The organism is Pseudomonas sp. S2_C03, assembly GCF_054668405.1.
The window spans coordinates 4,629,755-4,860,440 of record NZ_CP162766.1 but is presented as its reverse complement, the minus strand read 5'-3'; the positions used below and the strand labels follow the sequence as shown (position 1 = coordinate 4,860,440).

The window sequence follows — 230,686 nt, the reverse complement described above, 5'->3', positions numbered from 1 at the left end:
TTCGAGGTCGACCCAACCGGCGTCGACGTCAACGTGCACCCGACCAAGCACGAAGTGCGCTTTCGCGAAGGGCGCATGGTCCATGACTTCCTCTATGGCACCTTGCACCGCGCCTTGGGCGATGTACGTCCCGACGATCATCTGGCCGCACCGGTAGCGACCGCCATCGTCCGCCCGACCGGCCTTGAAGCCGGCGAGTTCGGGCCACAGGGCGAAATGCGCCTGGCGGCCAATGCCCTGCTGGAGCAGCCGCAGGCCCAACCGTCATTCAATGCCGCCGGCGCTGGAGCTGGAGCTGGCGCCGGTTATCAGTATCAATACACTCCGCGCCCGCAGTCGACGATGCCAGCAGCGGAAGCCCAGGCCGCCTATCGCGAGTTCTTCGCGCCGCTGCCCGAAGCCAACGCCGCTGCGCTTCCCGAAGGGCAGGGCGATATCCCGCCGTTGGGTTATGCGTTGGCGCAGCTCAAGGGCATCTACATCCTCTCGGAAAACGCCCAGGGTCTGGTGCTGGTAGACATGCACGCCGCCCATGAGCGGATCATGTACGAGCGACTCAAGGTCGCCATGGCGAGCGAGGGTCTGAGCGGACAGCCGTTATTGGTCCCTGAATCGTTGGCGCTGAGTCAGCGCGAGGCCGATTGTGCCGAAGAGCACGTCGCCTGGTTCCAGCGCCTGGGCTTCGAATTGCAGCGGTTGGGCCCGGAGACTCTGGCCATTCGCCAGATTCCGGCGTTGCTCAAGCAAGCCGAAGCCAACCGGCTGGTCAGCGATGTACTGGCGGACCTGATGGAATATGGCACCAGCGACCGCATTCAGGCCCACCTCAACGAACTGCTGGGCACCATGGCCTGTCACGGTGCGGTGCGGGCGAATCGGCGGCTGGCCCTGCCGGAAATGAACGGCTTGCTGCGTGACATGGAAAACACCGAGCGCAGCGGCCAATGCAACCATGGCCGACCGACCTGGACCCAACTGGGCCTGGACGATCTGGACAAATTGTTCCTGCGCGGTCGTTGATGAGCCAGCTCCCACCTGCGATTTTCCTGATGGGCCCGACTGCAGCGGGCAAGACCGACCTGGCCATCGAGCTGACCAAGGTCCTGCCCTGCGAACTGATCAGTGTCGATTCGGCCCTGGTCTATCGCGGCATGGACATCGGCACCGCCAAGCCTTCGAAAGAAATCCTGGCTGAATTCCCACACCGCTTGATCGATATTCTCGACCCGGCAGAGAGCTATTCGGCGGCCGATTTCCGCCGTGACGCCCTGCAAGCCATGGCCGAGATCACCGCGCGCGGCAAGATTCCGCTGCTGGTGGGCGGCACCATGCTCTATTACAAGGCGCTGCTCGAAGGCCTGGCGGACATGCCGGCAGCCGATCCCGAAGTGCGGGCGCAAATAGAAGAAGAGGCTGCACGCCTTGGCTGGCAAGCCCTGCACGAGCAATTGCAGCGTATCGACCCCGAGTCGGCGGCGCGCATACACCCCAACGATCCCCAGCGCCTCAGTCGCGCATTGGAAGTTTATCGGGTCAGCGGTCAGAGCATGACCGCGCTTCGATTGCAACAAAGTGCGCAAAGTACTGAAGCAGCCGCGTCGGGACGGCAACAATTGCCCTATACTGTCGCGAACTTGGCCATTGCCCCGGCAAATCGCCAGGTACTGCACGAACGAATTAAACAAAGATTCACTTTGATGTTGGAACAGGGGTTCATGGACGAGGTCGTAGCCCTGCGTGAAAGAGGTGACCTGCACACCGGGTTGCCATCTATACGTGCGGTCGGTTATCGACAAGTCTGGGACTATCTGGATGGCAAGCTGACAGAAGCCGAAATGCAGGAGCGTGGAATCATCGCCACGCGCCAATTGGCCAAGCGTCAGTTCACGTGGTTGCGCAGCTGGGCTGACTTACACTGGTTGGACAGTCTCGATTGCGACAATCTGCCACGCGTCTTGAAATACCTTGGAGCCATCTCCATATTGAGCTGAGTCTTTGCAATTGCCGTCTATCCTTGGGGGTGTGACGGCCACAAGCCAACTGTTTACCTATTTTTATATTGAATCCTTAAAGGAGTGCGACACATGTCAAAAGGGCATTCGCTACAAGACCCTTACTTGAATACTTTACGTAAAGAGAAAGTTGGGGTGTCCATCTACCTGGTCAACGGGATCAAACTGCAAGGCACGATCGAGTCGTTTGACCAGTTCGTCATCCTGCTGAAAAACACCGTCAGCCAGATGGTCTACAAGCACGCTATCTCTACAGTGGTGCCGGTTCGTCCAATTCGTCTGCCTAGCGCAGCCGAATCCGAGTCGGGTGACACTGAACCAGGTAACGCCTGATAGGAGTCTCCTTTGTTCTTTGAGCGCCACGGTGGTGGGGAGCGAGCCATTCTCGTTCACTTGGATGGTCAGGACCCTGAGGCGCGCGAAGATCCGCAGGAGTTTCAGGAGTTGGCGGCATCGGCTGGTGCCGAGACCGCGGCGTTTTTCAACGTGCCGCGTAATCGGCCAACCGCCAAATACCTGATTGGCAGCGGCAAGGTCGAGGAGTTGCGCGACCTGGTCAAAGCCGAACAGGTAGAACTGGTTATTTTCAATCACATCCTCACGCCCAGTCAGGAACGTAACCTCGAACGTGTTTTCGAGTGTCGCGTGATCGACCGCACGGGTCTGATTCTCGATATCTTCGCCCAACGCGCCCGTACCCATGAAGGCAAGCTCCAGGTTGAACTGGCCCAGCTTGAGCACATGAGCACGCGCCTGGTTCGTGGCTGGACTCACCTTGAGCGGCAGAAGGGCGGTATCGGCCTGCGCGGTCCGGGTGAAACACAGCTGGAAACCGACCGGCGCCTGTTGCGGGTTCGCCTGCGGCAGATCAAGGGGCGCCTGGAAAAGGTTCGCAGCCAGCGCGAGCAGTCTCGGCGCGGGCGCAAGCGCGCGGAAATTCCGACGGTTTCACTGGTGGGTTATACCAACGCCGGCAAATCGACGCTGTTCAACTCGGTGACCGATTCCGAAGTGTTTGCCGCGGACCAGCTCTTCGCCACCCTCGACCCGACACTGCGCCGCCTCGAACTCGACGACCTCGGCCCCATCGTGCTGGCCGATACCGTGGGGTTCATCCGTCACCTGCCGCACAAACTGGTCGAGGCATTTCGGGCTACGCTCGAGGAGTCGAGCAACTCCGACCTGCTGCTGCACGTGATCGACGCCCATGAACCCGAGCGTATGGCCCAGATTGAACAGGTCATGGTAGTGCTCGGGGAGATCGGGGCGCAGGACTTGCCGATCCTCGAGGTATACAACAAACTCGATTTGCTCGAGGGCGTGGAGCCGCAGATCCAGCGCGATGCCGATGGCAAGCCGCAGCGGGTCTGGTTGTCGGCCAGGGACGGTACCGGTCTGGACTTGCTCAAGCAGGCCGTGGCCGAATTGCTCGGCGATGATTTGTTCGTGGGCACCTTGCGCTTGCCGCAACGTTTTGCTCGACTGCGTGCGCAGTTTTTTGAAATCGGTGCTGTACAGAAAGAAGAGCATGACGAAGAAGGCATCTGCCTGCTGGCCGTTCGTTTGCCACGCGTCGAGTTGAATCGACTGGTGAGCCGCGAAGGCATGCAACCGATGGAATTCATCGAGCAACACACTTTGCAATAAAAGCCTGAGAAAGCGGTTGTGCCGCAGGGACAGGCATTCTGTAGCATTGGTCGGCGCGCCGTGGGTGCGTCTTTGCTTTATCAGATGGAGAGCGCTATGGCTTGGAATGAGCCGGGTGGCAACTCGAATAATCAGGATCCTTGGGGTGGCAAGCGCCGCAATAACGGCGACCGCAAGGGGCCACCAGATCTCGACGAGGCCTTCCGAAAGCTGCAGGAAAGCCTGAACGGGTTGTTCGGTGGTGGTAAAAAACGCGGTGATGACGGCGGTGGTTCCGGCAAGAGTGGCGGCTTTGGCGGCATACTCGGCATCGGCCTGGTCGTGCTGGCGGCCGTCTGGCTGTACAGCGCCGTTTATGTCGTGGACGAGCAGGAGCAAGCCGTGGTGCTGCGCTTCGGCAAGTACTACGAAACGGTTGGCCCGGGCCTGAACATCTATTTCCCGCCGATCGACAAGAAGTACATGGAAAACGTCACGCGTGAGCGTGCGTACACCAAGCAGGGCCAGATGCTCACCGAAGACGAGAACATCGTCGAAGTGCCGCTGACCGTGCAGTACAAGATCAGCAACCTGCAGGACTTCGTGCTGAGCGTCGATCAGCCGGAAATCAGCCTGCAGCACGCGACTGACAGCGCCTTGCGCCACGTGGTGGGTTCCACTGCGATGGACCAGGTGTTGACCGAAGGTCGTGAATTGATGGCGAGCGAAATCAAGGAGCGTCTGCAACGCTTCATGGATACCTATCGCACCGGTATCACCGTTACCCAGGTCAACGTACAGAGCGCAGCGGCACCGCGTGAAGTGCAGGAAGCCTTCGATGACGTGATCCGTGCCCGTGAAGACGAGCAGCGTTCGCGCAACCAGGCGGAAACCTATGCCAACGGCGTCGTGCCGGAAGCCCGTGGTCAGGCCCAGCGCATCCTTGAAGACGCCAACGGCTACCGCGACGAAACCGTCTCGCGTGCCAAGGGTGAGGCTGACCGCTTCACCAAGCTGGTGGCCGAGTACCGCAAGGCGCCTGAGGTTACACGTCAGCGTCTGTACCTGGACACCATGCAGGAAGTCTTCAGCAGTACCAGCAAGGTACTCGTGACCGGCAACAAGAACGGCCAGAGCAACCTGCTTTACCTGCCGCTGGACAAGATGATCGACAGCAGTGGTCGCAGCACCAACGCACCGGTCAACAGTGCGGCAGCGACCAGCAATGAAGCAAATGCGCGTGCCGCAGCTGATCTGCAGCAACAGCAGGCACGTACCAGGGAGAGTCGCTGATGAGCAATAAATCGCTGATCGCCCTTATTGTTGGCGTCGTTGTGGCGATCGCTGCCTGGAACTGCTTCTACATCGTGGCTCAGACCGAGCGCGCGGTGTTGCTGCAGTTCGGACGCGTGGTTCAGGCTGATGTCCAGCCGGGGCTGCATGTGAAAGTGCCTTACGTTAACCAGGTGCGCAAGTTCGACGCTCGCCTGATGACGCTGGATGCACCGACACAGCGCTTCCTGACCCTGGAAAAGAAAGCCGTGATGGTCGATGCCTACGCCAAGTGGCGTGTGAAGGACGCCGAGCGTTTCTACACCGCGACTTCCGGCCTCAAGCAGATCGCCGACGAGCGTCTGTCCCGTCGTCTGGAATCGGGCCTGCGTGACCAGTTCGGTAAGCGCACCCTGCACGAAGTGGTATCCGGTGAGCGTGATGCGCTCATGGCGGACATCACCTCTTCGCTGAACAAGATGGCCGAAAAGGAACTGGGTATCGAAGTGGTCGACGTTCGCGTCAAGACCATCGACCTGCCCAAGGAAGTGAACCGCAGCGTGTTCGAGCGTATGAGCACCGAGCGTGAGCGTGAAGCTCGCGAGCACCGCGCCAAGGGTAACGAGCTGGCAGAAGGCATCCGTGCCGACGCCGATCGTCAACGCCGCGTGCTGCTGGCTGAAGCCTATCGTGAATCGGAAGAGATCCGCGGTGACGGCGATGCCCAGGCCGCAGCGATCTATTCCAAGGCCTACGGCCAGGACCAGGAGTTCTACGCGTTCTACCGTAGCCTGCGCGCCTACCGTGAAAGCTTCGCGAACAAATCCGACGTCATGGTCCTGGACCCAAGCAGCGACTTCTTCCACTACCTGGAAAAAGCCAAGCCTTGATACGGCGTTGACCGAAATCGCCCCCGCCGGGCGGCTAAAACCTTCGGCGGGGTGATCCTTTGGGAAAACGTGTGTATGATGCGGCAGCCGGGAAATTCCCGGCTTTTTTGCGTCTGCACGTTTGATTGCTGTTTTTTTGCAGATGTCCGGGCCCGTTGGCTCGACAGGTTTTACGAGGAAAGTGTTTGGCGAAGCCCGAATTCAGGCTTTTCGCTTCGTTGCTCTTGCGCGTGTTTTCGCAGGGCCAGGCATTTTCTGCTTCACTCAAGGCTCGCCCCAAGGCTTGCCGCCCGGATCATAGGGGAATGGCGTAATGGCAACGGTAGACCGCTGGCTGCTGCCAGATGGCATCGAAGAAGTACTGCCACCGGAGGCGGCGCGCATAGAAGTCGCGCGTCGCCAGGTGTTGGATCTGTTCCAGAGCTGGGGTTACGAGTTTGTCGTGACTCCCCATATCGAGTACCTGGAATCCCTGCTGACCGGCGCGGGCCAGGACCTGGATCTGCGTACCTTCAAGGTCATCGACCCGCAATCGGGTCGGCAGATGGGTTTCCGGGCGGATATCACGCCGCAGGTGGCGCGCATCGATGCGCACACCTTGCGTCGCGAAGGCCCCAATCGCCTGTGCTATGCCGGTAGCGTGCTGCACGCCCAGCCGCGCGCCTTGTCATCCTCGCGCAGCCCGATCCAGTTGGGTGCCGAGTTGTACGGCGATGCCAGCCCGAGCAGTGACGTCGAAGTCATCAGCCTGATGCTCGCCATGCTGCAACTGGCCGATGTGCCGGACGTGCACATGGACCTCGGGCATGTTGGCATCTACCGCGGCCTGGCCCGTGCGGCAGGCCTGTCCGGTGAAGTCGAGCAGCAGTTGTTCGATGCGTTGCAACGCAAGGCCATCGACGAGGTCATTACCTTGACCGAAGGCCTGCCGGCAGAACTGTCCGACATGCTGCGCGCGCTGGTTGACCTGTGTGGCGGCCGTGAAGTGCTGGTGGCGGCTCGTGAGCGCCTCGCCAAGGCGCCGGCACCCGTGCTGGCGGCGTTGGACGATTTGCTGGCGATAGCCGAGCGCCTGTCCAGCCGTTTCCCGGATCTGCCGCTGTATTTCGACCTGGGCGAGTTGCGCGGTTATCACTACCACACCGGTGTTGTGTTCGCCGTGTTCGTACCGGGTGTTGGCCAGTCCATTGCCCAGGGTGGTCGTTACGACGACATCGGTGCCGACTTCGGTCGTGCCCGTCCGGCAACCGGCTTCTCCACCGATTTGAAAACCCTGGTGACCCTGGGGCGTGCTGAGATCGAGCTACCGTCTGGCGGTATCTGGATGCCTGACAGTACGGATGCGGCACTCTGGCAGCAGGTTTGCCAGTTGCGCAGTGAGGGTCAGCGTGTTGTCCAGGCATTGCCTGGGCAGCCTTTGGCCGCCGCCCGTGAAGCGGACTGCGACCGGCAATTGATTCAGCAGAACGGGCTTTGGCAAGTATCGCCACTGGCCTCTTGAGTTTTCCTGCCGGCCGCCGCCGGCACCAAGTTTGCGCGAATGAGGACAAGTGTTATGGGTAAGAATGTCGTAGTCCTGGGCACCCAGTGGGGTGATGAGGGCAAAGGCAAGATCGTTGATCTGCTGACCGAACATGCTGCCGCCGTAGTGCGCTACCAGGGTGGCCACAACGCGGGTCACACGCTGGTGATCGACGGTGAGAAAACCGTCTTGCACCTGATCCCGTCGGGCGTGCTGCGCGAAGGCGTACAGTGCCTGATCGGTAACGGCGTGGTGGTTGCGCCCGACGCTCTGATGCGGGAAATCACCAAGCTGGAAGAGAAGGGTGTGCCGGTGCGTGATCGCCTGCGCATCAGCCCTTCCTGCCCGCTGATCCTGTCCTATCACGTGGCGCTGGACCAGGCCCGCGAAAAGGCTCGTGGCGAGATGAAGATCGGCACCACCGGTCGCGGCATCGGCCCGGCATACGAAGACAAGGTTGCACGTCGTGGCCTGCGCATCGGTGATCTGTTCCACCGCGAGCGTTTCGCCGCCAAGCTGGGCGAGTTGCTGGACTACCACAACTTTGTCCTGGTCAATTACTACAAAGAGCCGGCCATCGACTTCCAGAAAACCCTGGATGAGTGCATGGAATACGCCGAGTTGCTCAAGCCGATGATGCTCGACGTCACCGCCGAGCTGCACGAGCTGCGTCGCGCGGGCAAGGACATCATGTTCGAGGGCGCCCAGGGTTCCCTTCTGGACATCGACCACGGTACCTACCCGTATGTCACCAGCTCCAACACCACCGCCGGCGGTATCGCCACCGGTTCCGGCGTGGGTCCGCGCTTCATCGACTACATCCTGGGTATCACCAAGGCCTACACCACTCGTGTCGGTTCAGGTCCGTTCCCGACCGAGCTGTTCGATGACATCGGTGCATTCCTGGCCAAGCGTGGCCACGAATTCGGTGCAACCACCGGTCGCGCCCGTCGTTGCGGCTGGTTCGATGCCGTCATCCTGCGTCGCGCCATCGACGTCAACAGCATCTCGGGCCTGTGCCTGACCAAGCTGGACGTACTGGACGGCCTGGAAACCATCAACATCTGCATTGGCTACAAGAACCAGGACGGTGCGGTGATTGACGCTCCAACCGACGCCGACAGCTACATCGGCCTGGAGCCTGTGTACGAGCAGATGCCAGGCTGGACCGAGTCGACCCTCGGCGCCAAGACCCTGGAAGAGCTGCCGCAAGCCGCTCGCAACTACATCAAGCGCATCGAAGAACTGGTCGGCGCGCCGATCGACATTATTTCGACGGGCCCGGACCGCAACGAAACCATCGTTCTGCGTCATCCGTTCGCTTAATAAGTCATTGATGTAAAAGACAAAGGGCCCTTATTTGGGCCCTTTGTCGTATCTGTCTGTAGGACGGCACGACCTTTGCTCTGAATTTAAAAAAGCTCAATAAAAAAGGATGGCTGCCTCCGTGCCATCAATTTAATGGCGTCAAAGCAGAGGGATTACCTGTGTCGGCCGTTCTTTCCCTGTTACAAAGCCGTCTTTTGCGGCCTGTGTTCGTTACCCTTGGTATCGCTCTTTTGGTGCAAGTGCTGGTTGCGGTCGCCCTGACACGCAGCACGGTGACTGCGCTGGAGGCCGATCTGGGCGTTCGCCTGGGCGCCGACAGCCAAAAACTGTCCACCGAGCTCGAGCAGGCGGGACGCGAAGTCACGTCGAGCCTCGACAGCCTCTCCGCCAGTACGCGCCAGCGGCTCACTGCCGGCTTGTCTTCGCGTCTGGAAGAGGAGCAATCGCAGCTGCGGGCGACCCTGGAAAAAGACCTGAAGGACTCCGCCAGTGATATGGCGCAGCTCCTGGCCTCGGTCGCGCCCCGCGCCATGTGGGACAACGACGTGCCGACCCTGTCCGAATTCGCCCGTCGCGCCCAGCGCAATCCCAACGTGCTGTTCGTCGTCTATGACGATGCGACCGGCCAGCACCTGACGCGCTACCTCAATCGCGAAAATCCGATCAACAAGGCACTGCTGGAAAAAGGCCAGGGCGAACGTGCCCTGGACAAGGTGCTGGATGCAGCGAAAAACGATCCGTCGGTCTACTACGTTGAAGCGTCCATCAACCCCAATGGCGTGGAAATCGGCAAGGTGCTGATGGGGGTCTCCACCGCTTCGGTGGAAACGGATCTGGCGGCGCTGGATAAACGCTTCGAAGCGCTGATTGCCAACAGCGATCAACTGGTGGGCGACAGCCTCAAGGGCGCGGCGGCCGACAGTGCCACCGCCATGCGCGCACGGCTGGCTTCCGCTCAGTCCACTGCTGCGGACATGAAAGCCAATACCACCGAAACCGTGCAGGAAGCGGCAGCGACCTTGCGCTGGCGCATTGGCATGGGCCTGGCCTTGGTGGGGTGCGGCGTGTTGCTGCTGCTGGCCGTCGTGCTCGGTCGTCGGGTGGTCAATCGTTTGAAGATGCTGATCATCGCCATGGACGACCTGGCGGCCGGCGAGGGCGACTTGACCAAGCGCGTGCAGATCAACAGCAAGGACGAGATCGGCGACATGGCGTCGGCGGTCAATCGCTTTGTGGATAAGTTGCAGCCCATCGTGCGTGAAGCGGGCGATGTCGCCCAGCGCACGGGCGTCGAGATCGGCGCCATGACCTTGCGCAACGCCGGTGCCGATGCGGCGGCCGGTATGCAGCGCGACGAGGTGGCCGAGAGCCTGCGCGCGTTGTCGCAAATGGCCGATGAGGCGCAGTCCGAAAGTCATGCCATGCAGGCGGCCTTGCAGCAGGTGGTGGAGATTCGTTCGGCCACCGACGAAAATACCCGCACCTCGGCGAAAGTCGGCGGCCTGATCGAGGCGCTGGCCGAGCAAGTCGATACCGGCGCCAAGGTGATTGAGCGACTGGCGCAGCAGAGTGAGCAGATTGAAGTGGTGCTGACCGTGATCCACGGCATCGCCGAGCAAACCAACCTGCTGGCGCTGAACGCGGCCATCGAGGCGGCGCGCGCCGGTGAAACCGGTCGTGGCTTCGCCGTGGTGGCGGATGAAGTGCGGGCGTTGGCGAGCAAAACCCAAAGCTCCACCGGTGACATCCAGGCGCACATCGTCGCCTTGCAGCAAGGTGCGCGGGAGGCTGTTGCTGCGATTGGCCAGGCCGGGCGCCAGGCCAGCGAAGGTCTGCTGGTGTTGCGTGACAGCGCGCGCCTGCAACAAACGGTGCAGGTGTCGGTCGAGCAGGTGCATGCGGCGATTGGCCTGGCCACGCAGGCCGCGGCGCATCAGGCGCAGGGTGCGCAGGCTGTACGCGGGCGCGTGGAAACCATTCATGCCCAGGCCGAGAAAGCGGCTCAGGCGGTGGTAGAGACGACCGAGAGCGGCAAGGTGCTCGATGGGTTGGCAGCGCAGCTCAAGGCCAGCCTGGGACAGTTCAGGGCTTGATGTGTAGTCTGTAAGGCCGCCATCGCGGGCAAGCACGCTCCTACAGTTTGGAATGCGATTTCCTGTAGGAGCGGGCTTGCCCGCGATAGCGGTATCAGCGGTTCAGATACATCCGCGTCGTCAACAGATAAACCGGCAACCCCGACACCACAATCAACAGCGCCGCATAAGGCGCTGCCGCTGCAAACTCCACATTCGCCGTGTGCGCCCAAACCTCTGTTGCCAAAGTGTTGAGCCCCGTGGGGCTTAGCAGCAGGGTCGCCGTCAATTCCTTCATCGCGTCCAGGAACACCAGCGCAAACGCCGCCCCTAGTGCCGGGAAGATGATCGGCAAGGTGATGCGGCAAAATGCGCTGAACGATGATGCGCCCAAGGTGCGGGCGGCTTCTTCCAGTTGCGGCGCGGCCTTGTTCAGTGCCGTGCGAATCGGCGCCTGTGCCAGCGGCAGGAACAGCAGAGCATACGCAATCAGCAGCAATGCCGAGGTCTGGTAGAGCACCGGCACGTAATGCAGGGCGAAATACACCAGGGTCAGGGCAATCACCAGTCCCGGCAGCGCATGCAACAGATAAGGCAGGCGCTCAGCCCAGATGGCCAGTCGACCCTTGTGGCGCACCACCAGCAGTCCCACCGGCACCGCCAGCACCAGGCACAGCGCGGCGCCACCCAGAGACAGCGCGAGTGACGACAGGAGCGCCTCGGTGATCGCGGCCACGGGAAACGCCGCCGAGGAACCCACCATCAACCAATACGCCAGCATGCCCAAGGGAATGCCGCTGCCGATGATCGCCAGCGCCAGGCAGTAAAGTTGCCCGGCGACAGCCCAATGCCCAAGCCGAACCTGCTCTGCACGTCGTGCCGCACCCTGGCCGGTGCGCACGTGGCGGCCCTTGCCACGCATCCGTAGCTCGAGCCACAACAGCATCAGGCACAGCGCCAGCAGTACGGCGGACAGCATTGCCGCGTTGGCATTGCTGAACTCCAGCTCGAACTGCTGATAGATCGCCGTGGTAAAGGTTTGCAGGCCGATGATCGACAGCGCGCCGAACTCCACAAGCATGTGCAGTGCGATGAGCAGCGAGCCGGCCAGCAGGGATGGCCAGAGCAGCGGCAGGGTGATCTTGAAGAACACGCCCCAGCGGTTCTGACCCAATGTGCGGGCAGATTCTTCCAGGGATGGGTCGAGATTACGCAGCGTGGCCGCTACCGGCAGGAAGATCAGTGGGTATTTGGACAGGGTCATCACCAGGATGGCGCCGCCCAGGCCTTCGAAATGCGCGCTCAGGGAAACCCAGGTAAAGCTGCTGACAAACGCCGGCACGGCGAACGGCAGGCAGAGGATCACCCCCCACAGTCGCCGTCCCGGCAAATTGCTGCGCTCCAGCAGCCAGGCCAGCGAAAGGCCGATGATGCCGCAGGCCACCGTCACGCCCGCCATCAATGCCAGCGTATTGCGCAACAGGCCGAACACATAAGGTCGCCACAACAGGTGCAGTGCCTCGGCCCAGCCGGCCTGCCAGGTTTTCAGGCCGACATAGACCAGCGGCAACAGGCTCAGTAGCACCAGCAACAACACTGGCAGCAGCAACCAGATCGACGGCCGCTTGCGCCGTGGCACATGACCCCCGCGCGCGGCGGGGGCAGATAACGATGCGCTCATCAGTTCAAGCCAACGTCGCGTTCCAGGTCCAGGGCTTCTTCAGCGTTGCCGAGGTCGGCCGGCGTGACGTTGGGGGCTTGCAGCTCGCTGAAGGGCTTGAGACCGCGATCCGACTCCATGCCTTTGTGCAGCGGGTACTCGGCGGTGGTCTGGGTGATCACGCGCTGGCCTTCTTCGCTGGCCATGTAGGCGAGCAACTGCTGGGCTTCTTTGGGATGCTTGCTGGATTTCAGGACGGCCGCGCTGGAAACGGTGATCAGCCCGCCGACGTCGCCGCCGGTGAAATAATGCAGTTTCGAATCAAGCTGGCCTTTTTCACGCTGCAGGGCGAACCAGTAATAGTTGTTCACCAGGACAGTGGCGACTTCACCGTTTTCCACGGCCTTGAGTGCGACCATGTTGTTGCTGTACGTCTTGCCGAAGGCGCGCAGCCCAGTCAGCCATTCCTCGGCCGCGTCCATGCCGTGCACCTTGATGATGGCGACGGCCTGTTCCTGGAACGCGCCGCTGGTAGGCACGAAGCCAACCTTGCCTTGCCATTTCGGGTCGGAAAATTCCATTACCGACTTGGGCAGGTCTTTTTCATCGATCAGTTTCGGGTTGAAGGCCACCACACGAACCCGCGCGGTCACGCCGATCCAGGTGCCATTGCTTGCGACGTAGTCTTTGGGCAGGACGGCGAGGGTGGCAGCGTCGGTCTGGGCCAGCAGGCCCTGCTCGCCGAGTTTGTTCAGTGGGGGAGATTCTTCGGTGTAGATCACGTCGGCGGGAGAGCGATCGCCTTCTTCGACGACCTGGCTGGCCAGCTGGTTGCTGCTGCCCTTGCGCACATTGACGTGAATCCCGGTCTTGGCCTCGAACGCCTTGGCGACGGCGTCGCCGACTTCCTTGTGTTGGCCGTTATAAAGGGTCAGGGAAACCGGGTCGGCAGCCTGGGTGAGGGGAGTAGCGAGTGCCAGGCCGAGCAGGGTGAAGGTCAGGCCGCGGCGCAGGGTATTTCGAAACATCATTCGCAGGGTTCCTCACTGTCGCATTGCAAAAACTTGCAACAATGATAAACGATATTGTTTCTCATGTGCGCCTTGCGGGTTGGTATTGCCTTTGGTATGGATCTGGAGCTGAACCCTGTAGGAGCGAGCATGCTCGCGATGGTCGTCAACGATTGCGCTGGCTGCCTGACACTCAACGGTGTCTGGGCGACCATCGCGAGCATGCTCGCTCCTACAGGGGGTATGGGATTTCAGGGGGGGGGGGCAGAAACGCAAAAACCCGCTTTCGCGGGTTTTTGTGAAATTCAGAATCGTGATCCTGAATTTGAAATTGGTGCCCAGAAGAAGACTCGAACTTCCACGACCGTAAGGTCACCAGCACCTGAAGCTGGCGTGTCTACCAATTTCACCATCTGGGCATTCATCGCGAGCGTTGCCGCTGTTGATGTGGCGCACTATACGGAGAGCTTTTTGATCTGTAAACCCCTGATTTGGTTTTAATAAATCAAATGCTTAGAATGCAAAAACCCGCTTTCGCGGGTTTTTGTGGGAGCCTTGAAATTGATCTAATCTCAAGCTCGAAATTGGTGCCCAGAAGAAGACTCGAACTTCCACGACCGTAAGGTCACCAGCACCTGAAGCTGGCGTGTCTACCAATTTCACCATCTGGGCAGTATCGGCAGCGCTAGTGCGTCGTCGATGGCGCGCACTATACGGAGCGTCTTTTTAACTGTAAACCCCTGCCTTCAAAAAAACATGAAAAATGTTACCGACGGCATTTTTACCAGCTCTGCGGTGTCCATAAAGGGGCTTTAGGCGAGTCGATGCAGTCCGAAATTTCCCGTTTCATTACGCCTATGCCAAACTAACGCGTATATAGACAAGGTGAAAACTCTCTAATGGCCGATTGGCAGTCCCTCGATCCCGAGGCCGCTCGTGAAGCGGAAAAATATGAAAACCCTATTCCTAGCCGCGAACTGATCCTTCAGCACCTTGCTGATCGAGGTTCGCCTGCTAACCGCGAGCAGTTGGTCGAAGAGTTCGGCTTGGTCACCGAAGACCAGATCGAAGCGCTGCGCCGGCGACTGCGCGCGATGGAGCGCGATGCTCAACTCATTTATACCCGTCGTGGCACTTATGCGCCGGTGGACAAGCTCGACTTGATCCTGGGCCGCATCAGCGGTCACCGCGATGGTTTCGGCTTCCTGGTGCCGGACGACGGCAGTGACGATTTGTTCATGAGCCCCGCGCAAATGCGCCTGGTGTTCGATGGTGACCGTGCATTGGCCCGTGTGTCTGGCCTGGATCGTCGCGGTCGTCGTGAAGGCATGATCGTCGAAGTCGTGTCCCGTGCTCACGAAACCATCGTCGGTCGTTACTTCGAAGAAGGCGGTATCGGCTTCGTGGTGGCGGACAATCCGAAGATCCAGCAGGAAGTGCTGGTGACACCGGGTCGCAACGCCAACGCCGACATCGGTCAGTTCGTCGAAGTGAAGATCACCCACTGGCCGACGCCACGCTTCCAGCCCCAGGGCGATGTCATTGAAGTCGTGGGCAACTACATGGCGCCGGGTATGGAGATCGACATTGCTCTGCGCACCTACGATATTCCGCACGTCTGGCCCGATGCAGTACTCAAGGAAGCCGCCAAGCTCAAGCCGGAAGTCGAAGAAAAGGATAAAGAGAAGCGCATCGACCTGCGCCATCTGCCGTTCGTCACCATCGACGGTGAAGATGCCCGCGACTTCGATGACGCGGTGTATTGCGAGGCCCGCCCGGGCAAGCTGCGCCTGTTCTCCGGTGGCTGGAAGCTGTACGTGGCGATTGCCGACGTCTCCAGCTACGTGAAGCTCGGTTCGGCGCTGGATGCCGAGGCCCAGGTTCGCGGTAACTCGGTGTACTTCCCCGAGCGCGTGATTCCGATGTTGCCCGAGCAGTTGTCCAACGGCCTGTGCTCGCTGAACCCGATGGTCGACCGGTTGGCCATGGTTTGCGAGATGACCATCTCGAAAACCGGTGAGATGACCGATTACTGCTTCTATGAAGCGGTCATTCACTCTCATGCACGCCTGACCTACAACAAGGTCAGCGCCATGCTCGAAACGCCCAAAGCCGCCGAGGCGCGCAAGCTGCGTGGTGAATACACCGATATCGTGCCGCATCTCAAGCAGCTTTATGCGCTGTACAAGGTGTTGCTGGCTGCCCGCCATGTGCGTGGCGCGATCGATTTTGAAACCCAGGAAACCCGGATCATCTTCGGTTCCGAGCGCAAGATCGCGGAAATTCGCCCGACCGTGCGCAACGACGCGCACAAGCTGATCGAGGAATGCATGCTGGCCGCCAACGTGGCCACCGCCGAATTCCTGCAGAAGCACGAAATCCCTGCGCTGTACCGCGTTCACGACGGTCCGCCGCCTGAGCGCCTGGAAAAGCTGCGTACCTTCCTGGGTGAGTTGGGCCTGTCCCTGCACAAAGGCAAGGACGGTCCATCGCCCAAGGATTATCAGGCGTTGCTGGCCGGCATCAAGGATCGTCCGGACTTCCACCTGATCCAGACCGTGATGCTGCGTTCGCTGAGCCAGGCGGTGTACACCTCCGATAACCAGGGCCACTTCGGCCTGAATTACGAGGCCTACACCCACTTCACTTCGCCGATTCGTCGCTACCCGGACCTGCTCACGCATCGGGCGATCCGTAGCGTCATTCACTCCAAGCAGAACACCCCGCACGTTCGTCGGGCCGGTGCGATGAGCATTCCCAAGGCTCGCATCTACCCTTACGACGAGGCGGCGCTGGAGCAGCTGGGCGAACAGTGCTCGATGAACGAGCGTCGCGCCGACGAAGCGACTCGTGACGTGGTGAACTGGCTCAAGTGCGAGTTCATGAAAGACCGCGTGGGCGAGTCGTTCCCGGGCGTGATCACTGCGGTGACCGGGTTTGGCCTGTTCGTCGAACTGACCGACATCTACGTCGAAGGTTTGGTGCATGTCACGGCGTTGCCGGGTGATTACTACCACTTCGATCCTGTGCACCATCGCCTCGCGGGTGAACGCACCGGTCGCAGCTTCCGCCTGGGCGATACGGTCGAAGTGCGCGTGATGCGCGTTGATCTCGACGAGCGCAAGATCGACTTCGAGATGGCTGAGAAAACCATCAGCGCGCCGATCGGTCGCAAGAAGCGCGGGGCCGACACGGCTGCGCCAGCTTCCACCAAGGCGTCTGAGCCGGCTGCGGCAAAAACCGGTCGTCGCACTGCCAAGGAAAAACCTGCCGAGGCCTACCGCTCGAGCGATGCCGCGGCGAAGAACGCCGAGGTGCGCAAAAGCCGCGAGATGAAAAAGGCGTTGCTGTCCGAAGCGAAAAGCGGTGGCAAGTCCTCGCGTTCCACCTCGGACAAGGCGCCTGCGAGCAAAACGAGCAAACACCGTAAAGGCCCGCCAAAAGCGGGTTCCGCTCCAGCCAAAAGTGGCGGGGCGCGTAAACCGAAGGCGAAGTCATGAGTCAGTTGGAAAAAATCTACGGCGTGCATGCCGTAGAAGCGTTGCTGCGTCATCACCCAAAGCGCGTCAAGCAGATCTGGCTGGCCGAAGGCCGCAGTGAGCCGCGCTTGCAAAACCTGATTGCACTCGCTGGCGAAAACCGCGTGCCGGTCGGCAATGCCGAGCGTCGCGAGCTGGATGCCTGGGTTGAGGGCGTGCATCAGGGCGTGGTGGCGGAAGTGAGTCCCAGCCAGGTCTGGGGCGAAGCGATGCTCGACGAACTGCTCGATCGTACCGACGGTGCGCCGCTGCTGTTAGTGCTCGACGGTGTGACGGATCCGCACAATCTGGGCGCTTGCCTGCGTTCGGCCGATGCCGCCGGTGCGCTGGCGGTGATCGTGCCCAAGGACAAGTCGGCTACCCTGACCCCGACAGTGCGCAAGGTCGCCTGCGGGGCGGCGGAAGTGATTCCACTGGTCGCCGTGACCAACCTGGCGCGCAGCCTGGAAAAACTCAAGCAGCGTGGCTTGTGGGTCGTGGGTACGGCGGGTGAAGCCGAGCAGAGCCTGTATCAGCAGGACATGACCGGTCCGACCATCCTTATCATGGGCGCTGAAGGCAGCGGCATGCGTCGCCTGACCCGCGACCTGTGCGATTACCTGGTGCACTTGCCGATGAGCGGCAGCGTCAGCAGCCTCAACGTCTCCGTGGCGACCGGGGTCTGCCTGTTCGAAGCGCAACGTCAGCGCGCTGCGCGCAAGTAGTGAGCTTTAAGCTGCAAGCCTCAAGTAACAGACAATCTGCTTGAGGCTTGTAGCTTGCAGCTTGCATCTATTGTTCAAATAATCACCAATTGCCTTGCGCCTCCCCCCTCCCTTCTCTACAATTGCGCCCCTTGCTGTGACGGCAGGCACGCATGTGTCTCTCGCAAGCAAGTCCATAAGTGTCATTCACTCCTTGTCTGACCGCCTTCGAGCGGCAGGCTACAACCCGTAAGGAGCATTCATGCGTCATTACGAAATTATCTTTTTGGTCCACCCGGATCAAAGCGAGCAAGTCGGCGGCATGGTTGAGCGTTACACCAAGCTGATCGAAGAAGACGGCGGCAAAATCCACCGTCTGGAAGATTGGGGCCGTCGTCAACTGGCCTACGCAATCAACAATGTTCACAAGGCTCACTACGTGATGCTGAACGTTGAGTGCACTGGCAAGGCCCTGGCCGAGCTGGAAGACAACTTCCGTTACAACGATGCAGTGATCCGTAACCTGGTCATCCGTCGCGACGAAGCCGTTACCGGCCAGTCCGAGATGCTCAAGGCTGAAGAAAACCGCAGTGAGCGCCGTGAGCGTCGCGACCGTCCTGAGCACTCCGACGCCGAAGGCGTTGATGGTGATGACAGCGACAACAGCGATAACGCTGACGAGTAATCCACGGACCTTTTGAGGAGCCTATTACATGGCACGTTTCTTCCGTCGTCGTAAATTCTGCCGCTTCACCGCTGAAGACGTGAAGGAGATCGATTACAAAGATCTCAACACTCTGAAAGCTTACGTATCCGAGACCGGCAAAATCGTTCCAAGCCGTATCACCGGTACCAAAGCACGTTATCAGCGTCAGCTGGCCACCGCTATCAAGCGCGCCCGCTTCCTGGCCCTGCTGGCCTACACCGACAGCCACGGCCGCTGAGACCGGGTAGTCGACTCGTAGCAAAGGATTGAATGCATGCGTGCCTTGGCTGAGTTCATCATGCGGGGCCGTATGCAGGCCACTCTCGTAGTGGCTGGATGCGCGGCATTGCCGTTGTTGTATTGGTTGGGTGCTGCCGCTGGATGTCTCGTGCTCCTGCGGCGCGGATTGCAGGACGCCCTTGGCGTGCTTGCTCTGGGACTGCTGCCGGCATTGCTCTGGTGGCTGTATTCCGACGACCCACGGGCACTTCTGGTGCTGTTGGGGTCTTCGAGTCTTGCGCTGGTTTTGCGCGCAAGCGAATCCTGGACCCGCGTGTTGCTGGTCAGCATAGCGATGGGAGTGGTGTTTGCAGTGGTGCTGGGGACAGTTTTTGCTCCCCAAATCGAGTTGCTGGCGCAGGCCTTGATCAAGGTCATGCCGTCGCTACTCGGTGATGTCTACCAGAAGCTGTCGGTAGATGAGCAAGCGCATTTTGCGTCGCTGATTGCACCAGTCCTGACCGGCCTGATTGCGGCCTTGTTGCAAATCGTCAGTGTGCTGAGCCTGCTTGTTGGGCGCTACTGGCAGGCGTTGTTGTATAACCCGGGTGGTTTTGGTCGCGAGTTTCGCACCATCCGATTCCCGCTGGGGCTGGCGATGTTACTGCTGGCGTGCATGCTTCTGGGGCCGAACATCGGTCCGCAGATGGCCATGTTGACGCCGTTGTGCAGTGTACCGCTGGTGTTCGCCGGGCTGGCCCTGATTCACGGGCTGGTGGCGCAAAAGCGACTGGCCAGGTTCTGGCTGGTGGGGTTGTACGTCACGTTGTTGCTGTTCATGCAGCTGATCTATCCGTTGCTGGTGGTCCTGGCCATCGTCGACAGCCTGATTGATTTTCGCGGTCGTCTGGCGCCGAAAGACGCCGATAACGCGAACGGTGAAGGTTAAAAGTTAAGAGGATTTCCACATGCAACTGATCCTTCTGGAAAAAGTCACCAACCTGGGCAACCTGGGTGACAAAGTGAACGTTAAGGCTGGTTACGGTCGTAACTACCTGCTGCCTTACGGCAAAGCTACCGCTGCGACCCCAGCCAACCTGGCTGCGTTCGAAGAGCGTCGCGCTGAGCTGGAAAAAGCTGCAGCAGACCGTAAAGCATCGGCTGAAAGCCGTGCCGCCCAACTGGCTGAGCTGGAAGTGACCATCACTGCCACTGCCGGTGACGAAGGCAAGCTGTTCGGTTCGATCGGCACCCACGACATCGCTGATGCACTGACCGCCTCCGGCGTCGAAGTGCAGAAGAGCGAAGTTCGTCTGCCGAACGGCACCATCCGCAACGTAGGTGAATTCGACGTAGCCGTGCACCTGCACGCTGAAGTTGAAGCCACCGTACGCGTTGTCGTGGTAGCAGCTTAAGCAACACCTGATCGGCTGGCGGCTTGCCCGTCAGACGGTTAACATCGGGCACGATCCTGTTTACAGGTCGTGCCCTTTGTCTTTCTGGGAACTCCCGTTTTTCAATCCCTGCTTCTAAAAAACCAAGTGACCATGAACGATATTTCCGCTCCTGAGCAATACGATCTGCAAACCGCCGCGCTAAAGGTGCCGCCGCATTCCATCGAAGCCGAACAGGCTGTGCTCGGTGGTCTGATGCTGGACAACAACGCCTGGGAACGTGTGCTCGATCAAGTCTCCGACGGCGATTTCTATCGACATGATCACCGCCTGATTTTTCGTGCGATTGCCAAGCTTGCCGACCAGAACATGCCGATCGATGTCGTCACGTTGGCCGAACAGTTGGACAAGGAAGGGCAAACTTCCCAGGTCGGCGGCCTCGGTTACCTGGGAGAGCTGGCAAAAAACACGCCGTCGGTCGCCAACATCAAGGCCTACGCACAGATCGTCCGCCAGCGCGCGACCTTGCGCCAACTGATCGGCATCAGTAATGACATCGCTGACGCCGCCTTCAACCCGGAAGGGCGTACTGCCGAGGAAATTCTCGATGAAGCCGAACGGCAGATCTTCCAGATCGCCGAGGCTCGTCCAAAGACCAGTGGTCCGGTGGGCGTCAACGAATTGCTGACCAAGGCCATCGACCGCATCGACACCTTGTTCAACACGGGTGAAGGGATCACCGGCCTGTCCACCGGCTACACCGACCTCGACGAAAAAACCAGTGGCCTGCAGCCCGCCGACCTGATCATCGTTGCCGGCCGTCCGTCGATGGGTAAGACCACCTTCGCGATGAACCTGGTTGAAAACGCGGTACTGCGCAGCGAGAAGGCGGTGCTGGTGTACTCCCTCGAGATGCCAGGTGAATCGCTGATCATGCGTATGCTGTCCTCGCTCGGGCGCATCGACCAGACCAAGGTGCGTTCCGGCCAACTGGAAGACGATGACTGGCCGCGCCTGACTTCGGCAGTCAATCTGCTCAACGACCGTAAGCTGTTCATCGACGATACGGCGGGTATCAGCCCCTCGGAAATGCGCGCCCGTACCCGTCGCCTGGTGCGCGAGCACGGTGAAGTCGGCCTGATCATGATCGACTACCTGCAACTCATGCAGATCCCGGGCTCCAGCGGCGACAACCGGACCAACGAGATTTCCGAGATTTCCCGGTCCCTGAAAGCCCTGGCCAAGGAATTCAACTGCCCGGTGGTGGCCCTGTCCCAGCTCAACCGCTCCCTGGAGCAACGGCCGAACAAGCGTCCGGTGAACTCCGACTTGCGTGAATCCGGAGCGATCGAGCAGGACGCCGACGTCATCATGTTCGTGTACCGCGACGAGGTGTATCACCCGGAAACCGAGCACAAGGGCATTGCCGAGATCATCATCGGCAAGCAGCGGAACGGTCCGATCGGGTTTATCCGGCTGGCGTTCATCGGTAAATACACGCGCTTTGAGAACCTGGCGCCGGGTAGCTACAACTTCGATGATGATGAGTAAGATCTTCATCGCCTGACCTGGCCCAATCGTCGCACCGTCGCGATAGGGTCACCACAATTTCCGACCGAATCCGTCGGAATTGGTCAAAATTTGTGCTATATTCCGCGGCCGCGAAATTCCATGCAAGCCAACACCGGTCATCGTCATGCAAACAGCCAAGCCGTTATTTGACTATCCCAAGTACTGGGCCGAATGTTTCGGTCCAGCGCCATTCCTGCCGATGAGCAGGGAGGAGATGGATCAGCTTGGCTGGGATTCCTGCGACATCATCATCGTCACAGGTGATGCGTACGTTGACCATCCGTCATTCGGCATGGCGATCATCGGCCGGCTGCTGGAGGCCCAGGGCTTTCGCGTCGGTATCATTGCCCAACCAAACTGGCAGTCCAAAGACGACTTCATGAAGCTGGGCGAGCCGAATCTGTTTTTCGGCGTCGCGGCCGGCAACATGGACTCGATGATCAACCGCTACACAGCCGACAAGAAAATCCGCTCCGACGACGCCTACACCCCTGGTGGCATGGCGGGCAAACGTCCGGACCGTGCAAGCCTGGTTTACAGCCAGCGCTGCAAGGAAGCTTATAACCACGTGCCAATCGTCCTCGGTGGTATCGAAGCGTCCCTGCGCCGCATCGCCCACTACGACTATTGGCAGGACCGGGTGCGCAACTCGATCCTGATCGATGCCTGCGCCGACATCCTGCTCTACGGCAACGCCGAACGGGCCATTGTCGAAGTCGCTCAGCGCCTGTCCTACGGCCACAAGATCGAAGAGATCACCGACGTGCGCGGCACCGCGTTCATCCGTCGCGACACGCCCAAAGACTGGTACGAAGTCGATTCCACGCGCATCGACCGTCCGGGCAAGATCGACAAGATCATCAACCCGTACGTGAATACCCAGGACACCCAGGCCTGCGCCATCGAGCAGGAGAAGGGGCAGGTTGAAGACCCGCAGGAAGCCAAGGTCGTACAAATCCTTGCCAGTCCGAAAATGACCCGCGACAAGACCGTGATCCGCCTGCCATCCGTGGAAAAGGTGCGTAACGACGCGGTGCTGTATGCCCACGCCAACCGTGTGCTGCACCTGGAAACCAACCCGGGCAACGCCCGTGCACTGGTGCAGAAGCATGGCGAAGTCGATGTCTGGTTCAACCCGCCGCCCATTCCGATGACCACCGAAGAAATGGACTACGTGTTCGGCATGCCGTACGCACGCGTTCCCCACCCAGCGTATGGCAAGGACAAAATCCCGGCCTACGACATGATCCGTTTCTCGGTGAACATCATGCGTGGCTGCTTTGGCGGCTGCACCTTCTGCTCGATCACCGAACACGAAGGTCGGATCATTCAGAACCGTTCCGAAGAGTCGATCATTCGCGAGATCGAAGAGATCCGCGACAAGGTGCCAGGTTTTACCGGCGTCATTTCCGACCTCGGCGGCCCGACCGCGAACATGTATCGCATCGCCTGCAAGAGCCCGGAAATCGAATCCGCCTGCCGCAAGCCGTCGTGCGTGTTCCCTGGCATCTGTCCGAACCTGAACACCGATCACTCGTCGCTGATCCAGCTTTATCGCAGTGCTCGTGCCCTGCCGGGGGTGAAAAAGATCCTGATCGCATCGGGTCTGCGTTATGACCTGGCAGTCGAGTCGCCGGAGTATGTCAAGGAGCTGGTGACCCACCACGTGGGTGGTTACCTGAAGATCGCCCCGGAACATACCGAGGAAGGTCCGCTCAACCAGATGATGAAACCGGGTATCGGCACCTATGACCGGTTCAAGCGCATGTTCGAGAAGTACACCAAGGAAGCGGGCAAGGAACAGTACCTGATCCCGTACTTCATTGCGGCGCACCCCGGCACCACCGACGAAGACATGATGAACCTGGCCCTGTGGCTCAAGGGCAATGGCTTCCGTGCCGATCAGGTGCAGGCGTTCTACCCGTCACCGATGGCCAGCGCCACGGCGATGTACCACTCGGGCAAGAACCCACTGCGCAAGGTGACCTACAAGAGCGATGGCGTCACCATCGTCAAGAGCGAAGAACAGCGTCGTCTGCACAAGGCATTCTTGCGTTATCACGATCCGAAGGGCTGGCCGATGCTGCGCGAAGCGCTGACGCGAATGGGGCGCGCCGATCTGATCGGGCCGGGCAAGAACCAACTCATTCCGCTGCACCAGCCGTCGACCGACAGTTACCAGAGCGCCCGTCGCAAGAACTCGACCCCGGCCGGTAGCCACAAGGTAGCAGGTGAAAAGACCACCAGGATCCTGACCCAGCACAATGGCCTGCCACCACGTGCCAGCGATGGCGGCAATCCTTGGGACAAGCGCGAGCAGGCCAAGGCTGCCGCGTTCGCGCGCAACCAGCAGGCGGCCAAGGAGCGCAAGGACGCGGCCAAGGGCAAGGGCCCCAAGCCTGCGCGCAAGCCTGTGGTGCCGCGCTGAGGATTGTGTGAGCTGATCAAGAAACGCCAGCCTTCGGGTTGGCGTTTTTTTTGTGTGATGGCTGCTGGCCTCTTCGCGGGCAAGCCCGCTCCCACAGGGGACAGGTGTACAAGGAACAAATGTGGGAGCGGGCTTGCCCGCGAAGAGGCCGGTCCAGTCACCGATAAATTTGCGCTCGCCCTCCACGGCAACATTTATGTGCAATTGCTCCTCGCACATTTCCTGCATTGCCCGATTTTGGTGCTGTACTGCCTCCTGTAAAGGGAGAAAGCGCCAGCGCCACCGGGTGGCATAAGTCTTGCGCGCTTTCGCATACGCCCAAGGCTCGCAGGAGGCACGCCGTGTCGATTCATGTCGCATTGCACCACGTCACGCATTACCGCTACGACCGCGCCGTCGAACTCGGCCCGCAGATCGTTCGCCTGCGCCCGGCCGCCCATAGTCGTACGCGGATTTTGTCTTATGCGCTGAAAGTCTCCCCAGAGCAGCACTTCATCAACTGGCAGCAGGACCCGCAGGGCAATTACCTGGCCCGATTGGTGTTCCCGGAGAAAACCGACGAGCTGCGGGTGGAAGTCGATCTGGTGGCGGAGATGGCAGTGTTCAATCCGTTCGATTTCTTCCTCGAGCCCTATGCAGAAAAGATCCCTTTTGCCTACGCCGCCGACGAGCGCAAGGAGCTGGCACCGTACCTGGAAACCCTTCCCCTGACACCGATGTTCAAGGACTATCTGGACGGCATCGACCGCACGCCGTTGCCGAGCGTGGATTTCCTCGTCGCCCTCAATCAGCGCCTGAGTGAAGACATCGGCTACCTGATCCGAATGGAACCGGGGGTTCAGACTCCTGAGCACACCCTTGAGCATGCGTCCGGTTCCTGCCGCGATTCGGCCTGGCTGCTGGTGCAACTGCTGCGCAATCTCGGGCTGGCGGCGCGCTTCGTCTCCGGCTACCTGATTCAACTGACTGCCGACGTGAAAAGTCTGGATGGGCCGTCGGGCACCGAGGTGGACTTCACCGACCTGCACGCCTGGTGCGAAGTCTACTTGCCCGGCGCCGGCTGGATCGGCCTGGACGCGACTTCGGGGTTGTTCGCCGGTGAAGGGCATATTCCGTTGGCCTGTAGTCCGGATCCGGGCTCTGCGGCGCCCATCAGTGGCTTGGTCGAACCCTGCGAATGTGAGTTTACGCACGAAATGTCGGTGGAGCGGATCTGGGAGGCGCCGCGTGTCACCCAGCCTTACACCGATGACCAGTGGCTCGCGATCCAGGCGCTGGGGCGGCAGATCGATGCCGACTTGCTGGCAGGCGATGTGCGCCTGACCATGGGCGGTGAGCCGACGTTCGTCTCCCTGGACGATCCAGACGGCGCGCAATGGAATACCGCTGCGCTCGGACCAGACAAACGCCGCCTGTCCGCCGAACTGTTCCAGCGCCTGCGCAAACATTACTCACCCAAGGGCCTGGTGCATTTCGGCCAGGGCAAGTGGTACCCCGGGGAGCAACTGCCACGCTGGTCGCTCAACAGCTACTGGCGGCGTGATGGCGTGCCCATCTGGCACAACAGCGCGCTGATTGCCGATGAGCAGCAAGACTACGGCGCCGATGGGGAGCTGGCGAGACGTTTCCTGGCGAGTGTCGCCGAGCGATTGAAGATTGAGACCCGTTTTGTCTTCCCCGCCTACGAGGACAATTTCTATTACCTATGGCGCGAAGGTGCCTTGCCGCAGAACGTCACCGCCGAAGACTCGCGGTTGGAGGACCCCCTGGAGCGTGCACGCCTGCGTAAGGTCTTCAGCCAGGGCCTGGATAAAGTCATCGGCCAGGTGCTGCCACTTGCCCGCACTGCCAGGGGCGACCGCTGGCAGAGTGGCCGCTGGTACCTGCGCGACGAGCATTGCCGGCTGGTGCCGGGGGACTCGCCGCTGGGCTATCGCTTGCCGCTGGCTTCGCAGCCTTGGGTCAAGGCAGCGGAGTATCCGTTCATCCATCCTCAGGATCCGAATCAGGATTTCCCGTCTCTGCCCGACACAGCGCAACTGCAAAGCCCTGACACGGCATCGGTTGCGGATGACCGGGCGCCGCTGATTGACGAGTCCGCGGCCTGGCTGACGCGCATCGCATTCTGTGCCGAGGCGCGGGAAGGGCGGTTGTACCTGTTCATGCCGCCGCTGGAGCGGGTCGAGGATTATCTGGAACTTGTCACCGCCATCGAGGCCACGGCCGAGGAACTGCATTGCCCGGTGTTACTGGAAGGTTATGAGCCGCCAAGCGATCCGCGGTTGAGCAACTTTCGCATCACCCCCGACCCTGGCGTGATCGAGGTGAACGTGCAGCCGTCCGCCACCTGGGACGAACTGGTCGAACGCACCGAGTTTCTGTACGAACAGGCTCGGCTGACCCGATTGACCAGCGAAAAATTCATGATCGATGGTCGACACACCGGCACCGGAGGCGGTAACCATTTCGTACTGGGCGGTGCGACCCCCGCCGACTCACCGTTTCTGCGCCGGCCCGATCTGCTGCGCAGCCTGATCAGCTACTGGCATAACCACCCGTCATTGTCCTATCTGTTTTCGGGTTTGTTCATCGGCCCTACGTCCCAGGCGCCCCGTGTCGATGAAGCGCGCAACGATGCGTTGTACGAGCTGGAAATCGCCTTCGCGCAAATGCCGGAGCCCGGTGAGCAATGTCCGCCATGGTTGGTGGACCGGCTGTTGCGCAACCTGCTGATCGATGTGACCGGCAACACCCACCGCGCCGAATTCTGTATCGACAAGCTCTATTCACCCGATGGCGCCACGGGACGTCTTGGACTGCTGGAGTTGCGCGCTTTCGAGATGCCGCCCCATGCGCGCATGAGCCTGGTCCAGCAGTTGCTGTTACGCGCGTTGGTTGCACGGTTCTGGCGCGAGCCCTATGCGCCGCCGAAGCTGGCCCGCTGGGGTACTGAGTTGCACGACCGCTTCCTGTTGCCGCACTTCATCGAGCAGGACTTCGCCGACGTTATTGTCGATCTCAATGCGGCGGGTTATCCACTACGGGCTGAGTGGTTTGCCGCTCATCTGGAGTTTCGTTTTCCCAAGGTAGGCGACTACGCGGTCAGCGGTATCGAACTGGAACTGCGCCAGGCACTGGAACCCTGGCATGTGCTGGGCGAGGAGGGCACCGCCGGCGGCACCGTGCGTTATGTGGATTCGTCGCTGGAACGCTTGCAGGTCAAGCTCAGTGGCCTGCCGCCACAGCGTTACGTACTGACGTGCAATGGCGTGCCGGTGCCGTTGCAACCGACCGGGCGTGTAGGCGAATTCGTCGCAGGCGTGCGTTTCCGTGCCTGGCAACCCGCCAATTGCCTGCAACCGACGATTCCCGTCCACGCGCCCTTGGTGTTCGACTTGCTCGACACCTGGATGGAGCGTTCGCTGGGTGGGTGCCAGTATCACGTGGCCCATCCGGGCGGACGCAACTACGAGAGCCTTCCGGTGAATGCCAACGAAGCAGAGAGTCGACGGTTGGCGCGTTTCTTCCGCATCGGACACCGTCCCGGAAAACTGGCGATACCCGTTTCTGAAATCAACGACGAGCTGCCGATGACACTCGATTTACGACGTTGCTGAGCCTTGCGCGACGCTCGGATTTTTCGTCTATCCGGGCGTCACAAGCGTGCGTTAGTCTGACTGTTTCCTGCTGTCTGCCGAGCTTTCCATGCCTGACCTGCTAGATCGCTACCCGCTCACTGCGGGCTCCTATCACGAACTGCTCGACGAGAGTGGCGGCGTACGTGTGCATTGGCGTCGGCTGTTCGACCAATTGCAACGCAGCACGTCCGCGCAGTTGGAGCAACGCCAGGCACTGCTGAGCCGGCAGATCCAGGAAAACGGCGTGACCTACAATGTCTATGCCGACCCCAAGGGTGCTGACCGGCCCTGGGAGTTAGACCTTTTGCCGCATGTCATCGCCGCCGATGAGTGGGAACAGCTGTCGGCGGGCATTGCCCAGCGTGCACGCTTGCTGAACGCGGTTCTGGCTGACCTTTATGGCCCGCAACGCCTGATTGCCGAGGGCCTGCTGCCTGCCGAACTGGTGTTCGGCCACAACAATTTCCTCTGGCCATGCCAGGGCATCACCCCGCCTGACGGTACTTTTTTACATCTGTATGCCGTGGATCTGGCGCGCACGCCCGATGGTCGCTGGTGGGTGACGGCGGACCGGACCCAGGCCCCCTCCGGCGCCGGTTACGCGCTGGAAAATCGCACCATCGTGTCCCGGGCCTTTCCCGAGTTGTATCGCGACATGAAGGTGCAGCATCTGGCCGGATTCTTTCGCACGCTTCAGGAAACCCTGGCCCGTCAGGCGCCCAGTGAAACGCCGTTGGTGGTGTTGCTGACGCCCGGGCGTTTCAACGAAAGCTATTTCGAACATTTGTATCTGGCGCGGCAGCTGGGCTACCCCTTGGTGGAGGGCGGCGACCTCACGGTGCGCGACGCCACGGTTTACCTGAAAACATTGAGCGGCCTGCGTCGAGTCCACGCAATCATGCGTCGGCTCGACGACGATTTCTGCGACCCGCTGGAGCTGCGCACCGATTCGGCCCTCGGGGTACCGGGGCTGCTGGACGCCGTGCGGCAGGGCCGGGTGCTGATGGCCAATGCGCTGGGCAGCGGGGTGCTGGAGTCGCCGGGGCTGCTGGGTTTTTTGCCGAGGATCAACCAATTCCTGTTTGGCGAAGAACTGATCCTGCCCTCCATCGCCACCTGGTGGTGTGGCGAGGCGCCGGTGCTGGCCCAGGCGCTGGAAAAGCTGCCGCAATTGCTGATCCGTCCCGCGTTCCCCTCCCAGAGCTTTACCCCGGTATTGGGGCGAGACCTGAGCGAAGCGCAGCGTCGGACACTCGCCGAGCGCATGCAGGCGCGACCCTACGCCTACGTGGCGCAGGAACTGGCGCAGTTGTCCCAGGCGCCGGTCTGGCAGGCCGAGGGCGGCCAATTGCAGCCACGGGCCATCGGCATGCGCATGTATGCGGTGGCCAGTGGCGAGGGTTATCGGGTGCTGCCCGGCGGATTGACCCGAGTGGCCGCCGAGGCGGACGCCGAAGTGGTGTCGATGCAACGCGGTGGTGCGAGCAAGGACACCTGGGTGCTGAGCGATCGCCCGCCGAGCGGCGAGCAGTGGAAAGCCCAGCGAAATATCGGCGTGCACGATCTGGTGCGGCGCGATCCGTACCTGCCATCGCGGGTCGTGGAAAACCTGTTCTGGTTCGGTCGTTACTGCGAACGCTGCGATGACAGTGCGCGCTTGCTGCGCATCATGCTGGCACGCTACGTCGATGGCGACGACCCGCAAGCCCTGCAAGCTGCCGTCGATTTGGGCGAGCGACTGATGCTGTTGCCCGATGAAGGCTCCTTGCCCGAGCGATTGCTGGCGGCATTGCTCGGCGATGACTGGCCGTTCAGCCTGCGATCCAACCTGCAACGATTGCAGTGGGCGGCGTCGCAGGTGCGCGGCAAGCTTTCCCGGGAAAACTGGCAGGCGCTGGTGGAGTTGCAGCGCGAAGCGATGGAGCTGGAAACCGCTGATCCGGACTTCGGCGAGTTGTTGGATTTTCTCAACCGTTTGGTGATGTCGCTGGCAGCGTTGTCCGGTTTCGCCCTCGACGATATGACCCGCGATGAAGGCTGGCGCTTCCTGATGATCGGGCGACGGATCGAGCGCCTGCAATTTCTCAGCGCCAGTCTGGCGGCGTTCCTGCGCGGTAGTGGGGCGTTCGATCAGGCGGGCCTTGAGTGGCTGCTGGAACTGGGCAACAGCAGCATCACCTACCGCTCGCGTTATCTGGCGGTGGCGCAGTTGATCCCGGTGCTGGACCTGTTACTGCTCGACGAGCAGAACCCTCACGCGGTGTTGTTCCAGCTGAAGTTGGTGACCCGCACGCTGAAACGCTTGAATGACGATTTCGGCGCCCCACGCGAGTCGGGGCTACCGCTTCTGGTGGAGCATTTGGCCCGCTTCGACCTGGGTTGTCTCGAGTATTCGCTGTTTGGCGATGCCAGTGTTCGTGCAGCAATCGATGGGCTGGCCGACCTGCTGCAAGCAATCGCTGACGCCAGCGGGCAGGTGTCGGATCGCCTGGCGTTGCGTCACTTCGCCCACGTTGATGATGTCAGCCAGCGCACGGTGTCCGTCTGATGAACGCCCGTTACCAGATTTTCCACGACACGCATTATCACTACGACAGTCCGGTGTCGCTGGCCCAGCAACTGGCGCACCTGTGGCCTCGCACCTGTGTCTGGCAGCGCTGCACGGATCAGCAGTTGCAGATCAGTCCCGAGCCGACCTCGCGCCGGGACGAACTGGACGTGTTCGGCAATCCGCTGACACGCCTGGCCTTCGAACGGCCTCACGATGAATTGCAGGTCAATGCGCGACTGTGTGTTGAAGTGCTGGCGCGGCCTGTTCTGGATTTCACCCGGTCGCCGGCCTGGGAAGACACGCGTAATGCCTTGACCTACAGCGGTCAGCCACTTTCATCAGAGATGCTTGAAGCGTGTCGGTATCGCTTTGAATCGCCCTATGTGCACCTCAAACGCAATTTCGTCGACTTTTCGCAAAGCTGTTTCCCTGCGCAAAGACCGCTGTTACTGGGTGTGCGGGCGTTGATGGAGAAAATATTCCGCGAATTCACTTTCGACGCCGAAGCCACGCAGGTGGCGACGCCGCTGGTGGAAGTGCTGGAGCGTCGACGGGGAGTGTGTCAGGACTTCGCCCACTTGATGCTCGCGTGTGTGCGCTCGCGAGGGTTGGCGGCGCGCTACGTCAGCGGCTACCTGTTGACCCAGCCACCCCCGGGCCAACCACGCCTGATCGGTGCCGATGCCTCCCATGCCTGGGTGTCGGTGTATTGCCCGGTACTGGGCTGGGTGGATTTCGACCCGACCAACAATGTCCAACCGGCGCTGGAACACATCACCCTGGCCTGGGGCCGGGACTTCTCCGATGTTTCGCCATTGCGCGGGGTGATCCTGGGTGGCGGCAATCATGACCCGGAGGTGCGGGTTACCGTGATGCCGCAGGATTGAATGCCCCGCCCTTGTAGGAGCAAGCATGCTCGCGATGGAGGCTCAGGCGGCGATGGCGTCCTGACACCCCGCGTCATCGTTGACGACCATCGCGAGCATGCTCGCTCCTACAGAAGGTTAGGATCAACCTGGTGTCTGCTCCGTCCACTTCGGCGCAATGGTCGGCTGCCAGGCGTCCAGGGCGTCGATCAGCGTTTGTGGCGATTCGCTCACTTGCAGCATGTCGCGGTGTGCCCCGCGAACGAAGCCTTCGCCGACGATGTGATCGAGAAACCCGGTCAGCTTGCTGTAGAAGCCGTTCACCTCAAGCAATCCCAACGGTTTGCCGTGATAGCCGAGTTGGCCCCAGGTCCAGACTTCGAACAGTTCTTCCAGGGTGCCCAGGCCCCCTGGCAGCGCGATGAATGCGTCGCTGAGCTCGGCCATCCGCGCCTTGCGCGCGTGCATGCCGTCGACGACTTCCAGGCGAGTCAGTCCGCTGTGGCCGATTTCCTTGTCTTTGAGGCTCTGCGGAATGATGCCGATGACTTCACCGCCTGCCGCCAGTGCGGCGTCGGCGACAATGCCCATCAGCCCCACGGCGCCGCCTCCATAGACCAGGGTCAACTTGCGTTCGGCCAGCGCGCGGCCAAGCGCTACGGCTGCCTCGCGATAAGCTGGGTTGGTGCCGGTGCTGGCACCGCAAAATACACAAACGGATGTTAAAGACATGCCTTACTCCATGCTCAGGATGGGCACAGAGTAAAGGCAGCGTCGCTGCGTTCCAAGGTCTAGACTTCGCGCCGGGACGTTTCACAGGTACCACTGGCGCCGCAGGCGTAAGCGGCGAGCAAGCTGCACAAAAAACTGTTGATGGACATGACAGGCACTCCGGTTGAAGGTCGATGGCCTAATGATAGGGTCGCCCCGGACGTCTGACTGGTAGATTGTCTCGATAGGGGTCATAGCCCGAAAGTTGTATACAAGTTATGACGTAGGTCATAGGAACTTGCCGGATTTTCAGGCAGTCTTCTGTCCATTAGAAATTTCGTTAACCATGCCTTGGAGATTCACCATGTTTGCCAAACTTGTTGCGGTATCCCTGTTGACGCTGGCCAGCAGCCAATTGATGGCTGCCGAGTGCAAGACCACCATCGACTCCACTGACCAAATGTCCTTCAGCACCAAGGCCATTGAAATCGATAAAAGCTGCAAGACCTTCACCGTGGAACTGACCCACTCCGGCAGCTTGCCGAAGAACGTAATGGGCCATAACTGGGTGCTGAGCAAGGAAGCCGACATGCAGCCGATCGCCACCGACGGCCTGGGTGCCGGCATCGACAAGAACTACATCAAAGAGGGTGACGCCCGCGTCATCGCCCACACCAAAATCATTGGTGCCAAGGAAACCGACTCGGTGACCTTCGACGTATCGAAACTCGATGCTGCCGAGAAATACGGCTTCTTCTGCTCGTTCCCAGGCCACATCTCGATGATGAAAGGCACTGTGACCCTGAAGTAAATCCGCGTCATCGTCGCCTGTTCTGGTCAATGAAAAAGCCCGCTGAATCAGCGGGCTTTTTCATTCATTCACGCCTCAAGGCGCAAACGGCATCACCCGCTTGTGATGCGTCTTGTTGTACGTATCGCAAATAATCCTGAACGCTTCATCCCGCACCGGCTCACCGTGCAGGAACGCGTCGATTTCGGCATAGGTCACGCCATGGGAGGCTTCGTCCGGCTTGCCCGGTGCGAGGTCTTCAAGGTCCGCCGTCGGGACTTTCTCAACCAGCGACTCCGGCGCACCAAAGCTGCGGGCGATGGCTCGTACCTGGTTTTTCACCAGGCCGCTCAACGGTGCAAGGTCGCAGGCGCCGTCACCGAACTTGGTGAAGAAACCCATCACCGCTTCGGCTGCATGGTCGGTGCCGATCACCAGGCCCTGCGTGGCGCCGGCGATGGTGTACTGGGCGATCATGCGCATCCGTGCCTTGGTGTTACCCAGGACGAAGTCCACCGAAGCCGCCGGCTTGCCTTCGAAAGCTTTCACTTCGGACGCCAACGCCTTGACCGCCGGGCCGATGTCCACGGTGTGACGTTCGTCTGGCTGGATGGCTTCCAGCGACGCCTGGGCATCGTGCTCATCGAACTGCTTGCCGTAAGGCAGGCGCACGGCGATGAACTTGTAACGCTCATCGCCCGTGCGCTCGCGCAGCTCACGTATGGCGCGCTGGGCCATCAGGCCGGCGGTCAGCGAATCGACGCCGCCGCTGATGCCGAGCACCAGGGTCTTGAGCCCGGAATTGACCAGGCAGTCCTGGATGAACGTGATACGCCGCACGACCTCTGCCTCGAGGGCAGCCTTGTCGGCGAATGGCGGTTGAACCTTGAGCTGCTCAGCAATCTCACGCTGTACGGCTTGCATGAATTCACTCCTTGCTTGGTGTGCTGGAAGGGTCGGCAGGTACTTTGAATACGTGTCGCAAGTAGGCGACGAAATTAGGGTCTTTGCAGTGAGTCTTGCCGGGCTCGTCGGAGATCTTCGCCACCGGCTGGCCGTTACAGGCGGCCATTTTAAGCACGATGCTCATCGGTTCAACACCCGGAATATCGCACGTCAGATGGGTGCCGATGCCAAAGCTGACATTGATCCGACCACGCAGGGCACGGAATATCTCTAGCGATTTGGGCAGCGTCAGACTGTCGGAGAACGTCAGCGTCTTGCTCATGGGGTCGATGCCGAGCTTCTGGTAGTGCGCGATCGCCTTTTCTGCCCAGATGACCGGGTCGCCGGAGTCATGACGCAAACCGTCGAAGAGCTTGGCGAAGTACAGGTCGAAATCGTTGAGGAAGGCGTCCATCGTGATGCAATCGGTCAGGGCAATCCCCAGCAGGCCACGGTATTCACGAACCCAGCAATCGAGGGCGGCACTCTGGCTGTCGATCAGGCGCGGGCCTAGCTGCTGGTGCGCCATGATCCATTCGTGGGCCATGGTGCCTAACGGTTTCATGTCCAGCTCCCGGGACAGATGCACGTTACTGGTGCCGACAAACCGACCAGGAAAATCGTGCTTGAGCACATTCACGACTTCTTCCTGCACACGGTAGGAAAAACGCCGGCGGGTGCCGAAATCGGCGACTTGCAACTCAGACAGTTCGTCGCTGCTGGCGTTGACGGTCAGCCAGTCGAACTTGCGATATAGCTGCTCGCGGGCCTGCTCCAGCTTGATATCCCGGTAGCGATAGCGGTTGCGCACTTCGCTGACGATGGACAACAGCGGCACTTCAAACAGAATCACATGCAACCAAGGCCCACGCAGGCGGATGAACAACTCACCGTTCTCTATGCCGGTATGAACGTAGCGCAAGTTGAAGCGGAACAAGCCAAGAAAACGCAGGAAGTCCGGTTTCATGAAGCTGATGCGCTCCATGAAGCCCAACTGATCGGCGCTCAGGCTCAGCTCGGCCAGGCGCTCGATCTGAAAGCGGATCTCCGCCAGGTAAGGGCGTAAATCTTCGCTGTTGCGGCAACGAAACTCCCATTCGACTTCCACGTTCGGGTAGTTATGCAGCACCGCCTGCATCATCGTCAGCTTGTAGAAGTCGGTGTCGAGCAGGTTCTGCACGATGCGGTCGGCAAATACGCTCTCGCTCATAACGGGGGTTCTCCACTTTGAATGGCGATAGTGGCGCATATCGGTGCCGCTCATGACCAGCGATTTTTTAGTGGATTCGATCCACTGTAGGAGCGGGCTTGCCCGCGATAGCGGTACATCAGTCGACATTCAGGGTGACTGGCACAGCGCATTCGCGAGCAAGTCGAATCGTCGCACCGCCGCTCCCATCAAAAGCAATGTCGCGTTAATTCGGGGTGTCGATCTGCTCCAGCATCCACTGCACGAAATCCCGCACCTTGGGCACTTCCGCCGAGTGTTCCGGGTAGGCCAGGTAGTAGGCGTCGGCGCTGGGCATCGCATGTTGCCAGGGGATGACCAGCTTGCCGTCGGCCAGTTCCTCTTCCACCAGAAACCGGGGCAACAGCGCTACGCCGCAGCCCACCTGAGCGGCGCGGATGCACATGTAGAAGGTTTCGAAACGCGGGCCGTGGTAACTGTGTTCGGTGTGGTAGCCCTGGCTGTCGAACCAGTCGTGCCAAGCCTGGGGGCGGGATGCATTTTGCAGCAGGACCAGGTCTGTGAGTTGCGTCGGATCAGTAAAGGGTTTCGCCGGCAGGCTGGCCGGCGAGCAAACGGGCACCAGTTCTTCGCCGAACAGCTTCAGGCATTCGCTGCGGGGGCGGGAGCCCTGGCCGAAGTAGAACGCCAGGTCGCTGCGACCTTGCAGCAGGTCGTCGGCTTCCTGTTCGCTGCACAGGTCCAGGTGGATCGACGGATGACGCAGGCGCCAGCCTTTCAGGCGCGGCACCAGCCAGCGGGCGCCGAAGGTCGGCGGGGTGGAGACGCGCAGTACCTCGGTCTCACCGCCGTAGGAACGCAGGTAATGCGTCGACATTTCGACCTGAGTGAGGATTTTTCGGACTTCCACCAGGTACAAGTCGCCGGCCGGAGTCATCTGCAGGCGACGGCGCACGCGACGGAACAAAAGGTGTTGCAGCAATTCTTCCAGTTGCGCGACCTGTTTGCTCACCGCGCTCTGGGTCAGGTTCAGCTCTTCGGCTGCCCGTGTGAAGCTCAAATGCCGGGTCACGGCCTCGAAACACTGCAGGGCGGTGATCGACGGCAAGTAACGTTTATTCAGCATGTGGGGTGTCCTTTTTCCGGATTCTTTCTGGCCAGCAATTCGCAGCATGAATAAACGGAATGATATCTCTCTTAAAGGTCGTTTGTTGGGTAACCTGCGGCAGGCTAAAACTACAGGTCTGATCAGTCGGCGTAATCGGCTGGACGTTTTCTGTTTTTTGCTTGAGGAGTGACCCATGGTTGCCGCATTGCTTGATCGTCTTGGTGTAAACCCGGCCCTGTACCAGAACGGCAAAGTGCCGGTGCATTCGCCGATCGATGGCAGCCGGATCGGTGCCGTGAACTGGGAAGGTGCCGCCGAAGTCGAGCAGCACATCAGTCGTGCAGATCATGCGTTCGAGTTGTGGCGCAAGGTGCCGGCCCCGCGCCGTGGCGAACTGGTGCGTCAATTCGGCGAAGTCTTGCGTGAATACAAGGCCGACCTCGGTGAGCTGGTCTCCTGGGAAGCCGGCAAGATCACCCAGGAAGGTTTGGGTGAAGTCCAGGAAATGATCGACATCTGCGACTTCGCCGTCGGGCTGTCCCGCCAGTTGTACGGTTTGACCATCGCGTCCGAACGTCCTGGCCACCACATGCGTGAAACCTGGCATCCGCTGGGCGTCGTCGGCGTGATCAGCGCGTTCAACTTCCCGGTCGCGGTCTGGGCCTGGAACACCACGCTGGCGCTGGTCTGCGGCAACCCGGTGATCTGGAAGCCGTCGGAGAAAACCCCGCTCACCGCTTTGGCTTGCCAGGCGCTGTTCGAGCGCGTGCTGAAAAATTTCAGCGATGCCCCGCCACACCTCAGCCAGGTTGTCATCGGTGGCCGCGATGCCGGCGAAGCGCTGGTCGATGATCCGCGCGTCGCGCTGGTCAGCGCCACCGGCAGCACCCGCATGGGCCGTGAAGTGGCGCCTAAAATTGCCGCTCGCTTTGCCCGCAGCATTCTTGAATTGGGCGGCAACAATGCGATGATCCTCGGCCCAAGCGCTGACCTGGACATGGCCGTACGCGCCATCCTGTTCAGCGCCGTTGGTACCGCTGGCCAGCGTTGCACCACCCTGCGTCGCCTGATTGCCCATGAATCGGTCAAGGAAGAAATCGTCACCCGCCTCAAAGCCGCCTATGCCAAGGTGCGCATCGGCCATCCGCTGGAAGGCAACCTGATCGGTCCGCTGATTGACAAGCAGAGCTTTGACAACATGCAGGATGCGCTGGAACAGGCCCTGAGCGAGGGCGGTCGGGTATTCGGTGGCAAGCGCCAACTGGAAGATAAATTCCCGAACGCCTATTACGTGGAGCCGGCCATCGTCGAAATGCCGGAGCAGAGCGACGTGGTCCGCCACGAAACCTTCGCCCCGATCCTCTACGTGATCGGCTATAACGATTTTGAAGAGGCGCTGCGTCTGAACAATTCGGTGCCACAAGGCCTGTCCTCGTGCGTGTTCACCACGGACGTGCGTGAAGCCGAGAAATTCATGTCGGCAGTCGGCAGCGACTGCGGCATCGCCAACGTCAACATCGGCCCGAGCGGCGCGGAAATCGGCGGTGCATTCGGTGGCGAAAAAGAAACCGGCGGTGGCCGCGAATCCGGCTCCGACGCCTGGCGCGCCTACATGCGCCGCCAGACCAACACCGTGAACTATTCGCTCGAGCTGCCGTTGGCGCAGGGCATTACGTTTGATTGAGCAGCTTTGAGCTACGAGCTACAAGCTGCAAGCCAATTTGCTTGTAGCTTTTAGCTTGCCGCTTGCAGCTGCTCCGCCAGGAGCCAACATGCCGTTACGCGAAGAATGTCTGTGGGAAAAACTGACGCCGCAAAGGCCCGACCATGCGGCGCTCAAGGGCGAAGTAACGGTTGATGTGTGTGTCATCGGCGCCGGTTTCACCGGTTTGTCGGCGGCGGTGCATTTGCTGGAACAAGGCAAGACCGTCTGTGTGCTCGAAGCCCACCGTACCGGTCATGGCGGTTCGGGACGCAATGTCGGGCTGGTCAATGCCGGCATGTGGATCCCGCCGGATGACATCGAAGCCGGGTTTGGCGAAGCGGTCGGCAGTCAGCTCAATCGCATGCTGGGCGCGGCGCCGGCGCTGGTGTTCAGTCTGGTGGACAAATACAACATCGATTGCCAGTTGCGCCGCGAAGGCACGCTGCACATGGCGCACAACGCGCGTGGCGAGGCGGACCTGCGCAGTCGTGAACAACAATGGAAACGCCGTGGCGCGCCCATCGAACTGTTGACCGGTTCGGCCTGCGAGCAAGCCACGGGCACCAAAAAGATCGCCGCAGCGCTGCTCGATCGGCGCGCGGGTACGATTAACCCGATGGCCTACGCCACCGGGCTGGCCAATGCCGCCGTAAAGCTGGGTGGCCAACTTTTCGATCACTCACCCGTCACGCGCCTGGAGCGCCAAGGCCAGCGCTGGTCGGTGCAGACCGAGCAGGGGGCGGTGCTGGCTGAACAGGTGGTCATCGCCTCCAACGCTTACACCGAAGGCGACTGGACCGAGTTGCGACGCAATTTTTTCCCCGGTTATTACTATCAGGTGGCTTCCGTGCCGCTAAGCGGCGAGGCGGCGGACCGCATTCTTCCCGGCGGTCAGGGATCCTGGGACACCCGTCAGGTACTCAGCAGCGTGCGTCGGGACAAAGAAGGTCGACTATTGCTCGGCAGCCTGGGCAACGGTAATCAGAAACCGACGTGGTTTCTCAAAGCCTGGGCCGATCGGGTGCAGCAGCATTACTTCCCGTATCTCAAATCGGTGGAGTGGGAGTGCACCTGGACCGGGCGCATCGCGTTTACCCCCGATCACCTGATGCGCCTGTTCGAGCCGGCCCCGGGGCTGGTGGCCGTCACCGGTTACAACGGGCGCGGTGTGACCACGGGCACGGTGGTCGGTAAGGCGTTTGCGGACTATCTGTGTAACGGAAATCCTCAGGCCCTGCCGATTCCATTCGCACCCATGCAGCCGGTAGCCGGGGTGGGGCTGCGCAGTTGTCTGTACGAAGCCGGCTTTTCGCTGTATCACGCGGGCCAGTGCCTGCGCATCGTGATCTGATTGAAGAAATTTGTTGCCCGAAGCGGCGCTTTTCGGTGTTGCGACTAGCCTGTAATGGTGCGGGTTGTAGCAGTCCCCGCACCAGCAGTGTGCAGTTCGGTGACGCGGGTTGTTACAGGCTGGTTGCACGCCGTTTGGTGTCGCGGTTGCAATGATGGCGCAGGCAGGTTGCGCCTTAAAAAATAATTGGTTTTACCTTCCGCGGTTTAGACGGTTGCACGCCCAATGAAAATGGGACCGAAACAGTCATAAAAACAATAACGCAGCGACTTTTTTCAGAATAAAAAACCGATGGCACGGCCCTTGCTCTGAGCATTCAGTGAAGTTGCAGTGCCAAATCAAAAAAAACCTTGGAGCACCACCTCATGTCCCAGACGTTTTACAAGAAAGGCTTTCTGGCCCTCGCAGTGGCTACTGCGTTGGGCGTTTCTGCGTTTGCTCAGGCTGACATCAAGATCGGCGTAGCGGGTCCAATGACGGGCGCCAACGCGGCATTTGGCGAACAGTACATGAAGGGTGCACAAGCGGCGGCCGATGCGGTCAATGCTGCAGGCGGCGTGAACGGGGAAAAAATCGTACTGGTCAAGGGCGATGACGCCTGCGAACCGAAACAGGCTGTGACGGTCGCCAAGGACCTGACCAACCAGAAAGTCGCAGGTGTGGTTGGCCACTTCTGCTCCTCGTCGACCATCCCGGCCTCCGAGATCTACGACGAAGCGGGCATCATCGCCATCACCCCGGGCTCCACCAACCCGCAGGTGACCGAGCGCGGCCTCAGCGCCATGTTCCGTATGTGCGGGCGTGACGACCAGCAAGGTATCGTCGCCGGCGACTACATCGTCGACGTGCTCAAGGGCAAGAAAGTCGTCGTGCTGCACGACAAGGACACCTACGGCCAAGGCCTGGCAGATGCCACCAAGGCACAGCTGGAAAAACGTGGCGTGAAGCCGGTGCTGTACGAAGGCCTGACCCGTGGTGAGAAAGATTTCAGCGCCGTGGTCACCAAAATCCGTGCCGCCGGTGCCGACGTGGTCTACTTCGGTGGCCTGCACCCGGAAGCCGGTCCACTGGTCAAGCAACTGCGTACCGAAGGCCTGAAAGACGTGAAGTTCATGTCTGACGACGGCATCGTGACCGACGAATTGGTGACCACCGCCGGCGGCCCGCAATACGTGGACGGCGTGCTGATGACCTTCGGTGCCGACCCTCGCCTGCTGCCAGACAGCAAGACGGTGGTAGACGCCTTCCGCAAAGCCGGCACCGAGCCAGAAGGCTACACCCTGTACGCCTACGCCTCGGTCCAGACCCTGGCTGCAGCCTTCAACGGCGCCAAGTCCAACAAGGGCGAGGACGCGGCTGCATGGCTGAAGAAAAACCCGGTCAAGACCGTCATGGGCGAAAAAGCCTGGGACAGCAAGGGTGACCTGAAAGTGTCCGACTACGTGGTTTACCAGTGGGACAAGGACGGCAAATACCACCAGCTGGAAAAACAGAAGTGACATGACTGCCCGGCGCCCCGTGCGCCGGGCAATCCTTGAACATGTCCGTGCAGTACCTGACTTTTCTTGTAGAGCTGCACACAACCGCGTTGCGTCGGCGGCTGAACCCCGGTCCGTCGCAGGTGGCTTCTGTGCAGTCTCTCAAATGCGTGAGATTGCGTTATGGATGGTATTTTCCTGCAGCAACTGGTCAACGGCCTGACCCTCGGGTCGGTCTATGGCCTGATCGCCATCGGCTACACAATGGTCTATGGCATCATTGGCATGATCAACTTCGCCCACGGCGAGGTTTATATGATTTCCGCTTACCTCGCGGCAATCAGTCTGGCACTGCTGGCTTACTTCGGTATTGAATCCTTCCCTCTGTTGATGCTGGGCACACTGGTCTTCACCATTGTCGTCACCGGGGTGTATGGCTGGGTCATCGAACGCATCGCCTACAAACCCCTGCGCAACTCCACTCGGCTGGCACCGCTGATCAGCGCCATCGGTATTTCGCTGATCCTGCAAAACTATGCCCAGATCAGCCAGGGCGCTCGCCAGCAGGGTGTTCCGACACTGCTGACTGGTGCATGGCGGATCGACATCGGTACTGGCTTCGTCCAGCTCACCTACACCAAGATCTTCATCCTGGTCGCGGCATTCGCCGGCATGGCGTTGCTCACCTACATCATCAAGTACACCAAGCTCGGCCGCATGTGCCGCGCCACCCAGCAAGACCGCAAAATGGCCTCGATCCTGGGGATCAACACCGACCGGGTGATTTCCTACGTGTTCATCATCGGTGCAGCGATGGCGGCCCTGGCCGGCGTGCTGATCACCATGAACTACGGCACGTTCGACTTCTACGCAGGCTTCGTCATTGGCATCAAGGCGTTTACCGCAGCGGTACTCGGCGGCATCGGCTCACTGCCTGGGGCCATGCTCGGCGGGATTATCCTCGGGATTTCCGAGTCGCTGTTCTCGGGTCTCGTCAACTCGGACTACAAAGACGTCTTCAGCTTCTCGCTGCTGGTCCTCGTTCTGGTCTTTCGGCCTCAAGGCCTGCTCGGCCGTCCTCTTGTGTCGAAGGTGTAAGTCATGTCTTCAACCACTAAAAAAACCATTGATCTCAAGAAAAGTCTGGTTGATGCGATTCTCTCCGGCCTAGTTGCCCTGATCGTGTTCGGGCCGATCGTCGGCGTCGTACTCGATGGCTATGGCTTCAATCTGGAAGCCACGCGAGTGGCCTGGATCATCGCCGTTGTCATGGCCGGTCGTTTTGCCCTCAGCACCTTCCTGCAAACTCGCAGGGGCCTGAAAATTCTCGAGGGTTTTGAAAGCTCCGGCTCCGGGGTACACGTACTGCCACCTGACTACAAATCACGCTTGCGCTGGATCATCCCGTTGATGATCGTCATCGCCGTGGTGTTTCCGTTCTTCTCCAACTCCTACCTGCTGGGCGTGGTCATCCTCGGGTTGATCTACGTGTTGCTGGGCCTGGGCCTGAACATCGTGGTGGGCCTGGCCGGCCTGCTCGACCTCGGTTACGTGGCGTTTTACGCCATCGGTGCCTATGGCCTGGCGCTGGGTTATCAATACCTGGGGCTGGGGTTCTGGACCGTGCTGCCGCTGGCGGCGATCACGGCTGGCCTGGCGGGCTGCATCCTGGGTTTTCCGGTGTTGCGTCTGCACGGCGACTACCTGGCGATCGTGACCCTGGGCTTCGGTGAAATCATTCGCCTGGTGCTCAACAACTGGCTGTCGCTGACCGGCGGGCCAAACGGCATGCCAGCGCCACTGCCAACGTTCTTCGGCCTTGAGTTCGGCAAGCGGGCGAAAGATGGCGGGGTGCCGTTCCACGAGTTCTTCGGCATCGCCTACAACCCGGACGTGAAGTACTACTTCATCTACGCCGTGCTGTTCCTGGTCGTACTCGCCGTGCTGTACATCAAGCACCGCCTGACCCGCATGCCGGTCGGCCGCGCCTGGGAAGCCCTGCGGGAAGATGAAATCGCCTGCCGTTCCATGGGGTTGAACCACGTGCTGGTCAAACTCTCGGCGTTCACCATCGGTGCTTCGACCGCCGGTTTGGCAGGGGTGTTCTTCGCCACCTATCAAGGCTTCGTCAACCCGACGTCCTTCACCTTCTTTGAGTCAGCCCTGATCCTCGCCATCGTGGTACTCGGCGGCATGGGCTCGACCATCGGTGTGGTCATCGCGGCTTTCGTACTGACCGTGGCCCCGGAGCTGCTGCGTGGTTTCGCTGAATACCGCGTGCTGTTGTTCGGCATCCTGATGGTGGTGATGATGATCTGGCGACCGCGCGGCCTGATTAGGATCAGCCGTACCGGTGTGACGCCACGCAAGGGGGTAGCGCCATGAGCGAAGTCGTACTTTCAGTTGAAAAATTGATGATGCACTTTGGCGGCATCAAGGCGTTGAACGACGTCAGCCTCAACGTGCATCGCAACTCGATCTTCGCCCTGATCGGCCCCAACGGCGCCGGCAAGACCACCGTGTTCAACTGCCTGACCGGTTTCTACAAGGCCTCCGGCGGCAAGATCGAACTCAACGTGCGGGGTGAGCGCACCAACGTCATCCAGTTGCTGGGCGAATCATTCAAACCGACCGATTTCGTGTCGCCGAAATCCTTCGCCAGCCGCATGTACTACAAAATGTTCGGCGGCACCCACCTGGTGAACCGCGCCGGCCTGGCCCGTACCTTCCAGAACATTCGCCTGTTCAAGGAAATGTCGGTGCTGGAAAACCTGCTGGTGGCGCAACACATGTGGGTCAACCGCAGCCTGCTCGCGGGCATCCTCAACACCAAGGGCTACCGCAAGGCCGAAAGCGATGCGCTGGACCACGCTTTCTACTGGCTGGAAGTGGTGGACCTGGTGGACTGCGCCAACCGCCTGGCCGGTGAGTTGTCCTATGGCCAGCAACGCCGTCTGGAAATCGCCCGTGCGATGTGCACCCGGCCGCAGATCATCTGCCTCGATGAACCGGCCGCCGGCCTCAACCCTCAGGAAACCGAAGCGCTGAGCGCGATGATCCGTCTGCTGCGTGACGAGCACGATCTGACCGTGGTGCTGATCGAACACGACATGGGCATGGTTATGAGCATTTCCGACCACATCGTGGTGCTGGACCACGGCATTGTCATCGCCGAGGGCGGCCCCGACGCTATCCGCAACGACCCGAAAGTGATTGCCGCTTACCTGGGCGCTGATGAAGAGGAGCTCGTATGACTAACGGCGCCATCCTCGAACTCAAGGAGCTGGACGTGTTTTACGGGCCAATCCAGGCCCTGAAGAAAGTCTCGCTGCACATCAACGAAGGGGAAACCGTCAGCCTGATCGGCTCAAACGGCGCCGGCAAGTCGACGCTGCTGATGTCGATCTTTGGCCAGCCGCGTGCGGCGGGTGGGCAAATCCTCTACCAGGGCGTGGACATTACCCACAAGTCATCGCACTACATTGCCTCCAACGGCATCGCGCAATCGCCGGAAGGCCGGCGTGTATTCCCCGATATGACTGTCGAGGAAAACCTGCTGATGGGCACCATTCCCATTGGTGACAAGTACGCCAAGGAAGACATGCAGCGCATGTTCGAGCTGTTTCCGCGTCTTGAAGAGCGGCGCACTCAGCGGGCCATGACGATGTCGGGTGGTGAGCAACAGATGCTCGCCATCGCCCGCGCGCTGATGAGTCGGCCGAAACTGCTGTTGCTCGATGAGCCAAGCCTGGGCCTGGCGCCTATCGTGGTGAAACAGATCTTTGCCACCCTGCGCGAACTGGCCAAGACCGGCATGACCATCTTTCTTGTCGAGCAGAACGCGAACCATGCCCTGCGCCTGTCTGACCGGGCCTATGTGATGGTCAACGGCGAGATCCGCATGAGCGGCACTGGCAAGGAACTGCTGGTGAACGAGGACGTGCGCAACGCCTACCTTGGCGGGCATTGATCTCGGCGGCAACACCCAAGCCCCGGCGCGCAAAGCGCCGGGGCTTTTTCATGGCTATCCCCAACCCCTGTAGGTGCGAGCATGCTCGCGATGGTCGTCAACGATAACGTTGGGTATCTGGTTCCCCGCGGTGCCTGGGCCACCATCGCGAGCATGCTCGCTCCTACAGGATGGGGGGAGCAAAAGGTCAATTGTGGAAAACAAATTCCAGAAGCTCCGAAAGCGCGACATAAAGCCGCTGTAAACAGTTGTTTCGCCAAGCTTTTGAGTTGTCCCCGTTTGCTGTGGAACTGGCTGTGAATAACATGGGAGTAGCCGGCTGAACGCCTTGTAAATCGTGGCTTGCAGCGTGGCGGTTGTTTTTTGAGCAGGTGGTTTTGGCCTGCGTCAGGCCGGCAATGTCAACCTTTTTATTGGTCGCGTCAGGCGCACAAAAACGCAAGATACCGCCTGTGGATAACTCTGTGGTTAAACTCTGGAAAGACTCACCCGAGGGCCGTCGTTACTGGCTTGGCGCCATCGCCGATTGAGTCGGTAGATCGTGCAAATTGCCCAGGTCTGCACAGTGAGTATTACGGGGTCAAGCAAAAAACTTTGTAATCTGCCCGCAAAGCCTTATGCACAGCGGCTTGCAGCGTAATGACTTGCCCCCGGAAACTGTGGAGCGGCTTGTGGATAACATGCGGGTATCTGGCTGCAGGCCACGGCTGGCGAGGCGTGCGGCATGTTGATCGTTTTTTGTACAATGCTACCGGTTGCCGGTGCGTGCCAAGGCGGGCATGCTGGCTGCTGAACTTCCATTCCAAGGGTTGCACGGCAGCCCAAGCAAGGAGAACACGATGTCCAACACCCTGTTTATTACCGGCGCGACGTCCGGTTTTGGTGAAGCCTGCGCCCGTCGTTTCGCCGAGGCTGGCTGGAAACTGGTGCTGACAGGTCGTCGTGAAGAGCGTCTGAATGCCCTGTGCGCCGAGCTATCGAAGCAGACCGAAGTCCATGGCCTGGTGCTCGATGTCCGTGATCGCAAGGCCATGGAAGAAGCCATTGCCAATCTGCCGCCGTCCTTCGCCAAGCTGCGCGGGCTGATCAATAACGCTGGCCTGGCCCTGGGCGCGGACCCGGCGCCGAAGTGCAGCCTGGATGATTGGGACACCATGGTCGACACCAACATCAAGGGCCTGATGTACGCCACCCGCCTGCTGTTGCCGCGCCTGATCGCCCATGGCCGTGGCGCCGGTATCGTCAACCTTGGCTCGGTTGCCGGCAACTACCCGTACCCAGGCAGCCATGTGTATGGCGGCACCAAGGCGTTCGTCGGGCAGTTCTCGCTGAGCCTGCGTTGCGACTTGCAAGGCACGGGCGTGCGGGTCAGCAACATTGAACCCGGTCTGTGCGAAAGCGAGTTCTCGCTGGTGCGTTTCGCCGGTGACCAGGAGCGCTACAACGCGACTTACGCCGGTGCCGAGCCGATCCAGCCCCATGACATTGCCGAGACGATTTTCTGGGTACTCAACGCTCCGGCGCACATCAACATCAACACCCTTGAGTTGATGCCGGTGAGCCAGAGCTGGGCGGGGTTTGCGATTGATCGTTCGGGTGGAAAGGCTTAAACCGCGTCGCGGCCAATCGCGGGCAAGCCCGCTCCTACAGGGTCCGGTGTGACACACAAAGGGTGTGAACAACGAAAATCACTGTAGGAGCGGGCTTGCCCGCGATAGCGGTCTAACCGTCAGCCGAGATACTCAACCAACCCGCCATAACAGGTCGCCAGGTGATACGGCGTGGTCGACGGCATGTCACGGCGGCAGACTTCACCATTCACCGCACGGCACTCATGCCATCCGCCGGCATGCAGGAAGCGACGCTGCAATGTCTGTAATTGGCGCAGCACATTGGCTTCGCTGTCCGGCCGCAGGGTCAGTGCGCGCAGGTATTCCGCCTGGGCCCAGATACGCTGGGTCGCATCGCGTGGCACGCCATCGTGTTCCAGCACCAGTGTGGCCTTGACCGCCCCTGTCTTCTGGTCGACCCCCAATCGTTCGGTGAACCTGAAAGCACGCGTGATCGAGCCGTGCAGGGCCGAGTCACGCAATAACGGCGAGGATTCCAACAGGAAATACCACTCGAACTGATGCCCGGGTTCGAACCAGTTATCCACAGCGCCCAGCGGTTTCTCCATCAGCACGCCGTGTTCCGGATCGATGAAATGTTGCTGCATGGCTGTGCATAACCCGATGAGGGCTGCCTGCACCGCGTCATCCTTGCGTACCGACAAGGTCGCGAGCAGGGCTTCGGCCAAATGCATGAGTGGATTTTGCAGGGGGCCGCTGCTACGCGACGACCAGTCGCGCTCAAGGCTGGCTTCGTAAAGGCCGTCGCCCGTGGCGAATCGCTCGGCCACCACTTGCAGCGAGGCATTGAGCACCGATTCCACCAGCGGTTCGCGAACCTTGCCCCAGTAATGGGCGCAGGCGAAGACGATGAATGCGTGGGTGTAGAGGTCCTTGCTTTGATCCAGCGGGGCGCCTTGTGGATCGATGCTATAGAACCAGCCGCCGTGTTCGGCATCGTGAAAGTGATGCTGCAGCGAACGGAACAACGCGGCGGCGCGAGCCTGGGCGCCGGGCACCTGGCCGATCAGGCTGGAAAACAAGTACAGCTGCCGTGCGCAGGCCATGGCCCGGTAACGCTGGGGCGGCAGCGGCTGGTGCGCGGCATCCAGGGCCTCGTAGGGCAAGGCCATCTCGGCATTCCAGCCGGGCCCCTGCCAGAGCGGCACGATCACCTTCAGAAAATGCGCTTGCACCGTGGCAAACAGGGCAGTCAGTTCAGGCTGGGAAGCGGAGCGGGAAACAGGCGGCATTGGCTGGCGTCACGGCAGGGTTGATGGCGCGACATGTTAGCAGGCCTTGGGTATGTGGTGTCTGTCAGGGCGCTATCGCTGGCAAGCCAGCGCTTACATGGGGGCGCGCGGCAACGGTAGGAGCGAGCTTGCTCGCGATAGGGGCGCCCCGAATCCATCGTTCCTGAAATAGAACGCTAAAGCCAATTTTCGCTATCTACCGCTCAAAAGGTGATGGTTTTAATCTTCTCCCATCAACGCGAAACACACCCACTACTGAAAATCAAAACACCTTAGGAGCAACAGCCATGACTAAATTCAAATACAACCGCCTGAACAAAGACGACGCTGCCGTGCTGCTGGTTGACCATCAGGCAGGCCTGCTGTCCCTGGTTCGCGACATCGATCCTGACGCCTTCAAGAACAACGTCCTGGCCCTGGCTGACCTGGCCAAATTCTTCAACCTGCCGACCATCCTCACCACCAGCTTCGAGCAAGGCCCCAACGGTCCGCTGGTTCCTGAGCTCAAGGCGTTGTTTCCGGATGCTCCGTACATCGCCCGCCCTGGCCAGATCAACGCCTGGGATAACGAAGACTTCGTCAAGGCGGTGAAGGCCACTGGCAAGAAACAGCTGATCATCGCCGGCGTGGTCACCGAAGTCTGCGTAGCCTTCCCGGCCCTGGCTGCCCTGGAAGAAGAGTTCGATGTGTTCGTGGTCACCGACGCCTCCGGCACGTTCAACCAGATGACCCGTGACGCCGCCCACGACCGCATGAGCCAAGCGGGTGCGCAACTGATGACCTGGTTCGGCGTGGCCTGCGAGCTGCACCGCGACTGGCGCAACGACATCGAGGGCCTGGCCGCGCTGTGCTCCAACCACATCCCGGACTACCGCAACCTGATGACCAGCTACAACGCCTTCAACACCGCCAAGTAAGCCAACCGCGCCCAAGGCAACGGCTATCGTTGTCTTGGGCGCCGCTTCGTTCACCGCACATCCATCCAATTCCTGCCGGGCAATCCCCGGCATGCTACGCAGTCGTGCCCACCGCTGCCGCATCCAGATGGAGAACATCATGACCCAAGACTCCAACGACAAAAGCCGCCGACAGTTCCTGGCCAACAGCACCATCCTCGGTGCCGCCGGCGCGCTTTGGTCGGCGTTGCCATTTTCTGGCTCCACCGGTTCTGCCTACGCTTCCAGCCAAGGTGGCTCCATGAGCGCCGACCTGATTCTGTTCAACGGCAAATTGCACACCGTCGACCGCGAGAAACCCCTGGCCACCGCTGTCGCCATCAAGGACGGCCGCTTCATTGCCGTGGGCAACGACGGCGAAGCCATGGCCCACAAGACCTCGGCCACCCGGATCATCGACCTCAAGGGTCGTACCGTCATCCCCGGCTTGAACGACTCCCACCTGCACTTGATTCGTGGCGGTTTGAACTACAACCTGGAACTGCGCTGGGAAGGGGTGCCCTCGGTGGCTGATGCCTTGCGCCTGCTTAAAGATCAGGCGGCCCGCACGCCGACGCCACAGTGGGTGCGCGTGGTGGGTGGCTGGAACGAATTCCAGTTCGCCGAAAAACGCATGCCCACCCTGGAGGAAATCAACCAGGCCGCGCCTGATACTCCGGTGTTCCTGCTGCACCTCTACGATCGTGCGCTGCTCAACCGCGCCGCGCTGAAGGCCGTGGGTTACACCAAGGACACGCCGAACCCACCGGGCGGCGAGATCCAGCGCAACAAGTTCGGCGAGCCCACAGGCCTGCTGATTGCGCGCCCCAATGCAATGATCCTGTATGCCACGTTGGCCAAGGGGCCGAAGCTGCCGCTGGAATATCAGGTCAACTCGACCCGCCAGTTCATGCGCGAACTCAACCGCCTTGGCCTGACCAGCGCCATCGATGCCGGCGGCGGCTACCAGAACTACCCGGACGACTATCAGGTGATCCAGGAATTGGCCGACAAGGGCCAGTTGACCGTGCGCATCGCTTACAACCTGTTTACCCAGAAGCCCAAGGAAGAGCTCGCGGACTTCAAGAACTGGACGTCCAGGGTCAAGCCCGGCGACGGCACCGACTTCCTGCGCCACAACGGTGCCGGCGAGATGCTGGTGTTCTCGGCGGCCGACTTCGAAGACTTCCTTGAGCCGCGCCCGGACCTGCCACAGACCATGGAGCAGGAACTCGAACCGGTGGTGCGCCATCTGGTCGAGCAACGCTGGCCGTTCCGACTGCACGCGACCTACGACGAATCGATCTCGCGCATGCTCGACGTATTCGAGAAGGTTAATCGCGACATTCCGTTCAACGGCCTGCCGTGGTTCTTCGATCACGCCGAAACCATCAGCGCGAAAAACATCGAGCGCGTGCGAGCGTTGGGCGGCGGCATCGCCATCCAGGACCGCATGGCATTCCAGGGCGAATACTTCGTCGACCGTTACGGTGCGAAGGCTGCCGAGAAGACGCCGCCGATCCAGCGCATGCTTGCCGAAGGTATTCCGGTCGGTGCCGGCACTGACGCCACTCGGGTCTCCAGCTACAACCCGTGGACTTCGCTGTACTGGCTGGTCAGCGGCAAGACTGTCGGCGGAATGGCGTTGTACCCGGAAGGCCTGAGTCGCGAAACTGCGTTGCAACTGTTCACCCATGGCAGCGCCTGGTTCTCCAGTGAACAGGGAAAAAAGGGGCAGATCAAGGTCGGCCAACTGGCGGACCTGGCCGCGTTGTCGCTGGATTTCTTCAGTGTCGATGAAGAGGCGATCAAAGGCATCGAGTCGGTGCTGACCGTCGTCGACGGCAAGGTGGTGTACGGTGCGGCGGAATTCAGCAACCTCGGCCCTGGCCAGGTGCCGGTGTTGCCTGAATGGTCGCCGGTGGCCAAGGTGCCAGGGCACTGGCGCGCCGGTGCGCCCTCGTTGGCGGCGGTGGCGCACCAATGTGTCGGTCCTTGCGGGGTGCATGCGCACAGCCATGAACGGGCGCGGCATTCGAGTGTGCCGGTCAATGATTACCAAGGGTTCTGGGGAGCCTTGGGTTGTTCGTGTTTTGCTTTCTGATGTGAAGGGGGGGAACCGTGAGGGTTCCCCTTTTTTTGTGTTGTCTGGTCGGGCCTCATCGCGGGCAAGCCCGCTCCCACAGTGGTGCGATGTACGCAGTTCCATTGTGGGAGCCTGTTCGCGATGGGTTAGCGGGCGCCGCGATTTGTCAGGCTGCCCCCGCCAACAAATGCCGAATCCGAATCGGCACCCCATCGGTCTGCAACTGCCGCACACGCGCTTCGATCTTGAGCTCGCCACGGGTGACCCGGCCGTGATGACGCAGGTGCTCCAGCCACGATTCCTCGAAGAAGAATTCGACCCATAAGTCCGGGTCGGCACTGTCACGCATCAACCCCCACGACAACGCACCGTTGCGCTTGCGCATGGCTTCCAGTGCCCGTGCGGCTTGCTGAAAAGCTTCGACCTTGCCCGGTTCGACGTGGTACTCGACCGTGACCATCACCGGCCCGCTGTCGCGGTCCAGGGCATCACTGAGCAGCGGCGTTGGCCAGTGCAGGGAGGGCGTCAGTTCCTCAACCTCGGTGCTGGGTAGTGCCACCTTGATGGTCAGCAGCGTACAGAGGGCCAGGCCCCCGGCCGCCAGCAGCAGGCTGAGGGTAATCGAGGCGTGACTCGCGAGGCTGCCCCACAGCAGGCTGCCCGCCGCCATGGCACCGAAAAACACCAGGATGTACACCGACAATGCCCGCGCCCGCACCCAGGCCGGCACCGAGGTTTGCGCCGCCACTTGCAGGTTCGATAGCACGGCAATCCATGCCGCGCCGCTGAGCAGCATCGCCGGCAGCAGCGCGTAGAAATTGCGCGTCAATGCCAGGGCCAGCAGAAACAGCGCGTACAACAGGCTGGCCACCGCCACCAGGCGATCGCGGCTGATCTTTTCCCGTAGGCGTGGCAGCAAGGTCGCGCCACCGACTGCACCGATGCCGATGGCCGCCAGTAACATGCCGAAATCGGCTGCACTGCCGTGCATTTCACCGCGCACGATCAGCGGCAGCAGGGACATGCCGGCGCTGGCGCAGAAGAAAAACGCCAGGGCGCGGATCAACACCGCTTGCAAAGGTTTGGAACTGCGGGCGAAGCGCAGCCCGGTTCGGATGGCGCCGACAAATCGCTCGGCGGGCAGCAGCGGCTCCTGTACCTGCCGTTTCCACAACAGCAGCACCACAATCACGCCGGCGAACGATACGGCGTTGAGGGCGAAGGTCAGCCAGGGGCCGACCAGGCTCACCAGCACGCCCGCCAGCGCCGGGCCGACCGCACGCGATACGTTGATGCCGACGCTGGAAATCGCCACCGCATTGGACAGTTCGTCCTTGCCCACCAGTTCCGGCGTCAGCGCACTCCACGCGGGCATCATCAGCGCGGTGCCGATGCCCAGCGCCAGTGTCAGTATCAATAGCAGCGTGACGTTCATCATGCCGAACAGGGTCAGCAGCGCCAGGGTCAGGGCGACCGCCGACATCCACAACTGCACCAGCAACAGGTAACGACGCTTGTCGACGATGTCCGCTGCCGCGCCAGCGGGCAGGGCGAGGAAGAACATCGGCAGTGAGCCGGCCACCTGGATCAAGGCCACGTGCAGCGGGCTGGCGGATAACGTGGTCATCAACCAGCCGGCACCCACCTCGTGCATCCAGGTGCCGATGTTGGAAGCGATGGTGGCGATCCACAGCATGCGGAAGGTGGTGTTGCGCAGGGGGCTCCAGGCGCCTGAGGTTGCAGTGCTCATATCAGAAGGTGCCTTTGAGTGGGTATTCGATGATGACGTAAATGCGGTCGATGTCATCGCCAGCCTGGGCGCTGTTGGCGCGGTGACTGACATGGGACAGCGACAGGTTCAGCCCCTTGGCGCTGCCGGACTGCACGGTGTATTTGAGGTCGATGTCACGCTCCCAGTGCCTGCCGCCCTTGCCTTGTTGGGGCGTGAAGCGATCATCGCCCGGATCGAAAGGATTGTAGGCGCCACCTTGTGGCGCGTGGGTGCCGTCGATGCCGCTGCCACTGACATAGCGCGCCATCAGCTTCAGGCCGGGGATGCTGAAAGTGGCCATGTCGAGGTCGTAGCGCAGTTGCCAGGAGCGTTCGCCCGGGCCGTTGAAGTCCGCGTACTTGATGGAGTTGGCGAGGTAGATGGAGTCGCCGCCGACGAAGTCGAATGGCGTGTCGCCTTCGATCTTTTGCCAGGCCAGGGTCACCGCCTGGGCGCCGAAGTTGTATCGGGTCGCCACGCTGTAGGCCAGGGTGTCAATGGCGCCGGCACTGGCATTGCCTGTGTCGCGGGTCTGGTACAGGTTGCCGTCCAGCTTCCAGTTACCCTCGCGTGCATTGAGGTTCAGGTAGGCTTGGCGCCAGGTGTCTTGCAGTTGCGAGGCAAACAGCGAGCCGCCGAACGGACCGTCGGGAGCGTAGGTAGCGCCGGCCAGGCTGATGGCGTGGCCGTCGGTGTTGGCGCCGTAGCCGTCAAAATCCTCGAGGCTCGAACTGCTGTCCTGGTTGCTGAACGCAGTGAAGCGTCCAGCTTGCAGGCGCCAGTCCGGCAGGTCGGTGTTTTCCAGCAACCATCCCGTGGCGTACTCCGGGCGCAAGCGTTTGTCGGCGGTGTCGAACACCGGGGTTTCGACGGTCATCTCGCCGTAGCGCAGCAGGGTGTTGCCCATGCGCAGCTTGAGTGCCGCACCGGCGCTGGAGTAATCGGACTCGGCGCGTCCATCGCTGTCACGGGGCAACAAGCCGGTCCCGGCGTGGCCACGGCCCCCGTCGAGCTTGAGGCCGACAAAACCGTGGGCGTCGAGGCCCAGGCCAATCGTGCCTTCGGTGAAACCGGAACGGACATCGCCGATGAAACCCTGGGCCCATTCCTGGCGGTAGTTTTGTCCGCTGGCGGAGGGTGAGCGGAAATCGCTGTGCAGGAAATAATTGCGACTGAGCAGCGACCAGCCAGGCTCGTCATCGGCATGGCTCAGGGTTGGGGTGATGATCGCAGCGGTGGCGAGCAAGGCGCGGGATGACCCACGTATCAAGGCAGTCATGGGCGCTCCGGCGTATAGGAGCCGCCACTGTAGCGCCGCGTCGAGGCCTGGGATTGTGTCGGTGTGCTGGATCAGGAACCGGGGCTGGGCGGCGCCGGTTTCACGCCATGTCGCTGATGCAGAACTCTTCGGCCAGATGATCGATCAGCGAGCGCACCGACGGCAGCAAACCGCGCCGCGACGGGAAGATCGCATGGACAATGCCGCAACGCGGGTGCCAGCCCGGCAGCAGCTCCACCAGCCGCCCCTCCGCCAGATCGTCACGTACCGCCACGCGCGGCAGGTGCGCGATACCCACGCCGGCCACCACGAAATGACGCAGCGCGAACAGGTCATCGGTGACCATCCGCGGTGTGTGCGCGACGACCAGGCTGTGGCTCATGTCTTCGCCCTGGATCAGCTCCCACTGGTACTCGCGCTGGGCACTGCCCCAATGCACGCTGGGCAACTGGCTCAGAACCTGCGGATCGAACCCTGGCGGCAGTTGCTGCAAAAAACTGGGGTGGCCGACCAGGCATTGCGTGCTGTTGCCCAGCACCTTCATCACCATGTCGGTGTTTTCCAATGGCGGAAAGCGCACGCGCAGGGCGACGTCGATGCCTTCGTGCAACAGATCGACGCGGCGGTTGGTACTCTCGATGAACAGCTCTACCTGGGGATATTTGAGCATGAAGCGCGAGAGCATCGGCCCGACCCAGAAGTTCAACAGGGTGGTCGGGCAGCTGATGCGCACCAGCCCACGGGGTTCGCTGCGATTGCGCTCGATGATCTCGGCGGCGCCCTCGGCTTCCACACGCATGGCCAGGCAGCGCTGATAATAGGCCTGGCCGACTTCGGTCAGCGAGCAATGGCGGCTGGTGCGGTGCAACAAGCGCACGCCCAGGCGCTCCTCAAGATCGGCAATGCGTCGGCTGAGTTTCGACTTGGGCATGTCGAGCGCCCGCCCGGCGGGGGCGAAGCCGCCGTGCTCGACCACTTGGGTGAAGTAGTAGAGGGAGTTGAGGTCTTCCAATGATCGTTCTCCGGCTGGCGGCGCAATTACTCGGTGCTGCCGAGTCCTTGCCAGTGTTTGAGGCCAATGAAGATAAAACGCAGTTGCTGGGTCATCTTGGCTTGCGGCGTCAGGTGCTCGGGCAGCGCCTCGGCCGGTGGGTCGATGACGTCGGGCAGGGTGGCAAACACACTTTTAACGACCAGGTCGGCGATGACGCTCAGGGCCGCGCTGTCCAGGTGATGCAACTTGGGCATCAACCCCAGATCGGCAGCCAGGTCGGAGCTGATGTCTTCGCGCAAGCGGCCGATGGCCTGGCGTACCGGCAATGAACCGCCGTACTGCTCGCGGGCGAGAAACAAAAATTGTGAGCGATTGGCCGACACCACATCGAGAAAGATCCGCACCGAGGCGTCGATGATGCCGCCCATGACAAATTCGTTGTGGCGTACCAGGCGAATGGTTTCGCGGAAGGTCTGGCCGACTTCACTGACCAGCACCAGGCCCAATTCGTCCATATCGGCGAAATGCCGGTAGAAACCTGTTGGGACTATCCCGGCGGTTTTCGCCACTTCGCGCAGGCTCAGGCTGCCGAATCCACGGCCGCTCTCCATCAAATGACGGGCCGCGTCCATCAGGGCGTTGCGGGTTTGTTGTTTCTGTTCGGCGCGGGGCAGCATCGCAAGGGCGTTTTTTCTGGACAGGACAGCGACGCACTCTAGCAAATCGGCTTTGCCGGCGTCGAACGATCAGGCGGGGAAAGGAGCTGCCATAAAAGTCAAAAGCCCAATCCGGGGATTGGGCTTTTTTTCAAGGCCGTCATGGCCTTAGCTCAAGCGGGCATTGCGTTCGATAACACGGTCACCACCACCTTCGGCGAGTGTTTGACCCAGAGGAGTGCGGTCGGAACCATCAGCAGCGAGGGTTTGGCCCAGAGGAGTGCGGTCGGAACCATCAGCAGCCAGGGTTTGGCCCAGTGGAGTGCGGTCGGAACCATCAGCAGCGAGGGTTTGGCCCAGTGGAGTGCGGTCGGAACCGTCAGCAGCCAGGGTTTGGCCCAGTGGGGTGCGGTCGGAACCGTCAGCAGCCAGGGTTTGGCCCAGTGGGGTGCGATCGGAACCATCGGCAGCCAGGGTTTGACCTTGTGGGGTACGATCCGAACCGTCCTGAGTGATCAGGCCTTTTTCTTTCAGGCGATCGTTACCACCTTCAGCCAGGGTCTGGCCTTGTGGAGTACGGTCGGAACCATCAGCGGCAACCGTCTGGCTGAACACCGAGGTGGCGGCTTTGACTTGTGGGGTGGCCTGTTCTGCGGCTGGCAGGGCGAAAGCGGTGCTGGCCAGCATTGAGAGTGTAAGGCTAAGCAGTAATTGGCGTTTCATGATCGGGGTGCTCCGTGGCAAGGCAACAATTTGGGTACGAGGTCAATGTTACCCTCGATAAATCGATATAAAAGTTCATAAGCGCAATGGTAATAATCAACGGAATTGATTGTTCCATGCGAAGGCTCTAAACCGGGCCTTTCAGCGCGGTGTTTTTGCACTGATGTGGGTATTTTCAACTCACATTCGCCGCACAACAGTGCGGGAGCGGTAACACTGGCTGACGGGCGCAGGTTGATCCGGGCCGATTATTTGAACGTTAAGCCGCATTTCGGTTAAACCTGCGGGCGGTTTTCCAGTCGTACATTCCATGCAGGCCGATCTGGCCTAACGTTTCACATGCGCGTCGCGGTCAGGGCGCTCAGTCGTTTTCAGGAGCTCTGTGCAATGACGCGCACCCCCAAAATCCTCGCCTGGACCTTTGCCAGCCTGGCGTTTGTACTGGCAGTACTGGTGCTGATCATCGTGTTCTTCGATTGGAACCGGATCAAACCGACCCTCAACGAGAAAGTTTCCGCAGAGCTGCATCGACCGTTTGCCATCAACGGCAACCTCGCCGTGGTCTGGCGGCGCGAGCTGGACGAGGGCGGCTGGCGCGCGTGGGTGCCGTGGCCACACGTGGTGGCCGAGGACTTGAGCCTGGGCAACCCGGATTGGTCGAAGCAGCCGCAGATGGCCACGCTCAAGCGCGTCGAGCTACGCATTTCGCCACTGGCCCTGTTGGCGCAGCGCGTGTCCATCCCGCGCATTGACTTGACCGAGCCCAATGCGCAGCTCCAGCGCCTGGCCGATGGGCGGTCGAACTGGACGTTCCAGTTCGACCCGAAAGACCCGAACGCGGAGCCGTCCAACTGGGTGGTGGACATCGGATCGATCGGTTTTGACAAAGGCCATGTCACCCTCGACGACCAGACGCTCAAAACCCAGCTCGATCTATTGATCGACCCGCTGGGCAAGCCGATCCCATTCAGCGATATCGTCGGCGACAAGGCGGCCAAAACCGCCCACGAGAAAGGCAGCGCGCCTCAGGACTACGCGTTCGCGCTCAAGGTCAAAGGCCAGTACCACGGGCAGAAACTGTCGGGTGACGGCAAAATTGGCGGGTTGCTGGCGTTACAGGACTCAACGCGACCGTTCCCGCTGCAGGCCCAGGTCGCCATTGCCGACACCCGTATCGAACTGGCCGGCACGCTGACAGACCCCCTCAACCTCGGCGCACTGGATTTGCGCCTGAAGCTGGCTGGCAGCAGTCTGGGCAACCTTTACCCGCTGACCGGCGTCACCCTGCCGGACACGCCGCCATACGCCACCGACGGCCACCTGATTGCCAAGCTGCATGAACCGGGCGGCGCGGTGTTCCGCTATGAAGCGTTCAACGGCAAGATCGGCGCCAGCGACATCCACGGCAACCTCGCCTATGTCGCCAGCCAGCCTCGGCCGAAACTCAGCGGTGCGCTGGTTTCCAATCAATTGCTGTTTGCCGACCTGGCGCCGCTCATCGGCGCCGATTCCAACGCCAAGCAAAAGGCCAGAGGCGGTGAAAGCAAGCAACCCGCGGACAAGGTACTGCCGGTTGAAGAGTTCAAGACCGAGCGCTGGGGCGACATGGACGCCGATGTCGAGTTCACCGGCAAGCGTATTGTCCACAGCGAAAAATTGCCGTTCAACGACCTCTACACCCACCTCGTGCTGACCGATGGCGTGCTCAGCCTCGAGCCGCTGCGCTTTGGCGTCGCGGGCGGCAAGCTGGACGCACAGATCCGACTCAACGGCCACACCCAGCCCCTGGAAGGTCATGCGAAACTGACCGCCCGGGGTTTCAAGCTCAAGCAACTCTTCCCAACGTTCGAACCGATGAAGACCAGTTTCGGCGAACTTAACGGCGATGCGGACATCAGCGGGCGGGGCAATTCGGTGGCGGCGCTATTGGGCACGTCCAATGGCAATCTGAAAATGCTGATCAACGATGGCGCCATCAGTCGTGAGCTGATGGAGCTGGCGGGGCTCAATGTCGGCAACTACGTGGTCGGCAAAATCTTTGGTGACAAGGAAGTGAAGATCAACTGCGCGGCGGCCGATTTCGACATCAAATCGGGCCTGACGAATACGCGATTGTTCGTGTTCGACACCGAGAACGCGATCATCTACATCGACGGCACGGCCAACATGGCGACTGAGCAACTGGACCTGACCGTGACCCCGGAATCGAAGGGCTGGCGCCTGATTTCCCTGCGTTCGCCCTTGTACGTACGTGGCAAGTTCATCAAGCCGGATGCCGGCGTGAAGGCCGTGCCATTGATGTTGCGGGGTGCGGGGATGGTCGCGCTGGGCGTAATCGCGGCGCCGGCGGCCGGGCTGCTGGCCCTGGTGGCGCCGAGCGGCGGGGAACCGAACCAGTGTGCGCCGTTGTTGCAGCAGATGAAGGCGGGGAAGGCGCCGGTCACAGTCAAACCCACCAAGTAATCGACCTGTCGTTGATACCCCGCGGTGTTCTTGCGACCATCGCGAGTAAACTCGCTCCTACAGGGGAATGCGGACCCCTGTAGGAGCGGGCTTGCCCGCGATGAGGTCTGTCAGACGCTACAAATCCTGCAGAATGTCGGCCATATCATCGGCATGCTCTTCTTCCTGAGCCAGGATGTCTTCGAAGATGCGCCGTGTGGTCGGGTCCTTCTCACCGATGTACTGAATGATCTCGCGGTAGCTATCGATGGCGATACGCTCGGCGACCAGGTCTTCATAGACCATCTCCTTGAGCGTGTTCCCGGCCACGTACTGGGCGTGGGAGTTTTTCGACAGCAAGTCCGGGTTGAACTCCGGCTCGCCGCCCAGTTGCACAATACGCTCGGCCAGTCGGTCGGCATGTTCGGCTTCTTGCTGGGCGTGTTCGAGGAATTCGTCCGCCGCGGCGTGCGCTTTCAAGCCACTGGCCATGAAATAGTGGCGCTTGTAGCGCAGCACGCACACCAACTCCGTCGCCAGCGATTCGTTGAGCAGGCGCAACACCTGCTCGCGGTCGGCACTGTAGCTTTCGGTCACCGCGCCATTCTCGACATTTTGCCGGGCACGGGCGCGAAGCGTCGTTACATCAGACAACTGCATGTCACTCATTTCGTTCTCCTGGAGGCTAATCCGGTGGGGCGTCACCTTCTGTGCAAGTGATCGCTACTTAGGGTGTGAGTCCCGCGAACGGGAAAAAGTTTGATGCAATTGGGCACTCGAAAAAGGGCCTTGGAACAGGTTTGAGTGGCGGGATGTCATAGACTGCTCATCGTGTTGTCACCTTTGTTGGTGATGCTTGGCGGACGTCTTGCATCCCGTCAGGCGACTGTTCACCGCTCACAAGGATGTCCGTCCATGTCGCAAGGTGCTGCCACGCGTTATCCGTTGGTGCTGGTTCCGGGGATGCTCGGGTTTATCCGGCTGGTGCTCTATCCGTACTGGTACGGGATTGTCGAGGCGTTGCGTCAGGGCGGGGCGACGGTGATCGCCGTGCAGGTCTCGCCGCTCAACTCCACCGAAGTGCGTGGCGAGCAGTTGCTGGCGCGAATCGACGAGATCCTGCGCGAGACCGGTGCCGAAAAGGTCAACCTGATCGGCCACAGCCAGGGCTCCCTGACCGCTCGCTACGCGGCGGCCAAACGCCCGGATCGTGTGGCTTCGGTTACCTCGGTGGCCGGGCCCAATCAGGGTTCTGAACTGGCGGACTACATTCACACCCACTATCCGGCGAACAGTGCCAAAGGTCGGCTACTGGCCGTTTTTCTGCGGTTGATCGGTGCGGTCATGGGCGTGCTGGACACCGGTTATCGCGGACCAAAATTGCCAGTGGACATCCACGCGTCCCACGAATCGCTGACCACCGCCGGCGTGGCGCTGTTCAACCAGCTTTATCCACAGGGCCTGCCCGAAACCTGGGGCGGGCACGGGGCGGAAGAGGTCAATGGCGTGCGCTACTACTCGTGGTCAGGCACTCTGCAACCGGGCAAGACCGACCGAGGGCGTAACCTGTTCGACGGCACCCACCGCAGTTGTCGGCTGTTCGCCAGGACCTTCGTGCGTGAAGCCGGGCAGTGTGATGGCATGGTCGGGCGGTATAGCTCGCATTTGGGCACGGTGATTGGCGATGCGTACCCGCTGGATCATTTCGACATCGTCAACCAGTCGCTGGGGCTGGTGGGCAAGGGGGCTGAGCCGATTCGGTTGTTTGTCGAGCATGCGGGGCGCCTGAAGGCGGCAGGGCTCTAGTCCGAGTCGCCCCCATCGCGGGCAAGCCCGCTCCCACAGGTTTTGTAGACGCAGCTAATCCCTGTGGGAGCGGGCTTGCCCGCGATGGCGTCCGCTCAGCCACCGCGACTTTTACCTCCCAACTCCGTCGTCCACCGCTCCGAAACAATCACCCCACCCAACGTCAACGCCCCACCCACCAGGTGATACAGCGCCAACTGCTCACGCAACACCACCGCCGCAATCAACGCGGTAATCACCGGCAGCAGGTTGAAAAACAACACGGTCCGGCTCGGCCCCAAACGGACCACCGCCTGCATCCACAACAGCGGAGCGATCATCGACGCCAGCAGGCAGGCATACAACACCAGCGGAATGTTCTGCGCGGTCGGCCCGGTTTTCGCAGAAGCGGCAAACAGCGGAAACAACACCACCACGGCCACGACCACTTGCAGGTACAGCAACACCAGCGGCGGCAACCGCAGCTGCCATTTTTTCAGCAGCGTGCTGTACAGCGCGTAGGCCAGGGTAGCGATCAGCATCAGTGCGTCGCCCAGGTTCACCCCGTGTTCCAGCAGCGCCGCGAGGCTGCCGGACGACACCACCACCAGCACGCCGATCAACGACAGCACCGCACCGACCAGCGCGCCCGCCGATGGCCAGCAGGGGGTAAGCGTATTGCATCAGCACAACCAGAACGTTGGTGGCCGGCCATTATCCATAGTCTGGCGACCGGCAGGAATGTGTAACAGGCCTTGTCTACACTTCAGGGCGAGGCCGCGCGCTCCCGTGCGGCGACAGGAGAAAACTCCATGAAGATGTTGCGTGTCCCTTTGTTGATGATCGGTCTGCTGCTTTGCTCCCAAGGGTTCGCCGCCACGGCCCAGCAGACCAAGATGACCACCTGCAACGCCGACGCTACCGCCAAAAGCCTCAAGGGTGATGAGCGCAAGGCCTTCATGAGCACCTGCCTCAAGGCGGCCCCGGCGGCCAACGACGCCAAGGCCCTGACCCCGCAGCAGGAGAAAATGAAAACCTGCAATGCCGATGCGGCGACCAAGGCGCTGAAGGGCGATGAGCGCAAGGCGTTCATGAGTAGTTGCCTGAAAAAATAACAGGCGGCGGGATTTGTGGGGGCTGACAGGGCCCTTTCGCGAGCAAGTCGAATCGTCGCACCGCCGCTCCCACAATGGATCTGCGTACGCCGGACTACTGTGGGAGCGGCGGTGCGACGATTCGACTTGCTCGCGAAGGGGCCAGTATGGTCACTGCAAAAACCTACAATCCCTAGTGCTCTCCCGCGAACGCTGGCAGACTGCCAATCCTTCTACGCCGTTCGTTTTGAGGCTGTATGCCAACGTTTTCTCAACGCCAAGTCTTGCTGGTCATCAGTTGGGTGATCATCTTCGGTGGTTTGCTGCTGGTGCTGCCACTGCGCTTACTGCCCAGCCTGTTGGCGGGGTTGCTGGTTTTCGAATTGGTCAACATGCTCACGCCGCAATTGCAGCGCCTGATCGAAGGGCGGCGGGCACGCTGGCTGGCGGTGGCGTTGCTGGGAACGCTGGTAGTGAGTGTGCTGGCGCTGATCTTCGCCGGCGCCATCAGCTTCCTGCTGCACGAGGCGGAAAACCCCGGCGCGTCCCTGGATAAATTCATGCACGTGGTCGACCGCGCGCGCGGCCAGTTGCCGCCGTTCATCGACGCCTACCTGCCCGCCAGCGCCGCCGAATTTCGCGTGGCGATCGGCGACTGGCTGAGCAAGCACCTGAGCGATCTGCAACTGGTGGGCAAAGACGCGGCGCACATGTTCGTGACGCTGCTGATCGGCATGGTGCTCGGCGCGATCATCGCCTTGCAACGCATCCCGGACGTGACCAAACGCAAACCGCTGGCGGCCGCGCTGTTTGATCGACTGCACCTGCTGGTTCAGGCCTTCCGCAACATCGTGTTCGCACAGATCAAGATTTCCCTGCTCAACACCTTCTTCACCGGGATCTTCCTGGCGGTGGTGCTGCCAATGTTCGGCATCAAGCTGCCACTGACCAAGACCCTGATCGTGCTGACCTTCCTGCTCGGCCTGTTGCCGGTGATCGGCAACCTGATCTCCAACACCCTGATCACCATCGTCGGCCTGTCCCTGTCCATTTGGGTGGCCGTCGCGGCGCTGGGTTATCTGATCGTGATCCACAAGCTCGAATACTTCCTCAACGCGCGCATCGTCGGCGGGCAGATCAGTGCCAAGTCGTGGGAGTTGCTGCTGGCGATGCTGGTATTCGAAGCCGCCTTCGGCCTGCCGGGGGTAGTGGCGGGGCCGATTTATTATGCGTACTTGAAGAGTGAGCTGAAGCAGGTGGGGATGGTTTAGGGGCAGTTGGGGAGCTTTAAGCTGCAAGCTGCAAGTAGAGGCAAGAGCGGGCGTGGGTTGCTTTTGACCTTTCTTGCAGCTTGAGGCTTGCAGCTCAAGGCTGCCCCTCAACCGTACCGCTTGGCCGCCTCGATCGCCAGACCACTGCCGATGCTGCCAAAGATATTCCCTTCCACATGCCGCGCATTTGGCAGCATCGCCGCCACGCTGTTGCGCAGCGCTGGAATCCCGCTTGAACCGCCGGTGAAGAACACCGTGTCCACTTGCCCGACCTGGACATCAGCGTCATTCAACAGTTGGCCGACGCTTTCGCGCACGCGTACCAGCAGGTTATCGATGGCCGACTCGAACAGCGCCCGGGTCAGCTCCACGGCGAGGCCCGGCTCGATGCGGTCCAGGGGCACGTTGCGGCTGTCGTTGTAGGTCAGCTGGATCTTGGTTTCTTCCACTTCCATCGCCAGCCAGTGCCCGGCGCGCTGTTCGATCAGCTTGAACAGGCGGTCGATGCCGCCGGTATCCTCGATGTCGTAGCGCATGCTGCCCAGGGCCAGTTGCGACTTTTGCGAATAAACCGAGTTGATGGTGTGCCAGGTCGCCAGGTTCATGTGGTGGCTGGTGGGCATGTAGGCGCCGCTCTTCATGCGACTGCCGTAGCCGAACAGCGGCATCAGGCCTTGCAAACTCAGTTGCTTGTCGAAGTCGGTCCCGCCGATGTGCACGCCACCGGTGGCGAGGATGTCGTCCTGGCGCTGGTCGTGGCCACGACGCTCGGGTGACAGTCGCACCAGGGAGAAGTCCGATGTACCACCGCCGATGTCGACGATCAGCACCAGTTCTTCCTTCTCGATGGTCGACTCGTAGTCGAACGCCGCCGCAATCGGTTCGAACTGGAACGAGACGTCCTTGAAGCCGATCTTGCGCGCCACGTCCACCAGGGTGTCCTCGGCTTCCTTGTCGGCGACCGGGTCCTCGTCGACGAAAAACACCGGACGACCCAGCACCACTTGCTCGAACTCGCGACCGGCGGCGGCTTCGGCGCGCTGCTTCAACTGGCCGATGAACAGCCCCAGCAGGTCCTTGAACGGCATCGCCGTGCCCAGCACGCTGGTGTCGTGCTTGATCAGCTTGGAACCCAGCAGGCTCTTGAGCGAGCGCATCAGGCGGCCTTCGTAACCTTCCAGGTACTCGTGCAGCGCCAGCCGACCGTAGACCGGGCGGCGTTCTTCGAGGTTGAAAAACACCACCGACGGCAGGGTGATCTTGTCGTCCTCCAGCGCGATCAGCGTTTCCACGCCGGGGCGCAGCCAGCCGACGGTGGAGTTGGACGTGCCAAAGTCGATACCCAAGGCACGGGCTGGAGATGCGTTTTTCATGTCTTTGCGGTTCCGGTCGAAAAAACGGCCGCGCAGTGTATGCCAGTGCGGCGCAGAATCGAAGGCCGACCATCCACTAAATCTCGCCGTTCGTGCCTTGATAAGCCGCCCCGAAGCCCCCAACTTGTCAGCATCAAGCGCGGCAGCCCGCGAACGGTCGCAAGTACCGGACGCCGCTGCCGATAAACTTCTGAAGCGCCCCCCGGTCACAATAGTGTCCCGCACTTGAGATCGGTCAACCGGCCAGCCGCAAATGCGAGCATGCTGGCCGTCATGGCGCGATATCGATAACGGATGGTGAGCCTTAGATGGACTTCAAAGACTATTACAAGATACTCGGTGTGGAACCGACCGCAGACGATAAGACGATCAAGGCCGCTTATCGCAAACTCGCGCGCAAGTACCACCCCGACGTCAGCAAGGAAAAGGACGCCGAAGCCAAGTTCAAGGATGCCTCGGAAGCCTATGAAGCGCTGAAAAGCGCCGACAAGCGCGCCGAATACGACGACCTGCGCAAATACGGCCAGCATGGCCAGCCGTTCCAGGGCCCGCCGGGTTGGCAGGGTCGCAGTAGCGGCGGTTTTGGTGGCGGCAACACGGGTGATTTTTCGGACTTCTTCAGTTCGATCTTTGGTAACCGTGGCCCCGGTTTTGGCGGTGGACAATCAGGCCGCAGCGCCGGACGACGAGGGCAAGACGTGGAAATGGAACTGGCGATTTTCCTCGAAGAGACCCTGTCCAACGAATCGAAGAAAGTCACCTTCCAGGTGCCGCAGTACAACGCGGCCGGCCAGCACGTGAGCAACACCAGCAAGAGCCTGAACGTGAAAATCCCGGCTGGTGTCACCGATGGCGAGCGCATCCGCCTCAAGGGCCAGGGCGCGCCGGGCATCGGTGGCGGTGCCAATGGCGACCTGTTCCTGATCATCCGCTTCGCGCCGCACCCAAAATTCGACGTCGAAGGCGAAAACCTGATCATCACCTTGCCGCTGGCACCGTGGGAACTGGCCTTGGGCGCCGAAGTGGCCGTGCCGACCCTGACCGGCAAGATCAACCTCAAGGTCCCGGCCGGCAGCCAGAACGGCCAGCGCATGCGCGCCAAGGGCCACGGCTTGCTGAACAAGGCCGGGCAACGCGGCTACCTGTTCGTGCAACTCAAGGCCGTGATGCCCAAGGCGTCCAGCGACGAGGTCAAGGCGCTGTGGCAGGAACTGGCGAAGAAGGCCGCCTTCAACCCGCGAGAGAACTTCTGACACCCCAGATGGAGTAGCCGACTATGAGCAGTCCCCTGATCGTTCAACTGGACATGGCAGAATTCTGCGAGGCGACCGAGCTGTCGGACGTCTACGTGATCGAAATCGTCGAACACGGCATCCTCGAACCTCAGGGCTCCGTGCCCAAGGATTGGCGTTTCACCGACTACGAGCTGACCCTGGCCAAGCGTGCCGCCAAGCTGCGGCACGACCTTGAGCTGGAATGGGAAGGGGTGGCGCTGGCACTGGACCTGCTTGAGGAGGTCCAGCAGTTGCGGGCGGAGAACCGGATGTTGAAGCAGCGGTTGGGGCGGTTGGTGGTGGAGTAGGGGCTCCCGCTGCTGGGGCGAACCAACGGAATTGATAGTCAGAGACCGCCATCGCCGGAACAATGCGATCGCGAGCAAGCTCGCTCCTACAGTGGAGCGGTGGCGTGCGCGGCTGATTCTCCCTTGTAGGAGCGGGCTTGCTCGCGATAGCGGTACACCCGGCGCCACTGTGTTACCTGATAGTGCGCGACGCCCGGTGGCATTGGAGGGCAGGTTCAATCGTCAATCCCGTCAACCACCCCTCGGGTCGAGCTGATCGAGGGCGCGGTTCACCGAGATTTCCGCGAGCATGACGATTTGCACGATGCCCAGCAGGGTGTTGCGGCCGGCGCCTGTTTCACGGTCGGCCAGGTCCAGGGTGATGACGCTGGCAGAGGCAAGTGATTCGCTGACGCTGCCCAGCAGCTCCTGGATGTGGACGTCCGGGTTGACGTTGTACATCGAGCAGGGCTTGCGGGGTTTGGCCTTGAAGTCGGCGGTGGAGGGTGGGGGTTCGCTGTCGTTTGTTTCGGGTGGATCTGGTTTGACCTTGCGCATATCTGAGAACTCTTATTGGGGCCTACACCTTTACGCCGCTAAGCAAAAAGAGGTGGCGACTGCACGCAGGTTAGCGGACCGGGGTTCTCAAACCGGTGCGCCCTGAGGCGCCCTGCGTGCGGTCACCATAAAACCGCAGGCATAAAGCCTGTGCGGTGGATGCACGTGCAGTTGAAAACCACGGGCCGCTAAGCCCGACCACTGAGGTATCAGTGGCGAGTCAACGATAGAGCCCAAGACCAAGCTGCACTAGCCGGCCGATTCTGGGAGGGTCGTAGGTCACGACGCAAGGTTTTGTGGCTTTCAGGAAGTAACCTGGAGTGCTTTTAAACAGCGCTGGTAAACGGGAAAAACTTCTTACGATCAAAGCTTTCAGGTAGATGTTTCCAACGGGCGCTTGGTCAAAATCTGACATTTCGGTGCCGCCATCGTCGGAACGCCGCCCGGAGCAAGCTCGCTCCTACAGTGGAGCGGTGGCGTGCGCGGATGATGTGTTCGGCGAAAATCCCTTGTGGGAGCGGGCTTGCCCGCGATCGCGGTGCATCAGGCGCCCGCTGTGTTGGATGACACCCCGCTATCGCGAGCAAGCTCGCTCCTACAGTGGAGCGGTGGCGTGCGCGGATGATGTGTTCGGCGAAGATCCCTTGTGGGAGCGGGCTTGCTCGCGATAGCAGTGCATCAGGCGCCCGCTGTGTTGGATGACACCCCGCTATCGCGAGCAAGCTCGCTCCTACAGTTGATTGGTGGCGTGCGCGGATTGTGGTTTCGGTGAAGATCCCTGTGGGAGCGGGCTTGCCCGCGATCGCGGTGCATCAGGCGCCCGCTGTGTTGGATGACACCCCGCTATCGCGAGCAAGCTCGCTCCTACAGTGGAGCGGTGGCGTGCGCGGATGATGTGTTCGGCGAAGATCCCTTGTGGGAGCGGGCTTGCCCGCGATCGCGGTGCATCAGGCGCCCGCTGTGTTGGATGACACCCCGCTATCGCGAGCATGCTCGCTCCTACAGTGGATTGGTGGCGTGCGCGGATTGTGGTTTCGGTGAAGATCCCTGTGGGAGCGGGCTTGCCCGCGATCGCGGTGCATCAGGCGCCAGCTGTGTTGGATGACACCCCGCCATCGCGAGCAAGCTCGCTCCTACAGGGGGCATCGGTGTACGCAGGATATGTGTTCATCGCAAACACTGTAGGTGCGGGCTTCACGCCCTAACTATGTACCGCAATCACCTCCCTCCAAAGTGATGTGCTAGCCCTCCAATTCACTGGAGAGACGCTATGCCCAATCCCCCCGCTTCAGCCAGCCTGCACGGCACGTTCCTGGAGAAGTCCATTCCCGAGTGGTTGATCAACGCCAGTGCGGAACGCCGCCAGGCCCTGAAAGATCATGCCGTTGCCACACCTGACTGGTTAAAAAATGCCACACGCGAGGAGCGGGCCGCCGCAGGCGTGTCCGCGGCGGCCAGCCTTGCCGCGCAGAATTGCCTCGACAAGGTCATGTCCAGTCTGCAAACCATCGACACCTTTGCCGAGCCCTTGCTGGTCGAGGCGCTGAGAGACCAGTTCAAGGTCGAACTGGACGTCAACACCACGCTGCTCAGTCTCAAGCAACCGCTGGAGTGGGGGATATTCGGCACCGATGTCGGGACCTACGAAGTGTTGCGCTTGCCGCTGCTGCAAGCCGCCCTGCATAACTTTGAAGCGTCGGAAACCGAGCCCAACGCCTTCCACGAGTCCTCGGGGTTTGTGCAGGAAACGGCAAACGGTTTCACCCCGGTCGAGACGCCGCTGACCGTGGCCCAGTTCACGCAGTTGTGCCGCTCGCTGGACATCGGTGCGAAGTACCAGGCTTACCTCAAGGACTTCCTCAAACCCGCTGACGGTGTCGCGCTGCAAACCCTGCGCCTGCCCTTCATCGACGCCCAGAAAACCGCGATGCGCGCCGCCGCCGAACTGGCGCTGCTCAAGCAGGACATTCAACCGGCTGACTACCGAATGATTCTCTCGGTAATCGCGGGTGAAACTCATCCGTGGATGGGCGAGAAACAGGTCTGGTTCCGTGACCTGTTTTTGATGAAGCGGCGGATGATCGGCTGTGTGCTGTTCATCATCTGTGAAAAATACCGTTACCCCGATTCGCTGATCCTGTACATCCCCAACGACCCGCAGCATCCACTCAAGCGTTACACCTTCGATGAAATGCGTGCGATGTTCAAACGCCGCTTCACCACCCGCGATCCCGTGCAGACCAGGGGTGGCAGCCCCACCCCGGAGCAACGCCACTTCAGCCGGTTTGTGTCATATGCCGACCTGCCGCATTACTTCAAGACGTTCACCCAGGATGCAGCGGACGCCCCGCTGGGCCAGACGCTCAACCCTTACATCTCCATCGCCAACAAGGTGCTGCAGGGCATCAATCCGTTTTCGGGCTTCAAGCAACTGCCCGATGTCGCCGTCAATCAGGCCCCCAACAATGACCCCTTTCTCGCACCCAGCAGCCTCCCGCGCAAGGGCGAAGGCCTGTGGTCGGAGAACATGGAGCTGTGGGGGTATCTGTTCGAACAACACCGTGACAAGGTCATCGCCGATGCGCGCAGCCATGCGGTGCCGACGGCGGACGTCGATGCGCGGGTGCGTTCGGAAAAAATCGCCCATCTGTTGAACATCGGCATGCTCGTGTTGACCTCGGTGGCGATGTTCGTACCGGTCCTGGGCGAGGCGACGATGGCGGTGATGGCCGGCCAGTTGATGTCGGAGACCTTCGAGGCGTCCATCGAATGGAGCGAGGGCGACATCCAGGCTGCCAAGGCGCACCTGGTCGATGTGGCAGAGAATCTGGCCTTTATCGCCGTGGCCGGCGCTGCCGGTAAAGGCCTGGCCAAGTTGAGTGCGGTCAAGGCTGAACCGGTGATCGAGCGACTGGACGCCGTCACCCTGCCCAACGGTGAACCCCGGCTATGGCGGCCCGACCTGCGCGGCTACGAGCGCCCGGTGTCGGTGGACCGCGACGTGCCGGCCACTGAGCTGGGTCAGTTCGAATTTGACGGCAAAACCCACGTGCGACTCGATGGCCGGTTTTACCAAAAAACCTACGACACAGCGCTCAAACGCTGGCGCATCGAGCACCCGGCACAACCGCACGCCTACCGCCCGGCGCTCACACATAACGGTCGCGGCGCCTGGCGTCACGTGCATGAGCGACCATTGAGCTGGGACCGTCTGACATTGCTGCGACGCATGGGGCCGTTGACCGATCCATTCTCCGACGGGCAGTTGCTGCAGGTTGCCGATGTCAGCGGTATCAGCGACGCCGCTTTGCGCAAGATGCATCTGGACAACGCCGGGCCACCGCCCTCCTTGGTCGATGCGATGCGACTGTTCAACGCCGATCACGGCGTGGCGCAGGTCATCGAGCAGATAGAGACCCGGCGCGCCGTCGATGATCGCTACCTGTTTACCTTGCCGCTGATCGCCGAGTTGCCACGCTGGCCGGCCGGGCGGGTGTTGCAAGTGTTCGAAGGCGCCGAGTTGGCCGGGCCATCGCTCAAGTACGGTTCCGAACGGCGGATGGCTCGGGGCAAAAGAAAGACGCCGATTCGCATCAGTCGCGCGGACGTGCTCAGTGGAGAGTTGCCCGAGCGCATCCTGGCCGCTCTCGACGAGAAGGAAATCAACGACCTGCTCGGTGGCGAACCGGCCCGGGTGAAAGAAGCCAGGCCAGCAGAGTTTCGCAAGCAAATCGCCGATTTCGCCCGCACCCGTCAGCCGGCGTTGTTCGAAAGCCTCTACAAAGGCGCGGACCCGGTGGCCCCTGGCGTGGCCAAGCTGCAACGGTTATGTCCAGGGCTCAGCGAGTCGGGCGCCGTCATCGTGTTGAGCCAGGCCAACGCCGAAGAACTGATGCGTCTGGCCAACGGACACGCGCCGCTGCGCCTGCTGGAACAGGGCCGTTGGTACGCCCAACAGGGCCGGTTGAGCCGGGCTTTCGCCGGGCTGCATCTGCCAAACACGGTGTCGGCAGACAGTAAGCGTCTGGCCTTGCACACATTGGCGCAATTGCCGGGTTGGTCGGGGCGAGTGCGTCTGGAAATTCGCGAGGGCCGTATCGAAGGGCCGCTGATCGATGGTATCGGCGACCCGACGAGCGAGGTGCGCAAATACCTGGTGAAGAAAGGACCGGTCTATCAGGCCTTCAATGATCGCGGCGAAACGCTCAATGGTGTGCCTCGTGAAGGCGATAATTTTTACGCCTCGATCCTGCACGCGTTGCCCGACGATGCGCGCCAGGCCCTGGGCATTCCAGGCGTGGCGCAAAGTGCCGACCTGCGACGGGCGATCATCGACCACGCCACTGCGCATCCCGCTGAGGCGGCGCGGGCGTTGCGCGATCGATCAACGATGCGCGCCTGGTTCAGGCCACCGCAACGCATGACCAAAAAACTGTTGGGCTACCCGGCCAGCGGCCGTGCGGAAGGCGTGGACGGTGAACTGATCGCGAGGGTGCAGTCGGTGTATCCGGAGTTGTCGAATCCCGATGCGCTGAACTTTCTGCTTCAACGATGGCGACAGGGCGAGAGTCGTCAGCAGATCTGCCAGTGGCTCGACAGCCGATTGCAGGAATGGCAGAACCTGGAAGCAGCGCTCGATCATTGGGTGGCCACCGACGACCCGCAGCGCCAGCCACGTTTGCGATGGAGCAGCAAAACCGAGGTGGTGCAGGCGATCAAGGTGGCGTGGCGTAATGCGCCGTTGGTCATGGCCGATCCCACAGCCGTGTCGCGGCTTGACCTGTTGATCGATGAACCGCTGGTGGCGCTGCCGGCCGATTTTTCCCATATCCGTGAACTCGCCGTGGCGGGTGCCGGTCTGTCCAGTGCGAATATCGATGGTTTTCTGCGCGCGTTCGGCCAGGTCAACACACTGACCCTCTCGGCCGGTGCGTCGCTGCGCAGCTTGCCGACCTTGCTCGACAGCCTGTCGCAACTCACCGACCTGCGGGTGTTTTCGAGCCTGCCGCTCAGCCTGACGGACATGGCCCGGCTGGAAGACATGACCCGGCTGCAAAGCTTGCACCTGCGTGGCGTGCTGGCCTCGCCCGATACCTTTGACGTGAGCCGCTTGACCCGCCTGCGCAGCCTTTGCATCGCGCAAACGAACATGCTCGCGTTTCCCAAGGGCGTGCTTGAGTTGCCTGGCCTCGAACGGTTGGATCTTCGCGATACGAAGGTCAGCCAGTTGCCGGAGATCCTCCTGGAGGGGCGTCACGACAAGCTGTTGTCCGGCCTCTCGGTGGAGTGGTTCTGGTTCTCGCGCGAAGCGTTCAAACCGATTTATGACTACGTCAAGAATCATCCCGTACACCTCATCGATCGGGAAGAAATGGTCCGGGGTTATTGCCGGGGTCGGCTGGGGCATTTGAGCGATGCGCCCTATGCAGCCCTTCGACCATCGACGCAAACCCCGTTTGTGTTGCTGTTCGAGGCGTTTTTGCGCACATGGGAGGGGGCCCAAGCCCGATTCGATGCCGTTGAAGCCGTGCTCGATCAGCACGACGAACTCAGTCGCCAACTGGACGCCTGGCTGGCGGGGATGAAGTTCCTGGACAGCGCCGCTCTCTGGACCGAGGCGCCGACATTCAGAATCAGTTGGTACAACGGGCTGCTGCGCCGTTACGGCGTGGCGTCGTATTCCCAGGTACTGGAACTGCCCGGCATGAAGGTTGACCGCCTGCCGGCGTTTTCCACCGATGACTTCGCGCATGTGACGACGTTGTCGCTGCGCGAGCTGCAAGCTCCCCTCGAGCAAACGCGGCGCTTTCTCGGTCATTTCAGCCAGGTGGAAAACCTCGATATGGGCGGCAGTCAATTCTCCGATGTCGACGTTTCGCGGCATGGGTTGGACGTCAGCGAGCTGCGTCACCTCAAGGTCCTGAACCTGGCAGGCAGCAATCTGCAGCGTTGGCCCACCGGTGCAGGCAACCTGGCCTGGCTTGATTTGAGCCGCACACGGATCAGCGCCGTGCCCGAGGTTGTGCTGGCCGATGACTACCTGTTGTTGCGCACTCACCTTGCGGACATGCCATTGGCGCCACAAGCCCGGCAAGCGCTGAGTGCCGCTTACGCCCGGATTGAACGGACCAACGGGATCCCGCTCGGAACCCTCGACCGTTTTGCCCGCGAACCGCTGCCACGGGCATTGGTGCCCGGCGAAACAGTGGCGTCGATCATCGAGGCGCTGTTGCCATTGCCGGTTGAGGCACCGGCAGGCGAGGGGCTTGCCCAGCGTTTGCAGCGCGTCACCCCGGTGTCGGAGGACGCAGCCTTGCAAGCGCTGGAGCAGATGCGCACCCATGGGCTCAGCGATACACAGGTGGGCGAGCGCATAGACGGCTGGCACCAGAATCTGGTCGACCTGACCCGTCGGCTCAACGGTTGGATGTGTATTCGCCAGACCCAGGGCGCAGGGTGGCTGGTGTCGTCCCAAACGCGACGCGTCGCCGCGCTGCGCATTGTCGAGTGCTGGCAGCAAGGCCTTATCGGTTGGAGCGGCATCGCCGATCGCACGCTGAGTTTCGATGGTTTGCAGTTGGGCGACCTGCCCGAGTTAGCGTTGCCGCTGCCCCATGTGGACACATTGGACCTGACTGGTGTTAGGCTTTCCGCTCAGGGCTCCAATGCGTTCCTGGGGGCATTCACCCACCTGCGAAGCCTGACCCTCAGCGGCCAGAACTTGCAGGCGTTACCGCGGGCGATCGAGTCCATGGCCACACTGGAACGGCTGGCGTTGTCCGGCAACGAGTTGCTCGACCCCCGGGAAATCTACTCGGTCCTGGACCCTCTGGAGCACCTGCAATGGCTGGATCTGAGCCACAACGATTTGCCCGCGTTCAGTGTCGGGACCTTGCCGCGACTGGAGGCGTTGGACCTGCGCAACAACCTGATCACTGAGTGGCCAGAAGGCACGCTGCAATCGGTGTATCTGCGCGAGCTGAACCTGAGCGGCAACCGAATCGCTCACATTCCCGAAGAGGCGTTCAACGGGCAACATGACACGCTGATGCAGGGGACGGACCTGTCCGATAACAGTCTGTCGGGCGACAGCCTGATGCGGCTATGGGATTACGCGCTGAGTGTTCATCCCAACGCCTGGCTGGGTTATGCACCCGATGACCTGGACCTGATGCTCGATGAGTCGGGCAGCGGCAGCGAGGAAGAGATGACTGTCGAGAGCGACGTTGAAGAGGCGGGCATGTCCGTCCAGCCTGACGAAGTGATCACGCAGATCGACGCGCGACCCGAAGATCTCCAGCCTTGGCTCGAAACCCTGGAGCCGAAGGTGGCGGACAGTTACCGGTCGCTGTGGAACCGGTTGGCGGCCGAACCGGACAACGGCGCGTTTTTCCATTTGCTGAGTCTGCTGCGACTGACCCCGGAATATCGCTTGGCCCGCGCTGACCTGACCCGTCGCGTCTGGGAAGTGGCGGGGGCGGCGGGGGAGGACACCGAGTTGCGCCAGACCTTGTTCAGCCTGTCCAGCACCCATGGCACCTGCGAGGATGGACGGATCCTGACCTTCAGCGGGTTGGAGGTGAAGGTCTTTGAACGCAACGTGCTGCAAGGCATTGCGCCGGATCGTCTGGAAGAGAAAGGCGCGGCGTTGCTGCGCCTGTCCCGCCAGTTGTTTCGTCTTGCGAAGGTCGAGGAACTGGCCAGCCGAGCCACCGGCCGTCACGCCGATCCGGCGGAAGTGCGCCTTGAATATCGCTTGGGTCTGACCCGTGGCTGGCGGGACGGCCTGGAACTGCCCGGGCAGCCGAAATACATGCGGTTTGGCCGACCCATCAGCGGCACGGTGTTGCAGCAGGCGCAGGCCACCATCGAGGCCATGGAGCGGTCCGATGCGTTTTATGAAGACCTGATCAGCCGCGATTACTGGGTGCAGTATCTACGGGAAAAATACCCCGAAGCCTTCGACACTCTGGATCGCAATGCGGCCGAAAGACAGGGCCAACTGGAGGATGCTCACTCGGGGCTGGGCGACGCAGGGTACGCGGGTGCAGTGGAGATGCTCGGCATTGAGCTGAGCATTGCGCGCAATGAAAAACTGATGGAATTGTCGCGCCTGGAAACCCTGGATGAAGCAGCGGCGCCCTGACCCCGAGTCAGCGTTAACGACCATCGCGAGCCGGCGTCCGGACACCGGCAGGAGCGAGCCTGTTGAGGCGTCGCGATGGGGCCCCAGACACCCTGGAAGTTACTGCGCCCCTTGCAGCACCTTGTAGTAAAGGGCGGTTGGCTTGTAGCGACCGCTGGGGTCGCAGGCGTAATCGGGAATTTCCCCTGCACGGGTGTAGCCCAACGCCTGATAAAAGGCCTCGGCGGGGGAGCCGGCTTCGGTGTCGAGGTAGAGCATGCCGCGTTTGTATTGCAACGCGGTCTGTTCCAGCGCACTCATCAACTGCTGACCCAGGCCGCGACGGCGCGCCTGCTCACGCACCAGCAGCTTCTGCACCTCAGCACGGTTCAGCCCATTGGCTTTCTGGCACAGGGTCAGTTGCACGCTGGCCTGGACTTCTTCGTCCTTGACCACCACCCACAGCAGCACATTGCCCCTGCCCAATTGCTCCTGCACGTCATCGAAATAGGCACGCGCCTGGCTGGCATCCAGATCTGCCATGAAACCAACGCTGGCGCCATAGCCCACGGCATCGAGCAGCAGGTCGATCAAGCCCTGGCGGTAGTGCGCAAAACTTTCAACATTGACGCGGCGTAACTGGGCGGCATTCATCGAGCGTTACTCCTGGCTGGCGCAAGGGGGTTCAGCGCCAGGGTTGAGGGTCAGTTGCATGAAGGTCAGGTCCAGCCAGCGCCCGAACTTGGTGCCCACCTGTGGCATCTGCCCGGTGATCACGAACCCGACGCGCTCATGCAGGCGAATGGACGCGGCATTGCCGCTTTCGATGGCCGCGACCATCACGTGTTTGTCGCAGCCGCGCGCGCGCTCGATCAGCACGTTCATCAGTTTGGGCCCCAGGCCATTGCCGCGTTGGTCGCTGCGCACGTACACCGAGTGCTCCACGGTGTGGCGGAAACCGTCGAATGGCCGCCAATCACCGAATGAAGCGTAGCCCAGGACGCTGTTGTCGCCGGCGACAATCACCAGGATCGGATAGCCCTGGGCCTGCCGGGCGTCGAACCAGGCCTGCCGATTGCCCAGGTCGACCGCTTGTTCGTTCCAGATCGCCGTGGTGTTGAGCACGGCGTCGTTGTAAATGTCGCGGATCGCCGGCAGGTCGGCGGGGATCGCATCGCGGATGGAATATGTCATGGGCTGTCTCGAACTATCGGTTAGGCGCTGCGTGGAAAAGTCGTTATTGAAACATGCTGCGACAACGTGGCGCTTATTGCCAATCGGGTGAGGCATATGTACCGCACGACAGAGTGGCAGGAATTCCAGCATTGGCGTGTTCGCTCCCATTTCGCCGGGGCGATTCACTGACTGGATTTTTCGATGACGACACCGATAGAACACGCCGGCATGCCGGTATTACCCCCCTTGAGCCTACCTTTCACCAGCGCTGACGATGCTGCCCTGTGGGCGCATCAACAGGAACGGCGCAGCGACCGGGAATACGGTGCCCTGATATTGAAGCGTCCCGACGGCAATTTCGTCGCCACCACCCCGATTGAAGATGGCGCGGATTCCTTTGATTTCGAACGTCTGCTGCTGTTGGAACGGGCCACGCAAACCATCATTCACCCGCCGGGTTATCGGTGTGTGGGCCTTTTCCACACTCATCCCGAAAACGAGCGAGAGACTGCACGGTTGTTTCCTCATTACCGCGAGGAGCAGGTCAAGCTGCACATCACGTTGCCTTCGACGGTGGACCTTTCGCTGTCTTTCCGGCAATCGGCCGTTTTGCAGCAGCAGTACATTTCCAGCCCCTATGGCTCCCTGATTGTCTATGGCATCGACCCACAGTACGCCCGACGCAGCCCGAGCTATCGAATGGGTTCGACGCCGGAAAGCCGTGTCCGGCGAATCGTCGCCATTGGCCACTTCCGAGTGCTCGAGCCCGGTACGGTCTGGAATGGATGGCGTGGCCCGGTCACCGCCGACTGGGTGCCCTACCAAGCCGTTACGCCCTGATCCATAACCTGTTCAAATCGTCACCAGCCCGCGTACGCCTTCGGCTTCCATCTGTTCGCCGCGCCCCTGTTGCACGATTTCGCCCCGGGACATCACCAGGTACTGATCGGCCAGTTCGGCGGCAAAATCGTAGAACTGTTCCACCAGCAGGATCGCCATGTCGCCGCGCGCGGCGAGCTTCTTGATTACCGCGCCGATTTCCTTGATGACCGACGGCTGGATGCCTTCGGTGGGCTCGTCGAGGATGAGCAGTCGCGGACGACTGGCCAGGGCTCGACCGATCGCCAGTTGCTGTTGCTGACCGCCGGACAGGTCGCCGCCGCGTCGATGTTTCATTTGCAGCAGCACCGGGAAGAGTTCGTAGATGAACGCCGGGACTTCCTTCGCCTCGCTGCCGGGAAAGCGCGACAGGCCCATCAACAGGTTTTCTTCGACGGTCAGCCGACCGAAAATTTCCCGGCCCTGGGGCACGTAGGCGATGCCGGCGTGCACCCGTTGGTGCGGCTTTAGCGTGGTGATCGGCTGACCTTCCCAGTTCACCACGCCCTCCCTGGCCGGCAGCAGGCCCATCAGGCATTTGAGCAGGGTGGTCTTGCCCACCCCGTTGCGCCCGAGCAGGCAGGTGACCTCGCCGACCTTCACGTCGAACGTCAGGCCGCGCAGGATATGGCTACCGCTGTAGTATTGGTGCAGCTGTTTCACCTGTAGCATCTGAACTCCCGGGGTTGGTTTTGAGCTTGAAGCTTGCAGCTGTCCGATTCATCGGCCCAAATACACCTCAATCACCCGCTCATTTTCCTGCACCTGCTCGAGCGAGCCCTCCGCCAGCACGCTGCCCTGGTGCAACACGGTGACGTAGTCGGCAATCGAGCCGACAAAGCCCATGTCATGCTCCACCACCATCAACGAGTGCTTGCCCGCCAGGGTCTTGAACAGTTCAGCGGTGAATTCGGTTTCGGCGTCGGTCATGCCCGCCACCGGTTCGTCGAGCAGCAACAGTTGCGGGTCCTGCATGAGCAACATGCCGATCTCCAGGAACTGCTTCTGCCCGTGGGACAGCAAACCGGCAGGGCGATTGACCGAGGTGGTCAGGCGAATGGTTTCCAGCACTTCGCTGATGCGATCCCTTTGCTCGCCACTCAGGCGCGCCCGCAGGCTGGCCCACACCGACTTGTCTGTTTTTTGCGCCAGCTCCAGGTTCTCGAACACGCTCAAGGCTTCGAACACCGTGGGCTTCTGGAACTTGCGACCGATGCCGGCCTGGGCGATCTGCACTTCGCTCATCTGCGTCAGGTCCAGGGTTTCGCCAAACCACGCCTGGCCATGGCTGGGGCGGGTCTTGCCGGTGATCACGTCCATCAGCGTGGTTTTGCCCGCACCGTTGGGGCCGATGATGCAGCGCAGTTCGCCGACGCCGATGTACAGGGTCAGGTCGTTCAAGGCCTTGAAACCGTCGAAGCTGACGCTGATGTCCTCCAGGGTCAGGATGGTGCCATGGCGGGTATCCAGGCCTGGGCCGACGCGCTGGCCGAGGCCGATGGCCTCGCGGCTGCTGCCGGGGTCCTTGTTCGGTTGCGGTGGATAGAACGCCGGTTCGAGCATGAATTGCGCCGTGGCCGTGATTCTCATTGCTCACCTCGTTTCTTCAGCAGACCGATCACGCCCTTGGGCAGGTACAGGGTCACGACAATGAACAGCGCACCGAGGAAGAACAGCCAGTACTCGGGGAACGCCACGGTGAACCAGCTCTTCATCCCATTGACCACCCCAGCGCCGAGCAACGGACCGATCAGGGTGCCGCGCCCGCCGAGTGCGACCCAGACGGCCGCTTCGATGGAGTTGGTCGGCGACATCTCGCTGGGGTTGATGATGCCCACCTGCGGTACATACAGGGCGCCGGCCAGGCCGCACAAGACCGCGCTCAAGACCCAGACAAACAGCTTGAAACCGCGTGGGTCGTAGCCGCAGAACATTAGGCGATTTTCCGCATCGCGCAGGGCCGTCAGCACCCGGCCGAATTTGCTTTGCGCTAAACGCCAGCCGATGAACAGGCTCGCGATCAGCAACAGCACCGTGGCCAAAAACAGCACCGCCCGCGTCCCGGGTTCGGTGATGCCAAAACCCAGGATCGTGCGGAAATTGGTGAAGCCGTTATTGCCACCGAACCCCGTCTCGTTGCGGAAAAACAACAGCATGCCGGCGAAGGTCAGGGCCTGGGTCATGATCGAGAAGTACACACCCTTGATCCGTGAGCGGAAGGCGAAAAAACCGAACACCAGCGCCAGTAGACCCGGCGCCAGCACCACCAGGCACAGGGCCCAGAGGAAACTGCCGGTGCCGGCCCAATACCAGGGCAATTCAGTCCACGACAGGAACGTCATGAACGCCGGCAGGCCATCACCTGCCGCCTGGCGCATCAGGTACATGCCCATCGCGTAACCGCCCAGGGCGAAGAACAGGCCATGACCCAGTGACAGCAGGCCGGCATAACCCCATACGAGGTCCAGCGCCAGGGCGACGATGGCGTAGCAGAGAATCTTGCCCACCAACGTCAGTGTATAGGCGGAGACGTGCAACGCGCTGTCCGCCGGCAACAGTGACAGCAGCGGCAATGCCAGCAGCACGGCAAGGATTGCTGCGCCAACGGCGAGGGTGACTTTCGGGCCGGCCTTTTGTGCGGCCGTGAGCATCAATGGCTGGTTCATCAGTCGATCACCCTTCCCTTGAGTGCGAAGAGGCCTTGCGGACGCTTCTGGATGAACAGAATGATCAGCGCGAGGATGAGGATCTTGCCGAGCACCGCACCGATCTGCGGCTCCAGGATCTTGTTGGCGATACCCAGGCCGAAGGCGGCCAATACGCTACCGGCCAGTTGACCGACACCCCCCAGTACCACCACCAGGAACGAGTCAATGATATAGCTCTGGCCGAGGTCCGGGCCGACGTTGCCGATCTGGCTCAGGGCCACACCACCAAGGCCGGCGATGCCCGAGCCCAGGCCGAAGGCGAGCATGTCGACGCGCCCGGTGGGCACGCCACAGCAGGCGGCCATGTTGCGGTTCTGGGTGACCGCGCGCACGTTCAGGCCCAGGCGCGTTTTGTTCAACAACAGCCAGGTCAACACGACCACAAAAAGCGCGAAGGCGATGATGACCATGCGGTTGTACGGCAGCACCAGGTTGGGGAGCACTTGGACCCCGCCGGATAACCAGGCCGGGTTGGCCACTTCGACGTTCTGTGCGCCGAACAGCAGGCGCACCAGTTGAGTCAGCATCAGGCTGATGCCCCAGGTCGCCAGCAGGGTTTCCAACGGGCGCCCATAGAGATGACGAATCACCGTGCGTTCCAGCGCCATGCCGATGGCGGCGGTCACGATAAATGCCACCGGCAGCGCGATCAGCGGATAGAACTCGATGGCCTGGGGCGCGAAACGCAGGAACAGCAACTGCACGACATAGGTCGAGTACGCGCCCAACATCAGCATCTCGCCGTGGGCCATGTTGATCACCCCGAGCAGGCCGAAGGTGATTGCCAGGCCGAGTGCGGCGAGCAGCAGGATCGAACCCAGGGACATGCCGCTGAAGGCCTGGCCGAGCACCTCGCCGATCAACAGTTTACGTTTGACTTGGGCCAGGCTGGTTTCGGCGGCAGTGCGCACGCTGGCGTCCGTTTCCGCACCGGCTTGCAGCAGTCCTTCGAGACGCGTGCGCGCCAGCGGATCACCGGTTTCGCCAAGCAAGCGCACGGCTGCCAGGCGCACGGCGGGACTGGCGTCCACCAGTTGCAGGTTGGCCAGCGCAAGGCTCAGGGCGGCATGCACACCTTCGTCCCGTTCGGCTGCCAGTTGCTGGTCGAGGAATTTCAATTGCGCAGGCTTGGCACTTTTCTGCAATTGCTGGGCGGCGGCCAGACGCATTTTGGCATCGGCGGCGAGCAGTTGATGGCTGGCCAGCGCGGTGTCGATCAACCCGCGCAGACGGTTATTCAGACGCAGGGTTTTCGGCTGGCCATCGACGCTCAGTTCACCTTGTTGCAAGGCGTTGAGCAATTCGATGCGTGCCGGGTCGGGTTGTGCGGCCCAGGTATCCAGCAGCTTGACTTGCTGGGTGGGGTTGGCGGCGAGGAAGTCTTCGGTGTCGCTGGCCTGAGCGGCCATGGGCAGCAACAGCGCGAGGACGAGAAGTAAACGATGGAGGGGAATAACCATAGGTAGCCGCCTTGACACGGACTAATTGTGGGAGCGGGCTTGCTCGCGAAAGCAGTGGTTCAGTCACCATCAATGTTGCCTGACACACCGCTTTCGCGAGCAAGCCCGCTCCCACAAGGGGGAACTGTGTTGGGGCTGAGTGATGTGCTCAACCCCACATCCGGTGACTCAGTTACTCTTCACCGCATACTCCGGCTTCTTGTCGTTGCCCGGGATGAACGGGCTCCAGGGTTGTGCGCGTACCGGGCCTTCGGTCTGCCACACGACGTTGAACTGACCGTCCGCCTGGATCTCGCCGATCATCACTGGCTTGTGCAGGTGGTGATTGGTCTTGTCCATGGTCAGGGTGTAGCCGGACGGCGCGGCAAAGGTCTGGCCGGCGAGGGCTTCGCGCACTTTGTCGACGTCGGTGGATTTGGCTTTCTCGGCCGCTTGCGCCCACATGTGGATGCCCACGTAGGTGGCTTCCATCGGGTCGTTGGTCACCGCTTTGTCGGCGCCCGGCAGGTTGTGTTTCTTGGCGTAGGCCTTCCAGTCATCGACGAACTTCTTGTTCACCGGGTTCTCTACCGACTCGAAGTAGTTCCACGCCGCGAGGTTGCCCACCAGCGGCTTGGTGTCGATGCCGCGCAGTTCTTCTTCGCCCACCGAGAACGCCACCACCGGAACCTCGGTGGCCTTCAGGCCCTGGTTGGCCAGTTCCTTGTAGAACGGCACGTTGGAGTCGCCGTTGACCGTGGAGATAACCGCCGTTTTGCCGCCCGCCGAGAACTTCTTGATGTTGGCGACGATGGTTTGATAGTCGCTGTGGCCGAACGGGGTGTAGACCTCTTCGATGTCCTTGTCAGCCACCCCTTTGGAGTGCAGGAACGAGCGCAGGATCTTGTTGGTGGTGCGCGGGTAGACGTAATCGGTGCCCAGCAGGAAGTAACGCTTGGCGCCCCCGCCTTCTTCGCTCATCAAGTACTCGACGGCCGGGATCGCCTGCTGGTTCGGCGCGGCGCCGGTATAGAACACGTTTGGCGACAACTCTTCGCCTTCGTATTGCACCGGGTAGAACAGCAAGCCGTTGAGCTCTTCGAACACCGGCAACACGGATTTGCGCGACACCGACGTCCAGCAACCGAACACCACCGCCACCTTGTCCTGGGTCAGCAACTGCCGGCCCTTTTCCGCGAACAGCGGCCAATTCGACGCCGGGTCAACCACCACCGGCTCGAGCATCTTGCCGTTGACGCCGCCCTTGGCGTTGATTTCGTCGATGGTCATCAACGCCATGTCTTTCAGCGATGTTTCAGAGATCGCCATGGTCCCGGACAACGAATGCAGAATCCCCACCTTGATGGTCTCGGCGGCCTGGACCGTCCACGTCATGCCCATCGCGGCGATGCTGGCCGAAAGGGTGAAAGCCTTGATCAAACTGCGACGCTTCATTGTGCGATCTCCATGAACTAATGAATTTTTCCGGTGGCAGATGCGGACTACTTGAAGGTCTTTAGCAAGGGCTGTGCCCAAGTCCGGAGATCGCGTGCTTGAGCCGTTGCTGGCTGCGCGAGTGAGGGGGCGTGCACCACGCTGGCGCCGAATCGGCGCCTCGGTGCACACCATGCGCTGCGGTGGTGCCCGGTATTTTTGCGGTGCAAATACATATGTACCGCTGACGTGAAGGACCAAGGTGGATCATGGGTTGTGCGACTTGCCCACCGCTTGTGTGGGAACGCTTTCCCATTTCACGGACGAATACCTCATGAACGATCACACCAGGCGCAAGCCTCCCAGCAACATCGTGCTGCCGGCCCTCAGCCCGCCCATGATCAGCGCCGACGATGCCGCGCGATTTGCCCACGAGGCGATTGGCAACAAACGCGACAAGGAATACGGCGGGCTGATCCTGCAGGGCGAGAGCGGACGCTTTTTTGCGACGTTGCCCATCGGCGGCAATTTGTATGTGGATTTCACGCAGTTGCTGGCCGTGGATGCGCAAGGCAACTTCATCCACCCGGCCGGCTACACGTGCTACGGCCTTTATCACTCCCATCCGAACGTGCTGGCGTTGGTGAAGAAGAAATACCCGGGACTACCCGAGGCGGGAGCCCACCTGGCCATGAACTTTTTCACCGATGTGGAGAAGGCCTTCATGATCCGCCACCGAGGTTTTGCCAAGGCTTTTTATCTTTCGGGGGCCGAGACCTGCCTGCTCAAATATGAGCCCAGCGGGTCGCCTGAAGAGGACTTGCTTGCCGAAGAAATCAAGAATGAGCGCCCCACGGGGACGTTTTATCTCGTCGAGGAAATCATCGACGAACTGGCGAGAGCCGGCAGGCTGAGTGTGGTGATCCCCAACCCATTGTGGGGCAATGTCAGGGGGCAGTTTGTCGGCAACTGGATCGCGACCGAGCCGGTGAACAAAGCGAACGTCCCGACGCAGCAACCGTTCTGCTCGCCGATAGACGATCAGCCCGCCGAGTTGGTCGGCAAATTCGTGCGCACCGACAGCGCCAACGCCGATGTGGAGTTCATGGGCGCCATCCTCAAGGCGCAGGGAACGCAGGAGTACGTTGCCACGTTCCCCTGGCGCGAGCGCACTTCGCTTGCTGCGGTGCTCGATGAATTCCCCCGTCATGCGGACGGGGGGCCGCGCTTGCCGGAAGGTTTTCACATCGACGGGTTCTATGCGGTGACCCACGCGAAACCTGCACACCTCCCTGTCCAGCAGGACTGGCTCTACAAGAACTTTTTTTCCCCCGCAGAGCTGGCTGCCCTCATCGCCCAGTCACGCAAGGTTGATCCCCTGCGAGATCCCGAGCGCGGCTTGACCCTCTACAAGCGCACGCCGACCAAGGCGTTGCTGAGTTACACCTGCTCGGGCTCCGAAGCTGAAACCGCACTGATGGAGGGCAACGACGAAACCCTGCAAAAGGCTCTGAAGGCCGGGACCCTGACGACCTTCGAGTTTGTCTTGCAGGTGGCCGCCGCCGGCCGCCTGATGGTTGTGCAGGACGGCAACATCTGGGACAAGACCGGACAGGTGGGACCGGGCTGGGAGCCTTTCGAGCGCATTCGCCAATCGCTGAGCCCGGCGTTCCTCACCGCCGACGATGCGGCGCGTCACGCGCATTTCCAGATGAACAACCGACGTGATATCGACCAGTTGGGCTACATCCTGGAGCGCGATGGCAAGTTTTTCGCCACTACCCCGATCGACGGAGAACAGTGGCAAAAGGACTGGGGCCTGCCGTTCGCAGGCGGGCTCGCCAAGCGCAAGGTCGAGTTGCCGGGCTATCGCTACGAAGCCGTCTACAACGCCACCGAGGACATCCGCGCACGGCTCAAGGCCATGCAGCCCGACTGGTCGGCTGAGCGTATCGCGCTGCACACCAGCCTGCCTAACCTTCAGCACCTGGAGGTGATCATGTCAGGGCGGGAGGCGATCACTACGTTGTATAACTCCGGCCCGGATGAGTCTCTGGTCAAGTACGTGAGGGTCGGTTCGCAGCAGGAGCGCAATTTTGCCGTGCTGCTCGATGGCGCGGTCAAGACCGGTGTGATCGACGAGCAACTCGACGGATTCGACGCGACCGCGGAAACCCTGGTGAAGAAACTCGTGGCGCTCGGCGAATTGACGGTGCTCAACTCAAGTGCAGTGTGGAAAGGTTCGCGTGGCAGGGTGCCGGGCAACTGGGTGGCTTATCAGCCGTTCGTGGCTGACGGCCCTGTGCAACCGGCACTCAGTTGGGTCATGCCAGACGTTGACGTGGGCGCGCAATGGGCCCATGACCTGATGCGCGAGAAGCCTGTGCTCGGGCAGGTCGCGTTCATTGTCAAACGCGTGCAGACAGGTGAGTCTGCGGTAACCGAACCCATCGTGATCGACGCCGGCAAAACAGCGTTCGCCCAGGCGTTGCTGGCCTTCGCGGGTAACAAAAAGGGCATCCCCGCGCTTCCCGCAGGTTATGCCATCCAGGGCATCTGTTACCAGTCCGTGCCGGACCCCCACTTGATACCTGCACAAAAGTGGCTGTACGAGAGCTTTATCTCGGCCACCGATTTTTCCGCCGCCATTGGCAGTTCGCGCCAGCACAAGATGGCGGGGTTGGCCCTGTACCTGAGCACCCGTGATGGTGCGCGGTTACGGTATGAATTTTCCGGGTCGATGCAGGAGAGTCGTTTGCACAGCGCCAGCCCGGACGGCGATGAACAGCGCGAACTGGAAAACGGCACGCTGACCCCCGAGGCCTTTATCTGGCGAGTGGCGGCGGTGGGGGCGCTGTCGGTGATCCAGACCGGCAAGCTGTGGGATGTCGAGGGCGCCGTGGGCACTTCATGGCACCCGTTCGCCCGTTACCCGCAACATCGTCTGAGCCCGGCGTTTCTTACGGCGGACGATGCTGCGCGTTATGTTCACGAGCAAATCGGCGATCAAGGCGACTATGAGTTCTGCGGCTATGTCATGGAGCGCGAGGATGGACGATTCGTGGCGACTGAGCCCTGGGTGGTTGGGAAGGCCGGTCGCTTCGCCACGGATTTTGTCTACCCCGCAGATGCCGGGGGCAAACCGATTCTGCCCGAGCGGCATGTGCTGCGCGGTGTGTACGCCTCGCGCCTGGCGTTGTCGATGTACGACGTCCAACGGATGAAGCGCCACGGCTGGAGCCGCGAGCAGGCGAGCATCGACGCGCAGTCATTCAGCGATACCGATCTGCATGCGATCTTGCAGCACGCCCCGTACGCCCAGGTCGCTTATCTCTCCTGCGCCGAGGACGCCCTGATTGCCTACGACCTCAGCGGCTCGGCCGCGCAGAAGGCGCTGATGGCACATGTAAGCCCTGGGGAGAAACCCAGCCCGATGGCCGAGGCGCTGGCAACGGGCGCGCAGTTGCCCGAAGACGTCGTCAAGCAGCTGGCAGCCGCCGGCGGCTTGCGTGTGTTGCTCGCCAATGAGTTGTGGGCTTCGCGCGGCATGGTGGTCGAGTACTGGAAAGCGTTCGCCCAACCGCGACCCTTCGAAACGCCCGAGCAGGTGGCGTACGGTTCGGTGTTCGCCAGCGCTGAGGCTGCGGCGCTTGACGCGCATCGGCGCATCCGGCGCCAGGGCCCGGACCAGACCTGTTTTGCGTTTGTGTTAAAGCATGAGCACAAGGAGGAGTACGTGGTCAGTGAATCGGTACCGGCGAGCCGGCGCCAGCCGCTGTTTTCCCAGGCCAGCCTGTTCCGGCTCGATGACGCCGGAACGTTTGTCTACCCTGCGTCGTTCACGTTATTCGGATTGTTTTACGCGCGGCAGTGGCTGCCGCCAAACCTTGCACCCACCGAGCAATGGCTGGGCCGGCACTTCGTTTCATCGAGTGATCTCTATAGTGCCTATTTCGAGGCCAATCGCTTGCGCGACTCGGGTGAAAAAACCGGGTTGCCTGTTTATTTGTCGACCCTCGACCGTGCGCTGTTGAAGTTTCAGTCGCCCAGCGCGACGACTTTGTTCGATGCCTCGATCCAGCCTTCTGGGACGGCCGAGGATGTGCACACGCAACTCAAGAGCGGGCAGTTGTCGGCCAGGAATTTTGTCAGCCGGGTCATCGCTCGGAGCTGGTTGACGGTGGTGGAAGGCAATGAATGCTGGGGCGAAGCCGGACCTTCCCGGTTGGGGTCGCACTGGAAGCCTTTCGCAGGGTTCATCCGACGAAACCTCACCCCGGCATTCACCGCCGCGACCGATGCCGTGCGTTATGCCAAGCGCCAGTTGGGGGCGAACCGAGATCAGCTTAAAGGCGGGTTGGTACTGGTGCGCCCCGACGGTTTGTTTGTCGCGACCGAGCCGCTGCCGGTGGTCAGCGAAGATTTTGATCCCAAGTGGATTCTGCCGGACGAAGATGTTGCGTTGGAGCTGTTGGCGCCCGGTTGCAAGGTCATAGCCCGTTATCGCAGTCGCGTGGCGACGCCGTTGCCATTTCTGTTGCAGGGCCAGGACCGGCAGGTCTATAGCGACTTCTTCTCGACACCGGTGCTCGCCACGGCGCTGGCGTCGGGGCATTTGTGGACCCACGAATACCTGCTCGGTGCCCAGGGTTCGATTCTGTCGTTCAGTCTGTATGACCCTGAGGCGGACTTGCTGAGCGTGGCGCAAAAGAGCGAAAGGACGACACGCCTGGCCGCTCTGGAGGACCAGCTCGCACCGTCCAGCGACGCCCCCCATGACCCGTGGAGCAACCAGATCGAACGGCGGATACGCAGTGGCGTGAGCACGCCCGTTGAGCTGGTCGATCAGTTGGTCGGCGTGGGCCGCCTGGAGGTGGTGCAAAGCAGCAACCTCTGGGGGCCGGCACTCAAATTGGGCAAAGGCTGGCGGCCGTTGAAACAGGGTTACCAGGCACCGGAGTCAGTGCGTTTCGCCTCGGCTGATCGCAGTTTGAGTCCGGCGTTCTGCCACGCCGACGATGCCGTGCGGCATGTGCATGAACAGGGAGGGGGACGCGAGCACTGGCGATTTGGCCTGGTGCTCGTTTCATCGCGTCTTGCCCATGCGGTGGCGAGCCTGCCGGTCATGGCCGATGACCTGAAGTTTCCCCGTGCGCGAGTGTTCCAGGGCGCACGGTTGCCCAGCGGCTATTCGGTACAGGGCATTTATTTGTGCGCGCCTGCCCGTCAGCCCGATGAGCTGCCGCGCACCGAGGTTTTTCGCAGCTTCATCCCGCCCACGGTGCTCGCAGCGGCATTGTCGGCTGCGCAACGGTTGGTAGCGGGGGCGCCGGCTGGGTTTGAGCCGTTGTACCTGTCGTGCGCCGATGGCGCGTTGCTCAAGTACCAGGCCTCCACCTGGGACCCTGACCTGCAAACCCATGGGGCGATCATGGCGTACGTCAAATCGTTGCAGGGCGATGGCAACCCCGCCGACTACATTCGCAAGATCGCGCGCGGTGGACAGCTTGAAGTGTTGGTGCGCAGTGCTGTTTGGGCGAAGGTCGGGCGCGTGGGACCGGCTTGGTCGCCGGGCAAGGTCGAGGCAACACCCGCCGGGGAGGATGCACGCCTGGCGTTGGGACCTTTGTGCGCGCATCCGGACGACGCGGCGCGCTGGGCGTGGCGACGGGCTCGGGGCAACGCGCTGTTGGGTACGATCCTGCGTGACGGTCAGGTGAATTTCGTCGCCACCGAACCTCTGGAGGATGCCGGCCCCACCGTGCCACTCGGCCTGCGTGACTACGCCCCGGCCTTTCGGCGACTGTTCATCGGGGTGTTGTTTCCCGGCTACTCACGCAAAAATCCCGGCGCTTCAAAGAGGTATCCAGACGGCTACGAAGTGATGGGTGTGCAGCAACTTTACAAGGTGGACGCCGCCGCGCAGCCTGAACAGACGCTTTACCGCAACTTCGTCGCCCACGACGAAATACGGGCCTGCATCGCGGTACTGGCAACGGCGGCCATCGCTGACAGCCGTTACTACCTGACTCCACGAAATGGCGCGTTGCTGGTCTATCGTCCGAGTTACCTGGATGCTGAATCGCGGGTGCTGCGCGACGGGTGGAGCCAGACGCAAACGCTTTCGCAGGTACTCGCGACGTTGATCGGCAGCGGTCGTCTGGACGTCCTCGAGCCTGACGAATTCTGGCAGCCACGGGGGCACGTGACGATGAAGCGGTTGCAGGAGATGAACCGCCGCTCGGTTTCAAGCATGTGATTTCCCCCTGTGGGAGCGGGTTCGAATCAGGCCGAACCCGCCTCCACCTGCCGGTTAAACCGCGTCATCAGCACCCGATCCAGCACCCACACCACCACCAGCGAAGCGCCCACCAGCGGGAACACCACGGCCAGTGCCAGCATGATCGCCACGCCGGTTTTCCAGGTCGGCAGGTCGTGGCGCAGCGGCGGAACGCCGAACTTGCCCTGTGGCCGGCGCTTCCACCAGATCACCACGCCGCTGACGGCGCTGAGCAGGATCATCAGGCAAATCAGCAGCACGATGATCTGGTTGAGGGTGCCGAACATCTTGCCTTCATGCAGCATCACGCCCAGTTCCGTGGCGCGAGCGACAGGACCGTATTGCTCCCACCGCACATCGGCCAGGACCTTGCCGCTGTATTGGTCCACGTGCAACGTGGCGTCGTTGCGAGGATCGTCGGCGAACACCGCAATGGTGAACACGCCGGTATCGGTGGTCGGCAACGTGATGCTGTAGCCCGGCTCGACCTTGCGCTGTTCGGCGATGTTCTGCACTGCCTGCAGGCTGACGGTCGGTGCGGCGGGGCCGGCGTGTGCGCCGCCATGGGCCATATGTTCGGCATGGTCGCCGGACATTGGCATCGGCGTGTTTTCCACGGCCCATGGCACGGTCTGGCGGGTGGCGGTGTTGAGGCTGCGGGCCTCGATGTCCGATTTGGGCATGTCGTTCCACATGGCATCGGGGAACTTGTTCCACACCTCGGCGTACTGCTTGCCCCAGAAACCGGTCCAGGTCATGCCGCTGAGCAGCATCACCAGCAGCAGGCTGGCGCCCCAGAATCCGGTGACGGCATGCAGGTCACGCCACAACACGCGCCCGCGACTGTTCAGGCGCGGCCACAGGATGCCGGCAGCCTGGCCACGCGGCCACCACAGGAACAGGCCGGACACCACCAGCACCACGCCCCAGCCGGCGGCCATTTCGATCAGCCGGTCACCGACCGTGCCAATCATCAACTCGCCATGGATTGCCCGCGCCACCGCTTGCAGGTTCCACTTGGCGTCTTGCTCGCCGAGGATGTCACCGTGGTAGGGGTCGACAAACACATTGAGTTCGGTGGTGCCGTTGAGTACGACAAACTGCGCGCTGCGCTCGGCATTGACCGGCGGCAAGTACTGTTTGATCGCCCCCTGGGGGTAGGCGTCTTTGACGCGCTTGAGCATGTCGTCGGCCGATACGGTGTGATGCCCGGCCGGGACATTCATGAGGCTGCCATACATCAACGGATCAAGCTGCGGCTTGAACAGGTAGACGGTGCCGGTCAGGGCCAGCATCACCAAAAATGGCGCGACGAACAGACCGGCATAGAAATGCCAGCGCCAGGCCAGGTTATAAAAATTCACTTGAGGCTTTTTCATCGGTTGTGCTCCGCTTGGCGTGGATCTGTTGTAGTTGTCTGGTACCCCTGTAGGAGCGGACTTGTCCGCGATGGATTCAGCAACACCGAGGGGTGTCAGGCTGACAGCGTCATCGTTGACGTCCATCGCGGACAAGTCCGCTCCTACAGGGAGGCGCTGTTTTTTAGAAGCTCATATCCACCTTCGTCCAGAACGTACGTCCGGGTTCCTTGATGGCTTGCGGGTCATCGGCCGGGTAGCCAAAACCGGCGTTGCCGGCCAGGTTCAAGTGCTCGGCATAGGCCTTGCCGAACAGGTTGTCGACGCCGCTGCTGACCTTCCAGTTCTTGTTGATGCGATACGCGCCGTTAAGCGAGAACACGCCAAAACCCGAGGTCTTGGTGAAGTCCTTGCCGACCACGTTGCCCTTGTTCTGGTCGATGCGGTTTTGCGCGGCCACCACCCGCCACAAGGCGCCGGCGCTCCAGTTGTCTTCGCTGTAGGTCAGGCCGAACCGTGCATCCAGCGGTGGCATTTGTGGCAGGGCCTTGCCATCGCTGCTGTTCTTGCCCCAGGCATAGGCCAGCGTCGCATCCGCTTTCCAGTTCGAGGTCAGCTTGTAGGCCGCACCCAGTTCGCCGCCCATGATTCGTGCGTCGATGTTGGAGGCTTGTGAGGTGGTGCCCATCATGCCGGGTGTGTAGTTGAACAGGATGTAGTCGCGGATTTGCCCGACATAACCCGAGGCCCAGGCGTCGAGGTCGTCGGTCTTGTATTGCAGGCCGAAGTCGAACTGCGTGGTTTTTTCCGGCTTGATCGAGTCGAAGGCGTTCACTGAACCGGTCGGGCCGGAATTGGGCGAAAACAGCTCCCAGTAATCCGGGAAGCGCTGGGTATGACCCAAGCCTGCGTACAGGGTGGTCGGGCTGTCAGCCAGGTCGTGTTCATAACGCACGAATCCGCTTGGCAGTGTGTCGGCACGGGTGTCATCGGCGGTCGGGTTGGCCCGGGTCATCATCCCGGAGCCAGTGGTCTGGCGGAAATCCTTGGCCGAAGCACGGTCCAGACGAGCACCGGTAATCAGGCGATCACGGTCGGCGGCGTACCAGGTCAGTTCGCTGAACACCCCATAGTTATGGAAGTCGGCGTCCTTGGTGTACGGCAGGTTCTTGTAGGTGTCGACGCCCATGCTGCTGCGCTGGCGGTGTTCGTTGGTCTGCGCGTCGATACCGCTGATCAACTGCACATCGGCCCAGCGCCAGGTGGCCTTGATCCGAGCGCCCAGGGTGCGGCGATCGACGTTGGAAGCCATGGGGCCTGCCATCATCCCGGTGCCCGATGGGGTGCGCAGGGTGTAGTTGTCCATCACATGGTCAGCGTAGTTGTAGTAGACCTGTGCCTCGATCTTGTCGAGCACGTCGCCGATGTTGGATTTTTCGAACCGCAGGCCCAGGCTTTCGCGTTTGAACTGCGCACCGTCCATGCCGCGTCCGGCGTAACGTGCCTCGCCATCGCCCTTGCCGGCAGTGAGTTCCAACAGTGTGTCGGCGTCGGGCGTCCAGCCCACCGCGACATCACCGTTCCATTTGTCGTAGCGCGAGGCCACGGTGTCGTTGTTGCCGTCGCGATAGTCGTCGGCCTGGGCCGTGTTGCCAATTACCCGCACGTAGCCCAATGGGCCGCCCGCGGCCGCATCCACGGTTTTGTCGAAGCGACCGTTGGAGCCGGCCAGGACACTGGCGTTCACCCGGGTGCCGAGTTCGCCGAAGCGCTCCGGCTCACGGTCGAACAGGATGGTGCCAGCCGATGAGCCGGGGCCCCAGAGGACGGTTTGCGGGCCTTTGATGACGGTGAGTTTGTCGTAGGTTTCCGGGGAAATGTACGACGTGGGCGCGTCCATGCGGCCGGGGCAGGCGCCGAGCATCACGCCACCGTTGGTGAGGATGTTCAACCGCGAGCCGAACATGCCGCGCAGCACCGGATCGCCGTTGGTGCCGCCGTTGCGCACCAGGGCGAAGCCGGGGATGGTCTTCAGGTAGTCGCCACCGTCGCTGGCGGGCACCGGTTGGCGCGGGTCCTTGGGGTTGGTGACGATGGTGAGTGGCGAGCTTGGCGCGATGGCGGTGATCACCGTCGGGCTCAGTTCTTCTTCGTGGCCGGCGTGGTCGTCGGCCTGCACCATGGGTGACAGCAGCGCGCCGCAGAGAATGGCGGTGGCGTGCCTGAAACGTACGCGCGTGGCGCTCAGGGCGAAAGAGGCTTGGGCAGGGCTCAAGCGTGGGTCAGCAGAAAACCTGGACATGACAATTTCCATCGAACAGTCGTAAACGATACGGACGGCAACCTGCGTACTGGCTGTGGGCATGCTCGCAAGTACGCGGCGTCAAAAGACGTCGGCTGCCTCGCAAGCCGGCTCGCTCCCACAGGAGGCTCTGGCTGTCTTCGGACCGTGTGATATCAGGGGGTGTTTACGCGTCGATGGGGGGCGCACGGGTGCGGGCGCCGGGGAAGAAGGTGGACCGGGCGTGGCCCAGGCGGGTGGCGGGGGTGCTGAAGGTGTTGGTCAGCGGTGCATCAAAGGTGACGAATGACTGGCCGCCCGTCAGCGCCGGGCAGTTGAACAGCAGGCTGCAATAGCCGCACTTTTCCCAGATGGCATGGTGGCTGGCCTTGGGCGGGCAGTGTTCGGCGGCAGGCGTGGCCCCATGGTCGCCGTGCGACATCGCCGGCATGTCCATGCTCATGTCCATCGACATGCTCATGGTCATTGCCGTGGCGCGTTGATTCATCGGCATCGACTGGGAAATCAGCGGGCCGATGAAAATCATCAACATGGCGAACAGGCTGATCCAGCTACCGCGAGTCAATCCTGTGGACTGGCGGCGGGAGGTGGATGACCTGGCGCGAGGCGGGCGCATGGGCGTCTTCAGCGCTGCGGCTTAGGGCTTGTGCACGTGGGTCTGGGCGCCGTCGGGCGCGGTTTTCTGCACCGCGACTTCGACGTTCACGTCGCCGGCTTTTTCGAAATGCAGGGTCAACGGGAAACGCTTGCCGTCGCTGAGCAGGCTGCGGTCCTTGAGCTCCAGCAACATGACGTGATACGCCATCGGCGCGAAAGTGACCGTGCCGCCCGCCGGAATCTCGACGCGAGGCACCTGCTGCATTTTCATCAGGTCGTTCTGCTTCACGTGTTCGTGCAGCTCGGCGCTGGCGGCAATCGGTGTGTCGACGCTGAGCAGGGTATCTGCCGTCGTGCCGGTGTTGTGAATCACGAAGTAAGCGGCGACGGTTGGCGCGTTGGGTGGCAATTCCTGCGACCAGGGGTGAGCGATTTCCAGCTCGCCGACTTTGTACTCATGGGCATTGGCAAAGCAGGCAGGCAGCAGCAATGCGGCCAGGACGATAAGTTTGTTCAACATGGCAGTTCTCCGAACGATTCAAAACGCAGGTCAATTTGCGATAAGGAATCACACGAGAGGGGATGCCCGAGGGTTGAGGCTGGGCCATTGCTGGCGAGGCGTGGGGGTGTCGAGTGTCGCCACGAGCAGGCCGCGATTGTCCTGCAAATGGGCGAAATACAGCTGTGGAGCGTGTCCGGGCAATGCCACCAACGGAGCGGAACCGGCGCAGCACCAGCAATGCTGCATATTGGAATGTGGGTCGCTCTGGGGGGCTTTGTGTTCCACGTCACCCAGGTCGATCGCGACCATGCGGGTGCCGCTGGACGAACAGAAACTGCCCCACATCAACTGCTCGGCAGGGGCTTTGGCCGCCTGCGACATGGCTCCGGTCACCGGCATGGCGAGCATGTTGAACAGCACTGCGAAGCAGGCTATCCAGGCAATTGCGAGCCGTTGTCGGGACATGGGACGTATCCGGTTGAGTGAGCGATCAGGCGCGGCTATTTAGCCTGATCAATGCCGATAAGTAAAAACACCGAGTGCGGTTTGGTGTCGCAGTGCCAGCACTTCATAGTCTTCATGATAGCTGTGATTGAACGATTGCCACTGTGGAAGCTTCGCTGAACCTGTAGGAGCGAGCACGCTCGCGATGGTCGTCCAGGCACCGCTGGCATCCAGATAGCCAGCGTTATCGTTGACGACCATCGCGAGCAAGCTCGCTCCTACAGGGGGACGGTCAGGGCTTCGAGTACATCGGCAACCGTACTGAATTCCCGATCCACCTGCGGCAATGTCGGCCGCTTCAACACCAGCACCGGCACACCCCGTTCGCGGGCGACTTCCAGCTTCGGTTCGGTCGCGGTACTGCCGCTGTTCTTGCTGATCAGCACATCGATCTGTCGACGCTCGAACAGTTGCCGCTCATCCTCGATGAAAAACGGCCCACGGGCACCGATCACTTCGCAGCGCGGGGTCGCAGGGTAAACGTCCAGTGCGCGCAAGGTCCAGAATTGCTCCGGCGGAATTTCATCCAGGTGTTGCAGGGGTTCGCGACCGAGGGTGAACAGCGGTCGCCGGAAGGGTTTCAGGGCCTGGATCAACTCGACCCAATCGCTGACTTCGCGCCAGTCGTCCCCCGCCTGGGGTTGCCAGGCGGGCCGCCTGAGTGCCCAGCAGGCGATACCGCTGATCTGCGCGGCGCGTGCCGCGTTGTGGCTGATTTGCGCGGCGTAGGGATGTGTCGCGTCCAGCAGCAGGTCGATGCCTTCATCGGCAATGAACTGGGCCAGGCCCTCGGCGCCGCCATAGCCGCCCACACGCACCTGGCAGGTGAGGTCGTCGGGTACCCGGCCGATGCCGGCCAGGCTGTAAATGTGGGTTGGCCCCAGCGTCCGGGCGATCGCCAATGCTTCAGTGACACCGCCGAGCAGCAATAAGCGTTTCATTGAACGACTCCCGCCTGGCCGACGATCCCGCCCTGGCGATCGATGGCAAAGACTTCCACATGTACCTGCGCCGGCACCACGCTACGGGCAAAGGCCCTGGCGTGTGCGCACACCGCGTCGCCGAGGGCGATACCGGCGGCGCTGGCCATTGCCAGTGCTTGTTGACTGGTGTTGGCCTCGCGAATCGCCTGCTGCAACGCCGTGTCGGCCCCCACATCCGCCGCCCAATCGGCCAGTTGCGGCAGGTCGATGCTTGAGTGTCGGCTGTGCAGATCCATGTGCCCGGCGGCCAGTTTGCTGATTTTGCCGAAACCGCCGCAAAGGCTGAGTTTATCCACGGGTACTTTGCGCAGGTGCTTGAGCACGGCGCCGACGAAGTCGCCCATTTCGATCAGGGCGATTTCCGGCAGGTTGTAGACCCGTCGCATGGTGTCTTCGCTGGCGTTGCCGGTGCACGCGGCGATGTGCAGGTAGCCGTTGGTTTTCGCCACGTCGATGCCCTGGTGGATCGAGGCAATGTACGCCGAGCAGGAGAACGGCCGGACGATGCCGCTGGTGCCCAGTATCGACAAACCGCCGAGAATGCCCAGCCGTGGGTTCATCGTTTTCAACGCCAGGGCCTCGCCGCCCTCGACGTTGATCGTGACCTCGAAACCACCGTGATAGCCCAGCTCCAGCGCCAATCCGCTCAGATGCTCAGTGATCATTTTGCGCGGAATCGGGTTGATTGCCGGCTCGCCGACCTCCAACACCAGGCCGGGCCGGGTGACCGTGCCGACGCCTCGGCCGGCGCAGAAGCGGATGCCAGGCTCGGCGCGCAGTCGCACCCGTGAGAACAGCAGCGCACCGTGGGTCACGTCCGGGTCGTCACCTGCATCCTTGATCGTACCGGCCTCGGCCCCGTCATCCAGTAACCGGCAGAATTCCAGGCGCATCTGTACGCGCTTGCCCTTGGGCAGAACGATGTCCACGGCATCCGCCTCGGCGCCGCCCAGCAGCAGTCGCGCGGCGGCCAAACTGGTGGCAGTGGCGCAGCTACCGGTGGTCAGGCCGCTGCGAAGGGGGGCGGGATGTTCAGCGGTTTCGTCACGCATCGACAGGCTTGACCACGTCCAAGAGGGTAATCGGCAGGGCCTGGCGCCAGGTGTCGAAGTCGCCCAGCGGTTGTGCCTGGGCGATGTGAATGCGCGTCAGCTCGCCGCCGTGCCGTTCGCGCCAGGCCATCAGGGTCATTTCACTTTGCAGCGTCACGGCATTGGCGACCAGCCGGCCACCGGGTTTCAACCGCGCCCAACAAGTGTCCAGCACGCCCTCGCGGGTGACGCCGCCACCGATGAAAATCGCATCCGGGCGTTCGAGGCCGGCGAGGGCGTGCGGCGCCTTGCCGCGAATCAGTTGAAGGCCGGGCACACCGAGCGCGTCGCGGTTGTGTTCGATCAATGCCTGCCGGCCCTCGTCGGCTTCGATGGCCAGCGTTCGGCAGCTCGGGTGGGCACGCATCCATTCGATACCGATCGAGCCGCTGCCCGCCCCGACATCCCACAGCAGTTCACCGGGCACCGGGGCCAGGCGCGCCAAGGTGATCGCGCGGACATCGCGCTTGGTCAATTGGCCGTCGTGCTCGAACGCCGAGTCCGGCAGGCCGGCCACACGCGACAAGCGGGGCGCGTCGGCGCTGGCGATGCAGTCGATGGCGAGCAGATTCAGATCGGCGATCGACGGCGCGTTCCAATCCTGAGCGAGGCCGTCGATGCGTCGCTCGGCCGGGCCGCCCAAATGCTCCAGCACCGTCAGGCGGCTGGGGCCGAAGCCGCGTTCGCGCAACAGCGCGGCAACGGCGGCTGGGCTTGCGCCGTCGTTGCTGAGCACCAGCAGACGCACACCGCTGAACAGTTGCGCATTGAGCGCTGCGATGGGACGGGCCACCAGCGACAGCGTGACGACGTCCTGCAACGGCCAGCCCATACGCGCGGCGGCCAGCGAACAGGAGGAGGGCGCAGGCAGGATCAGCATCTCGTCGGGACGCAGGTGCCGAGCGAGGCTGGCGCCCACGCCAAAGAACATGGGGTCGCCGCTGGCCAGTACACACACCGGTTCGTCGCGCAGGGCCAGGACCGGGTCCAGGGAAAACGGGCTTGGCCAGGCCTGGCGCTGGCCACGGATGCATGGCGGCAACAGATCAAGCTGGCGCTGGCCGCCAAAAATCCGCGTGGCACGCAGCAGCGCGTGCCGGGCGTTCTTGCCCAGGCCTTTGAAACCGTCTTCACCAATGCCAATTACTGTCAGCCAGGGCGTCATGCCTGCTCCTTGAAAAAACCACCCACCGGGCTCGGGCGCGATGATACCGCGCCGCTGCGGTTTTCCCCTGTTTGCCGACTGAACACCGGTTGGGGTTAGCCGGCAACCAGAAAATATCTTGAGGTACTTCGAGGATTGTTGACCCGATGGACATCTGATTAGTGTGAGCGACGGTTTAACAATGGAGTTGACCGACCAGACAATTGAAAAGGATTTTGTATGTTCGAGCCCCCTGCGACGTTTTCACCCCGGGAACGGAGCCGTGCAGCTCTGGCCGGCAGTACGATCGTTTCGGTCGCCCCCAGGGTGTCGGAAGATGATGAACAGATCGCGCTGGATTGTGCGCTTTATCTGGAGCAATACACCGACACCCTTTATGACCGTGAAAGCCAGTGGTACGAATGGCTTCAGCATTTCACGCTGGGGCTCTGGCACCTGGGCTGGATTCACCAGCGTCCGGTGATGCTGGAGAGTCGCAAGGTGTTGCTGTCCGAGCCGATCAGCACGCAGATTCTCGAGACACTCAGGCCCCGGGCCAGCGGGCCGATGTACAGCGCCGCCGTGCACGCCTTCGAGTCGCTCAAAAGCAACCTGCAAGTCAGCGCTTCACTGGAGAAGATCAGCTCGAGAGGGCAGGGGCGGCAGTTTCAAGTCATGCCCTGCGCCTACGATGCAGAGGGCAACCTGACGCTCACGCTGATTCATGCCTGGTATGTCAGCGTGATCAGCCCCGGGCAATTTCTGTTCATCACGTGGCAGGACAACGACACCACGCTGATTCAGCACTATGGGACTTTCACCCTCGATCGACGCCGTTTCGACAGCCTGGCCGTGGCGATGCGCGCGAAAATCACCGAGCGCAGCCGCGAGTATCTGCTGCGAATGTAGTCTCCCGCGTGGCGCCAATGCTCTGGTCGTCCGACAGGCTTTTCATCCCCCGTTGCAAAGCAGGCATAATACCGGCCCCTTCGCCCGCGAAGTGCTCGCCACCTGTACGGGTCATGCCCTTGAACGAACGCCTGATGTCCACCGCAGTACGCCCCTCGGCCTGTCCGGGATTACTCCGTATCGTCCCGGCGCTGGACGGCGGCATCTGTCGCATCAAGCTCACGGGCGGATCGATCACCAGCGCCCAGGCCGAAGCGGTGGCCAGCGCCGCGCAAGATTTTGCCAGCGGTGCGATTGAAGCGACCAACCGTGCCAATCTACAGATACGCGGGATCGGCGAGGAACACGCCGCGTTGATCCAGCGCCTGCTGACGGCCGGCCTGGGCCCTGACAATGCGGCGGGTGATGACGTGCGCAATCTGATGCTCAGCCCCAGCGCCGGGATCGATCGGCACAGCCTGTTCGATACCCGTGCGTTGGCCGGGCAAATCCTCGCCACGGTGCAGCGTCACGAACGCTTCCATGACCTGAGCCCCAAGTTCGCCATGCAACTCGATGGCGGCGAGGCGCTGGCGATGCTCGAACACCCCAACGACCTTTGGCTTTCGGCCTACCGGCACGATGGCGAGTGCCGGTTGGCGTTTGGTCTGGCGGGATGCCCCACGGATGCTCCGGTCGGCTCGGTCGCGCTGGGCGATGGCCATGACTTGATGGTGGCGGTGCTTGAATTGTTCCTTGAGCTGGCAGCGCCCGAGCAGACGCGGATGCGCCATTTGCTGGCCGACATGACGCCCGAGGCCTTCGTGGCGCGACTGGCCGAACGGTTGAGCATTGCGCCCGTCTGCGGCAGGAAGCGTGCCACGCACTCGACGGGGCTGCACATGGGCGTGCAGGATCAGGCGCAAGCCGATCATGTCTACGTCGGTGCCGTGCCGCCACTGGGACGGCTCGATTGCGCCATGCTTCGTGGTGCATCGCGTCTGGCGCGGCAATACGGCGACGCCACCCTGCGATTTACCCCGTGGCAAAGCTTGCTGTTGCCGAACGTGCGCCGTGAGCACGCTGATGAAGTCCTGCGCGTCATGCATCAGTTGGGCTTGTTGTGCGAAGCCGATCAGGCGCTGTCGCAGTTGATTGCCTGCACCGGGTCCGCCGGTTGCGCCAGAGGCCTGGCCGATACCAAGGGTGACGCCCGGCAACTGGCTGCCCTGTTGCAACGCCACGGCGATGCGGTGAACGTGCACCTGAGCGGTTGCCCGCGCTCCTGCGCCGCCGCGCATATCGCCCCGGTCACATTGCTGGCGGTCACCCCCGGTCACTACGACCTTTATTTTCGCGAAGCGGGGCAGCCGGGTTTCGGCGCCCTGCACGCACGCAACCTTACTATTGACGCGGTCGACGCCTTGCTCGACGCCCGCTCACGGAGCCCGCTTGATGCTTGATTACATTCGCGACGGTCAGGAGATCTATCGCAACTCCTTCGCGATCATTCGTGCCGAGGCCAACCTCGCGCGTATCCCGGCGGACCTGGAAAAACTCGCGGTCCGTGTGATTCACGCCTGCGGCATGGTCGATGCCATCGATGGTTTGCAGTTTTCTGCGGGTGCCGGCAAGGCCGGGCGCGATGCGCTGGCGGCCGGCGCACCGATCCTGTGTGATGCACGGATGGTGTCCGAGGGCGTCACCCGGGCGCGCCTGCCGGCCAACAATCAGGTGATCTGCACCCTGCGCGATGAAAGCGTGCCGGACCTTGCCCGCGAACTGGGCAACACCCGTTCGGCCGTCGCCCTGGAGCTGTGGCGCCCGCACCTTGAGGGAAGCGTCGTGGTGATCGGCAATGCGCCCACCGCGTTGTTCTACCTGCTGGAAATGCTTGATGCCGGTGCGCCGAAACCGGCACTGATCCTGGGCTTCCCGGTCGGTTTTGTCGGCGCTGCCGAATCCAAGGCAGCACTTGCGGCGGACAGCCGGGGCGTGCCGTTTGTGATCATGCAAGGTCGACTGGGCGGTAGCGCCATGGCGGCTGCAGCGGTCAATGCCCTCGCCACGGAGGTCGAATAATGCAGCCACGTGGACGTTTGATCGGCCTGGGCGTCGGCCCTGGTGATCCGGAACTGATTACCGTCAAGGCCCTGCGCCTGCTGCGTGAGTCGCCGGTGGTGGCGTACTTCGTCGCCAAGGGCAAGAAGGGCAACGCGTTCGGCATCATCGAGGCCCACTTGCAAGCGGCGCAGACGCTGCTGCCATTGGTCTACCCGGTGACCACCGAAGCGCTGCCGGCACCGCTGTCGTACGAGCAAGTCATCAGCGATTTCTACGATGCGGCCAGCGAAGAGCTGGCGACGCACCTGGACGCCGGCCGCGACGTGGCGGTGATCTGTGAGGGTGACCCGTTCTTCTACGGCTCCTACATGTACCTGCACGATCGCCTGGCCGAGCGTTACGAAGCCGAAGTGGTGCCGGGCGTGTGCTCGATGCTCGGTGGCGCGTCGGTGCTCGGTGCGCCACTGGTGTATCGCAATCAGAGCCTGTCGGTGCTCTCCGGGGTGTTGCCCCACGACGATCTGAAGCGTCGTTTGGCCGATGCCGACGCGGCCGTCATCATGAAGCTGGGGCGTAACCTGCCCAAGGTACGTGAGGTGCTGCAAGAACTGGGGCTGGCTGAGCGTGCGTTGTACGTCGAGCGCGCGACCATGGCCAATCAGAAGATCGTGCCGTTGGCAGACGTCGAGCCGATGTCCTCTCCGTATTTCTCGCTGATTATCGTTCCGGGTGAAAGGTGGCAAGGCTGATGACACGTCCAGCACCGGCAATTGTCATCCTGGGCAATGGCAGCCTCGACACCGCGCGCAGGATTCAACGGCTGTACCCCGGCGCCCTGGTCCATGGGCTGGCCGAACGGGTCGAAGGCGCAGATCGTCCTTATCGTGAGTTTGGCGCGACCCTGCGCGAACTCTATCAGCAGGACACGCCAATCATCGCCCTGTGCGCGGCCGGCATCGTCATTCGCACCCTGGCGCCCTTGCTGCTGGAGAAAGGCGTAGAGCCGCCAGTGCTGGCCGTCGCCGAGGACGGCAGCGCCGTGGTCCCGTTGCTGGGTGGCCTGAGTGGCGTGAACGTCATGGCGCGGGAAATCGGCGCGGGATTGGAGGTGGCGCCGGCTATCACCACCAGCGGCGAACTGCGTTTCGGCACCTGCCTGCTCAACCCACCCAGTGGGTTTGCGCTGGGTGATCTGGAGTTGGGCAAGCGTTTTGTGTCCGATCTGCTCGCCGGTGAAACGGTGCGCATCGAAGGTTCGGCGCCGTGGTTGGCCAGCGCGCAACTGCCTGAAGATCCACACGCGCGGCTGGCGGTTCATGTCGGGCATGCCGAGCGCGCACCCACGGCCAATGAACTGCTGATCTATCCGCGTAACGTGCTGGTGGCGGTGAGTGCCGGCGTGGCCAACCCGTCGCAGGCGATCCGCGAGGCGCTGCATGAGGCGAGGATCGCCGTGCAATCGGTGGCGCTACTGCTGGCGGCCGATCGGGACATGGCCGACCCGACGTTGCGTGAAGCCGCCCTTGAATTGGGTGTGCCGCTGCGTTTTGCCGGTGACAGTGCCACGGTGGGCGAACTCGCCCGCAGCGCCGTTGGCCAGCCGGTGTCGATGCTCGGTGATGACCGCATCGCCATTGCGGTGGCCGAACAACCGCTGCAGGCGCTGTTGATCGGTCGCCCTCGCGGGCGCCTGGCGGTGATCGGGCTGGGGCCAGGGGCTGCCGAGCTGATGGTACCGGCGGTCAAGGCTGAGCTGGCCCGGGCCAATGATGTGCTCGGCTATGAAACCTACGTACGCATGGCCGGCCCGTTCCGCGACGATCAGGTGCTGCATTGCACCGACAACCGCGAAGAGATGCAGCGTGCTCGGCACGCCTTCGAGCTGGCCGCCCAAGGTCGCTCGGTGGTGGTGGTTTCTTCGGGTGATCCGGGGGTGTTCGCCATGGCGGCGGCGGTGCTCGAGGCGCTGCACGAGTCCAGTTCCGAGGCCTGGCACAACGTTGACCTGGAAATCCTGCCGGGGGTGTCCGCTTCACTGGCGACCGCCGCTCAAGCCGGGGCGCCGCTGGGGCATGACTTCTGCGTCATGTCGCTTTCGGACAATCTCAAGCCGTGGGCCATCATCGAAAAACGCCTGGACCTGGCGGCACAAGCCGACCTGGCGCTGGCGTTCTACAACCCGATCTCCCGCTCGCGTCCCTGGCAGTTGGGGCGTGCACTGGAGATCGTCGCGCAGCATCGTGTTGCGCAGACGCCCGTGGTGCTGGGGCGTGATGTCGGCCGGCCCGGACAGACCTTGCGGGTTACCACGCTGGGGCAACTGACTCCCGATCAGGTCGACATGCGCACGATGGTTTTGGTCGGCTCTTCGACCACCTGCCTGTTTCCCCGACCCGACGGTGGTGTCTGGGTGTATACGCCACGTTGGTATGGCAACAAACCTTAAACTCATTGGAAGCCGGCGCAACGCCGGCTTTTTAATGGGCGCTTTATATTAACTTCTGACAATAATTTAAATAACTTGGTTGCATCGTTGTTTTGACTGTCGTGGGTTGGGTTGTTAGTTTTCTTTTGTCTGCAAGAGGCAGATCAAACTAACAACAGGATAGTAAACAGAATGATTGAAGCAGAAGTAGACGCAGCTTTTGATTTTGCTGCGCAACGTGATTATTTTGCGGTGGAAGTTACACCGAAAAAATGGGATGTAAGTGTTGGCCAAAGTTTGGGCGGTGAGAATGACTCTGCCGTATTGGGTTCGACCGTTGCCGCTTACGATGAGGCGCTGTCGGAGGAAGAGCGAGCGGCATTTGACGATACCATTCTTTATGCGGAAATTCGTGCTGACGCGTTCAATCGCGAGACCCAACGTCGTGAATGGTATCGCGAATACAGCAAGGCCCTGACTATGTGCGGTTGGCCCACGGTCAATGACCCTTACAGGGAGTACGTCAGTCAGGAACTGAATTTCACCATGGATGAAGCGGCGCTGCAGATTATTTCACTGGTGGCCGGCGCGGATAAACTCAAAATACTGCCGCTTATTTCTTCGGCCTTTAATTCATTGGAGAAAAATGACGGCGCCATAACACTGGTTGAGCATAAGAGTAAAAAGAACAAGTCTGCCAATTTTCAAATTGTTCCATGCGTTTCTTTGGGTGGTCGTCCAACCATGATCGCATGTGCCATGCAGTTGGAAGCCAGCGATGTGCTGACCAAAGTATTGTTCTTCAAGTTTAAGCGCGAGCAAGTCAAGATTTACAATGCCGCCTCTCGCCGGACATTAAATCGTCGCGCCTATGATGTCGTAAAGGACTTGGTCCAGTCAGCGGTTCACAAGAAACGTCTTGAATACTTCAAGACCCAACTTTAAAAATACAACGACTTTCGGTCGTGAAGTGTTTCGTTGTTGTCTTTGCATAATTTAAAGGTGAGACATGGAGAGTCATCGTCAGGAGTCCTTTGTGGGTTCCGGTTTGCTCGGTGTGTTGTCCGCAGGTTTGGACGCCCCGATGAAATGCGACATCCTGTATTCGTTGCTCGCTGCGCGATTGATGGCGGGGACTTCGCCTGTGAGCCGTTCCGATTTTGCCCATGACACCTTTGTCCAGGCCATTAAGCGGTGCGGCTGGACGCTGAGGCGGGAGCAGTGGTTGGAACCGGTGTTTGAGCACCTGCTCGCCGTCACGCCGCAGGATCTGATCACCCGGGCGATGGACGACGTAGCGCTTCTCGAGCAGCGCGATGTGGCCTGCGAAGCCTTGGCGGCATTGGCTGATCTTGCGATGGATTCGCCCGCACGCCTGCTTTATCAGCAGGGGTTGATCAGTGAGTCCGTCGTCGCGCTGGCGCAGGGCGAAGAACGGCGGACCCGAGTTCGGCTGCGGTTTGCCGTGAGTACCCGCCACGCCTGCATCGAAGTGTTTTATCTGTCGTTTGAAACGACCCAGAGTGCAGAAGGGAATTGGTTGGCGCAGGCCTTTGCACCCCAATGTTTCACCTCGGCGGTGACGGTCCAGCACCACTCATTCGAGCTCGCAGCCAGGGCGTTCGCCAGCAGTCGAGCACAGTTGGTGGCCTTTGTCGGGGAGCATGCGTTGATGGCCGTCAGGCCAGCACCCGCGTTATCGGGCGAGGACCGGGCCTGCGGTGCCGTCAGGGCACCAGATAGCCCTTCACCCCGGTAAAGATAATCTGGGCCGCGAGTGCACAGACAAACAGTCCCATCAAGCGGCTGACAATCTGCAAGCCCTGGTCACCGAGAATGCGTTCAATACGGTTCGACAGGTAAAGCACCACCCCAACGGTGAAGCTGGCCAGGGCAATGCTGAGGATGGCGGTGAGCTTGTCGTCCCAGTGAGGCTGGCTGACGCCCATCACCAACAGCGCGCCGATCGTGCCGGGGCCGACGGTCAGGGGAATGGTCAGCGGGACGATCGTGACGTCTTGCTGCACGTTGTCGGTCTGTACCGCCGACTTGCCCTGGGCCATGCCCAGCGCCGAAATGAACAATACGCTGCCGGCGCCGATGCGGAAGGCATCCACGGTGATGCCAAAGACGCTGAAAATTATCCGCCCGAACAGATACAGCAGGACACTGGATACCAGCGTGGCGATCGCCACTTTCCAGGCCAGCCGGCGTTGTTCCTTGCGTGAATAACCGCGGGTCAGGCTGATGAAGCACGACAGCACGAAGAACGGGCTGTAGAGCACCAGCATCTTCAGGTAAACGCTGAACAACACGTGGAGCATGGGGCAGGCTCACTGGCGAGGGAAGTCGTGGGGGAGTCTATCAGGCGTCGCGCAGTCTGTCGGCTCAGGACGTTTGGGTGGCTGCTCGATTTTGCTGGTCGCGCTGGGCTACCCAGTGTTCGATCAGTTCGCGCAGCTGTGACAGCTCGACCGGTTTGGCCATGTGCCCATCCATGCCGGCCTGGCGTGCACGTTCCTTGTGTTCGGCGAGGATATGCGCAGTCAACGCCACGACCGGGGTGCGAACCCGCTGGTTGCTCACTTCCCAGGCGCGCAATTGCTGGGTGGCGGAGAAGCCATCGAGAATCGGCATTTCGCAATCCATCAAGACCAGGTCGTAGCGCTGCGCCTTCATCGCCTGCAAGGCTTCCTCGCCATTGCTGGCGGTGTCCGGTTGCAGGTTGAGCTTGCCGAGCATGCCGCGAATGACCTTGGTCGAAATGCTGTTGTCTTCGGCCACCAGAATGCGGAAGTCGCTGGGTACCTTGACTGGCAACGGCGGGCCGCTGGGCATCTGCGGCGAAACGGCCTGGCCCTTGTTGCGCTGGTTCAGCTCATCGGCCAGGGTGGTTTTGAGGGTGTAGCCGGCCACGGGTTTGGCGAGGATGCGCTTGATCCCGGAGTTGCGCGCGATGATCTTGCTCGGCGCGTTGCTGATGCCGGTGAGCATGACCAGCAGGATATCGTGGTTCAGGCTCGGGTCTTCCTTGATCTTGGCAGCCAGTTGCATGCCTGTCATGCCGGGCATGTTCTGGTCCAGCAGGACCACGTCGAAGTAGTCACGCAGGTGGGCCTTGGTGCGCAGCAGTGCCAAGGCTTCCTTGCCCGAAGGCACGGCGCTGACGTTCAGGCCCCAGGCGCTGCACTGCTGCACCAGCACCTTGCGGCAAGTGTCGTTGTCATCCACCACCAGCACTCGAGCACCCTGCAGCGGACCATCGAGGTCGGAGGTCGGATGTTCGAGGCGGTCGGGGTCCAGAGGGAGGGTCAGCCACAGCGTACTGCCCTGGTTGGCGCCACTCTTGATGCCGAACTCGCCCTGCATCAGACGTATCAACTGACGGGCGATCACCAGCCCGAGGTTGCCGCCCAGGCGCGTGGTGGACAGGAAGTTCTTGCTGTGCAGTTCGGTGTGCATCAGCGCGTCGCGTTCTTCGGCGTCCATCGGTTCGCCGCTGTCCTGCACGGCAATGCGCAGGCGAGGGCGAGCGCTGCGTTCGTCGAGGGCGACGACGATCAGGATCTCGCCTTCATCGGTTTTCTTCAGGGCGTTTTCCACGAGGCTCAGCAGCGTCTGGCGCAGGCGCGTCGGATCGCCGCTGATGACCCGTGGCACTTGCGGCTGGATGAAGCTGATCAGCTCCACGTTTTGTTGTTCGGCCTTGGCGCGGAAGATGCTCAGGCAATCCTCGATCAGTGCATTGAGGTCGAATTGCACATCATCGAGCTCGATCTGCCCGGATTCGAGCTTGGAGATGTCGAGGATTTCGTTGATCAGTGTCAGCAGTTCGTTGCCGGCACTGTGGATGGTTTGCACATAGTCGCGTTGCTTGACCGACAGCGGTGTGCCCAGCAGCAACTCGGTCATGCCCAGCACGCCATTCATCGGGGTGCGGATCTCGTGGCTGATCTTCGCCAGGAATTCGGCCTTGGCGTTGATCTCGGCATTGCTGGCGGCGAGGTCGCGGCTGACGCTGAAGCGGTCTTCGGTGATGCTGCGCTGACGCTCGCTCAGGGCGATGCTCATCAGCAGCCCGCTAAGGCAGATGAACGCCAGCAGCGCGGTGATCAGACCCTGCGGCTCGATCAGCGTCAGCCCCATCAGGGCCGGGAGGATGATCAGGATGCCGAGGTTGAAGACCACCATGCCGGCCACGAACAGCCGCGCCGGACGATAGCCTTTTTGCCAGTGCCAGGCGCTGACGAACAGCATCGTCAAGCCGGCGAGAGCAACGAGGGCGTAGGTAATGATGTTCAGCGGCAGTGTGTTGACGAACAAGAGCAGCAGGGCACAGATGCCGATGAATAGAATTTCACCCTGCAGCAGCTTGTTCAGCGGATGGGGGCCGAGCGGTGAAAAGAAGCGGTACGCAAACATCAATCCGCAGGGAGCCGTCAGTATCAAGGCAACGTAGGCGCCCGGTGTCTGCAGGCCGTGCCAGTCTGGTAGCCAGGGAGCGGCAAGGTTAAGCAGCAAGCCCAGGCTTAGCATCAGCAGCGCTTCGCAGCCCGCCAGCCACAGGCTGCTGCGCGAGCGGCTGTAACCGTAGCGGATCAGGTTGTGCAGGATCAGCATGCCAATGCAACCGAACAGCAGGCCGTAGATCAGCGTCTGGTTGTGATTGGCCGCGGTCAGTATCGCCGATTGCAGGGTGATATAAGGTCGCATCTGGTGTTCGGACACCAGGCGCAGGTAGACATCGAGAGGCTTGTCGCTTTGCGGCAACGGCAACATGAAGTCGCTGTTGGGCAGCCGACGTTCAGTCTGGGGCTGTTCGCTGCCGGTGTTCAACTGGTCGATCAGCTTGTCGCCGTCGAGCACGTAGAGATTGAGGTGCGACAGGTCGGGGGCAAATATCCGCAGCAACTGTTCGTGTTTGCCGGGTGCCAGCCTGAAGCGCAGCCAGAGCGCACCGCCGGGTTCGGCTGCGCTGAGGCGATCGAGTTCGGTAGGGCTGAATTGATTGATATAGCGAGTGGAGCGGATGTCGCTCAGTTGCAGGTCGCCCTGTTCGTCGAGCAATACTGCCCAGCCACTGCCTTGCGCGGCCTGGGCCGACAGCATGAAGAGCAGTGTCATCAGCGTGACAGTGAAACCTATGGCAATCCTGAGCCAGCGCACGGCGAAATCCCTTCGTAGGTTGATGCCAGAATATAACTATGCGCGGCGCCGGAATAGTCCGGCAAGGGCCTGAAACCCTTGCCCGACCGAATGAAACGCTTATTCCTGATTTTCGCCACGCTCGCGGGCAATGGCACGGTAGCCAATGTCCTTGCGATAGAAACAGCCCTCCCAATCAATCTTCGCTGCCAGTTTGTAAGCCTGCTGCTGGGCGGCATCGACGCTGGCGCCCATGGCAGTCGCGCAGAGCACCCGACCACCGGCGGTCACTACTTGACCGTCCTTGAGCGCAGTACCGGCGTGGAAAACTTTGCCTTCCAGGCCGGCCGCAGCATCCAGACCGTTGATGGCCGCGCCTTTAGCGTAGTCGCCAGGATAGCCGCCTGCCGCCAACACGATGCCGACGCTTGGACGCGGATCCCATTGAGCTTCGACCTTGTCCAGGGCTTGTGCCAATGCAGCTTCGACCAGCAACACCAGGCTCGACTGCAGGCGCAGCATGACGGGTTGGGTCTCAGGGTCGCCGAAACGGCAGTTGAATTCGATAACTTTTGGGTTACCAGCCTTGTCGATCATCAAGCCTGCGTACAGGAAACCGGTGTAGACATTGCCTTCATCGGCCATGCCGCGCACGGTCGGCCAGATCACCTGGTCCATGACGCGCTGGTGCACTTGGCTGGTGACCACTGGCGCTGGCGAGTAGGCGCCCATGCCGCCGGTGTTCGGACCGGTATCGCCGTCACCGACGCGTTTGTGGTCCTGGCTGGTCGCCATTGGCAGCACATTTTTGCCGTCGACCATGACGATGAAGCTGGCTTCCTCGCCATCCAGGAACTCTTCGATGACCACGCGCGAACCGGCGTCGCCGAAGGCATTGCCCGCAAGCATGTCGCGAACGGCGTCTTCGGCCTCGGACAGGGTCATGGCCACGATCACGCCTTTACCGGCGGCCAGGCCGTCGGCCTTGATCACGATCGGTGCGCCTTTTTCGCGCAGGTAAGCCAGGGCCGGCTCGATTTCGGTGAAGTTCTGGTAGTCGGCGGTCGGGATCTTGTGGCGCGCCAGGAAATCCTTGGTGAACGCCTTCGAGCCTTCCAACTGCGCGGCACCGGCGGTCGGACCGAAGCAGTCCAGGCCACGGGTACGGAACAGGTCAACGACGCCGGCCACCAGCGGCACTTCGGGGCCGACGATGGTCAGGGAAACATTCTTCTCGGCGAAATCGGCCAGCTGTTCCAGGGCCAGGACGTCGATGGCGACGTTCTCGCACTTGGCTTCAATGGCGGTACCGGCGTTGCCCGGGGCCACGAAAACCTTCTGCACGCGCGGATCCTGAGCCACTTTCCAGGCCAGGGCGTGTTCACGGCCACCGCTGCCAATGATCAAAATGTTCAAAAGAAGACTCCTTTGGAGAAGCTACAAGCTACAAGCTGCAAGTAAGAGCGGATACCCGCGACCTTCAATTGCAGCTTTGGCTTTAAATTGTTCGGGCTGCACCTACAAGCAGGGCTGAATAAGGTCTGCTCTTCACTTGTAGCTTGCAGCTTGGGGCTTGAAGCTGCACTCAGTGCCTGAAATGGCGCATGCCGGTGAACACCATCGCGATATTCGCTTCGTCCGCCGCAGCAATCACTTCCGCATCACGCATCGAACCACCCGGCTGGATCACCGCAGTAATACCGGCCTTGGCCGCATTGTCCAGGCCATCACGGAACGGGAAGAACGCATCCGACGCCATGACCGAGCCGGCGACCTGCAAGCCGGCGTGTTCGGCCTTGATGGCCGCGATACGGGCGGAGTTCACGCGGCTCATCTGGCCGGCGCCGACACCGATGGTCTGACGGTTCTTGGCATAGACGATGGCGTTGGACTTGACGTATTTGGCCACTTTCCAGGCGAAGATCAGGTCGTTGATTTCCTGTTCGGTCGGTGCACGCCGGGTGACGACTTTCAGGTCATCGGCGCCGATCATGCCGATATCACGGCTCTGCACCAGCAAGCCACCGTTGACGCGTTTGTAGTCCCAGGCAGCGGCGCGGTCGGCCGACCATTCGCCACAGGCCAGCAGGCGCACGTTGGCTTTGGCGGCCACAATGGCGCGGGCTTCTTCGCTGACGCTTGGTGCGATGATCACTTCGACGAATTGACGCTCGACGATGGCCTTGGCGGTTTCAGCATCCAGTTCGCGGTTGAAGGCGATGATGCCGCCGAAGGCCGATTCGGTGTCGGTAGCGTAGGCCAGGTCGTAAGCCTTGCGAATACCGCCTTCGGCATCCGGGCTGACCGCCACGCCGCACGGGTTGGCGTGCTTGACGATGACGCAGGCCGGCTTGACGAAGCTTTTCACGCATTCCAGCGCGGCATCGGTGTCGGCCACGTTGTTGTACGACAGCTCCTTGCCCTGCAGCTGGGTAGCGGTGGCGATGCCGACTTCAGCAGGCTTGGCTTCCACGTAGAACGCCGCGCTCTGGTGCGGGTTCTCGCCGTAGCGCATTTCCTGGGCCTTGATGAACTGGCTGTTGAAAGTGCGCGGGAATTCGCTGCGACCGGAGGTCGAGAGGGTGTCAGCGGCCTGGTTCACGGTGCCCATGTAGTTGGCGATCATGCCGTCATAGGCGGCGGTGTGTTCGAACGCCTTGAGCATCAGGTCGAAACGTTGAGCATAGGTCAGGCCGCCGGCCTTGAGGTTTTCCAGGACGTTGGCGTAGTCGCCGGCATTGACCACAATGGCCACGTCTTTGTGGTTCTTGGCGGCGGAACGGACCATGGTCGGACCGCCGATGTCGATGTTCTCGATCGCGGTCGGCAGGTCGCAGCCTGGCTTGTTGATGGTGGCTTCGAACGGGTACAGGTTGACCGCTACCAGGTCGATTGGCTTGATGCCGTGCTCGTTCATGATGGCGTCGTCAGTACCGCGACGACCGAGGATCCCACCGTGGATTTTCGGGTGCAGGGTTTTGACCCGACCGTCCATCATCTCTGCGAAACCGGTGTAATCCGCGACTTCCACTGCGGCAACGCCGTTGTCACGCAGCAGCTTGAACGTTCCGCCGGTGGAGAGGATCTCGACGCCGAGGGCTTCAAGCTCCTTGGCGAACTCGAGGATCCCGGTCTTGTCAGAAACGCTGATCAAGGCGCGGCGGATCGGCAGGCGGGTAGTCTGGTCGGTCATCTCAATTTCCATCAAAAGTGTCAGCAAAAAAGGCGACCGGTTTTACGCGGGCGCCTTTCTGGTTTGATTGAATGCTTACAACAAGTCGTACTGCTTGAGTTTCTTGCGCAGGGTGCCGCGGTTGAGTCCGAGCAGCTCACTGGCCTTGGTCTGGTTGCCCTTGACGTAGTTCATCACGCACTCGAGCAGGGGGGCCTCGACTTCGGATAGCACCAGGTTGTACACATCCGTGACGGCAGCGCCCTCAAGGTGGGCGAAATAATTGTGCAGCGCCTTCTCGACATTGCCGCGAAGGGTCTGACCTTCTTCGCTGGGCGTATTGAGGTGCTGTTTCAAATTCACGTTGTCGCTCACGGGCGTTGTTCCACTCACTAAAGTCTCAGTCATCATCGTCATGCGGCCACCCCTTCTCCGTCCCCTGTCAGGCTCTTATAACGTTCGGCGAAGAAGGCCTGAACGTTGGCGCATTGTGCTTCCGTATCCTGCAAACGATTGAAGTGGGCGCGAAACTCCCTGGCGCCCGGCAGGGTTGCGAGATACCAGCCCACATGCTTTCGAGCGATCCGTACCCCCATCACGTCTCCATAGAAGGCGTGCAGGGCAGCCAGATGCTCTAGCAGAATGCGTTCCACCTCGATCAGCTCCGGCGTCGGAAGTTTTTCACCGGTACGCAGGAAATGGTCGATCTCGCGAAAAATCCATGGCCGCCCCTGGGCAGCCCGTCCAACCAGCAATCCATCGGCACCCGTCGCGTCCAGCACGTAGCGGGCCTTCTCTGGAGAATCGATATCGCCATTGGCAAAAACCGGCATCGACACCGCCTGCTTGATCGCGGCGATGGTGTCGTATTCGGCAAAGCCGGTGTACAGGTCGGCACGGGTGCGGCCATGGACCGCCAACGCCGTGATGCCTGCCTGCTCGGCGATCTTCGCCACCGTCACACCATTCTTGTTGTCCCGGTCCCAGCCGGTGCGGATCTTCAGGGTGACCGGCACATCGACTGCGGCCACCACGGCCTGCAGGATCTCGGTCACCAATGCCTCATCCTTCAACAGGGCGGAACCGGCGGCCTTGTTGCAGACCTTTTTCGCCGGACAACCCATGTTGATATCAATAATCTGCGCGCCCATCTCCACGTTGGCCCGGGCCGCTTGCGCCAGCATCTGTGCATCACCACCGGCGATCTGTACCGAGCGTGGCTCGGGATCACCTTCGTGGATCATGCGCATGCGCGACTTGCGGGTGTTCCACAAACTCATGTCGCTGGTGACCATTTCCGAGACTACTAGTCCTGCGCCCAGTCGCTTGCACAGCTGACGAAAGGGCTGGTCTGTGACACCCGCCATCGGGGCGAGGATCAAGCCGTTGTGCAATGTGTATGGACCGATGCGTACCGCCGACATAGGACTTCCCTGTTGTGGGGCCGGATCATGAGAGTTCGAAAAAGGGTTGGCATGATACCCGCTCTCGATGACCGGATAAAGGCTGAATTGAACAAAATCTGAACAGTTATTCCGTTATCGCCAGCGGTTTGGTATCAGCGGTATCTGTCAGAAATGTGCCGTCAAACCCGCAGCACTGCACCGTTTCACTCGGGCGAGTGGAAGCTCAGGCTGTAATTAACGGCTTTTGTACCTGGATCGAGAATGTCCAGGGCGATGTGGATCGGCGTCTGTGGAGGCATTTCTGCCATCCCTTCGAGGTCGCCGCTCAGGTACTCGCCGGGCTTGAAGCGACGACTGGCGATCAGGTGACCGTTAAGGTCGGCAAATCGCAGCTCCAGGAGGGGGAAGGGCTGGGAGAACGGGGCGCGGTTGTAGATGATCGCATCGACCACCAGAGCGCCATTGAATTCCGGATGGCTGCGCACCACCAGGTTGCTGCTCTTGATTTTTGCGATGTCGACCTTGGACGGCACCGTGCAGCCGATCTGCGGGCAGAGCTGCTGAAACCAGGGGCGATACTGATCCTGGCGGGCCAGTTCATCGAAGTGGTAGGCGATGTATTGGCCGACGAGCGCGCCAGCGCCGACCAGAATCAGCAGCAGCCAGAGAAGGCGTCGGCCCCAGGGTGAGCGGCGTTTCTGCCAGTCGAGTTGCAACGGGTCGTCAGTCAGGTCCTGCAGGACTTCGGCACGCATCACCGGTTCGCGGCGTTTGCGCAGGGGTTCGATGGACGGCAGGTTGTCGTCGAGCGGGTCGTCGGCTGCTGACAGCCGTTCGTGGTGCAGAGGTGCGTCGAGCGGGTCGTTCAGGCGCAGTTGCACAAGTTGCGGCGTTTCGTCGCGCTCCTCGTCCAGGTCCTCGGGTTCCAGGGACAGCGAGGGTTCGGTGCGCGAAGGCCTGGCCTCGAGGTCGGGCTCGATGTCCGGTTCCGGGGTGACCATGGCCTCGTTGGCGGTTTCGTCGCGTTCGGCGGGCGATTGGCTGAACAGGCTGTCGGACCAGGGTTCTTCGTCTGGTTCAACGCTATCGCGGCGGGCACTCAGGCTGTCTTCGCGGTGGCGACCGAATTCGGTGCTCGGCTGGATTTCCCGTTGTTCAAGGCGGGCGAGTTCGCCGTCCAGGTCCAGCGTATCCAGATCCAGTTCGGCGGCGCTCCACTGCTTTTGGCTGACAGCTCGCGGTTCTGGCTCCTGGGTCACGGCCGGGGCCACGGGTGTCACCGCTTCCTTGCCGGCCTGCTCCAACAACTGCTTGGCGGCGTTGAAGACCTGCAGGCACGATCCGCAGCGAACCACTCCGCGGGCCACGCTCAATTGAGCATGGCTGACACGGAAGCTGGTTTGGCAATGCGGGCACTGGGTGACGAAGCTATCGGTCATGCGACGATCCGGATTATGCAGGTGTCCATTCTAGCGCCGACGGCCGGTGATGCGCACCCAGCCATCACGATTGGCGATCGGATCCAGGTCGAAGTCCTGTGTGTAGGCGGCGGCGACTTCTTCGCCTTGTTCGGCGAGGATGCCCGACAGCGCCAGGCGACCACCCGGCTTGACCAGGCTCGACAGTTGCGGAGCCAGGGATACCAGCGGGCCGGCGAGAATATTGGCGACCAGCACGTCGGCCTGAACCTGCGGTAGATCTTCTGGCAGGTACAGCGGGAACAGGGCGTCATCGATGTTGTTGCGCCCGGCGTTGTCACGCGATGCTTCCAGCGCCTGCACGTCGATGTCGGTCCCCACCGCTTCCTTGGCGCCCAGCAGAAGGGCGGCAATGGCCAGGATCCCCGAACCGCAACCAAAGTCCAGCACGTTGCAGTCCTTCAGGTCCTGGCCGTCGAGCCACTCCAGGCACAGCGCGGTGGTCGGGTGGGTGCCGGTGCCGAAGGCCAGGCCCGGATCGAGCAGCAGGTTCACAGCGTCAGGTTCCGGGGCGGCGTGCCAGCTGGGCACGATCCACAGGCGCTGGCCGAAGCGCATTGGCTGGAAACCGTCCATCCAGCTGCGCTCCCAGTCCTGGTCTTCAATGACTTCGCTGTGATGTTCGGGTAGCGGGCTGCCTGTGAGCAGTTCGAGGTGGGCCAGCACGGCCGCGGCTTCGGTGCCGCCTTCGAACAGGGCCAGCAAATGCGTGTGCGACCACAGTGGCGTGGTGTTGAGTTCCGGCTCGAAGATCGGCTGGTCTTCGGCGTCCATGAAGGTCACCGACACGGCGCCCACTTCGAGGAACGCGTCTTCGTAGGTTTCGGCTTGTTCTGGGCTGATGGCGAGACGGACTTGCAGCCAAGGCATGGCGGGCACCTTTGAAAAATATTGATTGCAGCCTAGCGGCCTGCGAGAAGCGCGCAAGTTTACGCGAGCGCGCGGGGTTTGTGGGAGTGGCGTGGTTTCTGTAGGAGCGGGGCCAGATGGGCAAAAACAAAAAAGCCGCCCCGAGGGCGGCTTTGATGTGAACTGACTAAAAGCTTAGTGCTTTTCGCCAGCCAGCTTGTGTTCCAGGTAGTGGATGTTGATCCCACCCTTGCAGAAGCCTTCATCACGGACCAGATCACGGTGCAGCGGGATGTTGGTCTTGATCCCGTCGACCACGATTTCGTCCAGGGCATTGCGCATGCGCGCCATGGCCTCGTCACGTGTTGCGCCGTAGGTGATCAGCTTGCCGATCAACGAGTCGTAGTTCGGCGGAACGGCATAACCGCTGTACAGGTGCGAATCGACGCGAACGCCGTTGCCGCCTGGAGCGTGGAAATGCTTGACCGTGCCTGGGCTTGGCATGAAGGTTTTCGGGTCTTCGGCATTGATCCGGCATTCCAGCGCGTGACCGCGGATGACCACGTCATCCTGGGTGAACGACAGCTTGTTGCCGGCGGCGATGCTGAGCATCTCCTTGACGATGTCGATGCCGGTGACCATTTCCGAAACCGGGTGCTCTACCTGGACACGAGTGTTCATCTCGATGAAGTAGAAACGACCGTTTTCGTACAGGAACTCGAAAGTGCCAGCGCCACGGTAACCGATGTCGATGCACGCCTTGACGCAACGGGCGAAGACTTCCTGGCGAGCCTTCTCGTCGATGCCCGGTGCCGGCGCTTCTTCGAGAACTTTCTGGTGGCGGCGCTGCAGCGAGCAGTCACGGTCACCCAGGTGAATCGCGTTCCCCTGGCCATCGGACAGGACCTGAACTTCCACGTGACGCGGGTTGGTCAGGAATTTTTCCAGGTAGACCATCGGGTTGCCGAACGCTGCGCCCGCTTCGGAGCGGGTCAGTTTCGCCGAGGAAATCAGGTCTTCTTCCTTGTGCACAACACGCATGCCGCGACCACCACCACCGCCAGCGGCTTTGATGATCACCGGGTAACCGACTTCGCGACCGATGCGCAGAGCGGTTTCTTCGTCTTCAGGCAGTGGGCCGTCGGAACCCGGAACGGTTGGAACACCAGCAGCGATCATGGCGTGCTTGGCCGAAACCTTGTCGCCCATCAGGCGGATGGTTTCGGCTTTCGGACCAATGAAGGCGAAGCCGGAGTTCTCGACCTGTTCGGCGAAATCAGCGTTTTCCGCAAGGAAGCCGTAGCCTGGGTGGATGGCGGTGGCGCCAGTCACTTCAGCGGCGGCGATGATTGCCGGAATGTGCAGGTAAGAGTGGGCGGCCGAGGCCGGACCGATGCAGACGGATTCGTCTGCCAGGCCCAGGTGCATCAGCTCTTTGTCGGCCTTGGAGTAAACGGCGACGGTCTTGATGCCCATCTCTTTGCAGGCGCGCAGAATCCGCAGTGCGATCTCACCGCGGTTGGCGATCAGAACTTTTTCCAACTTCGCAGTCATCAAAGTTTCTCCGCGGTTCAAACGATGGTGAACAGCGGTTGGTCGTACTCAACCGGCTGGCCGTCTTCGACGAGGATGGACTCGATTACACCGCTGGCTTCGGCTTCGATGTGGTTCATCATCTTCATGGCTTCGACGATGCACAGGGTGTCGCCTTTCTTCACGGTCTGGCCGACTTCAACGAAGGACGGCGAGGTCGGCGAAGATTTGCGATAGAAAGTACCGACCATCGGCGAACGGGCAACGGTGCCGTTCAGTACCGGTGCGGCAGCAGCAGCCGGGGCGGCAGCGGCAGCAGGAGCAGCGGCAGGCGCGGCAACCGGAGCCGGCATCGGCGCTGGAGCGTAGTACTGCTGGGCTGGAGTCTTGCTGTTACGGCTGATGCGTACGGACTCTTCGCCTTCCTTGATCTCGAGCTCGTCGATGCCGGACTCTTCCAGCAATTCGATCAGTTTCTTAACTTTACGGATATCCATGAATCATCAACTCCCAAGGGTCGGTCAGGGGCGTATAGCCTGTTGTTCAAGCTGCTCCAGGGCGGCCTCCAGGGCCAGTCGGTAACCGCTGGCGCCAAGGCCGCAGATCACTCCCACCGCTACGTCGGAGAAGTAAGAGTGATGGCGGAAAGGTTCGCGTTTGTGCACGTTGGACAAATGCACTTCGATGAATGGGATGCTCACCGCCAGCAGCGCGTCACGTAATGCGACACTTGTGTGTGTAAAAGCTGCTGGGTTGATCAGAATGAAGTCCACGCCTTCGCTGCGGGCCGCGTGGATCCGGTCGATCAATTCGTACTCGGCGTTGCTTTGAAGGTGCAGCAAATGATGGCCGGCGGCACGGGCGCGTTGTTCCAGGTCCTGGTTGATCTGGGCCAGGGTCGTGGCGCCATAGGTGCCCGGTTCGCGGGTGCCAAGCAGGTTCAGGTTGGGGCCGTGCAGCACCAGTAGGGTCGCCATCTGCTGTTCCTTGTTATCCGAATGCATGTGTCAGAACCCGGCGACTATGCCGCAAAGCCTTTATGACTGTCCAGTTCTATGCAATAGGCAGCACGATGGCCGATGATTGCGCGAGATATGTGACTGGGCGGTGAAATCCGGTCAGTTTGAGGATGTTTGTGTATTGGAGTTGGGGGAGGATAGCGGAGAGTTGTGGATTGCGCTGGGATGCAAGTGAAGGGGAGGCCAAACCGGCCTCATCGCGGGCTTGCTCGCGAAGGCGGCCGGTCAGTCAACACATGATTTGGATCAGACCCGAAACGCCTGAACCGCCGTATCCAACCGCCCACCCAGCACCAGCAAGTGCTCCCCTTGCTCGCGCCCTTCACCAATACGCAGCAGGTTGTCCCCGCCCAATTGGTGAATGCGCTCGCTGTGATCGCGAATTTCGCTAACCGCGCCACTTTGCTGCGCGGTGACATCGGCGATGCGGATCGCAGTGTCGGCGATGGTCTGGATCGCGCCGACGATTTTGTCCAGCGCACCATCGGCTGCCTGGGCCTGGCTGGCAGTGGCTTCGGCGTGTTCCACCTGGGCGCGCATGCCTTCCACCGACTCGCGCGCCGCACTTTGCAGGCCGGCGATCAGGGTCTGGATCTCGGCCGTGGCGCCCGCCGTGCGTTGCGCCAGTGAACGGACTTCTTCAGCCACAACCGCAAACCCTCGGCCCATTTCGCCGGCGCGGGCGGCTTCGATGGCGGCGTTCAGGGCGAGCAGGTTGGTCTGGTCGGCAATCGAACGGATCACCGTCAGTACGCCACCAATGGTCGCCGACTCCTCGGCCAGGTGCTCGATCATTTGTGCGTTGCCTTGTACTTCCTCGACCAGCGCATGCAGGCCGGTCAGGCTCAGGCCAATGACTTCCTGTCCGTGTTCCACCGCCAGCCCGGCATGGCGGCTGGCGTCGGCAGCCTGGCTGGCATCGCCAGCGACCTGTTGAATGGTCGCCTCCAGTTCACCGAGCGAGTCGCGAATCAACGCGGTATCGCCGGCCTGATGCTCGGCGCCGTTGTGCAGTTCGTTGCTCAACTCAGCGAGCGTCCGGCTGGTGCCCGAGACTTGTTCGGCGTTGAGGCGAATGGTGCCTACCAGGTCGGCGAGGTAGGCGCGCAGGCGGTTGAGCGAGGCCTGGATATCATGCAGCTCGCGGTTGGTCTTGCCCAGTTCGATGTCCCGGCTGAAGTCGCCCTCGGCCCAGGTCAGCAGCGCGGGCGCGAGATTGGTCAGGGTCCGGGCCAGGCGCCGTTGCAGCGTGTCGATCAGCAGCGCGATCAGCAGAATCAGGCCAATCATCACGCCTTGCATCAGTCGGACTTCACTCTGAATCTGTCCGTGCTGGGCGCGAACCACCGGTTCCAGCCCTGCGATCGCCTGCTGTACCTCAGCGATTTTCTGGTGCGTTGCGGCGCTCAGGTCGGTGCGCTTCTGGATCTGTTCGCGGGTGCGCTCAAGTTCGGCGGGGTAGCGAGTCAGCAGGCTATTAAGGTCGCGCTTGAGTCCGACGCCGGCATCCTCGGTCTCGGTTTTTTCGGTGTTTTCCAGGCCCATCATCGCGGCGAAATCGTCGGAACCCGATTCGTGGGTACTGGCAACGCCGAGCAGCGGCAAGGCGTTCAGCAGCTCCGCTTGTGTGCGGATGCTGGTGACTTCGCGTTCAACATCCGCCGCCAGTTCGCTGCGACCGCTGCTGACCAGCTTGTCCCGCGCCAGAGACAGTTTGCCCAGGTGCTGGGAAGCGGCCAGCAACGGTGTCAGATACGTCGCGTGACCGCTGGCGTACTGGCTGAGCTGATCGAGACTGGCTCCGAGTTCCCGTTCGGCTTGCAGCAGCAGGGCCTGAGGGTCGCCAGCGAGTTTCCCAGCGGCCAGCAGATCGGTTTTGCTGAATTCATCCAGGTTCTTAAGGCTGGGGCGCAAGGAGTCGGCCAAGGGCGGGGGCAACGCGCCCAGTTCCTTTTGCAGTGTTTCGATTGCCTGGCTGGCACCGCTCAGGCGCAGTGCGTCACCGCTGGCGAGGTAGTCCTCGACGTTGCGCGCGACTTCATTCTGAAACTGCTGGGACAGACCCAGGTAGCGCTCCATCAACAGATAAGGACGTTCCAGGGCTTTTTGCGACCACCACAGGGTGACTCCGAGGGCGACGCACACGGCGACTAAAAGGAGGGTATTGAAATTGGTCAGCAATTTGAGGCGCATCGCGGACTACCAACGGCAGAATGGTAAGTCCGTGAAGTTATTGCGATTGTGTTACATGGTTATGACGGATTCGGTCGATTCCGATGAAAAAGTGGCACTTTGCTTTGATGTCCGCGCCGCATGCACCCGATTGCGTCCGGCATGCTTGGCGCGATACAGGGCTTCGTCAGCCTGACTCGCCATCATCAGGCTGTCAGAGTCCTCGCAGAGTTCAACCACCCCGGCGCTGAACGTGCACCACAGGTCCTGGGGCTGGGCCGGGTAATGAATCTCGGCAAAGCGCTGACGGATCTCGTCGAGTACGTTGTGAGCCGCTTCGATATCGGTGTCGGGCATCACGATGGCGAACTCTTCGCCACCGTAACGACCGATGAAGTCGGTCTTGCGCAGGCGTTGCTTGAGAAACAGTGCCAGGCTCTTGATCACTCGGTCGCCCATGGGGTGGCCGTGGCTGTCGTTGACTCGTTTGAAGTGGTCGATGTCCAGCATCGCAAAGCTCAGTGGCTTGTTCTCGCGGCGAGAACGGAAGCTGCAGTCTTCGAGTAGTTGCAGAATGTGCGTGTGGTTGTACAGGCCAGTGAGGCTGTCACGCACCATTCGCGCCTTCAGGTTGCGGGCCCGGGCTGCGCGGTTGCGCACCGTGGTGATCAGGTGCCGGGGCTTGATCGGCTTGGTCAGGAAGTCGTCGCCGCCCTCGCTCATGGCGTCGAGCTGTTTGTCCTGATCGTCCTCGGCGGACAGGTAAATGATCGGCACGCTGACATAACGGTCATTGTGGCGAATCACCTTGGCCAGTTCGGTGCCGGTGCAGGTCGGCATATACATGTCGAGGATGATCAGGTCGGGCTGAAAATCGGCCAGTTCGGCCATGGCCTGGATCGGATCGATCAGGGTGCGCGTGACGATTCCGGCGCTGTTGAGCAGGCGTTCGGTGTGCAGCGCCTGGGCGCGAGAGTCGTCGATGACCAGCACCTTATAGGGCTCGTACTGCGCGACGCAGGTCAGGACTTCGATTTTCTCCAGCAGGCTCGAGGCTTCGAGAGTGCCGGTCAGGAACTCCTGGCCACCGGCTCGCACGGCGGCCAGGCGGGTGGGAGTGTCGGTTTCGTGCAGGCTGAAAAACAGCAGCGGTAATGGTTCGTCCAGGCCGACCTGTGCCTCGGCGGCCAGTTTGAGGCCGATACCAGGGCCGCAGAAGTCCACGTCCATCACAATGGCGGCAGGCAGGCGCTCGACCATCGACGATCGGAACGCGGCCACGCTGTCGATGGACTGGGCGCTGAGCCCGAAGAATTCCAGTTGTTTGGTCAGGCGCTCGGCTCGCTCGTGATCCTGCAGCATCACGTAGATCGGCTTGCGCAGGGGCGGCAGGAAGGTCTGTTCGAGTTGATCGCCGTGGCGCAGGCCGGTGCGTGACAGGCGCTGCATCAGGCGATTGAGATCGGTGATCAGCCCGCTGCTCAAACGTCCGCGATTGGCGTCGACCGCTTCCAGGGACAAGCCGATGTTGCGTGCCAATTGGGTATGTTCCGGTTGCTCGAAGCGCTCGGCGAAACGTAGCAGGCGCAGATTGGCCTCGCTCAATTCCGCCAGATCGGCGATGGACCACTCACTGCGTTGCAGGCGCTGCCAGATCTCAAGAATTTGACGTGCCTGATGAATTACCCGCTGGGCAAAGTGATGCTTGAGGCGATCGCGGCTTGGGTCTTCTGGCTCGGTCATATCCTGACTACTAGGTAGGGTGCATGCTGAGGTCGACTGGTGGCTCTATGCTAGCACCTCTTTTCGCCGGGATGAGTGTCGTACGTCAATAATCTGCAACCTGACCGCATTCATTTTCTGACTTGGCGGTCCTCAAATGCCTGTTCGTTGTTGGGTGCGACCCGTAAAACGGGTGCTGCGAGGATTTTCGGCCACGAGTTTACGAAGGTCTGCGCGATCCTCGTTGCCGGGCCATTGTGTTTTTCAGTGGTCTGGATCCTATCGGGGATCTAGGCTGGCAGGGGTCAGGGATTCCCCTAGAGGTCATCGTGACAAGCGTCAGCACCGAAACCAGCCTGCGCTACCCGGCGCCAGATCGATATTGCGTCCGGATAACTCGACGACAGGTGCCGGGCAAAGGCACGTTGTTGTATGGTTGTGGTCGAACCGTTGAACCCAAGTGATTGAAAGGACATCGCCATGCTGGACTGGAAGAACCGCGCGGGCAGCGCGCCTGAACGACCTGCTGAACCGAAATCGGCCACCCGCAGTTACGTTGGCGGCCTGCTGTTCAGTCGCGCGCTGGCCACGCTGATCGGTCTCTATCTGCTTGTGACCATTGCGCTGGGTTGGTACTGGAGCCAGGAGCCAGCATTGTTCCCGGTTCAACAGAATGCCCAGATCGCCGCCGAGAAAGAAGGCAAGCAGATGGTCATCGGGTATACCACCGTGGAAACCCTCAAGACCGTCGCCGATACCCTGCTGACCAAACCAGGTGGCTATATTTCCAACGACCGCTTCCCGCCGGGCCTGTGGATGGATAACACGCCGAGTTGGGAATATGGCGTGCTGGTCCAGGTCCGCGACCTGACGCGCGCCTTGCGTAAAGACTTCGCCCGCTCGCAATCACAGTCGGCCGAAGACGCCGATCTGGCAAAAGCCGAGCCGCGTTTCAACTTTGACAACAAAAGCTGGGTGCTGCCGTCCAGCGAGTCCGAGTACCAGGAAGGCATCAACTCCCTGAACCGTTATCAGGCGCGCCTGTCTGACCCGACGCAGAAAAACGCGCTGTTCTACGCTCGCGCCGACAACCTGAACAACTGGCTGGGCGATGTCGGTACCCGCCTGGGTTCGCTGTCGCAACGTTTGTCGGCCAGCGTCGGTCGGGTCAAGCTGAACACGGCGCTGAAGACCGAAGTCGTCGCACCGGGCGAAGTCCCGCAGGTTGACGAGGAAATTGTCGAGACTCCGTGGATGCAGATCGACAACGTGTTTTATGAAGCCCGTGGCCAGGCTTGGGCGCTGTCCCATCTGCTGCGCGCCATCGAAGTCGATTTCGCCGATGTGCTGGCGAAAAAGAACGCGACGGTCAGCGTGCGCCAGATCATTCGTGAGCTCGAGGCCTCGCAAGAGCCGGTGTGGAGCCCGATGATCCTTAACGGCAGCGGCTTCGGCGTGCTGGCCAACCACTCGTTGGTGATGGCCAATTACATTTCCCGGGCCAACGCCGCCGTGATCGATTTGCGTCAACTGCTCAATCAGGGCTGAGTCATGGTCGATAACGTGAGGGAGGCCGCCCATCGCGCGGCTTCCGATGCCGAACAGATTGCCTGGGTCGATGAGCAGGACAACCTGCTCGGCTCCCTGGTGCGCTCCGATCTGCGCGAGCGCGGGCTGATCGGGCGCGGCACGTACATCATGCTGTTCAATACCGCCGGTGAGCTGTGCGTACACCGGCGCACCCTGAGCAAGGCGATTTATCCAGGTTACTGGGACGTCGCGGCGGGAGGCATGGTGCTCGCCACTGAAACCTACGCCGAGTCGGCTGCCCGGGAGCTGGAGGAAGAGTTGGGGGTGAGCGGCGTGGAACTGACAGCCCACGATTATTTCTTTTTCGAGGACACGGATAACCGGCTCTGGTGTTCGGCATTTTCCGCCGTGTGGGACGGGCCCCTGGTCCTGCAACCGGAGGAGGTGCTGGAAGCGCGTTTTATCCCGGTTGAGCAGGTCATGCAGGAAATCCAGCAAAAGCCCTATTGCCCGGACTCCCTGGCCGCTTTGAGGCGCTATCTGCGCACTCACGGTGGCGACGTCGCAAAGGAGGCATAAATTGGCGCCGATTGGCTCTTAGCAATCGGCGTTTTTGCCGTTACACTGCGCGACCTTTTCAAACTGTAACGTTTCACAGTACCTGTAAGGGCGAGCACGCTCGCGTGGGGTGTCAGGCTGTCAGCGTTATCGTTGACGACCATCGCGAGTAAACTCGCTCCTACAGGTACGGTGTTGTCTCTGTAGGAGCGAGCTTGCTCGCGATGGTGGACCAGGCGCCGTGGGGTGTCAGGTTGTCAGCGTTATCGTTGACGACCATCGCGAGTAAACTCGCTCCTACAGGTACGGTGTTGTCTCTGTAGGAGCGAGCATGCTCGCGATGGTGGACCAGGCGCCGTGGGGTGTCAGGCTGTCAGCGTTATCGTTGACGATTATCGCGAGTAAACTCGCTCCTACAGGTACGGTGTTGTCTCTGTAGGAGCGAGCATGCTCGCGATGGTGGACCAGGCGCCGTGGGGTGTCAGGTTGTCAGCGTTATCGTTGACGATTATGGCGAGTAAACTCGCTCCTACAGGGAGTCAAACGTTGCAGTAGCGCTGCCCCTGCCTGAGTGGGGCTTCGCGGTCGATAGCCTGCCCCAGGCTGCGACCAGTCTTTGTCCTCCCATAGAGGATTGCCGGTGGCCAAAAAAGCCGCATCCTTCGCCGCCCTTGGTGGCTTGGTATTTTCCACCGACGCAGGTCGTCATTGCCCGGAATGCAGTAAACCGGTGGACGCCTGCATCTGCAAACAAACCGTTATCCCGGCCGGCGACGGCATCGCGCGCGTGCGTCGCGAGAGCAAGGGCCGTGGTGGCAAGACGGTGACGACCATCACCGGCGTGCCGTTGGCCGAAGACGCGCTCAAGGAACTGGCGACCACGTTGAAAAAACGTTGTGGCACCGGCGGGGCGTTGAAAGACGGCATCATTGAAATCCAGGGCGATCATGTCGAGCTGCTGCTGGGTGAACTGATCAAGCTCGGTTTCAAAGCGAAGAAGTCCGGCGGCTAGCAGCCTCTGTGAAGATCATCGGTGGCTTGACCCCGTCCTGAAACCTGCGGACCCGGTGTCGCCACCATGCTTTTCACAGAGCCTGTTCCTGACTGGCTTCTAAACTCGTTGCGGTCGACGAGGTCTACCCCTTCGTTGACGAACCGTCATTTTCATTCTTTAGACTGCGCCGGCCTGAATCCAGGTGACGCTCCATGACTTCTTTATAGGGGACTTCAATGTCCGTACGACGCACACGCAAAGACGATGGCAGCCAATGGACAGTTGCGGACAGCCGCAGTGTTTACGGGATTCGCCATTGGGGGGCCGGATATTTCGCGATCAATGATGCCGGTCGCGTCGAGGTTCGTCCGAACGGCCCACAAAGTTCGCCTATCGACCTGTTCGAGCAAGTCGACCAGCTGCGCCAGAGCGGCCTGTCCTTGCCGTTGCTGGTGCGTTTTCCCGATATCCTGCAAGACCGCGTACGTCAGCTGACCGGCGCATTCGACGCCAACATCGCGCGCCTGGAATATCAGAGCAAGTACACCGCGCTGTACCCGATCAAGGTCAACCAGCAGGAGGCAGTGATCGAGAACATCATCGCCACGCAAAACGTGTCGATCGGCCTGGAAGCCGGCTCCAAGCCAGAGCTGCTGGCCGTACTGGCCCTGGCGCCCAAAGGTGGCACCATCGTCTGCAACGGCTACAAGGACCGCGAGTTCATTCGCCTCGCGCTGATGGGCCAGAAGCTTGGCCACAACGTGTTCATCGTGATCGAGAAAGAGTCCGAGGTGGGGCTGGTGATCGAAGAGGCTGCCTCGCTGAAGGTCAAGCCACAGGTTGGTCTGCGCGTGCGCCTGTCGTCCCTGGCTTCGTCGAAGTGGGCCGACACCGGTGGCGAAAAATCCAAGTTTGGACTGTCGGCGGCGCAACTGCTGTCGGTGGTCGAGCGTTTCCGCGCGGCGGGCCTGGATCAGGGCATTCGCCTGCTGCACTTCCACATGGGGTCGCAGATCGCCAACTTGGCTGACTACCAGCACGGCTTCAAGGAAGCGATCCGCTACTACGGGGAACTGCGCAACCTTGGCCTTCCGGTGGATCACATCGACGTCGGCGGCGGCCTTGGCGTTGACTACGACGGCACCCATTCGCGCAACGCCAGCTCGATCAACTACGACATGGACGATTACGCCGGTGTCGTGGTCGGCATGCTCAAGGAATTCTGCGATGCGCAGAGCCTGCCGCACCCTAACATTTTCTCCGAGAGCGGCCGTTCCCTGACCGCACACCACGCCATGCTGGTGGTGCAGGTCACCGACGTCGAGAAACACAACGACGACGTGCCGCAGATCGAGAACAAGGAAGCACTGCCGGAAACCGTGCAGTGGCTGGTCGATCTGCTCGGCCCGACCGACATCGAAATGGTCACCGAAACCTACTGGCGCGCCACGCACTACATGAGCGATGTGGCTTCCCAGTACGCGGACGGCAAAATGACGCTGGCGGAAAAGGCCCTGGCCGAGCAATGCTACTTCGCTGTGTGCCGTCGCTTGCACAACTCCCTGAAGGCGCGCCAGCGCTCCCACCGTCAGGTGCTGGACGAACTCAACGACAAGCTCGCCGACAAGTACATCTGCAACTTCTCGGTTTTCCAGAGCCTGCCGGATACCTGGGCCATCGGACAGGTCCTGCCGATCCTGCCGCTGCATCGCCTGGACGAAGAGCCGTTGCGCCGCGCGGTGTTGCAGGACCTGACGTGTGACTCGGACGGCAAGATCAAGCAGTACGTCGACGAACAGAGCATCGAAACCAGCCTGCCGGTGCATGCGCTGAAGGATGGTGAAGACTACCTGCTGGGGATCTTCCTGGTCGGTGCCTACCAGGAAATCCTTGGTGACATGCACAACCTGTTCGGTGACACCGATTCGGTGAACATCTATCAGAACGCCGACGGCAGCGTGTATCACGCGGGTATCGAAACCCACGACACCATCGAAGACATGCTGCGTTACGTGCACTTGTCGCCGGAAGAGTTGATGACTCACTACCGCGACAAATGCGCCAGTGCTCGCATCTCGGCCGCCGAGCGTACCCAGTTCCTCGACGCCCTGCGTCTGGGCCTGACCCGTTCGTCTTATCTGTCTTCCTGACGTCAGCCGCTGCCCCCACCGGGTTGTCTGAAAACTAACTGCGCAATGCGGGAATTTCAGATGACCTGGGTGCGGCGTTTCCTGGTTTTTAGCCAAAGTGGTTCCCGCTTCCGGCTCTCAAAGTTATCTGGTCTTCTTTTCTCGTAGGCCATTTCCTAAGTTGTACTTCAGCTCTCTACTCGGCCATGTCTCTCGGCGAGAATTCCCGGCTTCCCTTCCTGTAGAGAATCGCCGATGTTCGATCCAGTCAACGAACAGTCATTTCGTCTGGATGTAGCCGGTCTGCCTGCGCCTTTTGAAGTCCTGGCCTTTATCGGTAGAGAAGCGATCAGCGAACCCTTTGCGTTTGACGTTGACCTGCTGATCGAAGATCCGACGCTCGACTTGGCCAGCTTGCTCTACCGAACAGCCGTCCTGCACTTCGGTTCCCTGGGCAGTGCGCTGCATGGCCAGTTGCATGAACTGGTCCAGCGCGACCATGGCCCGAGCGCCAGGCTTTGTCAGATACGCCTGGGGCCGAAGCTCACGTGTCTGGCCCAGCGTTTCAGCCAACGGATCTTCAATGGGCTGTCGGTGCCTGACATCCTGGACCGGGTACTCAGGGAGCATGGCATCGTCGGCAAGGATCGCCGCTTTGAGTTGCAGGGCGATCACCTGCCTCGGGATTTCTGCACGCAATATCGAGAGTCGGATTTGCAGTTTCTACAGCGCCTGTGTGCCCAGGAGGGGGTGCATTACCACTTTGAACATCAGCCGCACGGCCACTGCCTGGTGTTCGGCGACGGCTTCGGGCATTTCCGCTCTTGCACCCAGGCGTCATTCCAGGTCGGGGGCGAGCAACCAGGCGTGCGGCAATTCCAGCTCCAGGCCGGCCAGCACAGGGCGTCGGGGGCCGAAGGTCGTACCGACCTGCCGGATTTGCGCAGCGGACACTCGATGCCGCTGGTCGGCCATCCGGTCGCTGAGTGGAATCAGCCCTGGCTGCTCACGCATGTCGAACATCACGGCAGTCAGGATCCTTATGAGCCCTACACCAACAAGATCCGCGCCATTCCCTGGCAAGCGCCCGTCATGGCGTCTCAGGGGCCTGCCCAACCGCGCATGCACAGCCTGCAACGGGCCTGGGTGGTCGATGTCGATGAACTGCGGCCCGACCCTTCCCGGCCGGTGGCCGTCCAGTTTGACTGGCTCTATCAGGGCGAAGGTGCGAGCCCCAGTCATTGCTGGCTGCCGCTGGCCGGCGAACTGCAAGGTGCGCAGACGTTGAGTGAGGGTACTGAGGTGGTGGTGAGCTTCATTGAGGGCGATCCGGATCAGCCGATGATCTGTGGTTTTCTTCCGCCACCGGAGACGGTTGAAGTACTCCAGGTGTCCGCTGTGCCGGTCGAGGGCCAGGCCGGGGCGGGGATGCTGGAGTTGCTGCGCTCGGGCGAGCCTCTGGTGTTGCTATGTCTTTTGCCGGGTGGTGGAAGTTTCAGTCATTGCGCCGAGGCGTTGTGCACCTGTCGGGTATTGCTGCGCTCTGGTCAGAGCGGTGCGGCATGATCGGCGTGACTGCGCAATGGCTGCTGCTGGATGTCCCGAGTGTCCCGCGAACACGGGCGTTGCTGCAAAAGCCGTTTCCCCGGGCCCAGTGGTTCTGGTTGTTCGAAGGCACGCACTGGCATGCACTGCGCGAAGACGGGCCGGCGTTGATCGACCTTCGAGAGTGCCCGGCCCTGGCACAGGCCTGCTACAGCCAGGCACAAGTTTGTCGAGGCTTGCTGATTGCCAGTGAGGCGCCAGCGTCTCGGCTGCTGGAACATCTGCGTCGCATGCTCACGGTCACCCTGGGCGTGCACCGTGCCCTGTTGAGTTATTACAACCCAAACACAGCCAGCTATTTTTTCGATGCCTGTGATGCCGGTGAGCTGAGCCGTTGGTTGGGTCCCATCAACCAGTTGCACTGGTTCGGCGGCACCTGGGCCGACCGCGCAGTGGGCTGCCAGGGGTGGCAGCAACTGCTCAATCCTGCACTTGCCGTACGCCCGCTGGCCGTTGAAGAAAGCCTTAGCCCCCTTCAGCGCGAAAAGCTGCAGACCTGCCTGCTGGAACAGCACGCCTGGCACTGGAGTCAATCCACCGGGACCGATTACCCGCGCTTGTGGGCCTATCTGCAGGAAGGCCTGACCCTGGGTTTCAGCGATCGGCCGGTGCTCGACGGCTGGTTATGGCTGCGCCTGCAATACCCCGAGGCTTCGCCGGTGCTGCCCTTGTCGGGGCGCACGCAACAGGAGCGCCTGGACAGCTTGAGCCAGTATTGGCAGAACGATCAGGCTCAATGAGTTCGCTCGGCAAACCAGCGATCCTGCTGGCGCAACGACCAGGCAATAGCGCCCAGGGTCAGGCTGCGCAGCACCATGAACAGCAGGAACGATATCCACAGGCCGTGGTTGCCCAGGTCGCGAAGTCCCCAGGCCAAAGGCAGGGTCAGCAACACCGCCAGAACCATGCCGTTGCGCATTTCCCGGGCGCGGGTGGCGCCGATGAACAGGCCGTCGAGGATGTAGCTCCAGACGGCGATCAACGGCAGGGCGGCCAGATAGGGCAGGTAGATGAAGGCGGTGTCGCGCACACTCTGGATATCGGTCTGCATCTCGATGAACAGGTGCCCGGCGACGACAAACAACGTGGCAAATCCCACGCTTGCCAGCAACGACCAGCCGCAGGCGACGACCAGCGAACGGCGCAAGGCATCGCGGTCGCGGGCGCCGATGGCGTGCCCGCATAACGCTTCCACGGCATGGGCCAGGCCATCGAGCGCGTGTGCGGTCAGCAGCAGGCCATTGAGCAGCAGGGCGTTGGCGGCCACGGTGGAGTCACCCAGTCGCGTGCCTTGCACGGTGATCAGAATGAACACCGATTGCAGCAGCAGGCTGCGGATAAAGATGTCACGGTTGACCGTCAGCAACGGCCGCCAACTCTGCCATAGCGCCAGGGCGGGCCAGGCGATCTGGCCCGGGTAGGCACGCAGGGCCTTGCGGGTCAGCAGCAGGCCGATCAGCGCACCGGTCCACTCGGCAATCACCGAGGCCCGGGCGGAACCGGCCACGCCCCAATCCAGTCCGAGGACAAACCACAGATTCAGCGCAATGTTGACCAGGTTGGTGCTCAGCAGGATCGCCAGCGGCGCACGGGCGTTCTGGGTGCCGAGAAACCAGCCGACCAATGCATAACTGGCGAGTGCCGCCGGCAGACCGAACAGGCGGGTGTGGAAAAACTCCCGGGTCATGTGGTCCAGTTCCGCTGTCGGCTGCATGTAATGCAGCGCGATACCACTCAATGGCACACCCAGCGCACCCAATGCCAGGGCCAGACCCATGGCCAGCAACAGGCCCTGCAACAGAATCTGCCGCAGCGCCGCGCCATCTGCCCGGCCGGCGGCCTGGGCGGCAAAGCCGGTGGAGCCCATGCGCAGGAAGCTCATGGCCCAGGCCAGAAAACTGTACAGGCTGGCGCCGACCGCGACTGCACCCAGTTGGTGGGCGTGGGGCAGGTGGCCGATGACCGTGCTGTCGACCAGTGCCACCAGGGGCACGGAAATGTTCGAGAGAATCATGGGGGCGGCGAGCGCCCAGACCCTACGATGGGTGGGACGGTCGCGCCAGTCGGCGGTCAGGTTGGACATGCAGGCTCCTTGGGGGAGCCTGCATTGTAACGACAGTTCGGGCTGCTCGTGGCTAGTGGATGATCCAGCTCAACAGCCACAACCCCAACAGCAACCAGATGATCCCCATGATGATCGACGCGTTCATGAACGCCCGGATCGCCGACCACAAGAGCATCAAGCCCACGATCAGGGCAATGATGCTGACGATCGAGGTGTCCATGCCCAGGGTGCGGGACAAACCCTCGACGAAATTGCCGCCGGCATTGCTCAACAGATTGAACAGACCGCTGAGGGCGTCAACGATAAAGCGGATGACCGAACCGAGCGCCTGGCCCAGCCATTCGAAAAAGCTTTCTACCTGCATGTCGTGAACGTCCTGATGTCAGTGGTTGAGCCTTGGGCCACGGAGTACTGCGGCGAGTTCCGTAGCCGGATCGTTTTGAGTATGGCGCAAGAAACTTGCCTTCATGGGTTATCCCCCCGAAGCTATACGTCCTCAGGAGAGCCCGATGAACCTTGTTGAACTGACCGAACGCCTGCATGCCATCCGTGACCGCAACGATTGGCGGCAATTTCACAGCCCGAAAAACCTGGCCATGGCGGCGAGCGTGGAAATGGCCGAGCTGGTGGAAATCTTCCAGTGGCTGAGCGAAGACCAGTCACGCCAGTTGCCTGCGGACAAACTCGCCCATGCCGGGCAGGAGGTCGGGGATATCGTGCTGTATCTTCTGCTGCTGTGCAGCGAGCTGGGGCTGGACATGAACGAAGTGGTGCGCAGCAAGCTGGCCGACAGTGAGCGGAGGTTCAGCTGATGAGCGATCGTCATTTCGATCAACTGGCGACCCGCTTTGCCGAAAAAATCTACGGCGGGGCCAAGGGCGCAATTCGTCTGGCGGTGCTGCAGGCCGACTTGGCCGAAACCTTGCCCGACCGGCCGTTGCGGGTGCTGGACATCGGTGCCGGACTGGGGCACATGTCCTTGTGGCTGGCCCAGCGCGGGCACGACGTCACACTGGCGGAACCCGCCGAGCCCATGCTTGAAGGTGCCCGCCAACGGTTTGCCGAGGCAGGGCAGAGCGCAGCGTTCATTCAGGCGCCGTGGCAGGAGTTGCTCGGCCAGCTCACCGAACCCTACGACCTGGTGCTGTGTCACGCCGTGCTGGAATGGCTGGCCGAGCCTCATGCGATTTTGCCGGTGCTGCATCAGTTAACCCGCACGGACGGCTGGTTGTCGCTGGCCTTCTACAACCGTGATGCGCTGATCTACCGTAACCTGCTCAAGGGGCATTTCCGCAAAATGCGCAAGAACGACATGGCCGGAGAAAAGCAAAGCCTGACCCCGCAGCAACCTCTTGATCCGCGGGAATTGGCGGCGCAACTTGAAGGCCTCTGGCAGGTCGAAACACAGAGCGGGGTGCGGGTTTTCCACGACTATATGCCTGTGGAATTCCAGGCCCGTGCCGAACTGGTGGACTTGCTGGAAATGGAGTTGGCCCACCGACGTCACCCGAGCTTCGCCGGGCTTGGGCGTTACCTGCACTGGATTTGCCGGCCGATTTGATCGGAGCACAACATGATAAGTCGCTTGGGATTGCTGGTGATGTTCCTGGGCCTGGCTGCCTGCCAGGGCACCAATCCGTATGTGGCCAGTTCCAGGCCCTTGCCACCGGCACCACCGCAGGCAGCCACGACGTTCGACCGCAGTGCGTATCCGGCAGCGCCGCGCGATTATGGACGTTACCGCAGTTGGGCCTGGCTCAACGGGACGTTGCCGCCAGGCACGGCGTGGGCGGACTCCGCACAGGTGGCCGAAGCCGTGAGCAATGCCCTGGATCAACGTGGGTTGCGCCCGTTGCATGACAATCGTGCGGCGGACCTGTTCGTCAGCGCTAATCTGCACCTGGAAACCCGCTTGCGTCAGTATCGTGACGATTACGGCTACTACGGCGGCGGGTATGGTAGCTACAACCGCTATGGCAGCGGCTACGGCATGTACAACACGGTGCCAATCGTACGCACCTATTCCGAGCAGGTTGTGGTGGTGCAGGTCGATCTGTTCGATGCGCAAAGCGGTCAGCCAGTCTGGAGTTCCAGCGCTGAAACCAGTAGCAAGAGCAGTCAGAGCGCGCAGGCCGACGCCATCCGCGAAGCTGTGGAAAAAGCCATGTCGGCGTATCCTCCCAGTTAGCTTCTGCAATAATAAGAAGCGTTCCGCAGGTTCATGTCTTCAACCGGAGAATCATCATGTTCCGCCGTCTCGCTGTTCTGGCCGTGGCCGCACTCCTCAGTGCGTGCGCCGCCAATCAGGTCAACCATGACTTCGACGCCAGCCGCGATTTCGCGGCCTATCGCAGTTGGAGCTGGAAAGATCCCGTCCTGCAATATCGCCCTGACGACCCAAGAATCAAGAGCGACCTGACCGAGCAGCGCATCCGTGAGGCAGTGACCGACCAACTGGATCAGCGCGGTTTGCGCCCGGCGGCGGCTGGCAGTAAGGGCGATGTGCAGGTGCAAACCTACCTCATCGTCGAAGATCGCCAGCAACAGGTGACCACCAACTATGGCGGTACCTGGGGCAACCCATGGAACGGCTATTGGGGGGGGCCGATGTACAACGAGACGCGCAACATCACCTACAAAGTGGCGACCATCCAGATCGATATGCTCGACGGCAAGGACGGCAAACTGGTGTGGCGCGGCAGTGATGAACAGATCCTCAGCCGCACACCGAACCCGTCGGATCGCAGTACGGCGATACACGACACGGTCAAAAACATCCTCGCCAATTACCCGCCTCGTTAACGCGGCGCACCCAATACCCGTAGGAGCGAGCAAGCTCGCTCCTACGGGTTTTTCATTGTTCTGGGCGATCTGAGGATAATGACAGCCTTGCGCACGCGACGGACGGTGCTGCTGCGGTTGATGCGTATCCCGAGTGTCAGATCTGGCTGATGCAGATTGGCCATCACTCGCGCCAAAAGTCTGGCTTGTGACAAGTCAAAGGCTTACGGGCGTGTTCGGGCTGTCTGGACGAAAGCGTCAAGCAAGCGGTCGCTCACGCGAAGCGGGCAGGCGCGCACGTCGATTGATCCCTGTGGATCCAATCGCCGGGCGGTGTATGACAGAGGACACAAGTGCGTCTACTTTCAAAGCAATAGTTGTACAGCCAATGATGGATTGTACAGAAGTGGTCAGCCCAGCCTGGAAGGGAGTTGCCATTGAACAAGTCTGTGTCGCCCGTGAAAATCCTCGTGGTCGATGATCAACCGATGATTGTCGAGATGGTTTGCGAGTTTCTGGAGGACAGCGGTTATCGCTGTGTGCCTTGTGAGTCGAGCCAGGAGGCTGTCGAGCGCTTCACTGGAGACACGGAAGTCGGTCTGGTGCTTTGTGATTTGCACATGCCCGGCCTGGATGGCATCGAGTTGGTCCGGGAGCTGCAACGGTTATCCGGCAAGCATCGGGCATTCGAGGCGATCATGCTGACCGGGCGTGCGGAAAAGCAGGATGTGATCAAGGCCCTGCGGGTCGGAATTGCCGACTACTACCAGAAGCCGATCAACCTGGCGGAAATGCTCGAAGGGGTTCAGCGTCAGGAGATGGCCCTTCAAGAGCGGCAAAAGCATGTGCAACTGGGGCGGTTGAGCCAGAAGTTGCAGTACCTCTGCGCGTCGATCAACGACCTGTATCAGGATCTGGACAAGATCCGTCATGACTCGCCGATGCCACCGAGCAGCGACGTTCATCCCAGCGATGCCGATGGGGTAGAGGTCCCGGCGATTTTCAACCCGTTGTCACCCAGGCAACTGGAAGTGGCGCGGCTGGTTGGCAAGGGACAGACCAATTACCAGATCGCCTGCGAGTTGGGGATCACCGAAAACACCGTGAAATTGTACGTCTCACAGGTGTTGCGCCTGACGCACATGCATAACCGTACGCAACTCGCGTTGGCGTTGTCGCCGAACGTGTCTGCGGTTCGCCAGAAAGACACAACCCACTGACACCTGGCGCCAGTATCTGCAGGAGGAAGGGCTCCTGCAGAAAACAGGAACGGGGCGGTAGCCGTCACAGCTGATAACTGAAGCTGATGCTGTACCGTGGCTTGCGATTGAACGTATCCAGCGCCTTTTCCGACATCGGCTTGGCCGCTTCCAGCGCGATGTTGTAGTACTTCGCATCGCCAAATCGTACGCCCAGCGCCGCCGAGGACAGATTGTTGCCTTTGACCGGCAGCTCATTAAACCAGGTCCGGGCGCGGTCCAGCACCACATAGGGTTGCACAATCCTCACCCAGGTCGCGTCACGGTTGTAGCTGTAGTTCAGCTCGTAGGCCACGCCCCAGCCCTTGTCACCGGAAGCCTGGTCGTCGGGATAGCCTCGGCCGAAGTTCTGCCCGCCAAACACCGCACGTTCGCTCTCGGGCAAGGTGTTGTCGCTCCAATAGAGGGCGGCGGACACCACGCCCTGCCAATGCTCGAAAAACCGGTCGCTTTGCACTCCCGACAAACGCACGCGGAAGAAGTCCAGGTCGAGGTCGGCGTTGTTGGTCTTCGCGCCCATGCTATCGATGCCCTGGTACAGCCCGCCGCTGAGAATCCGCAGTTGTGTCTGATCGGCCTTGCGCCAGTCGCTCTCGAAGGCCAGGGCACGAATATCACTGCGTTGCTCCAGGCTCAGCGGCAGGCCGACAACCTTGTAGCGTGTCTTGTCGTCGACCGCATACCACCGCGCACCGGCACTGAGCAGTTCGTTGGGACCGGCAGTCAGCGGGTGGCTGAAGCCGATGGAGTAGCGGTCATTTTCCCGGTTGGGTTTGAGCTCGATGCCGTTATCCAACTGCACGTTGGTGCCGAGGTCGGCGCGATAACGCGAGGCCGATAACGCCAGTTGCGTGCCCTCGGCATTAAGGAACTGGTTGTAGTCGACGCGGTAGTAATGTTCGTGGTCAGCACCCGGTGGGAATAATCCACTGAGACTCAGTTGTTCACCCATGGCAGTGTGCGAGTTGCTGCTGATGCCGAGCAATGCCTGGGTGCCGTTACGGTTGTCTTCGGTGGCGTTGAGGCTGCTGGTGAACGATTTACGGCTGGCCTGTACAAGCAGGTAAGCCCCGCCGTCGGTGGTACCCGGCGGTGGCACCTGGGCCTGCATCGTCACGCCGGGAATGCGGCTCATCAGTGTGGTGTAGCGTTCAAAGGTCTTGCGCGTCAGGGGCCGTTGCGCCTGGAGTTTGGCCACCAGCTTCTCCAGCAGGCCCTTGACCCGCCCGACGTCGCCCGTCAGTTGGTAATCCTTGATGTAACCCTCCACCAGCACCACACGTGCCGCGCCGTTATCGAAGCTTTGCTGAGGCAGAAAGGCGTAAGACAACAAATAGCCGTCCTGTTGATAGCGGCGGGTGATGCTGCGCGTGGCTTCGATCAGGTCGGCGACACTGCTTTCCCGGCCAAGCAATGGCTGGTACAACGCGGCCAGCTCGCTGAGTGGATAAATCGTCCCGCCTTCGATCTGCAGGGTTTTGATTGTGACCTTGGTGCTCATCAGCAGTGGCTGGGCCTGGGCCGCACCGGGATCCGGCACCTGCAAGGGGGCCGCGGTCGGACGGTAGGCATCGGCCGGCAGGTTGGGAACGGGAAGGTTGCGGATTGTGTCGTTGCTGTTGAGGAAGCCGGGAAGTGTGTCTGCGAGGGCGCAGGTACCGAGGCTGAGTAGAAGCAGTGACGCGGCTACGCGCATAAAACGTTCCCTGTTCAATCGTTCCAAATAGTGCGGGAAAGCGGCGCAAGGCATCGGTGACGTCTTGCGCCGCTGACGGCAGCTAACGTGATGGATTGTTCAGCAGACTACCCAGGCCACCCCCTGCAGTACCGCCATTGACCAGCCCGCCCGCAGCGGTGACGGTATTGCCCAACGAGGTCACGGTGTTGCCAAGCGACGTGCCGACCGGATTGGAATTGCTGGCGACAATAGCCCCGCCGAGGTTCGCGACTGCACCACCCGCCTGGCTGGTGAGGCCGGCGACCGGGGCGCCTATGCCCGTGGCCGCGCCCACATTTTGCGTGACCCCGCTGACGGTTCCGACCACCGGACCAAGCGCGGTGCCGAGGTTGCTGCCCACCGTGGCCAATGGTGCGGTAGGTCCGGTGTTGGCAATACCCGAACCGCCCAATGCGCCGCCCGCGCTGGCGACAAGATTGCCGCCTGCGACCGCGTTGTTGGCGGTGGCATTGATCACCCCATTGCCGCCGGTCAGGCCTTGGCCGAGATTGACCACTGCGCCGCCCACGGTTTCAAGCAGCCCATTACCACCCGTTCCCGAGCCCGTTCCATTGGATACCAGGCGGCCGGACTTGCCGACCGCGGTCCCGGTATTGCTCAAGGCGTTCCCGAGGGTGTTGGTCACCGCGTTGCCGCCACCGGCATCGGTTACGCGATCTCCCACACCGTTGACGGTGTCGCCGACTTGCTTGATTGCACCTTTGAGCGGATCACCCAGACCCGTGGCATCACCGACGTTTTGGGTGGTGTTTTCCACCAGGGCGATGACCGGAACGAGTGCGTCGCCGGTTTCCCGGGTCACCGACCCCAGCGGACCGCTGGTGGTGACGGTGCTCAAGGTGTCGCCGAGCATGGTGACCTTCTGGCCGACGCCATCGAGCACCGGTGCGACCCGAGTCACCACGCCACCCGCTACCGGAATGCTGCTGGTAGCGGTGGCCAGTTTGCCGCTGACATCGGAAACGCCATTACCCACATCCTGCACTACACCGCCCACGGCGGAAGCGGTGACACCCAGCCCGTTCGGATCGGTGCCCAGTTTGCCCACGCCATTGGCCACGCCATCACCCAGCGTGGTCACCACATTGCCGGCCGTGTTGGCGACGCTTTGCACCACACCGCCGGCTACCGGAACCGAACTCAGCGAGTCGCCGATCTGTCCCACGCCATCGCCAAGGCCACTGACCGTGGTGCCGACATCCTGAACCAGCGTGGTGGTCACCAGCGGCGCACCGGCGGACGGGGGCGTTCCGCCCGAACCGCCTGATCCGCCTCCCGAACCTCCGCCCGAACCATCCCCCGTACCGCCACCACCTGCCCCGGCACCGGCCGAGCTATCGGGTGAACTGCTGCCGGAACTGCTGTGATGACCGCCACCGCCACTGCTGCAACCGCCAAGGCCCAACGAAAGGATGAGGGCCAGGGCTGTTGCCGATTTACACCATGCTGGATTTTTCATGGAGAGATTCCTTGCACCTGTAACAACGTCGTGGGGTCGATAGCTCACCGTTCGTGTGGGCGGCGAAGCCTTCGTCCGTTGTTTACATGAAAGTCGCAAGGTCTCTGGTGCGCCATTCTCCAATTGGTATTAACACCTTGGATACTGGCCTGCTGATACAGGTTTGCTGGCCGCTCGTTCCATCGCGAACGAGCGATAATCGCGTCAGGCGATCGGCTGCCAATGGCCGGCCATGTGTTCAAGATCCCCAGTACCCAGCAACTGGAACTCACCACTGGAACCTGCCGCACTGGCGAGCAGGAACACATCGCCTGGCAGTCGCACCGGTTTGCGAAACTGCACGCTGATCTCGATGTTTGCCGCCGGCAAATGCTCCGCCAACGCGGCAAGCGTACGGGCCTTGAGCCACAACCCATGGGCGATCGCCTGGGGGAAGCCGAACAGTTTCGCGCTCGCGGCACTCAGGTGAATCGGGTTGTAGTCGCCGGACACCCTGGCGTACTGGCGACCAATGTCCGCCGGCGCTTTCCAGCGGGTCACCTCGCTTTGCGCCCGTGTTGTCTGCAACTCATGTTCCACCGGCTCGCCTTCAAGTTTTACCCCGCGACACAGCATTTGGCTTTGCGCTTGCCACAGCGGCCCCAACTGGTCGTCGAGCGTCGTCACCAGGTCGAAGGTCGCCCCCTTGGCATGAGGTTGCAGGTTCTCCACGTGCACGCCGACCTGAACGTGACTCACGCCACCCAAAGGGCGAAAGACACGAATGCGATTGCTCAAATGAATCAGCCCCAGCAACGGAAAGGGAAACGCCTTGTCCGTGAGCAGTTGCATCTGCAATGCAAACGCCAGGATGTGTGGATACGTCGGTGGCAATAATCCACTGTCGGCAAAGCCGCAGACGCGGCGGTATTCGGCCAGTGCTTTGGCATCGACATCGACCCAGCAACGCAACCCGGTGCCTGGCAATGTGGTGCCCGTGATCTTGCGTCGCACGGCGGCCCGCGCATACAACCCTGGCAGGTTGGGTTCGCGGTCGAGTGTGTTCCAGTCGGTCATCATCGTTAAGCCCCCAGAACGCTTTGGCCGCAGACCCGCAATGCCTGTCCTGTGAACGCACCCGTGCCGGGCTGCGCCAGCCAGGCCACCGCCTCGGCCACGTCCTGCGGCAAGCCGCCCTGGCCCAGCGAGCTCATGCGCCGGCCCGCTTCGCGCAAGCCAAAGGGAATGTGCGCCGTCATCTGGGTTTCGATGAAGCCCGGCGCCACCGCGTTGATACTGATCCCACGCTCGTGCAGCAACGGTGCCCAGGCTTGCGCCAAACCGATCAAGCCGGCCTTGCTCGCTGCGTAGTTGGTCTGGCCGCGATTGCCGGCGATACCGCTGATCGAGGCCAGCAAAATCACCCGGCCGTTGTCTCGCAACGTGCCGCTGTCGAGCAGAGCCTTGGTCAGCACCTGAGGGGCATTGAGATTGACCGCGAGCACGGCGTCCCAGAACTCCGGAGTCATGTTGGCCAGGGTTTTATCCCGGGTGATGCCGGCGTTGTGCACCACGATGTCGACCCCGTCAGGCAACTGTTCGATCAATTGCGCGGCGGCATCCTCGGCGCAGATATCCAGGGTAATGCTGCGTCCGCCTAGCCTCGAAGCCAGGGCTTCAAGATCGGTCCTGGCAGGGGGGACATCCAGGAGAATGACGTCGGCACCGTCTCGGGCCAGGGTTTCGGCAATCGAAGCTCCAATGCCCCGCGCCGCGCCCGTCACCAGAGCCTTGCGCCCCGCCAATGGCCGCGTCCAGTCGGTGACGGGGGTATCGCAGGCATTCAAGCGGATCACCTGGCCGGACACGAATGCACTCTTGGGCGAGAGGAAAAACCGCAGCGGGCCTTCCAGTTGATCCTCGGCGCCTTCGCCAACCTGAATCAACTGCAAGATGCCACCACTGCGAAGCTCTTTGGCCAGTGAACGGCTGAAGCCCTCAAGAGCCCGTTGTGCGCTGGCGGCAAACGGATCGCGCAGATCCTGAGGTGCGCGCCCGAGAATCACCAGATGAGCGCTGTGGTCGAGGTTCTTCATGATCGGCTGAAAGAACTCACGTAACTGCTTCAAGGCGTCGGTGTGCACCAGCTCAGTGGCATCGAACACCACCGCCTTGAGTTTCGGGCCGTGGCCGGGGATCCACGCCGTCGCCAACGAAGGCCCGGTGCCATAGCTGTAGATGGCATCGGTCAGGCGATTGGCGAAAGCACTGACCTTTTCCGCCAGTGGCCCGCCGCCGATCAGCAGTGCGCCCTCGACCGGCCGAAGCCGGCCAGCTTGCCAGCGCTCCAGCCGTACCGGCGACGGCAGACCCAGGGCCCCAACCAGTCGATGGCCGATGGACGAATTGGCAAAGTCGATATAGCGGTCAGACATGGAACGCGCTCCGGTAGCTGGGGTTCAAAGTGTGGACCACGAATGGCAATCGGTCGTTCGATTCCCGGGATAAGGCCTACGCTTGGACAGGATAGGCCGTTTCGCCCCAGGCATATTCAGGGCGTTACGGGGCTGTCCAGGGGGATTCGGTTCTATGTCGAGATATTTCATCAGGAGCTTTTCATGACTCGTCGCGTCGCGATCATCGGTGGTAACCGCATTCCTTTCGCCCGTTCCAATGGGCCGTACGCCACTGCGAGTAATCAGTCGATGCTCACGGCGGCTCTTGAGGGCCTGATCGAACGGTTCAACCTGCACGGCCTGCGCATGGGCGAAGTGGTGGCCGGTGCGGTGCTCAAGCATTCGCGCGACTTCAACCTGACCCGCGAATGCGTGCTCGGCTCGCGGCTGTCGCCGACCACCCCGGCCTACGACATTCAGCAGGCGTGCGGCACTGGCCTGGAGGCGGCATTGCTGGTGGCCAACAAGATCGCGCTGGGCCAGATCGACTGCGGCATTGCCGGCGGGGTCGATACCACGTCCGACGCGCCCATTGGCATCAACGAGGGGCTGCGCCGGATCCTGTTGCAAGCCAATCGCGGCAAAACCACGGGCGACAAACTGAAAACGTTCCTGCAATTGCGTCCCGGCCATCTCATCCCCGAGTTTCCCCGCAATGGCGAGCCGCGCACCGGCCTTTCCATGGGCGAGCACTGTGAATTAATGGCGCAGACCTGGAGCATCCCGCGCGCCGAGCAGGATCAGCTTGCGCTGGAGAGCCATCACAAAATGGCCGCCGCCTATGCCGAAGGCTGGCATAACGACCTGATGACGCCATTTCTCGGTCTGACCCGCGACAATAACCTGCGCCCGGACCTGAGCCTGGAGAAACTGGCTTCACTCAAACCCGCCTTCGAGAAGAGCGCCAAGGGGACGCTGACGGCGGGCAACTCGACGCCGTTGACCGACGGTGCGTCGCTGGTGCTGCTGGGCAGTGAGGAGTGGGCCAGGGAACGAGGCTTGCCCATCCTGGCTTACCTGCGCGATGGCGAGGCCGGCGCGGTGGATTTTGTCAACGGCGCCGAAGGTTTGCTGATGGCGCCGGTGTACGCGGTGCCTCGTCTGCTCGCGCGCAATGGTCTGACGCTGCAGGACTTCGATTACTACGAAATCCATGAGGCGTTCGCTGCGCAGGTGCTCTGTACTCTGAAAGCCTGGGAAGATGCCGATTACTGCCAGACCCGCCTGGGCCTGGATGCACCACTGGGCTCCATCGACCGCAGCCGGCTCAACGTCAAGGGCAGCTCGCTGGCGGCGGGGCATCCGTTCGCGGCGACCGGTGGGCGGATTGTGGCGAACCTGGCGAAATTGCTCGATGCGGCCGGGAAGGGCAGGGGCCTGATTTCGATCTGTGCGGCGGGCGGGCAAGGCGTGACGGCGATCGTCGAACGTTGACGGGGCGATCTGTTAAAACCAGGTCCCACGCTGATCGGTGGTGTTGAACAGATAAGGCATTTGCCCTACTGTCCATGCACCACCTGCCCATCTACACAAGGCCCCTGAATGCCGTCCAACGGACAACTGACCCTGGAACGCACCATTCCAGTCCTCGGGGCTTTGCCACGCCCCCTCTACGCCCGGGTCGAAAGCCTCAACGCCGGTTCCTGGACGCCGTCCCATCGCCATGACTGGGTGCAATTCTCCTACGCCATCAGCGGCGTTCTCGGCGTGCACACCGTCGAGGGCAGTTACTTTGCGCCTCCGCAGTGGGGGATCTGGATTCCGGCGGATTTCGACCATCAGGTCGTGACGTCGATGCGCGCCGAGATGCGCAGCCTGTATGTGCGTCGCGAAGACTGCCTGTGGGCGCCGGAGCGGTGTCGGGTGCTGGAGGTGACGCCGTTGGCGCGGGAGTTGATCAAAAGCTTTTGCCAATTGCCTGTGGAGTATCCACAAGGGGACAGCCCACAGGCGCGGCTGGTGAGTGTGCTGCTGGATCAATTGGCCAGCCTGCCGGAAGTCGGTTTTTCATTGCCGTTGCCGCGCCATGAGCGTTTGCTGGGGCTGTGCAACGAGCTGATCGAAAGTCCCGAGCACAACGTGACGTTGCAGCAATGGGCGCTACGCTTGGGGACGTCGGAGAAAACCCTGACGCGCCTGTTCCAGCGCGAAACCGGCTTGAGCTTTCGCGGCTGGCGCCAGCGCATGCGATTGCTGTCGTCGTTGAGCCTGTTGGAGGAGGGCGCGAGTGTGACCGACACCGCGTTGGCCTGTGGGTATGACTCCACATCGGCGTTTATCGCGGCGTTCAAAGGGTTGTTCGGATTTACCCCAGGGGAGTTGTTCCGCCAGTAAACGCCAATCGTCGGAACGCCGCCCGGAGCCGGCTCGCTCCCACAGTGGACTTGTTACACCATCCTAATATGGGAGCGAGCCTGCTTGCGATAGGTAACCCCGGTTCAGATCAGGTCTTGAACCTGCGCACCAACCCATCCAGCTCACTGGACAGCCCTGCCAGGCTCTGGGAGTCGAGCCGCGCCGAGTTCGCCAGTTCCGCCACCAACTGCGCATCGCCATGAATCTGGCTGATGTGGCGGTTGATGTCTTCGGCCACCTGATGTTGCTCTTCTGCCGCCGTGGCGATTTGGGTGTTCATGTCGCGGATTACGTCCACCGACTCACGAATCTGCCCGAAGCTGCTACGCGCTTCGCCGATGCGGGTGACAGACTGCTGGGACACTTCCAGGCTCGCATGCATCTGTTGCGTCACTTCGCTGGTGCGCTTGGCGAGGTTGCCCAACAGGCCGTCGATTTCCGCCGTGGAGTCGGCGGTACGCTTGGCCAGCGCGCGCACTTCGTCGGCCACCACCGCAAAGCCGCGACCCTGCTCACCGGCCCGGGCCGCTTCGATGGCGGCGTTGAGGGCCAGCAGGTTGGTCTGTTCGGCAATCGAACGGATCGTCCCGAGAATCGACTGGATGTCGTTGCTGTCACGTTCCAGTTGTTGCATCGATTGCGCCGATTGTTCGATTTCCTGACTCAGGCGATCCACGCTATTGACCGCCGCGTCGATCTGCAACTGACCTTCATGGGCCTGGCGCTGGCCACTGTCGGCCGACTCGGCGGCCTGACTGCAAGAGCGTGCGACTTCGTTGGCGGTGGCGACCATTTCGTGGAACGCGGTGGAAACCATGTCCACGGCTTCACGCTGGCGCCCGGCCGCTTCGGCCATGTCGTGGGACACCTGCGTGGAGCTCTTGGAGGTGTCAAGGATCTTGCTCGCGGCGCCGCCAATGCTCTGGATCAGGTTGCGAATTGCCGCCAGGAACTGGTTGAACCAGTTGGCCAGTTGCGCGGTTTCATCGCGGCCACGGATTTGCAGGCTCCGGGTCAGGTCGCCTTCACCCTGGGCGATACCTTCCAGGCCACTGGCCACACTGCGGATCGGGCGTACGATAAGGCTGGCGAAACTGGCCCCGACTACGGCAAACAGCACGGCCAGCACGGCAGCGATGATGGCGATCAACCAGGTCAATTGGGTCGCGGAGCTCATCACTTCGCTTTGCTTGATCAGACCGATGAAGGTCCAGCCCAGTTGCTCGGACGGCCAGACATTGGCCATGTAGCGCTCGCCATTCAGCTCAACCTCGACCAGTCCTTTGCCAGCCTTGGCCAGTTGCGCGTAACCGTCGCCGAGGCTGCCCAAGGCCTTGAAGTTATGTTCTGGCTGCTTCGGGTCCACCAGCACGGTACCGTTGTTTTCCAGCAGCATCAGGTAACCGGTTTCACCCAGTTTGATCTGCTTGACGATCTCGGTGAGTTGCTTGAGCGATACGTCGATGTTGACCACGCCACCCTGGGCACCCAACTGGTTGGCCACGGCACGAACAGTACTCACCAGCACGGCGTCATCGCCTGCCCAGTAATAGGCCTCGGTGCGCACGGTCTTGCCCGGGTTGGCCATGGCCGTCTTGTACCAGGGGCGAATGCGCGGGTCGTAGTTGGACATTTTTGCGTCGCCCGGCCAGAACGCATAACCGCCACTGGACAGGCCGTAGGACACGTAGGCGTAAGCTGGATGGCTGGCGGCCAGCGCGGAAAACAGTTCAAACAGCTTGGTGTCGATTTCGGTATCGGGAATCTGGGCAGCATCAGCGCTGACGCGGCTTTTCACGCTGGCATCGGCATTTTTCACCAATGGCTGGTTCGCCAGGTACTCGACGTTCTGGCTGATACCGTCGAAAAACAACTGCATGGCGTTGGCGACCTGGCGAATCTCACGGCCACTGCCGTCGACGAAATCGTCCTTGGCGTCACCGCGAAGATTCAGCACCACCAGCGTGGCGACCAGTACCACGGGCAAGCAGGCGATGATTGCAAAAGCCCATGTCAACTTCTGTTTGATGTTCATCCGCGCTCCATATTTTCTTGTAACCCACGCAGTGCAGAGGACTCGCGGAATTATTGGCAGCCGTAAACGGTATTGTTGAACCCGATCCTGGGTGCGACGTCTTCTTTTAAGGAAGAGATCGTCGGACAATTCACTTTGTTACTGAAGACTTCGGCTGCTCGCGCGGGAAATTGAGGAATGATGGAAAAAATCCTACGAAAGGAGTCGCTGCGGTATGTCGAACTCTGTCGCCAATGCCCTCGCGCCCCTTCTTCAACGAGGGCAGCGGGCTCGGCTATGATCCTTGATGGTCTATGAACCTCAACGCAACTGGCCGGTTTTTTCGGCACATTGTGTGCATCTGCATCGTTCACAGGTCGGCAACCCCCTCCCGCCAATGAGTGGATTGCCGTATAACGAATGACTTTCGCGTGTTTGGTAATAAAGGACCCAGAATAAAAGCTGATGAAGACTCCAAAACGCATTGAACCCCTGATCGAGGACGGTCTGGTCGACGAGGTGCTGCGCCCACTGATGAGTGGTAAAGAAGCAGCTGTTTATGTAGTGCGCTGCGGCAATCAGTTGCGTTGCGCGAAGGTCTACAAGGAGGCGAACAAACGCAGTTTCCGCCAGGCGGCCGAGTATCAGGAAGGCCGCAAGGTCCGCAACAGTCGGCAGGCCCGAGCCATGGCCAAAGGCTCCAAGTTTGGCCGCAAGGAGACCGAAGACGCCTGGCAGAACGCCGAAGTGGCGGCGCTGTTCCGTCTGGCCAATGCCGGCGTGCGAGTGCCCAAGCCGTACGACTTCCTCGAAGGCGTGTTGCTGATGGAATTGGTGGCCGACGAATACGGCGATGCCGCGCCACGCTTGAACGATGTGGTGCTGGAACCGGACCAGGCACGTGAATATCACGCGTTCCTGATCTCCCAGATCGTGCTCATGCTGTGTACTGGCCTGGTGCACGGTGACCTGTCGGAGTTCAACGTGCTGCTGACGCCGACCGGTCCGGTGATCATTGACCTGCCGCAAGCGGTGGACGCTGCAGGTAACAATCACGCGTTCAGCATGCTGGAGCGGGATGTGGGCAACATGGCGTCCTACTTCGGGCGGTTTGCCCCGGAGCTGAAACAGACCCGTTACGCCAAGGAAATGTGGGCGTTGTACGAGGCTGGCACCTTGCAGCCGAGCAGTGTCCTGACCGGGGAGTTTGCCGATACGGAAGAACTGGCCGATGTTGGCGGGGTCATGCGTGAAATCGAAGCGGCGCGCCGTGAAGAAGAGCGCAAGCAGGCGGCCCGCGCGGCGGATGATGCGCCACCGAGCAAGGGGGGCGAGGAGCCACCACCGCCTTGGTTGCAGTGAGGGGTTGAATCAGGAAGCCGGCTTCGGCCGGTTTTTTGTGGGCATGGTTTTGGTGGGGTGGTGTCTTTGAGGGCCTCATCGCGGGCAAGCCCGCTCCCACAGAGGATTTTCAGTGCTCATCAGATCACTGTAGGAGCGGGCTTGCCCGCGATGGCGGCCTCCCAGGCAATGAGCAACCTCAGGCACAACACCCCGAAGCCAGGTTCTTCAGGATCGGGCAATCGGGCCGGTGATCGCCCTGACAATGCTCTACCAAGTCCTGCAGGGTATCGCGCAACTGTCCCAGTTCGCGGATCTTCTGCTCCAGCTCCTCGATGTGCTGGCGCGCCAGCGCCTTCACGTCGGCACTGGCACGCTGGCGGTCCTGCCACAGGGCCAGCAGCTTGCCGACCTCCTCCAGGGAGAACCCCAGGTCCCGGGAGCGTTTGATAAACGCCAGGGTATGCAAGTCGTCATCGCCGTACAGCCGATAGCCACTGTCAGTGCGATGGGCCGCCTTGAGCAATCCGATGGACTCGTAGTAGCGGATCATCTTCGCGCTCAGGCCGCTTTGGCGGGCTGCTTGGCCGATGTTCATCGGATGTCCTCCAGGTCCTTGGGTGTCCAGGTTTTCAACAGTAGCGCATTGCTCACCACGCTGACGCTCGACAGCGCCATCGCCGCACCGGCCAGCACCGGGTTGAGAAAACCGAAAGCCGCCAGCGGGATACCGATCAGGTTATAGACGAAGGCCCAGAAGAGGTTCTGGCGAATTTTCGCGTAGGTCCTTCGGCTGATCTCCAGCGCGGCGGGCACCAGGCGTGGATCGCCGCGCATCAGGGTGATCCCGGCTGCGTGCATGGCCACGTCGGTGCCGCCCCCCATGGCGATGCCGATGTCGGCGGCGGCCAGGGCAGGGGCGTCGTTGATGCCGTCGCCGACCATGGCCACCACGGCGGTTTTCTTCAGTGCCGCGACGGTGGCGGCTTTATCGGCGGGGAGTACCTCGGCGTGGACATCCTCGATGCCCAGCGATTCGGCCACCACCCTGGCGCTGCCGCGATTGTCACCGGTCAGCAAGTGACTGCTGATCTGGCGGCTGCGCAGCTGTTGCACCGTTTGCAACGCGCCAGGCTTGAGGGTGTCGCCAAACGCGAACAGGCCCAGCACATGTGGCTGTGGTGTTTGGGCGATGAGCCAGGACAGGGTGCGGCCTTCGGTTTCCCAAGCGGTGGCGGAGTCGGCGAGCGCTCCGGCGTCCAGCCCGCTTTCTTCAAGCAGGCGTCGATTGCCCAGCGCCAACCGCCGGCCCTCGAGGGTGCCCGCGATGCCACGGCCAGTCAGCGATTGGCTGTCGCTGACGTCTGCCACCTGCAAGCCGCGTTCGGCGCATTCGTCCAGTACTGCCTTGGCCAGTGGGTGTTCGCTGCCGCGTTGCAGGGCGCCGGCCATTTGCAGAAGGGCGGCTTCGTCACCGTCGACGGCACTCAGGTGGGCGATGCGCGGCGCGCCCGACGTCAGCGTGCCGGTCTTGTCGAACACCACGGCGCTGACGGCGTGGGCACGCTCCAGGGCTTCGGCATCCTTGATCAGGATGCCGTGGCGCGCCGCCACGCCGGTGCCGGCCATGATCGCGGTTGGCGTGGCCAGCCCAAGGGCGCAGGGGCAGGCGATTACCAATACCGCGACGGCATTGATCAACGCGGTTTCCATCGGCGCCCCGTACAGCCACCAACCGATCAGGGTTGCCAGGGCGATCAGCAGGACTGTCGGCACGAATACCTGGCTGACTTTGTCCACCAGTTTCTGGATCGGCGCTTTCGCCGCCTGGGCGTCTTCCACCAGGCGGATGATCCGTGCCAATACGGTTTCAGCGCCCAGGGCCTGGGTGCGGACCAGCAATCGACCCTCGCCATTGATGGCGCCACCGGTGACCTTGTCGCCGGGCCGTTTTGGCACGGGCAGGCTCTCGCCGCTGATCAACGCTTCGTCGGCATGGCTCTGGCCATCAATCACTTCGCCGTCGACCGGGAAACGTTCTCCGGGTTTGACCAGCACCTGATCATTGAGGCGCAACGCGCTGATGGCGACCTCTTGCTCGCGCCCGTCGATCACCTGGATCGCCCTTTCGGGGCGTAGCGCTTCGAGGGCGCGGATGGCACTGGCGGTCTGGCGTTTGGCGCGGCTTTCCAGGTATTTGCCCAGCAGCACCAGCGCGATCACCACCGCCGACGCTTCAAAATACAGATGCGGCATGCGCCCGGCGGCCGTGGCCCATTCATAGAGACTCAGGCCGTAGCCGGCGCTGGTGCCGAGGGCGACCAGCAGGTCCATGTTACCCGCACCGGCCCGCACGGCTTTCCACGCGGCCACATAAAAGCGTGCACCGAAGACGAATTGCACCGGCGTGGCGAGGGCAAATTGCACCCAGGCGGGGAGCATCCAGTGCACACCGAACGGTTGCAGCAGCATCGGCAGCACCAGTGGCAAGGCGAGGACTATGGCGAGGATCAGCGCCCAACGCTCCCGGCGCAGATGTTGCTGTTGCCTGTCGAGGGGCGGGTGCTCCAGGTCCCGGACGCTGGCGCTGTAACCGGCCTTGGTCACGGCGTCGATGAGGGTTTGAGACGTGACCTGTCCGAGCAATTCAAGGTGAGCGCGTTCGTTGGCCAGATTGCCGCTGACGCTTTTGACCCCCGGGACTTTGCCCAGTGCCCGTTCAACCCGGCCAACGCAGGATGCGCAGGTCATGCCCTCGATGCTCAATTCCACGCTGTGCCGCGGCACGCTGTAGCCCGCTTGCGCCACTGCGTCGATCAAGGCTGGCAGGCTGTCGCGGGGCGCTTGCACGCGCGCCTGTTCGGTGGCCAGGTTGACGCTGACGGCCGAGGCGCCAATGACTTTGCTCAAGGCACGCTCGACACGCCCGGCGCAGCTGGCGCAGGTCATGCCGGCAATCGGCAGATCGAAAGTGGTGGATTCGGACATCGGTCGCGCTCCCTGTAGAAGATGCCTACAGGTTCAACCTTGCCATGCGGGCAAGGTCAAGCGCCATGTTCCAGATCAATTGAACGTGTCAGTAATCCAGAGCCGTTCGCTTGAGGTACATGCCTTCCTGGGTCATGGCGATCCGGTACTTCAACACGTCCCCGGCCTTGAGGGTGATGACCTGCGAACCCGGCGCCAGCATTCCCGGATTGCAACCCTGTGCCTGGCCTGGCAGCAGTTTCAGGCGCAGCGAGACATTACCCGGCGGCAGGTTGAACGAGATGCTCTGCTCCTGGAACAATCGGGCCGACAGTTGATCCTGCAAGTACACGCCGATTTCGCAACTGGTCGACACTTCCAGGCGCTCGCGGGAAATGATCAGGACACCGTAATCCTCACCGGCAGCTTTGGCCGAGGGCATGGCGGCGAAAAGGCTGAGTAAGCCAAACAGGCTGAAAGCTGACCAGCGCATGGCTGAATCTCCACGGATCGAGTCATTGATGCGCGTAGCTTGGCCGAGCCAGACGCCGATTGCCAGCCCGGCAGCGAAATGCAGAACTTGACCTTGCCATGGTGGAAAGGTCGAGACTGTGCGCAACCTCACTTAACAGGAGTCATTGCATGCAAGTGTTCAACGTTCAAGGCATGTCTTGCGGCCATTGCGTCAAGGCCATCACCCAGGCGCTGCAAGCGGCGGATCCGGCGGCCAGCGTGCGGGTCGACCTGGCTGCAAAGGAAGTCGGTGTTGAAAGTGCTTTGACCGCGGAGCAGGTGATCGCCGCGATCAGTGAAGAAGGTTATGAGGTGAAAGTTGTCTGAAGTCATGTAACCGATGAATTTTGATCGTTAGCGAACTATCGGAATGTTCAAGGCGTCCTCGCGCGGCTAGACTGTGAGACCGCAGACCTCAGCCGCACTGGATGCCTGATGAACCTCCGTACCATTTTGATACTTGGCGCCCTGAGCGCTTTTGGGCCGCTCGCGATCGATTTCTACCTGCCCGCTTTCCCGGCCATGGCGCTGGCGTTCGGCACGGATGAACAGCACGTTCAGCTGACGCTGGCGGCCTACTTCCTCGGCCTGTCCATCGGCCAACTGGCATACGGCCCGGTCGCAGATCGTTTTGGTCGGCGGGTCCCGCTGCTGGTGGGCGTCGGCCTGTTCACGGTCGCGTCCCTGGCATGTGCCTTCGCACCGAATCTGGAATGGCTCATGGTGGCGCGCTTCGTCCAGGCGCTGGGTGGCTGCGCGGGGATGGTGATCTCCCGGGCGATCGTCAGTGACAAATGCGATGCAGTCGGAGCGGCCAAGGTCTTTTCCCAACTGATGCTGGTCATGGGCCTGGCACCGATTCTCGCGCCGATGCTGGGCGGGTTACTGGTCAACACCACCGGCTGGCAGTCGATCTTCCTGGCGTTGACCGGCTTCAGTGCGTTGGCAGCTCTGGCGGTTGCACTTGGGTTGCCGGAAAGCATGCCCGAGCATCTGCCTCGTCAACCGTTGTCCGGTGCATTGCGTCAGTATGGGCGCTTGCTTAAAGACCCGATCTTTCTGGGGCACGCCCTGACCGGGGGCATCGCGATAGCGGGGATGTTTGCCTACATCGCCGGTTCACCGTTTGTGTTTATCAAGCTCTATGGCGTGCCAGCCGAACACTTCGGCTGGCTGTTCGGCACCAACGCGGCAGGTTTCATTCTGGTGGCGCAGGTCAATGCGCGATTGCTGGCCAAGCGCGGTCCCGCGTTTCTGCTGGCGCGCACAGTATGGATTTACCTGGCGGCAGCCCTGGCGCTGCTGGCCGTCAGCTCATTGCGCACCGAACAGTTGTGGCCCTTGCTGGTGCCGTTGTTCATCTGCATCGCCAGCCTCGGTTGCATTCTGCCCAACGCGTCTGCCTGCGCCATGACTGGCCAGGGGGCGCGTGCCGGCAGTGCCTCGGCGCTGATGGGATGCCTGCAGTTCAGCGTCGCCGCCGGTGCGGCGTCGCTGGTGGGAATTCTGTATGACGGCAGTGCCATGCCGATGGCGATGGTCATCAGCCTGTGCGCGATTCTGGTGGTGAGTGTCGCGATGTTCACCCGGCGCCTGCAAAATGCGCGCGCAGTGGCGCAAGCCCAGGTCTGAGAAAGTCTCAGCCAGCAGCGCGGTGCTGGTAAACCGGCATGGGGTGAGGGGCGTGCAGGCGCGCTTCAAGGGTTCGGGTAAAGGCGCGGGCTTCGGCTTCGCTGCGGAAGTTGACCACGTGTTGATCCAGAAGGACCTGCCACTGGGATTTTGCCAATTCTTTTATCAGGATCTTCATTGCTGACCTCCTCGGTTAAAAGATTGCATCGCAGAGATCACGATTGTAGACCCCCATGCAATCAAAACCATGACAACGATCAACGTTCGGACTGACGGCGCCGCCCGTGCGGGCGGCGCTTGTTTCAACGTATTTCAGAAGCCTTCAAGGACAATCTTGCCCTTGGATTTTCCACTTTCCAGTAGTTCATGGGCTCGGCGCAGGTTGGTGGCGTTGATCGTGCCGAAGTGCTCGCCGACTGTGGTTTTCAGCGTCCCGGCATCGATCAGCTCCGCCACCCGGTTGAGCAGTTTGTGCTGTTCGATCATGTCAGCGGTTTCGAACAGCGAACGGGTGTACATGAATTCCCAGTGCAGTGACAGGCTCTTGCGCTTGAGCTTGGTCACGTCCAGCGCTTTCGGATCGTCGATCAGCGCGAGTTTGCCTTGTGGGGCCAGGGCGTCGACCAACTGATCCAGATGCTGATCGGTCTGGGTCAGGCTGGCGACGTGCGTCACGTGCTCAAGGCCTGCGCGTTTCAATTCTTCGCTCAGCGGCTGGCTGTGATCGACGACCAGGTCGGCGCCCAGTTCACGCACCCAGCTTTGGGTCTGCGGCCGGGAAGCGGTGCCGATGACGTTCAGCCCGGTCAACTGGCTGGCCAGTTGCGTGAGGATCGAGCCGACACCGCCTGCGGCACCGACGATCAACAGGCTCTGGCCTTCATCGGTTTTGCCCTCGCGTATTTGCAGGCGTTCAAAGAGCAATTCCCACGCGGTGATGGCGGTCAGGGGCAGGGCGGCGGCTTCGGCGAAACCCAGGGATTTTGGCATATGGCCAACGATGCGCTCGTCCACCACGTGCAGTTCGCTGTTACCGCCCGCACGGGCGATGGAACCTGCGTAGAACACCTTGTCGCCGGCCTTGAACAACGTCACTTCACTGCCCACCGCCTTGACCACGCCGGCCACGTCCCAACCCAGCACCTTGGCCGTGCCTGCCTCCGGCTGGACGTTCTGGCGAACTTTGGTGTCCACCGGGTTGACCGAAATGGCTTTGACTTCCACCAACAGGTCGCGTGGGCCGGCGGTCGGTTCGGGGAGCTCGATGTCCTGCAGGGATTTGGCGTCGCTGATCGGCAAGGAGGCGTAGTAGGCAATGGCTTTCATGGGGGACTCCAGAAGGTAATAAAAGAATGGGTCAAACCAGGGCGCGCAGGCGCTTGAGGTCGAAGTGTTCGATCAGCTCGCCGGCCGTGGCGCGAAAATGCTGGATGTGTGCGCTGGCGTCATGGGCCTGCAACGCCTCGTCGCTGTTCCATTGCTCGATCATGTAAAAGGCCTGCGGATTGGCCAGGTCCTGATGCAGATCGTATTGACCGCAGCCCGCTTCCGCGCGAGTTGGTTCAAGGAGCGCTCGAAGGTGTCGCTCGAGCGCGTCCTGTTGGCCGGCTTTGGCAATCAGCGTGGCGATGGCGGTGAAAGGCTGGGACATGGTCGACTCCAGAATCAGGTTATTTGCGATGAGACAGATGATTGGCTATTTCATCGGAAGATAAAACCCGCTAAAAGCGCAGTCTCTTTCAATGAAATTTTGATAATGAGGCGTCGCGATGTTGCGCTTTGATGACCTGCAACTGTTCGTCCGGGCCGCGGACCTGGGTAGCTTGTCTGCCGCTGCCCGGGGCATGGACATGTCGGCGGCGGTTGCCAGCGCGGCGTTGAAGCGCATCGAGCAGCAACTCGGCGCACGGTTGCTGGCCCGTTCCACGCGGAGCCTGCGCCTGACCGCTGAGGGTGAAGGTTTCCTTGAATACGCCCGGGCCGCGTTGGGTAATCTCGACGAAGGCCGTCGCTTGCTGGCCCGTGGCCAGGATCAAGTCAGTGGTGTGTTGCAGTTGTCGGCACCCTCGGATTTCGGGCGTAACCTGTTGCTGCCGTGGCTGGACGAGTTCCAGCGCGAGCACCCGCAACTGACCGTGCGTCTGTTGTTGGGCGACCGCATCGCCGACCTGTTTCGCCAACCCGTGGACATCGCCCTTCGCTATGGCGAGCCGGAAGATTCCAGCCTGGTGGCACTGCCCATCGCCCCACAGAATCGCCGCGTGCTGTGCGCCGCGCCCAGTTACCTGGCCAGGCATGGCGAGCCGCGCCAATTGGAACAACTGGCGCAGCACAATTGCCTGTTGTACATGCTCGGCAGTCGAGTCCACGACCACTGGAGCTTTCACGACGGCAAACGTGAAGTCAGCCTGACCGTCAGCGGCGACCGCTTCAGCGACGATGCCGATGTGGTGCGCCTGTGGGCGGTGTCGGGTGCCGGCATCGCCTACAAATCCTGGCTGGATGTCGGCGCCGATGTGTTGGCCGGGCGTTTGAAAGTGCTGATGCCGGAGCTGCTGGGTGAGCGTGCTCCGCTGAATTTGCTGTGCGCCCATCGCGCTCAATTGAGTAAGCCGGTGAACCTTCTGCGGGAAATGCTTGCCAGCCGATGTACTCGTCTGGGCGGCCAATTTCCCGGGTTGGCAGGGGTTGATCTTTAGTCGCAGGCAAATAGCGAAATTTCTCTCAGTATCAATCACCACCAATGGTTTCCGAGGGGCAGGAACCGGGGGACAACACGCTTATACTAGCGCCCGTCTCATGTGTGCCCCACCAAGCTTGCCATGGCGGGGCCGCAGATGAGCCGATCGGCACTGCGGTCAATCACCTGTCTTTGCAAGTCTGCGAAGCAGCGGCTTGGGTGAGTGGATGGCTCTGCCCGGTTTATGGCGGTTTTCACGTCTTGGCCGAGGACACATTACTGGTCAAGATATCTCTGAGCAGTAGACGAAACGATTCAACAGGGAGTGAATACATGGAACATGCACCTTGCATCAGCCAGATTGCCACGTTGCTGTCTGACCCAAAGCGCAGCGCAATGATGTGGGCCTTGATGGACGGCGCGGCGCGGCAGGCTGAAGAACTGGCATTGCTGGCCCGTCTGTCGCCGTCTTCGGCCAGTGCGCATCTGGGGCGTTTGTCCGCTGGAGGGCTGTTGAAGGTCGAAACCCGTGGCCGCAAGCGATTCTTCCGGCTGGCCGCACCTGAGGTCGGCGCGGCGATAGAGGCGTTGGCCAGTGCGACGATCGCCAGTACCCCTCGGGACATCCCCGAGGTGTTCAAGCGCAATACGGCGCCTGTCCCTATTCGCCAGACTGCGCCATCGTCCTTGTTGCGTGCGCGCCTGTGCGACGATCATCTGGGAGGGACGCTGGCCGCGGATCTCTATCAGCGCCTGCTGGACGCAGGCTGGATCGAACAGTTCGATCATCGGGTGTCGATTACGCACAAGGGCGCCACCGAACTGGCGAACCGCGGTGTGTTCGTCCAGGCATTGGCGCACAGCACCAGCAAGGCTGCCTGTGCCTGTCCCGACTGGAGTGAGAGACGTCCGCACATGGGCGGGTCGCTTGGGGCGGCTTTGCTGCAGTTGTTCATGCAGTCCGGCTGGCTGAGCCTGCCGAATGACTCCCGTGCGCTGCACATCACCTCGGCAGGGCAGCGGGAAATCCATCGCTTCGCCAAGGAAACCGAGCTGGAAATGGCGTTGTAGGAGGGCGCCGGGGAGACCTGAATCATGTGGGAGCGGGCTTGCTCCCACATGGGTAGAGCGGCGCTGCTTACGGCTTGACCAATCGGGCATCCAGGCTGTTTTGCGCCAGGCGTTTGGCCTGGTCCTGGGTCATGCCCAGGTCGGTGTGCAGCGCGTGGAAGTTCTCGGTCACGTAGCCGCCGAAGTACGCCGGGTCATCCGAGTTCACCGTGACCTTCACACCGCGCTCGAGCATGTCGAGAATGTTGTGTTGGGACATATGGTCGAACACACAGAGCTTGGTGTTGGACAGCGGGCACACGGTCAACGGAATCTGCTCGTCAATGATCCGCTGCATCAGGCGCTCGTCTTCAATGGCGCGTACGCCATGGTCGATGCGCTGGATTTTCAGCAAGTCGAGGGCTTCCCAGATGTATTCCGGCGGGCCTTCTTCACCGGCGTGGGCAACGGTGAGGAAACCTTCGTGGCGGGCACGATCGAACACGCGCTGGAACTTGCTTGGCGGATGACCCATTTCCGAACTGTCGAGGCCGACGGCGACAAACGCATCACGGAACGGCAGCGCCTGATCGAGGGTTTTCTGTGCTTGCTCTTCGCTCAGGTGACGCAGGAAGCTCAGGATCAAACCGCTGGTGATGCCCAGTTGCTGCTCGCCATCTTTCAACGCGGCGGCAATGCCGTTGAGGACCACTTCGAAGGCAATGCCCCGGTCGGTGTGGGTCTGCGGGTCGAAGAACGGTTCGGTGTGAACCACGTTCTGCGCCTTGCAGCGCAGCAGGTAGGCCCAGGTCAGGTCATAAAAATCCTGCGAGGTGCGCAGAACATCGGCGCCCTGGTAATAAAGGTCGAGAAATTCTTGCAGGTTGTTGAAGGCGTAGGCCTTGCGCAGGGTATCGACATCGTTCCACGGCAGCGCGATCTTGTTGCGTTCGGCCAGGGCGAACAGCAGCTCGGGTTCCAGCGAACCCTCGAGGTGCAGGTGGAGTTCTGCCTTGGGCAGGGCGTTCAGCCAATCGTACATGTGTTGAAATCTCATCAGGTGCAATGGCGGCATTCTACAGATGATCACGGCGTTTATTGATAAAACCTGACTGGGCGGTTCATTCATTGCACGCCGAGACAACAATCGGGGACGAAGGTGTAACGAAACGTTAGCGGCGTCCCGCAGTCAGTAGCTCATGGCATCGCTTCGCGTCTTTCGGCATATAGGTCCGCAATGTTCACAATCCTCAAGCAAGAAAAGTTTCTGCTGCTGGCGCTGATCGCCGCATTCGTCGCCTACCCGCTGGAGCACTGGATGTTGCACAGTGGCCAGGTGATCGCGTTGATGGCCGGGCTGGTGCTGATTCTTTTCATCGTTGCTGCCTCCATGCGCGTTGCACACCATGCGGAATTGCTGGCGGAGAAGGTCGGCGACCCCTATGGCACGATGATCCTGACGCTGGCGGCGGTGTTGGTTGAAGTGGTGATCCTGGCGATCATGATGAGTAATGAAGCATCGCCGACGTTGGTGCGCGATACGATCTACTCAGCCGTGATGCTCGACATCAACGGCATCCTTGGTCTTGCCGCGTTGATGGGCGGCATCAAGCACGGCGAACAGTCCTATAACGATGACTCTGCGCGCAGCTACAGCGTGATGATCCTCACGGCCATGGGTGTTTCGATGGTGGTGCCGGAGTTCATTCCGGAGGCCAAATGGAAAATGTATTCGGCCTTCACCATTGGGGCCATGGTCGTGCTCTACACATTGTTCCTGCGCATGCAGGTCGGGCCGCACAGTTACTTTTTCAGCTACAGCTATCCGGAAAAACGTCGTAGAAAAGAGCCCATGGAGCAGGAGCCAAAACCCGTCAGCCTGGCGCTGTCCATCGGCATCCTGGTGTTTGGCGTGATCGTGATTGGCGCCCTGGCAGAGGTCATGTCCAAGACGCTGGACCTGGGCCTGGAGGGCACGGGAGCACCGCCGGTGATCACAGCGATTCTGGTGGCGGCGATTTCCGCGGCGCCGGAGATCCTGACCGCATTGCGTGCTGCGCTGGCCAACCGCATGCAGTCGGTCGTTAACATCGCCATGGGGGCATCGTTGTCAACGGTGATCCTGACGGTGCCGGTGATGGAAGCAATGGCGCTCTACACCGGACAACCCTTTCAGATGGCGATGACGCCCGTGCAGACCGTGATGATTTTTCTCACGCTGATTGTCAGTGCGATCAACCTCAACGACGGCGAAACCAACGCCATTGAGGGGATGACCCACTTTGTGTTGTTCGCCACCTTCATCATGTTGTCGGTGTTGGGGCTGTAACGTTCCCTGTAGGAGCGAGCTTGCTCGCGATGCGTTATGACGGACACATTGATGGTGAATGACACACCGCTATCGCGAGCAAGCTCGCTCCTACAGGGGGAGTGTTGTGTCAGGCGCCGGCAATCAGTTGCCGCGCCGCCTGACTGTGATCGGCAATCAAGCCTTTGAGATCCAGCCCTTCAACTTGTCCGTCGATCACCCGCCACTGGCCGCCGACCATGACTCGATCCGCCCGGTCCGCACCGCACAACAGCAGCGCCGACACCGGATCATGACTGCCGGAAAACCGCAGTTCATCGAGTTTGAACAGCGCAAGGTCTGCCTGTTTGCCTACCGCCAATTCACCAATGTCGCTGCGACCGAGCAACTGCGCTGATCCCTTGGTTGCCCAACCCAGCACACGTTCCGGGGTGATCTTCTCGGCGCCGTACCGCAAGCGCTGTATGTACAGCGCTTGCCGTGCTTCGAGGATCATGTTCGACGCATCGTTGGACGCCGAGCCGTCCACGCCCAGGCCCAGTGGCGCCCCGGCATCGGTCAGTTCGATACTCGGGCAAATGCCGGATGCCAGGCGCATGTTCGAGCTTGGGCAGTGACAAATACCGGTGCCGGCGGCGCCCAGGCGAGCAATTTCATCTGCGTTGAAATGGATGCCGTGGGCCAGCCAGGTACGCGGCCCGAGCCAGCCGACGCTGTCCAGGTAGTCCACCGTGCGCAGGCCGAAGCGTTGCAGGCAGAAATCTTCTTCGTCCAGGGTTTCGGCCAGGTGCGTGTGCAGACGTACATCGAGTTTATTCGCCAACTCGGCGCTGGCCGACATGATGTCCTGGGTCACCGAGAACGGCGAGCAGGGCGCCAGGGCGATCTGGATTTGCGCGCCATCGCCACGTTCGTGGTACTCGGCAATCAGGCGCTGGCTGTCGTCGAGAATCACTTGGCCTTCCTGCACGGTTTGCTGCGGGGGCAGGCCGCCGTCCTTTTCGCCCAGGCTCATGGAACCGCGCGTCAGCATCGCGCGCATGCCCAGTTCGCGCACGCTCTGAACCTGCACGTCGATGGCATTTTCCAGGCCGTCCGGAAACAGGTAGTGGTGATCGGCGGCCGTGGTGCAGCCCGACAGCAGAAGTTCGGCCAACGCGACCTTGGTGGCCAGAGCGAGTTTTTCCGGGGTGAGGCGCGCCCAGACCGGGTAAAGGGTTTTCAGCCACGGAAACAATGGCTGATTGACCACCGGCGCCCAGGCGCGGGTCAGGGTTTGATAGAAATGGTGATGGGTGTTGATCAGGCCGGGGAGGATCACATGCTCGCGGGCATCGAACACCTGTCCACAGGGCGCGGACGGCTGCTGCCCGGCGGCGAGCACTTCGACGATCACACCGTCTTGCACGACCAGGCCACCACGGGCATCGAGGCCATTGGCCGTGAAGATTGAAAGGGGATTTTTTAACCAGGTACGGGTCGCAGGCATGGTGGCCGGCTCCTCTGAAAGTGGGTTCAGGTTAGCCAGCTCAGTGATTACCCTGTCTGCTGATCCAGGGTCGCCGTGGGGGCGAAGTGCCCAGTGTCAGATAAAAGTGCGTGGTGGGCAAGCCTCGGTCGACCAACCGGCATGCTTGCCCCTGAGCCTGTAGGAGCGAGCATGCTCGCGATGGAAGCCCAGGCACCGCGGGCATCCAGACAACCCGCGTCTTCGTTAACGACCATCGCGAGCATGCTCGCTCCTACAGGGGGGCGGGGTCGCCTGGGCTTACCAGGGAATAACGTCACCCCGATAGTTCACAAAGTGATGCCCACCCTTGCCGACATACGCATTGACCTGATCAATCAGCCCCCGCGTGCTGGTCTCCACATCCAAGTCGGCACCCTCACCGCCCATGTCGGTTTTCACCCAGCCCGGGTGCAGCGACAGCACGGTCATTTTCTGTTCGCCCAGTTGGGTGACAAAGCTGTTGGTCATGGAGTTCAGTGCTGCCTTGCTCGCCTTGTACAACGCCAGCTCCGGTGCGTCCGGCATGGTGACGCTGCCCAGCACCGAACTCATGAAGGCGAGCACGCCGGTGTCGGGGCGAATCTGCCCGACGAAGCGCTGCGCCAGATTGATCGGCGCCACCGCATTGGTGAAAAACAACTGACCCACCTGCGCCAGCGTCGCACCGCCTGGCGTCTGCACCTCTGGCCCCTTGACCCCGGCATTGACGAACAACAGGTCAAACATCTCGCCCTTGAGTTGCTGGCTCAACGCGATGACCGCCTGTTGATCGTCCATGTCGAGTTTTTCGATCCGCACCTTGCCCAATGCCTGCAAGGCGTCGGCGCCTTTTGGATTACGTACGGTGGCGGTAACTTGCCAGCCATCAGCCAGCAAGGTTTTCACCAGGCCCAGACCCAGGCCCCGAGAGGCTCCAATAATGAGTGCGGTTTTGACCTTGGACATACGCGGGTTCCTTGAAAGTGACGTTCACGGATTTAATGGACAACGTTGGCCGAGCCGTTATTGCAATTCGCTGCGCACCGATGCGCATCCTGACGTTTCGAGAAGGGGCTAGACCCTGGAGCATACTCCAGGCGTAAGCCTTGATGCTCCCAAAATGATGGAGCAGCACCCATTTGGACTTCGACGCAGCAACGCAAGCCGGTGGGCAAGAGTGCCTGGTATGACCTGATCGTGACGGCTGCGTTTGCCACATGGCGCAGGTATTGCCGGTGGGCGGCGACTGATCAAAAAATAACCAACCTCAACCAACCCAGGCCGGACATGAAACCGGGCCAGCCATAAACGGGTTATCCACAGATTGCTCCACAGTATTTGTGCGCAATCGCCAAAGTCGGGCATAAGCCCGGCTCGGCTATCTTCTAAAGGTGATAAACCGAGTTAACTGGTTGTTTTGAAGTATATTTTCAGTATTTGAAGAAAAATTGAACGAAAAATGAGCAATGCCCGCAAAGCCGCATGACAGAAGGGTTACAGCACGATGTGCTCAGGTTATCCACAGCCGGGTGCACAGTAGATGTGGGCAATGTTCTGGTTCTAACGAATCGCAGTCAGCGTTGCAGCCGAATGCGTCCGCGACTCAGATCCGCGAGCTGCTTTTGCAGGGTGTCGATCTGTGCCTCGCCTATCGCCAGTTGCATCTCGACACCGTTGGCGGTGAAGGTTTCTTCCACCACCAGGCCCCCGAGTTCCGCCACCCGTAGTTTTACCAGCGTCAGTTCTGCGAATCCGCACGCGCAGTTCACGGGCACGCGACTGATGAGCTCTACTTTCGGCGCTGCTTGCAGGCATTTGTTGGCGCCACCGCCATAAGCGCGGGCCAGGCCACCCGTGCCCAGTGGAATGCCGCCATACCAGCGGATCACCAGTACCACCACCTGATCGCAATCCTGTGCTTCGATCGCCGCTAGAATCGGTCGGCCAGCCGTGCCGCCGGGCTCGCCGTCATCGGTGCTGCGGTACTGATCGCCCACCTTCCAGGCCCAGCAGTTGTGCGTGGCATTCAAGTCGCTGTGCTGTTCGATGAACGCCTGGGCTTCGGCAGGGCTGCCGATTGGCGCGGCGTAGGTGATGAAGCGGCTTTTACGAATCTCTTCGCGGTATTCGCAAAAGCTGCTGAGGGTAAAAGGCATAAGTGTCTTAAATAGTTGGAGTCAGGCCGCAGCCCTTGAGAATGATGCGGATCAGATTATCGCCGGCCTCTTCCATGTCCTGTTTGGTCAACTTGGTGCGACCGCTGACCCGACAGATCTGCGTGGCGAAGTCGGCGTAATGCTGGGTGCTGCCCCAGAGCAGGAAGATCAGGTGAACCGGATCCACCGGGTCCATTTTACCGGCCTCGATCCACGCCTGGAACACCGCCGCCCGGCCCTGGAACCAGGCGCGGTAGTCCTGGTTGAAATACTCGGTCAGGCATTCGCCGCCGCTGATCACCTCCATGGCGAAAATGCGCGAGGCTTGAGGTTGGCGGCGGGAGAACTCCATTTTGGCGCGGATGTAACGGGTCAACGCTTCGGCCGGATCATCCTCGGCCGTGAGGCTGTTGAACGTGGCGTCCCATAATTGCAGGATGTTGCTCAGCACCGCCACATACAACCCCAGTTTATTGGTGAAGTAGTAATGCAGATTGGCCTTGGGCAAACCGGCGTTCAGGGCGATGGTATTCATGCTCGTGCCTTTGAACCCGTGACGGGCGAACTCGTCTTCGGCGGCTTTGATGATGGTCTCTTCGTTCTTCTGACGAATGCGGCTGGCAGGTTTGCCGGCGTGAGCGGGAACTTCAAAGGTCATGGGCACTTCCGGACAGGTGGGTGGGTGCAAGCAGTGCGTTGATAGCGCACCGACAGGGTCCCCGACAAGTCTTGATGCAATAAAACCCGTACGGATCAGCGTGTGGCCGCCAGGCTTTCCAGGAAACTTTCCAGTACCAGGTGCGCGCGTCGGCCTTTTCGGGTTACCGAGGCCAGACTCAGATCATAGAAACGAGCTTTGGGTTTCAGTGCTCGCAGGCGACCTTGTTGCACCCAGAGGCCGGCGTAGTGGTCCGGCAGATAGCCGATGTAGCGGCCGGTCAGGATCAGGAACGCCATGCCTTCGCGGTCCGAAGCGCTGGCCGTGCAATTGAGCGCCTGGTAATGCGCCTGGATTTCTGCCGGCAAGCGGAACGTCGGAGCGATTGCGTCCTGACTGTTGAGGCGTTCGTCGTCCAGTTGCTTGTCGTCGACGTAAAACAATGGATGTCCCACCGCGCAGTACAGCAGCGAGCGTTCACTGTAGAGCGGTTGATACTCGAGACCGGACAGCGCGCTCGCCTGTGGCACCACGCCCACGTGCAGACGGCCGTCGAGCACGCCCTGTTCGACCTCGTTGGGGGCGATCATGCGGATCTGAATCTGCACGTCCGGCCCACGCTCCTTCAATTGTGCCAATGCGTGGGTGATGCGCATGTGGGGCAGGGTGACGAGGTTGTCGGTCAGGCCGATGATCAATTCGCCGCGCAAGTGTTGATGCAGGCCGTTGACCTCGGTGCGGAAACTTTCCAGCGCGCTCAATAGCTGCAACGCCGACTGGTAAACCTCGCGACCTTCCTCTGTCAGGGAAAATCCAGCGCGACCGCGTTGGCAAAGACGCAGGCCGAGGCGCTGTTCGAGGTCGCTCATTTGCTGGCTGATCGCCGAGCGCCCGATGCCCAGCACCGTTTCTGCTGCCGAGAAACCTCCGCACTCCACCACGCTGCGGAAGATGCGCAACAGGCGGATATCAAAGTCGCTGACTTGTGCCAGCGGATCGGGACGGCGGCTACTCATGCGCTGTGTGCTCAAAGTTTAGTGAGGGGCAGACTGAACATTACAAAAGTTGGATTTCACCGACTTTATCCTCGTGGCAATTTAGCTGCAAGAACGCTGTTCATCTCCATGCCGCTTATCGCCCTTTGAGGTTTTGTCCATGAATCTGCCTGAAAATGCACCGACTGCCCTGGCCAGCCAGCTCAAGCTTGATGCTCACTGGATGCCATACACCGCCAACCGCAATTTCCAGCGTGATCCGCGACTGATCGTGGGGGCAGAAGGCAGTTGGTTGGTGGACGACAAGGGGCGCAAGGTCTACGACTCCCTGTCCGGTCTGTGGACCTGCGGCGCCGGGCATACCCGCAAGGAAATCCAGGACGCGGTGGCCAAGCAACTGGGCACCCTCGATTATTCGCCGGGCTTCCAGTACGGCCACCCGCTGTCGTTCCAATTGGCCGAGAAAATCACCGACCTGACGCCAGGTAACCTCAATCATGTGTTCTTCACTGATTCGGGTTCCGAATGCGCGGATACTGCGGTGAAAATGGTCCGCGCCTACTGGCGTCTGAAAGGCCAGTCGACCAAGACCAAGATGATCGGCCGTGCCCGTGGTTACCATGGTGTGAACATTGCCGGCACCAGCCTTGGCGGTGTCAACGGCAACCGCAAGCTGTTTGGTCAGGCGATGATGGACGTCGACCACCTGCCGCACACCCTGCTGGCGAGCAATGCGTATTCACGTGGCATGCCAAAAGAGGGCGGCATTGCCCTGGCGGATGAACTGCTCAAACTGATCGAACTGCATGACGCATCGAACATTGCCGCCGTATTCGTCGAGCCAATGGCCGGTTCTGCTGGTGTGCTGGTTCCGCCAGAGGGTTACCTCAAGCGCCTGCGTGAGATCTGCGATCAGCACAACATCCTGCTGGTGTTCGATGAAGTGATCACCGGTTTCGGTCGTACCGGCACCATGTTCGGCGCCACCACTTTTGGTGTCACACCCGATTTGATGTGCATCGCCAAGCAAGTCACCAACGGCGCGATCCCGATGGGCGCGGTGATTGCCAGCACCGAGATCTACCAGACTTTCATGAACCAGGCGACGCCTGAGTACGCGGTGGAATTCCCGCACGGCTACACCTATTCCGCGCACCCGGTGGCTTGTGCTGCAGGTCTTGCAGCCCTGGATCTGCTGCAAAAGGAAAACCTGGTGCAGAGCGTGGCCGAAGTCGCGCCGCATTTCGAACAAGCACTGCATGGCTTGAAGGGTTCGAAAAACATCATCGACATTCGTAACTTTGGCCTGGCCGGCGCAATCCAGATCGCGCCTCGTGACGGCGACGCCATCGTGCGTCCGTTCGAAGCGGGCATGGCGCTGTGGAAAGCGGGCTTCTACGTACGCTTCGGTGGGGACACCCTGCAATTTGGCCCAACCTTCAACAGCAAGCCGCAGGACCTCGATCGCCTGTTCGATGCGGTCGGCGAAGTGCTGAACAAGATCGATTGATTCTCCCTTCTATATATGGCGCCCCGCGACGGGGCGCCTGTGAACAACTTTTCAGGAGCCCCGCATGAGCGTTATCCCGCATTTGATCAATGGCGAACTGGTCACCGAAGACGGTCGCTCGACCGACGTGTTCAACCCCTCCACCGGCAAGGCGATCCACAAGCTGCCGTTGGCCAGCCGTGAAACCATTCAGAAAGCCATCGATTCGGCCAAGGCTGCGTTTCCAGCCTGGCGCAACACGCCGGCAGCCAAGCGTGCTCAGGTGATGTTCCGGTTCAAGCAATTGCTGGAACAGAACGAGGCGCGTATCGCTCAACTGATCAGCGAAGAGCACGGCAAGACGCTGGAAGATGCGGCGGGTGAACTGAAGCGCGGTATCGAGAACGTCGAGTTCGCCTGTGCGGCACCGGAAATCCTCAAGGGTGAGTACAGCCGCAATGTGGGTCCGAACATCGATGCCTGGTCGGATTTCCAACCGTTGGGCGTGGTGGCCGGTATTACGCCGTTCAACTTCCCGGCGATGGTGCCGCTGTGGATGTACCCGCTGGCGATCGTCTGCGGTAACTGCTTCATCCTCAAGCCATCCGAGCGTGATCCAAGTTCGACACTGCTGATCGCGCAACTCCTGCTGGAAGCGGGCTTGCCCAAAGGTGTGCTGAGCGTGGTGCATGGCGACAAGGCCGCCGTGGATGCGTTGATCGAAGCACCGGAAGTCAAGGCGCTGAGCTTTGTCGGCTCGACACCGATTGCCGAGTACATCTATTCCGAGGGCACCAAGCGCGGCAAGCGTGTCCAGGCGTTGGGTGGGGCGAAGAACCATGCGGTGCTGATGCCGGATGCGGATCTGGATAACGCGGTCAGCGCATTGATGGGGGCGGCGTACGGCTCCTGCGGCGAGCGTTGCATGGCGATCTCGGTGGCCGTATGTGTGGGCGACCAGGTGGCCGATGCGCTGGTGGCTAAATTGGTGCCGCAGATCAAGGCGCTGAAGATCGGTGCGGGCACTAACTGCGGTCTGGACATGGGGCCTCTGGTTACCGGTCAGGCTCGCGACAAAGTCAGCGGCTATGTGGAAGACGGTGTAGCCAGCGGTGCGAAACTGGTGGTCGATGGTCGTGGCCTGACCGTGGCCGGCCATGAAGAAGGTTTTTTCCTGGGTGGCTGCCTGTTCGATAACGTCACTCCAGAAATGCGCATCTATAAAGAAGAGATCTTCGGGCCGGTGTTGTGCGTGGTTCGCGTGAACAGCCTGGAAGAGGCCATGCAACTGATCAACGATCACGAATATGGCAACGGCACCTGCATCTTCACCCGTGACGGTGAAGCGGCGCGGTTGTTCTGTGATGAGATCGAGGTCGGCATGGTCGGCGTCAACGTGCCATTGCCGGTGCCGGTGGCTTATCACAGCTTCGGCGGTTGGAAGCGTTCGCTGTTTGGCGATCTGCATGCCTACGGTCCTGATGGTGTGCGTTTCTACACCCGTCGCAAAGCCATCACCCAGCGCTGGCCACAGCGTGCAAGCCATGAAGCATCGCAGTTCGCTTTCCCTAGCTTGTAAGTAGAAGGGAAGAAAGCCGAGCCCCTTGGGGCTCGGCTTTCTTGTTTTTGGGGGCTTTTTTGACCCATATGACAGAAATATGAAAATAGGTGTTGACGGCAGATTCTGGACGTCTATAATTCGCCCCACTTCCGGCGCAGTCGAAACGGAAAACTCCTTGGTAAACAACGAGTTACGCGGTTTTCGGCAGTGTTCAGCTTCAGATCATCGAAGCCTGGAAGGAGTCGGTCAAGCAGGAGGTTGTCGCTTGATAGACGGTTCGATCTTCTCGGTCGAAAGCGGTGAAAAAGAGGTGTTGACAGCAGCGTGTAACGCTGTAGAATTCGCCTCCCGCTGACGAGAGATCGGAAGCGCAAGTGGTTGAAGTTGCAGAGGAAACTTTGAAAACTTCTTAAAATAACCGCTTGACAGATGCACCAGGCACTGTAGAATGCGCGCCTCGGTTGAGACGAAAGCTCTTAACCAACCGCTCTTTAACAACTGAATCAAGCAATTCGTGTGGGTGCTTGTGGAGTCAGACTGCTAGTCAACAGATTATCAGCATCACAAGTTACTCCGCGAGAAATCAAAGATGTAACCAACGATTGCTGAGCCAAGTTTAGGGTTTTCTCAAAACCCAAAGATGTTTGAACTGAAGAGTTTGATCATGGCTCAGATTGAACGCTGGCGGCAGGCCTAACACATGCAAGTCGAGCGGTAGAGAGAAGCTTGCTTCTCTTGAGAGCGGCGGACGGGTGAGTAATGCCTAGGAATCTGCCTGGTAGTGGGGGATAACGTCCGGAAACGGACGCTAATACCGCATACGTCCTACGGGAGAAAGCAGGGGACCTTCGGGCCTTGCGCTATCAGATGAGCCTAGGTCGGATTAGCTAGTTGGTGAGGTAATGGCTCACCAAGGCGACGATCCGTAACTGGTCTGAGAGGATGATCAGTCACACTGGAACTGAGACACGGTCCAGACTCCTACGGGAGGCAGCAGTGGGGAATATTGGACAATGGGCGAAAGCCTGATCCAGCCATGCCGCGTGTGTGAAGAAGGTCTTCGGATTGTAAAGCACTTTAAGTTGGGAGGAAGGGTTGTAGGTTAATACTCTGCAATTTTGACGTTACCGACAGAATAAGCACCGGCTAACTCTGTGCCAGCAGCCGCGGTAATACAGAGGGTGCAAGCGTTAATCGGAATTACTGGGCGTAAAGCGCGCGTAGGTGGTTTGTTAAGTTGGATGTGAAAGCCCCGGGCTCAACCTGGGAACTGCATTCAAAACTGACAAGCTAGAGTATGGTAGAGGGTGGTGGAATTTCCTGTGTAGCGGTGAAATGCGTAGATATAGGAAGGAACACCAGTGGCGAAGGCGACCACCTGGACTGATACTGACACTGAGGTGCGAAAGCGTGGGGAGCAAACAGGATTAGATACCCTGGTAGTCCACGCCGTAAACGATGTCAACTAGCCGTTGGGGACCTTGAGTCTTTAGTGGCGCAGCTAACGCATTAAGTTGACCGCCTGGGGAGTACGGCCGCAAGGTTAAAACTCAAATGAATTGACGGGGGCCCGCACAAGCGGTGGAGCATGTGGTTTAATTCGAAGCAACGCGAAGAACCTTACCAGGCCTTGACATCCAATGAACTTTCCAGAGATGGATTGGTGCCTTCGGGAACATTGAGACAGGTGCTGCATGGCTGTCGTCAGCTCGTGTCGTGAGATGTTGGGTTAAGTCCCGTAACGAGCGCAACCCTTGTCCTTAGTTACCAGCACGTTATGGTGGGCACTCTAAGGAGACTGCCGGTGACAAACCGGAGGAAGGTGGGGATGACGTCAAGTCATCATGGCCCTTACGGCCTGGGCTACACACGTGCTACAATGGTCGGTACAGAGGGTTGCCAAGCCGCGAGGTGGAGCTAATCCCACAAAACCGATCGTAGTCCGGATCGCAGTCTGCAACTCGACTGCGTGAAGTCGGAATCGCTAGTAATCGCGAATCAGAATGTCGCGGTGAATACGTTCCCGGGCCTTGTACACACCGCCCGTCACACCATGGGAGTGGGTTGCACCAGAAGTAGCTAGTCTAACCTTCGGGAGGACGGTTACCACGGTGTGATTCATGACTGGGGTGAAGTCGTAACAAGGTAGCCGTAGGGGAACCTGCGGCTGGATCACCTCCTTAATCGACGACTCAGCTGCTCCATGAGCTCCCACACGAATTGCTTGATTCATTGAAGAAGACGAAAGAAGCAGCCCGAAATTGGGTCTGTAGCTCAGTTGGTTAGAGCGCACCCCTGATAAGGGTGAGGTCGGCAGTTCGAATCTGCCCAGACCCACCAATTTTGTGTGGGAAACGCCTGTAGAAATACGGGGCCATAGCTCAGCTGGGAGAGCGCCTGCCTTGCACGCAGGAGGTCAACGGTTCGATCCCGTTTGGCTCCACCACTACTGCTTCTGTTTGTAAAAGCTTAGAAATGAGCATTCCATCGAATTGATGATGAATGTTGATTTCTAGTCTTTGACTAGTTCGTTCTTTAAAAATTTGGGTATGTGATAGAAAGATAGACTGAACGTTACTTTCACTGGTAACGGATCAGGCTAAGGTAAAATTTGTGAGTGACTCTTAAGAGTTTTGCGAATTTTCGGCGAATGTCGTCTTCACAGTATAACCAGATTGCTTGGGGTTATATGGTCAAGTGAAGAAGCGCATACGGTGGATGCCTTGGCAGTCAGAGGCGATGAAAGACGTGGTAGCCTGCGAAAAGCTTCGGGGAGTCGGCAAACAGACTTTGATCCGGAGATGTCTGAATGGGGGAACCCAGCCATCATAAGATGGTTATCTTAAGCTGAATACATAGGCTTAAGAGGCGAACCAGGGGAACTGAAACATCTAAGTACCCTGAGGAAAAGAAATCAACCGAGATTCCCTTAGTAGTGGCGAGCGAACGGGGACTAGCCCTTAAGTGGCTTTGAGATTAGCGGAACGCTCTGGAAAGTGCGGCCATAGTGGGTGATAGCCCTGTACGCGAAAGTCTCTTAGTCATGAAATCGAGTAGGACGGAGCACGAGAAACTTTGTCTGAATATGGGGGGACCATCCTCCAAGGCTAAATACTACTGACTGACCGATAGTGAACTAGTACCGTGAGGGAAAGGCGAAAAGAACCCCGGAGAGGGGAGTGAAATAGATCCTGAAACCGTATGCGTACAAGCAGTGGGAGCAGACTTTGTTCTGTGACTGCGTACCTTTTGTATAATGGGTCAGCGACTTATATTCAGTGGCGAGCTTAACCGAATAGGGGAGGCGTAGCGAAAGCGAGTCTTAATAGGGCGTTTAGTCGCTGGGTATAGACCCGAAACCGGGCGATCTATCCATGGGCAGGTTGAAGGTTAGGTAACACTGACTGGAGGACCGAACCGACTACCGTTGAAAAGTTAGCGGATGACCTGTGGATCGGAGTGAAAGGCTAATCAAGCTCGGAGATAGCTGGTTCTCCTCGAAAGCTATTTAGGTAGCGCCTCATGTATCACTGTAGGGGGTAGAGCACTGTTTCGGCTAGGGGGTCATCCCGACTTACCAAACCGATGCAAACTCCGAATACCTACAAGTGCCGAGCATGGGAGACACACGGCGGGTGCTAACGTCCGTCGTGAAAAGGGAAACAACCCAGACCGTCAGCTAAGGTCCCAAAGTTATGGTTAAGTGGGAAACGATGTGGGAAGGCTTAGACAGCTAGGAGGTTGGCTTAGAAGCAGCCACCCTTTAAAGAAAGCGTAATAGCTCACTAGTCGAGTCGGCCTGCGCGGAAGATGTAACGGGGCTCAAACCATACACCGAAGCTACGGGTATCATCTTCGGATGATGCGGTAGAGGAGCGTTCTGTAAGCCTGTGAAGGTGAGTTGAGAAGCTTGCTGGAGGTATCAGAAGTGCGAATGCTGACATGAGTAACGACAATGGGTGTGAAAAACACCCACGCCGAAAGACCAAGGTTTCCTGCGCAACGTTAATCGACGCAGGGTTAGTCGGTCCCTAAGGCGAGGCTGAAAAGCGTAGTCGATGGAAAACAGGTTAATATTCCTGTACTTCTGGTTATTGCGATGGAGGGACGGAGAAGGCTAGGCCAGCTTGGCGTTGGTTGTCCAAGTTTAAGGTGGTAGGCTGGAATCTTAGGTAAATCCGGGATTCTAAGGCCGAGAGCTGATGACGAGTGTTCTTTTAGAACACGAAGTGGTTGATGCCATGCTTCCAAGAAAAGCTTCTAAGCTTCAGGTAACCAGGAACCGTACCCCAAACCGACACAGGTGGTTGGGTAGAGAATACCAAGGCGCTTGAGAGAACTCGGGTGAAGGAACTAGGCAAAATGGCACCGTAACTTCGGGAGAAGGTGCGCCGGTGAGGGTGAAGGACTTGCTCCGTAAGCCCATGCCGGTCGAAGATACCAGGCCGCTGCGACTGTTTATTAAAAACACAGCACTCTGCAAACACGAAAGTGGACGTATAGGGTGTGACGCCTGCCCGGTGCCGGAAGGTTAATTGATGGGGTTAGCTAACGCGAAGCTCTTGATCGAAGCCCCGGTAAACGGCGGCCGTAACTATAACGGTCCTAAGGTAGCGAAATTCCTTGTCGGGTAAGTTCCGACCTGCACGAATGGCGTAACGATGGCGGCGCTGTCTCCACCCGAGACTCAGTGAAATTGAAATCGCTGTGAAGATGCAGTGTATCCGCGGCTAGACGGAAAGACCCCGTGAACCTTTACTATAGCTTTGCACTGGACTTTGAATTTGCTTGTGTAGGATAGGTGGGAGGCTTTGAAGCGTGGACGCCAGTTCGCGTGGAGCCATCCTTGAAATACCACCCTGGCAACTTTGAGGTTCTAACTCAGGTCCGTTATCCGGATCGAGGACAGTGTATGGTGGGTAGTTTGACTGGGGCGGTCTCCTCCTAAAGAGTAACGGAGGAGTACGAAGGTGCGCTCAGACCGGTCGGAAATCGGTCGTAGAGTATAAAGGCAAAAGCGCGCTTGACTGCGAGACAGACACGTCGAGCAGGTACGAAAGTAGGTCTTAGTGATCCGGTGGTTCTGTATGGAAGGGCCATCGCTCAACGGATAAAAGGTACTCCGGGGATAACAGGCTGATACCGCCCAAGAGTTCATATCGACGGCGGTGTTTGGCACCTCGATGTCGGCTCATCACATCCTGGGGCTGAAGCCGGTCCCAAGGGTATGGCTGTTCGCCATTTAAAGTGGTACGCGAGCTGGGTTTAGAACGTCGTGAGACAGTTCGGTCCCTATCTGCCGTGGACGTTTGAGATTTGAGAGGGGCTGCTCCTAGTACGAGAGGACCGGAGTGGACGAACCTCTGGTGTTCCGGTTGTCACGCCAGTGGCATTGCCGGGTAGCTATGTTCGGGAAAGATAACCGCTGAAAGCATCTAAGCGGGAAACTTGCCTCAAGATGAGATCTCACTGGAACCTTGAGTTCCCTGAAGGGCCGTCGAAGACTACGACGTTGATAGGTTGGGTGTGTAAGCGCTGTGAGGCGTTGAGCTAACCAATACTAATTGCCCGTGAGGCTTGACCATATAACACCCAAGCAATTTGAGTCGAAAGGCCAGATTGCGGTGTTGTGAAGACGAAACGAACCGAAAGTTTGCGACTCACAAAGCCGAAAGACATCACATACCCGATTCGCTGGAATGTCGAAAGACACGTCAGCTCAAGAATTTCTTGACGACCATAGAGCATTGGAACCACCTGATCCCATCCCGAACTCAGCAGTGAAACGATGCATCGCCGATGGTAGTGTGGGGTTTCCCCATGTGAGAGTAGGTCATCGTCAAGATTAAATTCCGAAACCCCAATTGCGAAAGCAGTTGGGGTTTTGTTTTGCCCGCAAGAAAAGCTTCGCTACCCACGGCAGGCGGCTGCGGCTGTCACGATCAGCCGACAATGCTAAGGTTCGCCCCTGGCTTTTGTAATTTTCCAAGGATGCCTTTATGCCGGACGCGACGTCCCTCAGTGCTGGTTTTATGGTGGTTCACGGCAACCGCCTGGACGAGTTGCGCAGTCTGGTGGTCAGCTGGATGCGCCGCTACCCGCTGGCTCCCCTGGAAAATGAAATCGCCCTGGTGCAGAGCAACGGCATCGCCCAATGGCTGAAGCTGGCATTGGCAGAAGACCCGGAAGAAGACGACATGGGCGGCTGCGGTATCGCCGCCGCGATCGACGTGCAGTTGCCGGGCAGCTTCATGTGGCAGCTCTATCGCATGGTCCTGGGTCGTGACGAAATCCCGGTCAAATCCCTGCTTGATAAAGCCCCGCTGACCTGGCGCCTGATGCGCCTGCTCCCCCAGTTGATCGACCAACCACACTTCGAACCGCTGCAACGCTTTCTGACCCATGACACCGATCTGCGCAAACGCTACCAACTGGCCGAGCGACTGGCTGACCTGTTCGACCAATATCAGGTCTACCGTGCCGACTGGCTGGAGGACTGGGCTGACGGTCGTCATCAATTGCGCAATGTGCGCGGTGAAGCCAAGCCCCTGACGCCCGCCAACTGCTGGCAGGCTGAACTGTGGCGTGCACTGCTGCTGGACGTCGGTGAGGAGGGCATGTCGCAAAGCCGAGCGGGTGTCCATCAACGCTTTATCGAGCGTATCAACAACCTCGACGCCGCCCCCGCCGGGCTGCCTACACGAGTGATCGTTTTCGGAATTTCCTCATTGCCCGCCCAGGCACTGGAAGCCCTCGCCGGGCTGTCCCGTTTCAGTCAGGTTCTGTTGTGCGTCCATAACCCGTGCCGCCACCACTGGGCGGACATCGTCGCCGACAAGGACCTGCTGCGTCATCAGTACAAGCGTCAGGCGCGCAAGAGCGGCATGCCGGTAGTGCTGGACTCCCAGACCCTGCATCAGCATGCCCATCCGCTGTTGGCTGCCTGGGGTAAGCAAGGGCGCGACTACATCAACCTGCTCGACAGCTACGACGATCCCAACAGTTACCGTTCGGCGTTCCGCGATGGGCGCATCGATCTGTTCAGTGACGGCGAGCCACTGAACATGCTCAATCAACTGCAGGACGACATTCTAGAATTGCGCCCCCTGAATGAAACCCGAGAACGCTGGCCAGCGGTCGACCTGAAAGTCGATCAATCGATTCGTTTCCATGTTGCTCACAGCGCCCAACGCGAAGTGGAAATCCTCCACGACCAGTTGCTTGCACGCTTCAGTGCCGACAAAGACCTGAATCCACGCGACATCATCGTGATGGTTCCCGAAATCGACAGCTATGCACCCCACATACGGGCCGTGTTCGGCCAGCTCGATCGCAATGACCCGCGCTTCATTCCGTTCACGCTCGCCGACCAGGGCCAGCGCGGTCGTGATCCATTGCTGATTGCCGTCGAACACCTGCTCAAGCTGCCCGACAGTCGATTCCCCGTCAGCGAAATTCTTGACCTGCTCGACGTTCCTGCCCTGCGCACCCGCTTCGGTGTCGAGGAACGGGACCTGCCCACCCTGCATCGCTGGATCGAAGGCGCCGGCATTCGATGGGGCATGAACGCCGATCAACGTGCCGGCCTCGGCCTGCCTCAGGAGCTGGAGCAAAACAGCTGGCGGTTTGGCCTGCGGCGGATGCTGCTTGGTTATGCGGTGGGCAGTGGCGGTGCCTGCGAGGGGATCGAACCCTATGACGAAATTGGTGGGCTGGACGCGGCACTCATCGGTCCTTTGGTGGCTTTGCTTGATGCACTGGAGGTGGCGCATCAGGAGCTGTCCGAGCCCGCTGCTCCCCTTCAATGGAGCCAGCGATTGCAGGCCCTGATGCAACTGTTTTTCCTGGCCAGCAATGAGCATGACGACTACCTGCTCACCCAACTCGAAGAGCTACGCGAAACCTGGCTGCAGACCTGTGAGTCGGTGGGCCTCAACGATCACCTGCCGTTGACCGTCGTCCGCGAAGCCTGGCTCGCCGGCCTCGATCAGGGGCGTTTGTCCCAGCGTTTTCTCGCCGGTGCGGTGAACTTTTGCACCTTGATGCCAATGCGGGCAATCCCCTTCAAGCTGGTGTGCCTGCTGGGCATGAACGACGGTGATTATCCGCGTGCGCAACCGCCACTGGACTTCGACCTGATGGGCAGTGACTACCGCCCCGGCGACCGCTCTCGTCGCGAAGATGATCGCTATCTGCTGCTCGAAGCCCTGCTGTCGGCACGCGATCAACTGTACGTCAGCTGGGTCGGCCGCAGCATTCGCGACAACAGCGAGCGGCCCGCCTCGGTGTTGATCGGTCAACTGCGTGACCACCTCGCCAGCGGCTGGCGATTGCATGCTGGCGGCGAAGACCTGCTTGAGGCCATGACCCAGGAGCACCCGCTGCAACCGTTCAGCGCCCGTTACTTTCATGAGGGCGACAACCTGTTCAGTTACGCGAACGAATGGCAAGCGCTTCACCAAGGCATCGAGTCCATGGCCGACGACAGCATCCTGCCACCTTTCGTGCAGGAAGAGCCGTTGAGCCTCGGCCAGTTACAGGACTTCCTGCGCAACCCTGTCCGACATTTCTTCAGCCAGCGACTGAAAGTGTTTTTCGAAGCCGCTGAAGTACCCCTGGCCGATGAGGAGCCCTTTGTCCTTGACGTGTTGCAACGCTACAGCCTCAGCGACAGCCTGCTCGGCGCCGCACTGGCGCGAATCGACCTGGCGGACGAGGTGTTGGAGTTCCAGGCCAAACGTCTGCAAAACAGTGGGCTGTTGCCCATGGCCGGTTTTGGCGAGCGCCTGCAACGTGAGTTGATCGAGCCGCTGCCTGATCTGTTGCAACGCTATCAACAGCTTCTGGCGTTATGGCCGACACCTCTGAACAGCGCACTGCCGATCAATGTCCAATTCCAGGATTTACGCCTGGAGGGCTGGCTCAGTGGCCTGCATCAGCGGGCTGATGGTGGGCTATTGTCGGTCACTACGATCCCTAACAGCATCGGCTCGATCAAGGCGCGAAAATGGCATCGCCTCACTCGTCCGTGGGTCAATCACCTGGTGGCCTGCGCCAGTGGCCTGCCGATGACCACCGCGTTGGTGGCCAGTGACGACAGTCTGCTGTTGCCGCCGCTGGAGCAGGAGGCGGCCTGGCGAACGCTCGGCGACTTGCTGCAGGCGTGGCAGACCGGCATGCGCCAGCCACTTCCCGTCGCGGTGAAGACGGCGTTTGCCTGGCTCGGTCAGACCGATCCCGCCAAGGCCGACGCCGCTGCCCGCAAAGCCTATGAAGGGGATGGATTGACCACTGACGGTGAGCGGCGTGAAAGCCCGGCACTCAGCCGCCAGTTCGCCGACTACGACGCGTTGGTCGCCGACGAGACGTTTCCCGATTGGTGCACCGCTTTGTATAAACCCATCGTTGACGCTCCCTGGCGTTCATTGACCAGCGAGGAAGCGCGCGCATGACCACCCAGACACCGCTGGCCCTGGCGTTCCCGCTGCGCGGCAGCCAACTGATCGAAGCCAGCGCCGGCACCGGCAAGACCTTTACCATTTCCGCGTTGTACCTGCGCCTGGTCCTCGGTCACGGTGGCGAGTCGAACGGTTACGGGCGTGAATTGTTACCGCCGCAAATCCTTGTCGTGACCTTCACCGATGCCGCGACCAAGGAACTGCGCGAACGCATTCGTACGCGTCTGGCAGAGGCCGCGCGGTTTTTTCGCGATGAGACACCGTCGCCCGATGCGCTGATTGCCGAGTTACGTGAGCAGTACACGCCTGAACAATGGCCCGGCTGCGCGAACCGGCTGGACATCGCCGCGCAATGGATGGATGAAGCGGCCGTTTCGACGATTCACAGTTGGTGCCAGCGCATGTTGCGCGAGCACGCCTTCGACAGCGGCAGCCTGTTTACCCAGACCCTGGAAACCGATCACAGCGATTTGCTGGGCGAGGTCCTGCGCGATTACTGGCGCCTGTTCTGCTACCCGATGCAAGGCGATGCATTGGACTGGGTGCGCAGTAACCTGGGCGGCCCGGCCGCGTTGTTGCCGCGCGTGCGTGGTCTGTTCGCCACTGCACGCAATGGCGAAGAAGGCATGGCCCCCGCCGATCTGATCGTCGAGTGCCTGCAAGAGCGGCGCGCTGCCCTGGTCGATCTGAAAAGCCCCTGGCGCCATTGGGCGGACGAGTTACTCGCCATCTGCCATGAAGGGGTGGCGAGCAAAAGTGTCGACGGTCGCAAGATGCAGGCGCGTTACTTCGAGCCTTGGTTCGAGAAATTGAAGGCCTGGGCGGAAGACGAAGCGCTAGAGCAACTGGACATCGGCACGGGCTTCACCCGCCTGACGCCCGATGGCATGGCCGAGGCCTGGAAGACGGGTGCGGCGCCTGGCCATCCGGGGCTGGATGCCATGGCGGGTCTCAAGGCCAGCCTGGATGCCTTGCCCACACCCGATGCCGCTGTTTTGCAACACGCTGCCCGTTGGGTGAGTGCACGGTTCGAGGCCGAGAAGCGTCGCCGAGCGGAAATGGGTTTCGACGACATGTTGCTGCGCCTCGATGCTGCGCTGCAAGCCGACGGCGGCGAGCGTCTGGCGACCCTGATTCGCGAGCAATTTCCGGTGGCGTTGATCGATGAGTTCCAGGACACCGACCCGGTGCAGTACCGGATTTTCGAAAGCATTTATCGCATCGAGGACAATAACCCCGAATGCGGTCTATTCCTGATCGGCGACCCCAAGCAGGCGATCTACGCCTTCCGTGGCGCCGACATCTACACCTACCTGCGTGCCCGTCAGGCGACCGCCGGGCGACTGCACACCCTGGGTACCAACTTCCGCTCCAGTCATGGCATGGTCGGGGCGGTCAACCATGTGTTTGAACGCGCGGAGTCGCGGGAGACCGGGCGCGGCGCGTTCCTGTTTCGTGAGCAGGACGGCGAGAACCCGGTGCCGTTTTTGTCGGTGGCGTCCCAGGGACGCAAGGAAGCCTTGAGCATCGATGGACAGGTCGTGCCCGCGCTGAACATCTGGCATCTGTCGGCCGATCAACCACTGTCGGGCGCGGTCTATCGCCAGCAACTCGCCGCCGCGTGCGCCAGTCGGATCACCGCGTTGCTCAACGGCGGGCAACAAGGCACGGCGGGATTCGTCCAGGACGGCAAAGCGTTCAAAGGCCTGTTGCCGGCGGACATCGCGATCCTGGTACGCGACGGCAACGAGGCCCAGGCCATCCGTGCCGAACTGTCAGCCCGGGGCGTGCGCAGCGTTTACCTTTCCGACAAGGACTCGGTGTTCGCCGCCCAGGAAGCCCACGACCTGCTGACCTGGCTCAAGGCCTGCGCGGAACCGGATGTCGAGCGTCCGCTGCGGGCGGCACTGGCCAGTCTCACCTTGAATCTGTCGCTGGCCGAGCTGGAGCGTTTGAATCAGGATGAGCTGGCCTGGGAAACGCGGGTTATGCAGTTCCGTGGTTACCGTGAGCTATGGCGCAAGCAGGGTGTGTTGCCGATGCTGCGACGTTTGCTGCATGACTTCCAACTGCCTCAAGCCTTGATCGCGCGCCATGACGGCGAGCGGGTGCTGACCAACCTGTTGCACCTGTCCGAGTTGTTGCAGCAGGCCGCCGCTGAACTCGATGGGGAGCAGGCGTTGATTCGCCATTTGTCCGAGCACCTGGCGTTGTCCGGCCAGGCGGGCGAAGAGCAGATCCTGCGCCTGGAGAGCGACGAGCAACTGGTCAAGGTCGTGACCATTCACAAATCCAAGGGCCTGGAGTATCCGCTGGTGTTCCTGCCGTTCGTGTGTTCGACAAAACCCGTCGATGGCAGCCGTTTGCCCCTGCATTACCACGATGAAGCGGGCAATGCCCAGGTCAGCCTGAAGCCCACGCCTGCATTGATCGCCCTCGCGGATGATGAACGGCTGGCCGAGGACCTGCGTTTGCTTTACGTCGCCCTGACCCGTGCCCAGCATGCGTGCTGGCTCGGTGTGACCGACCTCAAGCGCGGCAATAACAACAGCTCGGTGTTGCACCTGTCGGCCCTGGGTTATCTGTTGGGCGGTGGTGCGCCCCTGGCGGAATCGTCCGGGTTGCAGCGCTGGTTGGACGACTTGCAGCAGGACTGCCCGGCGTTGCACTACGGCCAGATGCCCGAGCCGACCGACGAGCATTACCAGCCGCCGCAAAACGTGGCCACCTTGCTCCCGGCCCTGATCCCCACGCGCAAGGCCAGCGAGAACTGGTGGATCGCCTCCTACAGTGCCCTGCGCATCGGTGATAGCCTGAGCGCGGGCGAAGCCCCGGAAAGCCCACAGGCACAAAAACTGTTCGATGATGAGCGTCTCGATCCCGAAGCACCGCGTGAGATGGTGACGGGCGGTGCCGATATCCATCGCTTCCCGCGTGGTCCGAACCCCGGCACCTTTCTTCATGGCCTGCTCGAATGGGCGGGTGATGAAGGCTTCGCCGCCACGCCGCAAGAGGTGGAAGACGCCATTGCCCGGCGTTGCAATCGCCGTGGCTGGGAAGGCTGGATCACCACGCTGAGTGACTGGTTGCAGCACGTGCTCAAGTCGCCATTGCCTGTGGGCGTCGGTCAGCCCCCTGTGATACTTGCGCAGTTGCGACAGTACCGGGTGGAGATGGAGTTCTGGTTCGCCAGCCACAGGGTCGATGTACTCAAACTCGATGAACTGGTGCGTCAGTACACTCACAACGGTGTCGCCCGTGTCGCTGCTGAGCCGGTGCTGCTCAACGGCATGTTCAAGGGCTTCATCGACCTGACATTCGAACACGACGGTCGTTACTACGTGGCCGATTACAAGTCCAACTGGCTAGGCGTCGATGACGCGGCGTACACCGAGCAAGCCATGGAACAGTCGATTCTCGACAATCGCTACGACCTTCAATACGTGCTCTATCTGTTGGCGTTGCATCGCCAACTGAAGGCTCGACTTGCCGATTACGATTACGACCGGCATGTCGGCGGCGCGTTGTATCTGTTTCTGCGCGGCACCCGTGCGGCTTCGCAAGGCGTGTACTTCGCCCGGCCGCCCAAAGCCTTGATCGAACGTCTGGACCGGTTGTTCCAGGGCAAACCGGAACCCAAGGCCGAACCGGCCTGGGAGCAGGGAGAACTGCTATGAGTCGCACCTTCGCCGATCTGCTGCCGATGCCCCTGGCCGCTGAAAGCCTGGCCAGCCTGGCACCCCTGAGTCGCGCCGATGATTTGCTGCTGTTGCTCACGCGTTGGGTCGAACGCGGCTGGTTGCGCGCGCTGGACAAGGCCTTCGTCGCCTTCCTGCATGAACTCGCCCCGGAGGACGATCCACTGGTGCTGCTGGCGGCGGCGCTGACCAGCCATCAACTGGGTCACGGACACGTTTGCCTGGACCTGTTCGAAACGCTCAAGGAGCCGGACTTCGCCCTCTCGTTACCCCCGGAAGGTGACGTGCAAGGCGGCGCGATGCTGTTGCCCTCGCAGTTGCTGGCGAGCCTCGACGGCGCCCACTGGTGCAAGGTCCTGGCCTCCAGTCGCCTGGTCGCCTTGTCCGCCGATGACAGCGAAACGGCGCAGCAACGACCATTGGTGTTGTCTGGAAAACGCTTGTACCTGCGGCGCTACTGGGCCTACGAACGACGTATCGATAACGCGCTGCGCTTGCGCCTGGCGGAGCACGAGTCGACACCTGCTGACCTGCCGCAACGTCTCACGGGCCTGTTTGGCCAGGCCAGTGCCGATCAGCCGATCGACTGGCAAAAACTCGCCTGTGCCTTGGCCACCCGCAGCGCGTTCAGCATCGTCACGGGTGGTCCCGGAACCGGCAAGACCACCACCGTCGTGCGCCTGTTGGCCTTGCTCCAGGCGCCGGCGGTGGAAGCTGGCAATCCGCTGCGCATCCGTCTTGCCGCGCCGACCGGTAAAGCGGCGGCGCGGTTGACGGAGTCCATCAGCCAGCAGGTTCGGTCGCTGGAAGTTGCAGAGGCCGTGCGGAAAAAAATTCCATCGGACGTCACCACCGTGCACCGCCTGCTGGGTAGTCGCCCCGGCACTCGACATTTCCGACACCACGCCGGCAATCGTCTGCCGCTGGATGTGCTGGTGGTGGACGAAGCCTCGATGATCGACCTCGAAATGATGGCCAACCTGCTCGATGCCATGCCGGACCATGCCCGGCTGGTACTGCTGGGTGACAAGGATCAACTGGCGTCAGTGGAAGCTGGTGCCGTGCTGGGTGATTTATGCCGCGACGCCGAAGCCGGCTGGTACAGCCCGCAGACGCGGCAGTGGCTGCAATCCGTCAGCGGCGAACACCTGGAAAACAGCGGTTTGCAGGAAGACACCCAAGGTGCGCACCCGCTGGCGCAACAGGTAGTGATGCTGCGCCACTCGCGACGGTTCGGGGAGGGCAGCGGTATCGGCTTGCTGGCGCGCAGGGTCAACCAGCAACAGCCTGAAGAAGCGCGCACATTGCTGGCGGCGCGCAGCCATGACGATGTGTTTTCCCTGCCGTTGAAGGGAGAGCAGGATCGGGCGCTGGAGCGCTTGTTGCTTGAGGGGCATGGCGAAGGCCCGCAAGGGTATCGGCATTATCTGAATGTGTTGCACGACCGACGCCCCGCACTCGATAGCCCCCTCGACGATGCGCGGTGGATCGAGTGGGCGCGCGATGTGCTGCAAGCCTTCGATGCCTTCCAGCTCCTGTGCGCGGTGCGCAAGGGGCCCTGGGGAGTGGAGGGCCTCAATCAGCGCGTGACTGACGCGCTGCTCAAGGCGCGGCTGATCGACGGTCATCAGCAATGGTACGAAGGTCGGCCAGTGTTGATGACCCGCAACGACTATGGCCTGGGTCTGATGAATGGTGACATTGGCATCGCCCTCAAACTGCCTGAGCGTGACGGCCCACAAGCGGGGCGTCATGTATTGCGCGTGGCATTCCCGCGCAACGATGGTCAGGGCGGCGTGCGTTTTGTCCTGCCGAGCCGACTGAATGATGTCGAAACGGTGTACGCCATGACGGTGCACAAGTCGCAAGGCTCCGAGTTCGCCCACACCGCGCTGATTTTGCCTGACGCCCTGAACCCGGTGCTGACCAAGGAACTGATCTACACCGGCATCACCCGGGCCAAGCATTGGTTCACCCTGATCGAACCGCGTAAGGGCGTATTTGAGGAGGCCGTGCAGCGCAAGGTCAAGCGACTGAGTGGTTTGATGCTGGCGCTGGAAGAAGGGGCTTCTGTGGCGGGGTAAAGACGCAGTTCCGGCGCCAAAAAAATGGCTGAAAGCCCCGTCCTGTAAGGCCTCGCGGGCGATTCGTTGCTGTGCTATCGTTGCGGCATTACCCCGCTCGAACCCAAGAGAATCCCTGCATGAAGGTGGCTGTCCGGACGACAGGGCGCATTGCTGGTTGCCAGCAAATCGTGTTCGCAGGTTTTCTCTGTCTGCTCAGTGGCCTCGTTTTCGCGCAAGCGCCAACCTCGCCCGGCATGGCCGACCAGCGCGCCCGCTCGGTCACGCAAGTGGTCCTCGGCATCCTCAGTTATGCCCGCTGGCCCGTCGAGCCACCGCAACTGCGCTTGTGCATCGTCGGCCCGACCGAATACACCGATGACCTGGTCAAGGGCACGACCCAATCCACCGGGCGCCCTGTCACCGTGCGTCGCCTGCTCGCCGACAACCCGTCGGTTGTCAGCGAGTGCGATGCGCTGTACATCGGCAAGCTGACACGCGAGGAACGTGGCCGCTTGTTCACCGCTCTGACCGGGCAGCCCGTGCTGAGCATCAGCGAGAGCGACGATCCTTGCACCGTAGGCAGCCTGTTCTGCCTGCGGGTCGGCGATGAACAGGTCTCCTTCGAGGTCAACCTGGATTCCGTGGCTCGCAGCGGCGTGCGCATTCACCCCAGCGTGTTGCAACTGTCTCGTCGCAGGTCGGCCGCGCCATGAAGCCTTCCAGCGAGAGCAATCGCCCGACACTGCGTTCGGTCCTGGGTCGTGGCCACTTGATCGTCGCGCTGGTGGCGGTGGCCATGGCGAGCGTCTCGTTGACGCTGCTCGGTGTCCTGGCCTTGCGCGCCTATGCCGACTACAACCTGCAACTGATCGCCCGCTCGATCAATTACACCGTGGAAGCGGCCGTTGTGTTCAACGACAAGCCGGCCGCCAATGAAGCACTGGCCTTGATCGCGTCCACCGAAGAAGTGGCCGATGCCCAGGTGCTGGACGCACAAGGCAGGGTGCTGGCGCATTGGCGCCGCCCGGAAAGCGGATTGCTTTCTGCCCTTGAAATGCAGATGGCCAAGGTATTCCTGGAGAAACCGATCAGCTTGCCGATCATCCATCAGGACCGTGAGATAGGTAACATCCACCTGACCGGCCACGGTGGCAGCCTGATGCGTTTCCTGCTCAGTGGTCTGGTGGGCATCGTGCTGTGCACGGCCATCAGTGCCTGGGTGGCGCTGTATCTCGCGCGCCGGCAACTGCGCGGAATTACCCGGCCACTGCGCCATTTGGCCGCCGTGGCCCATGCCGCGCGCAGCGAGCGGGCGTTCGACCAGCGCGTGCCGCCCGCCGAGATCGCCGAACTCGACAACCTCGGCAACGACTTCAACGCCCTGCTCGATGAACTCGAGAACTGGCAGACCCACCTGCAGACCGAAAACGAAACCCTGGCTCATCAGGCCAGCCACGACAGCCTCACCGGGTTGCCGAACCGGGCGTTTTTCGAGGGCAGGCTGATTCGTGCCCTGCGCAACGCCAACAAGTACAACGAGCGTGTGGCGGTGCTGTTTCTCGACAGCGACCGGTTCAAGGAAATCAACGACAACTTCGGTCACGCCGCCGGTGATGCGGTCCTGGTGGCTGTTGCCAATCGGGTGCGCGCACAACTGCGCGAGGACGATCTGGTGGCACGCCTGGGCGGTGATGAATTCGCCGTCCTGCTCACGCCGTTGCACCAGACGGAGGACGCCGAGCGCATCGCCGACAAAATCCTGGAGAGCATGGAAATGCCGATTGCTCTGCCAGGGACCACGCAAGTGTTGACCTCCCTCAGCATCGGTATCGCCGTCTATCCCGATCATGGCGCGACGCCGGGGGCGCTGCTCGACGCGGCCGATGCGGCCATGTACCAGGCCAAACGCCTCGCCCGAGGCGCACAGCACACGTCAGGGTCGGAGCACCCTGTCGCCGACGTTTAAACCAGGAGCTATGTCCGTGTTCTCACTTCGTATTCTGACCCTCACATTCTTCATGGCGATCCTGGCATTGACCGGTTGCCAGACCGCGCCGCAAAAAGGCCTGACCCCTGCGCAGGTCGCGGTACTCAAACAGCAAGGTTTCGAATTGACCGACGAGGGCTGGGCCTTCGGCCTGTCCGGCAAGGTCCTGTTTGGCAGCGATGTCGAAAGCCTCAACCGGCAGAGCACCGACATCGTTGAACGTATTGGCAAGGCGCTGCTGGGCGTGGGCATCGACCACGTACGCATCGACGGCCACACCGATGCCTCGGGTAAAGAGGCCTACAACCAGCAACTGTCCGTGCGGCGAGCGAAAAGCGTGGCCACGGTACTGACCGCCGTTGGCATGCCCGAGCAAAACATCCAGCTCCAGGGCCTGGGCAGCAGCCAGCCGGTGGCCAGCAACGACACCGCAGCGGGGCGGACCGAGAATCGCCGCGTGTCGATTGTGGTGAGTGCGGGTTAGTCGGCGAACAATATTTCGCGGTGTTCGCCCATCAACAACCCCTGGTTCTGCTCGGTGACTGCGCGGATGTAATCCCACAACAACGTAATCCGCTTGAGTTTTCTCAAGTCCTCGCGGCAGTACATCCAGAACTGGCGCGTGATGTTGATCTCCTCCGGCAGCACCGGTAATAAACGGGGATCCTGAGCGGCGAGAAAACACGGCAGGATGGCCAGTGAGCGCCCTTGTTGCGCCGCCACGAATTGGGCGATGACGCTGGTGCTGCGCAGATTGGCGCTGGCGTTGGGCAGGACGTTGGCCAGGTACAGAAGCTCGGAACTGAACGCCAGGTCGTCGACATAACTGATGAACGAATGCTTGCCGAGGTCGGACGGGCGCCGGATGGGCGGGTGTTTGTCCAGATAGTCCTGGGTGGCGTACAGCTGCAGTTTATAGTCGCAGAGTTTGCAGCACACGTACGGACCGTGCTCCGGGCGTTCCAGGGCAATGACGATGTCGGCCTCGCGCTTGGACAGGCTGATGAAGTGCGGCAGCGGCAGGATGTCCACCGATATGGCTGGATAGGCGTCAACGAAGTGGCTCAGTTGCGGGGTGATGAAAAAGCTGCCGAACCCTTCGGTGCACCCCATGCGCACATGCCCGGACAGCGCCACGCCCGACCCTGACACTTGCTCGCAGGCCATGTGCAACGTGCTTTCGATCGCCTCGGCGTAGGCGAGCAGCCGCTGGCCCTCGTTGGTCAGGACAAAGCCGCTGGTGCGCGACTTTTCGAACAGCAGGGTGCCCAGGGCCGTTTCCAGGGAACTGATGCGTCGCGACACGGTGGTGTAGTCCACCGCCAGGCGTTTGGCCGCTGTGCTGGCCTTGCGGGTGCGGGCGACTTCGAGGAAAAACTTGAGGTCATCCCAATTCAGCGACCCCAGCGACGTGATGTTTTTTTGCATGATGGACCGGCTTTTATGTGCGTTCTTATTAGAAGTTTGCACATCTATACTCCAGAAACAGTCCGATCACCACATCGCGACGCACGACTCATCTCAAGGCGACCTTCTCGCCTTGGCTCGCTCTCTCGACAAAAACAAGATCCCGGAGACCAGCATGAACGTATCGCTCACGCCTAACGAAACCACGGTGCACAAGGTCAAGCTGTTGATCGACGGCCAGTGGGTCGAGTCGCAGTCCACCGAGTGGCACGACATCGTCAACCCGGCCACCCAGCAAGTGCTGGCCAAGGTGCCATTTGCCACGGCGCAGGAAGTGGACGCTGCCATCAGTGCCGCCCATCGGGCCTTCCAGACCTGGAAGCTGACGCCAATCGGTGCGCGCATGCGCATCATGCTCAAGCTCCAGGCGCTGATCCGCGAGCACTCCAAGCGCATTGCCGTGGTGCTCAGCAACGAACAGGGCAAGACCATTGCCGACGCTGAAGGCGATATTTTCCGGGGCCTGGAAGTGGTGGAGCACGCCTGCTCGATCGGCACGCTGCAAATGGGCGAGTTCGCCGAAAACGTCGCCGGTGGCGTCGACACCTACACCCTGCGCCAGCCTATCGGCGTTTGCGCCGGTATCACCCCGTTCAATTTCCCGGCGATGATCCCGCTGTGGATGTTCCCGATGGCCATCGCCTGCGGCAACACCTTCGTGCTCAAACCGTCGGAACAGGACCCGCTGTCGACGATGCTGCTGGTGGAACTGGCCATCGAGGCCGGCGTCCCGGCCGGCGTGCTCAACGTGGTGCACGGTGGCAAGGATGTGGTCGATGCGCTGTGCACCCACAAGGACATCAAGGCTGTTTCCTTCGTCGGTTCGACCGCCGTCGGCACCCACGTGTACGACCTGGCGGGCAAACACGGCAAGCGCGTACAGTCGATGATGGGCGCAAAGAACCACGCCGTGGTGCTCCCGGATGCCAACCGCGAGCAAGCGTTGAACGCGCTGGTGGGGGCCGGTTTCGGTGCCGCCGGGCAACGTTGCATGGCCACCTCGGTGGTGGTGCTGGTCGGTGCGTCGAAGCAGTGGCTACCTGACCTCAAGGCATTGGCGCAGAAACTCAAGGTCAACGCGGGCAGCGAGCCGGGCACCGACGTCGGTCCGGTGATTTCGAAAAAGGCCAAGGCGCGCATTCTTGACCTGATCGAAAGCGGCATCAAGGAAGGGGCCAAGCTGGAGCTGGACGGTCGCGACATCACTGTGCCGGGTTTCGAGCAGGGCAACTTCGTCGGCCCGACCCTGTTCTCCGGTGTCACCACCGACATGCAGATCTACACCCAGGAAATCTTCGGCCCCGTGCTGGTGGTACTGGAAGTTGACACCCTCGACCAGGCCATCGCCCTGGTGAACGCCAACCCGTTCGGCAATGGCACGGGTCTGTTCACCCAGAGCGGTGCGGCAGCGCGCAAGTTCCAGAGTGAAATCGATGTGGGCCAGGTGGGCATCAACATCCCTATCCCGGTGCCGGTGCCGTTCTTCAGCTTCACGGGTTCACGGGGTTCCAAGCTTGGCGACCTCGGCCCGTATGGCAAGCAGGTGGTGCAGTTCTACACTCAGACCAAGACGGTGACTGCGCGCTGGTTCGATGACAACAGCGTCAACGACGGCGTGAACACCACCATCAACCTGCGTTAAGGAGCCGGACATGAAAATTGCCTTTATCGGTCTGGGTAACATGGGCGCGCCGATGGCACGCAACCTCATCAAGGCCGGTCATTCGCTGCGACTGGTGGACCTGAACACAACCGTGCTGGCTGAGCTTGAACAACTGGGCGGCAGCATCAGCGGGTCGGCCCGCGAGGCCGCCCAGGGTGCGGAGCTGGTTATCACCATGCTGCCCGCCGCTGTGCATGTGCGCAGCGTGTGGCTGGGCGAAGACGGTGTGCTGGCCGGTATTGGCCAAGGCGTGCCAGCGGTGGATTGCAGCACCATCGATCCGCAGACAGCCCGCGATGTGGCCGCAGCGGCGGCCAGGCAGGGCGTGGCCATGGCCGATGCCCCGGTCTCCGGTGGCACCGGCGGTGCAGCGGCCGGGACACTGACGTTCATGGTCGGCGCAACGGCAGAACTCTTTGCCACCCTGCAACCGGTGCTGGCGCAGATGGGCCGCAACATCGTGCATTGCGGTGAAGTCGGTACAGGGCAGATCGCCAAGATCTGCAACAACCTGTTGCTGGGGATCTCCATGGTCGGCGTCAGTGAAGCCATGGCGCTGGGGAATGCGCTGGGAATCGACACGGGCGTGCTGGCCGGCATCATCAACAGCTCCACCGGGCGTTGCTGGAGTTCGGAAATGTACAACCCGTGGCCGGGCATCGTCGAAACGGCGCCGGCGTCGCGCGGTTATACCGGTGGTTTTGGTGCAGAGTTGATGCTCAAGGATCTTGGGTTGGCCACGGAAGCGGCGCGTCAGGCGCACCAACCGGTGGTGCTCGGAGCTGTGGCTCAGCAGTTGTATCAGGCGATGAGCCTGCGTGGGGAAGGGGGCAAGGACTTCTCGGCGATCATCAATAGTTATCGTAAGCCGCAATGAACATCTGGGGTGGGGGATAACCCCACCCTGTAGGAGCGAGCTTGCTCGCGATAGCGGTGGGTCAGTCACAATCAGGGTGGATGTGACGGCCGCATCGCGAGCAAGCTCGCTCCTACAGTTTTTTGTGTCAGGCAAACACGAAATACTTGCGCACGGTTTCCACCACTTCCCAGGTGCCTTTCATCCCCGGCTCGATAATAAAAATATCACCCGCGCGCAGATGGATCGGTTCCTTGCCTTCCGGCGTAATGATGCAGTAACCCTCGCGGAAGTCGCAGTATTCCCACTTCACGTATTCCACATACCACTTGCCCGGAGTGCAGATCCAGGTGCCCATGATCTTGCTGCCGTCTTCGCTGGTGTAGGCGTTGAGGTTGACCGTGTGCGGGTCGCCTTCGAGTTTTTCCCATTTGCAGGCGTCCAGCACGGGCAGTGGGTGAGTGTCGCGAAGAACGGTGATCGGTGCATTTGCGGTCATGATGACTCCAGGCAAGTGAGGAGAGCTGAAGGCGCATCCTGCCGGGAGTGACCAGGGTCGAGTTGTCTGTGCTCGACATCGGAATGCCCAGAAGCGCTCGCATGTGCGTGATCCCTGTGTCAGCGCGTTCCGACAGGCAATGCGATAACTGTAGGAGCGAGCTTGCTCGCGATGGAGGCCCAGGCACCGCAGGGTGTCAGGCGTCCAGCGTCATCGTTGACGACCATCGCGAGCAAGCCCGCTCCCACAGGAGGAATGTGGACAACTGTAGGAGCGAGCATGCTCGCGATGGAGGCCCAGGCACCGCAGGGTGTCAGGCGTCCAGCGTCATCGTTGACGACCATCGCGAGTAAACTCGCTCCTACAGGGGGGACGCTCGCGATGGAGGCCCAGGCACCGCAGGGTGTCAGGCGTCCAGCGTCATCGTTGACGACCATCGCGAGTAAACTCGCTCCTACAGGAGGAATGTGGACAACTGTAGGAGCGAGCATGCTCGCGATGGAGGCCCAGGCACCGTGGGGTGTCAGGTGTCCAGCGTCATCGTTGACGACCATCGCGAGTAAACTCGCTCCTACAGGGGGGACGCTCGCGATGGAGGCCCAGGCACCGTGGGGTGTCAGGTGTCCAGCGTCATCGTTGACGACCATCGCGAGTAAACTCGCTCCTACAGATGGCGCATAAAAAAGCCCCGGTATTCATTGAATGCCGGGGCCATTTTTTGCGCGGTTAGTTGCTGCGCGACACGCGTATCCGGTAGCAGGCGTAGATCAGCGCCACCCACACCGGCATGGCATACACCGAGGCCCGTACCGGCGGGATCATCCAGATGACGCAGATGATCACGGCCATGAAGGCCAGGCACAGGTAATTGGTGTAGGGCGACCAGAACGCCTTGAAGCCCGGCTCCACACCCCGCTGGACCATGGCTTTGCGGAATTTCAGGTGTGTGAGGCTGATCAGCGCCCAGTTGATCATCAACGAGGCAACCACCAGAGCGAACAGCAATTCCAGCGCCTCATGGGGTGCCACGTAGTTGACCACCACGGCCAGCAGGGTAATCAGCGCCGACACGCCCAGCGCCAGCAGCGGCACGCCTTGCTTGTTCAGCTTCATCAGCACCTTGGGTGCATCGCCCTGTTCCGCCAGGCCGTAAAGCATGCGGCTGTTGCAGTACACGCCACTGTTGTAGACCGACAGCGCGGCGGTGAGCACCACGAAGTTGAGGATCTGTGCGGCGGTGTCGCTGCCGATCAGGGCAAAGATCTGCACGAACGGACTGCCGCTGTAGGCATCGCCCGAGGCGCCCAGGGTTTCCAGCAATTGGTCCCACGGGTAGAGCGACAGCAGCACGGTGAGTGCGCCGACGTAGAAGATCAGCACCCGGTACACCACCTGATTGATCGCCTTGGGAATGACCTTCCTCGGCTCGCTGGCTTCCGCTGCGGTGATGCCGACCAGTTCCAGGCCACCGAACGAGAACATGATGAACGCCATCGCCATCAGCAGGCCAGTGGTGCCGTTGGGGAAGAAACCGCCGTGGCTCCACAGGTTGCTCACCGATGCCTGCGGGCCGCCGGTGCCGCTGAACAGCATGTAGCAGCCCAGGACGATCATGCCGATGATGGCCACGACCTTGATGATCGCGAACCAGAACTCCATCTCGCCAAAGACTTTGACGTTCAGGCAGTTGATCAGGTTGACCAGCACGAAGAATACCGCCGCGCTGACCCAGGTCGGCACCTCCGGCCACCAGAACTGCACGTATTTACCGACAGCCGTCAGTTCGGCCATGCCCACCAGAACGTACAACACCCAGTAGTTCCAGCCAGACAGGAAACCCGCGAAGCCGCCCCAGTAATTGTGCGCGAAATGGCTGAATGAGCCGGCCACCGGTTCTTCGACGATCATTTCGCCCAGTTGGCGCATGATCAGGAACGCAATGAAACCGGCAATCGCGTAACCGAGGATCATCGACGGGCCGGCGGACTTCAGAACGCCGGCGGAGCCCAAAAACAGCCCCGTGCCGATCGCACCACCCAGTGCGATCAATTGAATGTGTCGATTCTTCAGCCCTCGCTTGAGCGTCGCCTGCTGCAAAATTTCATCCGCCATCGCGTTCCCTTCTGATTGTTGTGGCCAGGCCTGATTTGAAAGCGCAGATCTTACGCTTCGTCGCCTGTTTGTAATACTGACCCGGGTTCAAGGTTTGCGCTGCGCAACGTCTCGAGCAAGGCCTTGGCATAACCCGGCAGACCCTCGAAAGAGCGGGCGCAGAGCAATAGTTTGCGTTGTGCCCAGTCTTCCTTGAGGACAAAGCGCTTGAAGGGCAGATCGTTGCCACGACGCTGAATAGCGACCTGAGGCACGATCGCCAGTCCGGCGCCGCGGGCGACCATACGCATCAGGGCATCGAACCCTTCTGCGCGAATGCGGATCGCCAGCCGCGCCCCGGCGTGCAACGCCTGTTCCTCCAGGTACACCGCCAACGCGCTGCTGGCGCTCAGACCGACGAAATCGTAATGCAGGGAGTCGCCGAACGTTGGGCTCTCTTCGTGCGCCAGCGGGTGGTCGGGCGGTACGATAAGCACCAGCGGATCATCGCGAAACGCCAAAGTGTCCAGACCATGGATGTCGACGGCGTCCGAGACGATGCCCAAGTCCGCTGCCCCCTGGCGCAAGGCGTGGACGATGCGCAGGCTGGGCATTTCCTGCAGCTCGATGTCGAGGTTGGGGTGGTGGCAAAGGAAGTCCGCCAGCACTTCCGGCAGGTGTTCGGTGATCGCCGTGGTGTTGCACAACAGGCGCACCTGACCTTTGACACCCTTGGCGTATTCGGCCAGGTCCTGCTGCATGCGTTCGGCGTGTTGCAGCAGCAACCGGGCGTGGTGCGCCAGGGCTTTTCCCGCCGGTGTGGGGGTGACGCCCCGCCGACCGCGCTCGAGAAAGTCGATGCCCAGCGAAGACTCCATGGCGCGGATTCGCGCACTGGCAGCCGCCAGCGACAAATGACTGCGCACGGCGCCGGCCGTGATGTTGCCGCTGTCGAGGATATTCAGGTAGAGGCGCAGGTCGGTGAGGTCGAAGTGCATGGGGTGGCCCGGGGTTGTGTGGTGTTTGGGCGGGCCTCATCGCGGGCAAGCCCGCTCCTACAGAGCTCGCCGCCGGCCCCTGTAGGAGCGAGCTTGCTCGCGATGAGGCCATCAGCACCGCTGAAGTTCCAGAGCCTCTACCAAAACAAGAGGCACCCTCAGTATATGGCAGATTTCCACCCGGCCAATCCAGACTCAGGATAGGCCCCATGAACACACTCCTCGCGTACTACCAAAACCTGGGCCTGGCCCTTTCCCTTATGATCATCGCCACCTTTCTGCTGGCCGGCATGATCAAGGGCGTGATCGGCCTCGGCCTGCCCACCATCGCCATGGGTCTGCTCGGTCTGGCTATGGCGCCGTCGCAGGCTGCGGCGCTGCTGATCATCCCGGCGACGCTGACCAACGTCTGGCAACTGGCGTTCGGCGGGCATCTGCTCGGGCTGGTCAAGCGGTTGTGGCCGATGCTACTGGCGATTTTCATCGGCACGGGGGTTGGCACCTTGTGGATCGGCATGGTCGGCGGGCATTGGGTGGTGCGGGGGCTCGGCGCTGCATTGTTGCTCTACGCGTTGAGCGGTCTGTTCCTGCCCACCCTGCGCGTTGGCAGCGCAACCGAGCGCTGGCTGGGTCCCCTGTGTGGCGTGGTGACCGGGGTGATCACCTCAGCCACTGGCGTCTTCGTGATCCCGGCGGTGCCTTACCTGCAAGCGCTGGGCTTGAGCAAGGACGAACTGGTGCAGGCACTGGGCTTGTCGTTCACCGTGTCGACCCTCGCCCTGGCTGCCGGGTTGTTGTGGCGCGAGGCGTTGGGCGGGGGCGAACTGAGCGCGTCATTGCTGGCACTGATCCCGGCGGTGCTGGGCATGCTGCTCGGCCAATGGCTGCGCCAGCGGATCAGTGCACCGGTGTTCAAGCGCGTATTTTTCATCGGCTTGGGTGTGCTCGGCGGGCACTTGCTGATCAGCGGATAGCGGACGACGGGCTGAGCATATCAATGGCGCGGATATCGAAGTCCCGCTCCAGATATTGCTCGCGCTGCGCCAGAAACTCCTTCATGTGCGGCAAGTTCGAGTGCACATCGAGGTGCGCCTGGGACTGCCAGATCTCAAAGAAGATAAACAGTGTCGGGTCCTGTTTGTCGCGCAGCATGTGGTATTCGATGCAGCCGGGCTCGGCGCGACTGGCCTCCACATGGCTAAGGAAGAAAGCTTCGAAAGCGTCGGATTTTTCCGGGCGGGTCTTGGCATGCAGGATGAAACCTTGCAACTCACTCATTAACAATCTCCTCAAGGTCAGAATTGGCCCCAGTGTATTGCAACAATCTGTCGTTGATTCGTGCGTATAGGTCAAATCAGTTTTGTGAGTTCAAGGCTTATTACGCGCGATCCGGATCGTTAATCTGCCGCCATTCCATTTCAGACCCTTTCGAGATCACTCATGAAAAAAGTCCTGTTGCTCAATGGCGGTAAAAAATTCGCTCACTCCGATGGTCGCTACAACACCACCCTGCACGAAGCAGCGCTGGCCGTGCTGGACCGCGGTGGCCTCGACGTGAAAACCACCTTCATCGATGAGGGTTACGACATTGCCGAAGAAGTGGCCAAGTTCCTCTGGGCCGATGTGATCATCTATCAGATGCCGGGCTGGTGGATGGGCGCGCCGTGGACCGTGAAAAAGTACATTGACGAAGTGTTCACCGAAGGTCACGGCAGTCTCTACGCCAGCGACGGTCGCACCCGCTCCGACGCTTCGCAGAAGTACGGCAGCGGTGGCCTCGTGCACGGCAAGCAATACCTGTTGTCGCTGACCTGGAACGCACCCCAGCAAGCCTTCGACGACCCGACCGACTTTTTTGAAGGTAAGGGTGTGGACGCCGTTTACTTCCCGTTCCACAAGGCCAACCAGTTCCTCGGCATGACCGCCTTGCCGACCTTTCTCGCCGTTGACGTGATGAAACGCCCGAACATCGAAGGCGATATCGCACGCTACGAGCAGCATTTGACCGAGGTGTTCGGCCTCAAGGCTTGAGGTTTCTTTTGCCCCTCATCCAGCTACTATCAAGCCAGTTTTGAGTGAGGGGCCTTTGTGAAAGCCAGATCCGATGAGTTGCAGATATTCGTCTGCGTGATTGAGTGCGGGTCGATTTCAGCGGCCGCCGAGCAGGTCGGGCAGACGCCCTCGGCGGTCAGCCGCACGTTGTCGCGGTTGGAGGCCAAGCTCGATACGACCTTGATCAACCGCACCACGCGGCGCATGGACCTGACCGAGGAAGGCAAATATTTCTTCGAACACGCCAAGCTGATTCTCGATCAGATGGATGAGCTGGAAGAGCGCCTGTCCTCACGCCAGCAGACCCCGTCCGGGCGTTTGCGCATCAACGCAGCATCGCCCTTCATGCTGCACGCCATCGTGCCGTACATCGACGAGTTCCGCAGGCTCTACCCGGACATCCAGCTGGAACTCAACAGCAACGACCTGATCATCGATCTGCTGGAGCAGAGCACCGACATCGCCATCCGCATCGGCACGCTGTCCGATTCGACCCTGCACGCCCGCTCACTGGGGTGCAGCCCACTGCACATCGTCGCCAGCCCGGCTTACCTCGAACGACATGGCACACCGAGGGTCGTCGAGGACCTGAGCGGGCATGCGCTGCTCGGGTTTACCCACAACGAAGGCCTCAACCAATGGCCGTTGCGGTATGTGCATGGCGATCGCTGGCCGATCCAGGCTTCCATCAGCGCGTCCAGCGGCGAGACCATTCGGCACCTGGCGCTCCAAGGGCAGGGCATTGCCAGCCTGTCGCATTACATGACCATCGAGGACATTCGCGCCGGACGTTTGAAGGTGGTGCTGGCGGATTTCAACAGTGGTTATCGCCAGCCGATCAACGCGGTGTACTACCGCAACTCGCAATTGGCCCTGCGGATTCAATGCTTCCTGGATTTCATCCAGGGCAAGTTGGCGTTGTATGCCAGTTCGGACTTCAACGCTGATTCTTGACCCCTGCGCAAGATTGAATTGGGTCGGTGGGTATTTTTCGTCAGTAACGACGCCTTGATACTGATCGCATCACTGACCCAAGCAGGGAGATTCCCCATGAACGTATTCGTCACCGGCGCTGCCGGTTTTATCGGCGGCTCCATCGCCACCGGCCTGGTTCGTGCCGGCCACACCGTCACTGGCCTGGTGCGCAACAGCGAACAGGCCAATGAGTTGAGCGCGCTGGGCATCACCCCCGTATTCGGCACCCTGGATGACAGCGCCCTTCTGGCGCAACAGGCCCGTGCGGCCGACGCGGTGATCAACGCGGCCAGCAGCGATCATCGCGGGGCGGTAGAGGCTTTGCTGGATGCGATGCGCGGTTCGCAAAAGGTGTTCCTGCACACCAGTGGTTCGAGCATTGTCGGCGATGCGTCGGGTGGCGAGGCCAGTGACGCGATCTACTTTGAAGACACCTTGCCGGAACCGACTGTCGACAAGGCCGCACGCGTGGCCATCGATAACCTGATCCTCGCGGCGGCGAAGGACGGCGTGAATTCGGCAGTGATCTGCAACACCCTGATCTACGGCCACAGCCTGGGCGTCAATCGTGACAGCGTGCAACTGCCTCGGCTGCTGAAACAGGCACGCAAAAGCGGGGTGGTGCGTCATGTCGGCACGGGTCGCAACATCTGGTCCAACGTGCACATTGAAGACGTGGTGGCGCTGTACCTGCTGGCGTTGACCAGGAATGTGCCGGGCACGTTCTATTTCGTTGAAAGCGGTGAAGCGTCGTTCATCGACATGACCACCGCCATGGCCGAGGCGTTGAACCTGGGGCAACCGCAGGACTGGCCGTTGAAAGACGCCGAAGCCGAGTGGGGTTATGAAATGGCCAACTATGGCTTGGGTTCCAACAGCCGGGTGCGCGGCAAGAAGGCGCGGGAGTTGCTGGGCTGGGCGCCAAAGCGGACGTCGGTGGTGGAGTGGATTCGCGACGAGATGGTCTGAGTTCGCCTTAGACCGCGTTATCGTTCTTCGTCGGAACGCCGCCCGGACCAAGCCCGCTCCCACAGTTGACCGCGTTGTTCAGACGAACTCGGTCCAATGTGGGAGCGGGCTCGCTCGCGACGGTATTCTTGAAGGCACCAAAGCTGGCCGGGCCAGGCGCAAATCCGTAACATCCGCACATTATTTTCGCGACACCTTGCCTGCGGTCCCCCCATGAAACCAAAAAACCTACGCGCCGAAGTCCTGGCTGGGCTCACCACGTCTTTTGCCTTGCTGCCCGAATGCATCGCCTTTGCGCTGGTCGCTCATCTCAACCCGCTGATGGGCCTGTATGGCGCCTTCATTATCTGCACCCTGACCGCTCTGTTCGGCGGCCGGCCGGGGATGGTTTCCGGGGCCGCCGGGTCGATGGCGGTGGTGATCGTTGCGCTGGTGGTGCAACACGGCGTGCAATATCTGTTGGCGACCGTACTGCTCGGTGGCCTGGTGATGCTCGCCTTCGGTGTGTTGAGGCTGGGCAAGCTGGTACGGATGGTGCCGCACCCGGTGATGCTCGGTTTCGTCAACGGCCTGGCGATCATCATCGCCCTGGCCCAGCTTGAACACTTCAAGAGCGGCGAGCACTGGCTCACCGGCACGCCGTTGTACCTGATGGTGGGGCTGGTGGTGCTGACGATGGCGATCGTCTACGTGCTGCCGCGCCTGACCCGCGCCGTGCCGCCGGCATTGGTGGCCATTCTGGGCGTCGGGCTGGCGGTGTACCTGCTGGGCCTGCCGACGCGCACCCTGGGCGACATGGCGCACATCGCCGGCGGCCTGCCGACGCTGGCGTTGCCGGACATCCCGTGGACGCTCGAAACCCTGCGCATCATCGCGCCCTACGCAATCCTGATGGCGTTGGTCGGTCTGCTGGAAACCCTGCTGACCCTGAACCTGACCGACGAAATCACCGAGACCCGTGGTTTTCCGGATCGCGAGTGTGTGGCGCTGGGCGCGGCGAACATGGTCTCCGGTGTATTCGGCGGCATGGGTGGCTGCGCGATGATCGGCCAGACCGTGATCAACCTGAGTTCCGGTGGCCGTGGCCGCGTATCCGGCGTGGTCGCCGGCGTGCTGATCCTGTTGTTCATCCTGTTCCTGTCGCCGTTCATCGAGCGTATTCCGCTGGCAGCGCTGGTGGGGGTGATGTTCGTGGTGTCGCAACAGACGTTTGCCTGGGCTTCGCTGCGGGTGGTGAACAAGGTGCCGTTGAACGACGTGCTGGTGATCATCGCCGTGACGGTGATCACGGTGTTCACGGACCTCGCCACGGCGGTGCTGTGCGGGATCATCATCGCCGCGCTCAATTTCGCCTGGCAGCAGGCGCGGGAGTTGTACGCCGACAGCCACCTCGAAGCCGACGGCAGCAAGCTGTACCTGATGCATGGCACGCTGTTCTTCGCCTCGACCACGCCGTTTCTCAACCAGTTCGACCCCGCCAATGACCCGGCCGTGGTGACCATTGATTGCCGTCACCTGAGCTTCGTCGACTACTCGGCCATTGCCGCGCTGAAAACCCTGCGCGAGCGTTACGCCAAGGCGGGCAAGCATCTGCGGGTGCTGCACTTGTCCGAGCGCTGCAAGAAACTGCTCAAGCGGGCGCGGGTGGCTCACGACTGATTACGCGTAATCCGCTACTCCTGTAGGAGCGAGCATGCTCGCGATGGTGGATCAGACACCGCGGGCATTCAGACAGCCCGCGTCATCGTTGACGACCATCGCGAGCATGCTCGCTCCTACAGAGGGGGCGCGAATCAATCAGCGATCGGTGTCAGGGATGAAAATACGCCCACCGGATTTTCATAAACCCAGATCACGCATATCCCTACGCGACACCCCATACCCCTGCACGAAAATTACTTTCACCTCGTTTGAAAGTCGCCCATCGAAATGTTTTAAGAGTTGCACAAAACATCCGACGTGACCCTTTCGAGGAGTACCGCATGACCCCGTCCTTCGGCTATTGGCTGCTGGTGTACGCCGCCGTCGCCATCATCGCGCTGATCGTGTTGATCGCCCGTTATCGACTCAACCCCTTCATTGTCATCACCCTGGTCTCAATCGGCCTCGCGCTGGTGGCGGGCATGCCGGCGTCCGGCGTGGTTGGCGCCTATGAGGCCGGTGTCGGCAAGACGTTGGGGCATATTGCCCTGGTGGTGGCGCTGGGGACGATGCTGGGCAAGATGATGGCCGAGTCCGGTGGCGCCGAGCGGGTAGCGCGCACCCTGATTGACCGCTTCGGCGAGCGCAATGCGCACTGGGCGATGGTGTGCATTGCCTTTCTGGTGGGCTTGCCGCTGTTTTTCGAGGTCGGTTTTGTCTTGCTGGTGCCGATCGCTTTTACCGTGGCGCGCCGGGTCGGGGTGTCGATCCTGATGGTCGGCCTGCCGATGGTCGCCGGTCTGTCGGTGGTGCATGCGCTGGTGCCGCCGCACCCGGCGGCGATGCTGGCGGTGCAGGCCTACCAGGCCTCGGTAGGACAGACCTTGATGTATGCGATTGCCATCGGTATTCCCACGGCGATCATTGCCGGTCCCCTTTACGCCAAGCTCATCGTGCCGCACATCCAGTTGCCGGCAGAAAACCCGTTGGAGCGCCAGTTCCTCGACCGCGAGCCGCGCGCTCGCCTGCCCGGTTTTGGCATCACCATGGCCACCATCCTGTTGCCCGTGGTGCTGATGCTGATCGGCGGCTGGGCCAACCTGCTGTCCACGCCGGGCAGCGGCTTCAACCAGTTCCTGTCGTTCATCGGCAACTCGGTGATCGCTCTACTGCTGGCCACGCTGCTGAGCTTTTGGACCCTGGGCATTGCCCAAGGCTTCAGCCGCGAATCGATCCTCAAGTTCACCAGCGAGTGCCTGGCGCCGACGGCCAGCATCACCTTGCTGGTCGGCGCTGGCGGTGGCTTGAACCGGATCCTGGTGGACGCCGGCGTCACCGACCAGATCGTCAGTCTCGCCCATGAATTCCACCTGTCACCGCTGATCATGGGCTGGCTGTTCGCCGCGTTGATGCGCATCGCGACCGGGTCAGCTACCGTGGCCATGACCACCGCGTCGGGCGTGGTCGCGCCCGTGGCCATCGGCCTGGTTTATCCGCACCCGGAATTGCTGGTGCTGGCGACGGGGGCCGGCTCGGTCATCTTTTCCCACGTCAACGACGGCGGCTTCTGGTTGATCAAGGAATACTTCAACATGAGCGTGGCCCAGACCTTCAAGACGTGGACCGTACTGGAGACCATCATTTCAGTGGTCGCCTTCGGTCTGACTGTAGGCCTTTCCTACCTGATTTAACCGGAGCCGCTTGCCATGGACATCCTCTATCAGATCCGCGCCCGTCAGGACTCCTTCAGCGCCGGTGAAGGACGCATCGCTCGCCTGATGCTCGACGACGTAGGATTTGCCTCTGCCGCCAGCCTCGATGAGTTGGCGCAGAGGGCGGACGTCAGTACCGCGACGCTGTCGCGATTTGCCCGCAGCGTGGGTTGCCGTGACTTGCGCGACCTGCGCCTGCAACTCGCCCAGGCCAGCGGCGTAGGCAGTCGTTTCCTCGATCCGGCCAGCCCGCCGGCGCAGTCGGCGTTCTACCGGCAGATCGTCGGCGACATCGAGTCGACCCTCCATCAGCATCTTTCAGCGTTCGAAGAGTCGCGCTTTGCCGATGCAGTGAAGCTGCTGGGCAAGGCGCGGATGATTCACGCCTTTGGCATGGGCGGATGCTCGACGCTGTGCAGCGATGAACTGCAAGTGCGGCTGGTGCGTTTCGGCTACCCGGTGGCGGTGTGTCATGACCCGGTGATGATGCGCATCACCGCTGCGGGCCTGGATGAAGGGCACGCGGTGATTGCCTGCTCGCTGACCGGCATCACCCCCGAACTGCTCGAAGCCGTGGAGTTGGCGCGCAGCTATGGCGCGCGCGTCCTGGCGATCACCCGCGCCGACTCGACGTTGGCGCAACTGGCCGACGTGCTGCTGCCGCTGCAAGGGGTGGAAACCTCATTTATCTACAAACCCACGGCGGCGCGCTACGGCATGCTGCTGGCCATCGACGTGCTTGCCACCGAGCTGGCACTGGCCAATCCTGAAGACAATCAAGAACGTCTGCGGCGCATCAAACTCGCCCTGGACGATTACCGCGGCGGCGATGATCACTTGCCGCTGGGAGACTGAGATGCTGTACGACACGCTGATTCGCAACGCACTGGTCATCGACGGCAGCAATGCCCCGGGTTTTGGCGCCGACGTGGCGATTCTCGATGGCCGCATCGAGCGCATCGGTGATCTGCACGCCTCCCGCGCTCATGAAGAAATCGACGCGGCAGGCCGGGTGTTGGCCCCGGGGTTCATCGACGTGCACACCCACGACGACACGGTGGTGATTCGCCAGCCGCAGATGCTGCCCAAGCTCAGCCAGGGCGTGACCACGGTGATCGTCGGCAACTGCGGCATTAGCGCGTCGCCGGTGAGCCTCAAGGGTGATCCGCCGGACCCGATGAACCTGCTTGGCACGGCCGCCGCGTTCGTTTACCCCACCTTCGCCGATTACCGCGCGGCGGTGGAAGCGGTCAACACCACTTTGAACGTCGCTGCCCTGGTCGGCCACACGGCGCTGCGCAGCAACCACCTGGACGATCTGTTTCGCACCGCCACGGCGGCTGAAATCAGCGCTATGCGCGAACAGCTTCGTGAAAGCCTCGAAGCCGGTGCCCTCGGTTTATCCACAGGCCTGGCCTACGCCAGCGCATTCTCGGCGTCCACCGAAGAGGTGATGCAACTGACCGAGGAACTGACCGCCTTCGGCGCGGTGTACACCACCCATTTGCGCAGTGAATTCGAGCCGGTGCTGGAGGCCATGGACGAAGCGTTCCAGATCGGTCGCCATGCGCAATCCCCGGTCATCATCTCCCACCTCAAATGTGCCGGCGCCGGTAACTGGGGGCGCAGCCCGCAACTGCTGGCGCGTCTTGAGGAGGCCGCGAAAACCCACGCGGTCGGTTGCGATTGTTATCCCTATGCTGCGAGCTCTTCGACCCTGGACCTCAAGCAGGTCACCGACGCGCATCGCATTACCATCACCTGGTCCACGCCACACCCGGAGCAGGGCGGTCGGGACCTGATGGACATCGCCGCCGACTGGCGTGTCTCATTGCTGGACGCCGCCCGCCGACTGCAACCGGCGGGCGCGGTGTACTACGGGATGGACGAAGCCGACGTGCGAAAAATCCTCGCTCATCCACTGTCGATGGTGGGCTCCGACGGCTTGCCGGAGGACCCGTTTCCGCATCCGCGCTTGTGGGGGGCTTTCCCACGGGTACTCGGCCATTTCAGTCGCGATGTCGGGCTATTTCCCCTGCACACCGCCGTGCACAAAATGACCGGGTTGTCGGCGGCACGATTCGGCTTGAAGGCGCGGGGCGAGATCCGCGAAGGGCACTGGGCTGACCTGGTCTTGTTCGACCCGACCACCATTCGCGATGTCGCCAATTTCACGGATCCCCAACGGGCAGCCGAGGGCATCGACGGCGTGTGGATCAACGGCGTGCTGAGCTACAGCGAGGGGAAGGCGAACGGCAAACGCGTAGGGCGGTTCCTCGCGCGCGAGGGGGATCTGCACGACGGATTTCAGTAATGATTTCCGAGACCTGGGTCACGGTAGTGGCACATTGCAATTAAAGAATACCGGCAGGAAGCCGAAGTGCTGAGACTGGCCAAACTACAATCAAGCCCTTACCAGTCTGGGAGCAACGAAATGAGCTTCGGCAAAACCACCCCGATCCTGCGGATTTTCGATGAAAACAAGGCAGTGGAGTTTTACGTCGATTTTCTGGGTTTCAAGATCGACTGGCAGCATCGTTTCGAACCGAATTTCCCGCTGTACCTGCAAGTCTCCCGGGGTGAATGCGTGTTGCACTTGTCAGAGCATCATGGCGACAGCACACCCGGTGCTGCCCTGCGCATCGAGACCGATGAGCTGGAAGCGTTTCAGCAGCAGTTGTTGGCCAAGGACTACAAGTTCTCGCATCCACAGATCCAGGCCATGCCCTGGGGTAGCCAGGACATGACGATCCTCGATCCGTTTGGTAATCGGTTGGTGTTTACCAATGCGATTGCGGTGTGAGTATTAGATAGCTTGCTCGCGAAGAGGCCGAAACGTCAGACGCGGAAGTGGCTGACCATTTCCTGCAACTGACCACCCAGGCGCGCCAGTTCAACGCTGGACTTGGCGGTTTCATCGCTGGCCGCGGCGGTCTGTTCGGACACGTCGCGCACGTTGATGATGCTGCGGCTGATCTCTTCGGCCACCGCGCTTTGCTGTTCGGCGGCGGCAGCGATTTGCTGGTTCATCGACTGGATGTTCGACACCGTGCGGGTGATGTTGTCCAGGGATTCGCCGGCTTTGCGGGTCAGGGCCACGCTGCTGTCGGTAAGGCTGCGGCTGTTGTTCATCACCGCCGACACCTGTTGGGTGCCGTTCTGCAGGGCTGCCACCAGGCCTTCGATTTCCTCGGTGGATTTCTGCGTACGCTGCGCCAGGCCACGGACCTCGTCGGCGACCACGGCAAAACCGCGACCGGCTTCACCGGCGCGCGCAGCCTCGATGGCGGCGTTGAGTGCCAGCAAGTTGGTCTGTTCCGCGACGGCCTTGATCACGTCCATGACGCTGCCAATCTTGTCGCTTTCCTGTTGCAGCACACCCATGGCTTCGGTGGAACGCACCACTTCGGTGGCCAGGCGTTCGATTTGGGCAATCGCTTCGTTGACCACTTTATCGCCTTCGCGAGCTTCGCCGTCAGCGGCGGCTGCCGCTTGCGAGGCTTCTTCGGCGTTGCGTGCCACTTCCTGAACGGTGGCGGTCATCTCGTGCATCGCGGTGGCCACTTGATCGGTCTCGATCTTCTGGCTGTTCACACCGGCGCTGGTCTGGCTGGTCACGGCCGACAATTCTTCTGCTGCACTGGCGATCTGGGTCACGCCATCGCGGATGCCGCTGATCAGGTTGCGCAGGGTCACACCCATGCGAGCGATGCCTTGCTGCAATACGCCGAGTTCATCACGGCGAGTAACCTTGACGTCGTGGGACAGGTCGCCACCCGCGATGCGCTCCACCACGGCCAGCGTTTCACGCAGTGGACCGGTGATCTGGCGGGTAATGAGCACGGCGGCGATGATGCCGACCACCAAGGCCAGCAAGGTGCTGATCAGTTGCAGGGTACGGGCCTGCGCACTTTCAGCGTCGCGGCGATCAAGCTGGATTTGGTACAGCTGCTCGCTGAGACTGACGATCGTATTGCCTTGATCGGTCATCTCCTTGCGGGCCTGCACCACGTCGTTGTTGGTCGCCTTGTACGCGCGCACGGCGGTGCGGTAGTCGGTCAGCGCTTTTTCAAGTTGACGCAGGGCGTCTTGCTGAGTGACGGCAAAATGCACATTGAGCTGTTCCAGGCTGGCGACGGCGGCGTCCAATTGGTTGGCAGCCTTGAGCTCGGTGTCGGCGTTGACGGCGGCGGTGTAGCCTCGCACTTCGTAGCGCGCCAGGATGAACGCTTCCTTGGCCGCGGTAATGGCCTGGAATTGCTCGAAACGCTGATCGCTCAACGGCATCTGCTGAACTTCGGTGCTGATGGCATTGATCAGGGTGTTCGCGGTCTGCGCGTTGGCGGTCATCACATCGCGCGCCGTATTGCCGGCGCGGTAGGCACCTCGCATTTTTTCCAGGGAAATCCGGTATGCAGCGATCAGCGCAGCTTGCTCGTTAAGCAGCTTGAGGTTTTCCGGGCTCTTGAATTTATCCAGCACCGCCTTCTGTTGAGCGGCGAAGGCATCGAGATTCACCTGCACGTTCTGCGCGGTGGTCTCGTCACCGTTGGCCAGCATGTATTGCAGACGGGCCACGCGCAGCTTGGTCAGGCCCGCGTTGAGCTGGGTGATGTCGCTCATCCAGTTGCTGCGGTCGATCAGGCCACCCAGGCTTGTCCAGCCAGTGAGGGCGAGTACGCCGGTGAGCACCAGGACCAGGCCGAAACCCAGGCCCAGCTTCATGTTCATGCTGATGTTACCGAACCAGCTATTCATCAAATTCCTCCAGGAACGTTGCGCTGCGGTCGTCGAGTGGCTGGAAGATTGTTGTTTTTCGTAGCCAAAAGGTGTGTGAAAGGCCTGTATCGGCAGCGGGGCGGGATAGCTGAATGGTTTCTGTCAGACAAATCTGTAACAAGGCTTATGCGCGAGCATTGAGCTTTTTTTCACATGGGTTTCACCCGGGGCCGACGCTCGTCTCTTTACCCTCGCGGCATCCAATGAGTGTGGTGCATGCCTGCGAGGCCTGATGTGGAATTGAGACTGAGTGTATTCGGGGTAAAACGCTCGATTGACCTGAGCCGTTGGACCCGCTATCGAAATGCCGCAGTGGTGGTCGCTTCGGCCTTGCTGGTCATTCCGTTGACAGTGTGGCTGTTGCGGCCCGCCGCCGTGCCGGACCTGGCCCATGGCAATGTCGCTGGCGCACAGGCGTTAGTGTCCGAGTGGGCGAAGGGCGATGTGATTGTGCTGGTGCGTCACGTCGAACGCTGCGATCACTCCAGAGCCGCGTGCCTGACGGGCAATGACGGCATCACTGATCGCTCGCGCAGTGTCGCGGTGAGTGTCGGGGCGCAGTTCGAGCAGTTGGGGTTGGGCAACGCCGACATCTACAACAGCCCGATGACCCGCACGGCGCAAACGGCGGGTTTCATGTTCAACAAGGTGAGTGCGAACGACGACTGGCTGGTCAGTTGCCGGGGCACGATGCTGCGTGATGCGTTGGCGCACAAGGTGCCCGGGCGCAACCTGGTGCTGGTGACCCACAGCGAATGCATGTCGCAGATGGAGAAAGACCTCAAGCTGCCTGCCGCGAACCTGGGTTATGGCGCTTCGCTGTTTGTTTCCGCACAAGCCTTGCAGGCACCGCGCATGCTTGGCTTTATCGAGGCGTCCGACTGGCGTACGGTGGCATTCCAATGAGTGCGTCCGTGCGTTTTTATGCCTGGAACTTCGGCGTCCCGCTGGCCTGCGCTGCGGTGGTGTTTTTGCTGTTCGACATGACCCGCATCGACATCGCGTTCAGCAACCTTTTTTATGATCCGGTCACCCATACCTTTCCACTCGATCAGGTTCACTTTTTTGAGCGACTGACCCACAAGTGGGCGCGGATCATTCCGAACTGGACGGCGGAAATCGCCTTGATCGGCGCGATGTTGTCGTTTGTCTGGCCGTTGATCCATCCAGGCAAACGTCCTCGTCTTGCCGGTTTTCTCGAACGTTGCAAGCTGGCGCCCGTCCTGCGATTTGCCGCCGAGCATCGTCGGGACTTCTGGTTTGTGGTGTTCGCGTTTGCCATTTGCACCGGTGTCATCCATTTCCTCAAATCCCACACCAGCGTGTATTGCCCAATCGAGACGACGCTCTACGGTGGGAAAATGGCCCACATCGAGTGGTACAGCAACTTCCAGCTGTTCAGGGAAGCGGGTGATGGACGTTGCTGGCCGGGCGGACATGCGTCAGGTGGGTTCACCATGCTCGCCTTGTATTTTGTTGCGCGGCGGTATCGGTGGCGGTTTTCCAAGGCTCTGATGTATGGCTCGTTGTTGCTGGGTTTTGTGTATGGCACGACGCGGGTTTTGCAGGGTTGGCACTATATGTCTCATACCTTCTGGGCCGGGGTTTTCGTGTGGCTGGCGTGTTTGCTGACGGCGTTGGCGTTTTATGGGCGAGCGCGGTTGGAGGTTCCGGTGTTGCGCGCTCCGCCGAAGAACCGTGTCGGAGCGGGCTCCCCCGCGAAGGCGGCCTGAGGCTCCTACAGGGGCCCCTCACTGGCCAACAAAAAAATAATCCTGGCGCCCCACTCGCATCTGCTTCACCACTTTCAACGGCGCCTGCGGTGGCGAATCCGCCGCCATGACCGCGATGTTGGACGGTGACGCGCTCAGGAAGTCATGCAGCTGCGCTTGCGTATCCAGCCCCTTGAGCACGCTCTGGGTATAGAACACGCTGGCGCCGCCCACCCTTTCATTGGCTTGAAACATTGCCACGGTCTTGCCATTGGCTTGCATCGTTTGAATCTGCTGCGTCAGGGGCAGGAACGATAGCTTGCGATCCGCGTGAGGCAGTACCCATTGCGCGGCCGTCAGGTAGCTGGCGATCACCACCGCCAGCACGCCGATAGCCAGGCTTCGACTATGGCGAGCGATGCGGCCCCGCAGGTTCGAGGCGCGTTCGTGTTGTTGGAGTCGTTCGAACAGGACTGCCGCATATTCAGCGGCAATCACCGCCGCCGCCGGCGTCATGGACATCAGATAGACGGTGCGCTTGCTCGACGCCAGGGTGAGCATGAGGAACTGCGCCAGTATCCACAGGGTGAAAAACAGCAGGTAACGGTTGGCCATCAGGCTTTTACGGAAATGCCAAAGGCCCAGGTACACCAGAATGTTCCAGGGCAAGAATGCCTGGGGCAATTTGGCCAGGTAGTAGTAAAACGGTTCGTAATGCCCCGCTTCCACAAACGAACCGCTGAAGCGCCCCACACTGTTGGTCAACAACACTTCCTGCAAGGCTTGCGCGCCCCCGCGCTGATACAGCACCGCAAGCCACATCAGCAGCGGCAGCAGCCCCACCAGCGTCAGCAGGCCGGGCCGTAGCCAGTGGCGCAATGTCAGGCGTTTGTCGATCAGACTCTCGGTCAACAAGTAGGCGAAGATCACCACCCCCGGCAGGGCCAGGCCCAACACGCCTTTGCTCAGTGTCGCAATGGCGATTCCGCTGGCAAAGAGCAAGGCGTTACCGAGTCGTGGTTGCCGATGTCCCTGGAAAAACGCCAGCAACGCCATGCTCACGCCCAGGGCCAGCAAGGCGTCTTCGCCCACGCCCCGCACATTGCTCCAGTAACTGGCCATGGTTGCCAGCAACATGGCCGCCGTCCAGGCAATCGCCTGGGGCCTGCCGAATCGTCGCAGCAGGGCGTACAGCAACATCACGCTGAACAACCCGGCAAACGCCGACGCCAGCCGCACTGCCCACGGCGTGCCGCCGAACGCACGGATCGCCCCGGCATCCAGCCACAGGCTCAGGGGTGGTTTCTCCAGAAACGGTTGGCCGAACAGTCGCGGCGTCACCCAGTCGTTGTCCAGGTGCATCTGCATGGCAATCCCGGCGACGCGGGCTTCAGTGGAACCTTGCAACTGGTGATGACCCAGCGCGAAGAAAAACAGCACAGCCGCCAGCAGGAACAACGACGAGACGGGACGCGACATGGTGTGTGACTACCCAAGGGAGATCCCCTGAGCATACCGGGCAAATGCTTAACGAATTGTGAATGGGCCCTCGACCAAACCGCCTCGGAACGCTTTCCACCCGACAAAAAAAAGCCCGCGGGAGGGCGGGCAAACCATAGTTTCTTGAATGAGCGCGGGCAATGTAACGGTTGGTGAACGGCGATGGGGTGAAGAAAAATTTATCTGTGGAGCTGAGGACCCTTATGCTAGCCTCAATCAATGATTTCATTGATTGCGCGGGGGCGATATGGCCAGCATCACAATTAGAAACCTGGACGCTCAAGTCAAAGAACAATTGCGCATTGCGGCTGCTCACAACGGGCATTCGATGGAGGAAGAAGCGCGCCTGATCCTGGGTAAAGCCTTGGCGAGTGTAGATCGTACTGGGGGACTGGGGAGTCGGATTCATCATAGATTCAAAGCGACGGGCGGGGTTGATCTCGATCTTCCAACAAGGCACGAGAAAGCGACTGCGGTGGATCTCTCTGAATGATAGTGCTCGATACCAATGTTCTTTCTGAGTTCATGCGTAGCGAGCCTGACAGCCGAGTACTGGCTTGGGTCGATGAGCAACCGGCCATGGATCTGGCAATCACTGCTGTTACTGTCGCAGAAATTCTCCACGGTATTGCCCGACTGCCCTTCGGTAAGCGTAAACAGAAGCTGGAAGCTCATGCCATGGCGATGTTCGAAGAAGACTTCGTCGGGCGCATTCTGCCATTCGATGCCCATGCTGCCGTGGAGTACGCCAACCTCGTTGCCGTCGCTGAAGCAAAGGGGCGCGGGGTGTTGATGGCTGACGCGCAAATTGCCGCCATTTGCCGAAATCATGGCGCTTCTATCGCCACTCGCAATGTTCGGGACTTCGAGTGTTCCGGCATTGAGGTGATCAATCCATGGGATGTCTGAGTCCCATGAATAGATCGGCAATCGGAAGGACAGCGCACTCATCAACCCGATGCGCTGCCTCCATCATTCTCAAAAATCGTACTTGAAATCCGTCATCACATTGCGCGACGTGACTCAATAGGTCAGTTATTGACAGGTGGGTCATTATGTCAATTTAATGACGATCTTTAATTGGATCCATAATTTTCGTCATGACAAAGACAAACTATTGACAGTGTGATGTCATTCACACATTATCTGCGCCGCTCTTATGGCATACCGCCATAAACTCGTCGTTCATCTGATGTATTTTGAACCTTCGAGAACAGGTCGATGTCGCATCGCATGCGCATTGGGCCAAGTGCTATCAGTCGGGTCCTGCTCCACAGAAACACCGTTTTACGGACGTTACATTCGCAGTGTCCGATTGAATCTTCAGGAAGAAACTTCATGTCTGATGGACGAATACTGGTTACCGGCGGTGCAGGATTCATTGGGTCGCACTTGGTAGAAGCGTTGCTGGGCAAAGGCTACAAAGTTCGCGTACTCGATAACCTGTCGACCGGGAAGGTAGGCAATTTGCCGGTGGGCAACGCCAACCTGAATCTGGTGGTGGGTGATGTCGCGGACAGTGTCGTGGTCGAGCAGGCCATGCGTGATTGCACGGCCGTGGTGCACCTGGCGGCAGTGGCTTCGGTGCAGGCATCGGTGGACGACCCGGTCGGCACCCATCAAAGCAATTTCGTGGGCACCCTTAATGTGTGCGAGCACATGGCCAAGTCCGGAATCAAGCGCGTGGTGTTCGCATCCAGCGCAGCGATCTACGGCAACAATGGCGAAGGGACGGCCATTGATGAAGACACCCCAAAATCTCCCCTGACCCCGTACGCCAGCGACAAGTTGTCCAGCGAGTATTACCTGGATTTCTATCGCCGCGCACACGGTCTGGAGCCGGTGATCCTGCGCTTCTTCAATATCTTCGGACCGCGTCAGGATCCTTCTTCGCCGTATTCCGGGGTGATCAGCATCTTCACCGAGCGGGCCATGGCCGGCAAGCCGGTGGCGATTTTCGGTGATGGCGAACAAACCCGTGACTTCGTTTATGTACAGGACCTCGTAAGTATTCTCGTACAAGCTGTGGAGGCAGACGAGGTGAGCCCTGGCGCGGTGAATGTCGGGCTCAGTCGCGCCACCAGCCTTAACGATCTGATCACCGAACTGGGCAACGCCACCGGCACGCCGTTGACGGTGAACTATCAGGCTGCGCGCCAGGGCGACATCCGCCACTCGCGCGCTGACAACACGCGTTTGCTCCAGCGTTTTGCGCTCCCGGCGCCGACTTCCATCGGCGAAGGTTTGGCGCAGTTGCTGCGCAGTTTGTAAATCTGCCCGGCCCGATTCAGACGTCCGAGCAGTACCGGTTCAGTCAATTCAAGAGTGAATTATGCACATCGTTTTTCGCAGGACACGCCTACGTGCCCTTGCCAAGCGCCTGTTTGCGGCGCTGGCAATCTTCGCGAGCGGGCCGACTGTCCAGGCTTCAGCCTTGCCCCAACCGGCCAGCGTGGTTTTTTGGTACGCCGATCAACCGCCGCTGTCCGAGCTGGCGCAGTTCGACTGGTCGGTGGTCGAGCCGGGGCACATGACGGCAAGCGACGTCAAAACCCTGCGCAAATTGGGCAGTCACCCATTTGCTTACGTGTCCATTGGCGAATTCGATGGCAGCAAGACTGAAATCGACAAGGCCGGCTTGCGCAAGGCGATCAGCCCAGTGCGTAACGACTCCTGGAACAGTCAGGTCATGGACCTCACCTCGCCAGCCTGGCGTGAACATTTGCTGGGCCGCGCCAAGACCTTGCAGGCCGAAGGTTACGACGGGCTGTTTCTGGACACCCTCGACAGTTTCCAATTGCTGCCCGAAGCCTCGCGTGAAGCACAGCGCGTGGCCCTCGCCAGCCTGTTGCGTGAAATGCACAAACGCCAGCCAGGCCTGAAGCTGTTTTTCAACCGTGGCTTCGAAGTGCTGCCCGAGCTTGATGGCGTTGCGTCGGCGGTCGCGTTCGAATCCATGTATGCCGGTTGGGATGCCGCAGCCAAGCGCTATCGCCCGGTTCCGGAAGCCGATCGCCAGTGGCTGCTCGGTGAGTTGCAACCGCTGCGTGCCAAGGGCATCCCCCTGGTGGCCATCGACTACCTGCCACCTGAGCGCCGCGACGAGGCACGCAAGTTGGCCAAACGCTTGCGTGACGAGGGGTTCATTCCTTTCATCAGCACGCCTGAACTGGATTCGATAGGCGTCAGCAACATCGAAGTGCAGCCGCGCCGCATCGCCATGGTCTACGACCCGCGCGAAGGCGACCTGACCGTCAACGTCGGTCATTCCCTGCTGGGCGGTTTACTTGAATACCTCGGCTACCGAGTCGACTACCTGGCCGTCGACAATTTGCCCGAACATCGCTTCAGTGGTTTGTACGCCGGCATCATCACCTGGATGAGCAGTGGTCCGCCGCAGGACAGCACCGGCTTCAACCGGTGGCTGGGCAAGCGCCTGGACGAGAAAGTGCCGTTGGCGTTCATGGCCGGCCTGCCGGTCGAGGACAAAGCGTTGCTCAAGCGCCTGGGGCTGAACCTGGCGCCACCGGCTGGCGTGCAAACGCTGAGCATCACCTATCAGGACAAATCACTGATCGGTGCGTTCGAAGCGCCGGTGCAGCCACGTTCCCGTGAGCTGAGCGCGGTTTCCGTGCTGCCTCAAGGGCCGAAGGCCGCGTTGTTGCTGACCGGCAAGGGCGGCCAGACCTTCGCGCCGGTTGCCATTGGCGAATGGGGTGGCTTGGCGCTGGCGCCGTACGTGCTTGAAAGCAACAACGAACGCAGCCGCTGGATCCTCGATCCGTTCGCCTTCGTCCAGGCCAGCCTGCGTCTGCCGGCACAACCGCGTCCGGACACCACCACCGAGAACGGTCGCCGCATCGCCACGGTGCACATCGATGGTGATGGTTTTCCTTCGCGCGCCGAAGTGCGTGGCTCGCCCTACGCCGGTAAACAGGTGCTCACCGATTTCATCCGGCCCAACCCGTTCCTGACCTCGGTGTCGATCATCGAAGGCGAGATTTCGCCGCGTGGCATGTACCCGCACCTGGCGCGCGAACTGGAGCCGCTAGCGCGTGATTTGTTCGCCGACCCCAAGGTCGAAGTCGCCACCCACACCTTCAGCCACCCGTTTTACATGCAGCCGGACAAGGCTCAGGAAGACGAGGATTTCAGCGCCGAGTACGGCTTGAAAATGGCCATTCCGGGTTACGACAAAATTGATTTTCGCCGCGAGATTGTCGGCTCGCGCGACTACATCAACCAGAACCTCACTACACCGGAAAAACCGGTGAAAATGGTGTTCTGGCCGGGCGATGCCCTGCCGTCGGCGGCCACCATCAAGTTGGCCTACGACGCCGGCCTGAAGAACGTCAACGGTGCCTCGACCATGCTCACCAAGGCGCGGCCATCGCTGACCGGCTTGAACCCACTGTTGCGCCCCACCGAAGGTGGCTTGCAGTACTACGCGCCGATCATCAACGAGAACGTCTACACCAACTTATGGAAGGGGCCTTATTACGGTTTCCGTGATCTGGTCGAGACGTTCGAACTGACCGACAGCCCGCGCCGCTTGCGTGGCCTGCACCTGTATTACCACTTCTACTCAAGCACCAAGCAAGCCTCGATCAAGGCGATGGACGAAATCTACGCCTACATGCGCGAACAACAACCGCTGTCGTTGTGGATGAGCGATTACCTCGACCGCTTGCACGGCCTGTATCAAGCGAGCCTTGCGCGCACCGCCGACGGCGACTGGCAGGTTCGTGGCATGGATGCGCTGCGCACCCTGCGAATCGATCCGCAACTCGGCTGGCCCGACCTGCGCCGCTCCCAAGGCGTGGCCGGTGTGCGTGACCTGCCGCAAGGGCGCTACGTGAGTTTGAGCAGTGATCAGGCGTTGCTCGCCCTGCGTGCTGATCGCGACCCGCGCCCGGCGCTGGAGGAGGCTAATTTGCCGTTGCAGGACTGGCGTTACCTGGATGACAAGCGCGTGAGTTTTTCGTTTGCCGGGCAGGTTGACCTGACCTTCTCGGTACGTTCGGCCAGTGCTTGCCGGGTCGAGGTGGATGGGCAGCGTTTCGCCGGCAAGGCCGCTGCCGGCCTGTGGACTTTTCAACTCCCAATGAAGCAGGTGAGTAATGCCCAACTCGTCTGCAACTAAAAACAGCCGCCTGCTCAATCCCTGGGCACTGGCGGTGGTGGCGGTTACCGTGGGCGGGTTGCTGTGGGCAACTTTCCAGCGTGAGGAAGTGTTCCAGCCTGATGGCGGTGAGCCGGACGCCGTCTCGGCCAACTACGCCGAGCTGTTGCTGACAGCGCACCCGGATGACGATCACCTGCGCTTGCAGTTGATCGATCTGTTGATCAGCCTCGGCGACTACGCCAAGGCCCGTCAGCACCTGGAAGCGTGGCCGGCGCCGGTGGGTCCGGTGCAGGCTTACTACCGGCTGGAGCTGGATGCACTGGAAGCGGCGAACAGTGAAGAGCCCGGCGTACGAGAGGCACTGGTCGAGCGGCTGCAGAAGTTCGATCACCGCCGTTTGTCCCTGGCGCAATTGCAGAGCCTGGCCAAACTGGCGCTGACGCTGCAAGCGCCGGCCTTCGCCGCCACGGTGTATGAAGAAATCGCTGCGCGCGATCCAAAACAACGTACCGAGGCGCTGAAGTCCGCCGCGCAATGGCATCTGGCGGGCGAGCAACCGGGCAAGGCGGCAGACATTTATCTGCAACTGAGCAAGGACAGCTCGCAACCTGCCGAGCACCGCGAGTACGCGCATCTGGCATTCAGCAGCCTGCTGGCGGCGGATCGCGGCGCCGAGGCGGCGCAGGTGCTCGCCGACGAACTCGACCAACTGCAAAACCCGGAGACCGATGCACCCTGGATCGAGCAGGGCGTCGACGTCGCGATGGGCAACAAGCGCTTTGATCTGGTGCAGCGCTTCATCGCCCAGTGGCGGGTGCTGCAGCCGGATAACCCGCACATTCTGCGCAAGGAATTCACCACGCAACTGGCCATGAACGATCTGGCCGGTGCTTGGGAGAGTGGCCAGCAATTGCTGCTGGAGTTCCCGCAAGAGCAGCCGTTGCTGGAGCAGATGGCTCGCCTGGCTGAATGGCGCGGGGATATCGAATCGGCACTCGATTTCTGGATGCGCCTGCTGGCGCTGAACGACACGCCGCCCGTGCGTGAGCACGCGTGGCGCCTGGCAATCGCGCAGTTCGATTTCGATCGCGCGATCCCGTTGCTCGAAGGCATCGCCAACCATCGCGCGCTGACCGATCCCGAGCTGGACGCGGTGACCTACGCTCACGAGTCGCGCGGCACCCCGGAAAAGGCCGAAGCCTGGTTGCACACTTATGTGCGCCAATACCCCAAGCATCGCCTGGCCTGGATGCGGCTGTTGCAGAACCTCGAAAACACCGGGCAGTACGCAGTCAAGGCCCGCGTGTACAAGGATTACTCGAAGCGTTTTGACCTGACCATTCCCGAACGCATCGACTGGGCCGGCACTCACCTCAAGCTGTTTGATAATCAGGCGGCGTGGAACGTGTTGCTGGTCAAGAACAGTGACAAGATCACCGACAAGGACTACTGGACCACCCGCGCCGCGTTGGCCTGGGACCTGGAGCTCGATGATGAATTGCGTGCGTCCCTGGAGAAGCTGCTGGCCATCAAGGGCTCGCTCAACTCCAACGATGAGTCGCACCTGATCGCCGGTTATCGCCAGAGCAATCCGCGCCGGGCGCTGGAGTTGCTGATCGACAGTTGGCAGCGTACCCGCAGCCCGATTCGCCTGGTTGATGCCTTGCTGCTGGCCCAGGGACTGGAAGACTGGCCGAAGGTGACCGAACTCCTGAAAGAGGCCGAGCAGGATCCGGCCATCTTTGAGCAAGATCAGGTGCTCGGCGTGCGCGGTGCCTTGGCAATGCACGAAGGCCAGCCTGAAGAGGCCAAGCGCCTGTACCTGCTCGGCTTGTCCAAGTATCCGGATGAAAACCTGTTCCGCGAGCGCCTGATGTGGCTCTACGTCGACCAAGGCAACACCGCCGAGCTCAAGCCGTTGCTGACTCAGTGGAAAGCCCGGGCCCGTAACGATCAGGTCATGTGGCTGGCGTTCGCCAGTGCCAACCAGTTGCTCGGTCGCAACAGCGAATCGCTGGCCTGGTATCGCCTGTACATCAAGAACACACCGAACGACTGGCTGGTGCAGGCGGCTTACGCCGATGCGCTGTACGACGCGGGTTACCAGGATGCGGCCCAGCGCCTGCGCCTGAAACTGCTACGCAGCCCCGAGGCTGAAAACGCCCAGCCGTCCAAGGAACGCTACAGAACCTGGCTGCGTTTGATGAGCAGCAGCTATTCGCCAGCCAAGGCCCAACAGGAAGTGGCCAAGCGCCAGGACGGCTCGCCGGCCATGCTGCAGTTGTGGTTCGACCGCTTGCTGGCACGCCTGGACGCGACCAACCAGGAATCGCAGAAGGATGCGTGGCTGAATTGGGCGAAAAGCCAGGGCCTGAAGGTGGACCGCTATGAGCAGATCCAGCAGGCTTTGCGCAGCCGCAACAAAGCCCAGGTCGAGACGCTGTTGGCCAGCAGCGACCTCAACCCGGCACAACGGGCTCAAGCCCTGAGTCGCCTGGGGCGGGTCAATGAAGCACTGGAAACCAACCTCGAAGCGCTGGGTGACGATCAGCCCGAAACGGTTCAGGAGCAGTTGCGCCGTCAGGCGGTGGAGATCCATGAAAGTACGCCGCAAGGTGCACTGTTGTCCTGGCAGGATCAGGATTTTGGTGGCATCGCCTTCGACGCGCCGCGCCTGCAAATCGCCCACAACATCGGTGACAATTGGTACGCCGACCTTGAGTTGGAGCAGGGCACCTACGACGGTGACGACGTGATCGGCTCGCGCATCGGCACTGAGCGCAACGCCGCCCTGACCCTGATTCGCCCGGTGGAAAACGGCAGCTACAAACTGTTCGCCGACACCAGCCAGCGCAAGGACGATGACCGCAATGGCCTGGGCCTTTCCCGCAGTTGGCAGTTGGGCGTCAGCGATGAGCTGGAAACCGGCGTGGACTGGCATCGCAAGAGCGAGGACAGCGGCCTGATGCGTGCCTTTGGCGAGCAGGATCGCCTGTGGCTGGGCGGTCGTCATAGCCTCAGCGCCCGCGATCAGTTCAGTTGGGAAATCGCCAAGCGCTCGTTCTCTACGCGTGCCGGTGACAGCCTGGGCAATGGTGAGGCGTTGAAGGCCGAGTTCAACCATACGCTGGAATTCGCAGGCCCCAACTGGACCGTGCGCAGCGGTGTCGACTATCAGCACAATAATGTGAACGACAAGCGCCTGGATTATCTGTCCAGTCTTAAAGACGGGCCGGTCATCAGAGGTATCGACGAGAACGGTGACTCCGATCCTGACGATACAGTCCTGGCCAGCGACCTGCTGCAAAGCCGCTACGGCCAGCTGTATGTCGGCAGCACCTGGCGTCGCGGCATTCCGGGCGCGCTGGTGCGCACCAAGCCGCAATACACCTGGCTGGTGGACGTGACGGCGGGCTGGCAGTGGCTGGATCAAACCTTCAACTACGGCCTCAACACCGGTATCGGTTTTGAAGTATTGGGTGACGACGAGTTGGCCCTGACCGTCGGTTACCAGTCCGCGCCACAAGGCGGGGATGGCAAATCGGGCGGAACACTGGGTGTGAGCTACGGCGTGCGGTTTGGGCGCTGATCATGGAATGTCTACGGAGAAAAACTATGCAAGCAATTCGTAATCTGGGCCTGGCCCTTGCCGCCCTGGTCGTCGCCGGTTGTGCCAGCTTCACCGATGAAGTCAGCCCGAACCTGCCGCGCAATGCGCAGTGGGGCATCGTGCCGATGGTCAACTATTCGCAGACGCCGCAGGCCGGTGAGCGCAGCGAGCAGATCCTGCTCAGCGTGCTCAGCAGCCGTGGCCTGCAACCGCGTGTCTACCCGGCAAGCGCCCAGGGCGAACAGGCACTGATGGACGACAACGAGCGCCTGGCCGGCGCCCTGGAATGGGCACGCGAGCAGAAGCTCGACTATGTCATCTCGGGCTCCGTCGAAGAGTGGCAGTACAAGAACGGCCTGGACGGCGAGCCTGCGGTGGGTATCAGCCTGCGCGTGCTCGAAGCCGAAAGCGGCCGTGTGCTGTGGAGCAAGAGCGGCGCTCGCGCCGGTTGGTCCCGTGAAAGCCTGGCGGGCACTGCGCAGACCGTCCTCGACAAACTTGTTGGCGCCCTTCGGTTCGAGTAATCGCAATGAATTCTCCCCACATGGATTACAGCCTGGCGCCGCAAGCGAGCGGCCCGGTGTCTTGGCTGGAAACGCTGTTGGTAACCGGCCTGGCCATCGGCCTGGGCCTGTGGCTGACTCCGGCTGACCCGTTGCAGATTCACGGCGGTTTCCCCTGGCCGATTCTTGCGCCGATGCTGCTGGGCGTGCGCTACGGGTTTGTCCGTGGCCTGTTCAGCGCCGGCCTGCTGGTGCTGGCGATGTTTGCCATGCGCCATTTCGGGTTGGCCGGTTACGAGCAGATCGACTCGTCCTTCATCGTCGGCGTGCTGGTGTGCGGGATGCTGGTGGGGGAGGTTCGCGACCTGTGGATGCGGCGCCTGGAGCGTCTGCAAATGGCCAACGAATACCGCCAGTACCGTCTCGACGACTTCACCCGGGCGCACCAGATTCTGCGTGTTTCCCACGACCTGCTCGAGCAGCGCGTGGCGGGCAGCGACCAGAGCCTGCGCAGCTCCTTGCTGGGCCTGCGGGAAAAACTGCGCGTGATGCCCGACGCCGGCGATGCACTGAGCGCACTGGCAGAGCCGATCGTGGCGATGCTGGCCCAATACGGAGCCCTGCGCGTGGCCGGTCTTTACCGCGTCGACGAGCGTGGCGACAAGGTCTTGCCGCAGGCGCTGGCGACCATCGGCGTGATGGGCCCGTTGAGCACCGAGGACGGTCTGGTCAAACTGTGCCTGGAGCGCGGCGAACTGGTGAGCGTGCGTCAGGAGCTGATCGATGCGGGCACCTCTTCGCAGTTCTCGTCCTTGCAGGCATGCATTCCGTTGATCGATGCCGAAGGCCGCTTGTTGGCGATCCTCGCGGTGCGGCAGATGCCGTTCTTCGCATTCAAGGATCGCACCCTGAGCCTGCTGGCCTTGCTCGCCGGGCACATCGCCGACCTGTTGCGTCGCGACCCGCAAGTGCTGCAACTGCCCGATGCACGCGCCCAGCAATTCACCTTGCAGCTCAAGCGTTCCCTGGCGGATGCCGACCAGCACCAGTTACCGGCCGGCCTGTTCGCCTTTGAAATGACCCGCGCCAACGAAGAGCTGACGCGCCTGATGGAGCGCAGCCAGCGTGGTCTGGACTTGCATCTGCCGGTGGTCAACAACCGCGATCACAAGTTGTTGCTGGTGCTCCTGCCGTTGACCAGCCCGCAAGGCACGGAAGGTTACCTGTCCCGAATCAACCTGTTGCTGCATGAGCACTTCGGTATCGAAAGCGACATGCAAAGCCTGGGCGTGAAGGTCATGCCGTTCAATCTAGAGCCTGGCGTCGACCGCCAGGAACTGCGTAATTTCCTGTTCAACGAGTGTGGCCTGAATGATCAGCAAGTGGCTGTTTAGCGCAGCGTTGTTGTTAGAAGGAGGCAGTTGGGCCACGTTGTGGCTGGCGGCCCCCGAGCTGCAGCAATTGCTGATGTTCACCGTCAGCCATGCACTGGCGTGCGCGATGCTGTGTGGCGCGGTGTGGCTGCTGCTGCCGGCGCGCTACCGTGCGCCGTTGCCCTGGAGCCCGCTGTTCATTTTCAGCCTGGCGTTCTTCATTCCGGTGATCGGCATGCTGGGCGTCGTCCTGTCGATCTTCCCGGCGCTGTACCTGCCACGCAAACGCGACAAGCAGGAGTGGCAAGCGGTGGGCATCCCGAGCCTGCCGTATCGCGCGCAACAGCAACTGCATTCGCCGATCTTCGCCGATGGCGGTTTGCAGGACGTGTTGCGTCACGCCCCGGACCCCGACCAGCGCCTGGCGGCCTTGCTGGCCACGCGGCGCATGCAGGGCAAGGAAGCCGTGCCGATTCTCAAGCTGGCCCTGGGCGACCCGAGCGATGACGTGCGCCTGCTGGCGTACTCGATGCTCGACAAGCAGGAGAGCGACATCAACCTGCGCATCCAGATCGCCCTCGGGCAATTGGTGGGCGCCAGTCCCTCCGCCGCCGGCGCGCTACACGGCACCCTGGCGCGTTGGTACTGGGAGCTGGCCTATTTGGGTCTGGCGCAGGGCAGTGTGCTGGATCACGTGCTCAGCCAGGCCAGCGAACATGCCGAGCAAGGCCTGCAAGCGGGCGAGGGCGGTGAGCTGTTTTTGCTGGCCGGGCGTATCGCCCTGGTGCGTGGAGATGTCGAGCGCGCCGAAGTGCTGTTGCACCAGGCCCAGGACAGCGGCATGGACCCGGCGCAGATTCTGCCGTTCCACGCCGAACTGGCGTTCGAAGCCGGGCGCTATCACGAAATCCCCGGCCTGCTGGCGCAACTTCCCGAGAAAACCCGCCAGCGACCACCGTTCGCTGAGCTGGTGAGGAGCTGGACATGAGTCAACAGCAAGAGGCGCCGTTGGCCGACATCTGCCTGCTGCTCGAAGGCACCTGGCCTTACGTGCGCGGCGGCGTGTCGAGCTGGATTCACCAGATGATCCTCGGCTTGCCCGAGCTGACCTTTTCGGTGATGTTCATCGGCGGCCAGCGCTCGGCCTACCCGACGCGCCGCTACGAAGTGCCGTCGAACGTGCTGCACATCGAGGAAGTGTTTCTCGAGGACGCGACCCGACCGGCCAACACCCGCGGCACCCCGCGCGAAGCCGATCAACAGCAACTGATGGACCTGTATCGTTTCCTGCATCACCCCGATGCACCCGAGCCCGCGTTGGGCGAACGTTTGCTCAATTGCATCGCCGAGGGTCAGATGACCCTCGATGACGTGCTGCGCAGCCGTGCGAGTTGGGAAGCGCTGAGCGAGGGCTATCTGCTGCACTGCGCCGACCCGTCGTTCGTCAACTATTTCTGGACCCTGCGCTCCATGCAGTCGCCGCTGCTGATGCTCGCTGAAGCCTCACGCAAGATGCCCCGTGCGCGCATGCTGCACTCGGTGTCCACCGGTTACGCGGGTTTGCTGGGTTGCATCCTCAAGCAACGCTGGAAGTGCAGCTACCTGCTCAGCGAGCACGGGATCTACACCAAGGAACGCAAGATCGACCTGGCCCAGGCCAGTTGGATCGCCGAGAGTTCCGGCCAGGCGCTCAACCGCAGCCTGGATGCCGGCTCGGGTTACATCCGGACCCTGTGGGTACGCTTTTTCGAGCGTATCGGCCAACTGACCTACAACAGCGCCGACAACATCATCGCCTTGTACGACGGCAACCGTCAGCGCCAGATCAAGGACGGCGCCGACGCCTCGCGTACGCAGGTGATCCCCAACGGCATCGACCTGCCGCAATGGACCGCTGCGCTGGAGTCCCGCGCGCCCGGCATAGCGCCAGTGGTGGGGTTGATCGGCCGCGTGGTGCCGATCAAGGACGTGAAGACCTTCCTGCGGGCCATGCGCGGCGTGATCAGCGCCATGCCTGAAGCCGAAGGCTGGATCGTCGGCCCGGAAGAGGAAGACCCGGAATACGTCAGCGAATGCCGCAGCCTGATGGCCAGCCTGGGCCTGGAGGGCAAGGTGCATTTCCTCGGCTTCCAGCGCATCCAGGAAATCCTGCCGCAACTCGGGTTGATGGTGCTGACCTCGATCAGTGAGGCGCAACCTCTGGTGATCCTCGAAGCCTGGGCCGCCGGTACACCGGTGGTCAGCAGCGACGTGGGTTCGTGTCGCGAGCTGATCGAAGGCGGCAGCGCCGAAGACCGCGACCTGGGGATGGCCGGCAAAGTGGTGGCGATCGCCGACCCACAAGCCACCTGCACCGCCATCCTCGAACTGCTGCGCAACCCGCAACGCTGGCACGACGCCCAGGCCAGCGGCCTGCTGCGGGTCAATCGTTATTACACCGAAGCCTTGATGCTGCAGCGCTACCGCGACCTGTATCGGGCCTCCATGGAGAACCGTTAATGGCCGGTATTGGCTTCGAGCTGCGTAAGATTCTCTCGCGCGACTCCTACACCGCAACCTTGCACGCCTATGTCTACGCTGGCCTGATCAGCTCCGGGCCTTGGGTGCTGTCGATCATCAGCGTGATGCTGGTGGGCATCATCAGCCTCGGCCTGGTGATCCCCAACTCGTTGGTGGCGCAGTTTCTGGTGACGGTGACTTACCTCATGGCCACCTCGCTGATCCTCACCGGTGGCTTGCAGTTGTACTTCACCCGCTTCGTGTCCGACCGCTTGTTCGAGCACAAATACGAGCAGATCCTGCCCAACCTGCTGGGCATCCTGCTGCTGGTCACGCTCGCGTCGGGCATACTCGGGGTGATCGTGCTCGGCCTGCTGTTCGATCAGCCGTTGTTGTACCGGCTGCTGGTGGTGGCCAACTTCGTGGTGCTGTGCAACCTGTGGCTGGTGATCATCTTCTTGTCGGGGATGAAGGCTTACAACCGCATTCTGCTGGTGATGCTGGTGGGCTACACCCTGATGGTGGTCAGCGCCTGGCAGTTGGCGTTCCTGAAAATACCGGGCCTGCTGCTGGCGCTGTTGATCGGCCACAGCACGCTGCTGTTTTTGTACCTCTACGACATTCTGCGCGAGTACCGCGCCGAGAAACTGATCGCCTTCGACTTCCTCGACCGCCGCCAGGTGTTCCTCAGCTTGTTGGCCACCGGATTCTTCTACAACTTCGGCATCTGGATCGACAAGTTCCTGTTCTGGTTTAACCCGGGCACCTCCAACCAGGTCATCGGCCCGCTGCGCGCGTCCATCCTCTATGACCTGCCGATCTTCATCGCTTACCTCGCGATCATCCCCGGCATGGCGGTGTTTCTGGTGCGCATCGAAACCGACTTCGCCGAATGGTACGACCGCCTGTTCCGCGCCATCCGCGAAGGCGAAACGCTGCAACACATCGCTTCGCTGAAAACCGAAATGACCCTGTCCATCCGCCAGGGCCTGCTGGAAATCTGCAAGGTCCAGGGCCTGACCGTGGTGCTGCTCTTCCTCTTCGCGCCGCGATTGCTCGACTGGCTGGGCATCTCCAGCTACTACCTGCCGCTGTTCTACATCGACCTGATCGGCGTGAGCATCCAGGTGGTGTTCATGGCGCTGCTCAACGTCTTCTTCTACCTGGACAAACGCAAAGTGGTGCTGGAACTCTGCGTGCTGTTCGCCGCCCTCAACGGCGCGTTGACCCTGTTCAGCATGATGCTGGGCCCAAGCTTCTTCGGCTACGGCTTCACCCTGTCGCTGCTCATCTGCGTCCTCCTCGGCCTGCACCGCCTCTCCGCCGCCCTCGAAGACCTGGAATACGACACCTTCATGCTCTCAAACCGCTAATCCCACGATCCCTGTAGGAGCGGGCTTGCCCGCGATGGTCGTCAACGATGACTCTGGAAACCTGACCCCCCGCAGTGTTCCGACATCCATCGCGAGCAAGCTCGCTCCTACAGAAGCACCAAAAAGGGCCGGCGGTCGGCCCCACTTGAAAGCCCAACCCCCACTGCTAGCCTTGATCACTCGGAGCTGCCGGCACAAGGCGATGTGTTCCGGGCCAACCCTTGATTCGAGCACGACTCGACCCCTCAAGCCGACCCTCGCCCCCTGACGTTCATCGACCCCTGGCGAAGTCTCTGAAACCCTGTCCTGTGATAGCGCCCTGGAGATTTCGCATGAAACCGCAGCAGATCCAGCTCACCCGCATCACCCCCGAATACTGGCGAGTCACCTTCCACAACCCGCCCTACAACATCTACGGCCCCGAAACCATGCCGCAGCTGAACGAGGTGGTCACCGCCCTCGAGACCGATCCACAGGTCAAAGTCGTGGTGTTCGACAGCGACGTACCCGGCTTCTTCCTCACCCACTACGACTTCGTGCCACCGCTCACCGACACCACCAACCTGCCCAACGGCCCGACCGGCCTGCCACCGCTGCCCGACATGCTGGTGCGCCTGAGCAAAGCCAAAGTTGTCTCCATCGCCTCCATCCGAGGCCGCGCCACCGGCGTCGGCAGCGAACTCGCTTTGGCCAGCGACATGCGCTTCGCCAGCCGTGAAAAAGCCATTCTCTCGCAATGGGAAATCGGCGCCGCCCTCGTCCCCGGCGGCGGCCCCATGGCCCGCCTGCCACGCCTCATGGGCCGAGGCCGAGCCCTCGAAGTGCTGCTCACCGGCAACGACATCGACGGCGAACTCGCCGAACGCTACGGCTACGTCAACCGCGCACTGCCCGACGCCGAACTCGACCGTTTCGTCGACACCATGGCCCGCCGCATCGCCCGCTTCGACAAACAATCCATCAGCGAAATCAAACGCCTGGTCGACGCCTCCAGCCTGCCACCCCAAGAAGCCATCGCCGCCGAATGGGACGGCTTCATCGGCTCAGTCCAACGCCCGGCCGCGCAGCAACGCATTGGCCAACTGATGGAACTCGGCCTGCAAGAAAAAGCCGACGTGGAAATACGCTTGGCACACTACACCGGCACCCTGGGTGAATAACCCACAGCAAACCACAGGAGTCACCGTCATGAGCACTGGACTGGAAACCGTTCTATACACCGCCAAAACCCAAGTCGTCGGCGGACGCACCGGCACCGGCAAATCGAGCGACGGCCAGCTCGAAGTCACCCTGAGCTCCCCAGGCGCAGGCAAACCCGGCACCAACCCCGAACAACTCTTCGCCGTCGGCTACTCCGCCTGTTTCCTCGGCGCATTACAGGTCGCCGCCGGGCAACAAAAGGTCAAACTGCCGCAAGACACGGAAGTGAATGCCGAGGTGGATTTGGGGAAAACCAAAAACGGCGAGTTTCAACTGGCGGTGAGATTGGATGTGAAGATCTCCGGGTTGGACGACAAAGTGAAGAAAGAACTGGTGGATGCCGCGCACGAGATCTGCCCGTATTCGCGGATGACGCGGGGGCATGTTTCGGTGGAGTTGAAGGCGTCTTGAAGCTGCTTCACCCCATGGCCTGAGGCTGACAATCACCAGCTTCACATTCAAAAGGGCAGCGTCACAGCTGCCCTTTTTCATTGCGAATCGGCACGAGGGCTAACCGCCAGTCTTCATCGGCGGCCAACGACTCAACACCTTCTGCACATCATCAATCACCGCCTTGCTCATCGACGTCAAATGATGCGCCGCCCAGGCATGACGGTCGCTGTCGCGGGTGTAGGCGGCATCGGCGGTTAGCAGGCGGGCGAGGAAGAGCAGGTCGGAGACTTGTTCCAAGGCGTCGGCCAAGGGCACGCCGCGGTTTACTCGGAAGAGGGGGTCGTTGTTGCAATAGTGGAAAGGGGTTAGGCCGATGGTGGTGAGGCATTCATCGGCGTCTTCGGAGGGAGAAGATGGATCGGTTTCTGATGGGATGTGTGCTTGCTTGTGCATAGATGAAACTCCATATCGCAGAACAAGGAGCAAGTCATCCGGGCTACCAAACCCGATCGCTGTTTTGCAGCGATTGGGGAACGATAAGGCCTGAGTGAAATGGGGGCAAGCCGGCGGATTCTGGAGTGGGTGTAGGGAATGGCGCAGGGGGTTGTGGCTTTTAGAAGTTATCAGATAGGGCGCTTAAACGTTTCCGTTGAAGCATCTTCAACAGTTCGAAACGAAGAACAACAAAATCCGCGAAACCCAGTGATACGGGAGTCTTCCCACCTTTTCCAAACTTTCGGAACAAGAAAGGCCAACTAAGTCTGTGTGCTCGGGGAGGGCAGCCCCCCAAATCGACGCCCACTAATCGCCTCCATCTTTACGCCAATCACCGCTCAGGCTATGGTGCTGGCATAAGGACATGATTTTCTCGTGCTCGTCCATGGAAGGTTTCTGATCAGCTGTAGTGATACTACCGCGCTTCCTTTTCGAATTAGTTGTGCCCTGAGAAACGTATGCCACCAAGATGCAGTCATCGATCGCCAGCTGGCTGACGATTGGTGTTTCATCGTGGGAATTGAACGCGTCACTAACAAACCAAATTGCTTGAATTGAAGGCGGAAAGTATGGATTTTTCGACGCTGTTGCATCTTTGGGGTGTAGCCAGCTCCGAGCAGCTGATCGCACCGAAAATGGTAGTGGGTTTTGTTTTCGTTTTATGCGCCTGGTACTTTTTCCGTTATTTCTGTAGATCCTTCAAACTTGGCAATCAGCTAAAAAACCTGACCAAGCGAGTCCAAGGTGTGAACGCGCTCGCGCCGTCTCAAAGGCGTTCTGAACTCGAACAACTGTTCAAAGGCAGCAGGCTTGAACACTCCTGGCGTGAGTACGCAGAAACATTGCACGACCAGTTTGAGTTTCAGGAGGGTGAGCAAATCCTAGTAAGGTCACGTGCCACTGCCGGTGCGGCGCATTTTTTCTCGCCCCAAAGTGTGGTTGATACACCGCTCGGGACAGAGTTCTATAAACACCTGCCAGGAATTTTGACGGGCATCGGTATTGTCGGAACTTCTTTGGCTTGATGCTTGGCCTTCAGCATTTTGACCCGAGCACGCCGGAACAGGTCAATGCCAGCGTCGATAAGTTGCTCAAGGACGTCTTGTTTGCGTTCATCGGCTCCTTCATCTCCATCATGGCCTCCATAGCCGTCACAATTACTGAAAAGTGGCGTCTGGGCCAATGCTACAAACTCCTAGAAACGTTCAACGAAACCATCGACGGGCTTTTCGATAGCGGTGTCGGCGAGGAATACCTGGCGGAGCTTGTACGCTCGAGTGCTGAAAGCTCAGTGCAAACCCGTCAGCTTAAGGACAGCCTGGTTACCGATCTGCGTGAAATGCTGCAGAACCTGGTGGATACCCAGGTCCGCGAAAGTCTGAAGTTGGCGGAGACTTTATCGACCACTTACCGTGACTCCGGGCAACTGCTGGCCGACCAGGTAAGCGGTGCGATTGAAAACAGCCTCAAGTCGCCTCTTGAAGCTATCGCCGGTGCGGTACAGGCCGCCAGTGGCGATCAATCAGGGCAAGTACAGAACCTTCTTCAGGATGTTCTGGTTGCGTTCATGAATAAGCTCGAGGGTACGTTCGGTCAACAGTTCAACGGCTTGCACGAACTGATGGGCCAGTCCGTTGCTGCCATGCAGTCGATGCAACAGGGCTTCTCGACATTGATCCAGGATATGCGTTCGGCCAGCGAGTCGTCGACTCAAAACAGCTCGACCATGATTGCCCAGTTACTAGCCGATATGCAGGCCGGTCAGAACGCCATGCAAGCGGGGATGAATGAGATGCTCGTCAATCTTCAGGCCTCAGTTGCTCGTATCGGCAATGAAGGGGAAGCACACCTGATTTTCTACGTGGTCGACGCCACCAACCCGCTCAAAGAAAGCCATCAGGACATCGTTCGCTGGGTATTGCGCGATCTCAATAAGCTCAGCTCGACCATCTTCGTTATCAACAAGATGGATGAAGTGGCAGACCTGCGTGACGCCGAAGAATTTCAGCAACAGAGCAGCATCAAGAAGAACAACCTGCTGGATAAACTTCAGCGTTTTGTTGACCTGTCGCCGGCCGAGCGCGAAGCGATCAACGTGGTCTGCGTTGCTTCCAACCCAAACAGCCGCGGGCTGGAGTTCTGGCTTGAGCAAAAGGACCTGTATGACCAGCGTTCGCGCATCAGCGAGTTGAAGCAAGTCACCCAACGGGTGCTGGACGGCAGCGGTCGTGAAACCCTTATCAAGAAGACTGGTATCGACGTCGTTCGTGACGTTCTGGGCAAGAAGATCGCCATGGCGAAGGATGAGCTGATCAAGTTCGAGCTACTGGCTGCTAACCAGCGTCGCGACTCGGCGCGCATCCAGGAAGACATTTCGGAGGGCAAGCGCAAAGTACTTGCCACCGTCGGCAACCTTTACCAGGAGCTTAGTAATCTGGAAAAAGACCTGCTTAACAGTATTCGCACATTGCCTCGTGATCAGGTTCACGCCTTTCTTGAGGCGGAGATCGGTTTCACGAAGAACGACATCGGCGAGAAATTGCGGTTTCGAATCGACCATCTGTTCAGCACGGCGTTCAATCAGTCCTCCACCATCATGAATGGCATCAGCGCCAGCATCGAGCATCAGTTGGACACCTCGTCAGACTTTGCCGACAGCATCACTGCCTCGGCTTTGTCCGCCTCGAGCAGGGCGTTGAGTGCGGTGTCGAAGATTCCCGTCGAAAGCATCAAGAACGGCGTGTTCCTGGCCCGAGAGACCCTGAAAAACCTCACCGGCTACGTTTATAAATTCAAGCCTTGGGAAGCCACCAAACTGGCCGCCAATATAAGCCGTTGGGCCGGGCCGATCGGCGCTGGTATTCAGGTGCTGACCGACGTCATCAGCGTCGCTCAGCAGCAGCGTGCGGAGGCGGAGCTCAAACAGCTACAGAATGACCTCGCTGAAGTAGTCAAGAGCCATTTTGCCGAGCCAATGAAGCTGCTCAAAGATCACGACAAGGTGATGGAGATTTTCGCGCCGCAGATCAAAGCGTTTGAGAAGATCCTGGTCGAGCAAGAGGAAAGCCTGAACAACCTGCATAACCGGCAAACGCAACTGGCGGAGCTGGAGACCCACTTGAGCCAGGCGTTTAGTTCGCAGGCGGTGATTGAAGGGGAATATCGGGTGGTTTGATCGCCTGAGCCTGGCCAGCGTTGTTGGCCAGGCCTACTAGGGTGGGCGTTAAAGCAGTCCTTCGTTATTTAGCTTCACGCGTGCGTAGAAGAGTATGGCAATGGCCGGAATCAATGCCGAGTAGCCTGGTTTGACCGCACTTTTCAAATTGGTGACCGCCGTCCTCATGCGCACAGTTGGTAACAGTGCGCTGAGCGATGGCAGTATCGATGCAGATGCCAATACCAATTCTTTGTTCGCCTTGGAGATCACCGAGCCTGTCTCCCGATACACCGGCGCAGGCGCTTCAGGCGTGGAGAAGTATGACGTTATCGTCAGGCTGGCTGCCAACGCATCCACCTGTTCGAAGTAGCCTTTCTCGGGCGTGGCGCCAACTTGGTGGAGAACTTCCTTGTTTGAAGCGAACGCGTGGCCCTCACCAAAAGAAGACTGGAAGAACTGGCTGATCAGCAGTGCCTCCAATTCGATTACTTGCGCACAATCGTGCAACTCATTCACCAAGTCATAATGCTCTGCGAGCATAAGCAAGATCTGCACGTACTTGAGCCCGCGACCCCTGACCAGATTGACCAAGCAGTGCCCTCCGAGTAATTGCAGCTCCTGGGTCAGCAAATACAACGAATTGTCAGTTTTAAAGCTCGTCCAACTACTGGTACGCAGGTGCTTAACCACCTGGCTACGGATTCGGTCGCTGGTCAGCTCGAGCAGGTCGTACAGCAGATGGTCGGACACAACCGGATCGGGACTCTTTACGATTGCCTGTGCCTGAGTTGACGCTGGTAGGCCGCCTTGATAACCATGAAAACGTGAAGCTCGCAGTACCCTCTCCAAACGCGGCCAATAGTCCGTATGGCCAAATCCGGGCATCTCGACGTTCTTACAGTTATCAACAGGGTTGCGACCTGCACTGGTTTCGCCAAGGTTTAGCAGCAAAATATTGTCGGCGCTCGAAAAGGCGTTGCACAGGCTGCCCTTGATGCGTTTTCCGATTGCAGAGGCTTCTTCCCCCGAGAGTTCAGAGGCAGCAGCCATCAACAGTACGTCACCAACTTCGAGACCGTCAGGAGCCTGTTTGCTTAGCAGCTCGCGCAGAGCACTGATCACCACGCGTCCACCGAGCGAGTGCCCGACCAAGTTCACAGTTTCCACGTAGGGGTGATGCTTGAGAATGTATGCTTCGAGTTGCTTGAGCAGTGTTTTGCCCATGGCGGTGGCGCGTTTGCGGCTGACGTTGAAATGAAAAGCGCGATCGGCGACTGCGGCACCAGCACCGGCAAGGAGGCTGAATCGGCCGGCCGCCAGAATACCTTTAGTGGATAGTTCGTCGAACTGGCTCCAATGGCCCGATGGCCAGAAGGCGAAGATGTTGATGCAGTTGTGTAATGACGATGGAATGTACTTGCGCAGGGAAGAGCGATCTTCCATATCGTGGCCGGCCGAGTACCCGTGGATGAATACGTTTGCAACGGTTCCCGAGCGCTGGGGAAGTGTCAGGAATTTGAACTGGGTGCTCACTCAACATCCTTGCAGGCAGCTGTAGGGAAAAGGGGATGATGGCATTGCGCTATTTTTATGTAAACGAATTCACTTAACAGACAGGGAAGCAGCGAGAGGTGAGCAAAGGTCTCTCACAACAGGTTAAGCCTATGTGCTGAAGTTACTTTTGTTACTGCTACTGCTACGACTGCAACAGGTGGGGGGCTGGGGGCTGTGTCAGGGTAATTACTGCAGGTATTTGCTGTTGGAACTTTCGGGAATTGTCGCCGCTTTCTCTGCCATCGGCCAGCTTCGGGGCATGCAGGTGGACACGTGCGCGGGTCAACTTGAGTGTATTAAGCTGCCCTTTTCCAACAAAGGCTGCTATCGCATCAGCTCGAAAACCACAAAATATTTTCAACAGACCGTATGTCATGATTTCGTCGAGGTGTCGTCTCAGTCCTTTCACCGTTTCAAGGCACTCCTTGGCCTCCACTGGGCGAAGCAGTTCGATGACCATCGGTGCGGAGATTTTAGAGAGCGACGCGCGGTCGTTGAAGGTCCTCGCCATCGCTGAGACGTGATCCTTATCCTTATCCTTATCCTTTGCCTTGATCGTGTCGAGCTGACGGTCGGATAAACGGTGGACTCGAGCAGGCATGAGAGCTACCTCTGACTCCGTTTGGTATTCCAAAAATTGGCACCAGAGAGCCTGAAATACCATTTGGAATACCAAAGGAGCGGCACTCGAAATTCTTCTGCGGAAGGCACTGGCGCTGAGTGCTTGAATTTACTGAACTCCAGACACAAAAAAAGACGCCCAAAGGCGTCTTTTTCAATTGGTGGAGCCGGGGGGATTTGAACCCCCGTCCGCCAGTACTCCGCTGTCGGTACTACATGCGTAGCCGTGTCTATTAAGTTAACCCTCAGCGACCCGACGGGCAGGGTGCTTTGGGCGAGTTGTGTAAGTTTTAGCCGCTTCGTCCACAACGTACTGCACGGCGATTCTGTTCTATATGACAATCACTTTGGGTTTACAGACATCCCCTGATGATTGCTGGACCCGAAGGTACCAGAAGGGAAGAGCTAAGGCTGCTTACGCAGCGAGAGCGTATTCCCCGTAGGTTTCGTCATTGGCAACTATAAGAAGTTGCAACAGTGGATTTACGAGTTCTGTTACCAACTCGGCATGCACCTAAAGTTTCGCAACCGGCGTCGAATCCTAAACGGCCCCGAACCCGTTGCTGCGTGAATCATGTGAGCAACAGGCCTGTGCAGTGTACGACAACGCGGGCCAGAAGGCCAACCCGAAGGTTGGCCTTGAGCGGTTGTCAGTTTTTACCGTCCTTGTTCGAGTTTCTGATTTCCTGAATGGTCTGGGTGGTTTCCGCGATGCATTTCTCTGTGCCTTCCTTGGTGCCCATGGCCTGGTGGGCCTTGGCTTGCTGGACGCTGGCATCGACCCGGGCCTGTTGTTCCGGGGTCTGGATCTGGGCCTTGGCGTTGGCGATGGTTTGCAGGTTGACCTCGCAAAGATCGTCGGTGTTGTTCGCCGCAAACGAGGTAGACGCCATCATGGAAGCTGTAACGAACAGACCTAACAGTACAGAACGTTTCATGTGTCTCTCCTTGAACTGAGGGGCCATGCCTTCGCTGGCCGTCAGGACGGTGCCGGGTTTGGGTAAGGCCCGGCGATGGCCGGGCTTACTCAGTGGACTACGGCGTGGCGTCAGGGTTCTATTTTTCTTCAGAGGGTCCTCGCCCGGGTGACACGGTCCACGAGATAGACCAGCCCGTGGTAGTCGATACCGCCGTGTTGGGTCAGGCCGATTTCGCAGGTGCGGCTGGTGGAGATGCCTTCGCTGCAGGTCTGCACCGCGTCCTTGAGGCTGCGCAGTGAGTGGGCATTCAGCTCGGGCGTGGTGAAACCCTTGTCGCCGGCGAAACCACAGCAATGAATGCCTTCGGGGATCACGACGTTTTTGCTGCACTTGCGGGCCAGGTCGATCAGCGCCTGGCTTTCGCCCAGGTGCTGGGTGCTGCAGGTGACGTGCACCGCAATTGGCGCTTCCTGGGGCATGAATTCCAGGCGGTCCATCAAGTGCGTGCGGATGAAGCGCACCGGGTCGTACAGGTCCAGTCGAACATCGCCCAGGTCTTGCACCAGCCGCAAGGTGCAGGGGCTGGTGTCGCAGTAGATCGGGTCGAGGCCGCCACGGCTGGCGTGCATCAATGCGGCGAGCATTTCCTGGCGTTTGTGTTCGGCCTGTTCGGCGTAGCCTTTGGAGGCGAATGGCTGGCCGCAGCAGAGGCTGTCGAGGTTGTCGGGGAGGACGACCTGATAACCGGCTTTTTCCAGCAGGCCGCGGGTTTTTTCGTACAGCGAGGATTGCTCGGTATCACCCGCCGCCGGGCCCATGACCCGCGAGACGCAAGCCGCCAGGTACACCACACGGGGGCGGGCGTCTGTCACGCTCGGGCTGAAACGAATGGCTTTTTCCGGCTGCGGCATGGCGTTGGTCCACAGTGGGACTTGGCCCTTGGACACCTTGGTCAGGGTCGCCGACAGTTTGGCCAGGCGCGGCGCGCCCAGCAGCATGCGGGCGCCGTTGGCCACGTGCAGGGTGAAGCGTGCGCCTTGCAGGGCGGTGGCGAAATTGCCTTCAAGCCAGTTGGCGGTTTTCGTATGGGTGGCTTTGCGGCCGCGCAGCTTTTTCACCAAGTCGCCGGTGTTGATGCCTACCGGGCAGCGCTGGGCGCACAGGCCGGTAGCGGCGCAGGTTTCCAGGCCGTGGTATTCGTAGGCGGCTTCCAGTTCGCGGGTGTCGACGCCTGCACGTTTTTTCGCCTGGATGTCGCGCCAGATGACGATGCGCTGGCGTGGGCTCAGGGTCAGGCCCTTGGAGGGGCAGACCGGTTCGCAGAAGCCGCACTCGATGCACTTGTCGACGATCTCGTCGGCGGCCGGCAGCGGTTTGAGGTGTTTGAGGTGGATCTGCGGGTCTTCGCTGAGCACCACGTCCGGGTTGAGGATGCCGTTGGGGTCGAGCAGGCGCTTGAGCTGCCACATCAACTGGTAGGCATCGCTGCCCCATTCCAATTCGACGAAGGGCGCCATGTTGCGGCCGGTGCCGTGCTCGGCTTTCAGCGAGCCGCCGAATTCCACCGCGACCAGTTGCGCGACGTCATCCATGAACGCCTGGTAGCGTGCGACTTCTTCCGGGTTGTTGAAGCCTTGGGTGAAAACGAAGTGCAGATTACCTTCCAGGGCGTGTCCGAACAGGATGGCTTCGTCGTAATGATGTTTGTCGAACAACTCGATCAGGCGGTTCACGCCAATCGCCAGTTGTTCCACCGGGAAGGTCACGTCTTCGATGATCACCGTGGTGCCGGTTTTGCGCACGGCGCCGACGGCGGGGAAGGTGTCTTTGCGGATGGCCCAGAGGCGGGCGTTTTCCAGCGGGTTCTCGGTGAAGTCGACTTGCTTCTCCACCGAGAAGGCCGCCAGCGACGCCATGATTTGCGCCAATTGTTCGTGCAGCAACGTGGAAGACGCGGCGCGGGATTCGATCAGCAGGGCGCAGGCATTGTCCGACAGGTGCTGTACGAAATCCGGCATGCCGGGTTTGTTCTGCACCGAACGGAGGCTGCGGCGGTCGAGCAGTTCCACGGCGGATACCGGTTGGCTCTTCAGCACGCTGACGGCGTTGCAGCAGGTTTCGACATCGGGGAACACGATCAGCGCCGAGGCCTTGTTCGGGTGGTCGACCACGGTGTCGTAGGTAACAGCGCTGATGAAACCCAGCGTGCCTTCGGAGCCCACCAGCAGGTGGCTCAAGATATCCACAGGCTCGTCGAAATCCACCAGGGCGTTGAGTGACAGGCCGGTGGTATTTTTCAGACGATATTTGTGGCGAATTTTCGCAGCCAGTTCGGCATTGGTGCGTGTCTCGCGACCCAGCTCAGCCAGGCGCTCGAGCAGCGCGCCGTGGCTCTGGCGGAAGGCGGCGATGCTCGCTGCATCTTCGGTGTCGAGACGGCTGCCGTCGGCCAGCACCAGGCGAATGCCCGCCAGGGTGTGGTAGGTGTTCTGTGCGGTGCCGCAGCACATGCCGCTGGCGTTGTTGGCGACGATGCCGCCGATTTTGCAGGCGTTGATCGAGGCCGGGTCCGGGCCGATCTTGCGCCCGAACGGCGCCAGCCAGGCATTGGCCTGCGCGCCGATCACGCCCGGTTGCAGGCGGATCTGCGTACCCTGGCCGCGGATCTCGCGACCGTTCCAGTTGTCCCCCAGCACGATCAGCACCGAGCCACTGATGGCCTGGCCAGACAGGCTGGTGCCGGCGGCGCGGAAGGTCACCGGGACTTGATCGCGCTGTGCCAGCTTGAGCAGGGCGACCACTTCGTCCTCGGACTCGACGCGGATCACCAGCTTGGGAATCAGCCGATAGAAACTGGCGTCAGTGCCGAAGGCCAAGGTCGACAGCGGGTCGTCGAAACGTCGCTCTTTGGGGATCAGTTGCTGCGCATCTCGCAGGAAAGCGGCCGGTAGGCTCATTGGTCCTCCAGAATCAACACCACCAGGTCCTTCGGACCATGCGCACCGTACGCCAGCACTTGTTCGATGTCGGCGGTCTTCGACGGGCCGGACACCAGCAGCGCATTGGTCGGCATGCCGAGTGCCCAGTTGAATTCCTGCTGCACCTGATAGAAGTTGTCGCGGATTTCACTGGCCTTGAGCAAGGCAAAATGCACCGTTGGCGCGAGGCTCATCAGGCGCGGTTCTTCCCGCGTCGGCCAAAGGATCAGGCTGCCGGTAGCGGCAATGGCGCCGAGGGTGCCGGTCAGGCTGGCCGGAGTGTCGTTGAACAACTCGGCTTTCCACTCTTCAACCGGGCGGTCGTAGGCTTTGAGCGTTGGTAACTCCGGATTGTTTGCCCAGTGTTGAGTGATCTGTTGGCCGTGGACGGTGCTCGGCGCGATCAGCAGGCTCGGTAATTGGCGATCGGTCAATAATTGCCCGAGCAGGGCGGGCCAACCGGCACGGGTTGTCAGGTGGATTTCGGTGTGCACCGCTTCCATCAGTTTGCGCAGTTGCGGGATGCGCTGTTCGGCGGTGTAGGTGTAGGGCGCTGTCACCAGCTCGACATCGAAATTGTCAGGCACCGGTGTCGTGCCTGTCAGGCTTGTGCGCAATTTGCCGAGGATATTTTGCTTGGCGCTCATCAGCGGTCTCCCTGTTTGCCCAGGTGTTCACGGGCCATGTCATGCAGTGAGCGGGCAGCGGGTTTTGGCGCGCTGTGGTTTTGCGTCCAGGGGCCCACGTTGCTCGGCGCGAGCGCTCGCAGGCGCGTGGCGAAGAAGCTGAACAGACGATACAACGTCGGCGAGCTGTTGAGTTTGGCCCAGGCGTTCCAGATGAAACGTTCCTTGCGTGAATATTTGCTGCCTTGGCCGCGCATGACCTGATTCGGGCTGTCCGGTGCCTTGACGTTTTCTTCGCGCAGGCGACGCAGCAGCGCAGGAATCGGAATTTTTACCGGGCACACTTCACCGCA

The 230,686-nt window shown here is 60.9% G+C and carries 177 protein-coding genes, 4 tRNA genes, 3 rRNA genes, 1 other RNA gene and 4 pseudogenes (2 of these 189 cut by a window edge); 107 read left to right on the top strand and 82 right to left on the bottom strand.

Annotation, left to right across the window (positions count from 1 at the left end; all coding sequences use genetic code 11):
- The 9 genes from mutL to AB4N64_RS22365 all read left to right on the top strand — a co-directional run.
- On the top strand, positions 1-1,020 hold the 3' portion of the coding sequence (gene mutL, locus AB4N64_RS22405) for a DNA mismatch repair endonuclease MutL (protein WP_460118600.1). The gene continues 894 nt to the left of window position 1, outside the view; the window shows 1,020 of its 1,914 coding nt (coding positions 895-1,914); the start codon falls outside the window, past its left edge; the stop codon is at positions 1,018-1,020.
- Positions 1,020-1,991 (top strand): tRNA (adenosine(37)-N6)-dimethylallyltransferase MiaA, encoded by a 972-nt coding sequence (gene miaA, locus AB4N64_RS22400; RefSeq protein WP_460118598.1) that lies wholly within the window; start codon positions 1,020-1,022, stop codon positions 1,989-1,991. Before mutL ends, miaA begins: the two co-directional genes overlap by 1 nt.
- A gap of 93 nt (positions 1,992-2,084) precedes the next feature.
- On the top strand, positions 2,085-2,345 hold the full coding sequence (hfq, locus tag AB4N64_RS22395; RefSeq protein ID WP_460118596.1) for an RNA chaperone Hfq: 261 nt from the start codon (positions 2,085-2,087) through the stop codon (positions 2,343-2,345).
- A gap of 12 nt (positions 2,346-2,357) precedes the next feature.
- Complete coding sequence (gene hflX, locus AB4N64_RS22390; RefSeq protein ID WP_460118594.1) at positions 2,358-3,659, top strand: ribosome rescue GTPase HflX; 1,302 nt, start codon at positions 2,358-2,360, stop codon at positions 3,657-3,659.
- Positions 3,660-3,755: 96 nt separating this feature from the next.
- On the top strand, positions 3,756-4,931 hold the full coding sequence (hflK, locus tag AB4N64_RS22385) for an FtsH protease activity modulator HflK (protein WP_460118592.1): 1,176 nt from the start codon (positions 3,756-3,758) through the stop codon (positions 4,929-4,931).
- Complete coding sequence (gene hflC, locus AB4N64_RS22380) at positions 4,931-5,800, top strand: protease modulator HflC (RefSeq protein WP_093227195.1); 870 nt, start codon at positions 4,931-4,933, stop codon at positions 5,798-5,800. The genes hflK and hflC overlap by 1 nt, the downstream gene beginning before the upstream one ends.
- A 313-nt stretch (positions 5,801-6,113) precedes the next feature.
- Positions 6,114-7,301, top strand: a complete 1,188-nt coding sequence (locus tag AB4N64_RS22375; protein ID WP_460118589.1) for an ATP phosphoribosyltransferase regulatory subunit — start codon at positions 6,114-6,116, stop codon at positions 7,299-7,301.
- 54 nt (positions 7,302-7,355) lie between these two features.
- Positions 7,356-8,648, top strand: coding sequence for an adenylosuccinate synthase (locus AB4N64_RS22370; protein ID WP_460118587.1), 1,293 nt, complete (start codon positions 7,356-7,358; stop codon positions 8,646-8,648).
- 161 nt (positions 8,649-8,809) lie between these two features.
- Entirely contained in the window at positions 8,810-10,744 is a 1,935-nt protein-coding gene (locus tag AB4N64_RS22365) for a methyl-accepting chemotaxis protein (RefSeq protein ID WP_460118585.1), read from the top strand.
- Positions 10,745-10,838: 94 nt separating this feature from the next.
- On the opposite strand, the gene AB4N64_RS22360 is transcribed toward AB4N64_RS22365, so the two are convergent.
- The 4 genes from AB4N64_RS22360 to AB4N64_RS22345 form a co-directional block, all read right to left on the bottom strand.
- Positions 10,839-12,404, bottom strand: a complete 1,566-nt coding sequence (locus tag AB4N64_RS22360; protein ID WP_460118583.1) for an ABC transporter permease — start codon at positions 12,402-12,404, stop codon at positions 10,839-10,841.
- Positions 12,404-13,414 carry an extracellular solute-binding protein gene (locus AB4N64_RS22355; RefSeq protein ID WP_460118581.1) on the bottom strand — a complete coding sequence of 337 codons (1,011 nt, stop codon included), beginning with the start codon at positions 13,412-13,414 and terminating at the stop codon, positions 12,404-12,406. The genes AB4N64_RS22360 and AB4N64_RS22355 overlap by 1 nt, the downstream gene beginning before the upstream one ends.
- A 311-nt stretch (positions 13,415-13,725) precedes the next feature.
- A tRNA-Leu gene (locus AB4N64_RS22350) sits at positions 13,726-13,812 on the bottom strand.
- Between the two features lie 166 nt (positions 13,813-13,978).
- Positions 13,979-14,065, bottom strand: a tRNA-Leu gene (locus tag AB4N64_RS22345).
- 227 nt (positions 14,066-14,292) lie between these two features.
- Between AB4N64_RS22345 and rnr the strand changes: the two genes are divergently transcribed.
- From rnr to AB4N64_RS22290, 11 genes are all read left to right on the top strand, one after another.
- Positions 14,293-16,893 carry a ribonuclease R gene (gene rnr / locus AB4N64_RS22340; RefSeq protein WP_460118579.1) on the top strand — a complete coding sequence of 867 codons (2,601 nt, stop codon included), beginning with the start codon at positions 14,293-14,295 and terminating at the stop codon, positions 16,891-16,893.
- The gene (gene rlmB, locus AB4N64_RS22335) at positions 16,890-17,636 is read left to right on the top strand and encodes a 23S rRNA (guanosine(2251)-2'-O)-methyltransferase RlmB (RefSeq protein WP_460118577.1); all 747 of its coding nucleotides are present in this window, start codon (positions 16,890-16,892) and stop codon (positions 17,634-17,636) included. The genes rnr and rlmB overlap by 4 nt, the downstream gene beginning before the upstream one ends.
- Positions 17,637-17,877: 241 nt before the next feature.
- Positions 17,878-18,300, top strand: a complete 423-nt coding sequence (gene rpsF, locus AB4N64_RS22330) for a 30S ribosomal protein S6 (RefSeq protein ID WP_037015709.1) — start codon at positions 17,878-17,880, stop codon at positions 18,298-18,300.
- A gap of 28 nt (positions 18,301-18,328) precedes the next feature.
- Positions 18,329-18,559, top strand: a complete 231-nt coding sequence (gene rpsR / locus AB4N64_RS22325; protein WP_002551829.1) for a 30S ribosomal protein S18 — start codon at positions 18,329-18,331, stop codon at positions 18,557-18,559.
- 36 nt (positions 18,560-18,595) lie between these two features.
- Positions 18,596-19,489: a hypothetical protein gene (locus AB4N64_RS22320; protein ID WP_460118575.1), complete on the top strand. Its 894-nt coding sequence runs from the start codon at positions 18,596-18,598 to the stop codon at positions 19,487-19,489.
- Between the two features lie 19 nt (positions 19,490-19,508).
- Positions 19,509-19,955: a 50S ribosomal protein L9 gene (gene rplI, locus AB4N64_RS22315; protein WP_007973276.1), complete on the top strand. Its 447-nt coding sequence runs from the start codon at positions 19,509-19,511 to the stop codon at positions 19,953-19,955.
- 132 nt (positions 19,956-20,087) lie between these two features.
- Positions 20,088-21,485 carry a replicative DNA helicase gene (gene dnaB, locus AB4N64_RS22310; protein WP_460118574.1) on the top strand — a complete coding sequence of 466 codons (1,398 nt, stop codon included), beginning with the start codon at positions 20,088-20,090 and terminating at the stop codon, positions 21,483-21,485.
- Between the two features lie 145 nt (positions 21,486-21,630).
- Positions 21,631-23,934 (top strand): YgiQ family radical SAM protein, encoded by a 2,304-nt coding sequence (locus tag AB4N64_RS22305; protein ID WP_460118572.1) that lies wholly within the window; start codon positions 21,631-21,633, stop codon positions 23,932-23,934.
- Between the two features lie 341 nt (positions 23,935-24,275).
- Complete coding sequence (locus AB4N64_RS22300) at positions 24,276-27,551, top strand: transglutaminase family protein (RefSeq protein ID WP_460118571.1); 3,276 nt, start codon at positions 24,276-24,278, stop codon at positions 27,549-27,551.
- A gap of 88 nt (positions 27,552-27,639) precedes the next feature.
- Positions 27,640-30,120: a circularly permuted type 2 ATP-grasp protein gene (locus AB4N64_RS22295; protein WP_460118569.1), complete on the top strand. Its 2,481-nt coding sequence runs from the start codon at positions 27,640-27,642 to the stop codon at positions 30,118-30,120.
- The gene (locus AB4N64_RS22290) at positions 30,120-31,010 is read left to right on the top strand and encodes a transglutaminase family protein (protein ID WP_460118567.1); all 891 of its coding nucleotides are present in this window, start codon (positions 30,120-30,122) and stop codon (positions 31,008-31,010) included. The genes AB4N64_RS22295 and AB4N64_RS22290 overlap by 1 nt, the downstream gene beginning before the upstream one ends.
- A gap of 123 nt (positions 31,011-31,133) precedes the next feature.
- Here the strand turns inward: AB4N64_RS22290 and AB4N64_RS22285 are convergent, their stop codons facing one another.
- Positions 31,134-31,721, bottom strand: a complete 588-nt coding sequence (locus AB4N64_RS22285) for an LOG family protein (RefSeq protein ID WP_460118565.1) — start codon at positions 31,719-31,721, stop codon at positions 31,134-31,136.
- 343 nt (positions 31,722-32,064) lie between these two features.
- Between AB4N64_RS22285 and azu the strand changes: the two genes are divergently transcribed.
- Entirely contained in the window at positions 32,065-32,511 is a 447-nt protein-coding gene (gene azu, locus AB4N64_RS22280) for an azurin (RefSeq protein WP_460118563.1), read from the top strand.
- A 75-nt stretch (positions 32,512-32,586) separates the two neighbouring features.
- On the opposite strand, the gene nadE is transcribed toward azu, so the two are convergent.
- The 3 genes from nadE to AB4N64_RS22265 form a co-directional block, all read right to left on the bottom strand.
- Positions 32,587-33,414, bottom strand: a complete 828-nt coding sequence (gene nadE / locus AB4N64_RS22275; RefSeq protein WP_460118561.1) for an ammonia-dependent NAD(+) synthetase — start codon at positions 33,412-33,414, stop codon at positions 32,587-32,589.
- A gap of 4 nt (positions 33,415-33,418) precedes the next feature.
- Positions 33,419-34,645, bottom strand: a complete 1,227-nt coding sequence (gene pncB, locus AB4N64_RS22270) for a nicotinate phosphoribosyltransferase (protein ID WP_460118559.1) — start codon at positions 34,643-34,645, stop codon at positions 33,419-33,421.
- 205 nt (positions 34,646-34,850) lie between these two features.
- Complete coding sequence (locus AB4N64_RS22265; RefSeq protein WP_460118557.1) at positions 34,851-35,750, bottom strand: LysR family transcriptional regulator; 900 nt, start codon at positions 35,748-35,750, stop codon at positions 34,851-34,853.
- A 175-nt stretch (positions 35,751-35,925) separates the two neighbouring features.
- Between AB4N64_RS22265 and amaB the strand changes: the two genes are divergently transcribed.
- From amaB to AB4N64_RS22220, 9 genes are all read left to right on the top strand, one after another.
- The gene (amaB, locus tag AB4N64_RS22260; protein ID WP_460118555.1) at positions 35,926-37,416 is read left to right on the top strand and encodes an L-piperidine-6-carboxylate dehydrogenase; all 1,491 of its coding nucleotides are present in this window, start codon (positions 35,926-35,928) and stop codon (positions 37,414-37,416) included.
- Positions 37,417-37,504: 88 nt separating this feature from the next.
- Positions 37,505-38,788 carry an L-pipecolate oxidase gene (gene amaA / locus AB4N64_RS22255; protein WP_460118553.1) on the top strand — a complete coding sequence of 428 codons (1,284 nt, stop codon included), beginning with the start codon at positions 37,505-37,507 and terminating at the stop codon, positions 38,786-38,788.
- Between the two features lie 365 nt (positions 38,789-39,153).
- On the top strand, positions 39,154-40,287 hold the full coding sequence (locus tag AB4N64_RS22250) for an ABC transporter substrate-binding protein (RefSeq protein ID WP_460118551.1): 1,134 nt from the start codon (positions 39,154-39,156) through the stop codon (positions 40,285-40,287).
- A 162-nt stretch (positions 40,288-40,449) separates the two neighbouring features.
- Positions 40,450-41,364: an ABC transporter permease subunit gene (locus AB4N64_RS22245; protein WP_460118549.1), complete on the top strand. Its 915-nt coding sequence runs from the start codon at positions 40,450-40,452 to the stop codon at positions 41,362-41,364.
- Positions 41,365-41,367: 3 nt separating this feature from the next.
- Complete coding sequence (gene livM, locus AB4N64_RS22240) at positions 41,368-42,651, top strand: high-affinity branched-chain amino acid ABC transporter permease LivM (RefSeq protein WP_460118547.1); 1,284 nt, start codon at positions 41,368-41,370, stop codon at positions 42,649-42,651.
- Positions 42,648-43,520 (top strand): ATP-binding cassette domain-containing protein, encoded by an 873-nt coding sequence (locus tag AB4N64_RS22235; RefSeq protein ID WP_460118545.1) that lies wholly within the window; start codon positions 42,648-42,650, stop codon positions 43,518-43,520. Before livM ends, AB4N64_RS22235 begins: the two co-directional genes overlap by 4 nt.
- Positions 43,517-44,236 (top strand): ABC transporter ATP-binding protein, encoded by a 720-nt coding sequence (locus AB4N64_RS22230; RefSeq protein WP_460118543.1) that lies wholly within the window; start codon positions 43,517-43,519, stop codon positions 44,234-44,236. Before AB4N64_RS22235 ends, AB4N64_RS22230 begins: the two co-directional genes overlap by 4 nt.
- A gap of 81 nt (positions 44,237-44,317) precedes the next feature.
- Positions 44,318-44,536 (top strand): hypothetical protein, encoded by a 219-nt coding sequence (locus AB4N64_RS22225; protein ID WP_460118541.1) that lies wholly within the window; start codon positions 44,318-44,320, stop codon positions 44,534-44,536.
- Between the two features lie 539 nt (positions 44,537-45,075).
- Positions 45,076-45,846 carry an SDR family oxidoreductase gene (locus AB4N64_RS22220; protein ID WP_460118539.1) on the top strand — a complete coding sequence of 257 codons (771 nt, stop codon included), beginning with the start codon at positions 45,076-45,078 and terminating at the stop codon, positions 45,844-45,846.
- Between the two features lie 119 nt (positions 45,847-45,965).
- Here the strand turns inward: AB4N64_RS22220 and AB4N64_RS22215 are convergent, their stop codons facing one another.
- On the bottom strand, positions 45,966-47,099 hold the full coding sequence (locus AB4N64_RS22215) for an AGE family epimerase/isomerase (RefSeq protein WP_460118537.1): 1,134 nt from the start codon (positions 47,097-47,099) through the stop codon (positions 45,966-45,968).
- 287 nt (positions 47,100-47,386) lie between these two features.
- On the opposite strand from AB4N64_RS22215, the gene ycaC reads away from it, so the two are divergent.
- A complete protein-coding gene (gene ycaC, locus AB4N64_RS22210) occupies positions 47,387-48,016 on the top strand; it encodes an isochorismate family cysteine hydrolase YcaC (protein ID WP_460118535.1) in 630 nt (209 codons plus the stop codon).
- A 280-nt stretch (positions 48,017-48,296) separates the two neighbouring features.
- Positions 48,297-50,138: an amidohydrolase gene (locus AB4N64_RS22205; protein WP_460126831.1), complete on the top strand. Its 1,842-nt coding sequence runs from the start codon at positions 48,297-48,299 to the stop codon at positions 50,136-50,138.
- A gap of 148 nt (positions 50,139-50,286) precedes the next feature.
- Here the strand turns inward: AB4N64_RS22205 and AB4N64_RS22200 are convergent, their stop codons facing one another.
- The 5 genes from AB4N64_RS22200 to AB4N64_RS22180 form a co-directional block, all read right to left on the bottom strand.
- A complete protein-coding gene (locus AB4N64_RS22200) occupies positions 50,287-51,870 on the bottom strand; it encodes an MFS transporter (RefSeq protein ID WP_460118533.1) in 1,584 nt (527 codons plus the stop codon).
- A gap of 1 nt (position 51,871) precedes the next feature.
- Positions 51,872-53,170 (bottom strand): OprD family porin, encoded by a 1,299-nt coding sequence (locus AB4N64_RS22195; protein ID WP_460118531.1) that lies wholly within the window; start codon positions 53,168-53,170, stop codon positions 51,872-51,874.
- A 100-nt stretch (positions 53,171-53,270) separates the two neighbouring features.
- Positions 53,271-54,182 carry a LysR substrate-binding domain-containing protein gene (locus AB4N64_RS22190; RefSeq protein WP_460118529.1) on the bottom strand — a complete coding sequence of 304 codons (912 nt, stop codon included), beginning with the start codon at positions 54,180-54,182 and terminating at the stop codon, positions 53,271-53,273.
- Between the two features lie 26 nt (positions 54,183-54,208).
- The gene (locus AB4N64_RS22185; protein ID WP_460118527.1) at positions 54,209-54,841 is read right to left on the bottom strand and encodes a TetR family transcriptional regulator; all 633 of its coding nucleotides are present in this window, start codon (positions 54,839-54,841) and stop codon (positions 54,209-54,211) included.
- 147 nt (positions 54,842-54,988) lie between these two features.
- Positions 54,989-55,543 (bottom strand): hypothetical protein, encoded by a 555-nt coding sequence (locus tag AB4N64_RS22180; RefSeq protein ID WP_460118525.1) that lies wholly within the window; start codon positions 55,541-55,543, stop codon positions 54,989-54,991.
- A 387-nt stretch (positions 55,544-55,930) separates the two neighbouring features.
- Between AB4N64_RS22180 and AB4N64_RS22175 the strand changes: the two genes are divergently transcribed.
- Positions 55,931-58,006, top strand: a complete 2,076-nt coding sequence (locus AB4N64_RS22175) for an AsmA family protein (RefSeq protein ID WP_460118523.1) — start codon at positions 55,931-55,933, stop codon at positions 58,004-58,006.
- 117 nt (positions 58,007-58,123) lie between these two features.
- On the opposite strand, the gene AB4N64_RS22170 is transcribed toward AB4N64_RS22175, so the two are convergent.
- A complete protein-coding gene (locus tag AB4N64_RS22170; protein WP_460118521.1) occupies positions 58,124-58,654 on the bottom strand; it encodes a ferritin-like domain-containing protein in 531 nt (176 codons plus the stop codon).
- 246 nt (positions 58,655-58,900) lie between these two features.
- On the opposite strand from AB4N64_RS22170, the gene AB4N64_RS22165 reads away from it, so the two are divergent.
- The gene (locus tag AB4N64_RS22165) at positions 58,901-59,791 is read left to right on the top strand and encodes an alpha/beta fold hydrolase (RefSeq protein WP_460118520.1); all 891 of its coding nucleotides are present in this window, start codon (positions 58,901-58,903) and stop codon (positions 59,789-59,791) included.
- A gap of 95 nt (positions 59,792-59,886) precedes the next feature.
- Here AB4N64_RS22165 and AB4N64_RS22160 read toward each other — a convergent pair.
- Positions 59,887-60,426: pseudogene (locus AB4N64_RS22160) on the bottom strand (DMT family transporter); the annotation flags it as partial.
- 156 nt (positions 60,427-60,582) lie between these two features.
- Here AB4N64_RS22160 and AB4N64_RS22155 point away from each other — a divergent pair.
- Complete coding sequence (locus AB4N64_RS22155; protein ID WP_460118518.1) at positions 60,583-60,885, top strand: PsiF family protein; 303 nt, start codon at positions 60,583-60,585, stop codon at positions 60,883-60,885.
- A 236-nt stretch (positions 60,886-61,121) separates the two neighbouring features.
- Positions 61,122-62,135 (top strand): AI-2E family transporter, encoded by a 1,014-nt coding sequence (locus AB4N64_RS22150; protein WP_460118516.1) that lies wholly within the window; start codon positions 61,122-61,124, stop codon positions 62,133-62,135.
- Between the two features lie 107 nt (positions 62,136-62,242).
- Here the strand turns inward: AB4N64_RS22150 and AB4N64_RS22145 are convergent, their stop codons facing one another.
- Complete coding sequence (locus AB4N64_RS22145) at positions 62,243-63,508, bottom strand: Hsp70 family protein (protein WP_460118514.1); 1,266 nt, start codon at positions 63,506-63,508, stop codon at positions 62,243-62,245.
- Between the two features lie 308 nt (positions 63,509-63,816).
- On the opposite strand from AB4N64_RS22145, the gene AB4N64_RS22140 reads away from it, so the two are divergent.
- A complete protein-coding gene (locus tag AB4N64_RS22140) occupies positions 63,817-64,761 on the top strand; it encodes a DnaJ C-terminal domain-containing protein (protein WP_460118512.1) in 945 nt (314 codons plus the stop codon).
- A gap of 23 nt (positions 64,762-64,784) precedes the next feature.
- The gene (locus tag AB4N64_RS22135) at positions 64,785-65,090 is read left to right on the top strand and encodes a chaperone modulator CbpM (RefSeq protein ID WP_460118511.1); all 306 of its coding nucleotides are present in this window, start codon (positions 64,785-64,787) and stop codon (positions 65,088-65,090) included.
- 231 nt (positions 65,091-65,321) lie between these two features.
- Here the strand turns inward: AB4N64_RS22135 and AB4N64_RS22130 are convergent, their stop codons facing one another.
- Positions 65,322-65,627: a DUF6124 family protein gene (locus tag AB4N64_RS22130; RefSeq protein ID WP_460118510.1), complete on the bottom strand. Its 306-nt coding sequence runs from the start codon at positions 65,625-65,627 to the stop codon at positions 65,322-65,324.
- Between the two features lie 1,270 nt (positions 65,628-66,897).
- Here AB4N64_RS22130 and AB4N64_RS22125 point away from each other — a divergent pair.
- Entirely contained in the window at positions 66,898-73,773 is a 6,876-nt protein-coding gene (locus tag AB4N64_RS22125) for an NEL-type E3 ubiquitin ligase domain-containing protein (protein WP_460118508.1), read from the top strand.
- A gap of 99 nt (positions 73,774-73,872) precedes the next feature.
- Here AB4N64_RS22125 and AB4N64_RS22120 read toward each other — a convergent pair whose 3' ends face one another.
- Positions 73,873-74,406: a GNAT family N-acetyltransferase gene (locus AB4N64_RS22120; RefSeq protein ID WP_460118506.1), complete on the bottom strand. Its 534-nt coding sequence runs from the start codon at positions 74,404-74,406 to the stop codon at positions 73,873-73,875.
- 6 nt (positions 74,407-74,412) lie between these two features.
- Positions 74,413-74,946 carry an N-acetyltransferase family protein gene (locus AB4N64_RS22115; RefSeq protein ID WP_460118504.1) on the bottom strand — a complete coding sequence of 178 codons (534 nt, stop codon included), beginning with the start codon at positions 74,944-74,946 and terminating at the stop codon, positions 74,413-74,415.
- Between the two features lie 183 nt (positions 74,947-75,129).
- On the opposite strand from AB4N64_RS22115, the gene AB4N64_RS22110 reads away from it, so the two are divergent.
- Positions 75,130-75,768: a DUF4329 domain-containing protein gene (locus AB4N64_RS22110; protein WP_460118503.1), complete on the top strand. Its 639-nt coding sequence runs from the start codon at positions 75,130-75,132 to the stop codon at positions 75,766-75,768.
- A 12-nt stretch (positions 75,769-75,780) separates the two neighbouring features.
- On the opposite strand, the gene urtE is transcribed toward AB4N64_RS22110, so the two are convergent.
- The 5 genes from urtE to urtA all read right to left on the bottom strand — a co-directional run bounded on the left by urtE (position 75,781) and on the right by urtA (position 81,409).
- On the bottom strand, positions 75,781-76,479 hold the full coding sequence (urtE, locus tag AB4N64_RS22105; protein ID WP_460118501.1) for an urea ABC transporter ATP-binding subunit UrtE: 699 nt from the start codon (positions 76,477-76,479) through the stop codon (positions 75,781-75,783).
- Between the two features lie 48 nt (positions 76,480-76,527).
- Positions 76,528-77,397: an urea ABC transporter ATP-binding protein UrtD gene (gene urtD, locus AB4N64_RS22100; RefSeq protein WP_460118500.1), complete on the bottom strand. Its 870-nt coding sequence runs from the start codon at positions 77,395-77,397 to the stop codon at positions 76,528-76,530.
- Positions 77,394-78,473 (bottom strand): urea ABC transporter permease subunit UrtC, encoded by a 1,080-nt coding sequence (gene urtC / locus AB4N64_RS22095; protein WP_460118498.1) that lies wholly within the window; start codon positions 78,471-78,473, stop codon positions 77,394-77,396. Before urtC ends, urtD begins: the two co-directional genes overlap by 4 nt.
- Entirely contained in the window at positions 78,473-79,975 is a 1,503-nt protein-coding gene (gene urtB, locus AB4N64_RS22090) for an urea ABC transporter permease subunit UrtB (RefSeq protein ID WP_460118496.1), read from the bottom strand. Before urtB ends, urtC begins: the two co-directional genes overlap by 1 nt.
- A 168-nt stretch (positions 79,976-80,143) precedes the next feature.
- Complete coding sequence (gene urtA, locus AB4N64_RS22085; RefSeq protein WP_460118494.1) at positions 80,144-81,409, bottom strand: urea ABC transporter substrate-binding protein; 1,266 nt, start codon at positions 81,407-81,409, stop codon at positions 80,144-80,146.
- Positions 81,410-81,722: 313 nt separating this feature from the next.
- Here urtA and AB4N64_RS22080 point away from each other — a divergent pair, with 313 nt between their 5' ends.
- Positions 81,723-87,647, top strand: a complete 5,925-nt coding sequence (locus AB4N64_RS22080) for a hypothetical protein (protein WP_460118492.1) — start codon at positions 81,723-81,725, stop codon at positions 87,645-87,647.
- A gap of 26 nt (positions 87,648-87,673) precedes the next feature.
- Here AB4N64_RS22080 and AB4N64_RS22075 read toward each other — a convergent pair whose 3' ends face one another.
- The 9 genes from AB4N64_RS22075 to cbiE all read right to left on the bottom strand — a co-directional run bounded on the left by AB4N64_RS22075 (position 87,674) and on the right by cbiE (position 96,170).
- Positions 87,674-89,047, bottom strand: coding sequence for a PepSY-associated TM helix domain-containing protein (locus AB4N64_RS22075; RefSeq protein WP_460118490.1), 1,374 nt, complete (start codon positions 89,045-89,047; stop codon positions 87,674-87,676).
- A gap of 163 nt (positions 89,048-89,210) precedes the next feature.
- Positions 89,211-91,328, bottom strand: a complete 2,118-nt coding sequence (locus tag AB4N64_RS22070) for a TonB-dependent copper receptor (RefSeq protein WP_460118488.1) — start codon at positions 91,326-91,328, stop codon at positions 89,211-89,213.
- A 166-nt stretch (positions 91,329-91,494) separates the two neighbouring features.
- Complete coding sequence (locus AB4N64_RS22065) at positions 91,495-91,944, bottom strand: DUF2946 domain-containing protein (protein WP_460118486.1); 450 nt, start codon at positions 91,942-91,944, stop codon at positions 91,495-91,497.
- Between the two features lie 21 nt (positions 91,945-91,965).
- A complete protein-coding gene (locus AB4N64_RS22060; protein WP_460118484.1) occupies positions 91,966-92,445 on the bottom strand; it encodes a copper chaperone PCu(A)C in 480 nt (159 codons plus the stop codon).
- Between the two features lie 48 nt (positions 92,446-92,493).
- Entirely contained in the window at positions 92,494-92,892 is a 399-nt protein-coding gene (locus AB4N64_RS22055; protein WP_460118482.1) for a DUF2946 domain-containing protein, read from the bottom strand.
- A gap of 48 nt (positions 92,893-92,940) precedes the next feature.
- Positions 92,941-93,141 carry a hypothetical protein gene (locus AB4N64_RS22050; RefSeq protein ID WP_460118480.1) on the bottom strand — a complete coding sequence of 67 codons (201 nt, stop codon included), beginning with the start codon at positions 93,139-93,141 and terminating at the stop codon, positions 92,941-92,943.
- An 8-nt stretch (positions 93,142-93,149) separates the two neighbouring features.
- Entirely contained in the window at positions 93,150-93,872 is a 723-nt protein-coding gene (locus tag AB4N64_RS22045; protein WP_460118478.1) for a cobalt-precorrin-6A reductase, read from the bottom strand.
- The gene (locus AB4N64_RS22040; RefSeq protein WP_460118476.1) at positions 93,869-94,966 is read right to left on the bottom strand and encodes a cobalt-precorrin-5B (C(1))-methyltransferase; all 1,098 of its coding nucleotides are present in this window, start codon (positions 94,964-94,966) and stop codon (positions 93,869-93,871) included. The genes AB4N64_RS22045 and AB4N64_RS22040 overlap by 4 nt, the downstream gene beginning before the upstream one ends.
- A complete protein-coding gene (cbiE, locus tag AB4N64_RS22035; protein WP_460118474.1) occupies positions 94,959-96,170 on the bottom strand; it encodes a precorrin-6y C5,15-methyltransferase (decarboxylating) subunit CbiE in 1,212 nt (403 codons plus the stop codon). The genes AB4N64_RS22040 and cbiE overlap by 8 nt, the downstream gene beginning before the upstream one ends.
- 219 nt (positions 96,171-96,389) lie before the next feature.
- Between cbiE and AB4N64_RS22030 the strand changes: the two genes are divergently transcribed.
- From AB4N64_RS22030 to AB4N64_RS22000, 7 genes are all read left to right on the top strand, one after another.
- Entirely contained in the window at positions 96,390-97,058 is a 669-nt protein-coding gene (locus AB4N64_RS22030; protein WP_460118472.1) for a hypothetical protein, read from the top strand.
- Positions 97,059-97,192: 134 nt separating this feature from the next.
- The gene (gene cobG, locus AB4N64_RS22025; RefSeq protein ID WP_460118470.1) at positions 97,193-98,500 is read left to right on the top strand and encodes a precorrin-3B synthase; all 1,308 of its coding nucleotides are present in this window, start codon (positions 97,193-97,195) and stop codon (positions 98,498-98,500) included.
- Positions 98,493-99,119, top strand: coding sequence for a precorrin-8X methylmutase (locus tag AB4N64_RS22020; protein ID WP_460118468.1), 627 nt, complete (start codon positions 98,493-98,495; stop codon positions 99,117-99,119). Before cobG ends, AB4N64_RS22020 begins: the two co-directional genes overlap by 8 nt.
- Positions 99,119-99,850, top strand: coding sequence for a precorrin-2 C(20)-methyltransferase (locus AB4N64_RS22015; protein WP_460118466.1), 732 nt, complete (start codon positions 99,119-99,121; stop codon positions 99,848-99,850). The genes AB4N64_RS22020 and AB4N64_RS22015 overlap by 1 nt, the downstream gene beginning before the upstream one ends.
- Positions 99,850-101,547, top strand: coding sequence for a precorrin-3B C(17)-methyltransferase (cobJ, locus tag AB4N64_RS22010; protein WP_460118464.1), 1,698 nt, complete (start codon positions 99,850-99,852; stop codon positions 101,545-101,547). Before AB4N64_RS22015 ends, cobJ begins: the two co-directional genes overlap by 1 nt.
- A 171-nt stretch (positions 101,548-101,718) precedes the next feature.
- Positions 101,719-102,471, top strand: coding sequence for a hypothetical protein (locus tag AB4N64_RS22005; protein ID WP_460118462.1), 753 nt, complete (start codon positions 101,719-101,721; stop codon positions 102,469-102,471).
- Between the two features lie 64 nt (positions 102,472-102,535).
- Positions 102,536-103,285 (top strand): hypothetical protein, encoded by a 750-nt coding sequence (locus AB4N64_RS22000; RefSeq protein ID WP_460118460.1) that lies wholly within the window; start codon positions 102,536-102,538, stop codon positions 103,283-103,285.
- On the opposite strand, the gene AB4N64_RS21995 is transcribed toward AB4N64_RS22000, so the two are convergent.
- From AB4N64_RS21995 to gcbA, 13 genes are all read right to left on the bottom strand, one after another.
- Positions 103,254-103,850 carry a MarC family protein gene (locus AB4N64_RS21995; protein WP_460118458.1) on the bottom strand — a complete coding sequence of 199 codons (597 nt, stop codon included), beginning with the start codon at positions 103,848-103,850 and terminating at the stop codon, positions 103,254-103,256. The two genes, AB4N64_RS22000 and AB4N64_RS21995, sit on opposite strands and share 32 nt — an antisense overlap.
- Before the next feature lie 64 nt (positions 103,851-103,914).
- Positions 103,915-106,692 (bottom strand): hybrid sensor histidine kinase/response regulator, encoded by a 2,778-nt coding sequence (locus AB4N64_RS21990; protein WP_460118456.1) that lies wholly within the window; start codon positions 106,690-106,692, stop codon positions 103,915-103,917.
- 99 nt (positions 106,693-106,791) lie between these two features.
- A complete protein-coding gene (gene purD, locus AB4N64_RS21985; protein ID WP_460118454.1) occupies positions 106,792-108,087 on the bottom strand; it encodes a phosphoribosylamine--glycine ligase in 1,296 nt (431 codons plus the stop codon).
- A 169-nt stretch (positions 108,088-108,256) separates the two neighbouring features.
- Positions 108,257-109,864 (bottom strand): bifunctional phosphoribosylaminoimidazolecarboxamide formyltransferase/IMP cyclohydrolase, encoded by a 1,608-nt coding sequence (gene purH, locus AB4N64_RS21980; RefSeq protein WP_460118452.1) that lies wholly within the window; start codon positions 109,862-109,864, stop codon positions 108,257-108,259.
- 75 nt (positions 109,865-109,939) lie between these two features.
- Positions 109,940-110,260, bottom strand: a complete 321-nt coding sequence (gene fis / locus AB4N64_RS21975) for a DNA-binding transcriptional regulator Fis (RefSeq protein ID WP_030128251.1) — start codon at positions 110,258-110,260, stop codon at positions 109,940-109,942.
- Positions 110,257-111,267: a tRNA dihydrouridine synthase DusB gene (gene dusB / locus AB4N64_RS21970; RefSeq protein ID WP_460118450.1), complete on the bottom strand. Its 1,011-nt coding sequence runs from the start codon at positions 111,265-111,267 to the stop codon at positions 110,257-110,259. The genes fis and dusB overlap by 4 nt, the downstream gene beginning before the upstream one ends.
- Before the next feature lie 185 nt (positions 111,268-111,452).
- Positions 111,453-112,688, bottom strand: coding sequence for a DUF3426 domain-containing protein (locus tag AB4N64_RS21965; protein ID WP_460118448.1), 1,236 nt, complete (start codon positions 112,686-112,688; stop codon positions 111,453-111,455).
- 30 nt (positions 112,689-112,718) lie between these two features.
- Positions 112,719-113,597 (bottom strand): 50S ribosomal protein L11 methyltransferase, encoded by an 879-nt coding sequence (prmA, locus tag AB4N64_RS21960; RefSeq protein ID WP_460118446.1) that lies wholly within the window; start codon positions 113,595-113,597, stop codon positions 112,719-112,721.
- Between the two features lie 174 nt (positions 113,598-113,771).
- Positions 113,772-115,130, bottom strand: a complete 1,359-nt coding sequence (gene accC, locus AB4N64_RS21955) for an acetyl-CoA carboxylase biotin carboxylase subunit (RefSeq protein ID WP_460118444.1) — start codon at positions 115,128-115,130, stop codon at positions 113,772-113,774.
- 17 nt (positions 115,131-115,147) lie between these two features.
- Positions 115,148-115,606 carry an acetyl-CoA carboxylase biotin carboxyl carrier protein gene (accB, locus tag AB4N64_RS21950; RefSeq protein ID WP_460118442.1) on the bottom strand — a complete coding sequence of 153 codons (459 nt, stop codon included), beginning with the start codon at positions 115,604-115,606 and terminating at the stop codon, positions 115,148-115,150.
- A 24-nt stretch (positions 115,607-115,630) separates the two neighbouring features.
- Positions 115,631-116,086, bottom strand: coding sequence for a type II 3-dehydroquinate dehydratase (gene aroQ, locus AB4N64_RS21945; RefSeq protein ID WP_371052193.1), 456 nt, complete (start codon positions 116,084-116,086; stop codon positions 115,631-115,633).
- Positions 116,087-116,374: 288 nt separating this feature from the next.
- Positions 116,375-116,923, bottom strand: a complete 549-nt coding sequence (locus AB4N64_RS21940; RefSeq protein WP_460126829.1) for a methyl-accepting chemotaxis protein — start codon at positions 116,921-116,923, stop codon at positions 116,375-116,377.
- 1,449 nt (positions 116,924-118,372) lie between these two features.
- Positions 118,373-120,043, bottom strand: coding sequence for a diguanylate cyclase GcbA (gene gcbA / locus AB4N64_RS21935; RefSeq protein ID WP_460118439.1), 1,671 nt, complete (start codon positions 120,041-120,043; stop codon positions 118,373-118,375).
- A gap of 459 nt (positions 120,044-120,502) precedes the next feature.
- Here gcbA and AB4N64_RS21930 point away from each other — a divergent pair, with 459 nt between their 5' ends.
- From AB4N64_RS21930 to AB4N64_RS21905, 6 genes are all read left to right on the top strand, one after another.
- Complete coding sequence (locus AB4N64_RS21930) at positions 120,503-121,570, top strand: DUF2333 family protein (protein WP_460118437.1); 1,068 nt, start codon at positions 120,503-120,505, stop codon at positions 121,568-121,570.
- 3 nt (positions 121,571-121,573) lie between these two features.
- Complete coding sequence (locus AB4N64_RS21925) at positions 121,574-122,131, top strand: NUDIX hydrolase (protein WP_460118435.1); 558 nt, start codon at positions 121,574-121,576, stop codon at positions 122,129-122,131.
- 619 nt (positions 122,132-122,750) lie between these two features.
- Positions 122,751-123,122 carry a translation initiation factor Sui1 gene (locus tag AB4N64_RS21920; RefSeq protein WP_046032986.1) on the top strand — a complete coding sequence of 124 codons (372 nt, stop codon included), beginning with the start codon at positions 122,751-122,753 and terminating at the stop codon, positions 123,120-123,122.
- Between the two features lie 218 nt (positions 123,123-123,340).
- On the top strand, positions 123,341-125,254 hold the full coding sequence (speA, locus tag AB4N64_RS21915; RefSeq protein ID WP_460118433.1) for an arginine decarboxylase: 1,914 nt from the start codon (positions 123,341-123,343) through the stop codon (positions 125,252-125,254).
- A 234-nt stretch (positions 125,255-125,488) separates the two neighbouring features.
- Positions 125,489-126,799: a type VI secretion system Vgr family protein gene (locus AB4N64_RS21910; protein WP_460118431.1), complete on the top strand. Its 1,311-nt coding sequence runs from the start codon at positions 125,489-125,491 to the stop codon at positions 126,797-126,799.
- On the top strand, positions 126,796-127,578 hold the full coding sequence (locus AB4N64_RS21905; protein WP_460118430.1) for a DUF4123 domain-containing protein: 783 nt from the start codon (positions 126,796-126,798) through the stop codon (positions 127,576-127,578). Before AB4N64_RS21910 ends, AB4N64_RS21905 begins: the two co-directional genes overlap by 4 nt.
- Here the strand turns inward: AB4N64_RS21905 and AB4N64_RS21900 are convergent.
- Both AB4N64_RS21900 and AB4N64_RS21895 read right to left on the bottom strand, forming a co-directional pair.
- Entirely contained in the window at positions 127,572-128,921 is a 1,350-nt protein-coding gene (locus tag AB4N64_RS21900; RefSeq protein WP_460118428.1) for an MATE family efflux transporter, read from the bottom strand. The genes AB4N64_RS21905 and AB4N64_RS21900 overlap by 7 nt on opposite strands.
- A 52-nt stretch (positions 128,922-128,973) precedes the next feature.
- On the bottom strand, positions 128,974-129,267 hold the full coding sequence (locus tag AB4N64_RS21895) for a hypothetical protein (protein WP_460118426.1): 294 nt from the start codon (positions 129,265-129,267) through the stop codon (positions 128,974-128,976).
- Between the two features lie 145 nt (positions 129,268-129,412).
- On the opposite strand from AB4N64_RS21895, the gene AB4N64_RS21890 reads away from it, so the two are divergent.
- From AB4N64_RS21890 to AB4N64_RS21870, 5 genes are all read left to right on the top strand, one after another.
- Positions 129,413-129,715, top strand: coding sequence for a MazG-like family protein (locus AB4N64_RS21890; protein WP_150634531.1), 303 nt, complete (start codon positions 129,413-129,415; stop codon positions 129,713-129,715).
- Positions 129,715-130,464, top strand: coding sequence for a methyltransferase domain-containing protein (locus tag AB4N64_RS21885; protein ID WP_460118424.1), 750 nt, complete (start codon positions 129,715-129,717; stop codon positions 130,462-130,464). The genes AB4N64_RS21890 and AB4N64_RS21885 overlap by 1 nt, the downstream gene beginning before the upstream one ends.
- A gap of 12 nt (positions 130,465-130,476) precedes the next feature.
- Complete coding sequence (locus AB4N64_RS21880) at positions 130,477-131,091, top strand: DUF4136 domain-containing protein (RefSeq protein WP_460118422.1); 615 nt, start codon at positions 130,477-130,479, stop codon at positions 131,089-131,091.
- Positions 131,092-131,147: 56 nt separating this feature from the next.
- Positions 131,148-131,705 carry a DUF4136 domain-containing protein gene (locus AB4N64_RS21875; RefSeq protein WP_460118420.1) on the top strand — a complete coding sequence of 186 codons (558 nt, stop codon included), beginning with the start codon at positions 131,148-131,150 and terminating at the stop codon, positions 131,703-131,705.
- 416 nt (positions 131,706-132,121) lie between these two features.
- A complete protein-coding gene (locus AB4N64_RS21870; RefSeq protein ID WP_460118418.1) occupies positions 132,122-132,904 on the top strand; it encodes a response regulator transcription factor in 783 nt (260 codons plus the stop codon).
- Between the two features lie 64 nt (positions 132,905-132,968).
- On the opposite strand, the gene AB4N64_RS21865 is transcribed toward AB4N64_RS21870, so the two are convergent.
- The 4 genes from AB4N64_RS21865 to AB4N64_RS21850 all read right to left on the bottom strand — a co-directional run bounded on the left by AB4N64_RS21865 (position 132,969) and on the right by AB4N64_RS21850 (position 138,554).
- Positions 132,969-134,639: a ShlB/FhaC/HecB family hemolysin secretion/activation protein gene (locus AB4N64_RS21865; RefSeq protein ID WP_460118416.1), complete on the bottom strand. Its 1,671-nt coding sequence runs from the start codon at positions 134,637-134,639 to the stop codon at positions 132,969-132,971.
- Between the two features lie 82 nt (positions 134,640-134,721).
- Positions 134,722-136,140, bottom strand: coding sequence for a collagen-like triple helix repeat-containing protein (locus tag AB4N64_RS21860; protein WP_460118414.1), 1,419 nt, complete (start codon positions 136,138-136,140; stop codon positions 134,722-134,724).
- Positions 136,141-136,344: 204 nt separating this feature from the next.
- Positions 136,345-137,199: a MaoC family dehydratase gene (locus AB4N64_RS21855; RefSeq protein ID WP_460118412.1), complete on the bottom strand. Its 855-nt coding sequence runs from the start codon at positions 137,197-137,199 to the stop codon at positions 136,345-136,347.
- A 2-nt stretch (positions 137,200-137,201) separates the two neighbouring features.
- Positions 137,202-138,554, bottom strand: a complete 1,353-nt coding sequence (locus AB4N64_RS21850; protein WP_460118410.1) for a 3-oxoacyl-ACP reductase — start codon at positions 138,552-138,554, stop codon at positions 137,202-137,204.
- Positions 138,555-138,737: 183 nt separating this feature from the next.
- Between AB4N64_RS21850 and AB4N64_RS21845 the strand changes: the two genes are divergently transcribed.
- A complete protein-coding gene (locus tag AB4N64_RS21845) occupies positions 138,738-140,009 on the top strand; it encodes an acetyl-CoA C-acetyltransferase (RefSeq protein ID WP_460118408.1) in 1,272 nt (423 codons plus the stop codon).
- Between the two features lie 108 nt (positions 140,010-140,117).
- Positions 140,118-140,909 carry an AraC family transcriptional regulator gene (locus AB4N64_RS21840; RefSeq protein ID WP_460118406.1) on the top strand — a complete coding sequence of 264 codons (792 nt, stop codon included), beginning with the start codon at positions 140,118-140,120 and terminating at the stop codon, positions 140,907-140,909.
- Between the two features lie 109 nt (positions 140,910-141,018).
- Here AB4N64_RS21840 and AB4N64_RS21835 read toward each other — a convergent pair whose 3' ends face one another.
- Positions 141,019-142,965, bottom strand: a complete 1,947-nt coding sequence (locus AB4N64_RS21835; protein ID WP_460118404.1) for a methyl-accepting chemotaxis protein — start codon at positions 142,963-142,965, stop codon at positions 141,019-141,021.
- A gap of 444 nt (positions 142,966-143,409) precedes the next feature.
- On the opposite strand from AB4N64_RS21835, the gene AB4N64_RS21830 reads away from it, so the two are divergent.
- The gene (locus AB4N64_RS21830) at positions 143,410-144,306 is read left to right on the top strand and encodes a PA4780 family RIO1-like protein kinase (protein ID WP_460118402.1); all 897 of its coding nucleotides are present in this window, start codon (positions 143,410-143,412) and stop codon (positions 144,304-144,306) included.
- Positions 144,307-144,484: 178 nt separating this feature from the next.
- On the opposite strand, the gene cueR is transcribed toward AB4N64_RS21830, so the two are convergent.
- The 3 genes from cueR to AB4N64_RS21815 form a co-directional block, all read right to left on the bottom strand.
- Positions 144,485-144,883, bottom strand: coding sequence for a Cu(I)-responsive transcriptional regulator (gene cueR / locus AB4N64_RS21825; protein ID WP_460118400.1), 399 nt, complete (start codon positions 144,881-144,883; stop codon positions 144,485-144,487).
- Complete coding sequence (locus AB4N64_RS21820) at positions 144,880-147,273, bottom strand: heavy metal translocating P-type ATPase (protein WP_460118398.1); 2,394 nt, start codon at positions 147,271-147,273, stop codon at positions 144,880-144,882. The genes cueR and AB4N64_RS21820 overlap by 4 nt, the downstream gene beginning before the upstream one ends.
- An 88-nt stretch (positions 147,274-147,361) precedes the next feature.
- Positions 147,362-147,745 (bottom strand): hypothetical protein, encoded by a 384-nt coding sequence (locus AB4N64_RS21815; protein WP_460118396.1) that lies wholly within the window; start codon positions 147,743-147,745, stop codon positions 147,362-147,364.
- 149 nt (positions 147,746-147,894) lie between these two features.
- On the opposite strand from AB4N64_RS21815, the gene AB4N64_RS21810 reads away from it, so the two are divergent.
- Positions 147,895-148,092, top strand: a complete 198-nt coding sequence (locus tag AB4N64_RS21810; RefSeq protein ID WP_460118394.1) for a heavy-metal-associated domain-containing protein — start codon at positions 147,895-147,897, stop codon at positions 148,090-148,092.
- Between the two features lie 108 nt (positions 148,093-148,200).
- Positions 148,201-149,397, top strand: a complete 1,197-nt coding sequence (locus tag AB4N64_RS21805) for a multidrug effflux MFS transporter (protein ID WP_460118392.1) — start codon at positions 148,201-148,203, stop codon at positions 149,395-149,397.
- Between the two features lie 7 nt (positions 149,398-149,404).
- Here AB4N64_RS21805 and AB4N64_RS21800 read toward each other — a convergent pair whose 3' ends face one another.
- The 3 genes from AB4N64_RS21800 to AB4N64_RS21790 form a co-directional block, all read right to left on the bottom strand.
- The gene (locus AB4N64_RS21800; protein ID WP_460118390.1) at positions 149,405-149,575 is read right to left on the bottom strand and encodes a hypothetical protein; all 171 of its coding nucleotides are present in this window, start codon (positions 149,573-149,575) and stop codon (positions 149,405-149,407) included.
- Positions 149,576-149,709: 134 nt separating this feature from the next.
- Positions 149,710-150,723 carry a zinc-binding alcohol dehydrogenase family protein gene (locus tag AB4N64_RS21795; protein ID WP_460118388.1) on the bottom strand — a complete coding sequence of 338 codons (1,014 nt, stop codon included), beginning with the start codon at positions 150,721-150,723 and terminating at the stop codon, positions 149,710-149,712.
- 31 nt (positions 150,724-150,754) lie between these two features.
- A complete protein-coding gene (locus AB4N64_RS21790; protein ID WP_460118386.1) occupies positions 150,755-151,048 on the bottom strand; it encodes a putative quinol monooxygenase in 294 nt (97 codons plus the stop codon).
- Positions 151,049-151,166: 118 nt separating this feature from the next.
- Here AB4N64_RS21790 and AB4N64_RS21785 point away from each other — a divergent pair, with 118 nt between their 5' ends.
- On the top strand, positions 151,167-152,096 hold the full coding sequence (locus AB4N64_RS21785; protein ID WP_460118384.1) for a LysR family transcriptional regulator: 930 nt from the start codon (positions 151,167-151,169) through the stop codon (positions 152,094-152,096).
- 314 nt (positions 152,097-152,410) lie between these two features.
- On the top strand, positions 152,411-153,148 hold the full coding sequence (locus AB4N64_RS21780; RefSeq protein WP_460118382.1) for an ArsR/SmtB family transcription factor: 738 nt from the start codon (positions 152,411-152,413) through the stop codon (positions 153,146-153,148).
- A 67-nt stretch (positions 153,149-153,215) separates the two neighbouring features.
- Here the strand turns inward: AB4N64_RS21780 and AB4N64_RS21775 are convergent, their stop codons facing one another.
- Positions 153,216-154,169, bottom strand: a complete 954-nt coding sequence (locus AB4N64_RS21775) for an adenosine deaminase (protein ID WP_460118380.1) — start codon at positions 154,167-154,169, stop codon at positions 153,216-153,218.
- Between the two features lie 195 nt (positions 154,170-154,364).
- Between AB4N64_RS21775 and AB4N64_RS21770 the strand changes: the two genes are divergently transcribed.
- A complete protein-coding gene (locus tag AB4N64_RS21770; protein ID WP_460118378.1) occupies positions 154,365-155,456 on the top strand; it encodes a calcium:cation antiporter in 1,092 nt (363 codons plus the stop codon).
- Between the two features lie 109 nt (positions 155,457-155,565).
- On the opposite strand, the gene AB4N64_RS21765 is transcribed toward AB4N64_RS21770, so the two are convergent.
- The 5 genes from AB4N64_RS21765 to AB4N64_RS21745 all read right to left on the bottom strand — a co-directional run bounded on the left by AB4N64_RS21765 (position 155,566) and on the right by AB4N64_RS21745 (position 160,754).
- Complete coding sequence (locus AB4N64_RS21765) at positions 155,566-156,924, bottom strand: 8-oxoguanine deaminase (protein WP_460118376.1); 1,359 nt, start codon at positions 156,922-156,924, stop codon at positions 155,566-155,568.
- A gap of 279 nt (positions 156,925-157,203) precedes the next feature.
- Entirely contained in the window at positions 157,204-157,890 is a 687-nt protein-coding gene (locus AB4N64_RS21760; protein ID WP_460118374.1) for an SDR family oxidoreductase, read from the bottom strand.
- Positions 157,891-158,498: 608 nt separating this feature from the next.
- Positions 158,499-159,080: an IMPACT family protein gene (locus tag AB4N64_RS21755; RefSeq protein ID WP_460118372.1), complete on the bottom strand. Its 582-nt coding sequence runs from the start codon at positions 159,078-159,080 to the stop codon at positions 158,499-158,501.
- A gap of 7 nt (positions 159,081-159,087) precedes the next feature.
- Positions 159,088-159,738, bottom strand: a complete 651-nt coding sequence (locus tag AB4N64_RS21750; RefSeq protein WP_460118370.1) for a TetR/AcrR family transcriptional regulator — start codon at positions 159,736-159,738, stop codon at positions 159,088-159,090.
- A gap of 95 nt (positions 159,739-159,833) precedes the next feature.
- Positions 159,834-160,754 (bottom strand): LysR family transcriptional regulator, encoded by a 921-nt coding sequence (locus tag AB4N64_RS21745; RefSeq protein WP_460118368.1) that lies wholly within the window; start codon positions 160,752-160,754, stop codon positions 159,834-159,836.
- 139 nt (positions 160,755-160,893) lie between these two features.
- Here AB4N64_RS21745 and aptA point away from each other — a divergent pair, with 139 nt between their 5' ends.
- The 13 genes from aptA (at position 160,894) to AB4N64_RS21680 (ending at position 181,476) form a co-directional block, all read left to right on the top strand.
- Complete coding sequence (aptA, locus tag AB4N64_RS21740) at positions 160,894-162,243, top strand: omega-aminotransferase AptA (protein WP_460118367.1); 1,350 nt, start codon at positions 160,894-160,896, stop codon at positions 162,241-162,243.
- Positions 162,244-162,307: 64 nt separating this feature from the next.
- Entirely contained in the window at positions 162,308-163,801 is a 1,494-nt protein-coding gene (locus AB4N64_RS21735) for a CoA-acylating methylmalonate-semialdehyde dehydrogenase (RefSeq protein ID WP_460118365.1), read from the top strand.
- Between the two features lie 628 nt (positions 163,802-164,429).
- Positions 164,430-165,966 (top strand): 16S ribosomal RNA (locus tag AB4N64_RS21730).
- 80 nt (positions 165,967-166,046) lie between these two features.
- Positions 166,047-166,123: transfer RNA gene (locus AB4N64_RS21725), tRNA-Ile, on the top strand.
- Between the two features lie 30 nt (positions 166,124-166,153).
- Positions 166,154-166,229 (top strand) — tRNA-Ala (locus AB4N64_RS21720).
- Between the two features lie 245 nt (positions 166,230-166,474).
- A 23S ribosomal RNA gene (locus AB4N64_RS21715) occupies positions 166,475-169,368 on the top strand.
- Between the two features lie 144 nt (positions 169,369-169,512).
- Positions 169,513-169,628: ribosomal RNA gene (gene rrf, locus AB4N64_RS21710) — 5S ribosomal RNA — on the top strand.
- Together the 16S, 23S and 5S rRNA genes with 2 tRNA genes alongside form the textbook arrangement of a ribosomal RNA operon.
- A 154-nt stretch (positions 169,629-169,782) precedes the next feature.
- Positions 169,783-173,235, top strand: a complete 3,453-nt coding sequence (recC, locus tag AB4N64_RS21705) for an exodeoxyribonuclease V subunit gamma (protein WP_460118364.1) — start codon at positions 169,783-169,785, stop codon at positions 173,233-173,235.
- Positions 173,232-176,918, top strand: a complete 3,687-nt coding sequence (gene recB / locus AB4N64_RS21700; RefSeq protein WP_460118362.1) for an exodeoxyribonuclease V subunit beta — start codon at positions 173,232-173,234, stop codon at positions 176,916-176,918. The genes recC and recB overlap by 4 nt, the downstream gene beginning before the upstream one ends.
- A complete protein-coding gene (gene recD, locus AB4N64_RS21695; RefSeq protein ID WP_460118360.1) occupies positions 176,915-179,023 on the top strand; it encodes an exodeoxyribonuclease V subunit alpha in 2,109 nt (702 codons plus the stop codon). The genes recB and recD overlap by 4 nt, the downstream gene beginning before the upstream one ends.
- A gap of 119 nt (positions 179,024-179,142) precedes the next feature.
- Positions 179,143-179,718 carry a YfiR family protein gene (locus AB4N64_RS21690; protein ID WP_460118358.1) on the top strand — a complete coding sequence of 192 codons (576 nt, stop codon included), beginning with the start codon at positions 179,143-179,145 and terminating at the stop codon, positions 179,716-179,718.
- A complete protein-coding gene (locus tag AB4N64_RS21685; protein WP_460118356.1) occupies positions 179,715-180,971 on the top strand; it encodes a diguanylate cyclase domain-containing protein in 1,257 nt (418 codons plus the stop codon). Before AB4N64_RS21690 ends, AB4N64_RS21685 begins: the two co-directional genes overlap by 4 nt.
- A gap of 10 nt (positions 180,972-180,981) precedes the next feature.
- Entirely contained in the window at positions 180,982-181,476 is a 495-nt protein-coding gene (locus AB4N64_RS21680; RefSeq protein ID WP_460118354.1) for an OmpA family protein, read from the top strand.
- Here the strand turns inward: AB4N64_RS21680 and AB4N64_RS21675 are convergent.
- Positions 181,473-182,420, bottom strand: a complete 948-nt coding sequence (locus tag AB4N64_RS21675) for a LysR family transcriptional regulator (protein WP_460118352.1) — start codon at positions 182,418-182,420, stop codon at positions 181,473-181,475. The two genes, AB4N64_RS21680 and AB4N64_RS21675, sit on opposite strands and share 4 nt — an antisense overlap.
- Positions 182,421-182,574: 154 nt before the next feature.
- Here AB4N64_RS21675 and AB4N64_RS21670 point away from each other — a divergent pair, with 154 nt between their 5' ends.
- Together AB4N64_RS21670 and mmsB are read left to right on the top strand one after the other, a co-directional pair.
- Positions 182,575-184,101 carry a CoA-acylating methylmalonate-semialdehyde dehydrogenase gene (locus tag AB4N64_RS21670; protein ID WP_460118350.1) on the top strand — a complete coding sequence of 509 codons (1,527 nt, stop codon included), beginning with the start codon at positions 182,575-182,577 and terminating at the stop codon, positions 184,099-184,101.
- A gap of 10 nt (positions 184,102-184,111) precedes the next feature.
- A complete protein-coding gene (mmsB, locus tag AB4N64_RS21665) occupies positions 184,112-184,999 on the top strand; it encodes a 3-hydroxyisobutyrate dehydrogenase (RefSeq protein ID WP_460118348.1) in 888 nt (295 codons plus the stop codon).
- A 127-nt stretch (positions 185,000-185,126) separates the two neighbouring features.
- Here the strand turns inward: mmsB and AB4N64_RS21660 are convergent, their stop codons facing one another.
- From AB4N64_RS21660 to AB4N64_RS21650, 3 genes are all read right to left on the bottom strand, one after another.
- Complete coding sequence (locus AB4N64_RS21660) at positions 185,127-185,477, bottom strand: cupin domain-containing protein (RefSeq protein ID WP_460118346.1); 351 nt, start codon at positions 185,475-185,477, stop codon at positions 185,127-185,129.
- Positions 185,478-186,203: 726 nt separating this feature from the next.
- Positions 186,204-187,589: an amino acid permease gene (locus AB4N64_RS21655; RefSeq protein ID WP_460118344.1), complete on the bottom strand. Its 1,386-nt coding sequence runs from the start codon at positions 187,587-187,589 to the stop codon at positions 186,204-186,206.
- A 50-nt stretch (positions 187,590-187,639) separates the two neighbouring features.
- Positions 187,640-188,566, bottom strand: coding sequence for a LysR family transcriptional regulator (locus AB4N64_RS21650; RefSeq protein ID WP_460118342.1), 927 nt, complete (start codon positions 188,564-188,566; stop codon positions 187,640-187,642).
- A gap of 209 nt (positions 188,567-188,775) precedes the next feature.
- On the opposite strand from AB4N64_RS21650, the gene AB4N64_RS21645 reads away from it, so the two are divergent.
- On the top strand, positions 188,776-189,540 hold the full coding sequence (locus tag AB4N64_RS21645) for a sulfite exporter TauE/SafE family protein (protein WP_460118340.1): 765 nt from the start codon (positions 188,776-188,778) through the stop codon (positions 189,538-189,540).
- Here AB4N64_RS21645 and AB4N64_RS21640 read toward each other — a convergent pair.
- The gene (locus AB4N64_RS21640) at positions 189,530-189,844 is read right to left on the bottom strand and encodes a putative quinol monooxygenase (protein ID WP_460118338.1); all 315 of its coding nucleotides are present in this window, start codon (positions 189,842-189,844) and stop codon (positions 189,530-189,532) included. The two genes, AB4N64_RS21645 and AB4N64_RS21640, sit on opposite strands and share 11 nt — an antisense overlap.
- A 162-nt stretch (positions 189,845-190,006) precedes the next feature.
- On the opposite strand from AB4N64_RS21640, the gene AB4N64_RS21635 reads away from it, so the two are divergent.
- The 8 genes from AB4N64_RS21635 to AB4N64_RS21600 all read left to right on the top strand — a co-directional run bounded on the left by AB4N64_RS21635 (position 190,007) and on the right by AB4N64_RS21600 (position 198,718).
- Positions 190,007-190,597 (top strand): NAD(P)H-dependent oxidoreductase, encoded by a 591-nt coding sequence (locus AB4N64_RS21635; RefSeq protein ID WP_460118336.1) that lies wholly within the window; start codon positions 190,007-190,009, stop codon positions 190,595-190,597.
- Positions 190,598-190,654: 57 nt separating this feature from the next.
- Positions 190,655-191,572, top strand: a complete 918-nt coding sequence (locus AB4N64_RS21630) for a LysR family transcriptional regulator (protein WP_460118334.1) — start codon at positions 190,655-190,657, stop codon at positions 191,570-191,572.
- Positions 191,573-191,668: 96 nt separating this feature from the next.
- On the top strand, positions 191,669-192,562 hold the full coding sequence (locus tag AB4N64_RS21625) for an NAD-dependent epimerase/dehydratase family protein (protein WP_460118332.1): 894 nt from the start codon (positions 191,669-191,671) through the stop codon (positions 192,560-192,562).
- A 213-nt stretch (positions 192,563-192,775) separates the two neighbouring features.
- On the top strand, positions 192,776-194,221 hold the full coding sequence (locus AB4N64_RS21620; RefSeq protein WP_460118331.1) for a SulP family inorganic anion transporter: 1,446 nt from the start codon (positions 192,776-192,778) through the stop codon (positions 194,219-194,221).
- 323 nt (positions 194,222-194,544) lie between these two features.
- Positions 194,545-195,894: a GntP family permease gene (locus AB4N64_RS21615; protein WP_460118329.1), complete on the top strand. Its 1,350-nt coding sequence runs from the start codon at positions 194,545-194,547 to the stop codon at positions 195,892-195,894.
- A gap of 15 nt (positions 195,895-195,909) precedes the next feature.
- Positions 195,910-196,770 (top strand): MurR/RpiR family transcriptional regulator, encoded by an 861-nt coding sequence (locus AB4N64_RS21610; RefSeq protein ID WP_460118327.1) that lies wholly within the window; start codon positions 195,910-195,912, stop codon positions 196,768-196,770.
- Position 196,771: 1 nt separating this feature from the next.
- A complete protein-coding gene (locus AB4N64_RS21605; RefSeq protein ID WP_460118325.1) occupies positions 196,772-198,229 on the top strand; it encodes an N-acyl-D-amino-acid deacylase family protein in 1,458 nt (485 codons plus the stop codon).
- 120 nt (positions 198,230-198,349) lie between these two features.
- Positions 198,350-198,718 carry a glyoxalase superfamily protein gene (locus AB4N64_RS21600; RefSeq protein ID WP_460118323.1) on the top strand — a complete coding sequence of 123 codons (369 nt, stop codon included), beginning with the start codon at positions 198,350-198,352 and terminating at the stop codon, positions 198,716-198,718.
- Between the two features lie 35 nt (positions 198,719-198,753).
- Here AB4N64_RS21600 and AB4N64_RS21595 read toward each other — a convergent pair whose 3' ends face one another.
- Complete coding sequence (locus AB4N64_RS21595) at positions 198,754-199,617, bottom strand: methyl-accepting chemotaxis protein (protein ID WP_460126827.1); 864 nt, start codon at positions 199,615-199,617, stop codon at positions 198,754-198,756.
- Positions 199,612-200,538 (bottom strand): annotated as a pseudogene (locus AB4N64_RS21590) (methyl-accepting chemotaxis protein); the annotation flags it as partial. The pseudogene AB4N64_RS21590 and the gene AB4N64_RS21595, both read right to left, overlap by 6 nt.
- A 372-nt stretch (positions 200,539-200,910) precedes the next feature.
- Between AB4N64_RS21590 and pmrG the strand changes: the two are divergent.
- Positions 200,911-201,600: a lipopolysaccharide core heptose(II)-phosphate phosphatase PmrG gene (gene pmrG / locus AB4N64_RS21585; RefSeq protein ID WP_460118321.1), complete on the top strand. Its 690-nt coding sequence runs from the start codon at positions 200,911-200,913 to the stop codon at positions 201,598-201,600.
- Entirely contained in the window at positions 201,597-202,427 is an 831-nt protein-coding gene (locus AB4N64_RS21580; protein WP_460118318.1) for a phosphatase PAP2 family protein, read from the top strand. Before pmrG ends, AB4N64_RS21580 begins: the two co-directional genes overlap by 4 nt.
- An 18-nt stretch (positions 202,428-202,445) precedes the next feature.
- Here AB4N64_RS21580 and AB4N64_RS21575 read toward each other — a convergent pair whose 3' ends face one another.
- A complete protein-coding gene (locus AB4N64_RS21575; protein WP_460118315.1) occupies positions 202,446-203,885 on the bottom strand; it encodes an ArnT family glycosyltransferase in 1,440 nt (479 codons plus the stop codon).
- 268 nt (positions 203,886-204,153) lie between these two features.
- Here AB4N64_RS21575 and AB4N64_RS21570 point away from each other — a divergent pair, with 268 nt between their 5' ends.
- The 12 genes from AB4N64_RS21570 (at position 204,154) to AB4N64_RS21515 (ending at position 220,000) form a co-directional block, all read left to right on the top strand.
- Positions 204,154-204,399: a FitA-like ribbon-helix-helix domain-containing protein gene (locus AB4N64_RS21570; RefSeq protein WP_460118313.1), complete on the top strand. Its 246-nt coding sequence runs from the start codon at positions 204,154-204,156 to the stop codon at positions 204,397-204,399.
- On the top strand, positions 204,396-204,815 hold the full coding sequence (locus AB4N64_RS21565; RefSeq protein WP_460118311.1) for a PIN domain-containing protein: 420 nt from the start codon (positions 204,396-204,398) through the stop codon (positions 204,813-204,815). Before AB4N64_RS21570 ends, AB4N64_RS21565 begins: the two co-directional genes overlap by 4 nt.
- A gap of 429 nt (positions 204,816-205,244) precedes the next feature.
- Positions 205,245-206,177: an NAD-dependent epimerase/dehydratase family protein gene (locus AB4N64_RS21560; RefSeq protein ID WP_460118309.1), complete on the top strand. Its 933-nt coding sequence runs from the start codon at positions 205,245-205,247 to the stop codon at positions 206,175-206,177.
- A gap of 61 nt (positions 206,178-206,238) precedes the next feature.
- Positions 206,239-209,049 carry a bifunctional glycoside hydrolase 114/ polysaccharide deacetylase family protein gene (locus AB4N64_RS21555; protein ID WP_460118308.1) on the top strand — a complete coding sequence of 937 codons (2,811 nt, stop codon included), beginning with the start codon at positions 206,239-206,241 and terminating at the stop codon, positions 209,047-209,049.
- Positions 209,027-212,620, top strand: a complete 3,594-nt coding sequence (locus AB4N64_RS21550) for a tetratricopeptide repeat protein (RefSeq protein ID WP_460118306.1) — start codon at positions 209,027-209,029, stop codon at positions 212,618-212,620. Before AB4N64_RS21555 ends, AB4N64_RS21550 begins: the two co-directional genes overlap by 23 nt.
- Positions 212,621-212,646: 26 nt before the next feature.
- Complete coding sequence (locus AB4N64_RS21545) at positions 212,647-213,165, top strand: penicillin-binding protein activator LpoB (RefSeq protein WP_460118304.1); 519 nt, start codon at positions 212,647-212,649, stop codon at positions 213,163-213,165.
- Between the two features lie 5 nt (positions 213,166-213,170).
- On the top strand, positions 213,171-214,538 hold the full coding sequence (locus AB4N64_RS21540) for a PelD GGDEF domain-containing protein (protein ID WP_460118302.1): 1,368 nt from the start codon (positions 213,171-213,173) through the stop codon (positions 214,536-214,538).
- A complete protein-coding gene (locus AB4N64_RS21535) occupies positions 214,516-215,505 on the top strand; it encodes a HEAT repeat domain-containing protein (RefSeq protein ID WP_460118300.1) in 990 nt (329 codons plus the stop codon). The genes AB4N64_RS21540 and AB4N64_RS21535 overlap by 23 nt, the downstream gene beginning before the upstream one ends.
- Complete coding sequence (pelF, locus tag AB4N64_RS21530) at positions 215,502-217,016, top strand: GT4 family glycosyltransferase PelF (RefSeq protein ID WP_460118298.1); 1,515 nt, start codon at positions 215,502-215,504, stop codon at positions 217,014-217,016. The genes AB4N64_RS21535 and pelF overlap by 4 nt, the downstream gene beginning before the upstream one ends.
- Entirely contained in the window at positions 217,016-218,389 is a 1,374-nt protein-coding gene (pelG, locus tag AB4N64_RS21525; RefSeq protein WP_460118296.1) for an exopolysaccharide Pel transporter PelG, read from the top strand. Before pelF ends, pelG begins: the two co-directional genes overlap by 1 nt.
- Before the next feature lie 332 nt (positions 218,390-218,721).
- Complete coding sequence (locus AB4N64_RS21520; protein WP_460118294.1) at positions 218,722-219,549, top strand: enoyl-CoA hydratase/isomerase family protein; 828 nt, start codon at positions 218,722-218,724, stop codon at positions 219,547-219,549.
- A 28-nt stretch (positions 219,550-219,577) separates the two neighbouring features.
- Positions 219,578-220,000: an organic hydroperoxide resistance protein gene (locus tag AB4N64_RS21515; protein WP_371050729.1), complete on the top strand. Its 423-nt coding sequence runs from the start codon at positions 219,578-219,580 to the stop codon at positions 219,998-220,000.
- Positions 220,001-220,099: 99 nt separating this feature from the next.
- Here the strand turns inward: AB4N64_RS21515 and AB4N64_RS21510 are convergent, their stop codons facing one another.
- Positions 220,100-220,435, bottom strand: coding sequence for a DUF3077 domain-containing protein (locus tag AB4N64_RS21510; protein WP_460118292.1), 336 nt, complete (start codon positions 220,433-220,435; stop codon positions 220,100-220,102).
- 611 nt (positions 220,436-221,046) lie between these two features.
- On the opposite strand from AB4N64_RS21510, the pseudogene zorA reads away from it, so the two are divergent.
- Positions 221,047-222,320: pseudogene (gene zorA, locus AB4N64_RS21505) on the top strand (anti-phage ZorAB system protein ZorA); the annotation flags it as partial.
- 18 nt (positions 222,321-222,338) lie between these two features.
- The gene (locus tag AB4N64_RS21500) at positions 222,339-223,652 is read left to right on the top strand and encodes a LeoA/HP0731 family dynamin-like GTPase (RefSeq protein WP_460126825.1); all 1,314 of its coding nucleotides are present in this window, start codon (positions 222,339-222,341) and stop codon (positions 223,650-223,652) included.
- A 48-nt stretch (positions 223,653-223,700) separates the two neighbouring features.
- On the opposite strand, the gene AB4N64_RS21495 is transcribed toward AB4N64_RS21500, so the two are convergent.
- The 7 genes and pseudogenes from AB4N64_RS21495 to AB4N64_RS21465 form a co-directional block, all read right to left on the bottom strand.
- Positions 223,701-225,167, bottom strand: a complete 1,467-nt coding sequence (locus AB4N64_RS21495) for a DUF726 domain-containing protein (RefSeq protein WP_460118290.1) — start codon at positions 225,165-225,167, stop codon at positions 223,701-223,703.
- Positions 225,168-225,549: 382 nt separating this feature from the next.
- Positions 225,550-225,669 (bottom strand): annotated as a pseudogene (locus AB4N64_RS21490) (integrase); the annotation flags it as partial.
- Between the two features lie 299 nt (positions 225,670-225,968).
- Positions 225,969-226,362: a transfer-messenger RNA gene (gene ssrA, locus AB4N64_RS21485) on the bottom strand.
- Between the two features lie 97 nt (positions 226,363-226,459).
- On the bottom strand, positions 226,460-226,747 hold the full coding sequence (locus tag AB4N64_RS21480; RefSeq protein WP_460118289.1) for a hypothetical protein: 288 nt from the start codon (positions 226,745-226,747) through the stop codon (positions 226,460-226,462).
- Between the two features lie 128 nt (positions 226,748-226,875).
- Positions 226,876-229,686: an FAD-binding and (Fe-S)-binding domain-containing protein gene (locus tag AB4N64_RS21475; RefSeq protein WP_460118287.1), complete on the bottom strand. Its 2,811-nt coding sequence runs from the start codon at positions 229,684-229,686 to the stop codon at positions 226,876-226,878.
- A complete protein-coding gene (locus tag AB4N64_RS21470; protein ID WP_460118286.1) occupies positions 229,683-230,354 on the bottom strand; it encodes a LutC/YkgG family protein in 672 nt (223 codons plus the stop codon). Before AB4N64_RS21470 ends, AB4N64_RS21475 begins: the two co-directional genes overlap by 4 nt.
- Positions 230,354-230,686, bottom strand: partial view of a LutB/LldF family L-lactate oxidation iron-sulfur protein gene (locus tag AB4N64_RS21465; protein ID WP_460118284.1) — the 3' portion only. Its footprint extends 1,122 nt past the window's final position; 333 of the gene's 1,455 nt are visible here — the last part of the coding sequence; its start codon lies beyond the right edge, outside the window — the gene reads right to left on this strand; it ends in the stop codon at positions 230,354-230,356. Before AB4N64_RS21465 ends, AB4N64_RS21470 begins: the two co-directional genes overlap by 1 nt.

Excerpts from the sequence above, each read along its gene's own strand:
- gcbA (WP_460118439.1), bottom strand. The coding sequence starts at position 120,043 with ATGACCGAGCCAGAAGACCCAAGCCGCGATCGCCTCAAGCATCACTTT.
- AB4N64_RS21790 (WP_460118386.1), bottom strand. The coding sequence starts at position 151,048 with ATGTCCCAGCCTTTCACCGCCATCGCCACGCTGATTGCCAAAGCCGGC.
- hflC (WP_093227195.1), top strand. The coding sequence starts at position 4,931 with ATGAGCAATAAATCGCTGATCGCCCTTATTGTTGGCGTCGTTGTGGCG.
- AB4N64_RS22150 (WP_460118516.1), top strand. The coding sequence starts at position 61,122 with ATGCCAACGTTTTCTCAACGCCAAGTCTTGCTGGTCATCAGTTGGGTG.
- AB4N64_RS22205 (WP_460126831.1), top strand. The coding sequence starts at position 48,297 with ATGAGCGCCGACCTGATTCTGTTCAACGGCAAATTGCACACCGTCGAC.
- AB4N64_RS22170 (WP_460118521.1), bottom strand. The coding sequence starts at position 58,654 with ATGAGTGACATGCAGTTGTCTGATGTAACGACGCTTCGCGCCCGTGCC.
- AB4N64_RS22230 (WP_460118543.1), top strand. The coding sequence starts at position 43,517 with ATGACTAACGGCGCCATCCTCGAACTCAAGGAGCTGGACGTGTTTTAC.
- AB4N64_RS21890 (WP_150634531.1), top strand. The coding sequence starts at position 129,413 with ATGAACCTTGTTGAACTGACCGAACGCCTGCATGCCATCCGTGACCGC.
- AB4N64_RS21675 (WP_460118352.1), bottom strand. The coding sequence starts at position 182,420 with ATGCAAAAAAACATCACGTCGCTGGGGTCGCTGAATTGGGATGACCTC.
- AB4N64_RS21750 (WP_460118370.1), bottom strand. The coding sequence starts at position 159,738 with ATGACCTTTGAAGTTCCCGCTCACGCCGGCAAACCTGCCAGCCGCATT.
- AB4N64_RS22070 (WP_460118488.1), bottom strand. The coding sequence starts at position 91,328 with ATGTCCAGGTTTTCTGCTGACCCACGCTTGAGCCCTGCCCAAGCCTCT.
- AB4N64_RS21865 (WP_460118416.1), bottom strand. The coding sequence starts at position 134,639 with ATGCGCGTAGCCGCGTCACTGCTTCTACTCAGCCTCGGTACCTGCGCC.
- cobG (WP_460118470.1), top strand. The coding sequence starts at position 97,193 with ATGTCCACCGCAGTACGCCCCTCGGCCTGTCCGGGATTACTCCGTATC.
- AB4N64_RS21910 (WP_460118431.1), top strand. The coding sequence starts at position 125,489 with ATGTTCGATCCAGTCAACGAACAGTCATTTCGTCTGGATGTAGCCGGT.
- aroQ (WP_371052193.1), bottom strand. The coding sequence starts at position 116,086 with ATGGCGACCCTACTGGTGCTGCACGGCCCCAACCTGAACCTGCTTGGC.
- AB4N64_RS22120 (WP_460118506.1), bottom strand. The coding sequence starts at position 74,406 with ATGAATGCCGCCCAGTTACGCCGCGTCAATGTTGAAAGTTTTGCGCAC.
- recD (WP_460118360.1), top strand. The coding sequence starts at position 176,915 with ATGAGTCGCACCTTCGCCGATCTGCTGCCGATGCCCCTGGCCGCTGAA.
- AB4N64_RS21655 (WP_460118344.1), bottom strand. The coding sequence starts at position 187,589 with ATGGCGGATGAAATTTTGCAGCAGGCGACGCTCAAGCGAGGGCTGAAG.
- AB4N64_RS22000 (WP_460118460.1), top strand. The coding sequence starts at position 102,536 with ATGGAGAGTCATCGTCAGGAGTCCTTTGTGGGTTCCGGTTTGCTCGGT.
- AB4N64_RS21560 (WP_460118309.1), top strand. The coding sequence starts at position 205,245 with ATGTCTGATGGACGAATACTGGTTACCGGCGGTGCAGGATTCATTGGG.
- AB4N64_RS21745 (WP_460118368.1), bottom strand. The coding sequence starts at position 160,754 with ATGAGTAGCCGCCGTCCCGATCCGCTGGCACAAGTCAGCGACTTTGAT.
- urtE (WP_460118501.1), bottom strand. The coding sequence starts at position 76,479 with ATGCTACAGGTGAAACAGCTGCACCAATACTACAGCGGTAGCCATATC.
- accC (WP_460118444.1), bottom strand. The coding sequence starts at position 115,130 with ATGACTGCGAAGTTGGAAAAAGTTCTGATCGCCAACCGCGGTGAGATC.
- AB4N64_RS22155 (WP_460118518.1), top strand. The coding sequence starts at position 60,583 with ATGAAGATGTTGCGTGTCCCTTTGTTGATGATCGGTCTGCTGCTTTGC.
- AB4N64_RS21760 (WP_460118374.1), bottom strand. The coding sequence starts at position 157,890 with ATGTCCAAGGTCAAAACCGCACTCATTATTGGAGCCTCTCGGGGCCTG.
- AB4N64_RS22065 (WP_460118486.1), bottom strand. The coding sequence starts at position 91,944 with ATGCGCCCGCCTCGCGCCAGGTCATCCACCTCCCGCCGCCAGTCCACA.
- AB4N64_RS22305 (WP_460118572.1), top strand. The coding sequence starts at position 21,631 with ATGCAAACAGCCAAGCCGTTATTTGACTATCCCAAGTACTGGGCCGAA.
- AB4N64_RS22005 (WP_460118462.1), top strand. The coding sequence starts at position 101,719 with ATGATTGAAGCAGAAGTAGACGCAGCTTTTGATTTTGCTGCGCAACGT.
- AB4N64_RS21765 (WP_460118376.1), bottom strand. The coding sequence starts at position 156,924 with ATGCCTGCGACCCGTACCTGGTTAAAAAATCCCCTTTCAATCTTCACG.
- AB4N64_RS22060 (WP_460118484.1), bottom strand. The coding sequence starts at position 92,445 with ATGTTGAACAAACTTATCGTCCTGGCCGCATTGCTGCTGCCTGCCTGC.
- AB4N64_RS21810 (WP_460118394.1), top strand. The coding sequence starts at position 147,895 with ATGCAAGTGTTCAACGTTCAAGGCATGTCTTGCGGCCATTGCGTCAAG.
- AB4N64_RS21635 (WP_460118336.1), top strand. The coding sequence starts at position 190,007 with ATGAAAAAAGTCCTGTTGCTCAATGGCGGTAAAAAATTCGCTCACTCC.
- rpsF (WP_037015709.1), top strand. The coding sequence starts at position 17,878 with ATGCGTCATTACGAAATTATCTTTTTGGTCCACCCGGATCAAAGCGAG.
- AB4N64_RS21600 (WP_460118323.1), top strand. The coding sequence starts at position 198,350 with ATGAGCTTCGGCAAAACCACCCCGATCCTGCGGATTTTCGATGAAAAC.
- AB4N64_RS21540 (WP_460118302.1), top strand. The coding sequence starts at position 213,171 with ATGAATTCTCCCCACATGGATTACAGCCTGGCGCCGCAAGCGAGCGGC.
- AB4N64_RS21470 (WP_460118286.1), bottom strand. The coding sequence starts at position 230,354 with ATGAGCGCCAAGCAAAATATCCTCGGCAAATTGCGCACAAGCCTGACA.
- AB4N64_RS21545 (WP_460118304.1), top strand. The coding sequence starts at position 212,647 with ATGCAAGCAATTCGTAATCTGGGCCTGGCCCTTGCCGCCCTGGTCGTC.
- AB4N64_RS22165 (WP_460118520.1), top strand. The coding sequence starts at position 58,901 with ATGTCGCAAGGTGCTGCCACGCGTTATCCGTTGGTGCTGGTTCCGGGG.
- AB4N64_RS22030 (WP_460118472.1), top strand. The coding sequence starts at position 96,390 with ATGTTCGAGCCCCCTGCGACGTTTTCACCCCGGGAACGGAGCCGTGCA.
- AB4N64_RS22290 (WP_460118567.1), top strand. The coding sequence starts at position 30,120 with ATGAACGCCCGTTACCAGATTTTCCACGACACGCATTATCACTACGAC.
- AB4N64_RS21670 (WP_460118350.1), top strand. The coding sequence starts at position 182,575 with ATGAACGTATCGCTCACGCCTAACGAAACCACGGTGCACAAGGTCAAG.
- AB4N64_RS21480 (WP_460118289.1), bottom strand. The coding sequence starts at position 226,747 with ATGAAACGTTCTGTACTGTTAGGTCTGTTCGTTACAGCTTCCATGATG.
- AB4N64_RS21510 (WP_460118292.1), bottom strand. The coding sequence starts at position 220,435 with ATGCACAAGCAAGCACACATCCCATCAGAAACCGATCCATCTTCTCCC.
- rlmB (WP_460118577.1), top strand. The coding sequence starts at position 16,890 with ATGAGTCAGTTGGAAAAAATCTACGGCGTGCATGCCGTAGAAGCGTTG.
- AB4N64_RS21735 (WP_460118365.1), top strand. The coding sequence starts at position 162,308 with ATGAGCGTTATCCCGCATTTGATCAATGGCGAACTGGTCACCGAAGAC.
- cobJ (WP_460118464.1), top strand. The coding sequence starts at position 99,850 with ATGACACGTCCAGCACCGGCAATTGTCATCCTGGGCAATGGCAGCCTC.
- AB4N64_RS21580 (WP_460118318.1), top strand. The coding sequence starts at position 201,597 with ATGAGTGCGTCCGTGCGTTTTTATGCCTGGAACTTCGGCGTCCCGCTG.
- AB4N64_RS21550 (WP_460118306.1), top strand. The coding sequence starts at position 209,027 with ATGCCCAACTCGTCTGCAACTAAAAACAGCCGCCTGCTCAATCCCTGG.
- AB4N64_RS21940 (WP_460126829.1), bottom strand. The coding sequence starts at position 116,923 with ATGATCGAGCACCTGGCCGAGGAGTCGGCGACCATTGGTGGCGTACTG.
- AB4N64_RS22215 (WP_460118537.1), bottom strand. The coding sequence starts at position 47,099 with ATGCCGCCTGTTTCCCGCTCCGCTTCCCAGCCTGAACTGACTGCCCTG.
- AB4N64_RS22015 (WP_460118466.1), top strand. The coding sequence starts at position 99,119 with ATGCAGCCACGTGGACGTTTGATCGGCCTGGGCGTCGGCCCTGGTGAT.
- AB4N64_RS21995 (WP_460118458.1), bottom strand. The coding sequence starts at position 103,850 with ATGCTCCACGTGTTGTTCAGCGTTTACCTGAAGATGCTGGTGCTCTAC.
- AB4N64_RS21475 (WP_460118287.1), bottom strand. The coding sequence starts at position 229,686 with ATGAGCCTACCGGCCGCTTTCCTGCGAGATGCGCAGCAACTGATCCCC.
- AB4N64_RS21895 (WP_460118426.1), bottom strand. The coding sequence starts at position 129,267 with ATGCAGGTAGAAAGCTTTTTCGAATGGCTGGGCCAGGCGCTCGGTTCG.
- AB4N64_RS21520 (WP_460118294.1), top strand. The coding sequence starts at position 218,722 with ATGAAACCGCAGCAGATCCAGCTCACCCGCATCACCCCCGAATACTGG.
- AB4N64_RS21830 (WP_460118402.1), top strand. The coding sequence starts at position 143,410 with ATGAAGACTCCAAAACGCATTGAACCCCTGATCGAGGACGGTCTGGTC.
- AB4N64_RS21930 (WP_460118437.1), top strand. The coding sequence starts at position 120,503 with ATGCTGGACTGGAAGAACCGCGCGGGCAGCGCGCCTGAACGACCTGCT.
- nadE (WP_460118561.1), bottom strand. The coding sequence starts at position 33,414 with ATGCAAGCCGTACAGCGTGAGATTGCTGAGCAGCTCAAGGTTCAACCG.
- AB4N64_RS22285 (WP_460118565.1), bottom strand. The coding sequence starts at position 31,721 with ATGTCTTTAACATCCGTTTGTGTATTTTGCGGTGCCAGCACCGGCACC.
- AB4N64_RS22135 (WP_460118511.1), top strand. The coding sequence starts at position 64,785 with ATGAGCAGTCCCCTGATCGTTCAACTGGACATGGCAGAATTCTGCGAG.
- AB4N64_RS22360 (WP_460118583.1), bottom strand. The coding sequence starts at position 12,404 with ATGAGCGCATCGTTATCTGCCCCCGCCGCGCGCGGGGGTCATGTGCCA.
- AB4N64_RS21965 (WP_460118448.1), bottom strand. The coding sequence starts at position 112,688 with ATGACCGATAGCTTCGTCACCCAGTGCCCGCATTGCCAAACCAGCTTC.
- AB4N64_RS21820 (WP_460118398.1), bottom strand. The coding sequence starts at position 147,273 with ATGTCCGAATCCACCACTTTCGATCTGCCGATTGCCGGCATGACCTGC.
- AB4N64_RS22055 (WP_460118482.1), bottom strand. The coding sequence starts at position 92,892 with ATGTCCCGACAACGGCTCGCAATTGCCTGGATAGCCTGCTTCGCAGTG.
- AB4N64_RS21605 (WP_460118325.1), top strand. The coding sequence starts at position 196,772 with ATGCTGTACGACACGCTGATTCGCAACGCACTGGTCATCGACGGCAGC.
- cbiE (WP_460118474.1), bottom strand. The coding sequence starts at position 96,170 with ATGACGCCCTGGCTGACAGTAATTGGCATTGGTGAAGACGGTTTCAAA.
- AB4N64_RS21845 (WP_460118408.1), top strand. The coding sequence starts at position 138,738 with ATGACTCGTCGCGTCGCGATCATCGGTGGTAACCGCATTCCTTTCGCC.
- AB4N64_RS21795 (WP_460118388.1), bottom strand. The coding sequence starts at position 150,723 with ATGAAAGCCATTGCCTACTACGCCTCCTTGCCGATCAGCGACGCCAAA.
- AB4N64_RS22250 (WP_460118551.1), top strand. The coding sequence starts at position 39,154 with ATGTCCCAGACGTTTTACAAGAAAGGCTTTCTGGCCCTCGCAGTGGCT.
- AB4N64_RS22235 (WP_460118545.1), top strand. The coding sequence starts at position 42,648 with ATGAGCGAAGTCGTACTTTCAGTTGAAAAATTGATGATGCACTTTGGC.
- fis (WP_030128251.1), bottom strand. The coding sequence starts at position 110,260 with ATGACGATGATGACTGAGACTTTAGTGAGTGGAACAACGCCCGTGAGC.
- AB4N64_RS21620 (WP_460118331.1), top strand. The coding sequence starts at position 192,776 with ATGAAACCAAAAAACCTACGCGCCGAAGTCCTGGCTGGGCTCACCACG.
- AB4N64_RS21515 (WP_371050729.1), top strand. The coding sequence starts at position 219,578 with ATGAGCACTGGACTGGAAACCGTTCTATACACCGCCAAAACCCAAGTC.
- urtD (WP_460118500.1), bottom strand. The coding sequence starts at position 77,397 with ATGAGAATCACGGCCACGGCGCAATTCATGCTCGAACCGGCGTTCTAT.
- AB4N64_RS22130 (WP_460118510.1), bottom strand. The coding sequence starts at position 65,627 with ATGCGCAAGGTCAAACCAGATCCACCCGAAACAAACGACAGCGAACCC.
- AB4N64_RS22040 (WP_460118476.1), bottom strand. The coding sequence starts at position 94,966 with ATGCGTGACGAAACCGCTGAACATCCCGCCCCCCTTCGCAGCGGCCTG.
- AB4N64_RS21645 (WP_460118340.1), top strand. The coding sequence starts at position 188,776 with ATGAACACACTCCTCGCGTACTACCAAAACCTGGGCCTGGCCCTTTCC.
- pelG (WP_460118296.1), top strand. The coding sequence starts at position 217,016 with ATGGCCGGTATTGGCTTCGAGCTGCGTAAGATTCTCTCGCGCGACTCC.
- pmrG (WP_460118321.1), top strand. The coding sequence starts at position 200,911 with ATGCCTGCGAGGCCTGATGTGGAATTGAGACTGAGTGTATTCGGGGTA.
- AB4N64_RS21850 (WP_460118410.1), bottom strand. The coding sequence starts at position 138,554 with ATGTCTGACCGCTATATCGACTTTGCCAATTCGTCCATCGGCCATCGA.
- urtB (WP_460118496.1), bottom strand. The coding sequence starts at position 79,975 with ATGGTTATTCCCCTCCATCGTTTACTTCTCGTCCTCGCGCTGTTGCTG.
- AB4N64_RS21900 (WP_460118428.1), bottom strand. The coding sequence starts at position 128,921 with ATGTCCAACCTGACCGCCGACTGGCGCGACCGTCCCACCCATCGTAGG.
- AB4N64_RS21785 (WP_460118384.1), top strand. The coding sequence starts at position 151,167 with ATGTTGCGCTTTGATGACCTGCAACTGTTCGTCCGGGCCGCGGACCTG.
- AB4N64_RS22140 (WP_460118512.1), top strand. The coding sequence starts at position 63,817 with ATGGACTTCAAAGACTATTACAAGATACTCGGTGTGGAACCGACCGCA.
- AB4N64_RS22075 (WP_460118490.1), bottom strand. The coding sequence starts at position 89,047 with ATGAAAAAGCCTCAAGTGAATTTTTATAACCTGGCCTGGCGCTGGCAT.
- AB4N64_RS21575 (WP_460118315.1), bottom strand. The coding sequence starts at position 203,885 with ATGTCGCGTCCCGTCTCGTCGTTGTTCCTGCTGGCGGCTGTGCTGTTT.
- AB4N64_RS21595 (WP_460126827.1), bottom strand. The coding sequence starts at position 199,617 with ATGGGTGTGACCCTGCGCAACCTGATCAGCGGCATCCGCGATGGCGTG.
- pelF (WP_460118298.1), top strand. The coding sequence starts at position 215,502 with ATGAGTCAACAGCAAGAGGCGCCGTTGGCCGACATCTGCCTGCTGCTC.
- AB4N64_RS22220 (WP_460118539.1), top strand. The coding sequence starts at position 45,076 with ATGTCCAACACCCTGTTTATTACCGGCGCGACGTCCGGTTTTGGTGAA.
- AB4N64_RS22195 (WP_460118531.1), bottom strand. The coding sequence starts at position 53,170 with ATGACTGCCTTGATACGTGGGTCATCCCGCGCCTTGCTCGCCACCGCT.
- AB4N64_RS21610 (WP_460118327.1), top strand. The coding sequence starts at position 195,910 with ATGGACATCCTCTATCAGATCCGCGCCCGTCAGGACTCCTTCAGCGCC.
- hflK (WP_460118592.1), top strand. The coding sequence starts at position 3,756 with ATGGCTTGGAATGAGCCGGGTGGCAACTCGAATAATCAGGATCCTTGG.
- AB4N64_RS21860 (WP_460118414.1), bottom strand. The coding sequence starts at position 136,140 with ATGAAAAATCCAGCATGGTGTAAATCGGCAACAGCCCTGGCCCTCATC.
- AB4N64_RS21690 (WP_460118358.1), top strand. The coding sequence starts at position 179,143 with ATGAAGGTGGCTGTCCGGACGACAGGGCGCATTGCTGGTTGCCAGCAA.
- rplI (WP_007973276.1), top strand. The coding sequence starts at position 19,509 with ATGCAACTGATCCTTCTGGAAAAAGTCACCAACCTGGGCAACCTGGGT.
- rnr (WP_460118579.1), top strand. The coding sequence starts at position 14,293 with ATGGCCGATTGGCAGTCCCTCGATCCCGAGGCCGCTCGTGAAGCGGAA.
- recC (WP_460118364.1), top strand. The coding sequence starts at position 169,783 with ATGCCGGACGCGACGTCCCTCAGTGCTGGTTTTATGGTGGTTCACGGC.
- AB4N64_RS22080 (WP_460118492.1), top strand. The coding sequence starts at position 81,723 with ATGAACGATCACACCAGGCGCAAGCCTCCCAGCAACATCGTGCTGCCG.
- AB4N64_RS21905 (WP_460118430.1), top strand. The coding sequence starts at position 126,796 with ATGATCGGCGTGACTGCGCAATGGCTGCTGCTGGATGTCCCGAGTGTC.
- speA (WP_460118433.1), top strand. The coding sequence starts at position 123,341 with ATGTCCGTACGACGCACACGCAAAGACGATGGCAGCCAATGGACAGTT.
- AB4N64_RS22110 (WP_460118503.1), top strand. The coding sequence starts at position 75,130 with ATGACGACACCGATAGAACACGCCGGCATGCCGGTATTACCCCCCTTG.
- AB4N64_RS21840 (WP_460118406.1), top strand. The coding sequence starts at position 140,118 with ATGCCGTCCAACGGACAACTGACCCTGGAACGCACCATTCCAGTCCTC.
- prmA (WP_460118446.1), bottom strand. The coding sequence starts at position 113,597 with ATGCCTTGGCTGCAAGTCCGTCTCGCCATCAGCCCAGAACAAGCCGAA.
- AB4N64_RS22370 (WP_460118587.1), top strand. The coding sequence starts at position 7,356 with ATGGGTAAGAATGTCGTAGTCCTGGGCACCCAGTGGGGTGATGAGGGC.
- ycaC (WP_460118535.1), top strand. The coding sequence starts at position 47,387 with ATGACTAAATTCAAATACAACCGCCTGAACAAAGACGACGCTGCCGTG.
- AB4N64_RS22320 (WP_460118575.1), top strand. The coding sequence starts at position 18,596 with ATGCGTGCCTTGGCTGAGTTCATCATGCGGGGCCGTATGCAGGCCACT.
- AB4N64_RS22185 (WP_460118527.1), bottom strand. The coding sequence starts at position 54,841 with ATGCTGCCCCGCGCCGAACAGAAACAACAAACCCGCAACGCCCTGATG.
- AB4N64_RS22180 (WP_460118525.1), bottom strand. The coding sequence starts at position 55,543 with ATGAAACGCCAATTACTGCTTAGCCTTACACTCTCAATGCTGGCCAGC.
- dusB (WP_460118450.1), bottom strand. The coding sequence starts at position 111,267 with ATGTCGGCGGTACGCATCGGTCCATACACATTGCACAACGGCTTGATC.
- AB4N64_RS21805 (WP_460118392.1), top strand. The coding sequence starts at position 148,201 with ATGAACCTCCGTACCATTTTGATACTTGGCGCCCTGAGCGCTTTTGGG.
- aptA (WP_460118367.1), top strand. The coding sequence starts at position 160,894 with ATGAATCTGCCTGAAAATGCACCGACTGCCCTGGCCAGCCAGCTCAAG.
- AB4N64_RS21650 (WP_460118342.1), bottom strand. The coding sequence starts at position 188,566 with ATGCACTTCGACCTCACCGACCTGCGCCTCTACCTGAATATCCTCGAC.
- rpsR (WP_002551829.1), top strand. The coding sequence starts at position 18,329 with ATGGCACGTTTCTTCCGTCGTCGTAAATTCTGCCGCTTCACCGCTGAA.
- AB4N64_RS21615 (WP_460118329.1), top strand. The coding sequence starts at position 194,545 with ATGACCCCGTCCTTCGGCTATTGGCTGCTGGTGTACGCCGCCGTCGCC.
- AB4N64_RS21535 (WP_460118300.1), top strand. The coding sequence starts at position 214,516 with ATGATCAGCAAGTGGCTGTTTAGCGCAGCGTTGTTGTTAGAAGGAGGC.
- AB4N64_RS22125 (WP_460118508.1), top strand. The coding sequence starts at position 66,898 with ATGCCCAATCCCCCCGCTTCAGCCAGCCTGCACGGCACGTTCCTGGAG.
- AB4N64_RS21625 (WP_460118332.1), top strand. The coding sequence starts at position 191,669 with ATGAACGTATTCGTCACCGGCGCTGCCGGTTTTATCGGCGGCTCCATC.
- AB4N64_RS21780 (WP_460118382.1), top strand. The coding sequence starts at position 152,411 with ATGGAACATGCACCTTGCATCAGCCAGATTGCCACGTTGCTGTCTGAC.
- pncB (WP_460118559.1), bottom strand. The coding sequence starts at position 34,645 with ATGAGCGAGAGCGTATTTGCCGACCGCATCGTGCAGAACCTGCTCGAC.
- AB4N64_RS22145 (WP_460118514.1), bottom strand. The coding sequence starts at position 63,508 with ATGAAAAACGCATCTCCAGCCCGTGCCTTGGGTATCGACTTTGGCACG.
- AB4N64_RS21555 (WP_460118308.1), top strand. The coding sequence starts at position 206,239 with ATGCACATCGTTTTTCGCAGGACACGCCTACGTGCCCTTGCCAAGCGC.
- AB4N64_RS22265 (WP_460118557.1), bottom strand. The coding sequence starts at position 35,750 with ATGCTGAATAAACGTTACTTGCCGTCGATCACCGCCCTGCAGTGTTTC.
- AB4N64_RS22245 (WP_460118549.1), top strand. The coding sequence starts at position 40,450 with ATGGATGGTATTTTCCTGCAGCAACTGGTCAACGGCCTGACCCTCGGG.
- mmsB (WP_460118348.1), top strand. The coding sequence starts at position 184,112 with ATGAAAATTGCCTTTATCGGTCTGGGTAACATGGGCGCGCCGATGGCA.
- urtC (WP_460118498.1), bottom strand. The coding sequence starts at position 78,473 with ATGAACCAGCCATTGATGCTCACGGCCGCACAAAAGGCCGGCCCGAAA.
- purH (WP_460118452.1), bottom strand. The coding sequence starts at position 109,864 with ATGACCGACCAGACTACCCGCCTGCCGATCCGCCGCGCCTTGATCAGC.
- AB4N64_RS21565 (WP_460118311.1), top strand. The coding sequence starts at position 204,396 with ATGATAGTGCTCGATACCAATGTTCTTTCTGAGTTCATGCGTAGCGAG.
- AB4N64_RS21885 (WP_460118424.1), top strand. The coding sequence starts at position 129,715 with ATGAGCGATCGTCATTTCGATCAACTGGCGACCCGCTTTGCCGAAAAA.
- AB4N64_RS21770 (WP_460118378.1), top strand. The coding sequence starts at position 154,365 with ATGTTCACAATCCTCAAGCAAGAAAAGTTTCTGCTGCTGGCGCTGATC.
- urtA (WP_460118494.1), bottom strand. The coding sequence starts at position 81,409 with ATGAAGCGTCGCAGTTTGATCAAGGCTTTCACCCTTTCGGCCAGCATC.
- AB4N64_RS21680 (WP_460118354.1), top strand. The coding sequence starts at position 180,982 with ATGTCCGTGTTCTCACTTCGTATTCTGACCCTCACATTCTTCATGGCG.
- hfq (WP_460118596.1), top strand. The coding sequence starts at position 2,085 with ATGTCAAAAGGGCATTCGCTACAAGACCCTTACTTGAATACTTTACGT.
- AB4N64_RS21755 (WP_460118372.1), bottom strand. The coding sequence starts at position 159,080 with ATGCCTTTTACCCTCAGCAGCTTTTGCGAATACCGCGAAGAGATTCGT.
- AB4N64_RS22375 (WP_460118589.1), top strand. The coding sequence starts at position 6,114 with ATGGCAACGGTAGACCGCTGGCTGCTGCCAGATGGCATCGAAGAAGTA.
- AB4N64_RS21925 (WP_460118435.1), top strand. The coding sequence starts at position 121,574 with ATGGTCGATAACGTGAGGGAGGCCGCCCATCGCGCGGCTTCCGATGCC.
- amaA (WP_460118553.1), top strand. The coding sequence starts at position 37,505 with ATGCCGTTACGCGAAGAATGTCTGTGGGAAAAACTGACGCCGCAAAGG.
- livM (WP_460118547.1), top strand. The coding sequence starts at position 41,368 with ATGTCTTCAACCACTAAAAAAACCATTGATCTCAAGAAAAGTCTGGTT.
- AB4N64_RS22020 (WP_460118468.1), top strand. The coding sequence starts at position 98,493 with ATGCTTGATTACATTCGCGACGGTCAGGAGATCTATCGCAACTCCTTC.
- AB4N64_RS21660 (WP_460118346.1), bottom strand. The coding sequence starts at position 185,477 with ATGACCGCAAATGCACCGATCACCGTTCTTCGCGACACTCACCCACTG.
- dnaB (WP_460118574.1), top strand. The coding sequence starts at position 20,088 with ATGAACGATATTTCCGCTCCTGAGCAATACGATCTGCAAACCGCCGCG.
- AB4N64_RS21800 (WP_460118390.1), bottom strand. The coding sequence starts at position 149,575 with ATGAAGATCCTGATAAAAGAATTGGCAAAATCCCAGTGGCAGGTCCTT.
- AB4N64_RS22115 (WP_460118504.1), bottom strand. The coding sequence starts at position 74,946 with ATGACATATTCCATCCGCGATGCGATCCCCGCCGACCTGCCGGCGATC.
- accB (WP_460118442.1), bottom strand. The coding sequence starts at position 115,606 with ATGGATATCCGTAAAGTTAAGAAACTGATCGAATTGCTGGAAGAGTCC.
- AB4N64_RS22175 (WP_460118523.1), top strand. The coding sequence starts at position 55,931 with ATGACGCGCACCCCCAAAATCCTCGCCTGGACCTTTGCCAGCCTGGCG.
- amaB (WP_460118555.1), top strand. The coding sequence starts at position 35,926 with ATGGTTGCCGCATTGCTTGATCGTCTTGGTGTAAACCCGGCCCTGTAC.
- AB4N64_RS21855 (WP_460118412.1), bottom strand. The coding sequence starts at position 137,199 with ATGATGACCGACTGGAACACACTCGACCGCGAACCCAACCTGCCAGGG.
- AB4N64_RS22045 (WP_460118478.1), bottom strand. The coding sequence starts at position 93,872 with ATGAAACGCTTATTGCTGCTCGGCGGTGTCACTGAAGCATTGGCGATC.
- AB4N64_RS21815 (WP_460118396.1), bottom strand. The coding sequence starts at position 147,745 with ATGCGCTGGTCAGCTTTCAGCCTGTTTGGCTTACTCAGCCTTTTCGCC.
- recB (WP_460118362.1), top strand. The coding sequence starts at position 173,232 with ATGACCACCCAGACACCGCTGGCCCTGGCGTTCCCGCTGCGCGGCAGC.
- AB4N64_RS21875 (WP_460118420.1), top strand. The coding sequence starts at position 131,148 with ATGTTCCGCCGTCTCGCTGTTCTGGCCGTGGCCGCACTCCTCAGTGCG.
- AB4N64_RS21640 (WP_460118338.1), bottom strand. The coding sequence starts at position 189,844 with ATGAGTGAGTTGCAAGGTTTCATCCTGCATGCCAAGACCCGCCCGGAA.
- AB4N64_RS21880 (WP_460118422.1), top strand. The coding sequence starts at position 130,477 with ATGATAAGTCGCTTGGGATTGCTGGTGATGTTCCTGGGCCTGGCTGCC.
- azu (WP_460118563.1), top strand. The coding sequence starts at position 32,065 with ATGTTTGCCAAACTTGTTGCGGTATCCCTGTTGACGCTGGCCAGCAGC.
- AB4N64_RS22355 (WP_460118581.1), bottom strand. The coding sequence starts at position 13,414 with ATGATGTTTCGAAATACCCTGCGCCGCGGCCTGACCTTCACCCTGCTC.
- miaA (WP_460118598.1), top strand. The coding sequence starts at position 1,020 with ATGAGCCAGCTCCCACCTGCGATTTTCCTGATGGGCCCGACTGCAGCG.
- AB4N64_RS21570 (WP_460118313.1), top strand. The coding sequence starts at position 204,154 with ATGGCCAGCATCACAATTAGAAACCTGGACGCTCAAGTCAAAGAACAA.
- AB4N64_RS21835 (WP_460118404.1), bottom strand. The coding sequence starts at position 142,965 with ATGAACATCAAACAGAAGTTGACATGGGCTTTTGCAATCATCGCCTGC.
- AB4N64_RS21685 (WP_460118356.1), top strand. The coding sequence starts at position 179,715 with ATGAAGCCTTCCAGCGAGAGCAATCGCCCGACACTGCGTTCGGTCCTG.
- cueR (WP_460118400.1), bottom strand. The coding sequence starts at position 144,883 with ATGAACATCGGCCAAGCAGCCCGCCAAAGCGGCCTGAGCGCGAAGATG.
- AB4N64_RS21775 (WP_460118380.1), bottom strand. The coding sequence starts at position 154,169 with ATGTACGATTGGCTGAACGCCCTGCCCAAGGCAGAACTCCACCTGCAC.
- AB4N64_RS22295 (WP_460118569.1), top strand. The coding sequence starts at position 27,640 with ATGCCTGACCTGCTAGATCGCTACCCGCTCACTGCGGGCTCCTATCAC.
- AB4N64_RS22200 (WP_460118533.1), bottom strand. The coding sequence starts at position 51,870 with ATGAGCACTGCAACCTCAGGCGCCTGGAGCCCCCTGCGCAACACCACC.
- AB4N64_RS22225 (WP_460118541.1), top strand. The coding sequence starts at position 44,318 with ATGCTCGCGATGGTCGTCAACGATAACGTTGGGTATCTGGTTCCCCGC.